Source organism: Caulobacter sp. BK020 (assembly GCF_004342605.1).
GTDB lineage: Bacteria > Pseudomonadota > Alphaproteobacteria > Caulobacterales > Caulobacteraceae > Caulobacter.
This window is the reverse complement of record NZ_SLZL01000003.1, coordinates 56,050-282,989: the sequence shown is the minus strand read 5'-3', so window position 1 is coordinate 282,989 and position 226,940 is coordinate 56,050. Positions and strand designations below refer to the sequence as shown.

The 226,940-nt window shown below is 69.3% G+C and carries 201 protein-coding genes, 1 tRNA gene and 3 pseudogenes (2 of these 205 only partly in view); 98 read left to right on the top strand and 107 right to left on the bottom strand.

Annotation, left to right across the window (positions count from 1 at the left end):
• The 3 genes from EV278_RS05315 to EV278_RS05305 form a co-directional block, all read left to right on the top strand.
• Positions 1-1,756 carry the 3' portion of a ligase-associated DNA damage response DEXH box helicase gene (locus tag EV278_RS05315; RefSeq protein ID WP_132087593.1) on the top strand. 812 nt of this gene lie to the left of the window's left edge, so the window shows 1,756 of its 2,568 coding nt (coding positions 813-2,568); its start codon lies beyond the left edge, outside the window; it ends in the stop codon at positions 1,754-1,756.
• A gap of 26 nt (positions 1,757-1,782) precedes the next feature.
• Positions 1,783-2,487, top strand: a complete 705-nt coding sequence (gene pdeM, locus EV278_RS05310; protein WP_132087887.1) for a ligase-associated DNA damage response endonuclease PdeM — start codon at positions 1,783-1,785, stop codon at positions 2,485-2,487.
• A gap of 69 nt (positions 2,488-2,556) precedes the next feature.
• The gene (locus EV278_RS05305) at positions 2,557-3,042 is read left to right on the top strand and encodes a hypothetical protein (RefSeq protein WP_132087590.1); all 486 of its coding nucleotides are present in this window, start codon (positions 2,557-2,559) and stop codon (positions 3,040-3,042) included.
• Between the two features lie 109 nt (positions 3,043-3,151).
• Here the strand turns inward: EV278_RS05305 and EV278_RS05300 are convergent, their stop codons facing one another.
• Both EV278_RS05300 and EV278_RS05295 read right to left on the bottom strand, forming a co-directional pair.
• Complete coding sequence (locus EV278_RS05300) at positions 3,152-3,631, bottom strand: DUF3429 domain-containing protein (RefSeq protein ID WP_132087587.1); 480 nt, start codon at positions 3,629-3,631, stop codon at positions 3,152-3,154.
• 190 nt (positions 3,632-3,821) lie between these two features.
• Positions 3,822-6,743, bottom strand: a complete 2,922-nt coding sequence (locus tag EV278_RS05295; RefSeq protein ID WP_243692087.1) for a peptidoglycan-binding protein — start codon at positions 6,741-6,743, stop codon at positions 3,822-3,824.
• A 297-nt stretch (positions 6,744-7,040) separates the two neighbouring features.
• Between EV278_RS05295 and EV278_RS05290 the strand changes: the two genes are divergently transcribed.
• Entirely contained in the window at positions 7,041-7,253 is a 213-nt protein-coding gene (locus EV278_RS05290; protein WP_132087581.1) for a hypothetical protein, read from the top strand.
• Here EV278_RS05290 and EV278_RS05285 read toward each other — a convergent pair.
• Positions 7,213-8,886: a bifunctional lysylphosphatidylglycerol flippase/synthetase MprF gene (locus tag EV278_RS05285; RefSeq protein ID WP_132087578.1), complete on the bottom strand. Its 1,674-nt coding sequence runs from the start codon at positions 8,884-8,886 to the stop codon at positions 7,213-7,215. The two genes, EV278_RS05290 and EV278_RS05285, sit on opposite strands and share 41 nt — an antisense overlap.
• A 195-nt stretch (positions 8,887-9,081) precedes the next feature.
• Between EV278_RS05285 and EV278_RS05280 the strand changes: the two genes are divergently transcribed.
• From EV278_RS05280 to EV278_RS05260, 5 genes are all read left to right on the top strand, one after another.
• On the top strand, positions 9,082-10,287 hold the full coding sequence (locus EV278_RS05280) for an acyl-CoA dehydrogenase family protein (protein ID WP_132087575.1): 1,206 nt from the start codon (positions 9,082-9,084) through the stop codon (positions 10,285-10,287).
• A gap of 15 nt (positions 10,288-10,302) precedes the next feature.
• Entirely contained in the window at positions 10,303-10,914 is a 612-nt protein-coding gene (locus tag EV278_RS05275; protein ID WP_132087572.1) for a 2-hydroxychromene-2-carboxylate isomerase, read from the top strand.
• Between the two features lie 16 nt (positions 10,915-10,930).
• Positions 10,931-12,064 carry an acyl-CoA dehydrogenase family protein gene (locus tag EV278_RS05270; protein WP_132087569.1) on the top strand — a complete coding sequence of 378 codons (1,134 nt, stop codon included), beginning with the start codon at positions 10,931-10,933 and terminating at the stop codon, positions 12,062-12,064.
• Positions 12,065-12,160: 96 nt separating this feature from the next.
• Positions 12,161-12,661, top strand: a complete 501-nt coding sequence (locus EV278_RS05265) for a pyridoxamine 5'-phosphate oxidase family protein (protein WP_132087566.1) — start codon at positions 12,161-12,163, stop codon at positions 12,659-12,661.
• Between the two features lie 337 nt (positions 12,662-12,998).
• On the top strand, positions 12,999-13,694 hold the full coding sequence (locus tag EV278_RS05260) for a Crp/Fnr family transcriptional regulator (protein ID WP_132087563.1): 696 nt from the start codon (positions 12,999-13,001) through the stop codon (positions 13,692-13,694).
• A gap of 110 nt (positions 13,695-13,804) precedes the next feature.
• Here the strand turns inward: EV278_RS05260 and pyk are convergent, their stop codons facing one another.
• The 11 genes from pyk to fliL form a co-directional block, all read right to left on the bottom strand.
• Positions 13,805-15,238: a pyruvate kinase gene (pyk, locus tag EV278_RS05255; RefSeq protein ID WP_132087560.1), complete on the bottom strand. Its 1,434-nt coding sequence runs from the start codon at positions 15,236-15,238 to the stop codon at positions 13,805-13,807.
• A 254-nt stretch (positions 15,239-15,492) separates the two neighbouring features.
• A complete protein-coding gene (locus tag EV278_RS05250) occupies positions 15,493-16,509 on the bottom strand; it encodes a LacI family DNA-binding transcriptional regulator (RefSeq protein WP_132087557.1) in 1,017 nt (338 codons plus the stop codon).
• 131 nt (positions 16,510-16,640) lie between these two features.
• Complete coding sequence (gene glk / locus EV278_RS05245) at positions 16,641-17,630, bottom strand: glucokinase (protein ID WP_132087554.1); 990 nt, start codon at positions 17,628-17,630, stop codon at positions 16,641-16,643.
• Positions 17,631-17,642: 12 nt separating this feature from the next.
• A complete protein-coding gene (gene edd / locus EV278_RS05240) occupies positions 17,643-19,454 on the bottom strand; it encodes a phosphogluconate dehydratase (protein WP_132087551.1) in 1,812 nt (603 codons plus the stop codon).
• A 4-nt stretch (positions 19,455-19,458) separates the two neighbouring features.
• A complete protein-coding gene (gene pgl / locus EV278_RS05235) occupies positions 19,459-20,151 on the bottom strand; it encodes a 6-phosphogluconolactonase (protein ID WP_132087548.1) in 693 nt (230 codons plus the stop codon).
• Between the two features lie 11 nt (positions 20,152-20,162).
• Entirely contained in the window at positions 20,163-21,626 is a 1,464-nt protein-coding gene (zwf, locus tag EV278_RS05230; RefSeq protein WP_132087544.1) for a glucose-6-phosphate dehydrogenase, read from the bottom strand.
• Between the two features lie 315 nt (positions 21,627-21,941).
• Positions 21,942-24,812, bottom strand: coding sequence for an endoglucanase (locus tag EV278_RS05225; protein WP_132087541.1), 2,871 nt, complete (start codon positions 24,810-24,812; stop codon positions 21,942-21,944).
• 21 nt (positions 24,813-24,833) lie between these two features.
• Complete coding sequence (locus EV278_RS05220) at positions 24,834-25,610, bottom strand: MotE family protein (protein WP_132087538.1); 777 nt, start codon at positions 25,608-25,610, stop codon at positions 24,834-24,836.
• Positions 25,607-26,218 (bottom strand): DUF6468 domain-containing protein, encoded by a 612-nt coding sequence (locus EV278_RS05215; protein WP_132087535.1) that lies wholly within the window; start codon positions 26,216-26,218, stop codon positions 25,607-25,609. Before EV278_RS05215 ends, EV278_RS05220 begins: the two co-directional genes overlap by 4 nt.
• Positions 26,215-27,342 carry a flagellar motor switch protein FliM gene (fliM, locus tag EV278_RS05210; protein ID WP_132087532.1) on the bottom strand — a complete coding sequence of 376 codons (1,128 nt, stop codon included), beginning with the start codon at positions 27,340-27,342 and terminating at the stop codon, positions 26,215-26,217. The genes EV278_RS05215 and fliM overlap by 4 nt, the downstream gene beginning before the upstream one ends.
• Positions 27,343-27,369: 27 nt before the next feature.
• Positions 27,370-27,984 carry a flagellar basal body-associated protein FliL gene (fliL, locus tag EV278_RS05205; RefSeq protein WP_056761458.1) on the bottom strand — a complete coding sequence of 205 codons (615 nt, stop codon included), beginning with the start codon at positions 27,982-27,984 and terminating at the stop codon, positions 27,370-27,372.
• Positions 27,985-28,208: 224 nt separating this feature from the next.
• On the opposite strand from fliL, the gene flgF reads away from it, so the two are divergent.
• The 5 genes from flgF to EV278_RS05180 all read left to right on the top strand — a co-directional run bounded on the left by flgF (position 28,209) and on the right by EV278_RS05180 (position 31,856).
• Positions 28,209-28,946 (top strand): flagellar basal-body rod protein FlgF, encoded by a 738-nt coding sequence (flgF, locus tag EV278_RS05200; RefSeq protein ID WP_132087529.1) that lies wholly within the window; start codon positions 28,209-28,211, stop codon positions 28,944-28,946.
• A gap of 12 nt (positions 28,947-28,958) precedes the next feature.
• On the top strand, positions 28,959-29,747 hold the full coding sequence (flgG, locus tag EV278_RS05195; protein ID WP_056761452.1) for a flagellar basal-body rod protein FlgG: 789 nt from the start codon (positions 28,959-28,961) through the stop codon (positions 29,745-29,747).
• A 4-nt stretch (positions 29,748-29,751) separates the two neighbouring features.
• A complete protein-coding gene (gene flgA / locus EV278_RS05190; protein WP_132087526.1) occupies positions 29,752-30,495 on the top strand; it encodes a flagellar basal body P-ring formation chaperone FlgA in 744 nt (247 codons plus the stop codon).
• Between the two features lie 11 nt (positions 30,496-30,506).
• On the top strand, positions 30,507-31,226 hold the full coding sequence (flgH, locus tag EV278_RS05185) for a flagellar basal body L-ring protein FlgH (protein ID WP_132087523.1): 720 nt from the start codon (positions 30,507-30,509) through the stop codon (positions 31,224-31,226).
• A 120-nt stretch (positions 31,227-31,346) separates the two neighbouring features.
• On the top strand, positions 31,347-31,856 hold the full coding sequence (locus EV278_RS05180; RefSeq protein WP_132087520.1) for a hypothetical protein: 510 nt from the start codon (positions 31,347-31,349) through the stop codon (positions 31,854-31,856).
• A gap of 48 nt (positions 31,857-31,904) precedes the next feature.
• Here EV278_RS05180 and manD read toward each other — a convergent pair whose 3' ends face one another.
• Positions 31,905-33,116, bottom strand: a complete 1,212-nt coding sequence (manD, locus tag EV278_RS05175; RefSeq protein ID WP_132087517.1) for a D-mannonate dehydratase ManD — start codon at positions 33,114-33,116, stop codon at positions 31,905-31,907.
• 146 nt (positions 33,117-33,262) lie between these two features.
• Here manD and EV278_RS05170 point away from each other — a divergent pair, with 146 nt between their 5' ends.
• From EV278_RS05170 to EV278_RS05160, 3 genes are all read left to right on the top strand, one after another.
• Positions 33,263-34,024 (top strand): FadR/GntR family transcriptional regulator, encoded by a 762-nt coding sequence (locus EV278_RS05170; RefSeq protein WP_132087514.1) that lies wholly within the window; start codon positions 33,263-33,265, stop codon positions 34,022-34,024.
• 166 nt (positions 34,025-34,190) lie between these two features.
• Positions 34,191-34,631, top strand: coding sequence for a thioredoxin TrxC (trxC, locus tag EV278_RS05165; protein ID WP_132087511.1), 441 nt, complete (start codon positions 34,191-34,193; stop codon positions 34,629-34,631).
• Between the two features lie 61 nt (positions 34,632-34,692).
• On the top strand, positions 34,693-36,045 hold the full coding sequence (locus EV278_RS05160; protein ID WP_207905439.1) for a sorbosone dehydrogenase family protein: 1,353 nt from the start codon (positions 34,693-34,695) through the stop codon (positions 36,043-36,045).
• On the opposite strand, the gene EV278_RS05155 is transcribed toward EV278_RS05160, so the two are convergent.
• Positions 36,042-37,409: a dicarboxylate/amino acid:cation symporter gene (locus EV278_RS05155; protein ID WP_132087508.1), complete on the bottom strand. Its 1,368-nt coding sequence runs from the start codon at positions 37,407-37,409 to the stop codon at positions 36,042-36,044. The two genes, EV278_RS05160 and EV278_RS05155, sit on opposite strands and share 4 nt — an antisense overlap.
• 534 nt (positions 37,410-37,943) lie before the next feature.
• On the opposite strand from EV278_RS05155, the gene EV278_RS05150 reads away from it, so the two are divergent.
• Positions 37,944-38,201, top strand: a complete 258-nt coding sequence (locus tag EV278_RS05150; RefSeq protein WP_028040338.1) for a GlsB/YeaQ/YmgE family stress response membrane protein — start codon at positions 37,944-37,946, stop codon at positions 38,199-38,201.
• A gap of 69 nt (positions 38,202-38,270) precedes the next feature.
• On the opposite strand, the gene EV278_RS05145 is transcribed toward EV278_RS05150, so the two are convergent.
• The 6 genes from EV278_RS05145 to EV278_RS05120 form a co-directional block, all read right to left on the bottom strand.
• Positions 38,271-38,783 (bottom strand): CinA family protein, encoded by a 513-nt coding sequence (locus EV278_RS05145; protein WP_132087505.1) that lies wholly within the window; start codon positions 38,781-38,783, stop codon positions 38,271-38,273.
• Between the two features lie 46 nt (positions 38,784-38,829).
• Positions 38,830-39,366 (bottom strand): hemerythrin domain-containing protein, encoded by a 537-nt coding sequence (locus EV278_RS05140; RefSeq protein ID WP_132087502.1) that lies wholly within the window; start codon positions 39,364-39,366, stop codon positions 38,830-38,832.
• 217 nt (positions 39,367-39,583) lie between these two features.
• Positions 39,584-40,987 (bottom strand): MFS transporter, encoded by a 1,404-nt coding sequence (locus tag EV278_RS05135; protein ID WP_132087499.1) that lies wholly within the window; start codon positions 40,985-40,987, stop codon positions 39,584-39,586.
• Positions 40,988-41,323: 336 nt separating this feature from the next.
• Positions 41,324-42,679, bottom strand: coding sequence for an FAD-dependent oxidoreductase (locus EV278_RS05130; protein WP_132087496.1), 1,356 nt, complete (start codon positions 42,677-42,679; stop codon positions 41,324-41,326).
• Positions 42,680-42,809: 130 nt separating this feature from the next.
• Entirely contained in the window at positions 42,810-44,990 is a 2,181-nt protein-coding gene (locus tag EV278_RS05125) for a xanthine dehydrogenase family protein molybdopterin-binding subunit (RefSeq protein ID WP_132087493.1), read from the bottom strand.
• 2 nt (positions 44,991-44,992) lie between these two features.
• Positions 44,993-45,457 (bottom strand): (2Fe-2S)-binding protein, encoded by a 465-nt coding sequence (locus EV278_RS05120; RefSeq protein WP_132087490.1) that lies wholly within the window; start codon positions 45,455-45,457, stop codon positions 44,993-44,995.
• A 197-nt stretch (positions 45,458-45,654) separates the two neighbouring features.
• On the opposite strand from EV278_RS05120, the gene EV278_RS05115 reads away from it, so the two are divergent.
• From EV278_RS05115 to EV278_RS05095, 5 genes are all read left to right on the top strand, one after another.
• A complete protein-coding gene (locus tag EV278_RS05115; RefSeq protein WP_132087487.1) occupies positions 45,655-46,299 on the top strand; it encodes a DUF47 domain-containing protein in 645 nt (214 codons plus the stop codon).
• On the top strand, positions 46,299-47,300 hold the full coding sequence (locus tag EV278_RS05110; RefSeq protein WP_132087484.1) for an inorganic phosphate transporter: 1,002 nt from the start codon (positions 46,299-46,301) through the stop codon (positions 47,298-47,300). The genes EV278_RS05115 and EV278_RS05110 overlap by 1 nt, the downstream gene beginning before the upstream one ends.
• Positions 47,297-47,866 carry an NUDIX hydrolase gene (locus EV278_RS05105; protein WP_132087481.1) on the top strand — a complete coding sequence of 190 codons (570 nt, stop codon included), beginning with the start codon at positions 47,297-47,299 and terminating at the stop codon, positions 47,864-47,866. The genes EV278_RS05110 and EV278_RS05105 overlap by 4 nt, the downstream gene beginning before the upstream one ends.
• A gap of 87 nt (positions 47,867-47,953) precedes the next feature.
• On the top strand, positions 47,954-48,682 hold the full coding sequence (locus EV278_RS05100) for an endonuclease III (protein WP_132087478.1): 729 nt from the start codon (positions 47,954-47,956) through the stop codon (positions 48,680-48,682).
• A 48-nt stretch (positions 48,683-48,730) separates the two neighbouring features.
• A complete protein-coding gene (locus EV278_RS05095) occupies positions 48,731-49,468 on the top strand; it encodes a DUF72 domain-containing protein (protein ID WP_132087475.1) in 738 nt (245 codons plus the stop codon).
• On the opposite strand, the gene EV278_RS05090 is transcribed toward EV278_RS05095, so the two are convergent.
• The 6 genes and pseudogenes from EV278_RS05090 to EV278_RS05070 all read right to left on the bottom strand — a co-directional run bounded on the left by EV278_RS05090 (position 49,443) and on the right by EV278_RS05070 (position 54,133).
• The gene (locus EV278_RS05090; protein ID WP_243692086.1) at positions 49,443-50,405 is read right to left on the bottom strand and encodes a M15 family metallopeptidase; all 963 of its coding nucleotides are present in this window, start codon (positions 50,403-50,405) and stop codon (positions 49,443-49,445) included. The genes EV278_RS05095 and EV278_RS05090 overlap by 26 nt on opposite strands.
• 53 nt (positions 50,406-50,458) lie before the next feature.
• Positions 50,459-50,980, bottom strand: coding sequence for a flavin reductase family protein (locus EV278_RS05085; protein WP_132087457.1), 522 nt, complete (start codon positions 50,978-50,980; stop codon positions 50,459-50,461).
• A 463-nt stretch (positions 50,981-51,443) separates the two neighbouring features.
• Positions 51,444-51,544 (bottom strand): annotated as a pseudogene (locus tag EV278_RS24305) (hypothetical protein); the annotation flags it as partial.
• Between the two features lie 231 nt (positions 51,545-51,775).
• Entirely contained in the window at positions 51,776-52,948 is a 1,173-nt protein-coding gene (locus tag EV278_RS05080) for a glutathionylspermidine synthase family protein (RefSeq protein WP_132087454.1), read from the bottom strand.
• On the bottom strand, positions 52,948-53,682 hold the full coding sequence (locus tag EV278_RS05075; RefSeq protein ID WP_132087451.1) for a PspA/IM30 family protein: 735 nt from the start codon (positions 53,680-53,682) through the stop codon (positions 52,948-52,950). The genes EV278_RS05080 and EV278_RS05075 overlap by 1 nt, the downstream gene beginning before the upstream one ends.
• Positions 53,683-53,704: 22 nt before the next feature.
• The gene (locus tag EV278_RS05070; protein ID WP_132087448.1) at positions 53,705-54,133 is read right to left on the bottom strand and encodes a YjfI family protein; all 429 of its coding nucleotides are present in this window, start codon (positions 54,131-54,133) and stop codon (positions 53,705-53,707) included.
• A gap of 181 nt (positions 54,134-54,314) precedes the next feature.
• Here EV278_RS05070 and EV278_RS05065 point away from each other — a divergent pair, with 181 nt between their 5' ends.
• From EV278_RS05065 to EV278_RS05040, 6 genes and pseudogenes are all read left to right on the top strand, one after another.
• A complete protein-coding gene (locus EV278_RS05065) occupies positions 54,315-54,968 on the top strand; it encodes a YjfK family protein (protein ID WP_132087445.1) in 654 nt (217 codons plus the stop codon).
• A 77-nt stretch (positions 54,969-55,045) separates the two neighbouring features.
• A complete protein-coding gene (locus EV278_RS05060; protein ID WP_132087442.1) occupies positions 55,046-55,459 on the top strand; it encodes a DUF350 domain-containing protein in 414 nt (137 codons plus the stop codon).
• 8 nt (positions 55,460-55,467) lie between these two features.
• On the top strand, positions 55,468-56,094 hold the full coding sequence (locus EV278_RS05055) for a DUF1190 domain-containing protein (protein ID WP_132087439.1): 627 nt from the start codon (positions 55,468-55,470) through the stop codon (positions 56,092-56,094).
• A gap of 286 nt (positions 56,095-56,380) precedes the next feature.
• A pseudogene (locus tag EV278_RS05050) lies at positions 56,381-57,109 on the top strand (response regulator transcription factor); the annotation flags it as partial.
• Positions 57,106-58,473 (top strand): FecR domain-containing protein, encoded by a 1,368-nt coding sequence (locus EV278_RS05045; protein WP_132087434.1) that lies wholly within the window; start codon positions 57,106-57,108, stop codon positions 58,471-58,473. The pseudogene EV278_RS05050 and the gene EV278_RS05045, both read left to right, overlap by 4 nt.
• A 3-nt stretch (positions 58,474-58,476) precedes the next feature.
• Complete coding sequence (locus EV278_RS05040; RefSeq protein ID WP_243692085.1) at positions 58,477-60,801, top strand: CHASE2 and HATPase_c domain-containing protein; 2,325 nt, start codon at positions 58,477-58,479, stop codon at positions 60,799-60,801.
• Between the two features lie 230 nt (positions 60,802-61,031).
• On the opposite strand, the gene EV278_RS05035 is transcribed toward EV278_RS05040, so the two are convergent.
• The 4 genes from EV278_RS05035 to EV278_RS05025 form a co-directional block, all read right to left on the bottom strand.
• Positions 61,032-61,772 (bottom strand): methyltransferase, encoded by a 741-nt coding sequence (locus EV278_RS05035; RefSeq protein ID WP_347812816.1) that lies wholly within the window; start codon positions 61,770-61,772, stop codon positions 61,032-61,034.
• Between the two features lie 299 nt (positions 61,773-62,071).
• On the bottom strand, positions 62,072-62,578 hold the full coding sequence (locus EV278_RS05030; protein ID WP_132087428.1) for a hypothetical protein: 507 nt from the start codon (positions 62,576-62,578) through the stop codon (positions 62,072-62,074).
• A 33-nt stretch (positions 62,579-62,611) separates the two neighbouring features.
• Positions 62,612-62,743, bottom strand: coding sequence for a hypothetical protein (locus EV278_RS24595; RefSeq protein WP_279389367.1), 132 nt, complete (start codon positions 62,741-62,743; stop codon positions 62,612-62,614).
• Positions 62,744-62,766: 23 nt separating this feature from the next.
• Positions 62,767-63,114: a hypothetical protein gene (locus tag EV278_RS05025; RefSeq protein ID WP_132087425.1), complete on the bottom strand. Its 348-nt coding sequence runs from the start codon at positions 63,112-63,114 to the stop codon at positions 62,767-62,769.
• 228 nt (positions 63,115-63,342) lie between these two features.
• Here EV278_RS05025 and EV278_RS05020 point away from each other — a divergent pair, with 228 nt between their 5' ends.
• From EV278_RS05020 to EV278_RS05000, 5 genes are all read left to right on the top strand, one after another.
• Entirely contained in the window at positions 63,343-63,918 is a 576-nt protein-coding gene (locus EV278_RS05020; RefSeq protein WP_132087422.1) for a MarR family transcriptional regulator, read from the top strand.
• Between the two features lie 64 nt (positions 63,919-63,982).
• Positions 63,983-64,690 carry a DUF4166 domain-containing protein gene (locus tag EV278_RS05015; protein ID WP_132087419.1) on the top strand — a complete coding sequence of 236 codons (708 nt, stop codon included), beginning with the start codon at positions 63,983-63,985 and terminating at the stop codon, positions 64,688-64,690.
• Complete coding sequence (locus tag EV278_RS05010; protein ID WP_132087416.1) at positions 64,687-66,183, top strand: TIGR01777 family oxidoreductase; 1,497 nt, start codon at positions 64,687-64,689, stop codon at positions 66,181-66,183. Before EV278_RS05015 ends, EV278_RS05010 begins: the two co-directional genes overlap by 4 nt.
• A 49-nt stretch (positions 66,184-66,232) precedes the next feature.
• Positions 66,233-67,852 carry a GMC family oxidoreductase gene (locus tag EV278_RS05005; protein WP_132087414.1) on the top strand — a complete coding sequence of 540 codons (1,620 nt, stop codon included), beginning with the start codon at positions 66,233-66,235 and terminating at the stop codon, positions 67,850-67,852.
• Between the two features lie 133 nt (positions 67,853-67,985).
• Complete coding sequence (locus EV278_RS05000) at positions 67,986-68,870, top strand: AraC family transcriptional regulator (RefSeq protein ID WP_132087411.1); 885 nt, start codon at positions 67,986-67,988, stop codon at positions 68,868-68,870.
• Between the two features lie 106 nt (positions 68,871-68,976).
• On the opposite strand, the gene alaS is transcribed toward EV278_RS05000, so the two are convergent.
• Both alaS and recA read right to left on the bottom strand, forming a co-directional pair.
• Positions 68,977-71,625, bottom strand: coding sequence for an alanine--tRNA ligase (gene alaS, locus EV278_RS04995; protein WP_132087408.1), 2,649 nt, complete (start codon positions 71,623-71,625; stop codon positions 68,977-68,979).
• A gap of 386 nt (positions 71,626-72,011) precedes the next feature.
• Entirely contained in the window at positions 72,012-73,082 is a 1,071-nt protein-coding gene (gene recA, locus EV278_RS04990) for a recombinase RecA (RefSeq protein WP_132087405.1), read from the bottom strand.
• 265 nt (positions 73,083-73,347) lie between these two features.
• On the opposite strand from recA, the gene EV278_RS04985 reads away from it, so the two are divergent.
• Positions 73,348-74,952, top strand: coding sequence for an EAL domain-containing protein (locus EV278_RS04985; protein ID WP_132087402.1), 1,605 nt, complete (start codon positions 73,348-73,350; stop codon positions 74,950-74,952).
• A gap of 169 nt (positions 74,953-75,121) precedes the next feature.
• On the opposite strand, the gene EV278_RS04980 is transcribed toward EV278_RS04985, so the two are convergent.
• Positions 75,122-76,951 carry a DUF885 family protein gene (locus EV278_RS04980; RefSeq protein WP_132087399.1) on the bottom strand — a complete coding sequence of 610 codons (1,830 nt, stop codon included), beginning with the start codon at positions 76,949-76,951 and terminating at the stop codon, positions 75,122-75,124.
• 165 nt (positions 76,952-77,116) lie between these two features.
• Positions 77,117-77,494, bottom strand: a complete 378-nt coding sequence (locus EV278_RS04975) for a nuclear transport factor 2 family protein (RefSeq protein WP_132087396.1) — start codon at positions 77,492-77,494, stop codon at positions 77,117-77,119.
• 65 nt (positions 77,495-77,559) lie between these two features.
• Between EV278_RS04975 and EV278_RS04970 the strand changes: the two genes are divergently transcribed.
• Positions 77,560-78,078, top strand: a complete 519-nt coding sequence (locus EV278_RS04970; RefSeq protein ID WP_132087394.1) for a GNAT family N-acetyltransferase — start codon at positions 77,560-77,562, stop codon at positions 78,076-78,078.
• 10 nt (positions 78,079-78,088) lie between these two features.
• Here the strand turns inward: EV278_RS04970 and EV278_RS04965 are convergent, their stop codons facing one another.
• From EV278_RS04965 to ctrA, 3 genes are all read right to left on the bottom strand, one after another.
• Positions 78,089-79,180, bottom strand: coding sequence for an acyltransferase (locus EV278_RS04965; RefSeq protein ID WP_132087391.1), 1,092 nt, complete (start codon positions 79,178-79,180; stop codon positions 78,089-78,091).
• Positions 79,181-79,315: 135 nt separating this feature from the next.
• Positions 79,316-80,692, bottom strand: a complete 1,377-nt coding sequence (locus EV278_RS04960) for a peptidoglycan DD-metalloendopeptidase family protein (RefSeq protein ID WP_132087388.1) — start codon at positions 80,690-80,692, stop codon at positions 79,316-79,318.
• Between the two features lie 225 nt (positions 80,693-80,917).
• On the bottom strand, positions 80,918-81,613 hold the full coding sequence (gene ctrA / locus EV278_RS04955; protein ID WP_029914069.1) for a cell cycle two-component system response regulator CtrA: 696 nt from the start codon (positions 81,611-81,613) through the stop codon (positions 80,918-80,920).
• A gap of 731 nt (positions 81,614-82,344) precedes the next feature.
• On the opposite strand from ctrA, the gene fliI reads away from it, so the two are divergent.
• From fliI to EV278_RS04935, 4 genes are all read left to right on the top strand, one after another.
• On the top strand, positions 82,345-83,682 hold the full coding sequence (fliI, locus tag EV278_RS04950) for a flagellar protein export ATPase FliI (protein WP_132087384.1): 1,338 nt from the start codon (positions 82,345-82,347) through the stop codon (positions 83,680-83,682).
• A 14-nt stretch (positions 83,683-83,696) separates the two neighbouring features.
• A complete protein-coding gene (locus EV278_RS04945; protein ID WP_132087382.1) occupies positions 83,697-84,116 on the top strand; it encodes a flagellar export protein FliJ in 420 nt (139 codons plus the stop codon).
• Between the two features lie 64 nt (positions 84,117-84,180).
• Positions 84,181-85,290, top strand: coding sequence for an endo-1,4-beta-xylanase (locus EV278_RS04940; protein ID WP_132087379.1), 1,110 nt, complete (start codon positions 84,181-84,183; stop codon positions 85,288-85,290).
• A 60-nt stretch (positions 85,291-85,350) separates the two neighbouring features.
• On the top strand, positions 85,351-85,902 hold the full coding sequence (locus EV278_RS04935) for a hypothetical protein (RefSeq protein WP_132087376.1): 552 nt from the start codon (positions 85,351-85,353) through the stop codon (positions 85,900-85,902).
• A gap of 114 nt (positions 85,903-86,016) precedes the next feature.
• On the opposite strand, the gene EV278_RS04930 is transcribed toward EV278_RS04935, so the two are convergent.
• The 13 genes from EV278_RS04930 to EV278_RS24590 all read right to left on the bottom strand — a co-directional run bounded on the left by EV278_RS04930 (position 86,017) and on the right by EV278_RS24590 (position 100,006).
• On the bottom strand, positions 86,017-86,412 hold the full coding sequence (locus tag EV278_RS04930; protein WP_132087373.1) for a helix-turn-helix transcriptional regulator: 396 nt from the start codon (positions 86,410-86,412) through the stop codon (positions 86,017-86,019).
• Positions 86,413-86,536: 124 nt separating this feature from the next.
• Complete coding sequence (locus EV278_RS04925; RefSeq protein WP_132087370.1) at positions 86,537-86,941, bottom strand: DUF4282 domain-containing protein; 405 nt, start codon at positions 86,939-86,941, stop codon at positions 86,537-86,539.
• A 115-nt stretch (positions 86,942-87,056) separates the two neighbouring features.
• The gene (locus tag EV278_RS04920) at positions 87,057-87,620 is read right to left on the bottom strand and encodes a hypothetical protein (protein ID WP_132087367.1); all 564 of its coding nucleotides are present in this window, start codon (positions 87,618-87,620) and stop codon (positions 87,057-87,059) included.
• Between the two features lie 129 nt (positions 87,621-87,749).
• Positions 87,750-89,861, bottom strand: coding sequence for a flagellar biosynthesis protein FlhA (gene flhA / locus EV278_RS04915; protein ID WP_132087364.1), 2,112 nt, complete (start codon positions 89,859-89,861; stop codon positions 87,750-87,752).
• A gap of 135 nt (positions 89,862-89,996) precedes the next feature.
• Positions 89,997-91,361 (bottom strand): sigma-54 dependent transcriptional regulator, encoded by a 1,365-nt coding sequence (locus EV278_RS04910; RefSeq protein ID WP_132087362.1) that lies wholly within the window; start codon positions 91,359-91,361, stop codon positions 89,997-89,999.
• Positions 91,362-91,434: 73 nt separating this feature from the next.
• Positions 91,435-91,770 (bottom strand): flagellar motor switch protein FliN, encoded by a 336-nt coding sequence (gene fliN, locus EV278_RS04905; protein WP_018061392.1) that lies wholly within the window; start codon positions 91,768-91,770, stop codon positions 91,435-91,437.
• A 5-nt stretch (positions 91,771-91,775) separates the two neighbouring features.
• Positions 91,776-92,417, bottom strand: a complete 642-nt coding sequence (locus tag EV278_RS04900) for a flagellar assembly protein FliH (RefSeq protein ID WP_132087359.1) — start codon at positions 92,415-92,417, stop codon at positions 91,776-91,778.
• Positions 92,418-92,429: 12 nt separating this feature from the next.
• Positions 92,430-93,446 carry a flagellar motor switch protein FliG gene (gene fliG, locus EV278_RS04895; protein WP_132087356.1) on the bottom strand — a complete coding sequence of 339 codons (1,017 nt, stop codon included), beginning with the start codon at positions 93,444-93,446 and terminating at the stop codon, positions 92,430-92,432.
• Positions 93,447-93,449: 3 nt separating this feature from the next.
• Positions 93,450-95,096, bottom strand: coding sequence for a flagellar basal-body MS-ring/collar protein FliF (gene fliF / locus EV278_RS04890; RefSeq protein WP_132087353.1), 1,647 nt, complete (start codon positions 95,094-95,096; stop codon positions 93,450-93,452).
• 246 nt (positions 95,097-95,342) lie between these two features.
• On the bottom strand, positions 95,343-95,624 hold the full coding sequence (gene sciP, locus EV278_RS04885; protein WP_007675208.1) for a CtrA inhibitor SciP: 282 nt from the start codon (positions 95,622-95,624) through the stop codon (positions 95,343-95,345).
• A 169-nt stretch (positions 95,625-95,793) separates the two neighbouring features.
• Complete coding sequence (gene flgE / locus EV278_RS04880; RefSeq protein ID WP_132087350.1) at positions 95,794-97,491, bottom strand: flagellar hook protein FlgE; 1,698 nt, start codon at positions 97,489-97,491, stop codon at positions 95,794-95,796.
• 137 nt (positions 97,492-97,628) lie between these two features.
• Positions 97,629-98,309, bottom strand: coding sequence for a flagellar hook assembly protein FlgD (locus EV278_RS04875; protein ID WP_132087347.1), 681 nt, complete (start codon positions 98,307-98,309; stop codon positions 97,629-97,631).
• An 11-nt stretch (positions 98,310-98,320) separates the two neighbouring features.
• Positions 98,321-100,006, bottom strand: a complete 1,686-nt coding sequence (locus EV278_RS24590) for a flagellar hook-length control protein FliK (RefSeq protein WP_132087344.1) — start codon at positions 100,004-100,006, stop codon at positions 98,321-98,323.
• A 403-nt stretch (positions 100,007-100,409) separates the two neighbouring features.
• Here EV278_RS24590 and flgK point away from each other — a divergent pair, with 403 nt between their 5' ends.
• From flgK to EV278_RS24585, 4 genes are all read left to right on the top strand, one after another.
• The gene (gene flgK / locus EV278_RS04865; RefSeq protein ID WP_132087341.1) at positions 100,410-102,524 is read left to right on the top strand and encodes a flagellar hook-associated protein FlgK; all 2,115 of its coding nucleotides are present in this window, start codon (positions 100,410-100,412) and stop codon (positions 102,522-102,524) included.
• A 9-nt stretch (positions 102,525-102,533) separates the two neighbouring features.
• Positions 102,534-103,457, top strand: coding sequence for a flagellin (locus EV278_RS04860; protein WP_132087338.1), 924 nt, complete (start codon positions 102,534-102,536; stop codon positions 103,455-103,457).
• Between the two features lie 66 nt (positions 103,458-103,523).
• Positions 103,524-104,732, top strand: a complete 1,209-nt coding sequence (mnmA, locus tag EV278_RS04855) for a tRNA 2-thiouridine(34) synthase MnmA (RefSeq protein WP_132087336.1) — start codon at positions 103,524-103,526, stop codon at positions 104,730-104,732.
• A 308-nt stretch (positions 104,733-105,040) separates the two neighbouring features.
• Positions 105,041-105,172, top strand: coding sequence for a hypothetical protein (locus EV278_RS24585; protein WP_279389366.1), 132 nt, complete (start codon positions 105,041-105,043; stop codon positions 105,170-105,172).
• 1 nt (position 105,173) lies between these two features.
• Here EV278_RS24585 and EV278_RS04850 read toward each other — a convergent pair whose 3' ends face one another.
• The 3 genes from EV278_RS04850 to EV278_RS04840 all read right to left on the bottom strand — a co-directional run bounded on the left by EV278_RS04850 (position 105,174) and on the right by EV278_RS04840 (position 106,552).
• Positions 105,174-105,710, bottom strand: coding sequence for a sugar transferase (locus EV278_RS04850; RefSeq protein WP_132087333.1), 537 nt, complete (start codon positions 105,708-105,710; stop codon positions 105,174-105,176).
• A gap of 129 nt (positions 105,711-105,839) precedes the next feature.
• Entirely contained in the window at positions 105,840-106,052 is a 213-nt protein-coding gene (locus EV278_RS04845; RefSeq protein ID WP_132087330.1) for a hypothetical protein, read from the bottom strand.
• Positions 106,049-106,552 (bottom strand): helix-turn-helix domain-containing protein, encoded by a 504-nt coding sequence (locus tag EV278_RS04840; protein WP_132087327.1) that lies wholly within the window; start codon positions 106,550-106,552, stop codon positions 106,049-106,051. Before EV278_RS04840 ends, EV278_RS04845 begins: the two co-directional genes overlap by 4 nt.
• Before the next feature lie 221 nt (positions 106,553-106,773).
• Here EV278_RS04840 and EV278_RS04835 point away from each other — a divergent pair, with 221 nt between their 5' ends.
• Positions 106,774-107,961 carry an acetyl-CoA C-acyltransferase gene (locus EV278_RS04835; protein WP_132087324.1) on the top strand — a complete coding sequence of 396 codons (1,188 nt, stop codon included), beginning with the start codon at positions 106,774-106,776 and terminating at the stop codon, positions 107,959-107,961.
• 6 nt (positions 107,962-107,967) lie between these two features.
• Here EV278_RS04835 and EV278_RS04830 read toward each other — a convergent pair whose 3' ends face one another.
• Positions 107,968-108,567 (bottom strand): DUF3617 family protein, encoded by a 600-nt coding sequence (locus EV278_RS04830; protein WP_132087321.1) that lies wholly within the window; start codon positions 108,565-108,567, stop codon positions 107,968-107,970.
• 80 nt (positions 108,568-108,647) lie between these two features.
• On the opposite strand from EV278_RS04830, the gene EV278_RS04825 reads away from it, so the two are divergent.
• On the top strand, positions 108,648-108,917 hold the full coding sequence (locus EV278_RS04825) for a GNAT family N-acetyltransferase (protein WP_056761260.1): 270 nt from the start codon (positions 108,648-108,650) through the stop codon (positions 108,915-108,917).
• A gap of 29 nt (positions 108,918-108,946) precedes the next feature.
• On the opposite strand, the gene EV278_RS04820 is transcribed toward EV278_RS04825, so the two are convergent.
• A complete protein-coding gene (locus EV278_RS04820) occupies positions 108,947-109,990 on the bottom strand; it encodes a hypothetical protein (RefSeq protein ID WP_132087318.1) in 1,044 nt (347 codons plus the stop codon).
• A gap of 345 nt (positions 109,991-110,335) precedes the next feature.
• Between EV278_RS04820 and EV278_RS04815 the strand changes: the two genes are divergently transcribed.
• The 4 genes from EV278_RS04815 (at position 110,336) to EV278_RS04800 (ending at position 116,820) form a co-directional block, all read left to right on the top strand.
• Positions 110,336-111,829, top strand: coding sequence for an AlkA N-terminal domain-containing protein (locus EV278_RS04815; RefSeq protein ID WP_165916527.1), 1,494 nt, complete (start codon positions 110,336-110,338; stop codon positions 111,827-111,829).
• On the top strand, positions 111,819-112,334 hold the full coding sequence (locus EV278_RS04810; protein ID WP_132087312.1) for a methylated-DNA--[protein]-cysteine S-methyltransferase: 516 nt from the start codon (positions 111,819-111,821) through the stop codon (positions 112,332-112,334). Before EV278_RS04815 ends, EV278_RS04810 begins: the two co-directional genes overlap by 11 nt.
• A 90-nt stretch (positions 112,335-112,424) precedes the next feature.
• Entirely contained in the window at positions 112,425-114,188 is a 1,764-nt protein-coding gene (locus EV278_RS04805) for a chloride channel protein (protein ID WP_132087309.1), read from the top strand.
• 313 nt (positions 114,189-114,501) lie between these two features.
• Positions 114,502-116,820, top strand: a complete 2,319-nt coding sequence (locus EV278_RS04800; RefSeq protein WP_132087306.1) for an acyl-CoA dehydrogenase — start codon at positions 114,502-114,504, stop codon at positions 116,818-116,820.
• Between the two features lie 178 nt (positions 116,821-116,998).
• On the opposite strand, the gene EV278_RS04795 is transcribed toward EV278_RS04800, so the two are convergent.
• The gene (locus EV278_RS04795; RefSeq protein WP_132087303.1) at positions 116,999-118,234 is read right to left on the bottom strand and encodes an SGNH/GDSL hydrolase family protein; all 1,236 of its coding nucleotides are present in this window, start codon (positions 118,232-118,234) and stop codon (positions 116,999-117,001) included.
• Positions 118,235-118,356: 122 nt separating this feature from the next.
• Between EV278_RS04795 and EV278_RS04790 the strand changes: the two genes are divergently transcribed.
• From EV278_RS04790 to EV278_RS04780, 3 genes are all read left to right on the top strand, one after another.
• A complete protein-coding gene (locus tag EV278_RS04790) occupies positions 118,357-121,080 on the top strand; it encodes a Tat pathway signal sequence domain protein (protein ID WP_132087300.1) in 2,724 nt (907 codons plus the stop codon).
• A 177-nt stretch (positions 121,081-121,257) separates the two neighbouring features.
• On the top strand, positions 121,258-124,500 hold the full coding sequence (locus EV278_RS04785; protein WP_132087296.1) for an autotransporter outer membrane beta-barrel domain-containing protein: 3,243 nt from the start codon (positions 121,258-121,260) through the stop codon (positions 124,498-124,500).
• Positions 124,501-124,502: 2 nt separating this feature from the next.
• A complete protein-coding gene (locus EV278_RS04780; protein WP_132087293.1) occupies positions 124,503-125,228 on the top strand; it encodes a response regulator transcription factor in 726 nt (241 codons plus the stop codon).
• 40 nt (positions 125,229-125,268) lie between these two features.
• Here EV278_RS04780 and EV278_RS04775 read toward each other — a convergent pair whose 3' ends face one another.
• Positions 125,269-126,585: an oxygenase MpaB family protein gene (locus tag EV278_RS04775; RefSeq protein ID WP_132087290.1), complete on the bottom strand. Its 1,317-nt coding sequence runs from the start codon at positions 126,583-126,585 to the stop codon at positions 125,269-125,271.
• Between the two features lie 125 nt (positions 126,586-126,710).
• Here EV278_RS04775 and EV278_RS04770 point away from each other — a divergent pair, with 125 nt between their 5' ends.
• The 3 genes from EV278_RS04770 to EV278_RS04760 all read left to right on the top strand — a co-directional run bounded on the left by EV278_RS04770 (position 126,711) and on the right by EV278_RS04760 (position 130,118).
• The gene (locus EV278_RS04770; RefSeq protein WP_132087288.1) at positions 126,711-127,310 is read left to right on the top strand and encodes a TetR/AcrR family transcriptional regulator; all 600 of its coding nucleotides are present in this window, start codon (positions 126,711-126,713) and stop codon (positions 127,308-127,310) included.
• Positions 127,311-127,479: 169 nt separating this feature from the next.
• Positions 127,480-128,211 (top strand): response regulator transcription factor, encoded by a 732-nt coding sequence (locus tag EV278_RS04765; protein WP_243692084.1) that lies wholly within the window; start codon positions 127,480-127,482, stop codon positions 128,209-128,211.
• Positions 128,208-130,118 (top strand): HAMP domain-containing sensor histidine kinase, encoded by a 1,911-nt coding sequence (locus tag EV278_RS04760; RefSeq protein ID WP_132087285.1) that lies wholly within the window; start codon positions 128,208-128,210, stop codon positions 130,116-130,118. Before EV278_RS04765 ends, EV278_RS04760 begins: the two co-directional genes overlap by 4 nt.
• A 6-nt stretch (positions 130,119-130,124) precedes the next feature.
• On the opposite strand, the gene EV278_RS04755 is transcribed toward EV278_RS04760, so the two are convergent.
• Positions 130,125-131,789, bottom strand: a complete 1,665-nt coding sequence (locus EV278_RS04755; RefSeq protein WP_165916526.1) for a carboxylesterase family protein — start codon at positions 131,787-131,789, stop codon at positions 130,125-130,127.
• Positions 131,790-131,895: 106 nt separating this feature from the next.
• Positions 131,896-132,846 (bottom strand): polysaccharide deacetylase family protein, encoded by a 951-nt coding sequence (locus EV278_RS04750; protein ID WP_132087282.1) that lies wholly within the window; start codon positions 132,844-132,846, stop codon positions 131,896-131,898.
• Positions 132,847-133,032: 186 nt separating this feature from the next.
• Between EV278_RS04750 and EV278_RS04745 the strand changes: the two genes are divergently transcribed.
• The 4 genes from EV278_RS04745 to treF all read left to right on the top strand — a co-directional run bounded on the left by EV278_RS04745 (position 133,033) and on the right by treF (position 139,094).
• Complete coding sequence (locus tag EV278_RS04745) at positions 133,033-133,539, top strand: sigma-70 family RNA polymerase sigma factor (RefSeq protein ID WP_132087279.1); 507 nt, start codon at positions 133,033-133,035, stop codon at positions 133,537-133,539.
• On the top strand, positions 133,536-134,615 hold the full coding sequence (locus tag EV278_RS04740; RefSeq protein ID WP_132087276.1) for a FecR domain-containing protein: 1,080 nt from the start codon (positions 133,536-133,538) through the stop codon (positions 134,613-134,615). The genes EV278_RS04745 and EV278_RS04740 overlap by 4 nt, the downstream gene beginning before the upstream one ends.
• 58 nt (positions 134,616-134,673) lie before the next feature.
• Positions 134,674-137,241, top strand: coding sequence for a TonB-dependent receptor (locus EV278_RS04735; RefSeq protein WP_132087273.1), 2,568 nt, complete (start codon positions 134,674-134,676; stop codon positions 137,239-137,241).
• A 260-nt stretch (positions 137,242-137,501) separates the two neighbouring features.
• Complete coding sequence (gene treF / locus EV278_RS04730) at positions 137,502-139,094, top strand: alpha,alpha-trehalase TreF (RefSeq protein WP_132087270.1); 1,593 nt, start codon at positions 137,502-137,504, stop codon at positions 139,092-139,094.
• 25 nt (positions 139,095-139,119) lie between these two features.
• Here the strand turns inward: treF and EV278_RS04725 are convergent, their stop codons facing one another.
• The 3 genes from EV278_RS04725 to EV278_RS04715 form a co-directional block, all read right to left on the bottom strand.
• Positions 139,120-141,672 (bottom strand): response regulator, encoded by a 2,553-nt coding sequence (locus EV278_RS04725; protein ID WP_243692082.1) that lies wholly within the window; start codon positions 141,670-141,672, stop codon positions 139,120-139,122.
• Positions 141,673-141,855: 183 nt separating this feature from the next.
• Positions 141,856-143,217, bottom strand: coding sequence for a sigma-54 dependent transcriptional regulator (locus EV278_RS04720; protein WP_132087264.1), 1,362 nt, complete (start codon positions 143,215-143,217; stop codon positions 141,856-141,858).
• Positions 143,214-145,034 (bottom strand): ATP-binding protein, encoded by a 1,821-nt coding sequence (locus EV278_RS04715; RefSeq protein ID WP_243692081.1) that lies wholly within the window; start codon positions 145,032-145,034, stop codon positions 143,214-143,216. Before EV278_RS04715 ends, EV278_RS04720 begins: the two co-directional genes overlap by 4 nt.
• Positions 145,035-145,261: 227 nt before the next feature.
• Between EV278_RS04715 and EV278_RS04710 the strand changes: the two genes are divergently transcribed.
• Both EV278_RS04710 and EV278_RS04705 read left to right on the top strand, forming a co-directional pair.
• Positions 145,262-146,602, top strand: coding sequence for a dicarboxylate/amino acid:cation symporter (locus EV278_RS04710; protein ID WP_132087259.1), 1,341 nt, complete (start codon positions 145,262-145,264; stop codon positions 146,600-146,602).
• A gap of 99 nt (positions 146,603-146,701) precedes the next feature.
• Positions 146,702-148,150, top strand: coding sequence for a porin (locus EV278_RS04705; protein WP_132087256.1), 1,449 nt, complete (start codon positions 146,702-146,704; stop codon positions 148,148-148,150).
• Between the two features lie 126 nt (positions 148,151-148,276).
• Here the strand turns inward: EV278_RS04705 and EV278_RS04700 are convergent, their stop codons facing one another.
• The 4 genes from EV278_RS04700 to EV278_RS04685 all read right to left on the bottom strand — a co-directional run bounded on the left by EV278_RS04700 (position 148,277) and on the right by EV278_RS04685 (position 158,337).
• Positions 148,277-150,379 carry a beta-galactosidase gene (locus tag EV278_RS04700; protein WP_132087253.1) on the bottom strand — a complete coding sequence of 701 codons (2,103 nt, stop codon included), beginning with the start codon at positions 150,377-150,379 and terminating at the stop codon, positions 148,277-148,279.
• A gap of 78 nt (positions 150,380-150,457) precedes the next feature.
• Complete coding sequence (locus EV278_RS04695) at positions 150,458-153,259, bottom strand: TonB-dependent receptor (protein ID WP_243692080.1); 2,802 nt, start codon at positions 153,257-153,259, stop codon at positions 150,458-150,460.
• A 478-nt stretch (positions 153,260-153,737) separates the two neighbouring features.
• Positions 153,738-155,507 (bottom strand): phospholipase C, phosphocholine-specific, encoded by a 1,770-nt coding sequence (locus EV278_RS04690; protein ID WP_207905438.1) that lies wholly within the window; start codon positions 155,505-155,507, stop codon positions 153,738-153,740.
• A gap of 61 nt (positions 155,508-155,568) precedes the next feature.
• On the bottom strand, positions 155,569-158,337 hold the full coding sequence (locus EV278_RS04685; RefSeq protein ID WP_132087250.1) for a TonB-dependent receptor: 2,769 nt from the start codon (positions 158,335-158,337) through the stop codon (positions 155,569-155,571).
• Positions 158,338-158,561: 224 nt separating this feature from the next.
• Here EV278_RS04685 and EV278_RS04680 point away from each other — a divergent pair, with 224 nt between their 5' ends.
• The 4 genes from EV278_RS04680 (at position 158,562) to EV278_RS04665 (ending at position 162,025) form a co-directional block, all read left to right on the top strand.
• A complete protein-coding gene (locus tag EV278_RS04680) occupies positions 158,562-159,317 on the top strand; it encodes a DeoR/GlpR family DNA-binding transcription regulator (protein ID WP_132087248.1) in 756 nt (251 codons plus the stop codon).
• Positions 159,318-159,472: 155 nt separating this feature from the next.
• Entirely contained in the window at positions 159,473-160,165 is a 693-nt protein-coding gene (locus tag EV278_RS04675) for an ABC transporter ATP-binding protein (protein WP_243692095.1), read from the top strand.
• Positions 160,162-161,715, top strand: a complete 1,554-nt coding sequence (locus EV278_RS04670) for a hypothetical protein (RefSeq protein ID WP_132087243.1) — start codon at positions 160,162-160,164, stop codon at positions 161,713-161,715. The genes EV278_RS04675 and EV278_RS04670 overlap by 4 nt, the downstream gene beginning before the upstream one ends.
• 91 nt (positions 161,716-161,806) lie before the next feature.
• Positions 161,807-162,025 carry a hypothetical protein gene (locus tag EV278_RS04665; RefSeq protein WP_132087240.1) on the top strand — a complete coding sequence of 73 codons (219 nt, stop codon included), beginning with the start codon at positions 161,807-161,809 and terminating at the stop codon, positions 162,023-162,025.
• Positions 162,026-162,051: 26 nt separating this feature from the next.
• Here EV278_RS04665 and EV278_RS04660 read toward each other — a convergent pair whose 3' ends face one another.
• Both EV278_RS04660 and EV278_RS04655 read right to left on the bottom strand, forming a co-directional pair.
• Complete coding sequence (locus EV278_RS04660; RefSeq protein WP_132087237.1) at positions 162,052-164,319, bottom strand: PAS domain-containing protein; 2,268 nt, start codon at positions 164,317-164,319, stop codon at positions 162,052-162,054.
• 136 nt (positions 164,320-164,455) lie between these two features.
• Positions 164,456-165,850 carry an MFS transporter gene (locus EV278_RS04655; RefSeq protein ID WP_132087234.1) on the bottom strand — a complete coding sequence of 465 codons (1,395 nt, stop codon included), beginning with the start codon at positions 165,848-165,850 and terminating at the stop codon, positions 164,456-164,458.
• 83 nt (positions 165,851-165,933) lie between these two features.
• On the opposite strand from EV278_RS04655, the gene EV278_RS04650 reads away from it, so the two are divergent.
• Positions 165,934-166,641, top strand: a complete 708-nt coding sequence (locus tag EV278_RS04650; protein WP_132087231.1) for a winged helix-turn-helix domain-containing protein — start codon at positions 165,934-165,936, stop codon at positions 166,639-166,641.
• 168 nt (positions 166,642-166,809) lie between these two features.
• Positions 166,810-167,124 carry a hypothetical protein gene (locus tag EV278_RS04645; protein ID WP_132087228.1) on the top strand — a complete coding sequence of 105 codons (315 nt, stop codon included), beginning with the start codon at positions 166,810-166,812 and terminating at the stop codon, positions 167,122-167,124.
• 36 nt (positions 167,125-167,160) lie between these two features.
• On the opposite strand, the gene EV278_RS04640 is transcribed toward EV278_RS04645, so the two are convergent.
• Positions 167,161-169,029, bottom strand: a complete 1,869-nt coding sequence (locus tag EV278_RS04640; RefSeq protein ID WP_165916525.1) for an ABC transporter transmembrane domain-containing protein — start codon at positions 169,027-169,029, stop codon at positions 167,161-167,163.
• 116 nt (positions 169,030-169,145) lie between these two features.
• Here EV278_RS04640 and rpmE point away from each other — a divergent pair, with 116 nt between their 5' ends.
• Positions 169,146-169,373, top strand: a complete 228-nt coding sequence (gene rpmE, locus EV278_RS04635) for a 50S ribosomal protein L31 (RefSeq protein WP_035072266.1) — start codon at positions 169,146-169,148, stop codon at positions 169,371-169,373.
• A 271-nt stretch (positions 169,374-169,644) separates the two neighbouring features.
• Here the strand turns inward: rpmE and EV278_RS04630 are convergent, their stop codons facing one another.
• From EV278_RS04630 to EV278_RS04620, 3 genes are all read right to left on the bottom strand, one after another.
• Positions 169,645-170,727: a hypothetical protein gene (locus EV278_RS04630; RefSeq protein WP_132087211.1), complete on the bottom strand. Its 1,083-nt coding sequence runs from the start codon at positions 170,725-170,727 to the stop codon at positions 169,645-169,647.
• Between the two features lie 96 nt (positions 170,728-170,823).
• On the bottom strand, positions 170,824-171,333 hold the full coding sequence (locus tag EV278_RS04625; protein ID WP_132087208.1) for a DUF1465 family protein: 510 nt from the start codon (positions 171,331-171,333) through the stop codon (positions 170,824-170,826).
• 191 nt (positions 171,334-171,524) lie between these two features.
• Complete coding sequence (locus EV278_RS04620) at positions 171,525-171,731, bottom strand: DUF1192 family protein (protein ID WP_132087205.1); 207 nt, start codon at positions 171,729-171,731, stop codon at positions 171,525-171,527.
• 100 nt (positions 171,732-171,831) lie between these two features.
• On the opposite strand from EV278_RS04620, the gene EV278_RS04615 reads away from it, so the two are divergent.
• The 4 genes from EV278_RS04615 to EV278_RS04600 all read left to right on the top strand — a co-directional run bounded on the left by EV278_RS04615 (position 171,832) and on the right by EV278_RS04600 (position 175,569).
• Complete coding sequence (locus EV278_RS04615; protein ID WP_132087867.1) at positions 171,832-172,818, top strand: NAD(P)H-quinone oxidoreductase; 987 nt, start codon at positions 171,832-171,834, stop codon at positions 172,816-172,818.
• Positions 172,815-173,987, top strand: coding sequence for a 2OG-Fe(II) oxygenase (locus tag EV278_RS04610; protein WP_207905437.1), 1,173 nt, complete (start codon positions 172,815-172,817; stop codon positions 173,985-173,987). Before EV278_RS04615 ends, EV278_RS04610 begins: the two co-directional genes overlap by 4 nt.
• 30 nt (positions 173,988-174,017) lie before the next feature.
• Positions 174,018-174,743 carry a DUF72 domain-containing protein gene (locus EV278_RS04605; protein ID WP_132087202.1) on the top strand — a complete coding sequence of 242 codons (726 nt, stop codon included), beginning with the start codon at positions 174,018-174,020 and terminating at the stop codon, positions 174,741-174,743.
• A gap of 106 nt (positions 174,744-174,849) precedes the next feature.
• The gene (locus EV278_RS04600; protein WP_132087199.1) at positions 174,850-175,569 is read left to right on the top strand and encodes a cell cycle transcriptional regulator TrcR; all 720 of its coding nucleotides are present in this window, start codon (positions 174,850-174,852) and stop codon (positions 175,567-175,569) included.
• 109 nt (positions 175,570-175,678) lie between these two features.
• On the opposite strand, the gene EV278_RS04595 is transcribed toward EV278_RS04600, so the two are convergent.
• A complete protein-coding gene (locus tag EV278_RS04595; RefSeq protein ID WP_035018606.1) occupies positions 175,679-175,852 on the bottom strand; it encodes a DUF465 domain-containing protein in 174 nt (57 codons plus the stop codon).
• A gap of 129 nt (positions 175,853-175,981) precedes the next feature.
• Here EV278_RS04595 and EV278_RS04590 point away from each other — a divergent pair, with 129 nt between their 5' ends.
• From EV278_RS04590 to EV278_RS04580, 3 genes are all read left to right on the top strand, one after another.
• Positions 175,982-176,605 carry a UbiX family flavin prenyltransferase gene (locus EV278_RS04590; protein WP_132087196.1) on the top strand — a complete coding sequence of 208 codons (624 nt, stop codon included), beginning with the start codon at positions 175,982-175,984 and terminating at the stop codon, positions 176,603-176,605.
• A 23-nt stretch (positions 176,606-176,628) separates the two neighbouring features.
• Complete coding sequence (locus tag EV278_RS04585) at positions 176,629-177,090, top strand: TIGR02444 family protein (RefSeq protein WP_132087194.1); 462 nt, start codon at positions 176,629-176,631, stop codon at positions 177,088-177,090.
• 79 nt (positions 177,091-177,169) lie between these two features.
• Entirely contained in the window at positions 177,170-177,391 is a 222-nt protein-coding gene (locus tag EV278_RS04580) for a DUF465 domain-containing protein (protein ID WP_132087191.1), read from the top strand.
• On the opposite strand, the gene EV278_RS04575 is transcribed toward EV278_RS04580, so the two are convergent.
• Complete coding sequence (locus EV278_RS04575) at positions 177,388-178,302, bottom strand: LysR substrate-binding domain-containing protein (protein ID WP_132087188.1); 915 nt, start codon at positions 178,300-178,302, stop codon at positions 177,388-177,390. The genes EV278_RS04580 and EV278_RS04575 overlap by 4 nt on opposite strands.
• 128 nt (positions 178,303-178,430) lie before the next feature.
• On the opposite strand from EV278_RS04575, the gene EV278_RS04570 reads away from it, so the two are divergent.
• A complete protein-coding gene (locus EV278_RS04570) occupies positions 178,431-179,162 on the top strand; it encodes an NAD(P)H-dependent oxidoreductase (protein WP_132087185.1) in 732 nt (243 codons plus the stop codon).
• A gap of 11 nt (positions 179,163-179,173) precedes the next feature.
• Here the strand turns inward: EV278_RS04570 and EV278_RS04565 are convergent, their stop codons facing one another.
• Entirely contained in the window at positions 179,174-179,647 is a 474-nt protein-coding gene (locus EV278_RS04565; RefSeq protein ID WP_132087182.1) for an OsmC family protein, read from the bottom strand.
• 168 nt (positions 179,648-179,815) lie between these two features.
• Positions 179,816-180,535, bottom strand: coding sequence for a GGDEF domain-containing protein (locus EV278_RS04560; protein ID WP_132087179.1), 720 nt, complete (start codon positions 180,533-180,535; stop codon positions 179,816-179,818).
• 268 nt (positions 180,536-180,803) lie between these two features.
• On the opposite strand from EV278_RS04560, the gene purE reads away from it, so the two are divergent.
• Together purE and EV278_RS04550 are read left to right on the top strand one after the other, a co-directional pair.
• Complete coding sequence (gene purE, locus EV278_RS04555) at positions 180,804-181,310, top strand: 5-(carboxyamino)imidazole ribonucleotide mutase (RefSeq protein WP_132087176.1); 507 nt, start codon at positions 180,804-180,806, stop codon at positions 181,308-181,310.
• Complete coding sequence (locus tag EV278_RS04550) at positions 181,310-182,395, top strand: 5-(carboxyamino)imidazole ribonucleotide synthase (RefSeq protein WP_132087173.1); 1,086 nt, start codon at positions 181,310-181,312, stop codon at positions 182,393-182,395. The genes purE and EV278_RS04550 overlap by 1 nt, the downstream gene beginning before the upstream one ends.
• A gap of 123 nt (positions 182,396-182,518) precedes the next feature.
• Here the strand turns inward: EV278_RS04550 and EV278_RS04545 are convergent, their stop codons facing one another.
• Complete coding sequence (locus EV278_RS04545) at positions 182,519-183,412, bottom strand: NAD(P)/FAD-dependent oxidoreductase (protein WP_132087170.1); 894 nt, start codon at positions 183,410-183,412, stop codon at positions 182,519-182,521.
• A gap of 94 nt (positions 183,413-183,506) precedes the next feature.
• Here EV278_RS04545 and EV278_RS04540 point away from each other — a divergent pair, with 94 nt between their 5' ends.
• The 3 genes from EV278_RS04540 to EV278_RS04530 all read left to right on the top strand — a co-directional run bounded on the left by EV278_RS04540 (position 183,507) and on the right by EV278_RS04530 (position 185,342).
• Positions 183,507-184,154, top strand: coding sequence for a TetR/AcrR family transcriptional regulator (locus tag EV278_RS04540; RefSeq protein ID WP_132087167.1), 648 nt, complete (start codon positions 183,507-183,509; stop codon positions 184,152-184,154).
• A 75-nt stretch (positions 184,155-184,229) separates the two neighbouring features.
• Positions 184,230-184,616, top strand: coding sequence for a VOC family protein (locus EV278_RS04535; protein ID WP_207905435.1), 387 nt, complete (start codon positions 184,230-184,232; stop codon positions 184,614-184,616).
• Between the two features lie 18 nt (positions 184,617-184,634).
• A complete protein-coding gene (locus EV278_RS04530; protein ID WP_165916524.1) occupies positions 184,635-185,342 on the top strand; it encodes an aspartate/glutamate racemase family protein in 708 nt (235 codons plus the stop codon).
• A gap of 160 nt (positions 185,343-185,502) precedes the next feature.
• Here EV278_RS04530 and EV278_RS04525 read toward each other — a convergent pair whose 3' ends face one another.
• The gene (locus EV278_RS04525; RefSeq protein WP_132087164.1) at positions 185,503-186,183 is read right to left on the bottom strand and encodes a COQ9 family protein; all 681 of its coding nucleotides are present in this window, start codon (positions 186,181-186,183) and stop codon (positions 185,503-185,505) included.
• A gap of 180 nt (positions 186,184-186,363) precedes the next feature.
• Here EV278_RS04525 and rpsU point away from each other — a divergent pair, with 180 nt between their 5' ends.
• Positions 186,364-186,603: a 30S ribosomal protein S21 gene (rpsU, locus tag EV278_RS04520; RefSeq protein WP_089924448.1), complete on the top strand. Its 240-nt coding sequence runs from the start codon at positions 186,364-186,366 to the stop codon at positions 186,601-186,603.
• A 203-nt stretch (positions 186,604-186,806) separates the two neighbouring features.
• Here rpsU and EV278_RS04515 read toward each other — a convergent pair whose 3' ends face one another.
• Complete coding sequence (locus EV278_RS04515) at positions 186,807-187,775, bottom strand: alpha/beta fold hydrolase (protein ID WP_132087161.1); 969 nt, start codon at positions 187,773-187,775, stop codon at positions 186,807-186,809.
• An 81-nt stretch (positions 187,776-187,856) separates the two neighbouring features.
• Positions 187,857-188,651 carry a M23 family metallopeptidase gene (locus EV278_RS04510; protein ID WP_132087158.1) on the bottom strand — a complete coding sequence of 265 codons (795 nt, stop codon included), beginning with the start codon at positions 188,649-188,651 and terminating at the stop codon, positions 187,857-187,859.
• Positions 188,652-188,978: 327 nt separating this feature from the next.
• On the opposite strand from EV278_RS04510, the gene EV278_RS04505 reads away from it, so the two are divergent.
• From EV278_RS04505 to EV278_RS04495, 3 genes are all read left to right on the top strand, one after another.
• Entirely contained in the window at positions 188,979-189,329 is a 351-nt protein-coding gene (locus EV278_RS04505) for a UrcA family protein (RefSeq protein WP_132087155.1), read from the top strand.
• 139 nt (positions 189,330-189,468) lie between these two features.
• Positions 189,469-189,735 (top strand): DUF4160 domain-containing protein, encoded by a 267-nt coding sequence (locus tag EV278_RS04500; protein ID WP_132087152.1) that lies wholly within the window; start codon positions 189,469-189,471, stop codon positions 189,733-189,735.
• The gene (locus tag EV278_RS04495; RefSeq protein ID WP_132087149.1) at positions 189,732-190,013 is read left to right on the top strand and encodes a DUF2442 domain-containing protein; all 282 of its coding nucleotides are present in this window, start codon (positions 189,732-189,734) and stop codon (positions 190,011-190,013) included. Before EV278_RS04500 ends, EV278_RS04495 begins: the two co-directional genes overlap by 4 nt.
• Before the next feature lie 67 nt (positions 190,014-190,080).
• On the opposite strand, the gene EV278_RS04490 is transcribed toward EV278_RS04495, so the two are convergent.
• From EV278_RS04490 to EV278_RS04455, 8 genes are all read right to left on the bottom strand, one after another.
• On the bottom strand, positions 190,081-191,499 hold the full coding sequence (locus EV278_RS04490; protein ID WP_132087146.1) for an NAD(P)(+) transhydrogenase (Re/Si-specific) subunit beta: 1,419 nt from the start codon (positions 191,497-191,499) through the stop codon (positions 190,081-190,083).
• Between the two features lies 1 nt (position 191,500).
• Entirely contained in the window at positions 191,501-192,391 is an 891-nt protein-coding gene (locus EV278_RS04485; RefSeq protein ID WP_132087143.1) for a hypothetical protein, read from the bottom strand.
• Positions 192,392-192,418: 27 nt separating this feature from the next.
• Positions 192,419-192,754 carry a proton-translocating transhydrogenase family protein gene (locus EV278_RS04480; RefSeq protein WP_057186238.1) on the bottom strand — a complete coding sequence of 112 codons (336 nt, stop codon included), beginning with the start codon at positions 192,752-192,754 and terminating at the stop codon, positions 192,419-192,421.
• A gap of 151 nt (positions 192,755-192,905) precedes the next feature.
• Positions 192,906-194,045 (bottom strand): Re/Si-specific NAD(P)(+) transhydrogenase subunit alpha, encoded by a 1,140-nt coding sequence (locus tag EV278_RS04475; protein ID WP_165916523.1) that lies wholly within the window; start codon positions 194,043-194,045, stop codon positions 192,906-192,908.
• Positions 194,046-194,165: 120 nt separating this feature from the next.
• Positions 194,166-194,396: an aa3-type cytochrome c oxidase subunit IV gene (locus EV278_RS04470; protein ID WP_132087137.1), complete on the bottom strand. Its 231-nt coding sequence runs from the start codon at positions 194,394-194,396 to the stop codon at positions 194,166-194,168.
• A 60-nt stretch (positions 194,397-194,456) separates the two neighbouring features.
• Positions 194,457-195,476 carry a glycosyltransferase family 9 protein gene (locus tag EV278_RS04465; RefSeq protein WP_132087134.1) on the bottom strand — a complete coding sequence of 340 codons (1,020 nt, stop codon included), beginning with the start codon at positions 195,474-195,476 and terminating at the stop codon, positions 194,457-194,459.
• Between the two features lie 220 nt (positions 195,477-195,696).
• On the bottom strand, positions 195,697-196,617 hold the full coding sequence (locus EV278_RS04460; RefSeq protein ID WP_132087131.1) for an alpha/beta hydrolase: 921 nt from the start codon (positions 196,615-196,617) through the stop codon (positions 195,697-195,699).
• A 2-nt stretch (positions 196,618-196,619) separates the two neighbouring features.
• A complete protein-coding gene (locus tag EV278_RS04455) occupies positions 196,620-197,093 on the bottom strand; it encodes a PaaI family thioesterase (protein WP_132087128.1) in 474 nt (157 codons plus the stop codon).
• Positions 197,094-197,236: 143 nt separating this feature from the next.
• Here EV278_RS04455 and EV278_RS04450 point away from each other — a divergent pair, with 143 nt between their 5' ends.
• Positions 197,237-197,749 carry an RNA polymerase sigma factor gene (locus EV278_RS04450; RefSeq protein WP_132087125.1) on the top strand — a complete coding sequence of 171 codons (513 nt, stop codon included), beginning with the start codon at positions 197,237-197,239 and terminating at the stop codon, positions 197,747-197,749.
• A complete protein-coding gene (locus tag EV278_RS04445) occupies positions 197,739-198,335 on the top strand; it encodes a hypothetical protein (RefSeq protein ID WP_132087122.1) in 597 nt (198 codons plus the stop codon). Before EV278_RS04450 ends, EV278_RS04445 begins: the two co-directional genes overlap by 11 nt.
• A gap of 34 nt (positions 198,336-198,369) precedes the next feature.
• Here the strand turns inward: EV278_RS04445 and EV278_RS24290 are convergent.
• From EV278_RS24290 to EV278_RS04430, 4 genes and pseudogenes are all read right to left on the bottom strand, one after another.
• A pseudogene (locus EV278_RS24290) lies at positions 198,370-198,450 on the bottom strand (hypothetical protein); the annotation flags it as partial.
• 7 nt (positions 198,451-198,457) lie between these two features.
• On the bottom strand, positions 198,458-199,312 hold the full coding sequence (locus tag EV278_RS04440; RefSeq protein ID WP_132087119.1) for a pirin family protein: 855 nt from the start codon (positions 199,310-199,312) through the stop codon (positions 198,458-198,460).
• 144 nt (positions 199,313-199,456) lie between these two features.
• Positions 199,457-200,815, bottom strand: a complete 1,359-nt coding sequence (locus tag EV278_RS04435) for an AarF/UbiB family protein (protein ID WP_132087116.1) — start codon at positions 200,813-200,815, stop codon at positions 199,457-199,459.
• 111 nt (positions 200,816-200,926) lie between these two features.
• The gene (locus EV278_RS04430; RefSeq protein WP_132087113.1) at positions 200,927-202,717 is read right to left on the bottom strand and encodes a M3 family oligoendopeptidase; all 1,791 of its coding nucleotides are present in this window, start codon (positions 202,715-202,717) and stop codon (positions 200,927-200,929) included.
• Between the two features lie 174 nt (positions 202,718-202,891).
• On the opposite strand from EV278_RS04430, the gene EV278_RS04425 reads away from it, so the two are divergent.
• Positions 202,892-203,287: a hypothetical protein gene (locus tag EV278_RS04425; RefSeq protein ID WP_132087110.1), complete on the top strand. Its 396-nt coding sequence runs from the start codon at positions 202,892-202,894 to the stop codon at positions 203,285-203,287.
• Positions 203,288-203,437: 150 nt separating this feature from the next.
• Positions 203,438-204,916 carry a sigma-54 dependent transcriptional regulator gene (locus EV278_RS04420; RefSeq protein ID WP_132087107.1) on the top strand — a complete coding sequence of 493 codons (1,479 nt, stop codon included), beginning with the start codon at positions 203,438-203,440 and terminating at the stop codon, positions 204,914-204,916.
• Between the two features lie 3 nt (positions 204,917-204,919).
• Here the strand turns inward: EV278_RS04420 and EV278_RS04415 are convergent, their stop codons facing one another.
• The 5 genes from EV278_RS04415 to ykgO all read right to left on the bottom strand — a co-directional run bounded on the left by EV278_RS04415 (position 204,920) and on the right by ykgO (position 207,396).
• Positions 204,920-205,246, bottom strand: a complete 327-nt coding sequence (locus EV278_RS04415; protein ID WP_132087104.1) for a hypothetical protein — start codon at positions 205,244-205,246, stop codon at positions 204,920-204,922.
• 99 nt (positions 205,247-205,345) lie between these two features.
• Positions 205,346-205,615 (bottom strand): DUF2312 domain-containing protein, encoded by a 270-nt coding sequence (locus EV278_RS04410; RefSeq protein WP_018112952.1) that lies wholly within the window; start codon positions 205,613-205,615, stop codon positions 205,346-205,348.
• Positions 205,616-205,713: 98 nt separating this feature from the next.
• A complete protein-coding gene (locus EV278_RS04405) occupies positions 205,714-206,583 on the bottom strand; it encodes an NAD(P)-dependent oxidoreductase (RefSeq protein WP_132087101.1) in 870 nt (289 codons plus the stop codon).
• Positions 206,584-206,653: 70 nt separating this feature from the next.
• Positions 206,654-207,271 (bottom strand): HAD family phosphatase, encoded by a 618-nt coding sequence (locus tag EV278_RS04400; RefSeq protein WP_132087098.1) that lies wholly within the window; start codon positions 207,269-207,271, stop codon positions 206,654-206,656.
• Complete coding sequence (ykgO, locus tag EV278_RS04395) at positions 207,271-207,396, bottom strand: type B 50S ribosomal protein L36 (RefSeq protein WP_018061125.1); 126 nt, start codon at positions 207,394-207,396, stop codon at positions 207,271-207,273. Before ykgO ends, EV278_RS04400 begins: the two co-directional genes overlap by 1 nt.
• A 250-nt stretch (positions 207,397-207,646) precedes the next feature.
• Between ykgO and EV278_RS04390 the strand changes: the two genes are divergently transcribed.
• On the top strand, positions 207,647-208,936 hold the full coding sequence (locus EV278_RS04390) for a lytic murein transglycosylase (RefSeq protein ID WP_132087095.1): 1,290 nt from the start codon (positions 207,647-207,649) through the stop codon (positions 208,934-208,936).
• Positions 208,937-209,004: 68 nt separating this feature from the next.
• Here EV278_RS04390 and EV278_RS04385 read toward each other — a convergent pair whose 3' ends face one another.
• Both EV278_RS04385 and EV278_RS04380 read right to left on the bottom strand, forming a co-directional pair.
• On the bottom strand, positions 209,005-209,436 hold the full coding sequence (locus EV278_RS04385; RefSeq protein ID WP_132087092.1) for a hypothetical protein: 432 nt from the start codon (positions 209,434-209,436) through the stop codon (positions 209,005-209,007).
• Positions 209,437-209,520: 84 nt separating this feature from the next.
• On the bottom strand, positions 209,521-210,876 hold the full coding sequence (locus EV278_RS04380) for an MFS transporter (protein ID WP_132087089.1): 1,356 nt from the start codon (positions 210,874-210,876) through the stop codon (positions 209,521-209,523).
• Between the two features lie 163 nt (positions 210,877-211,039).
• On the opposite strand from EV278_RS04380, the gene motA reads away from it, so the two are divergent.
• The 3 genes from motA to mnmC all read left to right on the top strand — a co-directional run bounded on the left by motA (position 211,040) and on the right by mnmC (position 214,268).
• Complete coding sequence (motA, locus tag EV278_RS04375) at positions 211,040-211,909, top strand: flagellar motor stator protein MotA (RefSeq protein WP_132087086.1); 870 nt, start codon at positions 211,040-211,042, stop codon at positions 211,907-211,909.
• A 134-nt stretch (positions 211,910-212,043) separates the two neighbouring features.
• The gene (locus tag EV278_RS23905; protein WP_165916522.1) at positions 212,044-212,364 is read left to right on the top strand and encodes a hypothetical protein; all 321 of its coding nucleotides are present in this window, start codon (positions 212,044-212,046) and stop codon (positions 212,362-212,364) included.
• Positions 212,365-212,450: 86 nt separating this feature from the next.
• Positions 212,451-214,268: an FAD-dependent 5-carboxymethylaminomethyl-2-thiouridine(34) oxidoreductase MnmC gene (gene mnmC, locus EV278_RS04365; protein WP_132087083.1), complete on the top strand. Its 1,818-nt coding sequence runs from the start codon at positions 212,451-212,453 to the stop codon at positions 214,266-214,268.
• A gap of 257 nt (positions 214,269-214,525) precedes the next feature.
• Here mnmC and EV278_RS24580 read toward each other — a convergent pair whose 3' ends face one another.
• The 3 genes from EV278_RS24580 to cpdR form a co-directional block, all read right to left on the bottom strand.
• Positions 214,526-215,740, bottom strand: coding sequence for an OmpA family protein (locus EV278_RS24580; protein ID WP_132087079.1), 1,215 nt, complete (start codon positions 215,738-215,740; stop codon positions 214,526-214,528).
• Between the two features lie 400 nt (positions 215,741-216,140).
• Positions 216,141-216,215, bottom strand: a tRNA-Val gene (locus EV278_RS04355).
• 109 nt (positions 216,216-216,324) lie between these two features.
• Positions 216,325-216,681, bottom strand: a complete 357-nt coding sequence (gene cpdR / locus EV278_RS04350) for a cell cycle two-component system response regulator CpdR (RefSeq protein WP_012284930.1) — start codon at positions 216,679-216,681, stop codon at positions 216,325-216,327.
• Positions 216,682-216,859: 178 nt separating this feature from the next.
• Here cpdR and EV278_RS04345 point away from each other — a divergent pair, with 178 nt between their 5' ends.
• The 3 genes from EV278_RS04345 to EV278_RS04335 all read left to right on the top strand — a co-directional run bounded on the left by EV278_RS04345 (position 216,860) and on the right by EV278_RS04335 (position 222,714).
• Positions 216,860-217,780 (top strand): N-formylglutamate amidohydrolase, encoded by a 921-nt coding sequence (locus tag EV278_RS04345; protein WP_132087076.1) that lies wholly within the window; start codon positions 216,860-216,862, stop codon positions 217,778-217,780.
• A 518-nt stretch (positions 217,781-218,298) separates the two neighbouring features.
• A complete protein-coding gene (typA, locus tag EV278_RS04340; RefSeq protein ID WP_132087073.1) occupies positions 218,299-220,134 on the top strand; it encodes a translational GTPase TypA in 1,836 nt (611 codons plus the stop codon).
• A gap of 168 nt (positions 220,135-220,302) precedes the next feature.
• Positions 220,303-222,714 carry an EAL domain-containing protein gene (locus EV278_RS04335; protein WP_243692079.1) on the top strand — a complete coding sequence of 804 codons (2,412 nt, stop codon included), beginning with the start codon at positions 220,303-220,305 and terminating at the stop codon, positions 222,712-222,714.
• Positions 222,715-222,724: 10 nt separating this feature from the next.
• Here the strand turns inward: EV278_RS04335 and EV278_RS04330 are convergent, their stop codons facing one another.
• From EV278_RS04330 to EV278_RS04320, 3 genes are all read right to left on the bottom strand, one after another.
• A complete protein-coding gene (locus EV278_RS04330) occupies positions 222,725-222,982 on the bottom strand; it encodes a GlsB/YeaQ/YmgE family stress response membrane protein (RefSeq protein ID WP_132087067.1) in 258 nt (85 codons plus the stop codon).
• Between the two features lie 67 nt (positions 222,983-223,049).
• Positions 223,050-224,123: an HlyD family secretion protein gene (locus EV278_RS04325; protein ID WP_132087064.1), complete on the bottom strand. Its 1,074-nt coding sequence runs from the start codon at positions 224,121-224,123 to the stop codon at positions 223,050-223,052.
• Complete coding sequence (locus EV278_RS04320; protein ID WP_132087061.1) at positions 224,123-225,745, bottom strand: transporter; 1,623 nt, start codon at positions 225,743-225,745, stop codon at positions 224,123-224,125. Before EV278_RS04320 ends, EV278_RS04325 begins: the two co-directional genes overlap by 1 nt.
• A 197-nt stretch (positions 225,746-225,942) precedes the next feature.
• Here EV278_RS04320 and EV278_RS04315 point away from each other — a divergent pair, with 197 nt between their 5' ends.
• Positions 225,943-226,940: the 5' portion of an aminotransferase gene (locus tag EV278_RS04315; RefSeq protein WP_132087058.1), read on the top strand. 154 nt of this gene lie beyond the right edge of the window; only the first 998 of its 1,152 coding nucleotides appear in the window; it begins with the start codon at positions 225,943-225,945; its stop codon lies beyond the right edge, outside the window.

Below are 226,940 nucleotides of genomic sequence, written 5' to 3'. Positions count from 1 at the left end.
CCGCGTGCCCTGGGCCGGCCACACGGCCGAGCACGCCATGGCCGAGATCTACCAGATCATCAAAGGCGCCAAGACCGCCCTGGTCTTCGTCAACACCCGCTTCCAGGCCGAGTTCGCTTTCCAGGAACTGTGGAAACTGAACGACGACGGCCTGGCCATCGCCCTGCACCACGGCAGCCTGGCGGCCGAGCAGCGGCGCAAGGTCGAGGCGGCCATGGCCCGCGGCGAGATCCGGGCCGTGGTCTGCACCTCGACCCTGGACATGGGCATCGACTGGGGCGACGTCGACCTGGTGATCCAGCTGGCCGCCCCCAAGGGCGCCTCGCGGATGGTCCAGCGGATCGGCCGCGCCAACCACCGCCTGGACGAGCCTTCCCGCGCCATCCTGGCTCCGGCCAACCGCTTCGAATACCTGGAGTGCCGCGCCGCCGCCGACGCCATCCTGGGCGGCCATCTGGACGGCGAGCCCGCCCGGATCGGCACCCTGGACACCTTGGCCCAGCACGTCATGGGCTGCGCCTGTTCCGAGCCGTTCGCCCTGACCGACCTCTATGACGAGGTCCGCACGTCCGGCCCCTACGCCGACCTGTCGTGGGAGGACTTCGAGACCGTGGTCGATTTCGTCTCGACCGGCGGCTACGCCCTGCGCACGTACGACAAGTTCCGCCGCATCGTACCCGGCCAGGACGGCCTCTGGCGAGCCCGCAACGCCCAGGCGGTGCTGGCCCATCGGATGAACGTGGGCGCCATCGTCTCGCCGGCGATGATCAATGTCCGCATCGGCGGCGGCAAGAGACCGATAGGAGGGCGCAAGGTCGGCGAGGCCGAGGAGGGCTTCTTCGAGCAGATGAAGCCGGGCGACACCTTCATCTTCGCGGGCCAGGTCTGGCGGTTCAACAGCCTGGTGGGGGCCGACGCCTTCGTCACGCCGGCGCCGGACAAGGATCCGATGCTGCCCAGCTGGGGCGGGTCGAAGTTCCCGCTGTCGACCTACCTGGCCGGTCGCGTGCGGGCGATGATGCACGACGAGGCCGAATGGCCCGCCCTGCCACCGGATGTCCAGGAATGGCTGGGCTATCAGAAGGTCCGCTCCATCATCCCCGAGCGCGACGAGATGCTGCTGGAGACCTTCCCTCACGGCAAGCGCTTTCACCTGGTCTGCTATCCGTTCGAGGGCCGCCTGGCGCACACCACGCTGGCCATGCTGCTGACCCGGCGGCTGGACCGGCTGGGCGTCGGCCCGCTGGGCTTCGTGGCCAACGACTACGCGGTCAACATCTGGGCGCTAAAACCGATGGACGCCCTGGACCTGGACGACCTGTTCGCCCAGGACATGCTGGGCGACGACCTGGAGGCCTGGCTGGCCGAGAGCTTCCTGATGAAGCGCGCCTTCAAGGCCTGCGCCCTGATCTCCGGTCTGATCGAGCGCCGCCATCCGGGCCAGGAGAAATCCGGCCGCCAGGTGACCTTCTCGACCGACCTGATCTATGACGTCCTGCGCCGCCATCAGCCCGATCACCTGCTGCTGCGCTGCGCCCGGGCCGACGCGGCGACCGGTTCTCTGGACGTGGCGCGCCTGGGCGAGATGCTGGCGCGGGTCCAGCGCCGCATCCGCCATGCGGCGCTGGACCGCGTGTCGCCGATCGCCGTGCCCATTATGCTTGAGATCGGTCGCGAGCGGGCGCCGGGCGACGCGGCCGGCGAAATGATCCTGGCCGAGGCCGAGGAAGACCTGATCGCCGAGGCGATGGCTTGAATGAGAGTGTATGCGGCGTGACCAGCCTGGCGTTCCAGATCGGCGATTGCGGCGGCCTGCGGCTCGAGATCGCGGGGACGCGCGCCGTACTGCGCCACTCCGGGGCCCTATGGCTGGAGGCCGAGCGCACGATGGTGGTGGCCGACCTGCACTTCGAGAAGGGCAGCAGCTACGCCGCGCGCTTCGGCCAGATGCTGCCGCCCTATGACACCCGCGAAACGCTGGACCGGCTGGAGCGCGAGCTGGCCGCCCTGTCGCCCGCCACCCTGGTGTTCCTGGGCGACAGCTTCCACGACGGGGCCGGCGAGGATCGGCTGCCGGGCGAGGACCGGGCCCGCATCGCCGCCCTGGCCGTGGGCCGGCAACTGGTCTGGGCCGTGGGAAACCACGACGAGGATGGCCCCCGCACCCTCCCCGGCGACGTAGTCGACGAGGCGGCGATCGCCGGCCTGACCTTCCGGCACGAGCCCCTGCCCGGCGCCCAGCCCGGCGAGGTGGCCGGCCACCTGCATCCGGCCGCCAAGGTGACCAGCGGCCGGGCCACGATTCGCCGGCGCTGCTTCGTCACTGACGGAGCCCGCCTGGTGCTGCCCGCCTTTGGGGCCTTCACCGGCGGGCTGAACATCCTGGACCAGGCCTTCGCACCGCTGTTCGGCGGACCGGCCCTGGCCGCCGCCCTGGGGCCCCGGCGGGTGCACGCGGTCGGCTGGAAATCGCTGCGCCCGGACTAAGGCCTGGCTGGACGGATCACCCTTCGCGCCCGGGCGTTTGATCCCCGGGACGCTGGAAGGAGTATCGTCATGCGACCGATCCCGATCGGTGTCGGCGCCGTTCTCGTCTTGTCGGCCACGCCCCTCCCGGGCGCGCCGACCGCCGCCCTGGCCGGCGAAGCCCCAGTCAAGACCGTGGCCAAGCTCGACGCCAAGGACCCGAAATACGACACCGAGGCCTGCAAGGCCCTCCGCGCAAAGGCGATCGACTACGAGGAGCCCGGCCTGGTGAAGAAGGCGCTCAAGATGGGCGGCAACGCCGTCGTGCCGCTGGCCGGCACGGTGGCTTCGGCCGCCCTGGGCATGAAGCAGGACAGCAAGGCGGAAAAGCTGAGCAAGCAGGTCGCCGCCGCCTGCGTGTCCGACCCGCTCAACGAGCAAACGCCGCTGATCAACGCCCCGAAGGCCAAGGCGGACGCGGCGGCCGTTCCGACGGTCGCGACCAATGCGGCGCCTTCGCCGGCGCTCGCCACCACGGCTGATGCGGCGGTCGAAACGGCGGCGGTGACCCAGTAGGTCTGGTGCTAGAGCATCGCGCGGAAAAGTGGATGCCGGCTTTCCGCAAAGCGATGCGAAAACAAAAACCTAGAGCCAGTCGTGCGATTCCTATATCGCGCGACTGGCTCTAGAGGTGGAGCGCCTGTTCCAGGGCGAAGGCCAGGGAGATGGCGGCGCCGGAGGTCAGCAGGGTGCGCAGGCGCGGACGCCAGGCCGGCCCCTCGTGATTGGTCACGTCCCACAGCCATTGCAGGATGAAGACCAGCAGGAACCCGGAGAGCTGCCAGGCCGGTTCGAACTTCAGTCCGCCCAGCAGCAGGCCAAAGCCGGCCAGGGGAAACAGCAGCGACAGGCCCAGGGTCAGCCAGCGCGGGCGGGCGCGCTCGATCTCGAGGCCGCAACGTATGCCGCCCAGGTAGGACAGCATGGCCGTTGAATAGGCCAACAGGCTGATCAGCGCCACCTGGCGCATGTCGATCGGGCCGTAGCAGAACAGCGCCGAGCAGACCACGAACGGGACCAGCGTGGCCAGGCCGCAGACCCATACGGCCAGAGGAACGGGCACGCGATCCTGCGGATGATCGGCCGCTGCTGCTTCGAACGCCATGCCTACTCCTTCGGGCGCGAATGCCGACGCACGCCCTTCCCCCCGGAAGGGACCAACTATTACCGAGGTCTGCCCATAGGTCCACGGACGATATTTGGCCACAGGACACAGCTTTTGAGCGAGCACCTTGGATGCTCGCTCAAAAAGGTCCTGAGAGTCCGGCTTCAGCGGCGAAGCAGGCCGTCCGGGATCAGCGGGCCCAGGTCGACAGGCGGCTGAGGGTGTCGCCGTCCAGCGCGCCGGAGGGCTGCAGGTTCTGGTCGCGCTGGTAGGCGGCGATGGCCATCTGCAGGGCCGGCGAGGTCACGCCGTCCTGCGGCCCCTGGTAGTAGCCCAGCTTGGACAGGGCGCGCTGGGCGGTGGCCAGACCGGCGCTGGGCGCGGCCGAGGCGACGGCGGGGGCCGGCGCGGCGGCCTGCGAGCGGAAGCCGCTGGCCGAGCGCTCGGCGATCCGCTGGCCCTCGGCGGTCAGCTGGGCGCGCAGGGCCGTGGCCCGGGCGCGAGAAGCGGTGTCGCCCGAGCGCGCGGCGATCAGGTACCACTTGTAGGCCTCGGTGGGGTTCTGGCTGACGCCCCAGCCGCCTTCGTAGAGCTGGGCCAGGTTGAACTGGCTGTCGACCAGGCCCAGGTCCGACGCCTTGCGGAACCAGCTGGCGGCCTTGGTCGAGTTCCGTTCGCCGCCTTCGCCCTTGTAATAGTAGAGGGCCAGGTTGTGCATGGCGCGAGGCTCGCCGGCCGTGGCGGCGCGCTCGGTCCAGCGGCGGGCCTCGACCAGATCCTTCTTCACCCCGCCCTCGCCGACCTCGTACATCTTGGCCAGGTAGAACTGCGCGCGCGGCAGGCCCAGGTTGGCGGCCTTGCGCAGGCTGTCCAGACCGGTGCGGTCCTTGGCCTCGATGCGGCGCACGCCCTCGTCATAGAGGGCCTGGGCGTTCTCGCCGGGCGGCGTGAGGGCGGCCGGCGAGATGTCGGTCGAGATCGTGGTCGCGTCGGCCTGAGTCTGGGAGGTCAGCGCCACCGCGGCGCGGGCGCCGATCGGGCTGGTGTCGGCCTCGGCGGCGCGGATTTCACCGGTGGTCTTGTTCGACGAGCCCTCGGCCACGCGCTCAGGCACGGGACCCGAGCCTTGGGCTAAGCTCATGATGGCGCCGGCGGAGGCCACGCCCAGACAGGCGGCTGTGGCCGAAACCATCAGCGCGGTCTTCATTGCGCCCTTCTTGGCCTTCTTTTCCGAACCCTTGGGGCCAAAACCGGCGAACAACGAGGTTCCAGGCTTCTTGACCTTCGCCTTGTCCTTACCCTTGTCGCCGGAGAGGGCGGCTTGGCGGGCGGCGGCGCGGGCCTGTTCGATCACCTCGCGGGTCGACAGCGGGCGCGACGGCGCGACCGGCTCTTCCGGGGCGGCGAAGTTGGAACTCGTGAACTCGGGGGCCGAGAAGTCGTCGTCATGAGCGGCGGCCGACTCGAAGGCCGTTTCCGGCTCCAGAGTCGAAGCAAAACCGTCAGCGGCTTCGAAATCCTCGTCGCCGAACTCCAGCGCCGGCGGTTCGCTGGCCGGAAAGGCCGGCGCTTCGAACACCGGAGCGTCGAAGACCACCGGCGCGGCAGTGCGGGCCGGCGTCGACACCGGGGCCGGCGCGTGCGGCGGGATGAAGGGAGCCGGCTGGTGGAAGACGTCCTCGGGAACGGCCTCGCCGCCGAACGAGAAACGCTCGCCGTCGTCGAACGGCGACGGGGCCGGACGCGCGGGCGGCGGCGCCACGGCGGCGGCGGCCTGCTCGGCGGCGCGACGCTGGGCCTCGGCCAGCTTGGTGTCGATCTTCTCGCGCGCTTCCTCCAGCAGGCGGGCGGTGCGCTCTTCGCTCTGGCGGATGCGGTCGACCAGTTCCTGCGAGGTGCGCTCGTGGCGCTGGTTCAGGCGGTCGGTGACGCGGGTGACCTGGTCGCCGACGTCGTCGATAGCCAGGGCGTTGCGGCGTTCGGCGTTGCTGATCCGCTCGGCCAGCTTCTCGGTGATCCGGGCGATCTCGGCGCCCAGCTTCTCCAGCGCCTGGGCCTGGACGCTGTCGGCGCGGTTCAGCTTCTGGTCGATGCTGGCGGCGACCTGCTCGATGGCGGCGGCGTTGCGGGCTTCGGAAGTCTGGACGCGGCGGTTCAGGGCGTCGGCCATGCCGACCACCTCGCGGCCCATGCGCTCGATGGCCTGGGCCGAGCGCTGTTCGGCGGCCTGCACGTGGGCGGTCATCTCGCCCAGCTTGTGCTCCATGCGGTCGAAGCGGCCGTCGGCGGATTCGCGCAGCTTGGCGGCCATCTCCAGACGGGCCGCTTCCATGCGCTGGGTCAGGCTGCCGGCCAGGTCGTCGAGACGCTTCTGCACGCCTTCGCCAGGATTGCTGCTTTCGACGGTCCGCAGGCGGCCGTCCAGGGCGCCGAACGAGGCGTTCAACGCCAGCAGGGCTTCCGAGGTGCGAGCCTCGGCGGCTTCCAGGCGTTGGCCGAGACGGGCCACGACTTCTTCGACCAGGGCCGCGGAATCACCGGCCCCGGTCTGGGCGTCCAGACGCTGTTCCAGATGGGCGATGGTCTCGCGGGTGCGGGCCTCACCTTCATAGAGATGGCCGGCGACCTTGCCCAAGGCGCCTTCCAGGGCCCGAAGCGCTTCGGCCGAACGCGGGCCGGCCGCCTCGGCCTCGATCCGGCGCAGCCGCTCGGCGGCGCGGGCCTGCTCGGACTTGATCTCGTCGGCCACGCCCTCGAAGCGGGCGGCCACGGCGACTTGCTCGCGCTCGGCGGCGACCAGGCGTTGCAGCGCGCCGCGCACGGACTCGTCGATGCCGGAGATGGCCTGGGCCGAGCGCTTCTCGGCGGCCTCGATGCGGTCGGTCAGCCGGTCCAGGGCCACCGCCACGCGACCGACCTCGTCGGCGGGATGTTCACGCGCTTCGATGCGCGACGGCGCGCCGCCGCGGGCGGTCTCGTAATAGGAAGGATTGGCGCGGTCGTTGTTGACCGCCAGGGAGGGGCGGCCAGGCTCGCCGAACGCTTCGAGCGACGCGGCGTCGAAGCCCTCGCCTTCGATGATCATGCGATTGAGCCATTCGCCCAGGGTCATGCCGGAGCGACGCGCGAGGTCTTTGGCGACCTCCCGTGCCTTGGGGTCTATCCCCTTAACGCTCCATGGCGCCGCGGCCGTCATGCGAATCGTTCCCTCTGCACCTGGGAACCAACGCTAGTCACCGATTCCTAGCGTGTAAACGCGACCAAAACCGCTACATATAGCAACGGTCAAGATTAACTGTGGATGGTTAACAGGCGCACCTTCTCAACGTATGTACCTAAGATTCGGCTGCATGTGGTTAACGCTCGTTAACGATTTGCATGGCCGATTGTCGCAGGCCATGAGAGGGCCATGGACCTCCCGACGACCCTCGCCATCGCCCTGGCCGCCCTGCTGTTCGCCGTCTTCTGCGGCTGGCGCGGCGCCCGTCCGATCAATGTTTTAAAGGGTCCGCGGATGATGCCGTGGCGTCCGCTGATGGTGGCCGGCGCCGTCGTGGCCCTGCTGATGGCGGCCCATGTCCTTAACCTGCTGGGGATGAAGACGGGCGACCCGCGCTACTAGGTCGCGGCCTTTTGGTCAGCCCCGAGACGCCGCCGGACGACAGCAGGCCGATATCGGCGAGCAGAAAAGGGATCGCCCACTTGTGAGGCGCGGCAATGTAGCGCGGCTGCCAGACCGGATCATACTTGTCCTTGTACCGCCGAACGCCCTGGAAATTGTAGATTTCCTCGCCGCGCTCGTAGAGCAGGCGGCCCACGCGCGACATGATCGGGGCCAGCGGACGGTCCTCGAGACCGGCCAGAGGCGCGACGCCGAACTCGAACGCCTGGTAGCCCTGCTCCTTGCCCCAGCCCAGCAGCTCGACGAACAGATAGTCCATGACGTTCTTAGGCGCGTCGTCGGAGTAGCGCATCAGGTCCATCGAGAACGAGACCTTGTTGGCCGTGGTCCACAGGGTGGCGAAAGCCACGATCCGATCCTCGACCCGCACCAGGGCGACCGGGAACTCGGCCACGTAGCGCTCGTCGAACCCGCCCATCGAGAAGCTCTTCTCACCGCCGGCGTGGTGGGCCAGCCAGGCGTCGGAAATCGCCTTCAGCTGCGGCATGACCTCGCGCACGCGCTCGGCCGGCAGGACCTCGAAGGCCGCGCCGCCCTCCCCGGCCTTGCGCCAGTTGCGGCGCAGGACCTCGCGACGGCGGCCGGCCAGGGAGAAGGCCTCCAGCGGCACGGCGGCGCTTTCGCCGGTCTTCTGGATGGCTAGGCCCAGGTCGACGCTGTCGGGCAAGTCGGCGGGACCCAGGGCGTAGAAGCCGGCGCGGGCGGCGTGGGCGTCGGCCAGTTCGCGGAACCGCCAGAACAGCTCCATGCGCTCGTCGTCGCGCCCGACCGGCGGCCCCATGGCGATCCACGAGCGGCCGCGCACGCCGAACATCAGGAAGCTCTCGCCCGAGGCCGAGAACAGGAAGCGCTTGTCGCCCAGCAGGGCCAGGTTCGAGGGCGGCTCGGCGTTCTCGGCCTTGGCCAGGATGGCGCGGACCTTGTCGAAGTCCGGGTCGGTGTCATCGACCACGGGCGGCGTGGCCGGCGTCGCGATCAGCCGCCACACGCCGATGGCCATCAGCACGATGGCGGCCGCGGCCGAGGAGCGGATGGCGCGCGCCACCTCGCGGTCGCCGATCGTCTTCATCACCGACTGGTCGGCATATTCGGTGTGGGCGAAGGTCCACCAGCCGCACAGCGCCACCCCGACCAGGGCCGCCGCGGCCGACAGCAGCCAGCCGGGCGTGATCTCCATCCGCGACAGGGCCGCCTTGCGCGGGAAGGCCTCGTGGAACGGCAGCATGGCCAGCATGATGGCCGTCAGGATGACCGTCTCTTCCCAGTTCAACCCCTTGAACAGGGCCAGGACCGCCCCGCCGGCCAGGGTGAACAGCGCCGCCCACCAGGCCGCGTCCAGGCGCGCGCGCAGCCCGAAGGCCAGCAGGACCAGCACCAGGCCCAGGATCGACGAGACGAAGTGGCTGACCTCGATCAGCGGCCCAGGGGCCACGGCCACCCAGATCGCGAAGCGGGTCGGCTCCGACGGCGTCGCGCCCGAGGCCAGCAGCAGGATCCCGGCGCAGGCCGCCAGGATGGCCGACAGCGTCGGCGCGACGGCGAGGAAGGCAGGCCTCAGTTGCGGCGCGGACATCTAGACCCCTGATCGGCGAATCCCGGCGGGACACGTCATCGGCCCCTCTATAGCGCGGCTTGTCCCCAGCGGGCGCCCGTCGCGTGACGAACGATCGTTTGAATCAGCTTGCCCCCGCCGTTCCATGGCGTAGTCTGCCGGCCGACGGCGCGGACAAGCGTTGCGGAAGACACGAACGCGTAGGGAGAAACGGCCATGGCGGATTTCGGCGGCGGCGACTTGGAAACCTTCCGGGCCGAGACCCGCGCGTGGCTCAAGGCCAACTACCCGCCGTCGCTGAACGCGCCGATGAGCGAGGACGACGCGCCGTGGGGCGGCAGGCGGTTCGAATGGAAGAACCCCGACGCCAAGCTGTGGCTGGACCGCATGGCCGAGCGGGGCTGGACCGCGCCCATGTGGCCCAAAGCCTATGGCGGCGGCGGTCTGTCCAAGGCCGAGAACAAGGTGCTGGAACAGGAGCTTCGCCGCCTCAAGGCCCGCCCCGCCCTGATGAGCTTCGGCGTCTGGATGCTGGGTCCGGTGCTGCTGGAATACGCCACGGAGGAGCAGAAGCAGCGATTCCTTCCGGCGATCGTGCGCGGCGAGACCCGCTGGTGCCAGGGCTACAGCGAGCCGGGCGCGGGTTCGGACCTGGCCTCGCTGCAGACCAAGTGCGAGGACAAGGGCGACCACTGGCTGATCAACGGCCAGAAGGTCTGGACCAGCTACGCCGACCAGGCCGACTGGATTTTCTGCCTGGTGCGCACCGACACGACGAAAAAGCACGAAGGCATCTCGTTCGTGCTGTTCGACATGACCTCGCCCGGCGTCGAGGCCCGGCCGATCAAGCTGATCAGCGGCAGCTCTCCGTTCTGCGAGACCTTCTTCGACAATGTGAAGGTCCCCAAGGACCAGCTGGTCGGCAAGGTCAACGGCGGCTGGGACATCGCCAAGCGGCTGCTACAGTACGAGCGCCAGAACATCTCGGCCTCGGGCTTCGGCGGGGGCGGCGGGCTGGATCTGGTCGAGGCGGCCAAGAAGGAGGTCGGGGTCGACGCGTCCGGCAAGCTGGCCGACGGCGACCTGCGGGCCCGCATCGCCCACCACCGCATGGACGCCCATGCCTTCACCCTGACCGTGCGCCGGGCCGAGGCGGAGTCCAAGCAGGGTTCGGGCCCCAGCGCCGCCGTCTCGATCATCAAGTACGCCGCCGCCAAGATGAACCAGGAGCGCACCGAACTGCTGGTCGAGGCCCTGGGCCTGCAAGGCCTGGGCTGGGAGGGCGAAGGCTTCACCCCGGACGAACTGGCCGCGCCCCGCGCCATGCTGCGCGCCAAGGGCAACTCGATCGAGGGCGGCACCAGCGAGGTCAATCTCAACGTCGTCGCCAAACGGGTGCTAGGCTTGCTGGATCATCAGTAGCGCCGGCGCAAAACCATGATCGAGTTCTGGTACGAGTTCGGATCCTCCTACAGCTATCCCGCCGCCATGCGCGTGGAGCGCTTGGCTGACGCGGCCGGCGTGGCCGTGGAATGGCGGCCCTTCCTGCTGGGGCCGCTGATGCATGAGCAACAGGGTTTGAACGACAGCCCGTTCAACGCCTTCCCGATCAAGGGCGACTACATGTGGCGCGACCTGCAGCGGATCTGCGACCAGGAAGGCCTGCCGCTGGTCCATCCCAGCCAGTTCCCCCGCAACGGATTGCTGGCGGCGCGTGTGGCGATCTGCGGACTGGAGGACGGCTGGACCCCGGCCTTCAGCCGTGCGGTCTACCAGGCCAATTTCGTCGATGACCAGGATATCTCGCGGGCCGAGGTGCTGGCCCCGCTGATCGCCTCGGTCGGCGCCGCGCCCGACGCGGTGCTCGTCGCCGCCGCGACCGACCCGGTCAAGACCCGCCTGAAGGACCACGTCCGCCAGGCGCAGGAGCGCGGCCTGTTCGGCGCGCCTTCCTTTGTCACCGCCGACGGCGAGCTCTTCTGGGGCAACGACCGCCTCGAACAGGCCCTCGACTGGGCCGTCCGCCATCAAGACCTCGAAACCGCTTAACTGGAGCCAGCCTGACATGGCCGTCCTGACCGAAGAACAGACCATGCTCCGCGACGCAGCCAAAGGCTGGACGCAGGACAGCGCCCCGGTCGGCGCGCTGCGCAAGTTGCGCGACGGCGGCTCCAGGCGAAGCTTCGATCCGGCGACCTGGAGCGAGATGGGCGCCATGGGCTGGGCGGGCGTCGTCGTGCCGGAAGAGTATGACGGCTCAGCCTTCGGCTATCTGGGCCTGGGCCTGATCCTTGAGGAGACCGGTCGCAACCTGGTGGCCTCGCCTCTGCTCTCCACCGCCCTGGTCGCGGCTTCGGCCCTGGTCCTGGGCGGATCGGGCGTCCAGAAGACCGAATGGCTGCCGAAGATCGCGGCCGGCGAGGTCATCGCGACCCTGGCCGTCGACGAAGGCGCACACCATGCGCCGCTGAACACGGCGCTGTCGGCGACCGTCTCCGGCGATGGCTTCGTTCTCAATGGAACCAAGACCTTCGTCCTCGACGGCGACGCGGCCGACCTGCTGGTCGTCGCCGCCCGCACTTCGGGCGCGGCGGGCGACAGCGACGGGATCACCCTGTTCCTGGTCCCGGGCGACGCTCCGGGGGTGACGCGCACCCATCTGGCGCTGGTCGACAGCCGCGGCGCGGCCCGGATCGGCTTCGACGGCGTGCCGGTCGGCGCCGAGGCGGTGCTGGGCGAGGTCGGCCAGGGCTGGGCGATCCTGGAGCCGGTGCTGGACCGCGCCTATGCCGGTCTGGCGGCCGAGATGCTGGGCGCCGCCACCGCCGCTTTCGAGGTCACCCTCGACTACATCAAGACCCGCACCCAGTTCGGCCAGGTGATCGGCACGTTCCAGGCCCTCCAGCATCGCGCGGCCAAGCTGTTCACCGACCTGGAGACCACCCGGTCGTGCGTGGAGGCGGCCCTGGAGGCGGCCGACGCTGGCGCTGACACGCGCCTGCTGGCCTCGCTGGCCAAGGCCAAGGCCAGCGAAGCGCTGCACCTGGCCTCCAACGAGATGGTCCAGATGCATGGCGGCATCGGCATGACCGACGCCCACGACGCCGGCCTCTACATGAAGCGCGCCCGCGTGGCCGAGGCCCTGTTCGGTTCGGCCTCGTTCCATCGCGATCGGTACGCGACGCTGTCGGGATTCTGAGCCGCCTCGCGTCCTTCGAGGCTCCAACCTTCACTCTAGGAACCGCTCTCGTCCGGACCAGTTCTTCCCTCCTGCCCGCAGGAAGGAAGAACCGCCATGAGCACCGATCCCAACGACAGGGCCGCCGCCGAAAAGCGCCTCTGGAAGGAGCTGGACCATGCGCGGTTCGGCATGCTGGGCCTGATGAACGCCCACCAGCATTTCCAGCCGATGACCGTCTTCGCCGAGCCGGAGGGCGGACAGATCTGGTTCTTCACCCGGCAGGACACCGACCTGGCCAGGAGCGCCAGCGGCGGCGCCGAGGCCATGCTGATCGTCCAGTCCAAGGACCAGGACTTCCAGGCCTGCATCGGCGGCGTGCTGTCCACCGCCCGCGACACCGTCCGCATCGACAAGTACTGGAATCCGATCGTCGCCGCCTGGTTTCCGGAGGGCAAGGACGACCCGGCCCTGACCCTGCTGCGGCTGGACGCCCGGGACGCCGAACTGTGGATCGCCAGGGGCGGCCCGGTGCGCTTCGCCTGGGAGGTGGCCAAGGCCAACCTGACCGACAGTCCGCCCGACCTGGGCGACAAGGCCCACGTCAAGCTGGGTTAGACGCCAGCGGGCTTGGCGTATCGAGGACGTCGTCAACCGCGCCCCCCGCCTTGATTTGACGAAAACGGTCGATCGAAAGTCTCGGCTGCTGCTGGGCAGCGAAACGACGACGCTTCGACAAGCGAGCAATAGTCTACTGAGGACGACAAGAGATACAAGAGGGCGACGAGCAACCAACTATTCCGGCAACGTCGGATAGGCGACAAACTTAGTTTGGAAGAATCTTGGCGCGCCACATCTGTGTCGACTACTCGACAGCGCGGCGGCGGCTTCCAACCTAAGTTTCGAATCCCTTCCGCCTACCGATGGTCGATTCGTTCGACGGGGCCGCGCCAACTTGAAAAATCGTCTGCTTGCCGCCCTGCCGACGGAAGATCTCGGCCTGATTGCGCCCCACCTCGTCCAGCAGGAGCTGGAAAAGGGTCGTCACCTGTACGATCCGGGCGATCCGATCGAGTCCATCTATTTCCCCCATGATTGCGTCATCTCGCTGATGACCCTGATGGAGAACGGAGCGGCCATCGAGTCCGCGCCGATCGGTCGCGAAGGCGCTTTGGGCCTGACGGCCGCTGTGGCGCCGCGCCAGTCGCTGGTGCGGGCTATCATCCAGACTCCCGGCCAGGCCTCGCGGATCAGCGCCTCGGCCCTGCACGAGGCCTGGACCCGCAGCCCCGCCCTGCGCGACCTGGTCGATCGCCACAACGAGGCGCTGTTCGGCCATGCGATCCAGTCGGTGGCCTGCAACGCCCTGCATGGCGTGGAGGCCCGCTTTTGCCGCTGGCTGCTGTCGTGCCGCGATCGCATCGAAGGCGACACCATCAGCCTGACCCAGGAATTCCTGGCCGACATGCTTGGCGTCCAGCGCACCACGGTCACGGCCGTGGCCGGTGCGCTGCAGGCCAAGGGCCTGATCCGCTATCGCCGGGGCGTGGTCGACATCCTGGATCGCGCCGGCCTGGAGGCCATCACCTGCGAGTGCTACGCCGCCGTGCGGCGCGGCTACGAACGCCTGCTGCCGCTTCCGTTCGGCTGAAAGCCGGCCTAGAGCAAATCGCGCGATTCAGGAATCGCACGATTTGCTCCAGGTTTTTGTTTTCGCATCGCTTTTGCGGAAAACCGGCATCCACTTTTCCGCGCGATGCTCTAGCGGCGCTTGCGGGTCGGGAACGGCGCGTGGGCCAGGCGCAGGAGGTTGGCCGCGCCCGGCGCGCCGAACGGGGTGCCCGCGACGATCAGCACGCGCTCGCCCGGACCGACCAGGTCCAGCTCGACGGCCTTGGCGACCGCGTCGGAGGTGACCACCTCCAGGCTGTCGGGCTGGCCGCTGACGCGGGCCTCCACGCCCCAGACCAGGCACATGCGGCGCACGGCCTCGACGCGGGGCGACAGGGCCAGCACCGGCTGCAGCGGCCGCTCGCGCGACAGGCGACGGGCGGTGGCGCCCGTGGTGGTGAAGGCCACCAGACACTTGGTCGAGCCGGCCTTGGCGGCCTGGGCGGCGGCCACCACCAGAACGTCGGCGTCCTCGTCGTTGTGCGGCTGCTCGGCCTGCATCAGCTCGGGCCAGCGCGGGTCGCGCTCCACCCGCTCGATGATGCGGCTCATCATCGTCACGGCCTCTTCCGGATAGTCGCCGGCGGCGCTTTCCGCGGAAAGCATGACCGCGTCCGCGCCCTCGTAGACGGCGTTGGCCACGTCCGAGGCCTCGGCCCGGGTCGGGGTCGGCGAGCTGGTCATCGATTCCAGCATCTGGGTGGCGACGATCACCGGAATGCCGCGCTCGCGGGCGGCGCGCAGGATGACCTTCTGGGCCACCGGCACCTCCTCCGGCGCCATCTCGACGCCCAGGTCGCCGCGGGCCACCATCACCCCATCGCAGAGGTCGAGGATCGGGCCCAGCACTTCCAGGGCCTGGGGCTTCTCGATCTTGGCCAGGACGGCGGCGCGGCCTTCGACGATGCGACGCAGCTCGGCCATATCCTCAGGGGCCTGGACGAACGACAGGGCGATCCAGTCGACACCCAGGCGCAGGGCGAAGGCCAGGTCCTCGCGATCCTTCGGCGTCAGGGGCGACATCGGAATCACCACGTCCGGCACGGCCACGCCCTTGCGCTCAGACAGCTTGCCGCCGTTGACCACGGTGGTGTTGGCGTAGCCAGGGCCGGCGTCGGTCACCGTCATCCGCAGCTTGCCGTCGTCCAGCAGCAGGGTCGCGCCGGGACGCATGGCCACCAGGATCTCCGGATGCGGCAGGTGCACGCGGGTGACGTCGCCCGGGGTGGGGTCGTCGTCGAACCGGAAGGCCTGGCCGGCCTTCAGCGTCACCGGCCCTTCGGCGAACTTGCCCACGCGCAGCTTCGGGCCCTGCAGGTCGGCCAGGACGCCCAGCGGGCGCCCGACGACCGCCTCGGCCGCGCGGATGGCGGCGTAGGACGCGGCGTGATTGTCGTGGCTGCCGTGGCTGAAGTTCAGACGGAAGACGTCGGCTCCGGCCTTGGCCAGGGTGACGATCATCTCCGGCGAGCTGCTGGCCGGGCCGATGGTGGCGACGATGCGGGAGCGGCGCGCGCGGATCATGAACCTGCTCCGGAGAGGCTAGAAAATGCTGCGATGCGGCAATAGATACCGCACAGCAGAAAGGATTTGCTTTCGACGAGCGCCATTTCCCGAAATTGCGCCTGACAACGTTGTCTAGCAATCCGAACCTGGATTCGTCATTGCTGACTTAGCGTCAACTCACGAGCCTTTCCACCTCCATAAGAATGGACAGCGCGAAAGCCCCGGAGATTTGAACGCCTGAAGTCGATTTTGGGTCGCGCGGGCGATCGAGCCTAGCCGACCGGACCGGTGGATTCGCGCACCACCAGTTCGAAATCCAGCAGGCGCGACGGCGGCGGCTCGCCTTCAGCCCGGGTCGCGCCGGTCAGCAGCAGATCGGCGGCGGCCGCCGCCATGGCCTGGATCGGCTGACGCACCGTGGTCAGCTGCGGCCAGACGACCTTGGCTCCGGGCGTGTCGTCGAAGCCGGCCACCGACAGGGTCTGGGGCACTTCGAGGCGCAGGCGGTTGGCCACCGCCATCACGCCCAGGGCCATGTCGTCGTTGGAGGCGAAGATCGCCGTGGGACGGTTCGCGCGATCCAGCAGCCGCTCGGCGGCCTCAAAGCCTGAGCGGAACGAGAACCAGCCCTGCTCGACGTGCTCCTCGCGCACGGCGAGGCCGTGCTCCTTCATCGCCGCCGCATAGCCCTCATAGCGCAGGTGCGAGGCGCCGTGCTCGGGGTGACCCTTGATAAAGCCGATGTCGGTATGGCCCAGGCCGATCAGGTGGGCTGTCATTTCGTAGGCGGCGCGGACGTCGTCCATCCGCACGTGGGCCGAACGGTCCTGATCCTGGTCGGGCGACAGCCGCACATAGGGCACGCCCTCGGCCTCCAGCACGTCCAGCACCGCGACATTGTCGCAGACCGGCGGCGTCAGGATCACGCCGTCCATGCGCAGGGTCTGCAGCATCGGCTCCACCTGGGCGGCGACGTCGCCCGTGGAGTCGAGCGGCTCGACGATCAGGTGGTAGCCCTCCTCGCGACAGCGGGCGATCGCCCCCAGCTGCACGTCGGTGACATAGGCGGGGCTGGGATTGTCGAAGAACACGCCGATCAGATAGGCCTTCGACCCCGCCAGGCTGCGGGCCGAGATGTTGGGCCGATAGTTCAGGGCCGCGACCGCTTCCTGCACGCGCGCGCGGGTGTCGTTTTTCACGTTGGGCTCGCGGTTGAGCACCCGCGAAACAGTCTTGATCGACACTCCCGACAGGCGGGCGACCTCGTGGATCGTAACCTTGGAAATCAAGACCGGCCTCGCGAAGCGTCGGAAATCGACAAGCGACGCAATAAAGGCATGACAACCTTGTCAAGGCGAGCCCACTTCCAGTGGAAATCTCACCTTGAGGGACCAGAAGCCGCGACCGCGAGCCGAAAGCCCTACGAAATGGCCGCCTTGCCGTCCGGCGTCATGGCCACGGCCGCGCCGATCAGGGCGGTGTGCGGGTTCATCACCACGTGAGTCGGGATGGCGCGGGTGTAGTCGCTGAGCCGGCCCTTCGATTCGAATCGCTCGCGGAACTGGCCCTCTTCCAGCAGGTCGATGATCCGCGGCGCGATCCCGCCGGCGATGAACACCCCGCCCCGGGCGCCCAGCGCCATGGCAAGGTCGCCGGCCGCCGAGCCGAGAATGGCGCAGAACCGGTCGATCGTGACCTTGCAACAGGCGTCGCCGGCCACGCCGTGCTCGGTGATCTGCTTGGCGGTCAGCTCTTCGGTCTGGCGGCCCTCAACCTCGGCCAGGGCCATGTGCAGGTCCTCCATGCCGGGGCCCGACAGGATCCGCTCGATCGAGCAGCGGCCGAACCGCTGCATCAGGATGCGGAGAATCTCGATCTCGATCTCGTCGAACGGGGCGAAGGCGATGTGGCCGCCTTCGGTGGTCAGGGGCGTCTCGACCCCGTGCCGACGCACCATGCCCGCCGCGCCGAAGCCGGTGCCGGGGCCGATGATCGCCAGGTCGCCCTCGCCGGAGGTCTGGTGCGGACCGATCTGGCGCAGGTCCTTGGGCGCCAGGCGCGGGGCGGCCAGGGCCTGGGCGGTGAAGTCGTTGATCAGCCTGGCCGAGCGGAAGCCGCCGGCCCGGCGAAGGCTGTCCTCCGACAGCTTCCAGTCGCTGTTGGTGAACTGCACGGCGCCGTGCTCGATAGGGCCGGCGACGGCGACCACCGCCAGATCCGGATGCCGCACGCCCATCTTGTCCAGATAGGCTTCGACGGCGTCCTCGGCTTGGCCGTAGTCCTCGCCCTTATAGGAGGTGGGTTCGATCAGCTTGGGATCTCCCCCATCGAAATCGACCAGAGCGAACCGCGCGTTGGTTCCGCCGATGTCGCCGACCAGGCCAAGCCCGATGGAGTTCAAGCCGCTCATGTCCATCACTTCCTAAGCAAACAGCACCGATGCGCCGTGGTCGGACGCACCGACTCCCGAGCGCAGCAGACCGAAGAGTTCCCGTCCAAAGCCCGGCTTGGACGCCGGGACTTGCGCCGGCGTGCGGGCGCGCAGGGTCGCCTCGTCCACCAGGATTTTCAGTTCGCCCGTGTGAGCGTTCAGCGAGATGACGTCGCCGTCTTCGACATAGGCCAGCGCCCCGCCCTTGGCGGCTTCCGGCGTGATGTGGATCGCGGCCGGGGTCTTGCCCGAAGCGCCCGACATCCGCCCATCGGTGACCAGAGCCACCTTGAAGCCGCGGTCCAGCAGCACCGAAATCGATGGTGACAGGTTGTGCAGCTCGGGCATGCCGTTGGCCGACGGACCCTGGAAGCGGACCACGACGACGACGTCGCGGTCCAGCTCGCCGCGCTTGAAGGCGGCGATGAAGTCTTCCTGTTCCTGGAACACGGCCGCCGGAGCGGTGATCACCTGATGCTCGGGCTTCACGGCCGAGACCTTGATCACGCCGCGACCCAGGTTGCCGGTCAGCAGGCGCAGGCCGCCTTCGGGGCTGAACGGGTCGGAGGCGGGGCGTAGGATGTTGAGGTCCAGCGACTCGTCCGCGCCCTCGCGCCAGGCCAGCTCGCCGTCGACCAGGGTCGGCTCCTGGGTGTAGCGCGACAGGCCGGGGCCGGCGACCGTCAGGACGTCCTCGTGGGCCAGACCGGCCTTCAGCAGTTCCTTGACCACGAAGTGGATGCCGCCGGCGGCGTGGAACTGGTTCACATCGGCCGAGCCGTTCGGATAGACCTTGGCCAGCAGGGGCGTGGCCTTGGAGATGTCGTCCAGGTCTTCCAGGGTCAGGATGATGCCGGCCGCGTGGGCCATGGCCACCAGGTGCAGGGCCAGGTTGGTCGAGCCGCCGGTCGCCATCAGGCCGACCACGCCGTTGACCACGGCCTTCTCGTCGATCACCCGGCCGACCGGGATCCAGTCGTTGCCCTTGTGGGTGATGGCCGCCACGCGCTTGGCGGCTTCCTTGACCAGGGCGGTGCGCAGCGGGGTGTGCGGATGGACGAAGGCAGAGCCCGGCAGGTGCAGGCCCATCAGCTCCATCAGCATCTGGTTGGTGTTGGCCGTGCCGTAGAAGGTGCAGGTGCCCGGGCCGTGATAGCTGGCGCTCTCGGCGGCCAGCAGTTCCTCGCGGCCGACCTTGCCTTCGGCGTAGAGGGCGCGGATGCGGGCCTTCTCCGAATTGGGCAGGCCCGAGGTCATCGGTCCGGCGGGCACGAACATCGCCGGCAGGTGGCTGAAGGTCAGGGCCCCGATCAGCAGGCCCGGCACGATCTTGTCGCAGACGCCCAGATAGAGCGCGCCGTCGAAGGCGTCGTGGGTCAGGGCGATGCCGGTGGCCATGGCGATCACGTCGCGCGAGAACAGCGACAGCTCCATGCCCGGACGGCCCTGGGTGACGCCGTCGCACATGGCCGGCACGCCGCCGGCGAACTGGGCCGTGGCCCCGACCTCGCGCGCCGCGTCCTTGATCAGCGCCGGATACTCTTCCAGCGGCTGGTGGGCCGACAGCATGTCGTTATAGGCCGAGACGATGCCCAGGTTGGGGGCGTTGACGTCCAGGGCGCGGACCTTGTCCACGGCCGGCGAGGCGGCGAAGGCGTGGGCCCAGTTGGCGCAGCTGAGCTTGGCGCGGCCCGGCTGAGCCGCCGCCGCGGCGTCCAGGTTGGCCAGGTAGGTCGAGCGGCTGTCGCGGCTGCGTTCGATGATCCGCGCGGTGACGGCGGCGATCACGGGGTTCAAGGCCATGGGACTACTCCGCCCAGAGGATACGGACCGGGGCGCGGTCCTGGTTCAGAATCGCGGCGATCGGCAAGGCCTGATCGACCGGACCTTCGAGCAACGTCTTCTTGGCGCCGCCGGTGACCAGCAGGACGATCAGCGACGACTGGATCAACGCCTGGAAGGTCAAGCTGATCCGGGGCAGGTCCGGCGCCGGCTGGCCGGGCGGCACGGCGATCACCGTCCGCTCCGACGCCGGGTCCAGGCCTTCCGCCAGTTTCGGATTGCCGAGGAACAGCGAGGCGAAGTGGCCGTCGGGACCGACGCCCAGCAGGGTCACGCCGAACGGCAGCGCCCTGGCGACCCCGGCCTCCGCCTTGGCCGGAACCTCGTCCTGGGCCACGCCGTCGAAATAGAGCGGCGCGAAACCGGCCTTGGCCGCCTCCCCCGTCAGCAGATGCCGGCGAACCAGACCCTCGTTGCTGCTGGGGTCGGACGGCGGCACGAAACGCTCGTCGGTCAGGGTGACCACGACCTGATCCCAGGGGACGGTCATGGTCGCCAGCCGGTCGTAGACCGGGGCCGGGGTCGAGCCGCCGGTGGCGGCGAACCCGGCCTGGCCGCGCTTGGCCACGGCCTGCGTCAGGGCCGAAGCAACGACCGAGGCGGCGGCGTCGTACAGCGCCTCGCGGGTGGCGAAGGCCTCGATCTTGGGGAGGGTCATGGTCGCCACGCCTACTCGTTCCAGGCCCGGCCCTGGGGCGAGATCAGCGCGGTGGCGCTGTGCGGCCCCCAGGTGCCGGCGGCGTAGGGCGCGGGCTCGATCTTGGCCTCGGCCCAGGCGGCCGAGACGCCGTCCACGAACTTCCAGGCCTGCTCGACCTCGTCGCGGCGCACGAACAGGGTACGGTCGCCGCGGAACACGTCCAGCAGCAGCTTCTCGTAGGCGATGCGGCGACGGCTTCCGGCCGCGCTCATGGCCAGGGACAGCGGCAAGGACTGCAGGCGCATGCCCTCCTCCGACAGGCCCGGCCGCTTGGTCATCACGGTCAGCGAGATATCCTCGTCCGGCTGCAGGTCGATGACCAGGCGGTTGGCCTTGGTCTCGGCCTGGGCGGCGGCGCCGAAGATGTTGTGCGGCACGGGCTTGAACTGCACGACGATCTGGGTGCGGCGGTCGGGCAGGTTCTTGCCGGTGCGCAGGAAGAACGGCACGCCGGCCCAGCGCCAGTTGTCGATGTCGACCTTCATGGCCACGAAGGTCTCGGTCTTGGACGGCTTGCCGACCTCTTCCAGATAGCCTTCGCGGGCCGTGCCCTCGACCACGCCCGCCACGTACTGACCGCGCACGGTGTCGTGGGCGACATTGGCCTTGGTGAACGGACGCAGGGACCGCAGCACCTTGACCTTCTCGTCGCGGACCGCGTCCGGATCAAAGCCCGACGGAGCCTCCATGGCCACCAGGCACAGCAGCTGCAGCAGATGGTTCTGCAGCATGTCGCGCAGGGCGCCGTACTCGTCGTAATAGGGCCAACGCTCGCCGACCTTCTCGGTCTCGGCGATGGTGATCTGCACGTGGTCGATGTGCTTGTTGTCCCACAGGGGCTCGAACAGCACGTTGCCGAAACGCAGGGCGGTCAGGTTCTGGACCGTCTCCTTGCCCAGATAGTGGTCGATGCGGAAGATCTGGCTCTCGTCGACCACCGCGCCGACCGCGCCGTTGATCACGCACGAGCTGGCGAAATCCTTGCCGATCGGCTTTTCCAGCACCAGGCGCGTCCTGGGGCCGGTCAGGCCCGCAGCCTGCAGGGCGCCGCAGACCGAGCCGTAGAGGCTGGGCGACAGGGCGAAATAGACGACCAGATCGCCGTGCTTGCCGATCTTCTCGGCCAGGGCCTTGGCGCCGGCTTCCTGCGTGATGTCGACGGACAGATAATCCAGGCGGGCGGCCAGGCGATTCCAGGCCGATTCCTCGACAGTGGCCCGCTTGCCCAATTGCTCGCGCACCAGCTTGCGATAGCTGTCGGCGGTGTGGTCGTGACGGGCCAGGCCGATGATCCGCAGATCGTGCGGCAGCAGACGGTCGACTTCGAGAAAATACAGCGAAGGCAACAACATGCGCAGCGCGAGATCCCCCGCGCCGCCCAGCAGAACCAGCACTTCGCGACCCGTCTGGTCAGCGTTTGTTTCTTTGGCCAAAGCTTCCACCCTATGACAACGTTGTCATGCCACGCCCTCGCGAGCAATGCAAGCGGACCCCGTCCCGTGAGGACCAAAGCCCCGTGTCGACGTCCCGACAGGATCGCGCGCGCGGCGTCTAACTAAGGCGTTTGGGCCTGGGCCGCCAGCAGACCAATCGCTTTTCGAACGCGAAGGTTCACCGCTTGAGCAGACGAAACGCGGCCGAGTCGCAAATGACGACCGCGCAGGCGAGGCCTGAGGGAGGAATCATGCCCAATGTGGGCAGGGCCAGTTCGACCTGACCAGCGAATGCGAAGCGACGCGAACGAAGTCTTAGTTGCTCGCCTGGGCCCGGAAGCGGTCCTTCATCTTGGCCACCCAGCCGTTGAAGGCCTCGTTGTCGGCGGTGACCTTGCTGAAGTCGGTGCTGGACAGGCTGCCCGGATCGGCCCCGGCCAGGGCCACGCGCAGGCCGTCGGGATTGCGCGCGCCATCGACGAAACCGCCATAGCGCTGACGCAAGCGGCCCAGCGAGGCGTCGTCGTCGGCCAGGCTGAAGGCCACGGCCGAGCGCAGCAGCTTGGATTCGTCAGCCGGGGTCAGAACGCCGGGCGTCTTCCAGCGGTCGGCCAGGGCGCGTTCGTACAGCGCGCCGGCCTGGGGCCAGGCGTGCTGTTTCCAGGCGACCTCGGCGCGGACGTCCTCGGCGTCGCGGCCCTTGTCGCCCTCAATCACCTCCAGCGCCGCGTCGTAGCGGCCCAGGCCCATCAGGGCGCGGGCGGTGGCCAGGCGGCGCTCTGCGTTCAGAGCCGGCGGCAGGATGGTGGTGCGGGTGGCGTTGATGGTGTCCAGAGCGCTCTCGGGCTTGCGGTCCATCAGGTAGATCCAGGCCAGGTCGGTGGCCACCTGGGCCTTGGGCACGCCGTTCAGGCGGTTGTCGACCTGATACTTCAGCAGCTTGGCGGCTTCGTCCAGCAGGTCGACGTCGACCAGGCGGCGCACCAGGTTGCGGACCATCTGGTCGCCGTCGGCCCCGATCGGGGTCAGGTCCTGGAAGTCGTAGAACAGGCCCACCGCCTGGATCGGCTGCATGCCGTCGGCCAGACCGTCGAGGAACAGGCTGCGGAAGGCGGTGTTGAGGTCGTTGCGCAGGGCGACGGCCTGCGGCAGGTCGGACTGCACGTTGCTGGCCGAGTGCAGCACCTCCAGCGCCTCGCGATAGCGGCCCTGCCTGATCTGCAGCTGGCCCAGCGCGCGGATGGTGTCCAGCTCGACGCCGTCGCCGCGCCAGCGGAAGCGCAGGGCGTCCAGCCCCTTGGCGGCGATGTCGGCGCTGATCTGGTTCTTGGCCAGGCGCAGCTGGATGGCGTGCAGGGTGGCCGGCGCGGCCAGGCGGTCGATGCCGCACTTGGAGATCGCCTGGAACACCGGCAGGGCGCGGACGTCGTGCTTGGCCTCGAAGGCCTTGGCCAGGGTCAGGCGCAGCTCCAGCTGGTCCTCGACCGGGATGTTGGGCAGCTTCAGGGCCTGGTTTATCAGGCGGATGGCGGTGTCGGGCGCGCCGACCCCGACCGACGCCTCGGCCTGGGCGCCGAGGAAGCGGGCCTGCCACAGGGCCGGGAACATGTTGAGCGCACGGGCGCCCTCGGCGAACCGCTGGTTGGCGTCGACCCACTGGCCGGTCTTGCTGGCGATGTAGCCGCGCCACATCGCGGCCGAGGGATCGTCAGACAGCACCGGCGAGGCGAAGTCGGTCTCGGCCTCGGCATAGCGACGGGCCAGCACCTTGGCCACGCCGCGCAGGCCGCGGAACTCGCCATCGCCCATCAGGGTCTGGTGGGCGCGGCCGGCGGCGTTGAGCACGCCGATCGCCTCGAACGACAGGTTGGAGCCAACCAGGAAGCGGGCCAGGGCCATGCGGGCGGCGGTGTCATCGCCCTTGCCGTCGGCGCCGCCGGCCGCCGGGATCGCGCCCAGCAGGGCGTCATAGCGGGCCATGAAGCCGCCCGAGCCGGTCTTGGCCCAGTGCTCGGGATCGACCAGGGCCGGCATGGCCAGGGCCTGGGGCGCGCCGGCCCCGGCGTCGGCCTGGGCCTGGCCGCTGGACGACGAGGACAGCAGCAGCCCCTTGGGCCGGCCGATATGGACGATGTCTCCCTCGGCGGTCATCTGCAGGTCGCCGGAATAGCTCTCGACCGCCAGGCCGGTGGCCGATTGGAGCAGGGCCATCTCGACATAGTCGCGGCGCGACGGCAGGCCCTTGGACGGGGCCAGGGCGGTGGCCACCGCCAGACGGTCACCGACCGCGGGATCCGAGACCCAGGCGATCCTGGTCGTGCCGGCCACGTTGGCGGTCAGGGTGGCTGGACTGGCGTTGTCGTCGCGGGCCACGCGGATCGGGTCCGGCGAGTCCTGGGTCCCCGCGCCCAGGGCGATCGTCCAGTTGGAACCGACGCCATCGGCGTAGAACGGCGCGCCCTGCGGGGTGCTGATGCGCAGCGCGGCGTAGTCGGCGCCCTTGAAGGCCTGGATGTTGCGATATTGGCCGGTGCTGGCGGGCAGCTTGCCGATGTCCAGCCGGGCCGGGGCGTCGAACACCACCCAGACGGCCTCGCCGCGCCGAAACACCGCGGCGCCGGCCGGATTGGCCCAGTCGAAGCTGAGCTGGACCTGGCCGGCGACCTTGGAAAACTTCACCGGCACAGCGCCGTTGGCCGGCATCGGATTGGGCCGACGCGCGACCACGGCCGCGGCGGACGCCGGCGCTGGGGGCGCGTCCTGGCGGGCGAACAGGTTGATGAAGTCGTCGCCGTCGGCGTTGCCGGCCCGGAAATCGGCGTCGTCGGCGAGCGCGACCACGATCTCGACCACACCGCCGACATGGCGCGCCTGGGCGCCCTTGACCCACCGCGGCGGGCCGACGTTCAGCGGCGAGAGATTGGGGTTGGCGTCACGCGGAAAGCGCAGCACCACCGAGGTTCCCTCGCGGCGGGCTTGCATGCCGCGCGAGCCCGGAAACTCCAGGCGGGTGAAATCGGGCGCCTGGGCGACGCGGACCTGCAGCCCGCGCGACGCGGTCCGGGCGACCGGGGCGGCCTTGCGGGCGGCGTGAGTCTGCGCGGCGGAGACCGACATCGACGGGGCGGCGACCCCGAGGATGCAGATCGCCGCGACGGTCGATCTCAGAGTCGCCCCCAGCTTCATGCCCGCGCTTGCCCTCCCGTCCTAGCCGGCCTTCTTGGCGCCGGCGGCCGGGCTCGCGCCGGCCAGCGGCGCCGCAGCGGCCTGGGCCGCGGTGTCGGCGGCCGGCTTGTCGGCGGCGGCCAGGGCGGCGCGCTGCTTGGCGATGGCGTCGGCCGACAGCCGGTTGGCCAGGCGCTCGGTCAGGATCTTGGCGTCGGCCGGCGACATGTTGGCCAGGATCATCGAGAGCGTGCGCTCCTTCATCTTGGCGGCGATCGGCAGGCGCACGCTGTCGTCCAGCACGCTCATGCGGGCGGCGGCGTCCTTGGGCTTCATGGCCGAATAGACCGTGACCATGCGCATGGCCTCGGCTTCCTTCTGGGCGTCGGCCTGGCCCAGCAGGCCCTGGATCTCGCCCTTCATGCCGTTCAGCGCCTTCATCTTGGCGTCGAGCTTGGCCTCGGCGGCGGCCAGCAGCTGCAGCTGGACGTCGATGTCCTGCTCGCGCTGGTCCAGCTGGCCGCGACGCTGGCCCAGGCTCTGCAGCACACGCAGTTCGGCCGGCGACAGGCCGGCCTCCTTGGCCAGGTCGTTGGCCGACGGCGCGCAGACCGCCGGCGGGGCCTTGGCGGCGGCGTCCTTGCCGGCGTCGGCGGCCGAGGCGGCCTTTTCGGCGTCAGGCTTGGCCACGCCCTCGGCGAAGGCCTTGGCGCCGCTCAGCAGGTCCGGGACGGACTTGGCGCCGGCCAGGGCGTTGACGGCGAGCACGCCGACCACGGCGACCCCGACGATCGGCAGGATGCGCGGAACGTTTTTCATCGACGGCCCCTAAAGGTCGAACCGGGGCGCGGCGGATCTTCCGGGCCCTCGAACAGGTCATCATCTATCCGCGCCCGTGAACGCGGGGTTTCCTTTGGCGCCGAAGGCCGTGCGGCGGAAGGCGGCGGGGCGTCGCGGGGGATGCGGGCCTCGCGGTCCAGCAGCTTCTCGAAGTCCTCGGCCCGCAGGCGGCGCGGGGTTTCCGGCGGATGCTCCGGCTCGGGTGCGCGGATCGGACGCGGAGCGGCCCGGGGCTCGACCGCGCGCGGTTCGGCGGCGGGGCGAACACCAGGCTCCCTTGCAGACGAAATCGGCGGCGGCGTGACGATCGGCCGGTTCAGGCGCTCGTCCAGCTGGCTGGCCAGCGCCTTGGCCTGGGAAATGCGGTCGGCCAGGGTGTCGGCGGCTTCGTCGGTCGCCGCGCGCAGGTCGGCCAGGCCCTGCTCGGCGCGCATGGCGGCGCGGTCGAGGTCGGCCACGGCCTTGGCGAAGCCCTCATGGCTGTCGCGCAGGGCCTTCAGCCGGCGCTCAAGGCGCACGCCGAAGGCCAGGGCGATCAGCAGCAGGATCGCCAGCAGACCGTTGAGGGCGATGGCCGTCACGCTCATTTCAGCTTCTGAACCGCCTTCTTGGCCGCCGGGCTCAGGGGCGCGTCGGCCCGCACGGCGATCGAATGGTTGCGGCGGCCCATGCGCCCGCGGGTCAGCGGAATGGAGCCGGCGCGCAGCTCCACCGGGCTGTCGGGCGTGGCGTTCAGCATCAGGGTGTCGCCCACCTGCAGGTTCAGCACCTTGCTGAGCGGCAGCTGCTGCTCGTCGAGCACGGCGCGCACCTCCATCTGGGTGGTCCAGAGCTCGGTGGCCAAGTGGCCTTCCCAGATATTGTCGCGCCCGAACTTCTCGCCCATGAACTGCTGCAGCAGCATCTTGCGGATGGGCTCGAGCGTGGCGTAGGGCAGCAGCAGCTCGATGCGGCCGCCGCGGTCTTCCATGTCGATGCGCAGCTTGACCAGGATGGCGGCGTTGGCCGGCCGGGCGATGGCGGCGAAGCGCGGGTTGGTCTCCAGACGGTCCAGGCTGAACGACACCGGATGCAGGGGCTCGAACGCCGCCTTGGCGTCGTGCAGCACCACCTCGACCATCCGCTGCACCAGCACCCGCTCGATGGTGGTGTAGGGACGGCCCTCGATACGCATGGCCGCGGTGCCGCGACGGCCGCCCAGCAGCACGTCGACGATCGAGTAGATCAGGTTGGAATCGACCGTCAGCAGGCCGTAATTGTCCAGCTCCTCGGCCCGGAACACCGCCAGGATGGCCGGCAGCGGGATCGAGTTCAGATAGTCGCCGAAGCGGATCGAGCTGATGTTGTCGAGGCTGACCTCGACGTTGTCGGAGGTGAAGTTGCGCAAGGAGGTCGTCATCAACCGCACCAGGCGGTCGAAGACGATTTCCAGCATCGGCAGGCGCTCGTACGAGACCAGGGCCGAATTGATGATCGCGCGGATGCCGGTGCGGTCGTCATTGCCGTCGCCGGACATGTCGAAGCCCAGCAGGCTGTCGATCTCGTCCTGGTTGAGGATGCGCTCGGCGCCCATGCCGTCGCCGCCGCCGTCGTCCCAGCCGCCCATGCCGCCGCTGAAGTCGCCAAACTCGTTGGCGCCGACCTCGCCGCCTGGCGGGTTCTCGGAGGCCCATTGGGCCATCGCGGCCTGATCGTCGATTTCTTCCGCCATGTCGGTTCGCCTCAGCCAGCCCGGAGACTAGTTGATCAGCATCTCCTCGATCAGCACCGCGTTCACCTTGGAAGGCGCGGCGACCAGATTAACGCGACGCAGCAGCTCGGCGCGCAGCTGATAGCTGCCCTGGCTGCCGTTGAGGTCTTCGGGGCGCAGTTCGCGCAGGAAGGTCTGGAACATGTCCTGCAGACGCGGAAGGTTCGGCGTCAGGGCCTCGGCCGTCTCCTCGTCGGGCAGTTCGAAGGTCAGTTTCAGCTTCAGGAAGGTCGACTTGCCGTCGGCGGCCTGCATGTTCACGACGATGTCCGGCAGGGTGTAGAACACCACGCCGTCGGGGCCTTCCTTGATCACCGGCGCGCCGGCCACGGGCGCGGCGCCCTCGCCGCCCCCGCCGTGACCGCCCTTTTCTTCCTTCTTCTTCTCTTTCTTCTTGGGCTTTTCGTGGCCCGCCTCGCCGTGGGCGTCGGGCTTGGGCTTCAGCAGCAGGAACCCGGTCACGCCGCCGCCGATCAGCACCACGGCCGCCGCGGCCGCGATGATGATCATCATCGGCGGCTTCTTCTTAGCCGGAGCTTCGCCCTCGGCGGCGCCCTCTTCGCCTTCCGGGGCGGGAGCGTCCTTGGGGGGTTTGTTGGCCACGCGCGCGGTTCCTTGGAATCTACGGATCTACTCATGCGTGGAGCATGGTTAACGATGTCTTTTGAAGGCCATTTCGTCGCAGGCTGAATCTGCCCGGCAGACTCCGCCCCCAGGGCCGCGTTAACCTTTCTTTCCGTTGAAATTCCTTGTCTTTTCGACTTGGCACGAGGGTTGCTTGCTGACTTGCGGCGCATTTGTCGCGCCAGCCGTCTCGGTAACCGGTCATGGACAACGCACTTTACGTCGGACTTTCGCGGCAGATGACCCTGCGCCGCGAACTCGACATCGTGGCCAACAACATCGCCAACGCCAACACGACCGGCTTCAAGGTCGAGGAGCTGATGGTCCGCACCGAGCCGGCGAAACCGGCCCGCACCGTCGGCGGCGCCAACCCGGTGAAGTTCGTGCTCGACGACGGCGTGGCGCGCGACTTCGGCCAGGGCGCCCTGACCCAGACCGGCGGCGACTTCGACCTGGCCCTGGAAGGCCAGGGCTTCTTCAAGGTCTCCACCGCCGGCGGCGAGCGCTACACCCGCGACGGCCGCTTCACGATGAACCCCGAGGGCAAGCTGGTCACCCAGAACGGCCAGCCCGTGCTGGACGACGGCGGCGGCGAGATCTTGCTGGACCCGCTGAAGGGCCCGGTCACCATCGCCCGCGACGGGACGGTCAGCCAGGGCGCCGAGCGCGCCGGCAAGGTCGCCGTGGTGCGTCCGACCGACCTGGCCAGCTTCCGCAAGGACGGCGACAACCTCTATCGCAACACCACCAACGACACCCCCCAGGCCGCCCCGGACGCCGTGATCCACCAGGGCATGCTGGAAGCCTCCAACGTCCAATCGATCACCCAGATCACCAAGCTGATCGAGGTCAGCCGCGCCTACGAGAGCGTGGCCAAGATGATGGACCAAACCTCGGAACTGTCCCGGAGCGCCGTCGAGCGCCTGGGCAAGCCGCAGTAAGGATAGACAACGATGCAAGCGCTTCGCACCGCCGCGACCGGCATGTCGGCCCAACAGCTGAACGTCGAGGTCATCTCCAACAACATCGCCAACATGAACACCGTCGGCTTCAAGCGCCAGCGGGCCGAGTTCCAGGACCTGATCTACCAGACCATCGAGCGGGCCGGCTCGCAGTCGTCCAGCGACGGCAACGTGGTGCCGACGGGCGTGCAGATCGGCGGCGGCGTGAAGGCCGGGTCGGTCTACCGCATCCACGAGCAGGGCACGCCGACCATGACGAACAACGAGTTCGACGTGGCCATCCAGGGCAAGGGCTTCCTGCAGATCCTGCTGCCTTCGGGCGAGACCGCCTATACCCGCGCCGGCAACTTCTCGACCAACGACCAGGGACAGATCGTCACCGAGGACGGCTACACCGTCCAGCCGGGCATCACGATCCCGCAGAACGCCGTCTCGACCACGATCAGCAAGACCGGCCTGGTGCAGGTCAAGCTCGACGGCGACCCGACCCCGCAGACGGTCGGCCAGATCGAACTGGCCAACTTCATGAACGAAGGCGGGCTGGAAGCCATCGGCGACAACATGTTCATGGAAACCGCGGCCTCGGGTGCGGCCAACATCGCCGCCCCCGGCCAGCCCGGCTTCGGCACGCTGCTGCAGAACTACACCGAGGCCAGCAACGTCGACTCGGTCAGCGAGATCACCGCCCTGATCGTCGCCCAGCGCGCCTACGAGATGAACTCCAAGGTCATCACCACGGCCGACCAGATGCTCCAAGCCACGTCGAACCTGAGGTCGTAAGCCGATGAAAGCGTTCGTTCCCGCCCTCGCCGCCCTGCTGATCGCCACCCCGGCCCTGGCCGGCCAGGCGGTTTCCCTGCGGTCCGACACCACCGACGCCGACGGCCGCATCACCCTGGGCGAGCTGTTCGACGGGGCCGGCGCGGCGTCAGACGTCGTGGTCGCCACACGCGTGGGCCCCTCGGCCGTGCTCGACGCCGGCGCGGTGCAGATCGCCGCCCGCCGCGCGGGCCTGGACTGGATCAACACCGCCGGCGTGCGCCGGATCATCGTCCGCCAGGGTTCGGACAGCGGCCTGGCCGGCGCCTCGCGCGGCAATGTGGAAGTTCTTGCCTACGCGCGCAGCCTGGCGACCGGCGAACTGGTCCAGCCGGAAGACCTGGTCTGGATCAAGGCCGCCGCCAGCCCCTCCGACGCCCCGCGCGACGCCGACGACCTGATCGGCATGACCGTCAAGCGCCCGCTGCGCCAGGGCGCGGCCGCCAGCCTGCGCGACGTCTCGACCCCGCAGGTGATCAAGGCGGGCGATATTGTCGCAGTCACCTACGAAGACGACGGCGTGGCGCTGACCTTGCAAGGCAAGGCGATGTCGGCGGGGGCCATCGGCGAGAGCCTGATGGTCCAGAACACCGCCAGCAAGAAGATCATCGAGACCGTGGTCACCGGACCCGGCTCGACCGCCGTCGGCCCGCAGGCGATGCGCCTGAAGGCCAACCGTAACAACACGCTGCGCTACGCCGCTCGCTGAGAAGGTCACACCTGATGCGCCCCGCCCTCGCCGCCCTCCTGCTGCTCGCCCCGCTCGCCGCCTGCTCGACCGTCAAGGAAGCGGTGAAGGGCCCGGAACTGGCGCCCGTCGGCTATCCGGCCCAACTGGCGCCGATGACCCAGCAATATGTCAACACGCCCCAGCCCGCCTCGGCCAACTCGCTGTGGCGCACGGGCGCGCGCACCTTCTTCAACGACCAGCGCGCCAGCAAGGTCGGCGACATCCTGACCGTCAACATCGACATCGACGACAGCGCCACCACCAAGAACCAGACCGCGACCTCGCGCGCCTCCAACAGCTCGCTGGGCGTGCCCAACTTCCTGGGCCTGGAATCGAGCCTGGGGAAGGTTCTGCCGGGCGGCTTCGACCCGGCCAACATGATCAACACCAAGTCGGGCACGTCCAACGCCGGCGCGGGTTCGGTGAACCGCTCGGAAAAGATCAGCCTGACCATCGCCGCCGTCGTCTCGGGCGTGATGCCCAACGGCAACCTGGTGATCCAGGGCACCCAGGAAGTGCGCACCAACGCCGAGGTGCGGCAGCTGACCGTGGCCGGCATCGTGCGGCCGGAAGACATCTCGTCGGCCAACACCATCAAGCACACCCAGATCGCCGAGGCCCGCATCAGCTATGGCGGCCGCGGCGACATCAGCCGCGTGCAGAAGACGCCGGCCGGCCAGTCGCTGGTCGAGAAGTTCTCGCCGTTCTAAGCGGCTTGGCCCGAGGACGGCCGAGAGCGGACTCCTTGATCGGGCGCGCGCGCGGGGCCAGATTACCTGGCGTCACAGCGTTCGCCCGGACTCGCCGGGCCTGATCCCGGAGCCGGCCCCATGAACAAGCGCGCCCGCGCCGTTTCCGCCCTGGTCGGCGCCGCCCTCCTGGTGGTCGCCACGCCCACTATCGCCAGCGCCCAGCCCTTCAGCGGGCCGATGGGCGTGACCGGGCGCTGGGCGATCGACCTGCCGCGCTCGAAGTTCAATACCGCCCTGACCGGCCCTGCGCCGCTGAGCGGCGAACTGGACGTCACCATCGACGACGGCAAGGCCCTGGCCTGGACCCTGGTCGAGGTGGACGAAGCCGGCGTCGCCGCCCTGCAGTTCGCCCACGCCGTGCTCGACGGCCCGCCGACCCAGGCCGTGGTCAATCTGAATCTGGTGAAGATCAGCGTCCAGCGCGTGGGCCAGAGCGCGGTGACGGTCACCACCCACGGCGAGCAGGGCTCGCGTCATCAGTCGATGAAGGTCACCCGCACCGACCCCGACACCCTGCTGGTCGAACAGGACATCGACGGCCGGCCCGGTCCGCCGGACCAGACGCTGATCCTGACGCGGGTGAAGTGAGCTTGCGGGTCCCCCCGCGCCGCCACCAGACGGCGCGGAGGAAACACGTCACCAGTTGAACATGGTCCCGTCCTCCAGCCGGTTCACCGGCAGGTAGGCGCGCTTGTAGGGATAGTGCTCGGCCAGGGCCTCGTCGATGTCGACGCCAAGGCCGGGCTTGTCGCCCGGATGCAGCAGGCCGTCGCTGAAGCTGTAGGCGTGCGGGAACACCGCGTCGGTCTCCGGCGTGTGGCGCATATATTCCTGCAGGCCGAAGTTGGGGATCGACATGTCGAAGTGCAGGGCCGCGGCCATGGTGATCGGCGACAGGTCGGTGGCGCCGTGGCAGCCGGTCTTGACGTGGTGCAGGTCGGCGAAGGCGGCGATCTTCTTCAGGTTGGTGATGCCGCCGGCGTGCAGCACCGTGGCCCGCAGATAGTCGATCAGCTGTTCCTGGATCAGGATGTTGGCGTCCCAGACGTGGCTGAAGATCTCGCCGACGGCCAGCGGGGTGGTGGTGTGCTGGCGCATCAGGCGGAAGCCGGCCTGGTTCTCGGCGGGCACCGCGTCCTCCAGCCAGAATAGGCGGTAGGGCTCCAGGTCCTTGCCCAGGCGGGCCGCCTCGATCGGCGTCAGGCGGTGGTGGACGTCGTGCAGCAGGTGGACGTCCCAGCCCAGAACCTCGCGGGCCTTTTCGAACAGCTTGGGCGCGTGGTTGAGGTACTTGGCCGTCGACCAGACGTTCTCGGTGGGCAGGTCGGCGTCGGCCGGCTCGTAGAACATCTTGTCGCCCGACACGCCGTAGGTGCTGGCCAGGCCAGGCACGCCGGTCTGCAGGCGGATGGCCTTGTAGCCCATGCCCTTGTACTTCACCGCCTCGGCGATGGTGTCCTCGATGGTCTCGCCGTTGGCGTGGCCATAGACCGTGACGCCCTCGCGGCAGGCCCCGCCCAGCATCTGGTAGACCGGCAGGCCGGCGACCTTGCCCTTGATGTCCCACAGGGCCATGTCGACCGCAGCCAGCGCGGTCATGGCCACCGGGCCGCCGCGCCAGTACGAGCCGCGGTAGAAGAACTGCCAGATGTCCTCGATCCGGTGGGCGTCGCGGCCGATCAGGCAGGGGATCATGTGGTCGCGCAGATAGCTGACGACGGCCAGCTCCCGCCCATTGAGCGTGGCGTCGCCGACGCCCGTGACGCCGTCCGAGGTGGTGATCTTCAGGGTGACGAAGTTCCGCCCCGGGCAGGTGACGATGACCTTGGCGTCGATGATCTTGAGCATGGGAGTGTTGGTCTGCCTTCTCTACGTAAGTGGCCTGACCAATCCATAGGACATATCTTGCGGACGCGCCAGTGCGTCATGGCGTCTTTCGCTTCCATGCTCTAGGCTGGCGTCGGCCCGCCGATACGAGCGGGCGGGAAAGTCCCATGACCACATCGACCGCAGAAACCCGGAAGCTCTACCAGCAAGTCGCCAATGCGATCGCCGAATCGATCCGCGAAGGTGCGTTCCAGCCAGGGCATCGCCTGCCCTCAGAACGCGATCTGGCCGAGGAATTCAGGGTCAGCCGGCCCACGGTGCGCGAGGCGATGATCGCGCTGGAGATCCGCGGCCTGGTCGAGGCCCGTCATGGCTCGGGCGTCTATGTCACCGAGGCCGCGCCCGCCGAGGCGCCCGCGCCGGAGCTGGACATCGGCGCCTTCGAGCTGACCGAGGCCCGCCGCCTGATCGAGGGCGAGTCGTGCGCCCTGGCCGCCACCACCATTACCGACCAGGAACTGATCGACCTGGAAAAAATCCTCGACGACATGGTCGAGGAGAACGAACACGACGTGCGCGGCGACCTGGCCGACCGCCGGTTCCACGTCGCCATCGCTCGCGCCACCCGCAACAGCGCCCTGGTCACGGTGATCGAGAACCTGTGGGACCTGCGCTACAAGTCGCCGCTGTGCCGGGCGATGCTGGAGCGCGCCCGGCAGGTGGGCGTGCGGCCGCTGATCGACGACCACCAGGAGATCCTCAGCGCCCTGAAGGCCCGCGACTCCAAGACCGCTCGCAACGCCATGCGCGAGCACCTGGGTCGGGTGATCGACAACCTGCTGACCGCCACCGAGATCGACGCGATGCAGCAGGCCCGTAGCGAGGTCGCCGCCCGCCGCAGCGAACTGGCGCGCCGCTCCCTGATCTGATGGGTTCGACGGGCTCGCGGCAAGAAATTGGCCTGACCATGACGCTCGCAGAATAGAATTTGGCCGGTCTATTTGACCCTGCAATCGGAAGACGGCCGACTCTCGACCGCCTCGAAGGCCGGGCGCGATAGAACCGGACGCCCGCCGCGCTCGTTGAGACACCGCCATGGCCGAGACCGTCAACATCGTCTGCCCACACTGCGACGCCACCAACCGCCTGCCGGCCCAGCGTGACGCCAAGGCGGCCAAGTGCGGGCGCTGCGCCCAGCCGCTGTTCACCGGCCAGCCGGTCGACCTGACCACCACCCGTTTCCGCAAGCATGTCGCCAGCAGCCAGATCCCGATCGTCGCTGATTTCTGGGCGGCCTGGTGCGGGCCGTGCAAGGCGATCGCCCCGATCTTCGCCCGGTCGGCCGCCGAACTGGAGCCTCGCGCCCGCTTCGTGAAGGTCGATGTCGACGCGGAGCCGGCCCTGGCCCAGGCCTATGGCGTGCGCGGCATCCCGGCCCTGTTCCTGTTCAAGGACGGTAAGGTCGCGGCCAACCAGGCGGGCCTGCCCGACGCCGGCTTCTTCCGCCGCTGGCTGGACGAGCACGCGCCGGCCTAGGCTCTGGAGCCTTGAGCCCCCGCTCCGCGTTGAGTCCCGACGCAACGAAGGAACCAAGGCCGTGACGCCCAAGGCTCATCGCGCCCTGCTGATCGCCGGTCCCGCCGCCTTGCTGCTGTCGGCCTGCGGCGCCGGACCGGCCCTCCCCCCCGAACAGGGCTACGGCCCCAATCCCGCCCTCCCCGCCGCCAGGAAGCAGACGATCCCGGTGATGAAGATCGCCCCGGCGGTCGGCTGGGCCGACGGCCAGACGCCGGACGCCGCGCCCGGCTTCGTCGCCACCGCCCTGGTCCGCGGCCTGGACCATCCCCGCTGGCTTTACGTGCTGCCCAACGGCGACGTCCTGATCGCCGAGACCAACGCCCCGCCCAAGCCCGAGGACGGCAAGGGCCTCAGGGGCTGGTTTCAGAAGATGATCATGAAGCGCGCGGGTGCGACCCCGCCCTCGGCCAACCGCATCACCCTGGTGCGCGACGCTGACAATGACGGAACACTGGAGGTTCGCACGACCTTCCTGGCGGGCCTCCACTCGCCGTTCGGCATGGCCCTGGTGGGCGACACCTTCTACGTCGCCGACAGCGACGCCCTGCTGGCCTTCCCCTACCAGGCGGGTCAGACGCAGATCACCGCCGCGCCGCGCAAGGTCGCCGACCTGCCCGCCGGGCCGATCAACCACCACTGGACCAAGAACGTGATCGCCAGCCCGGACGGCCGGAAGCTGTACGTGACCGTCGGCTCCAACAGCAATGTCGGCGAAAACGGCATGGCGGCCGAGGAGCGCCGCGCGGCGATCCTGGAGATCGATCCGGCCACCGGCGCCAGCCGGATCTTCGCCTCGGGCCTGCGCAATCCCAACGGCATGGGCTGGCAACCCCAGAGCGGCGCCCTTTGGACCAGCGTCAACGAGCGCGACGAGATCGGCAGCGATCTGGTCCCCGACTACATGACCTCGGTCAGGGACGGCGGCTTCTATGGCTGGCCTTACAGCTATTACGGCCAGATAGTCGATGCGCGGGTCAAGCCGCAGCGGCCCGACCTGGTGGCCAGGGCGATCAAGCCGGACTACGCTCTGGGCGCCCACACCGCCTCGCTGGGCCTGACCTTCTACGACGCCGACGCCTTCCCGTCCCGCTACAAGGGCGGCGCCTTCGTCGGCCAGCATGGCTCGTGGAACCGCAAGCCGGTCAGCGGCTATCGCGTGGTCTTCGTGCCCTTCTTGAACGGCAGGCCGTCCGGGCCTGCCGAGCCCTTCCTGACCGGTTTCCTCGACGCCAAGGGCCAGGCCCTGGGGCGGCCTGTCGGCGTGGCGGTCGACAGGTTCGGCGCCTTGCTGGTGGCCGACGACGTCGGCAACGCCGTGTGGCGGGTCGCGGCCAACCGGCCGCCGCCCGCCCCGGCCAAGCCCGCGCCCTAAGCGGGCACGGCCTCGTCGGTCCCCACTTCGCGGGGCGGGGCGTTGAAGACCGCCTCGTCCAGTATGCCCTCGCGCTTGGCGACGATGGTCGGCACCAGGGCCTGGCCGGCGACATTGACCGCCGTGCGGCCCATGTCGAGGATCGGGTCGATGGCCAGCAGCAGGCCCACGCCCTCCAGCGGCAGGCCCAGGGTCGACAGGGTCAGGGTCAGCATGACCACCGCCCCGGTCAGGCCCGCCGTGGCCGCCGACCCCAGCACCGACACGAAGACGATCAGGCCGTAGTCGGTCAGCTGCAATGGCAGGTGGTAGAACTGGGCGATGAAGATGGCGGCCACCGCCGGGTAGATCGCCGCGCATCCGTCCATCTTGGTGGTCGCGCCCAGCGGCACGGCGAAGGCGGCGTAGGCGCGCGGCACGCCCAGGCGGGTCTCGGTGAGGGCCTCGGTCACCGGCAGGGTGCCGATCGACGACCGCGAGACGAAGCCCAGCTGAATGGCCGGCCAGGCGCCGGCGAAGAACCGCAGCGGGTTCAGCCCGTTCAGCGCCAGGATCGTCGGATAGACCACCAGCAGCACCAGGGTCAGGCCGAGATAGATCGCGCCGGCGAAGGCGCCCAGCTGTCCTAGGGTCGTCCAGCCGTACTGGGCCACGGCGTTGCCCAGCAGGCCGATGGTGCCGATCGGCGTCAGGCGGATCACCCACCACAGCACCTTGCGCACCACCGCCAGGGCCGAGGCGTTGAAGGCCAGGAAGCCTTCGCCGGCCGGACCGACCTTGATCGCCGCGACCCCGGCCACCAGGGCCAGGACCAGGATCTGCAGCACGTTGAACGAGGCGGTCGTCGTGGCCGCGCCATCGACGATCTTGGTCGAGGCTTGCAGGCCCAGAATGTTGGACGGGATCAGGCCGGTCAGGAAGTCGAGCCACGAGCCGGTGGTGCGCGGGGCGTGGGCGGTCGCCAGGTCGACCACGGCGTGGTCGCCGGGACGCAGGATCAGGCCGAGCGCGATGCCGATGGCGACGGCGATCAGGGCGGTAATCGCGAACCACAGCAGGGTGCGCCAGACCAGGCGCGCGGCGTTCTGCAACTCGCGCAGGTTGGCGATGCTGGCGACGATGGCGGTGAACACCAGCGGCGGCACCAGAACCCGCAGCAACTGCACGAAGATCGATCCCACCTGGTGCAGGGTCTCGGCCAAGCCGTAACCCGGCTGCCCCTCGGTCGGCCCCAGCGACCGGGCCAGCAGGCCCAGCCCCAGGCCGATCCCCATCGCGATCAGCACCTGGACGCCGAAGCTTCCGATGAAGCGGCCGGCCTTCGCCTTCGGTGACGAGGAAGGAGAAGTCTGGGGTTGGGTCATCTGGAACCTCTCGGGGCCCCTCCGGGCCCTCCCGCATCATGTCGCAAGGGCCGCCGGGATCATACCGAGCGGGCCGTGTTGCCCCAGCTTGTGGCGCCGCCCGGTGGAAACGCCCCATCAGAATTCATCGACGCCGGTTCAACGCACCTGGATCGACCGAATTGCGCAAGACGGCGCCCGGCGTCGGCGTGTCACATGGCCAAACACCAGGCGACGCCTCTAAAAGGGGCCGGTCGCAGCCTCCAGCACCCCAGGAATTTCCATGAGCCTGTCCTTTCTCATCGGCGCCATCATCGGTTCCGGCGTGTTCATCCTGCTGGGTCGCGCTCCCGCTCAGAAACTGGTCGAGGCTGTTCAAGCCCGCATCGGCAAGCCACGCTAAGCGCGGTCGGAAGCAACGCGCGAACAGGCTGAAAGTTTTCGCGGCGTTTCCCCGCCCGAACACGCAAGCGTGTCGGAACGAAAGTCTTGACGAAGGCCTTTATTTGGTATCGGCGCGCAGTTCGCACGCCTTATGATGCCAAGGAGGCGTACATGTCTATTCTTGCGTGGATCGTGCTCGGCCTCGTGGCCGGCTTCATCGCCAGCAAGCTCGTCAGCCGCACCGGCGGCAGCCTGGTGGTGGACCTGGTGCTCGGGATCGTCGGCGCCGTGGTGGGCGGGTTCCTGTTCAACCAGTTCGGCTCGGCCGGGGTCACCGGCTTGAACCTCTACAGCCTGCTGGTCGCCGTCATCGGCGCGGTCGTTGTCCTGGCGATCTACCACGCCTTCACCGGTCGCCGAGCGCTCTGACATCTCACACGTTCGAAACAAGAAAAGCGCCTTCGGCCCAGCCGGAGGCGCTTTTTCATGGCGGGTGCTCTACAGCGCCACCGCCTGCTGCAGCATCTTCAGCGCCACGCGCAGGCACTCGATCCGCAGCGGCCCCCGGCCGATATCGCCGAACTGGGCCTGGCGATGGTGGGTGTAGCCGCCGCGGCGGGCGCAGGCGAAATGGACCAGGCCGCCGGGCCTTTCCGGATCGCCGACCTCCTCGGCCCAACCGGTGATCGACACGGCCACGCTGGCGTTGGAGCGCTTGATCGCCCCCTCGGCCATCGCGATCGCCGTCGGCTGCGAGACCGCGCCGCCGTGCGGCAGGAGAGACGGCGGCACGTCGAGGAGCTGGATCTTCGCCTCGTCGGTATAGACCACGAACCCCCGATCGAAGGCGTGGGAACATCCCGGCACGTCGGTCAGCAGCGACGCCAGCAGGCCGCCGGTGCAGCTCTCCGCCGTCGCCAGAGTCAGCTCGCGCGCGCAGGCGGTCTCCAGGACCGCCTGCGTCAGTTCGTCGATGTCGGGTGGCAGGATTGGATCAAGCACCTCGGCCATAGGCCCTCCGAAAGAGGGGAAGGCCGGGGCGGCCCTCCCCGCCGCGTCAGTTCGGCTGCTTCCCGCCCAATTCGGTCATCAGCTCTTCCTTGCGGAGCTTCAGGCGTTCGCCCATCGCTTCAAGGTCCTCGTCGCCCTTCTTGGCCTGGGCGAAGATGCCGCCGGGCTGCTCCTCTTCCTTGACGTGGTGCTTGATGTACTCGCCCAGCACCTTGACCTTGGCGTCGTAAAATTCGTCGCCCGGCTGCATGGCCTCGATCTCGGCGATCAGCTTCTTGGCGCCGTCGTGCTCGACATAGGCCTCGTCCAGCATGTCGTCCTCGACCTCGCCGCGCTCCTCCGGATAGAAGATCTCCTCCTCGATCCGCGTATGGACCTTGAGGGCCAGGGCGATCTTGTTGAAGAGGGCCAGCTTCTCGGTCTCCTCCTCCAGCTGTTCATATTCGTCGAACCAGCCTTCGACCTCGCGGTGGTCCTTCTTCAGAAGGGTGATGGCCAGCGGATCGCGGCGACCGGTGCGGCGCGTGCGACGAGGCTTGGCGGACTTGGCCTTGGTCGATGAGCTCTTGGCGGTGGTCGCCATGGTGTCTCTCCCTGAATGCTTGGTCGCCGAAGTCGGCGGATCACAAACACTTGGGGTCAGGGGGCGTTCCCGATTGAGACCTTTCTCGGAGAAGTCTTGCAGGTTGTGTCGAGCACCCGACGCCAGTAACCGCAAATAATTCTCATTAACATACAAGGCGCGCGAAAAAGCCCGGGCGCGAACGCCCGGGCTCTCTGGTCTTGGCGAAGAACCTGGCCTAGTGGCCGCCGGCCACCGCGTCTTCCTGGATCTGGTGCACGGTCGCGCCGCGGGCGGCGAACGCGAACCACAGGACATAGAGGTAGCAGACCAGCGGCACGATGAAGGCCAGCGAGCGCGCGCCGGTCGGGAAGGCGTGGATGAACATGTCGACCGTAAAGCCGTAGAGGATCGAGATGAACCCGCCGCCGCAGATGGCCATGCACATCAGGCCCGAAGTCGCCGAGGCGGGGGCCGACGAACGCTCCAGGGTGATGGTGAAGATGGTCGGGAACATGATCGAGTTGAACAGGCCGATCAGGATCGCCGCCACGCCGGGGATGAAGCCCATGGTCAGGGGCGCGATATAGTCGCCCGGCAGGTGGACGCTGCCGCCCAGGGCCGTGGCGGGCATGTGATAGGTGGCGATGATCAGGGTGCAGAGACCGGCGGCGCACGCGCCCACGATGGCCAGCATGGTCGTGGCCTTGACGTAGCGCAGCAGCATCGAGCCGCCGAACCGGCCGAACATCGCGAACAGCATGAAGATCGGACCGACGAAGCCGGCCACCTGCGAGGGCAGGTTCATGATCTGCTTCTGCTCCAGGAAGAAGATCATGCCCGAGATCACGCAGACCTCGGCGCCCACATAGAGAAAGATGCCGATCGAACCCAGATTGGCCCACTTGGATTGCAGGGCCTTGAACGGCGACTCGGCGTGCTCGGCCATCTTGGGCGCGTGCTCGGTGATGGTGTTGCGCACCAGGAACACGGCCAGGGTGAAGATGGCCAGGACCACCGCGATCAGCAGGTAGACGTTGGTCACGAAGCCCAGGCCCATGGCCTTCATGCTCTCGGTGATCACCACGTCTTTCTCGAACAGCGGCCCCTGCAGCAGGAACTTCGCGCCGAAGATGCCGCCGACATAGGCGCCCATCGAGTTGAAGGCCTGGGACAGGTTCAGGCGGAAGTGCGAGTTCTTCGCCTCGCCCATCGAGGCGATCAGCGGGTTGGCGGCCACCTGCAGCAGGGTGATGCCCGAAGCGGCCACGAACAGGCCCAGCAGCACGGTGATGAAGTTATGGGAGAACGTTGTCGACCAGGCGATCAGGCAGCCCGCGACGATGCCGGTCAGGCCCAGCACGATCGACTTGGCGTAGCCGTTCTTGGCCAGATATGCCGCCGAAGGGATCGACATGATCCCGTAGGCGATGAAGAACGCGAACTGGTTCAGCTGGGTCTCGAAGTCCGTCAGCGTGTAGATGACCTTCATGCTCTTCACGAGCGGGTCGATCAGATTGGTGACGAAAGCCCAGATGAAGAAGAGCGCCGTAACGTAGACGACGGCCAGGATCAGGCCGCCCCCTTTCGACTTGGGGGCCGCTCCGTTGCTCGGAGCCTGCGCCGCACCCATAGCTGCCATGTTGTTCCACTCCCTGTCCGACATTGCGGGACGCGACATCCACCTCAACAGTGACAACGTTGTCAAGCACCAGGCCTGAAAACGCGTGCTGCGGAGACCCCGCCGAGCCGCCCTGTGGGAACCGATTTCCCCGATTCGACGGTCGGATCGAAAACTCCGACAAATCATCGCCGATGGGAAGAGCATGATGACGATGATCGTCATTATGGCGGTGTTGACCTAGGCGATCATGAGGGCCGGCGGTTGGATTGACCGGCGCCTGCACGCAAAAACTGCGGGCCGCGGCCGGATTTTCGCTCCGGGGCGCTTGGGATAACGGCCCTCAAGGCTGCTTTCTCAGGCTGCGCGACGTCCGGGCGCCGGCGGGGCCGAAACCTCCCAGACGTCATGGGCGGGCTCGCCGGCAAGGATGTTCTCGGCGGTCATCAGGCCGCTGAGCGTGGCCTGGTCCCGAGCGCCGTCACGGTGCAGGCCGTTGCGGCCGGCCAGGTGCAGGCTGGGAAACTGCATCTTCAGGTCCAGGCGGATCATCGCCCGGTGCTCGGCGCAGTCCTCGTCCTCGATCGGCAGCACCTTGCGCTGGCGCACGACGCGGGCGTCGCAGACGGCGGTGGGATCCATCAGCCCCATCACCGCGGCCTCGCGCCAGGCCAGGGCCACCAGGTCGGCGTCGCTGGCCGTCCACAGGCCGTCGCCCTCGAAACAGAAATAGTCCAGGCCCAGGCAGCTGGCCGCCTCGCCCTCCGGCGCCATGGCCGGCGACCAGGCGCGGTAGTTCTGCACCCGGCCGACCTGCAGGTCGGCGTCGTGGACGTCGATCGCGGCCTCGAGCAGCGGCTTGCGGGTCCGGCCCACCAGGGCGACCGTGACCAGGTCGCGGTACATCAGCTCGCCGGCGTGGAACAGGCTGATCGGCGCCGGCCGCAGCATGGCCATCAGCTCGCGCAGCGGCGCGGTCGAGACCACGTGGTCGGCCGTGCGAATCTCGTGGGCGCCGTCGTCGCGCAGGATCGTCACGGTCCACGACTTGGCGAGCGGATCGAACTTCAGGGTCTCGACCCGGCGGCCCAGGGCGACTTCGCCGCCCAGGGCCGCGATCTGGTCGGCGCAGGCCCGCCACATCGAGCCGCCGCCCAGGCGCGGGTAGCGCAAGCTTCCCGCCGGCCCGGGGACGCTCGCGCGGCCGGCCGGCATCTGGTCGCGGATCAGGCCCGACACCTTCTCGGCGAAGGGCAGGAACAGCGTCGACGACAGCCGGGCGCCGAAACGGTTGCGGATCTCGTCGCCGAAGGTCCTGGGCGTCTTGATCGGGCGGATCTTGGCCAGGCCGAACGAGGCCAGGCAGGCCGCAGCGCCGCGCAGTCCCAGAAGGGCCAGGGCCTCCAGGGCCTTCAGCGGATAGGCGTAGAGCCGCTCGCGGTGATAGATCCGCGCCGTCCGGGGCTGCTCGACGAAGCCGTCCGGCAGCCATTCGGACCACAGGGCCAGCACGGCGGACGAGGTCGAGACGTAGGCGCCGCCATTCAGATCAATCTTGAAGCCATGATGGTCGATCGTGCGGCTCCCGCCGCCGACCTCATGCGGGTCCATTTCCAGGACGGCGACGTCGCGTCCCGCCTTGGCCAGGACATAGGCGGCGGTCAAGCCGGCCGGGCCGGCTCCGATCACCAAGGTTTCGACGTGCTGCCCCATGACGCGATGGTCCCCGTTCGAGAACCACCCTGGTCCGAGAAGGTTAAGGACCGTTCCGCCAACCTCGCCGAAACGGCCCCGAACTTGACCATGGGACACTCTGCCGCGCCCCTTGCGGACATGGCGATCCCTAGGCCAGTTGGTCGCCGATCGGCAGCGTCCGGATACGCTTGCCGGTGGCGGCGAAGATGGCGTTGACCAGAGCCCCGGGCGCCGGCGGCAGGGCCGGCTCGCCCAGGCCGGTCGGCGGGTTGTCGCTGGTCACGAAGCGCACCTCGACATCCGGCGCATCGGCCAGCCGCAGCATCGGGAAATCGCCGAAATTGCTCTGGACCACCGCGCCGTTCTCGATGGTGATCGCCTGGCCCAGGGCGCTGCCGATCCCGTCGAGGACCGAGCCTTGCACCTGCTGCTCGGCGCCGTTCGGATTGACGATCTGGCGGCCGACATCGACCGCCGCCCACGCCTTGCGAACCGTCAGGCCGCCATCGGTCGCGGCCGCCTCCACGACCACCGCCACATAGCCCCGGTGGCTGTAGTGGCAGGCCACGCCCAGGCCGACGCCCTTGGGGGTTTCACGTCCCCAGCCGGACGCCGCGGCCGCCCGGTCGAGCACCGCGCGCATCCGGCCGGTATGGAAGCTGTCACCCTTGCCCGGCTCGCCGATCAGCCGCGGCGCGCCCAGCAGCTTGCGGCGGAATTCCACCGGATCGGCGCCCGCCGCATGGGCCACCTCGTCGATGAAGCCCTGGAACACGAAGCCGTAGGCGTTGTTGCCCGGGGCCCGCAGCCAGCCCGTCGGCACGCCCAGCGGCATGACCGAGACGTCCTGGGCGTAGTTCTCCACCGCCCCATACGGAAACTGCGTGCCGCCGATATTGGCGGCGCGGACGAACCGCTCGCCCTCGCCGAAGGTCACGAAGTGGTTGCGCCAGGCCGTCAGCCCGCCCTGGGCGTCCAGCCCCGCCGTCAGCCGATGGAAGCCGGCCGGACGGTAGAAGTCGTGCTGGATATCGTCCTCGCGGGTCCACAGCAGCTTGACCGGCGCGCCGACCGTCTTGGAGATCCACGCCGCCTCGACCATGAAGTCGTTCATCAGCCGCCGGCCGAAACCGCCGCCGCTGCGGGTGAAGTGGATGGTGATGTCCTCGGGCTTGATCCCCAAGGTCTTGGCCACCAGCTCGCGGCCGTCCTCCGGGTTCTGGGCCGGGGCCCAGATCTCGACCTTGCCGTCCTTGAAACTGGCCGTGCAGTTCTGCGGCTCCAGCGTGGCGTGGGCGTTGAACGGATAGCTGTAGTCGGCCCGGACCACCTTGGCCGCGCCCTTGAGGGCGGCGTCGACGTCGCCGACCGTCTTGAGCGTCCGATGCGGCGGCTGGCCGTGCAGTTCGGCGGCCTTGGCGATGAAGCCGGCGCTGCTCTGGGCGCTGGTCGGATGGTCGGCCCAGGCCACCTCCAGCGCGTTGCGACCCTTGCGCGCCGCCCACCAGCTGTCGGCCACCACCACCACGCCGCCCAGCAGGCCCTCCAGTTCGGTCCCGCCGTCGACCACGAAGGCGTGGCGCACGCCCTTGACCGCCTTGGCCGGCGCCAGATCGACCTTGGCGACCTTGGCAGCGAAAACCGGGGCCTTCATGAAGGTGGCGTACAGCATGCCCGGCACGCGCACGTCGATGCCATACAGCGGCTTGCCGACGACGATGGCGGCCGTGTCCGACTGGGGCTGCGGCTTGCCGATGATCCTGTAGGTCTTGGAGTCCTTCAGGACCAGGGTCTTGGGGTCGGGCGCGGCCAGGCCGGCCGCCGCCTGGGCCAGTTCGCCATAGGACAGCCGGCGCTGGCCGGCCTTGTCGACCACGAAACCGGGCTCGGTCGCCAGGCTGGCGGCCGGGACGTCCCAGCGCTGGGCGGCGGCCTGGACCAGCAGGGCGCGCCCTGTCGCCCCGACCTGGCGCATCGGCTCCCAGTCGTCCGGGGTGGAGGTGCTGCCGCCGGCCGACTGGTCGCCGAACACCTGGGCGTCGATCGGCGCCTGCTCGATGCGGACGGCCGACCAGTCGACGTCCAGCTCCTCGGCGATCAGCATCGGCATCGAGGTCTTGATCCCCTGCCCGATCTCCGGCCGCTTGGCGGCGATGGTCACCCCGCCGTCGGGCGCGATGCGGACGAAGGCGTTGAACGGATTGGCGCCCGCCTCGCCCTGCGCCCGCCCCGGGCCCGGCAGGCTGAACGACAGCAGCAGGCCGCCGCCGGCCGCCGCGCCGGTCTTCAGGAACAGGCGGCGGGCGGGGTTCTCCAGGATCGCGGTCATGCTCACGCCTCCACCTGGCCGGACACCGCCTTGATGGCCTTGCGAATGCGGATGTAGGTGGCGCAGCGGCAGAGATTGCCGTTCATCGCTGCGTCGATCTCGTCGTCGGTCGGCTTGGGCGCGGCGGCCAGCAGGGCCGTGGCCGACATGATCTGTCCGGCCTGGCAGTAGCCGCACTGCGGCACGTCGATCGCCGTCCAGGCCGCCTGCACCTTGGCGCCGACCGGATTGGCCCCGACGCCCTCGATGGTGGTCACCGCCTTGGCGCCCACCCGGGCCAGCGAGGTGACGCACGAGCGCATGGCCACGCCGTCGATGTGGACCGTGCACGCCCCGCACTGGGCCACGCCGCAGCCGTACTTGGTCCCGACCAGGCCCAGTTCGTCGCGCAGCACCCACAGCAGGGGCGTGTCCGGCTCGGCGTCCACCGTGTGGACCTGACCGTTCACCTTCAGACTGGTCGACATGCCGCTACTCCCGAACTGAGACCGGCGCACACTGCCAAAGGGTTGGAACAACGACCAGAGGGTGCGGTTGTCATAAAACTGTCATTGAAAGCTTGAACGCGGCCGGCTTCCGTGGTTCCGCTCCGCCGCGTCGGGCGTTGTTCAGTACAAGGATCGTCCGAAAACCCTCCACGCTTCGAACAGAGGATGAAGCGACCATGCTGGGCTTGTTCCGGGCCGTCATGCCCAAGGAAGACCGCTTCTTCGACCTGTTCGCGCAGCATGCCGCCACCCTGGTGGCCGGGGCCAAGGCGCTGCAGGACCTGATGCAGGGCGGCGACGGCGTCGAGGCCGCCAGCGCCCGCGTCTACCAGCATGAGGAAGAGGCCGACGAGATCACCCGCCAGGTGATGGGCGCGGTCCGCCGCAGCTTCATCACCCCGTTCGACCGCAGCGACATCCAGGATCTGACCACCTCGCTGGACGACGCCATCGACCAGATGCGCAAGACCGCCAAGGTCGTCAGCCTGTTCGAGGTCAGGACCTTCGAGCCGCAGATGCGCGAGATGGCCGCGATCATCGTCCAGGCCGCCGAGCTGACGGTCGAGGCCGTGGCCCTGCTGCCCGACATGCGCAAGAACGCCCAGCGCCTGACCGAGCTGGCCGTCCGCGTCACCCAGATCGAGGAGCAGGCCGACCAGATGTACGATCAGGGCCGCAAGGCGCTGTTCCTGGCTCAGAAGGGCGGCGATCCGATGACCTTCATCGTCGGGGTCGACATCTACAGCCACCTGGAAAAGGTGGTCGACCGCTTCGAGGACGTCGCCAACCGCATCAGCGGCATCGTGGTCGAGCAGGTCTAGTGGACCCGACATTCCTGATCCTGGTCGTGCTGATCGTCGTCGCCCTGGGCTTCGACTTCCTCAACGGCCTGCACGACGCGGCCAACTCGATCGCCACCATCGTCTCGACCCGCGTGCTGTCGGCCCGGTGGGCGGTGCTGTGGGCGGCGTTCTTCAACTTCATCGCCTTCGCGGTGTTCGGCACCAGCGTGGCCAAGATGGTCGGGGCCGGCATCGTCGATCCGCACATCATCAGCGACCGCCTGATCTTCGGGGCGCTGATGGGCGCGATCAGCTGGAACCTGATCACCTGGTGGGCCGGCATCCCCTCGTCCAGTTCCCACGCCCTGATCGGCGGTCTGGTCGGGGCGTCCGTCGCCAAGGTCGGCGGCCTGGGCGCGGTGCAGTGGGCGGGACTGGGCAAGACGGCGGCGGCGATCGTGGTCTCGCCGACCCTGGGCTTCCTGCTGGCCCTGCTGCTGGTGCTGGTCGTCTCCTGGACCTTCCTCAAAAGCTCGCCGTTCTTCGCCGACCGGGTGTTCCGCAAGCTGCAGTTCGTCTCGGCCGCCGCCTATTCGCTCGGCCACGGCGGCAACGACGCCCAGAAGACCATGGGCATCATCGCCGCCCTGCTGTTCGCCCACGGCATGAGCGGCCAGCCGGGCCACATCCCGTTCTGGGTGGTGATCTCGTGCCAGACGGCCATGGCGCTGGGCACGCTGTTCGGCGGCTGGCGGATCGTCCACACCATGGGCAGCAAGATCACCCGCCTGACGCCGATGCAGGGCTTCTGCGCTGAAACCGGCGGCGCCATTACGTTGTTCTTCTTCACGCACCTGGGCGTTCCGGTCTCGACGACTCACACGATCACGGGCGCTATTGTCGGCGTCGGCGCTTCGCGTCGGGTTTCGGCCGTCCGCTGGGGCGTGGCCAAGAGCATCGTGACCGCCTGGATCGTCACCTTGCCAGCGGCCGGCCTTGTCGCGGCGGCGTTCTACTATCTCGGGTTCTGGATGACGTGAGCGACACGGCGGGCGGCAAGCAGGCGGGACGCAAGTCCGCGACACGGCGTCGCCAGGTCGCCGCCCTGCCTTGGCGCGTCGATGCGGCCGCGGGCCTGCAGATCCTGCTGGTGTCATCGCGCGAGACCCGCCGCTGGGTGATCCCCAAGGGCTGGCCGATGAAGGGCAAGACCGATCCCCAGGCCGCCGCCCAGGAAGCCTATGAGGAGGCCGGGCTGGACGGCCGCATCGAGACCAAACCCGTTGGCGACTATCCCTATCTGAAGCGCCTGAAGAGCGGCGTGGCGCGCCCGGTGACGGTCGACGTCTATTCGATGGAAATCACCGGCGAACACGCCACCTGGCCGGAGAAGGGCCAGCGGACGCTGCGGTGGATGTCGCCGGTCGAGGCCGCCCTGGCGGTGCAGGAGCCGGAGCTGCGCGACCTGATCGCCCGCTTCGCCCAGGTCGAGCTGCCCGCCGAGGAGCGCCCGGCCCCCGCCCCGGCCCCGACGCCGATGCGCGTGGCCCTGACCCGCCTGCGCCGGCGGATCAGCGTGCTGTGGGGCCGTCGGCGCCATTCCTGACCGCGCGCCTGGGGACAGGCTGGGGATAACTCGACAAGCCGCTTGGCGTTCATTATGTTCTTGTTCTGTTCCAGAACGAGAATCGCCATGCAGCTGTCCCTCGACCTGTCGACCTCGCCGCTCGAAGCCCTGCGCGACGGGCTGCTCAAGACCTTCGGCCCGCAGCGGCCGACCAAGCGGCTGGATCCCGTCTCCCAGCTGGTCAAGGCGTCGATCAGCGGCCGGACCAAGGACGCGACCTCGTGGGCCGTCTATCACCGCCTGAAGGAGCGCTTCGCCGCCTGGGAAGATCTGGCCGAGACGCCCGACGCCGAAGTCCAGGAGCTGATCAAGGACGTCGCCTTTCCCGAAGAGAAGGCCCGCCACCTGCCCCACGCCCTGCGGCTGATCCAGGTGCGCAGCGGCTGGACGCTGTCGCTGGACCATCTGGCCGAGCTGGAGGTGGACAGCGCCCGCTGGTGGCTGCAGGGCCTGCCCGGCGTCGGGGTCAAGGTCGCCGCCTCGGTGCTGAACTTCAGCCCCCTGAACATGCGGGCCCTGGTGGTCGACACCCATGTGCACCGCGTCGCCGCCCGCTACGGCCTGATCCCCGCCAGCTATGACACCGCCCACGCCTATCGCGCCCTGATGGACATGGTCCCCGACCGCTGGACCGCCGAGGACCTGTACGAGCTGCACTGGCTGATGAAGGGCCTGGGCCAGCTGCTGTGCACACACCACGCGCCGCGCTGCGGGGCGTGCGCGCTGAAGCCGGCCTGCTCGCGGGTCGGCGTGGAGCGCAGCGCCGACATCCTGGCCTGGCGGCCACGTTCCTAGACGCCAGCGGGAGGATGAACCGTTGACGCGCTCACGCGCTCCCTGGCCATGGCTGAGGATATCCGTATCGGCACGGCCGGCTGGAGCGCTCCACGAACCCTCGACGTCTTCCCCGCCGAAGGCTCCGGCCTTGAGCGCTATGCGGCGGTGTTCAACGCGGTCGAGATCAACTCGTCCTTCTACCGACCTCACCAGCGCAAGACCTACGAGCGCTGGGCCGCCTCGACGCCGGCGAGGTTCCGGTTCGCGGTCAAGGCGCCCCGCACGATCACCCACGCGCGGCGGCTGGTCGACTGCGGCGAGCCGACTGCGCGGTTCCTCGACGAGTGCGGCGGCCTGGGCGACAAGCTCGGACCGCTGCTGATCCAGTTGCCGCCGAGCCTGGCGTTCGACGCCCGCATCGTGGAGCGTTTCCTCGCCGCCTGGCGCAAGGCGACCCGCGTCGCGACGGTGCTGGAGCCCCGCCATGCGACCTGGTTCGGGCCGCCGGCTCAGGCGCTGCTGGAAGATTTCGAGATCGCCCGGGTCGCCGCCGATCCCGCGGTGGTCCCCGCCGCGGCCGAGCCGGGCGGCTGGTCCGGCCTGGCCTATCGCCGCTTGCACGGTTCGCCGGCCATGTACGCGACCTCGTATGACGACGGTCGGCTGCCCCCCTTGGCCGAACGGATCGCCGGCGAGGCCGCAGCCGCCGAAAGCTGGTGCGTGTTCGACAACACCCGGTTCGGCGCGGCGACGACCGACGCCCTGAAGCTGATGGCCCTCACCGCGCCTTCGCCAGTTCGCTGAAGGTCCGCGTCCCGATGCCGTAGTGACGCCAGTCCTTGTAGTCGAAGTGCCACCACTCCTCGGGATAGATCTCGAAACCCTGGGCGACCATGGCCTCGCGCAGCAGCGACCGCATGGCCCGCTGCTTGGTCGTACCGCCGATGAAGTCGGCATAGGATCGGCCCGACATCTCGTCGTAGCGGCTGGGCATCTCGACCGGCTTGCCGGTCTTCAGGTCATACAGCGTCAGGTCGACGGCGCAGCCGCGGTTGTGGCGCGAGCCCTGGGCCGGGTCGGCCACGAACATGTGGTCCTCGGGCGGCGTCGCCTCCCAGAACATCCAGGTGACGAACCAGGGCCGATAGGCGTCGTGGATCAACAGGCCGTAACCCTTAGCCTTCAGGGTCTGGGCGGCCCGCGCCAGGGCCAGGGCGGCCGGGCGCTGCATATAGGCGGCGGCGCGCTCGTACAGCGGCAGGCCCATGAAGTTGTCGGAGCCGGCATAGCGGATGTCCAGGCGGATGGTCGGATCCAGGGTCGCGAGGTCCACCAGGTCGGCGGGCCGATGCGGGTCGGTCTCGACCGGCGGCGTGGCGGCCAGGGCGCGGACCCGCAGGGCGGCGGGGTCGGCGCGCACCGCCGCCCGGACGCCGGCCTCGACCTCGGCCCCGAAGTCGTGACGCGGCAGGCGGGTCCCGTCCAGGCGCACGGCGACCGGTTCCAGCACCAGCTCGCCGCCGCCCTCGATCCGATAGCGGTTGCGGCCCAGCGGCGTCAGCCGGGCGTCCTCGCGGCCCATGCCGTCGACCCGCAGGACGCCAGCCCGCTCGAACACCGTCAGCGGCGCCGCGCGCTGGCCGTACTGGCCGACGGCCGCCATCTCGGCGGCGTCCAGGGGCTGGGCGAAAGCGGCGGTGCTCAGGGCAAGTCCGATCAGCAAGGGGGTGACCAAGGCCAAGGCTACGATCCTAACCCGCATCGTCCCGCTCCCCTATCCAGCCGTCATGCCGCCTACGCCTCCACGTGCACCCGGCGGAAACGGCCCTGCAGATAGACCAGCGGCTCGTGGTCCGGGTCGTAGCGCAGCTTGACCACCCGGCCGACATAGACCCGGTGGTCGCCGGCGTCGAAGACCTGGTGGGTCACGCATTCGAAATTGGCCATGCAGTCGGGCAGGATCGGAACGCCGGTGCCCCAGGTCTCGGTGTCGATGCCGGCGAACCGGTCGTCGTCCTTCTGCACGAACTGGCGGGCCATCAGTTGCTGGTCGGCGTGCAGCACATTGACCGTGAACCGTTCGGCGGCGTCGAGGATCGGCAGGCTGCGCGACTTCAGGTCGACGCAGACCAGGGCCAGCGGCGGGTCCAGCGACACCGAGGTGAACGAATTGGCCGTAAGCCCCACCCGCCGGCCGTCCTCGCAAACCGTGGTGATCACCGTCACCCCGGTGGTGAAGCATCCGAAGGCGTGGCGCAGCGCCCGGGCGTCGTGCGCGCCGCCCTCGCCCAGTTCGATCGTGACCGGCTGACTCATGGGTTCAAGCTGTGAGGCAAAGCGGCGTTGCGGGCAAGGGTTTGGGCCATGGGACCCAGTCCGCTTGCCCCCTACGGACCGCTTCGCGGTCGTCTTCCCCCAGAGGGGGAAGAGCCTCGCTCCGCCCCCTCCGGGGGCGGACAGACCGCGCAGCGGTCAGGTGGGGGCAAGTGTCAGCGTCCTCACGCGATCTCTCGCTGAGTTGGTGGAAAGGGACGCGGAGCGCCGGACATCGTCCGGAGTTCTTTTGATAAATACCGTTTCGACGAAGCCCGATCGCTCCGCGCGCTCGTTTTCCGCCAGCGTCCGGTGGGCAGCCCTATTGAGGCTTAGCCGGACCCGGTCTCGATCCCTTTCGGGAGAAACCAGACGTCGGGGGCGCGGGCCTATGGGCAAATCACGCGCTTTATCCCCGTTCGACGCCGACGGCGGGCGGACTTCCCAACGATGGAAGGCCCCGGACACGCTGGAGTAACCCCCTCCAGCCCAATCCCGCTCGATCGCCCCCCGCCGCCGCATCGGTCGCTGGCCATGCGCCCTTTCCCCGCGTCGAGGTGGGTTCAGGATAAGGGCGCCCGGACAGGGTGAGGGGCATAAAGTTTTAGCGCAGCGAGATCAGCGGCTTGTCCGCCACAGTGACGGGGACATGCCCTTGCGGCGTGTCCCCAAGCATCGGCTCAGTGCGAACTCTGGGGACACGCCGCGAGGGCGCGTCCCCGCACAGGAGGCGGGGACACGCACTCACGCCAGACCCCCTGCCAACCAGCCGACGCCGTGCCGTGAGTGCGCGCCCCCCTACCCCTCGATCACGTGCGGCACGAAGCGGGCCAGGTTCTTGGTGACCACGCTGTCGTCCTCGCGGACGCCGATGCCGGCCGGTTCGTTGCCGACCATCCACGCGCCGATCACCGGGCGCTTGCCGTCAAAATCCGGCGGCGGGTGGTAGGCCTGGACGATCGCGCCTTCCGCGCCATAGCCCTGGTCGAGCACCGTCTCGCCAAGGTGTTCCAGGCCCCCGCCGACGATCTCGACATTGGCCCCCTCGCGCGAGAACAGCGGCTTGCGCACGAAGCGGCCGCCCAGCGCCAAGGCCGCCGGATCGCCCTCGAAATAGGCCTCCAGCAGGTTGGGATGGCCGCGATGACGCTCCCACAGCAGCGGCAGGACGCCCTTGTTGGACAGGATCGCCTTCCACGGCGGCTCGATCCAGCGGACCTGGGCGGTGTTCAGGTGCGCGGCATAGGGCTCGCGCAGCATGAACTCCCACGGATAGAGCTTGAACGCCGCCTGCAGGACGAAGCCCTCCAGGTCGACGAACTGGCCCTCCTCGTTCAGGCCGATGTTGGCCATGGCCACGAACTTGGGCTCGACGCCGGCCTGCAGGGCCAGGTCCTCGAGGAAACGCACCGTCTGGCGATCCTCGACCGCGTCCTCGTCGCTGGCGAAGTGGACGAAGCCGCCGGTCGGGAACAGCACCTTGAACCGGTCGCGCAGGGCCTCGAACAGGCTGTTGAACTGGTCGGCGCTGGCGGGAAAGGTCCCGCTTCCGATCAGTTCTTCCAGCCACAGCCACTGGAACGTGGCCGCCTCGAACACGCTGGTCGGGGTGTCGGCGTTGTACTCGTAGAGCTTGGGCTTGGACCGGCCGTCATAGCCGAAGTCGAAGCGGCCGTAGAGCGACGGCGACTTGGCGCGCCAGGAGGCGGCCACGAAGTCGCGATGCTCGGGCGGGATCGCCAGCCGCTCCATCAGCTCCTGGCTGCCGGCCGCCTCGTCGACCAGGTCCAGGCACAGGTCGTGGAGCTCGGCCGCGGCCGGCTCCAGGTCCTGCTCAACCTGGTCCAAAGTGAAGGCATAGGCCGTGGACTCGTCCCAATAGGCCTGGCCCTCAGTGTGGTGGTAGACGAACCCGACGGCCTCGGCCTTGGCCTGCCAGTCGGGACGCGGGGTCAGCTTGAGGCGGCGCACTACTCGGTCTTGCCGCCGTCGCCGGGCTTCTGCTCGATCTGCAGCGTCGGCTGGGCGGGGGCCAGGCGGGCCAGGATGTCGTCGGCGCTGGACTGGCCAGGCAGGATGCCGGCCAGGCGCAGCTTTTCGTCGAGGTCGGCACCGGTGCGGCGGTCTTCCAGCTCGCCGGCGGCCTTGATTCGCTCGCCGCGGATCGCCTGGCGTTCCTTGATGCGGGCCAAGCTGTCGGCGGCCGAGCCGAGCGCCGCGCCGGCCCCGGCTCCGCGCGCCGAGACGGCGGCCTGGGCCTTCTGGACGCTCTCGTTGACCTTCACCACCTCGACCTCGCGGCGCAGGGTCTCGATGCGGCGGTCGGTGGCGGTGATGGCCTGGTGCAGCTGGTCCTCGGCCGTGCGCATGTCGCCGATCTGCGGCTCCTTCAGCGCGATGTCCTGCTCGAGGTCGGCGATGCGTTGGGCCACCTGGCGGGCCAGGTCCATGTCGCCCTTGGCGACGGCGGCGCGGGCCGAGGCCTCGTACTTGGTCACCTGTTCGCGGAAGCCAGCGACTTCCTTTTCCAGGATGCGGCGGCGAGCCACCAGGGTGGCCATGTCGTCGCGGGCCTTGCCCTGGGCGGTGTCGGCGTCGCGGATCTCCTGGTCGAGGATGCGCAGGGCGTTGGCGTCGACGACGGCCGCGGTGGCCTCGTGCGCGCCGGCGCGACCCAGGGTGAACAGCTTGCTCCAGATGGACATGTGGGGTCTCCGAGTCGCGGGCTTAGGCGGCGGGGGTGAAGGACGAGCGCAGGTCGGACGCGGCCTCGATGGCGTTTTCGGCCAGGACCCGCAGCTCGATCAGGATGTCGTCCAGCGACGAGCTGGGCGCCAGCTCGCCAAACAGCTCGTAATAGTCGCGGCCATTGACGGCGCTGATGCCGAAGTTCGACAGCGGCACCAGCTTCTGGGCCTTGAGCAGGAACTCGTTGAAGGCGTGGCGGTCGGGCTGTTCGTCGACCGGCCACAGCAGCACCGAGGCGGCGATCTGCTGGTCGCTGACGCTGATGAAGATCTCCAGGTCGCCGTGATCGTGCATGGTCACCAGCAGGATCGGGTCGGCGCCCTCGACGACGCGGGCCGTCATGGCGTCGCTGAAGCCGTCGGAAAGCGCCGTCTTCAGCGAGCGAACAGTCCAGGCGGGGGTCGTCATCGAGCGGTGTCTCCTTCGGCCAAGCCTCTCCCGAGGCTGTTTCATACTAGATGGGCGAGCGAACGCCAGTCGTCGAGAGCGCAACCTTACGTGCGCCCATGACAAGTTGGTAATCCCCTTCCCCCTTTTGTGAGCAGGAATGACGTCGTACATGTGACGCGAGTTTCGCAGCGGGTCGTTCATGTTCAGCAAGCTCTTCGGCCGCAAGGACGCCGCGCCCGCCTCGGCCCTGCCGGCGATTCGCAACGTCACCCTGGGCCGTACGGTCTGGTTGGACAGCCTGGCCTGGCGGCGGCTGGGCGACGACCTGAAGTTCGCGCTCGACACCGACACGCTGGAAATCACCGCCCAGGGTCTGGTCGAGCTGCGCGAAGGCGGCTTCGTCCACCGGTTCTATACCGACGACAACATCATGTTTCAGGCCGTCTCCGACGACCGCGACGGCCAGCGTGTCACCGACGTCACGCTCTTCATCCCCTGGGACAGCGCCTATCCGGGCGGCCGGGCCGACGAGGACGCCTGGGCCAGACGGCTGCGGGCGCGCACCTTCACCGGTCCGGGCCTGCCGGAGTATCGGCGCGACTGGTTCGGCGACGAGGCCGAAAGCCAGGAACCGGTCAGCTTCTGGGAAGACGTCCATGACGACCGCGACGGGATCCCGGACCGGCGGATCTTCCAGACCTGCATGCTGTTCTCGCGTGACCTGCCAGGCGACGGGCGCGAGCTTCTGTTGGCCATTCAGCAGGAAAACGAGAACGAGGACGCCCGCCGGCGCGAGGTGTCGTTCGAGATCATGATCGGCGTGGCCTTGAGCGTCGGCGAATTCCGGGCCTAGGGTAAGTTTTCATTTTAACGCATTTTCTTCACGCGAACCGGAAACCACTTCGCTCGAAAATGCTCTGGGGGAAAGACATGAGCGATCTGCACGGATTTGGCGGCAACGCCCTGGCCTTCCTGGTGGCCTTCGTGGTCGCCGGCGTGTTCACCGTCGTCTTCAAGCTGATCTACCAGTGGGTGACGCCCTACAACGAGGCCAAGCTGATCCGCGAGGGCAACGTCGCCGCGGCCCTCGCCCTCGGCGGGGCGCTGGTCGGCTACGTGCTGCCCCTGGCCTCGGCGCTCAGCAACACCGTGTCGCTGGTCGAGTTCTGCGCCTGGGCGGCCCTGGCCGGCGTGATCCAGATCGCCGCCTTCACCCTGGTGCGCACCGTGGCCATGAAGGACGTCGCCGCCCGGATCGAGAAGGGCGAGATCGCCGCCGGCGTCTATCTGCTGAGCATTTCCCTGGCGGTCGGCGTGCTGAACGCCGCCTGCATGACGGCCTGAGGCGCGCCATGACCCATCAGCCTCCTTTTCCGCGCCGCCGCCTGCGCTCCCGCAACCTGGCCCTGACCGGCCTGATGGCCGGCACGGCGATCTCGATCAGCGCCTGCGACGATCCCGGCGCGGCCACCCAGTGGGGCGACCCGCCGGCCGCCTCCAGCGAGATCGACGCCAAGACCTACGCCTCGCTCGACGACTGCAAAAAGTCCGGCGACATGACCGCCGAGCAGTGCGACACCGCCTACGCCCAGGCCCAGAAGGACAGCGCCGCCAACGCCCCCAAGTTCAGCGACCAGCAGACCTGCGAGGAACGCTACGGCGTCTCCCAGTGCGTGCCGCGCAGCGACAACAACGGCGGCAGCTTCTTCACCCCGCTGCTGACCGGCTTCATCGTCGGCCAGGCGCTGAACAACATGGGCGGCGGCTATTACGGCGCGCCGATGTATCGCGACCGCGACGGGACCTATTACGGCGGCTCGGGCTATCCACTGTCGCGCGACTATGTCACCGGCCGCACCCGCGTGCGCACCGACAGCTTCAACGCCCCGGAAATGCGCGCCCCGACCCGGGTCCAGAGCCGCAGCTCGGTGATCTCGCGTGGCGGCTTCGGCGGCGGCGGCCGCTCGTTCGGAGGATAACCTTCGGCTCCTGCTCGTCCCGCCAAGGCCCGGGACGGGGGAAACGGAAAGGCAAACAGACTGTAAACCATTGTAAAAACGGCGGTACAGCTAGGAGCCGAGGAGGCGTCCGCACGGTACGCTCGCCAACGCGGATGGTCGCCTTGATCCTTCCCCCCGGACAGCGCCCCGCCGCCGCGCGCCCCGCTCCCCACCGCGGGGCGCGCGAGTTACCCCAAATGTTTGTTCTTACGCATTTTCTTCACGCGAACCGGAGCCCACTTCGCTCGAAAATGCTCTTGTTGCAAGTGAGCCCATGAAAGTCGCCCTGCTCGACGACGACGACAGCCACAACGCGCTGGTCGCCGCCCTTCTGGGGCCGGCCGGCTATGACTGCACCAGCTTCACCCGCCCCGAGCGCCTGTTGGCCGAACTGCGCCGCCAGACCTTCGACCTCCTGATCCTCGACTGGAACATGCCCGAGCTCAGCGGCATCGAGACCCTGCGGCGGGTCGGCGAGCTGCTGAGCCCGTCGCCGCCGGTGCTGCTGCTGACCAGCCGCTCGGTCGAGGCCGACTTGGTCGAGGGGCTGAACGCCGGCGCCGACGACTATATCGTCAAGCCGCTGCAGCCGCCGGTGCTGCTGGCCCGGGTCAACGCCCTGGCCCGGCGGGCCTATCGCCCGGCCGCCGCGCCACAGGTCGAGCAGCACGGCCCCTACCGCCTGGACCCCGGCGCCCAGACCGTCAGTTGGGGCGACAATCTCGAGGCCCTGACGCCCAAGGAATTCCAGCTGGCCGCCCTGCTGTTCAACAATCTGGCCCGCCCCCTGTCGCGCGAGTACCTGCTGCGCCGGGTCTGGGGCCAGCGGCCCGACCTGGAGACCCGCACCCTGGACGCCCACGTCTCGCGCCTGCGATCAAAGCTTCACCTGCGCCCCGCGAACGGCTTTAGACTGACGACGGTCTATGGGTTCGGCTACCGGCTGGAAGTCTGCGAGCCCGAGACAGACGCCGCGTCCGGAGCCGCTGAATGATCCTTCGACCGTCGCTGTTCGCCCTGGCCGCCGTCCTGGCCCTGGCGTCCGGCCCCGCGCTGTGCGCGCCGCGGGCCCCGGCCAAGCCGTCGAAGCCCGCCGCCGCTCCGGTCGATCCGCCGGTCCGCTACGTGGTCCGGCCCGGCGACACCCTGTTCGACCTGGGCCGCGCCTATCTGCGCCGGACCAACGACTATCGCCACGTGCAGCGCGCCAACCAGATCAGCCGGCCGCGCGTGATGCCGGCGGGCAAGACCCTGACCATCCAGGCCGACCTGCTCAAGACCCAGCCGATCGACGCCCGGCTCAGCGCCTTCAGCGGCCGGGTTGAGATCGAAACAGACGGCCGGCGCGTCCCCGCCGAAAAGGGCATGACGCTGAAGGAAGGCCAGCGTGTGATCACCGGTCCCGGCGCCTTCGCGACGTTCGAGATGGAGGACGCCTCGCGCGTCACCCTGCCCTCCAACACCGCCATGCGCGTGGTGCGGCTGCGCAACGTGGTGCTGACCAACGCCCCGCAGCGGGTGTTCAGGCTGGACGAGGGCCGCAGCGCGATCCAGGCCACGCCCAACCCCAATCCCAACGCCCGCTTCGAGGTGCGCACCCCGGTGTCGATCTCCGCCGTGCGTGGCACCGAGTTCCGGGTGGCCGCGGCGGAGGGACGGGCCCGGACCGAGGTGCTGAAGGGCGCGGTCGGGGTGGGTCCCGGCGAGGCGTCGCCGCTGGGCCCGCCGGTTCCGGCCGGCTTCGGCGTCACCGTCACGCCCGGCGCAGCCGGGGTCAGCGCGCCGGTCGCCCTGCTGCCCGCGCCCACGCTGAACCCGGCCGACCAGAACCAGACCGACCGCACCGTGCACTTCGCCCTGCGCCCCCAGACGGGCGCCGCCGGTTACCGCCTGCTGCTGTCGCGCGACGCCGGCTTCGTCGACCTGTTCGCCGAAGCGACCCAGGCCGAAGCCGCCGCCGACTTCGGCCCGCTGGAGGACGGCGTCTATTTCGTCCGCGTCACCGCCCTGGATCCGGCCGGCCTGGAAGGCGCGCCCGCCGACTACAGCTTCGACCGCGACCTGGACGTCCTGGAGCCCGGCGCCCCGCCCGTCGCCGAGGTCCGCGGCAAGCATCGCAGCTTCCTGTTCCGCTGGAGCGCGGCGGGCGGCGGCGTGCGCAGCTTCCGCTTCCAGCTGTTCGCCGGGACGGAAGCCGTCGCACCGATCGTCGACCAGCCGGGCCTGGTCGAGCCGCAGCTGACCATGACCGACCTGCCGCCGGGCGTCTACAGCTGGCGAGTCAGCGCCACGCGGGTCAAGAACGGCGTGGTCACCGAGAAGGTCGCGTCGCTGCAGTCGCTGACGATCGGACGCTAGGCCTTGACCGCCTTTCCCAGCCTGTCGGTCCCCCGTCTGGCGCCCTTTCGGCGGCTGAGGCCCGCGCCGCCGCGATCGCCGCGCCGGCGCCTGCTGCGCTGGCTGATAGTCGCCGCCCTGACCGGCCTGGCCCTGGCCGGCCTGACCGTCAGTTCCCTGACCACGCGGCTGGACAACATCCTCTATGACCGACTGGTGCGCGCCTCGGAACATCCCGTCGATCCGTCGATCCTGATCGTCGGCGTCGACGAGCGCAGCCTGCGCGAACTGGGCGCCTGGCCGTGGAACCGCGCGCGCCACGCCCAGATGATCGATCGGCTCACCCAGGCCGGGGCCAAGGCGATCGTCTATGACGTGCTGTTCAGCCAGCCGTCCCAGGACCGCGCGGCCGACGACGCCCTGGCCGCGGCCGTCGCCCGTTCGGGCAAGGTCTACCTGCCGCAGTTCCTGGAGCCGCCGGCCCAGGATGGCGCGGCGCCGACGCTGGTCGCGCCCATGCCGGCCATCGCCCAAGGCGCGGCGGCGACCGGCCTGGTCCATGTGCGGTTCGACCGCGACGGCCTGGTCCGCCGCATGGCCCCGTTCGAGGCCAACGGGCCCAACCTGGCGCCCGACCTGATGACCGTGGTCCACCGCGCCACCAAGCCGTTCGACGCCCCCGACGCCACGCGCGGCGACGCCCCGACCCTGCTGATCCCGTTCGCGGGACCGCCGGACCGCTATCGCCAGATCGCCTTCTCCAGCGTGCTGGCCGGCGAGGCGCCGCGCGAGATGATCGCGGGCCGGACGGTGTTCGTCGGCCTGACCGCCCCGGGCCTGGGGCCGGCCTTCCCGACCCCGGTCACGCCCGACGCCGCCAGCATGACCGGGGTGGAGCTGCAGGCCAGCGTGCTGGACGGGCTGCGCAGCGGGATGATGACCAAGCCGGCCGGTCTGGGCGTGCGCCTGGCGTTCGCCCTCGGCCTGCTGTGGCTGCTGCTGGCCGGTCTGGTGGTGCTGCCGCCCCGGACCAGCCTGCTGCTGCTGATCGTGCTGCTGGCCGTCGCGGTCGGGACCAGCACCGTCCTGTTCTCCAGCGCCCACCTGTGGCTGTCACCGGCGGCGCCCATCCTCGGCATGGGCCTGGTCTCGCTGGTCTGGGGCTGGGGGCGGCTGGGGCGGGTCAACGACCTGCTGGGCCACCAGCTGGACCGCCTGCGCGCCGTGGCCCCCGCCGGCGCCGTCCACCTCGATACGGCGTTCGAGAGCGACGTGGTCGCCCGCCAGGCCCTAAGCCTCGGGGCGGCCATCACCCGAATCGACGATCTGCGGCGGTTCTCGGCCGACGCCCTGTTCAGCCTGCCCGACGCCACCCTGGTGGCCGACGCCGCGCGCCGGGTGATCGCCGCCAACGCCGCCGCCCAGGCGCTGCTGGCCGATCGCCTCCAGGTCCTGGAAGGCGCCGCCCTGGCCGACGTCCTCAACGCCCTGGAGCCCCTTAGCCGCACCTTTCCGGCCAGCTGGCCGGCCGAGGGCGACAGCGGCCGTCCGATCGACCTGCACCTGGCCGACGGCCGCGCCTTCCAGATCCAGACCGTGTTCCGGCGCGACGAGGCGGGGGATGGCGCGGGCTGGATCGCGCGCCTGGCCGACATCACGCCCCTGACCGCCGCCATGCGCCAGCGCGAACAGGCGCTGCAGCTGCTGACCCACGACATGCGCTCGCCGCAAACCTCGATCCTGGCCCTGCTGGCCACGACGCCGGACCTGCCGGCCGAAACCTCCGAGCGTCTGGCCGCCTATGCCCGCCGCACCCTGGCCCTGGCCGACGGTTTCGTGCAGCTGGCCCGGGCCGAGGTCACCCAGACGGCGATGGAGCCGGTCGACCTGTGCGACGTGGCCGTCGAGGCGATCGACGAGCTGTGGCCCCAATGCCGCCAGCGCCATATCGAGATCCGCCAGGAGGGCTGCGACGGGCCGATGATGGCCCTGGGCGATCGCGGCGTGCTGGCCCGCGCCCTGGTCAACCTGATCGGCAACGCGGTGAAGTACAGCCCCGACGGCTCGACGATCGTGGTGCGCGCGGCCACGGTGCTGGACGGCGGCCGCACCTATATCGACCTGTCGATCGCCGACCAGGGGCCGGGTCTGACCGTCGAGGAGGCCGCCCTGGCCTTCCGTCCGTTCCAGCGCTTCGACCGGCCGGGCGCCGAGGCCGCCGGCGGCGCGGGTCTGGGCCTGGCCTTCGTCCAGGCCGCCGCCACGCGGCATGGCGGCGGGGTCAGCTGCCGCAGCACGCCCGGCGTGGGCGCGACGTTCACCCTGCGGCTGCCTGAGCTGCCGGCCTAGGTCGGATCAATCTTCAGCCCTCGTCCTTCGACAGGCTCAGGACGAGGACCCTTTGCAGGCTCAGCAGTAGAAAACCTCATCCTGAGCCCGTCGAAGGACGAGGTTTTCGGTCCCGGGGCGGCCCCCGACGAACCTTGGAAGACCAGGGACGGAAAACCGGGGACACGCCCTCGCGCGTCGCGCTCTTGTCCGGCGCGGTGGCCGCCAAGGCGTGTCCCTTCTCCCCTCCCCTAAGGCTTGACGAACTTGAGCACGAACTGGTCGGTCTTGCCCCGGATGGCGGGGTCGAAGACGCTGGCGGTGCGCGGATCGGCGGGGTTACGCAGCAGCGGGCTTTCGGCGGCCAGCGTGAAGCCGGCGGCCTGGACCTCGGACTTCACGGCCGCGATATCGATGCGGTGCAGGGCGTCCGGCGCGGCCAGGCCCGAGCCGTCGGCGGCGTAGTGGTCGACGACCAGGAACACCCCGCCCGGCTTCAGCGACTTGAACACCTCGGCGTTGACCTTGGCGGCGGTGTCGGCGGGGAACGGCTTGAGGTGCAGGTCGTGATAGTTCTGGACCGTGATCACCGCGTCCAGACCGTCGGGCAGATCCAGCCCGACCAGGCTGCCGTCCATCGGCGTGACGTTCTTGTAGGCCGCCGCGACCGTCTTCAGGTCCTCGCCGTACTTGGCCTGGAACTTGATGAACTCGGCCGGCTGGTAGGCGTAGACCGTTCCCGTCGGCCCCACCGCCGCCGACAGGATGCGGGTGAAATAGCCGCCGCCGATGATGAAATCGGCCACCTTGCCGCCCGGCTTGACCTCGGCCAGGGCCAGCAGTTCGGCCGGGTGTCGGGCCGCGTCGCGGGCGGTGTCGGCGGCGGGCCGGGCCGGGTCGGCCAGAGCCGCCGTCAGGTTGGCCGGAACCTGGGCGACGCCCGGCGCGGCGGAAACCGCCAGCGCGCAGGCGGCGACCAGGGCGTAAATCATGGACCGCGCCATCGGGGACTTCCTCAACAGTGTTTCGCCTTCGATAGCGCGCCAGAGGGATAGAGTGAACATCGGTATTCGAGATCACATCGCGTTTCGGGGGAGAAGCTGGGGATAGCGCGCGGCGCGGAGATCACGACCGCCCGCCGGATCGGGTTCGGGCTCTCCACCGAGAGGGAAAAATCCTCGTCCTTCGACAGGCTCAGGATGAGGATTTCTACTGAACCGCCGTCGAAGTCGTCCTCATCCTGAGCGTGTCGAAGGACGAGGACGACTTCGACGGCAGGCGAGGCGCCCCCCTACGCGCCTGCCGGCTTCAGCGCCGCCACCAACCGGTCGGCCAGGTCGACGGGATCACCGCCAGAGGTGCGGACCGTCGCCCAGGCGACGACCTTGCCGCTCGACAGGTCCAGCACCGCCAGGGCGGCCGTGCGGACCGGTCCCCGCCGCGACCAGGGGCGCAGCCGGGTCGGGGCGCTGCGCCATGGCGCGACGCCGACCTGCGGACCGACGGCGGTGGAAATCCCGACCCCGGCCGGCGAGGTTCCGACCGTGACCTGCAGCCGATAGCGAGCCGGCATGGCGCCGGGCGCCACCGCGCCGACTTCGCCGATCCGGCTGGCCACCCGCACCTGGATCGCCTGGACCAGGGCCTGGTCGGCGTCGGACGGCGCGGTCGGCCCCGTTTCGGTGGCGACCGCCTGGCCCCGCAGCACCGCCAGATCGCCGTCGCGCGCCACCTGGGGCGGCGTGGCGCAGGCGCCCAGCAGCAGGCCCGCAACCAGGGTCATCGACAACATACGCATGGAAAACCCCGACATCCTCAGCCTAGTCTAGCCTCAGACACCCTGCCCGACCAGCCACGCCAGCCCCCAGAAGATCAGCCCCCACAGCGCCAGGCTCAGCAGGGCGGCGAGCAGCAGCAGGCGCGGACGCCGGCGCGCGGCGTCCAGGCCGAGATGATCGGCCATGATCCGCAAGGCTGGCTCCAGCCTCAACGGGCCCCGGCGGCCGCCTGGCCGCGCAGCATGCCGTAAGCCTGGTCGGTCAGGGCCCAGCGCCGGCTGTGCGGGCCGTACGGTCGGTGCAGCAGGTTGGCGGCCCGTGGGTGGCCGGCGTCCAGGCAATAGGCGGCGAAGGCCTCGTCCAGTTCGCGCCGCATCACCTCGGACGGCCGATACACCCCTCGGCGCTTGGCGATGTGGGCCACGACGAGGTCACGATGCGCCGCCCCGCCCAGCTCCAGCAACGCCTCGGCGATCTCCCCGACCAGCGGGTTGGGGATGGCGATCCCGCCCGCCGCCCGTTCCAGGTTCCGCCTTCCCGCCTCAGACCAGCCCATCGCTCCGATCCCCGCCTAATGCGGGACGGAGTTAAAGGCCATGCGCCGGATATCGACCAGAGGTCGAACACCGGTTTTTACAATGCGTTACATTGACCCGTCGTCTCGGAAGAGCAGCGCCGCTTGTCATTTTGTCCCGCTCGCGTTGGTGGACTTGGAGGGTCAGCGCCGATCCGGCCGCCAATTCGCCAGCTTGACTCGCTGCACCGCCGATCATACATTTCTGTTATGACAGAAATAGCAGGCAACACGAAACCCCTCCCCGCCGCGGTCGAGCAGTTCGTGCTGCGCTGGGGCGACATGGGCGGGCAGTGGGGCGTCAATCGGTCGGTCGCCCAGATCCACGCCCTGCTCTACCTGGCCGATCGGCCGATGACGGCGGAAGACATCGCCGAGAGCCTGGGCATGGCCCGCTCCAACGTCTCCAACAGCCTTCGCGAGCTGATCGGCTGGAAGCTGATCCGCCGCGTGCCGCAACTGGGCGACCGGCGCGACCACTACGAGGCCGAGGCCGACCTGTGGCAGATGCTGACCCGCATCGCCCAGGGCCGCAAGGAACGCGAGATCGACCCGATGGTCGAGGCCCTGGGCCCGGTCCTGGCGGCGGCCGAGAACGACCCGACCCTCAGCAAGGTCGCCCGCAAGCGCCTGAACGAGATGCACAGCTTCGTCACCACGATCGACAGCTGGTACGGCCAGATGCTGAGCGTGCCGCCCAGCACCCTGATGTCGCTGATCAAGATGGGCTCGAAGGTGGTCGGGCTGCTGGGCATGGGCCGCGGCAAGGCGGACAAGGCGCCGTAAAAAATTTGGCCAACTATTTCTCTTTAGACAGAAATAACTGGCAAACAGGAACAAGGAGCTTCACATGCTCGGGATCACGAAAACCCGGCCGGCGGCGCGCCGGAACCTTGCGGAGCCCGCGCCGGCCGCGCTGCACGACCTGCGGTTCCGGGCCCTGCTGGGCGAGGCCGGCTGGGCCCGCCTGCCCCAGGCCGTGCGCGAGCGGTTCAGCAAGCGGCTGCGCCCCGGCATGGCCGTGACCTATGTCGGCGAGATCACCGAAAGCCGGCGCAACCGGGCCGGCCAGGTCCTGGCCCAGCTGTGCCGCCTGATCGGCGCGCCCCTGCCTCTGCATGACGACCTGGGCGTCGCCGCGGTGGTGACCGTCACCGAGGACGGCCCGGCCGGCGGCCAGTTCTGGACCCGGATGTACAACCAGGCCCATGGCTTTCCGCAGGTGATCCACAGCAGCAAGCGCTTCGCGGGCCCGACGGGCCTGGAGGAGTATCTGGGCTGCGGCTTCGGCATCGCCCTGGCGGTCAGCGCCGACGAGACCGCCCTGCATTTCCACAGCCACGGCTACTTCCTGGCGCTGGGCCCGGCACGGTGGGGCCTGCGCCTGACGCTGCCGGCCTGGCTGGCGCCCGGCGCCCTGACCATCAGCCATATCGACCAGGGCGACGGCGGCTTCGCCTTCGTGCTGGACCTACGCCATCCGCTGCTGGGTCAGATGATCCGCCAGGTCGGCCTGTTCCGCGAGCGGCCGGCCCACTTCGAGGAGATGCGCCGATGACCGGCCTGGTCTGGACCCTGGTGTTCGTCCAGGTGGCGATGGGCGGGTTCGACACGCTCTATCACCACGAACTGACCGAGCGCCTGGCCTGGCGGCCGTCCCAGGCCCGCGAACTGCGGCTGCACGGCGTGCGCAACCTGGCCTATGCGGTGATGTTCCTGGTCCTGGGCTGGAGCCGGCCCCAAGGGGCGCTGGCGCTCGCCCTGATCGGGCTGATGCTGGGCGAGCTGGTTCTGACCCTGTGGGACTTCGTCGAGGAGGATCGCACGCGCCGGCTGCCGGCCAGCGAGCGGGTCACCCACACCCTGCTGACCCTCAACTACGGCTTGGTGCTGGCCCTGGTCACGCCGCGACTGGGCGGCTGGGCGAACGCGCCGACCGCGCTGGTCCCGACCTCCTACGGCGCCTGGAGCCTCCTCTGCGCCCTCGCCGCGGCGGCGGTCGTGGTGTTCGGCCTGCGCGATCTGGCCGCCGCCGGCCGGGCCCGGCGGATCGTGGCCACCGCCCCCGTTCCCCTCGTCGCCGCCCTGCCGTCAGGCCGGTCGATCCTGGTCACCGGGGCCACGGGCCTGATCGGCCGGCGCCTGGTCACGGCCCTGGTCGGCGCGGGACACGAGGTCACCGTCCTGACCCGCGATCGCGCCACCGCCGCCGGCCTGCCCGCCCCGATCCGCATCGTCACCAACCTGGACCAGATCGCCGACGACGCGCGGATCGACGCGATCGTCAACCTGGCCGGCGAGCCGATCTCCGACGGCCCGTGGACGCCCGCCAAGCGCCGGCGGATCGTCGGCTCGCGCCTGGCGGTGACCCGCGCCGTGGTCGCGCTGATCGCCCGGCTGGACCACCGTCCCGCCGTTTTGGTCAGCGGCTCGGCCATCGGCTGGTACGGCCTGCGCGGCGACGAGCCCCTGGACGAGACCGCCGACGGCCACGACTGCTTCTCGCGCACCGTCTGCCGGCGCTGGGAGCACGCGGCGATGCGGGCCCAGGACCTGGGCGTACGCGTGGTGCGCCTGCGCATCGGCATCGTCCTGGCCCTCGACGGCGGGGCGCTGTCGCGGATGCTGACGCCGTTCGAGTTCGGCCTGGGCGGGCCGTTCGGCGCCGGACGTCACTGGATGAGCTGGATCCACCTGGACGATCTGGTGCGCCTGATCGCCCACGCCATCGCCGCGCCGGACCTGCAAGGACCAGTCAACGGCGTGGCGCCGGAGCCGGTCCGCAACGCCGCCTTCGCCCGGGCGCTCGGCCGGGTCCTGCACCGCCCGGCCTTGCTGCCCGCCCCGGCCGCGCCCCTGCGGCTGGCGCTCGGCGCCTTCGCCGACGAGCTGCTGCTGAAAGGTCAGCGGGTGCTCCCGGCCGCGGCCCTGGCCAGCGGCTTCCGGTTCCTCCACCCCGGACTGGACGGGGCGCTGGACGATATCGTCGGCAACCGGCGGCGCCGACCAGCGCCGGAGGCTTCCCAACGCGGCGCGCTTGCCTCAGCCTGAACGCGTCGACCGCCCCGACGAAGGCGCGGCGAAAGGAGGATCCGATTGGATGGCGGACGAGATCGACCTGGGCGCTTACGACTATGTGGTGGTGGGCGCCGGCTCGGCCGGTTGCGTGCTGGCCAACCGCCTGTCGGCCGATCCGTCGATCAAGGTCCTGGTGCTCGAGGCCGGCGGCCGCGACGACTGGATCTGGTTCCACATCCCGGTCGGCTACCTGTTCGCCATCGGCCATCCGCGCGCCGACTGGCTGCTGGAGACCGTCGGCCAGTCTGGACTCGACGGCCGCGTCCTGGCCTATCCGCGCGGCAAGGTGATCGGCGGCTCCTCGTCGATCAACGCCATGATCTACATGCGCGGCCAGGCCCAAGACTATGACGGCTGGCGGGCGCGGGGCCTGACGGGCTGGGGCTGGTCGGACGTCTTGCCGTTCTTCCTGCGCCACGAGGACCACATCGCCCCGACGGGCGAGCATCACCGGTCGGGCGGCGAGTACCGGGTGGAGCATCCGCGGGTACGCTGGGACATCCTGGACGCCATTCGCCAGGCCGCGGCGCAGGCGGGAATTCCGCCGGTCGAGGATTTCAACAGCGGCGACAATGCGGGCTCCTCCTACTTCCAGGTCAACCAGCGGGCGGGTCGGCGATGGAGCACGGCCTCGGCCTTCCTGAAACCGGTGCTGGTGCGGGGCAACCTGCGGCTGGAGACCGGCGTCGAGGTCCAGCGGATCGACCTGGACGGACGGCGGGTAACGGGCCTGCGCGCCGTGCGCGGTGGCCAGGTCCTGACCGCTCGGGTCACTGGCGAGCTGATCCTGGCGGCCGGGGCGATCGGCTCGCCGCTGATCCTGCAGCGGTCGGGGATCGGGGAGCCGCAGACCCTGGGACGGGCCGGCGTCGCCGTGCGGCACGCGCTGCCGGGCGTCGGCGCCAATCTGCAGGACCACCTGCAGATCCGGCCGGTCTACAAGGTCTCGGGCGTGCGCACCCTGAACACCGACTACGCCAATCCGATCCGCCGCCTGGGCATGGGCGTCGACTATGCGTTGCGGCGGTCCGGCCCCCTGACCATGGCGCCGTCGCAACTGGGGATGTTCTGCCGCTCGGACCCGAGCCGGCTCACGCCGAACCTGCAGTTCCACGTCCAGCCGCTGAGCCTGGACCGCTGGGGCGAGGGCCTGCACCGGTTCGGGGCCTTCACCGCCAGCGTCTGCAACCTGCGCCCCACCAGCCGGGGAAGCGTCGACCTGTCGGGACCCGGCGTCGCCGACCCGCCCCGGATCGATCCCAACTATCTGGACACCCGAGAGGATCGCGACGTCGCCGTCGCCTCGCTGCGCTGGGCCCGTCGGATCGCGAGCCAGCCTGCCCTGGCCTGCTACGCTCCGCAGGAATTTCGGCCCGGCGCGGCGATCGAGACCGACGAAGACCTGCTGGCGGCGGCCAAGGCCCTGGCGACGACGATCTTCCACCCGGTCGGCACGGCGGCCATGGGGACAGCCGACGACCAGTTGGCGGTCGTCGACGAACGCCTGAGGGTGCGCGGCCTTGACGGCCTGAGGGTGGTGGACGCCTCGGTGATGCCGACCATCACCTCCGGCAACACCAACGCCCCCACGGTGATGATCGCCGAGAAGGGCGCGGCGATGATCCTGGAGGATCGGCGGTAAAAAGGGTGGACGCTCAGGCCCCGAACAGGGGCGGGCTCGCGAGAAGTTCGAGCCAACCATGCCGAACCGCAAGATCGGTCGAGCGCGACGGGGCTCCGGACGTCTAGCTGGACCGGCCACGGAAAAAGGGACGATGAAGACGGCGGCTCAGAACTATCACAGCCGGATGCAGCGGGTGCTGGACCATATCGACCAGCATCTCGACGGCGACCTGGACCTGGAAACGGTGAGCCGCGTCGCGGCCTTCTCGAAGTTCCATTTCCACCGGCAGTTCATGGCGACCTTCGGGCTGTCCGTGCATCGCTATGTCCAGCTGGCCCGTCTGAAACGCGCGTCACACCGGCTCGCGGCGGATGACGCCCAGAGCGTCACGGACATCGCGATGGACGCCGGCTACGACGCGCCGGACGCCTTCGCGCGGGCCTTTCGGCGCAGGTTCGGTCAGTCGCCTTCATCGTTCCGCAAATCGCCCGACTGGGCGCCGTGGCTTGCGGCCTTCGGGCCTTTGGACAACGCCAGGAGCAAGCTGATGCAGATTACCTACACCCCCGACGACGTGACGATCCGCGAGGTGCCCCCGACCCCGGTGGCGGTCATGGAGCATCGCGGCGACCGGGCGACGCTGGACGCCACGATCCAGCGGTTCATCGCCTGGCGCAAGGCGGCCGGCCTGTCGCCGGAGACCAGCCCGACCTTCAACATCTTCCGGTCCGAGAGGACGCCCGAGGTCCCCGCCGACTACAGCATGGACATCTGTGTCGGGACCGACCTGCCGGTCGAGCCCAACGAGCAGCAGATGAAGGCCGGCGTGATCCCCGGCGGGCGCTGCGCGGTGCTTCGCGTCGCCCACAACACTCACAACCTGGAGCCGGCCGCGCTCTATCTCTACCGCGAATGGCTGCCCGCCAGCGGTGAGGAGGCGCGTGACTTCCCGATCTATTGCCAGCGGCACTTTTCGTTCTTCCCGAACGTGCCGGTGCACGAGGTCGTGGCCGAGCTGTTCCTGCCGCTCAAATAGCGACAGGCGGAGGGCCGCTGTCCGTCGCGGGGACGGAACAGACGGAACGAAAAAGGACGGTTCGGCGCCCGCCGAACCGTCCTGAGCGAAAGCCGCCGCGGGCCGATCAGCCGGCCAGGGTCGCCTTGATGGCGTCCAGGCCGTCCTGGGCCTTGGTCGCATCCGGCGCGCCGCCCTGGGCGAAGTCCGGCTTGCCGCCGGCGCCCTGGCCGCCCATGGCGATCACCGCGGCCTTGGCCAGGTCGGCGGCGCTGAACTTGCCGACCAGGTCGGCGGTCACGGCGACGGTGACGGCGGCCTTGCCGTCGGTCGTGCCGACCAGGGCCACGACGCCCGAGGCCAGCTGCTTCTTGAACTCCTCGGCCACGCCGCGCAGTTCCTTGCCGCCGACGCCGTCCAGGATGCGGGCGATCAGGGCCGTACCATTGACGTCCTCGGGACCCGCCGCGCCGCCGCCCGAGCCGCCGCCCAGGGCCAGTTGCTTCTTGGCCTCGGCCAGCTGCTTTTCCAGGGCCTTGCGTTCGGCGACCAGGGCGTCGACGCGGGCCAGGACCTCGGCGACCGGGGTCTTGAACTGGTCGGCCAGAGCCTTGGCGACGCCGGCTTGGTCCAGCAGGAAGCGGCGGGCCGCCTCGCCGGTCAGGGCCTCGATGCGGCGAACGCCGGCCGCCACGCCCTGTTCGGAGACGATCTTGAACAGGGCGATATCGCCGGTGCGGGCCACGTGGGTGCCGCCGCACAGCTCGACCGAATAGGCCTTGCCCGCCTCGGTCAGGGACTCGCCCAGGGTGAGGACCCGGACGCTGTCGCCGTACTTTTCGCCAAACAGCGCCACGGCGCCGGCCTCGATCGCCTCCTGCGGGGCCATTTCCTGGGTCTGGGCCGGGACGTTCTGGCGGATCACCGCATTGACCTCGGCCTCGATGCGCTCGATCTCGTCGGCGCTCAGCGGGCCGCCGTGGCTGAAGTCGAAGCGCATCCGGTCGCCGTCGACCATCTGGCCCTTCTGGGCGACGTGCGGGCCCAGCACATGGTGCAGGGCGGCGTGCACCAGGTGGGCGGCCGAGTGGTTGGCGCGGGTGGTGGTGCGCTTGGCCGCGTCGACCGAGGCCACGACCTGGTCGCCGACCTTCAGCGGGCTGGCCAGCTCGACGCGGTGGACATGCAGGTCGCCGGCCTGCTTCTGGGTGTCGACGACGCGGCTCTCGACGCCATTGGCCTCGATCACGCCGGTGTCGCCGGCCTGGCCGCCGCTCTCGGCGTAGAAGCTGGTGCGATCCAGCAGGACGTCGACGGTGGCCCCGGCCTGGGCGGCCTCGACGGGCGCGCCGTCCAGCACGATGGCCTTGACGGTCCCGGTGGTCTCGGTGGTGTCGTAGCCGACGAAGTCGGTCGGGCCGTTGGCCTCGCGGATCGGGAACCAGGCAGCCGCCGCGCCCTGCTGGCCGGAGCCGGCCCAGTTGGCGCGGGCCATCTGGCGCTGGCGGTCCATGGCCACGTCGAAGCCGTCGGTGTCGACGGTCAGGCCCTTGGCGCGGACGGCGTCCTGGGTCAGGTCCAGCGGGAAGCCGTAGGTGTCGTAGAGCTTGAAGGCGGTCTCGCCATCCAGCACGTCGCCGGCCGCCAGCTTGGCGGTGGCCTCGTCGAGCAGGCCCATGCCGCGGCCCAGGGTGACGCGGAAGCGCTCCTCCTCCTGGCGCAGGGTCTCGACGATCGAGGCCTCGGCGCGGCGCAGCTCGGGATAGGCCTGGCCCATCTCGGCGACCAGGGTCGGGGCCAGGCGGTGCATCAGGGGCTCCTGGGCGCCCAGCAGGTAGGCGTGGCGCATGGCCCGGCGCATGATCCGGCGCAGGACGTAGCCGCGGCCTTCGTTCGAGGGCGTCACGCCGTCGGCCAGCAGGAACGAGGACGAACGCAGGTGGTCGGCGATCACCCGGTGCGACGGGGCCTGGTCGCCCTGGGCCTTGACACCGGTCAGCTCGACGCTGGCGGCGATCAGGGCCTTGAACAGGTCGATGTCGTAGTTGTCGTGCACGCCCTGCAGGACGGCGGCGACGCGTTCCAGGCCCATGCCGGTGTCGATCGACGGCTTGGGCAGCGAGACGCGCTCGCCGCCGGCCATCTGCTCAAACTGCATGAAGACGAGATTCCAGATCTCGATGAACCGGTCGCCGTCCTCGTCGGGGCTGCCGGGCGGGCCGCCGGGGATGCCTTCGCCGTGGTCGTAGAAGATCTCCGAGCACGGGCCGCAGGGGCCGGTGTCGCCCATCGACCAGAAATTGTCGTTGGTCGGGATGCGGATGATGCGGTCGTCAGACAGGCCGGCGATCTTCTTCCACAGATCGGCCGCTTCGTCGTCGGTGTGGTAGACCGTGACCAGCAGCTTGTCCTTGGGCAAGGCGAAGTCCCGGGTCAGCAGGGTCCAGGCGTGGGTAATCGCCTGTTCCTTGAAATAGTCGCCGAACGAAAAGTTGCCCAGCATCTCGAAGAAGGTGTGGTGGCGGGCGGTATAGCCGACATTGTCCAGGTCGTTGTGCTTGCCGCCGGCCCGGACGCACTTCTGCGACGAGGTCGCCCGCGGATGCGGCGGGGTCTCGGCGCCGGTGAACACGTTCTTGAACGGCACCATGCCGGCGTTGACGAACAGCAGGGTCGGATCGTTCTGCGGCACCAGGGGCGCGGACGGAACGATGGCGTGATCGGCCGCGCCGAAATAGTTCAGGAAGGTGCTGCGGATTTCGTTGAGGCTGGGCATCGGCGTCTCGGGTGTTCCGTACTCATCTCCGGTCGAACCGGAAGTCGGCGCTGCATAGCGCGGTTTCAAGATTTGTGGAAACCGAGTCGACGCGTGGCGGCATGGATTGGCGCGCATGGCGAACTAGGCAGGGGTCGGCGGGTCGGTTTCCCGGGCGGGGACAAGGCGGCTGACTCAGCAGCCCCCTCCGGCCCTTTGGGCCACCTCCCCCAGAGGGGGAGGATAACGAAATCGGACGCCTGGCATGGGGTCCAGGCGTCCGGGGATCGCGGCCGGCCGAGGCGGTGTGCGCGGCGGGCTATGAGGCGGGGTCGCCCGCTGCGGGCGGCGGCCGCGAAACCTTCGACCGGTCCAGACGCCCAAGAGGAGCCCGAACCGGGGACGTCCTATTCGTCGCCGTCGTCGTCGGGACCGCCGACCAGCAGTTCTTCCTCGATCTTGCGGGACGACTTGCGCACGGCGGTTTCGATCTCGGCCGACAGGTCCTTGTTGGCCTTGAGGAACTCGCGGACGTTGTCGCGGCCCTGGCCGATGCGCTGGCTGTTGTAGGAGAACCACGAGCCGGCCTTGTCGATGATCCCGGCCTTGACGCCCAGATCGATGATCTCGCCCAGCTTGGAGATACCCTCGCCGTACATGATGTCGAACTCGACTTCGCGGAACGGCGGGGCCACCTTGTTCTTGACCACCTTGACCCGGACGTTGTTGCCGACGATCTCGTCGCGGTTCTTGATCGAGCCGGTGCGGCGGATGTCCAGGCGGACCGAGGCGTAGAACTTCAGCGCGTTGCCGCCGGTGGTGGTTTCCGGGCTGCCGTACATCACCCCGATCTTGTGGCGGATCTGGTTGATGAAGATGACGATGGTGTTGGCCTTGTTGATCGAGGCGGTCAGCTTGCGCAGCGCCTGGCTCATCAGGCGGGCCTGCAGGCCCGGCAGGCTGTCGCCCATCTCGCCCTCGATCTCGGCCTTGGGCGTCAGGGCCGCCACCGAGTCGACGACGACGATGTCGACCGCGCCCGATCGCACGAGGGTGTCGGTGATCTCCAGGGCCTGCTCGCCATTGTCGGGCTGCGAGACCAGCAGGTTGTCGAGATTGACGCCCAGCTTGTGCGCATAGCCCGGATCCAGGGCGTGCTCGGCGTCGACGAAGGCGGCGGTGCCGCCGGCCTTCTGGCATTCGGCCACCACGTGCAGGGCCAGGGTGGTCTTGCCCGAGCTTTCCGGACCGTAGATCTCGATCACCCGCCCCTTGGGCAGGCCGCCGATGCCGAGCGCGATGTCCAGGCCGAGCGAGCCGGTGGAGATCGACTCGATCTCCACCTTGCCCTTCTCGCCCAGCTTCATCACCGAGCCCTTGCCGAACGCCCGGTCGATCTGGGCCAAAGCCGCCTCGAGGGCGCGTTGCTTGTCGCCGTCTTCCTTGCCCACGAGTTTCAAAGCCGCCTGGTTGCTCATTGTTGGTCCGCCCTTATTCCATGATTCCGACTGTCGGATCGGAGGTTCGCGACCGCCGCGCCCACCCGCCTGTGGAATGATTAATGCGTACATGTTTTGTTCCATGTTCGCAATATGTTCTTATCCTAAAGCGTGCATGCGTCAGGATCGGTCGCATCACGACGAGGCCGCCGAAGAAATCCGGGAGTCGAAAGCCGCTGCTCGGCTGAAACGCGTCCTTAACGCCGGCCGGCGATCCTATGGCCCTTCCGGGGGGATTTCCGTCTTGTCGATCGATCCGCGCCGCCTATTGGGACTGGCCTTCGCCAGCGCCGACCTCCTGCTGGAAGTCGAGAACGGCCAGGTGACCCTGGCCCTGGGCGCGGCCCAGCGGCTGATGGGCCAGGACGAGCGGTCGCTGACAGGCCGAGCCTGGCGCGACCTGTTCGCCGCGGTCGACCGCCCGCTGATCGACGCCGTCACCCAGGTGATCGACGACGGCCAGAGGCGGGGCCCGGTCACGGTGCGCCTGGCCGGCGAACCGCCGCGCCACGTGAACCTGACCCTACGCGCCCTGCCCGAAAACCGCGGCCGGATCTCGGTCTCGGTCACGCCGGCCAACGCGCCGTCGGGCCAGCTGGACGACGAAGGCCTGCGCACGCGCGAGAGCTTCGAGGACATCGCCCGCGGCCTGTTCGAGGCGGCGCGCGTCACCGGGCTGGAGCTGGAGCTGGCCATGGTCGACTTCTCGGACCTGGACGCCATGCGCCAGCGGCTGTCCCAGCCCGAGGCCCGGGCCCTGGACCTGAAGCTGGCCGGCGCGGTGCGGGCCGAGTCCCACGCCGGCGGCATGGCCACACGCCTGTCGCCCGACCGTTTCGCCCTGGTTCGCGCCAAGGCCGACCACGCCGACGACATGGCTCGGCGCCTGACCCGCGCCACCGAGGTCCAGGCCAGCGCCCAGGTCGTGCCGATCGACGGGGGCCTGGCGCCGTCGCGCGGTCTCAAGGCGCTGCGGTACGCCCTCGACGACTTCCTGCGCGAAGGCCTGAAGGACACCCCGCCGCTCAGCCTGTCCGAGGCGATGAACCGGTCGGTCAAGCGCACCCTGTCGCGGGCCGGGGCCCTGGGCGTGGCGGTCAGCCAGCGCCGCTTCTCCCTGGCCTACCAGCCGGTGGTCGATCTGAAGACGGGCGCCGCCCACCACCATGAGGCCCTGGTTCGCTTCGAGGACGGCGGCAGCCCGTTCCAGCTGATCCGCATGGCCGAGGAGTTCGACCTGATCGCCGAGTTGGACCACGCGATCGCCGACATGGCGGTCAAGCGGCTGGCTTCCGACCGTTCGGGGACGCTGAAGCTGGCGATCAACGTCTCGGGCCGCACCATTGTCGACGAGGGCTTCGTCGACCATATCGGCCGGCTGCTGGCCAAGGCCGACACCGCCAAGGGCCGTCTGATCTTCGAGATCACCGAGACCAGCGCCATCGACGACCTGCCGCGCGCCAACCAGCACATCCAGGCCCTGCGCTCGCTGGGCTCTCTGGTCTGCCTGGACGACTTCGGGGCCGGCGCCTCGTCGTTCGCCTATCTTCAGGAACTGAGCCTGGACATTGTCAAGATCGACGGCCGCTATGTCCGGGAGCTGGCCGGCAACGGCCGCGAGGGGGCCATGGTGCGCCGGCTGGTCGAGCTGTGCCGCGACCTGAAGATCCGCACGGTGGCCGAGATGGTCGAGACCGTCGAGATCGAGGATCTGGTCCGCAAGGCCGGCGTCGACTTCGCCCAGGGCTGGCTCTTCGGCAAGCCCTCCGACCAGCCGCAGCCGGCGCTGAAGGTCGGTTCGGTGACGCCGGCGGCGCGCCGGGCGGGCGTGTCGGAGGGTTGGGGGTAGAAGAGCGCCCTTCCCTCTCCCTTGGGAACCTTCCCTCCCCTTTACGGGCAGGGTGGCGGCGAAGCCGACGGGTGGGGTCTGCCGACTCCAAACGCCCTGCACCGATCCCCCACCCGACCTCCTTCGGAGGCCACCCTCCCCGCAAGGGGGAGGGACAGCGCGTCTTCTCCTACTTCCCCGCCTTGGTCTTGGCGACGTAGTCGTCGATCACCCGGTCCAGCACGGTCAGCGGGGTCATGCCCGCCAGCAGGCCGGCGTCGTGGAACTGGCGGATGTCGAATTTCTTGCCCAGGGCCTTCTTGGCTCGTTCACGGGCGCGCAGCCAGGTGATCTTGCCGATCATGTAGCTGCAGGCCTGGCCCGGCCAGACCACGTAGCGCTCGATCTCGGTGGTCGTGCCGCTCTCCTCGTCGCCCATGGTCTCGGCCATGTACTTGATGGCCTGCTCGCGGGTCCATTTCTTGTAGTGCATGCCGCTGTCGACCACGAGGCGGACGGCGCGGAACAGGGCGTCGTGCAGCATGCCGATGTGGCCGCGCGGGTCGGTCTTGTAGATGCCCATCTCGACGGCCAGCTCTTCGGAATAGAGCGCCCAGCCCTCGGTGTAGCCCGAATTGCCGATCGTCTTGCGCAGCAGCGGCAGGCCCTTGGCCTCGTTGGAGATCGACAACTGCAGGTGGTGGCCGGGAACGCCCTCGTGCACCGTCAGTGTGGTCAGGGTGAACTTGGCCTGCTCCTTGGTGTCGCGCAGGTTGATCCAGTAGATCCCCGGGCGCTTGCCGTCCAGCGAGGGCGAGTTGTAGTAGCCGCCCGGCGCGCCGGCCTCGATGGCCTTGGGCACGCGGCGGATCTCCAGCGGCGCCTTGGGCAGCTGGCCGAAATAGGCCGGCAGCTGCTTTTCGATCCACTTGGCCTTTTCGTTCAGGTCGCGGATCAGCTGCTCCTTGGCCGGGTCGGTGTTGTCGTAGATGTCCTTGCCCAGCTCGGCCATCCGCTCGCCGACCGTGCCCTTGGTCATGCCGATGCTCTTGAACAGCGTGTCGGCCTGGGCCGAGATCGACTTGACCAGGTCCAGGCCCAGCTGGTGGATCTCGTCGGGCGTCATGGTCGAGGTCGTGTAGTTCTTCAGCGACACGGCGTAGTAGTCGCCGCCGTCCTTCAGGCGCCAGACGCCGGCGTCGTGGGTGGCCTTCGGGCGGACGCTCTCCAGCAGGGCGATCTGGCGCTTCAGCGCCGGCAGCACCGAGTTTTCGTAGATCTTGCTCGCCTCGCCGGCCCAGTCGCCGGGAATGTTCTTGTCCTTGGTGCGGCGGGCCACCGACAGCACCAGCGGCGCCTCGGCGGTGGGCATGCCGGCGAAGGCCTTCATCTGGACCAGGGCCTTGTCGATGATGAAGTCCGGCGGGATCACGCCGTCGGCGTAGTCGCGCTGGGCGATCGCCGACTCCTGGTCCATCAGCCGGGCGAAAGCCTCCATGCGCGACAGATAGGCGTCGGCGTCGGCCTTGGTCTCGATCGAGTGCTGGGTGTCGAGGAAGTCGGGGTAGGACTGGTACGAGCCGGTCAGCTGGCTCAGCACATAGGGCGCGCCCGAGCCGCCGCCGGCGTAGGTGAACTTTTCATTCCCCTCGTCCTGCACCGCCAGGGTGAACTCGACGGTGTCGTAGTTGACCACGTCCATGCCGGTCAGTTGCTTGCGGTCGATGGCGCGCAGGTCCGCCAGCTGCTGCTTGGTCTGGGCGATCCCGGCGGCGATGGCGGCGAACGAGCGGTCGGCCAGCTGCGACTTGGTCCAGGCCAGATCGCCGACGTCCAGGCCCAGGCCGGTGGCCGTCTCGGGCGACTGGCGCAGCTGCTTGGCCATGATGGCGTCGAACAGGGCGTTGAGCTTGGCGCCCTCGCCCGAGGCCGGCGCGGCTTGAGCCAGGGCCAGGCCGGGGGTCGCGGCGGCCAGGCCGACAGCGACGGTGGACAGCAGCATCTGACGGCGGTTTTGCAAGGCGGGGCCCCTTCCCTTGAAATCTGAACGCAAAGGGGTAGAGGGGCTTTCACGGCTCGGCAACGGCGCCGGCATTAATTTCCCGTCATCTTGCGGAAAAACGAGGACGCACGTTCGCTCCGCAGCCCTCTTCAGGATGGACGTGCCCGTGGGGGCGTCGCTGGTTCAGCTCAGGGTCACGAACAGCTCGTTCTCGATCACCCACTGACCGGTGACCTTGCGCCAGGTCGCCAGATAGGTCCCGCGCGTGTCCTCGACGCCGCGCGTCGTCCCGACCCAGGTCCCGTGCTCGGCGGCCCGCTGGCCGGCGGCGTCCAGCGCGATGCGCTCGGTCGTGCGGACATAGGCGACGAAGGCGGGATCGGCGAACTGGCTGGCGAACGCCTCCAGCACGTCGCGGGCCCCCAGGATCAGCGAGCCGTCGCCGACGATCACCTTGACGTCCGGCGCGAAGAACGGCGCCAGGCGGCGGGCGTCCTTGCCGGCGATCAGCCGGTTGGTCAGCTTGCGGCGGGCGGCGATGGCGTCTTGCGGCGCGGTCATGATCTCTGGTCCCTGGCGAGCGGCGCGGCCCGGTATAGGCTGGCGCGCCCACTTCCGGAACGCCGATGATTCCCCCGACCCTGACCACCGCCCGCCTGACCCTGAGCCCGCCCCAGGCCTCCGACTTCGAGGACAGCGCGGCGATGTGGAGCGATCCGATGGTCACCCGCCACATCGGCGGCCGCACCTCGACGCCGGAGGAGAGCTGGCAGCGCCTGCTGCGGGCCCGCGGGCTGTGGGCCGTGCTGGGCTACGGCTACTGGGCGGCGCGCGAGACGGCGACCGGGCGCTATGTAGGCGAGATCGGCTTCGCCGACTTCCACCGGGGAATCCAGCCCTCGATCGACGGCGTGCCGGAGATGGGCTGGGCCCTGTGCTCCTGGGCCCACGGCCGGGGCTTCGCTAGCGAGGCCATCGTCGGCGCCCTGTCCTGGGCTCGCGACCAGTGGGGCGACGCGCCGGTGGTCTGCATGATCGACCCGGACAACGCCGCGTCGCTGAAGCTGGCTGCGAAGATGGGCTTCCTGGAGGTGGCGCGCACCACCTATCGCGAAGCCCCGACGGTGCTGCTGCAGCGGGGATAGCCGCCCGCTCTCACCCGGCGGGGGCCGCCTTCCGGCCCAGGCCGCTGATCCAGTCGCGCGCCGGACGCTCGAACAGCACCAGCGACAGATAGGCCAGCGGGACCAGGGCCAGCACCCAAAGCAGAACCCACAGCCGCAGGGCGTCGCCGTTCAGGCCCAGGCGCGCCACCCCGACCCAGTTGATCCCCATCTTCAGGGCGATCGGGTGCAGCAGGTAGAGGCTGAAACTCAGCTGGGCCCACGGCGCCAGGCGGCGGCTGATCCCGCCCTGCGGACCGGCGGCGTCGGCGGCGACGCCCGCCAGGCCTACGGCGTAGACGATCAGCAGCAGCAGGGTGCGCTCGATCCGCAGGGTCGAGGCGACCAGGAACACCGCCAACAAGCCCCACATCCAGAAGCGCGCGAACGGCAGGCGCCCCAGCGGCGCGCGCAGCTGGAACGCCAGCATGCCCAGCAGGAAGCCGGGCACGGCCCGCAGCACGCCGAAGTTCCAGGTCCACTGGTGGAAGGGCATGTCGCCGTCGGGGTTCAGCAGCAGCGCCACGAAGCTGGCGACCGCGACCAGGGCGGTGACGATCCGCCCGCGCCCCGTAATCCAGAACAGCAGCGGCAGGGCCAGATACATCCCCATCTCGGCGCTGATCGCCCAGCTGACGAAGTTCCAGGTCTGGCTGCGGCAGGTATGCCAGGCGTGGACGAAGATCACGTTCGGAACGATGCAGGCCAAGTCGTAGCGCCGGGGGTCGACATCCCCGCCCCAGCCCAGGACGCCCGCCGCCCAGACGCCGACAAACACCAGCATCGTCGCCCAGTGCAGCGGCCCCAGCCGCGCCACCCGCTTCTTCAGGAAGGTCCCGTACTTGTTCCAGGTCGTCAGCCGGCCGCCATAGACCGCCGCCATCACATAGCCGGAGATCAGGAAGAACAGGTCCACGATCAGGGAAAAACCCTTGATCATGTCGTCCGCCACCTGCCAGCGGCCGTCCAGGTTGATGTAGCGGTTGAAATGGAACACCACGATCATCAGCGCCCCGACGATGCGCAGGGCGTCGAGGTGCAGCATGTCCTCGGAGTCGGGCTCGAGCGGCGGGAAGAGTTTCATCGTCCTGGGGATGGGACGCGGCGGCGCGATGGTCAAGTTTTCAGCCGGGGGACATGCCCTTGCGGCGTGTCCCCACGTCCAGGCGCGGCGTTTGCTGATGGGGACACGCCGCGAGGGCATGTCCCCGATCGCGGATCAGCGCAGCGTCGGCCCCTTGCCCGTATCCAGGCTGGCCAGCTTTGGCGCGGCCTTGTCTTCGACCGTGTCGCCGCCCTGGGCCAGCAGCTGGTCGATGTGGGCGCGCTGGGCCTTGAAGCGCGACAGTTCGGCGCCGGCCAGGATCGTGCCCTGGGGCACCTTGGCGCCGATCGGGTTGACCCGCTGGCCGTTCAGCCAAACCTCGTAGTGCAGGTGCGGGCCGGTCGCCAGGCCGGTGGAACCGACATAGGCCACCACCTGGCCCTGGCGCACGTGAACCCCGGGGCGGATGCCGGGGGCGTAGCGCGAGATGTGGCCGTAGCCGGTGTCCCACTGGCCCGAATGGCGGATGCGCAGCCAGTTGCCGTAGCCGCTCCAGCGGCGGGCCTCCAGCACCACGCCGTCGCCGGCCGCCAGGATCGGGGTGCCCGTGCCGGCTCCGAAGTCGACGCCCTTGTGGGCGCGGGTGTAGCCCAGCACCGGGTGCTTGCGCTGGCCGAAGGTGGAGGTGATGCGGGCCCCGTCGACCGGGGTGCGCAGCAGGAAGCCCTTGATGTTCTTGCCCAGCTCGTCGAAGAACTGCGGCTTGCCGTCCTCGCCGTTGCGCTCGAAGGCGTAGAACTTCTGGCCCTTGACCTCGGCGTATTCCAGGTCGCCGGCCTCGACCGTGCGGCCGCTCTCGGTGACCTTGCGGTCGAACACCAGGCAGAACCTGTCGCCTTCCTTGATGTCGCGCGAGAAGTCGATCTTGTGCGAGAACAGCTTGGCCGCCTCGCTGATCACCGCCGGGGTGCCGCCGACGTCGGCGACGCTCTCGTAGAACGACCCCTTCATCTCGCCGCAGGCCACCTTGGTCTCGTCGGTGACCTTTTCCTCCAGCTCGCGCAGCTTCATCGCGCCGTCGAAGGTGCGCGAGACGGTCAGGGTCGAGGACGGGCCGGTGCGCATCGACAGGCCGATCAGGCGGGCCGAACCAGCGCGCCCGTTGCGCCGCTCTGCGATCGCGGCCTCGAAGGCCATGCCGGCCTTGATGTTGACGGTGTCGATCGCGCCCTGCAGGGCGGCCACCACCTGGCGGGCGTCGTTGGGGGCGACGCCGGCGCGCAGCACGGCGTTTTCCAGGGTCTCGCCGGGACGCACCTGGACGGGGATCGATTCCGGACGCTCGAAGCCCGGCTGGGCCTCGGCGCTGGCGAAGGCGGCGTGCTGCAAGGCGGCCAAGGCGTTGGCGTCGAGCGGCGCCTTGACCACCTGCACCGGCGCGTCCGGGGCGGTCAGCTTCCAGGCCAGGCCCAGGGCGGCCACGCCGGCGATCGCGGTGAAGACCTTGGGGGCCAGACGCAGCGTCGGCCGTCTCGGATCGAATTCCTGCATCAAGCCCCCGACTGGTAGCGATGCCGCGCATTGGGTGACACGGCTGGGAAGCCCCCCAGCAAACGTCGCGCCGGAAAATGGCGGATGAGGCCATGTTCGGGCAAGGACTATTCGGTGCTTCGGGCGATTTGTCACGGACAGGGTTAACGCCCTGTTCCTACAAAAGAAAACGCCCGCCTCCGGAGAGGCGGGCGTTCTACTTTTCGGGTCACCGGCCTGGCGTGATTACGCGGCGTTGACCTGTTCGTTCGGGTCGCGCAGCACATAGCCGCGGCCCCAGACGGTCTCGATATGGTGCTTGCCCTGGGCCGAGGCCGCCAGCTTCTTGCGCAGCTTGCAGATGAAGACGTCGATGATCTTCAGCTCGGGCTCGTCCATGCCGCCGTACAGGTGGTTGAGGAACATCTCCTTGGTCAGGGTCGTGCCCTTGCGCAGGGAGAGCAGCTCCAGCATCTGGTATTCCTTGCCGGTCAGATGCACGCGGTTGCCGTTCACTTCGACGGTCTTGGCGTCGAGGTTGACGATGATGTCGCCGGTCTTGATCACCGACTGGGCGTGCCCCTTCGAACGACGGACCACCGCGTGGATGCGGGCGATCATCTCGTCCTTGTGGAACGGCTTGGTCATGTAGTCGTCGGCGCCGCCCGAGAAGGTCTTCACCTTCGTATCGATTTCGGCGCTGCCCGACAGGATCATGATCGGGGTGTTCACCTTCGCCACCCGCAGGGTGCGCAGAACATCCAGGCCGCTCATGTCGGGCAGGTTCAGGTCTAGCAGGATGAGGTCGTAGTCATAGATCTTGCCCAGATCCACGCCTTCTTCGCCAAGATCCGTCGTGTAGACGTTGAAGCCTTCAGACTTCAGCATCAGCTCGATGGTCTGCGCGGTGGCGCTGTCATCCTCGATCAACAGTACGCGCATGCAGCCCTCCCCGCCCTCGGGCGGCATTATTCGACAGCTAGGCGGAATACCGCCGGTGAAACCCGTCCTGCACTCTGCCGGACAGTTAATTTAAGACAGGTTAATGGTGAATGTTCCCGTTGGAGAAATGGTTAATCTGATTTGCGAATCGGGTGCAAGCGGTCAGCGACTCGTTTGGCGCAAAGGTCGCAGGGGCCTGTGGACGGGCCGTCAAGACGATTCCTTTTCAGCCAGAAACGCGAAAATCCCGCCCTGTAAAGGGGTTGGTTAACGCCCGTCTCGTTCGCGCTCCGCCGTCCGCCGTTCACCTGTAAGGCGAGATTGCGGCGTTCTGTCGCGAGAAATTTACAGGCTTGGCCGCAGGGTCAAAGCGTCGCCATGAGCTTCGCCTTAGCCGCGTCCGCGACGTCCGGTCGCGGCGGGTTTCAGGCGCTTTTTCGCTGGAGCTTGCCGGCCTCGCCGAGGTGGCCGTCCAAAGCTTGACCGCCAGCATGCGGCCTCGGGGGCGAGGGCGTCGCGCGGGTCGCGCGCGGAACGTATTATAAGGCCTATCAAGTCGTTCCCAGACCCGCCCGCGGGGCCGCCGCATGAGCATCCCTGGCGCATGGTCATAAGGACGCAGGCCGCATCCTAACCACAATCCTCAAGGGCCGATTAACCATGTCGGTCTACTTCACTCCCCATTAACGCGCGAGGCCCAAAGCTGGGTTTCGCAGCCTCGGGAGTCGTGCTTGCGTAGCCTGATCGCCGCCGTCGAACGCATCGATCCGCTGACCATCTTCGGTCGCGTCGCCGCTGTGAACGGCCTCCTGATCGAGGCGCGGGGCGGGCTGACCCGGCTGGCCGTCGGCGCGCGGGTCGAGATCGAGCGCCTGGGCGCCCCAACCCTGCCGGCCGAGGTGGTCGGCTTCCGCGAGACCCGCGCCCTGCTGATGCCGTTTGGCCCCGTCGAGGGCGTGGCCCCCGGCGCGGTGATCAAGATCATGCCCGAAGGCGCCGTGGTCCGGCCTACCAAGGCCTGGCTGGGCCGCATCATCAACGCCTTTGGCGAGCCGATCGACGGCCTGGGCCCGCTGCCGCAGGGCGACGTCCCCTACCCCCTGAAGACCCCGCCCCCGCCGGCCCACGCCCGCGGCCGGGTGGGCGAGCGCCTGGATCTGGGCGTGCGATCGATGAACGTCTTCACCACCACCTGCCGCGGCCAGCGCCTGGGCATCTTCGCCGGTTCGGGCGTGGGCAAGTCGGTGCTGCTGTCGATGCTGGCCAAGGAAGCGACCTGCGACGCCGTCGTGGTCGGGCTGATCGGCGAGCGGGGCCGCGAGGTCCGCGAGTTCATCGAGGAGACCCTGGGCGAGGAAGGCCTCAAGCGCGCCATCGTCGTGGTCGCCACCTCGGACGAGCCGGCCCTGACCCGCCGTCAGGCCGCCTACATGACCCTGGCCGTCGCCGAGTTCCTGCGCGACCAGGACCAGGAAGTTCTCTGCCTGATGGACTCGGTGACCCGCTTCGCCATGGCCCAGCGCGAGATCGGCCTGGCCGCCGGCGAGCCGCCGACGACCAAGGGCTACACCCCCACCGTCTTCACCGAGCTGCCCAAGCTGCTGGAGCGCGCCGGTCCCGGCCCGATCCGGCCCGACGGCACGACGGCCGCCCCGATCACCGCTCTGTTCACGGTGCTGGTCGACGGAGACGACCACAACGAGCCGATCGCCGACGCCGCCCGCGGCATCCTGGACGGTCACATCGTCATGGAACGGGCCATCGCCGAGCGCGGCCGCTTTCCCGCGATCAACGTCCTCAAGTCGATCAGCCGGACCATGCCCGGCTGCCAGACGCTGGAGGAGCGCGAGGTGGTCAAGGCCGCCCGCCAGAGCCTGGCCGCCTATTCGAACATGGAAGAGCTGATCCGCATCGGCGCCTATCGGGCCGGCGCCGATCCGGTGATCGATCGGGCCATCCGCCTCAACCCCGCCGTCGAGGCCTTTCTCAGCCAGAGCCCCGACGAGGCCACCAGCCTCGACGACAGCTTCGGCTACCTCGCCCACATCCTGCAGAGTGAAGCCGCCTAGATGGGACACCGGGCATGACCAAATGGGCCGATTCCCTGATCCGCATCTCGAACCACGAGGTCGAGACCCTGCAGAAGCGCCTGGCCGACATCGTCGAGCGTCGCCAGACGGCCGAGATGAAGGTCGCCATGCTGGACGCCGAGGCCGAGGCCGAGGCCATGCGGGCCCAGGGCGATGTCGAGGCCGGCTGGTACATGATCGGCTTTCGCCAGGGCAACAGGATCCGGCGCGACCAGGCCCTGCTGGAGATCGACCAGATCCTGATCGAGGAGGCCGGCGCCCGCGACGCCCTGTCCCTGGCCTTCGAGAACCTCAAGAAATACGAGCACGTCGCCGAGGCCGCCAAGGTGGCCAAGGCCAAGCTGGCGGGTAAGCTGGAGATCGCCGCCCTGGACGAGCTGGGCCTGCGCCGGGCGGTTGTCGGTGCCCGTTAAGCGCGGCGAGCCCCCCTCCGTCGCCACGCGACAGCCCCCCCAGGGAGGGAGCATCTACGCCCCGATGGATCCGCCCCCCTTGGGGGAGGTGGCTCGAAGGGCCGGAGGGGGCCTTGGCCGCCGCACGGTCCTGGCCGGCGCCCTGGCCCTGTCCGCCTGCGGCCCGAAGGCCCAAAGCCAGCCCATTCCCGCCGATCTGCCGCCGCTGAGGAGCGTCGCCCCGTTCCGGGTGGGCGCCTGCGTCCAGGCCCTGCACCTGGACGATCCCGCCCTGGCCGCCCTGCTGGTCCGCGAGGTCAGCCAGCTGACTCCCGAGTGGCAGATGAAGATGGAGTACATCGTCCAGCCGGACGGGTCCTTCCGCTTCGAGGCCCCCGACCGCATCGCCGCCTTCGCCCGGGCCCACGGCATGGGCCTGCTGGGTCATAACCTGGTCTGGTACGCCCAGACGCCGGAAGCCTTCCAGCGGCTGGACGAGAACCGCATCGGCTTCGCCGACGCCTATCGCAACTACATCCACGCCGTGGCCGGCCGCTATCGCGGCCAGGTGGTCGGCTGGGACGTGGTCAACGAGCCGGTGGCCGAGGACGGGAACGGCTGGCGCGACAGCCTGTGGGCCCAGCGCCTGGGCGCGTTCGAGCACATCGCCCTGGCCTATCGCACCGCGCACGAGGCTGACCCCGACGCCGTCCTGCTGCTGAACGACTACAATCTCGAATACTTCCCCAAGAAACGCGCCACCTATCTGAACCTGGCCGAGCGCCTGCTCGCCTCGGGCGCGCCCCTGACCGGCCTGGGCGCCCAGATGCACGTGGCGGCCGACGTCCCGCCGGGCGAGATCACCCGGATGATCCGCGACCTGGCTAGCCTGGGCCTGCCGATCCATGTGTCGGAACTGGACGTGTCCCTGACCCGCGCCGAGAACAAGCTCCTGTCCCGCGCCGAGCTGCAGCGCCGCCAGACGGCCGTCTACGCCGAGGCCGCCGAGGCCTTCATGGCCCTGCCCGAGCGCCAGCGCTTCGCCTTCACGCTGTGGGGCCTGCGCGACAGGGATTCGTGGCTGCGGGCCGAAAACGCCGCCGACGCTCCCGCCGTGTTCGACGACGCCGGCCGCCCGAAGGCCGGCGCGGCGGCCTTGGTCGACGCCTTCCAAGGCCGGCGCCCGCAAGCCTGACGCACCAGACGTTCAAATACGCGGAAAAGTGGTGCAGGATCGCGGATCGGAGGCTCCGCCATGCCAGACCCGTTGGACATCTCATCGACAAGGCCATCGCGGCCTGGACTGTCGCCCGGAGCGTGGGCGGCGGTCAGCGCGATCGTCGTGGCTCTGATCGGCGCGGGCGTCACCCTGACCACCACCTGGTGGTCGCAGCACCGCGCGACCGCGGCGACGACGCCGAGCTCGGCGCCTCAAGCGTCCCCGACGCCGGCGACCGCGCAGGAGCGGGCGTCGGGCGTCCAGGGCTTGGTCGGGCGCTGGTCGGGCCTGGCCCAAGGACCGGGCCAGCCGGCTCAGCGGATCGAGGTGGAGATCCTCGCCAGCTGCGGCCCCGGCGTCGCCTGCGGTTGGATCACCGTTCCGGACATCCCGTGCCGAGGCCGCCTGTCGCTGTTGGGGCCCACCGTCGAGGGCCTGGAGTTCCAGGTCGACGGCTTCGAAGCGGGCAGCGATCCAAAGCAATGCCAGCCGGGCGCCGGCGAGGTGCTTCGCGCCACGGACGACGGCGGCGTGGCCTATACGGCGACCTATTCGGGGGCCAAGGGCGTGCTGCGGTCCGCGTCCTGAGGCGTCTGGCCCTTAGAGCATCGCGCGGAAAAGTGGATGCCGGTTTTCCGCCAAAGCGATGCGAAAACAAAAACCTAGAGCAAATCATGCGATTCCTGAATCGCGCGATTTGCTCTAGTCCTCCATATCGGTGCTCAGCGTTTTGGCCAGGGCCAGAATCTGTCGGCGCTGGGCCATCGGCAGCTGCGGCACCAGGGAGGCCAGCTCCACCCCCTCCTCAGTGGCCAGGAAGCGGCGCACGGCCTGGGTTCTCTGGTCGCCGACGCCGTCCGCCTCGGGCGGCATGCCCTCGAAGAACCAGGCCACCGAGGTCTGCAGCGTCACGGCCATGCCGTAGAGCTTGGACGCGCTGACACGGTTGGTCCCGCGCTCGTACTTCTGCAGTTGCTGGAAGGTGATGCCCACGCTGTCGGCGAGCTGCGTCTGGCTCAGGCCCATGGACTTGCGGCGCATGCGGATCCGCGCGCCCACATGGACATCGACGAGGTGGGGTTCTTGATCGGCGGCCAAAATTGCGTCTCCGGGCGGAGGCGCGACCGGCCTCCTGCCGCTTAGACGCCGAGGATCGACCTCATCCTCAAGTTTCGTGGCGAATTTTCGTAAACCGCGTTATTCGGTCGCAGGGACCGCCCCCTCAGGCGAGCGGCTTCTGGGCCGGCGCCTGGACGGGAGGACGCGTGGCGGCGGCCACGGCGTGATCGGCGTCGCTGGCCTGGCGCAGGGCGCGCAGGTCTTCGCTGATCCGGAAGATGGCGACGTAGAACTCGCAGAAGGCGCGCCACAGCAGCACCATGGCGGCGGCGACCAGCAGGCCCGCGATCAGCACGGGGAAGGCCAGCAGCAGCGACTGCAGGCCAGGCTCCTTCAGCGCCAGGCCGACGGCGGCGCCGACCACCGAAAAGGCGAACAGGGCCACGACGCCCAGTCCGGCCCAATAGATCAGGTGAATCACCGGCCCCGTGACAAGACGGTCGAACGTCAGCAGGTCCCAGAACAGCCCGTTCGAACCAAGCGCCTTGGAATTTCTGGCCGGAGCCATCCGACACCCCTCATGTCAGCGGGAGCTCCGCCGGGTACTGGCCCATCGCTAGCAGCGCGAAGCCCGCTCGGCAATGCCGAGCGGGCTTGCGGATCGTCGGACGACGATCGTTCGGTTACTGCGGCTTGGCGCCGGCCAGGGTGGCGTCGATCTGCGCCTTGGTGGCCGTGGTCTGCAGGCCGCCGGTGGCGGCGGCGCTGAAGCTGGCCTTGGGCAGGGCGAACTTCTTGTCGCCGCTGGTCACGACCACGTTGGTCGAGCCGTCGGCGCCGGCGGTGGTGCCGGCGATGGTGCCGACCACGGCGCCGGAGGGATCCTTGACCTCGGAGCCGACCTTCAAGTCCAAGGCGACGTTGGCCGAGGACGGGGTCCCCGCGGCGTCGGCGTCGGCCGCCGTGCCGGCGGTGCCGGTCGTACCCGTGGACGCGGCCGCGCCCGTGGCCGGGCTGGCGGGCGTAGCCGGGGTGGCCTGCGTGCCGGTCGACGGCGAGGCGGGCGTGGCCGGCGTCGCCGAAGTGGCCCCCGAAGGCGTGGTCTGGGCCGACGGCAGGGTCTGACCCGAAGGCGTCGCGCCGGTCGCGGCCGGCGTCTGGCTCGAGGCCGCCGACTGGGCGAACGCGGCGCCCGCCAGCGAAAGCGTCGCGGCGGCGGCGGCGAACATGGCAATCTTGGTTTTCATCAGTAGCGCTCCGTCGTGAAGGCCCCCGCCTTGCCAAACCGAACGCGACCTATCGGCAACGGTTCCGAAATAGTCAGTAACATGACGTGACCATTTCTGGGCGCCTGCCGGCTTTTTCTGGGCGAAGCCTCAGACCATCCCGACGGTGCGCAGGCGGGCGCGCGGATGGATTTCGTTCTGGCTCATCACCACGGTCTGGCCGCGGAAGCGCTCGATGATCGAACGGACATAGGGGCGGACGCCCGGGCTGGTCAGCAGCACGGCGCTGTCGCCAGCCATGGCGGCCCGGTCGAAAGCGTCGCGCACGCCGCGGATGAAGTCCTGCAGGCGCGAGGGGGCCAGGGCCAGCTGCTTGTCCTCGCCCGGACCGACCAGGGCCTCGGCGAAGGCCTGCTCCCACTCGGCCGACAGGGTGATGATCGGCAGGGCGCCGTCGTCGCCGCGGTTGGCCCAGCACAGCTGGCGACCGAGGCGGGCGCGGACCTGCTCGACCAGTTGGATGACCGAGGCGGTGTGCGGGGCGGCCTCGCCGATGCCTTCCAGGATCTGCGGCAGGTCGCGGATCGAGACGCGCTCCTTAAGCAGGGCCTGCAGCACGCGCTGGATGGTCGTGGCGCTGACCACCGAGGGGATCAGGTCGTCGACCAGCTTCTTCTGCCCCTCGGGCAGTTCCTTCAGCAGCTTCTGCACCTCGGCGTAGGAGAGCAGGTCGGCCATGTTCTCCTTGAGGATCTCGGTCAGGTGCGTGGTCAGCACGGTGGCCGGATCGACGATGGTGTAGCCGCGGAAAGTGGCCTCTTCGCGCATGGCCTCCTCCACCCAGGTGGCGGGCAGGCCGAAGGCCGGCTCGCGCACGTGCTCGCCGGGCAGCTCGACCTGGCCGCCGCGCGGGTCCATGGCCATCAGGCAGCCCAGGCGGACCTCGCCGGCGCCGGCCTCCATCTCCTTGATGCGGATCGCATAGCCCTGGTTGGCCAGGCGCATGTTGTCGAGGATCCGGACCGGCGGCATGACGAAGCCGAACTCGGTGGCCAGGGTCTTGCGCAGGGCGCGGATCTGGTCGGTCAGCTTGCGGCCGTCCAGGTCGTTGATCAGGGTCAGCAGGCCGTAGCCCAGCTCGATCTTGACGTCGTCGATGGCCAGGGAGGCGCTGATCGGCTCCTCCTCGGGCTCGGCCGAGGCCGCCTCCAGCGCCGCCAGGGCGGCGGGATCCAACGGTTGCGGCTCTTTTGCCTTTTGGGCGCGGCGATAGGCCAGGAAGCCCGAGCCCACGGCCAGGGCCGCGAACGGAATGATCGGCATGCCCGGGATCAGGGCGATGACCCCGGCCGAGGCCGAGACCATGCCCAGGGCCACCGGGTTCATGGCCAGCTGGGTGGTCAGGGCCTTGTTGGCGCTGCCTTCGACCCCGGCCTTGGACACGACCATGCCGGCGGCGATCGAGATGATCAGGGCCGGGATCTGGCTGACCAGGCCGTCGCCGATGGTCATGATCGTGTAGGACGCCGAGGCCTCGCCGATCGGCATCTTATGCTGGACGACGCCGATCAGGATGCCGCCGACGATGTTGATGCCGGTGATGATCAGGCCGGCGACGGCGTCGCCCTTCACGAACTTGCTGGCGCCGTCCATGGCCCCGAAGAAGGTCGATTCCTGCTCCAGGTCCTTGCGGCGCTGCTTGGCGGTGTCTTGGTCGATCAGGCCGGTCGACAGGTCGGCGTCGATGGCCATCTGCTTGCCGGGCATGGCGTCCAGAGTGAAGCGGGCCGCGACCTCGGCGATCCGGCCCGAACCCTTGGTGACGACCATGAAGTTCACCACCACCAGGATGATGAAGACGATCACCCCGATGACGAAGTTGCCCTGCATCATCAGGTTGCCGAAGGCGGCGATCACCGCGCCCGCCCCGTGCGAGCCTTCCTGGCCGTGGCCGAGGATCAGGCGCGTGGAGGCCACGTTGAGACCCAGGCGGTAGAGGGTGGCGACCAGCAGGACGGTCGGGAACGAGGTGAATTCCAGCGGCTTCTTGATCAGCACCGCGGTCATCAGGATCAGCACCGCGCCGGTCAGCGAGATGGCCAGCAGCAGGTCCAGCATGATCGCCGGCACCGGGATGATCAGCAGGACGATGATGCCCACGACGCCCAGGGCCAATCCCATTTCGCCGCGCAGGATCCCTTCCCACAGCGACTTGGCGCTGGGAATGGAGGTTGCGGCCTTGGGGACGGCGGCGTCAGCCATTCAAGTTCTTCGATCTGTTAGCTTGGCAGGAATCGCGCATGAAGCGATTTGCACGAACCCGCCAGGGTCTTAACCGAAATTAGCCATGTCCGGCGCCGGACCGATGGTCGCGGGCGCCGAGCACGGTCTTCCAGGTCAGGCGGCGGCCACGCCGCCCTGCGGCGGCGGCACCGAGACGCCCGCGTCGGAATATTCCTTGAGCTTGTTGCGCAGGGTGCGGATCGAGATACCCAGGATGTTGGCCGCGTGGGTGCGGTTGCCCAGGCAGTGTTCCAGGGTGTCGATGATCAGCTGCTGCTCGACCTCGGCCACCGTCGAGCCGACGAAGGTGCGCGACACGGCGTCGGCCGCCATCTGGGCGCCGCGGGCCACCGCCACGTCGGGGGCCGGGGCCAAGGGCTGGCCGTCCGGCAGGCGGATGGCGAATTCCTCGATCTCGGCGCCCGGCGACAGCAGCACCGCGCGGTGCATGGCGTTCTCCAGCTCGCGGACGTTGCCCGGCCAGCGGTGGGCGATCAGCCGGCGCTTGGCCTCGGCCGAGATCGGCTTTTCCGGCATGCCGTTGGCGGCCGAGTACTTCTTCACGAAGTGCTCGCACAGGGTGATCACGTCGGCTGGGCGCTCGCGGAGCGGCGGCAGGCGCAGGTTCACGACGTTCAGGCGATAGAGAAGGTCCTCGCGGAACGTGCCGTCCTTCACGGCCTGGGCCAGGTCGCGGTTGGAGGTGGCCAGGATGCGGATGTTGACCTTGACCGGCTTGTTGCCGCCGACGCGGTCGATCTCGCGCTCCTGGATGGCCCGCAGCAGCTTGGCCTGCAGACGGGCGTCCATCTCGCTGATTTCGTCCAGCAGCAGGGTGCCGCCATCGGCTTCCTCGAACTTGCCGACCCGGCGGGCCACGGCGCCGGTGAAGGCGCCTTTCTCGTGGCCGAACAGCTCGCTTTCCAGCAGGTTCTCGGGGATGGCGGCGCAGTTGACGCTGATGAACGGCGCCTTGGCCCGGCGCGACTTGGCGTGGACGTAGCGGGCCATCACCTCCTTGCCCGAGCCGCTCTCGCCGGTGATCAGGATCGAGGCTTCCGACGGCGCCACCTGGTCGGCCAGGCGGATGACGGTCTCCATCGCCGGGTCGCGGACGATCATCGGGCGGTTGTCGTCGGTGACGGCGGCCAGGACCGCGGCGATCAGCTCGGCGTCCGGCGGCAGCGGGATGAATTCCTTGGCCCCGGCCTTGATCGCCGCGGCGGCCCGCATCGGGTCGGCGTCGACGCCGCAGGCCACCACCGGCACCCGGATCCGCTCGGACTCGTTGGTGGCGATCAGGCCCGCGATGTCGAGCGTGTACTCGACCATCAGCAGGTCGGCGCCCTGGCCGGCCCGCAGCGCGTGGGTCGCCGCCTCGGTGGTCTCGACGTGCGAGACCTTGGCCCCGGTGTTCATCGCCATCTTCACGGCGACCGAGAGCTGTCCGTTCAGTTTTCCGACGACCAGGAGGCGCATCGTTTTCTCTCCGTTGGGGCCTTGCGCGCCCCGTATTCAAACCGATTAAGCGTCAATTCAGCGGCGTCGGCGATCAGCCGGCGGCGTCGCCGTCCTTGATGATTTCCGTCATGGTCACGCCCAGGCGCTCGTCGACGACGACGACCTCGCCGCGCGCCACCAGGCGGTTGTTCACATAGATGTCGATCGCCTCGCCGACCTTGCGGTCGAGCTCGAGGATCGAGCCGGCCGACAGCTGCAGCAGCTGCGCCACCGACATGTGGGCCCGGCCCAGCACCGCGGAGATGTTGACCGGCACGTCGAAGACCGGCGCTAGGTCGGACGCGATCTTGTCGCTGAGTTCGACCGGCATTTCGGAGGCCAGCATGCTGCCGCCGAATTCGTCGAGGGTGAGGTTGTCTTCGGTCATGGCGGTCAGCCTTCGCTAGGCGCAAGAGGTTCGGCGTGGAGCCCCTCGGCCGCGATGGCGGCTTCGAGGGCTTGGGTGACGCGGGCGGCCGCGTCGTCGGGATTGAAGGCCGCGCGCCCGTCGCCCCAGTCCAGGACGAAGGCGGCGGCCGGCATGGCGTCGGCCCGGGCGATGATCTGGCCGGGGAAGCCGATGGCCTGGGCTGTCTGCTCCAGGGCGGCCTGGGTGCGCTCGACCAGATGGGCGGCGACGCGGACGGTCAGTTTCGGACTGGCCTCGACCTCGCGGGCCAGAGCGACCAGGGCCGCCTGGGTCGGGGCCTCGGGGAACTGGTCCAGGGCGGCGTCGGCGATGGCCCGGCCGCAGGCCAGGGCCAGCATCGCCGAGCCCTCGCGGTGCTCGTGGGCGACGGCGGCCAGGGTCGAGAAGGCGCCGTGGATCGCCTGACCGATGGTGTTGAGGGCCATGGCGGCCTCGCGCTCGGCCTGGGCCACCGCCGACTGCTCGCCGGCGGCGTAGGCCTCGGCCTTGGCGGCTTCCAGCTCTTCCAGGGAGAAGTTCTTCTTCACCCGCGGCGGCGCGCTCATGCCGCCGCGGTCGTCGAACACGGTGTCGAAGGTGAAGCGCTTGTGGGCGATGTCGGTCATTCAGCCATCCCCCTAGTAGATCAGTTCGTCTTCGGCGCCGGCGCCGGCCAGCATGATCTCGCCCTTGGCGGCCAAGTCCTTGGCGACCTGGACCATGGCGACCTGGGCCTGGTCGACGTCCTTCAGGCGGACCGGACCCATGCTCTCCATGTCCTCGCGCATGATCTTCGAGGCGCGTTCCGACATGTTGGAGAAGAACATCTCGCGCAGCTTGTCCGAGGCGCCCTTCAGGGCCAGGGCCAGCTGTTCCTTGCCGGTGGCGCGCAGCAGGGTCTGGACGCCGCCTGGATCCAGCTTCGACAGGTCCTCGAACACGAACATCAGGGCGCGGATGCGCTCGGCCGCCTCGCGGTTGCGCTCTTCCAGCGCCGCGATGAAGCGGGCCTCGGTCTGGCGGTCGAAGTTGTTGAAGATCTCGGCCATCATCTCGTGGCTGTCGCGCTTGGACGTGCGCGCCAGGTTCGACATGAATTCGGTGCGCAGGGTCTGCTCGATCTTGTCGAGGATCTCGCGCTGGACCGGCTCCATCCGCAGCATGCGGGTGACGCATTCCAGGGCGAAGTCCTCGGGCAGCGAGGCCAGCACGCGCGCGGCGTGGTCGGACTTCACCTTCGACAGCACCACGGCGACGGTCTGCGGATATTCGTTCTTCAGATAGTTGGCGAGGACGGCCTCGTTCACGTTGCCCAGCTTGTCCCACATGGTGCGACCCGCGGGACCGCGGATCTCTTCCATCAGCTGGTCGACCTTCTCCGGCGGCATGAAGGCCGACAGCAGGCGCTGGGTCTGCTCGTAGGAGCCCATGATCGCGCCGGTCGAGCTCATGCCCGAGACGAACTCGACCAGCAGCTCTTCCACGACCGAGGCCGAGACCGTGCCCAGGCCGGCCATGGCCTGGGAGACTTCCTTGATTTCCTCGTCGTCCAGGGCTTCCCAGATCGCGGTGTGCTCTTCGCCCAGGGCGAGCAGCACAATCGCCGCCTTCTCGGGACCGGCCAGCCTTTTGACGTCGGTGATGGAGTTCTTCATCGCCTACTCCGACTCGTGCAGCCAGGAGCGGAGGATCGCGACGGACTCGTCGGGGTGCTTTTCGACGAACTCCGAGACCCGCTTGATCGACGAGGCCTTCACCTGGCCTTCGATCTTGGCGATGTCGATGCGCTGGTCCATGTCGGCCGGTCCGGCGATGGCGATCGGTTCGCCCGTCTGGTCGACGACCACTTCCTGGGTGGTGCCGTCCGACAGGGTGACCATGCGGGTGATCTGCGGCGTGTTCAGCGCCAGGCCCAGCGGGGTCGGCGGCGGGCTCATCAGGCTCTTCAGGAACGGGCGCACCGCGAACAGCAGGATCAGCAGGGCCACGACGGCCAGCACGCCCAGCTCGGCGAAGCGCATCAGGTCGTTCTTGTCGATGCCGTCCATCAGGCCGGCCTTGCCCAGGCCCTGGTCCTCGGGCTGCGGGAAGCGGACATTGACCACCGAGACCTGGTCGCCGCGGGCCTGGTCGAAGCCGACCGCGGTCTTCACCAGCTGCTCCAGCTGCGCCATCTCGGCCGCGGAGCGCGGGGTGTAGGCGCCCGGCTTGCCGTCCTTGCCCGGAGGGGCGGTGACGCCGTCCACGGCCACGGCGATGGCGACCTTGCGGACCTTGCCCGGCTCCTGGACGGTGGTGGTGGTGCTTTCCGAGATCTCGTAGTTGGTGACGCTCTCGTTGCTGTCCTGCTTTGTGCCCAGCGGCTGGAAGCCGTTCGGGGTCTGGCCGGGGATGTTCTGGGTCGAGGTGACGCCGCCGGTGTCGTCGTTCTTGGTCTCGCTGGAATTGTTGGCGTTGGTGCTTTCCGAGCGGATCACCTGGCCGTCCGGATCGAACTTGCGCTCCTGGGTGGTGACGCGGTTCAGGTCGAGGTCGGCGGTGACGTTGACGCGCGCCTTGCCCGGGCCCAGCACGCCGTCGATCATGTCCTTGACGGTCTTGGCGATGCGGGCCTCGGCCTCGCTCTTGGCGTCCTGGGCCAGCTTGCCGGCCAGGCTCTCGTCGTTGCCGGCCGACAGGGTCTTGCCGTGCTGGTCGATGACGTTGACCGCGTCGGGCTTCATCCCGGCGACCGAGCCGGCCACCAGGTTCTGGACGGCGCGGACCATGTCGGCCGACGGCTCGCGGCCGGTGCTGATGGTGACGGCGGCGGTCGGCTTCTCGGCGTCTTCCTCGAACAGCTGACGCTTGGGGATCACCAGGTGGACGCGGGCGGCGCGCACGCCGTCCCAGCCCTGGATGGTCCGCTCCAGCTCGCCCTGCAGCGCGCGCTGGCGGTTCAACTGCTGGACGAAGTCGGTCTGGCCCAGCGCGTTGCCGGTGTCGAAGATCTCGTAGCCGACCGAGCCGGAGGTCACCAGGCCCTTGGTGAAGATCAGCTGGCGGGCGGAATTGACCTTGTCGCGGGCGACATAGATCGTCGCGCCGTCGCCCTTGGTCTCGTACTTGATGCCCGCCTGGTCGAGGGCGGCCGTGGCGGCGGCGGATTCCTTGGGGTCGACGTTGGACAGCAACAGCTCGTTGGGCTGCTTGCTCATCATCATCATCACGGCGGCGATCACGGCGATCGCGCCCGCGGCGACGCCGATCAGGGCGGCCAGACGGCCGACGCCAAACCTTTGAATCGCGCTGAGGAACTTATCCAACCTACGCCCTACCCCTGAAAAGCACCCCCGGAGAGGACGCCAGCCGCTGCGCGCCGGAGCACGCCGTCGCTAGGCAGGATTTACCCAGTGCAAGGTAAACGGGTCGTTTACAAAGGACCCCTCCAAGGGGGTCCCAGGGGCGCCAAAAGGTCGCGGCCGCGCCCCTGGGGGACGCGGCCGCTGAACTGTTCGACAGGTCGCCGAGGGCTCGAAACCCCCACACGACATAGGCTTCCGGCCCGCCGACTAGCGGTACTGCTGAAGCCGCGTGGTCCGCAGACCCGCCAGGCCGTGACGGTCGATCGACTGTTGCCAGGCGAGGAACTCCTCGTTGGTCAACTTGTACCGATCGCACGCCTCGTCGAGCGAGAGGAGACCACCGCGGACGGCGGCCACCACCTCGGCCTTGCGCCGGATCACCCAACGCTGGGTTTCCGGAGGCGGCAAGTCGGAGAGAGTCAGCGGCGCGCCGGTCGGACCGATCACGTACTTCTCACCCCGGCTGTTCGTGCGCTGCTGCTGCAACATGGCTTTACGCCTTTCCCACAACCATCACTGTTGGAGAGGAATATACGCGCCGGGAAATAACAGGCGCTTAATTCCAATAGTAAAGAAAGACTGAAACACTAGGCTTTCTCCCCACTCCCGTGATGTATCAATGTGACACAGGACAATTAAGGTCAGTTAAGACCTGTAATTACCGTTTAATGCTCAGAAGCTCTTCTAGCATCTGGTCGGCGGTGGTGATGATCTTCGACGAAGCCGAATAGGCTCTCTGCGTCGTGATCAACCCGGTGAACTCCGTCGACAAGTCGACCGTCGAAGCTTCCAGCGTGGACGGAGCAATCACGCCTGCGCCCCCCTGCCCCGGAGTCTTCAGGCTATAGGTGCCGCTTTCGTTGGTGACGCGATATGCATTTCCGTTCACGCCCTTCAATCCGTTGGGGTTCGAGAACGTGGCGATCGCAACCTGTGCGATGCGGCGGGTCACGCCGTTGTCGAAGATCGCCGAGACATAGCCCTGGTCGTCGACCTCGATGTTGGTCAGGTTGCCGAAGGCCGTGCCATTGGTGTTGACCGACTGGACCACCGACTGGCTGTTGTACTGGGTCAGGCCGCCGGCGGCGCTGGCCAGGTCGATCTGGATGTCCTGGGCGTCGATGCCCAGACCGTCGGCCCAGCGCGGGGGCGTCACCGCCGGCGGGGCCAGGTTGGCCACGGTCGGGTCCGACGCGCCGATGTTGATCGCGGTCGGGGTCACGCCGCCGAACAGGTTGCCGACCGAGTTCAGCTTGCCGTCGGTGGTGAAGGTGATCTTGCCCGAGCTGATCAGGCCGTTGGTGTTGTTGTCCAGGTCGCCGGGCTTGGCGCGCAGTTCGGCGAACCATTCGTTGGGGCCGGGGCCCTTCAGCAGCGACAGGGTGACGGTGCGCTGGCCGCCCTTGGAGTCGGAGACCGGAATCTGGATCTCGAAGTCCGGCTTGACGCCCGTGGTCGGGTCCTCGGCGTAGTCCGACATCGAGCGGGTCGCCGGGTCGTAGGCGCCGCTGGCGATGGCGTCGGCCTTGGTGTTCACGCCCAGCTGGGTCTGGGTCAGGGTCACGGCGGGCGGGCCGGCGGCGATCTGAACGTTCGGCGCCGTGCCCGGCAGGGTCGTCGCCAGCAGGTTGCCGGTGGTCGGGTCATAGGTGTTGACGCCGGTGGCGACCGTCACGCCGGCCTGGCGGATCTCGACGGCGTATTCGTTGCCGTTGCCCGTCGGGCTGTAATAGACTGAGTAGTTGTTGGTCGCGCCGCTGCTGTCGACCAGGCCCGTCTTGGTCGACACGGCGTTGGCCGCGGCCGCGACGGCCTGTTCCGAGCGCAGGTTGGCGTTGACGCCGACCCGGGTGGTCTTCTCGGCGGTGCCGCCGACCGTGCCCACGTTGATCGAGGACAGTTGGGTCAGGTCCGACGGGTCGGGCGTGATGGCGCCGGTCACCGGGTCGGCCAGCCAGCCCTGCAGATAGAGGCCCGCGTCGTTGCGCAGGTAGCCCAGGTTGTCCAGCTGGAACGAGCCGGCGCGGGTGAACGAGCGGGTGTCGGTGGCGGTCAGGCCTTCCGGCTTCTCGGTGCCGACGAAGAAGCCCGATCCGGCGATCGACAGGTCCAGGTTCGAGGTCGTGGCCTGGGTCAGGCCCTGCTGGCTGATGAACTGGTGGGTCTGGGCCTTGACGCCGCCGGCGCTGTAGGTGGCGTTCTTGCTCTGGGCGGTGACCAGGGTCGAGAAGTTGGCCGAGCTGCGCTTGTAGCCGACCGTGTTGACGTTGGCGATGTTGTCCGAGATCGCGGCCAGGGCCGACGAGTTGGAGATCAGGCCGGAAACCCCGGCGAGCATGGCGCTGTTGATGCTCATGACTGTGATCCTGCGATGAAGTTCAAAAACGGATGGGTTTGAGGTTCAGCGCGGTTTGCGTTTGGGTCCCGAAGTCCGGCGGAGCCGGGGAGACCGCGACGGCGTCGTTCTGACACCCGTTCATCGGATGACGACCGTTACGTGGTCGTGGGGTTGGTGACGCCGATCACGGAGTCGAGCGGGACCTTGGTGTCGCCGATCCAGACCATGTTGACGCCGCTTTCGTTGGTGACCTTGGTGACGACGCCGTCGACGCGTCCCTTGGCCGAGGTGGTGATGTTGGCCCCTTCGGAGTCCGTGGCGGTCACCTTGATGGTGTATTCGCCGCCGTCGGGCTGCTTGGTTCCGTCGGCGCTCTTGCCGTCCCACTTGAAGGTGTGGTCGCCGCTGGACATGTCGTCGGGCAGCACCGTGGCGATGGTCTTGCCGAACTTGTCGATGACCTCGACCTTGACGCCGGTGGCCGACCGGCTCTGGGTGTAGCTCCAGGTCGCCTCGCCGTTCTTGAGCACCGACTTGTCGGTCTCGGCGGTGACCTGCTTGCCCATCAGGTTGACGCCCTCGCTGATGCCGCCGCTGGTGTTCATCCCGACCAGGGCCGTCAGCAGGTCGTTGGTGACCAGTTGCTGCTCGACGCCGGTCATCTGGGTGATCTGGCTGGTCATCTGGGTCGTGTCGGTGGGCGACAGCGGATCCTGGTTCTTCAGCTGGGTGGTCAGCAGCTTCAGGAACGTCTGCTCGTTATTGGCGAGCGAGTTCCGCGAGTTGTTGATCTTGTCGGTGGTGGCGTTGCCGGTGCTGCTGGTGGCCGTGACCATGGCGGGCTCTCCTAGATTCTGACGTCGACGCCGCTGCTGTCGGCGACGCGGAGGCCGGGCAGCAGGGCGGACGGGGACAGGGTGGGGATTTCCTCGCCCAGCGCCGATCGGAAGGCGCGGCCTTGGAAAGCCTGACGGCCGTTCTCGCCGTCCTGGAAATTGAAGAAGGCGTTCTGGCTCTGGCCGCCCTGGTTCTGGCTGGAGCTGTCGAAGCTCAGGGCGTTGTCGGCGACATTGAAGCCCGCGGCGGCCAGGGCCTGGCGCAGTTCGCCCGACTTGCCCCGCATGTCGGCGGCGGCGGCCGGGTTGTCGAAGTTCAGGGCGGCGGTCAGCTTGCCGTCCTTGGCGATCTCGATGCGCACGTCGACGCGGCCCAGGCCTTCCGGCTGTAGTACGACATCGAAGCGGCTGGTCTTGCCGACCACCGCCTTGCTGGCGATCTCGGTCGTCAGGTGGCTGACGGTCTCGGGACCGGCCTTGGGCAGCTGGGCGGCGACGACCGGGGCCGGGGCCGCCGCCGTGCCTGGCGCGACGAAGGTTTGGGTCGGAGCAGCAGTGTCGGCGGCAACCGCGACCGGCGCGGCGTCCTTCAGAAGCGAGCTCTTGTCGCCGGCCTGGTCCTGGCCGCCCTCGCCCATCGCGCCTTCGCCCGTCGTCGCGGCGTGGGCCGGCGCGGCGACCTGGCCATGAGCCGGCTCGGCAGCGTCCGCCACGGCGGCGACAGCGGTCGCCGTGGTGGGGGCGGTGGTCTTCGGTTCGGCGGCCTCGACCACCTTGGCGGTCACCGAGGCGACTTCTGGCGCAGCGGCCTGGGCGGCGGCGGCCGGAACCAGAGCGGGTTCGGCGGGATCGACCGTCGGCGCGGCGGCGGCCTCAGCGGCCGGACCGGCCGGGGTCGCGATGGCCGGGGCCGCGTCAGCCTTGGCGGCGGGAGCGGCCGGGCCGGTCTTGGACCTGGCGGCGACCGCCGCGACCGCGGCGAGTTCGGCGGCCGAGGCCGCCGGCGTCTGCGACAGGTCGAGGGCCGGAGCGGACTCGGCGGCGTCGGTCGCCAGGGCGGCGGCGGGAAGCGCCTGGACCTGTGCATCTTGGGCGATGGCTGGCGCCGGAGCGATCTCGGCCGTGACGTTCTGGAGCGGCTGGGCCACCGAAGAGGCCTGGGCGGTCGTGACGGCGTCCGCCACGGGCTTGGGGATCTCGGCCGGCGGCGCTTGCATGGCGGCGATCAGGGCCGCCGCGGCCTGGGCAGCGGCGGCGGCGTCGGCCTGGCCGGCGGCGGCGGTGTCGGCGGTCACGGGCGCATCGGCGACGGCCTGGTCCTTGCTGTCGGTCTTGCCTTCGGCGGGGCTGGCGTCCGGGGCTCTGTCGGCCGCCTGGGCGACGGCGGCCTTGGCCGGCGCCTTCCCATCGGAGACCTTGTCGGCGGCGCCGGCGACTTGGTCGGCCTTGGCGTCGGTGGCGCGGTCGGCGGCCTTGGCGCTGGAGACCTTGCCGTCCTGCGCCCGGTCGGCGCTCTTATCGGCGTCGCGGGCGTCTCGTGTGGAGGCCTTGTCGCTGGTCGCCTTGTCATTGGAGGCGCTGGCGCTCGCGGCCTGGGCCAGCAGCGCGCCGAAGCCTTCGGCCGCGTCCTTGTCATAGCCGCCGGCGGGCGCCGGAGCAGAAGGCAGGACGGAAGCGGGAGCGGCGATCGCGGTCATGCGTCGGTCAGGTCCACGGAGGATGGCGGCCCGAAGAGGACACGCCTTGATCCGGACATCCCTGAGCAACCGCCGGGCCAACTCGAAGACCAACAACAAGATATTGTTTTTATTGATGTTAATCTTGCATTTACACCTCCAGATAGGCCGACCACGGCGCTTTTTGCCGGGCTGAGCAGGACGGAAAGGGCCAGGCTTGCCGCGTCGTCTCGCCCCATCCCCGGTTGGCGCCGTCCTTGCGCATGGATTTCTGTCGCTCGCTCGACGTCAGGAACGGATCGCCATGAATTTCAATGGCTTGCACATCGCTGAAGGGGTCGAACCCCGCAACGCCCGGCAGTTTTCGCCGGGCAAGGTCGCGTCGCGCCGTTCGTGGTTTGCCGAGCAGGCCGGAGAATAGACCATGTCGTTGAACACCATCTTGAACGTGGCGACTTCGGGGATGATGGCGGCCCAGACGGGCCTGCGCGTCACCTCCGACAACGTCGCCAACATCAACACCGCCGGCTATGTCCGCAAGACGATCGCCCAGTCCAACCTGGTGTCGAACGGCATGGGCGTGGGCGTCAACATCGACGCCATCAAGCGGGCCACCGACAAGTTCATGGCCGCCGCCAGCCTGAACGGCGCCTCCGACGCGGGCCGCACGGGCGCGATCGCCACGGCGATGGACAACGCCCAGAAGCTGTTCGGCGACCCCAGCACCACGACCAATTTCTTCGCCACCCTGGACGACGTCTACGCCGCCTTCTCCATGGCGGCCGACGACCCGTCCTCGACCCTGCTGCGCAGCAGCGCCATCACCAAGGTCGAGGACTTCCTGGGCGAGAGCAAGCGCATCACCTCCTCGCTGTCCAGCCAGATCAAGGACACCGACAACCGCATCGGCGCCGACGTCGACCGCGTCAACGACCTGCTCAAGCAGATCGACGCGCTGAACGTCGACATCACCCGCGCCAAGATGGCGGGCGCCGACGGCACCGGCTCCGAGAACGTCCAGAGCGGACTGATCAACGAGCTGTCGACCTACATGAACATCCAGGTCAGCGACCGCTCCAACGGCGGGGTCATGGTCCGCTCGGCCGAGGGCGTCACCCTGGCGGGCAACGGCCCGGCCACCGTCACCTACAACCAGTCGGGCGCCGCCAACGGCTATCTGACCGTGGTCACCGCCAACAGCGGCGGCCAGGTCATGCCGCTGACCGTCAGCAACGGCGAGCTCCAGGGCCTGCTTGAGCTGCGCAACAAGGAACTGCCCAACCTCTCCGACCAGCTGGGCGAGTTCGTCAGCCGGGCCGCCGAGGAGCTGAACCGCGCCTCCAACGCCGCCAGCTCGGTGCCGGCGCCCAACAGCATGACCGGCAAGGACACCGGCCTGGACGCCAACACGGCCTTCGCCAACTTCACCGGCAAGACGACCATCGCCATCACCAACGCCGCCGGCGCCATCGTCCAGCGCGTGGATGTCGACTTCAGCGCCGGGACCATGACCGTCAACGGCGCCGCCGGCCCCGCCTTCACCAACACCAATTTCCTGACCCAGCTGAACACCGCCCTGGGCGGCACGGCCACGGCGGCCTTCGCCAACGGCCAGCTGAGCCTGAACACCGCGACCGCCACCAACGGCATTGCGATCGTCGACGACGCCACCACGCCCTCGACCAAGGCCGGCAAGGGCTTTTCCCAGTTCTTCGGCCTCAACGACATCGTCCGCTCCGATGGCTACTCGCCCTACGAGACCGGCATGGTCGCCAGCGACCCCAGCGGCTTTACGCCCGGCCAGACCATCTCCCTGCGCCTGACCGACAGCGAAGGCGGCCGCATCCGCGACATCCAGGTGACCATCCCGACGGGGACGGGCACGATGCAGGAAACCATCGACGCCCTGAACTCCCGCAATTCGGGCGTGGGCCTCTACGGCGCCTTCACCCTGGGCTCGAAGGGCGAGCTGACCTTCACCTCCAACACCGCCACCCCGGTCAACCTGTCGGTGGTCGAAGACACCACCCAGCGCGGCGTCGGCGGCCCGTCGCTGAGCCAGCTGTTCGGCGTCGGCATGAGCGAGCGCAGCACGCGCGGGGGCCTTTTCAAGGTGGACCCGGCCATGGACGCCAACCCGTCCAAGCTGCCGTTCGCCAAGCTGGACCTGACCGTGGCGGCCGGCGTCCCGGCGCTGGCGACCGGCGACGGCCGCGGCGCCCTGGCCCTGGCCAAGGCCGGCGACGTCACCGCCAGTTTCGCCAGCGCCGGCGACACCGCCGGTTCGAGCAAGACCGTGCTGAGCTACGGCGCGGACTTCAGCGGCTCGATCGCCCGCAAGGCCGCGGCGGCCACCAGCCGCAAGGAAGCGGCCGACTCCGTCAAGACCGAGGTCGACGCCCAGCGCCAGTCGCAGGAAGGCGTCAATCTCGACGAGGAACTGGTCAACCTGACCACCTACCAGCAGGCGTTCAACGCCTCCGCCCGCCTGATCCAGGCGACGAAGGACATGTTCGATGTCCTCACCGGCATTCTTTGAGGTTAAGCCATGACCCGCGTCTCCACCTCCGGCAACTTCGGCGTGATGACCAGCAACCTGATGCGTGCGCAGGTGCTGCAGAACGTCGCTGGCGAACAGGTTTCCAGCCAGAAGAACGCCAACGACCTGAAGGGCTACGCCAAGAACGCCGAGGTCCTGACGGCCATGAAGACCGCCCAGGCCAAGGTCGCCGGCTTCCGCGACCAGACGACCCTGGTCGCCAACCGGCTGGACGTCCAGGACATCGGCATCGGCCAGGTCGCCGACGCCACCCAGGACGCCCGCGACGCCATCGCCAACGCCATCGCCGCCGGCAGCGCCGAGACCCTGATGCAGCAGCTGAACGGCGCGTTCGGCGACGTGGTCCAGGGCCTCAACAGCAAGTTCAACGGCCGCTACGTGTTCGCCGGCGCCAAGTCGGACGTCCAGCCGACCACGGCCACCAGCATGGCCGACCTGACCGCGGCGGCCAGCACGGCATCGCTGTTCCAGAACGACCAGTACATCACCAGCAACCGCATCGACGACACCACCTCGGTCGACACCGGCCAGCTGGCCGACCAGCTGGGCACGGGCGTCTACAACGCCTTCAAGCAGGTCCAGGCCTATGTCGACGCCAACGGTCCCTTCACCGGCAAGCTGACCCAGGCCCAGAGCAACTTCCTGGGCGGCCTGCTGCCGACTTTCGACGCGGTGAAGACCAACCTGACCACCGCCCAGGCCCAGAACGGCCTGAACCAGAAGCGCTTCGAGACCGCCCAGACCGAGCTGTCGGACCAGGCCGACACCCTGAGCACCATGGTCGGCGGCATCACCGAGGTCGACATGGCCGAGGCGATCACTCGCCTGGAGTCGGCCAAGCTGGCCGTCCAGGCCTCGGCCCAGGTGTTCTCGAGCTTGCAGAACTCGTCGCTGCTGAACGTGCTGAGGTAGGGGGGAGCGACGAACGCTTCGGTCCGCAACGCCCCAAACCTCGCAAAAACGGCCGCAACTCGCTATATGGCCGCGATGGACGCCGACACCGCTCTCTTCGCCCCGGCCACCGCCCTCGACCGCGCCGTCGAGCAGGCGCGCGCGGCTGTCGGCCTGCCCGTCGGGACCCGGATCGTCGCGGCGATGTCGGGCGGGGTCGATTCCACCGTCACCGCCGCCCTGCTGGCCAAGGCCGGCTACGACGTGGTGGGGGTCACCCTGCAGCTCTACGATCACGGCGCCGCGATCGCCAAGAAGGGCGCCTGCTGCGCGGGCCAGGACATCCTGGACGCCCGCATGGCGGCCGAGCGGATCGGCATTCCGCACTATGTCCTCGACTACGAAAGCCGCTTCAAGGAACAGGTGATCGAGGACTTCGCCGACGCCTATCTGCGCGGCGAGACGCCGATCCCCTGCGTGCGCTGCAACCAGACCGTCAAGTTCCGCGATCTGCTGGACGTGGCCCGCGACCTGGGCGCCGAGGCCATGGCGACCGGGCACTATGTGCAGCGCGCGATGAGCCCGAGCGGCGGCAACCGCCCGCAGCTGCGCCGCGCCGCCGACCCGGCCAAGGACCAGAGCTATTTCCTGTTCGCCACCACGGCCGAGCAGCTGGACTTCCTGCGCTTCCCGCTGGGCGGCATGGACAAGCCGACCGTGCGCCAGGTGGCCGCCGAGCTGGGCCTGGCCATCGCCGACAAGCCCGACAGCCAGGACATCTGCTTCGTGCCCGAGGGCAAGTACACCACGGTGATCGACCGGATCCGGCCGCAAGGCGCCCTGCCCGGCGACATGGTGCACATGGACGGCCGCGTGCTGGGCCGCCACGAGGGCGTCACCCGCTACACCATCGGCCAGCGCCGGGGCCTGAACATCGCCGTCGGCGATCCGCTGTTCGTCGTGAAGATCGACGCCGACAAGCGCCAGGTGATCGTCGGCCCGCGCGAGGCGCTGCTGGCCCGGGCCCTGTCGCTGAAGGAAGGCAACTGGCTGGGCGTCGAGGACAGCCTGGAAACGGCCGCCGCGGCGGGCGCGCCGGTTCTGGCCCGCGTGCGCTCGACCCGCGAGCCCGTCCCCGGCCGCCTGGCCCTGGTCGACGGCGAACCTCGCCTGGTGTTCGACGTCCTGGAAGAAGGCGTCGCCCCCGGCCAGGCCTGCGTGCTGTACGATCCCGCCGATCCGGAACGGGTCCTGGGCGGCGGCTTCATCGCGACGACCGAGCGGGCGGCGATCTAGGGAATCGGCGGCGGCGCCGACCGCCTCCCCGCGGCCGCTGCGCTCCGCCGAAGAGCGACACACGCCTGGCGCGTTCCGCGCCGCTCAACATCTTAAAGACGGTAAATTCGAACTTCGCACGCGGTTATTTGACATCATTGATAAAAACATCCGCCCATCGGAGGACGCAGAGCAAAATAATCGTCGCTCAGGGCCAGAAATCCCGCAATGAGCGAGTGACATGCGAAACTTTTGTGGCATGCATACGTATCTACTGTACGCCCGGGTCAATTTTTTGACGCGGATGTAGAATTCGGAGCTTTGGGACAATGACGACCGCCACCTACACTTACAAGCACCGCCAAGAACGCCACGTCTCGCTGACCCGGCTGAGCGTGATCCTGGCCAATCTTGGTATGTGGACCGGCTTGATCGTCGGCCTGGCGATCCTCGCCCGCTGACCTAATCGACGCCCTGTTCCTCGCGGAACAATCCCTGGACCGCATAGAGGGCCGCTACCCTCAGATCCGCCAGCACCGTCCATCGGGCGACGTAGTCCAGTTCAGCGGTCCATGACGGCTCTCCCTCCGCGCCGCGCGGCCAGATCATGCCCGGCCGCGCCTCGAGGCGCCGCTCGTAGTCCGGCCGCCCCTTGCGCAGATGGGCGTCCTGGCCCGGCGATTGCGGCCTGGGTCCGATCAGCGACATGTCGCCGTCGATGACGTTGACGGCTGACGGCAGGTCGCCCAGCCCCGCCCGCCAGAGCACCTGATCGAACAGGCTTTCGTGCTGCGTCGGCCGATACAGGCGCCAGCGCCCGAAGGTGCGGCCGTGCAGCCCGAGGGTCTCCTCGCGCATGAAGATCGGACCGCGCCGACTGCAGCGGATCCCGATGAGCATCACCAATCCAACGGGTAGGAAGAACAGCAGGACAAAGATCGCGCCCAGCACATCCAATGTCCGCTTGCTCACGCTTCTGGCGGGGCCGGCCACGCCCATTCGCCCCGTCGCTTCCACCAACACCAACCCCACTGAACCCTGGGCGCCCCCGCCCGAGCGCGACGCGCTTGAGGGCTCAAAACGCAAAGTTTGGGTCGGGGTTCCGACTTAGCCGTCAAAACCTGTGGATCAAACCACCTCGTCGAAGCTCAGCCCGATCCTGAACAGGCAGTAGCCCGTCTCGTCGACCAGCCTCGCCACGTCGGGATTGGTGTCGGCGCGCTCACGCACACGGGTGAAGCACCAGTCTTCCGGATCGGCGCCAACCGGAAACCCCGCCCCGTCCGCCGTCACCAGCCGATAGGTCGGCTTGGCGCGATGGACGTGGAAGCGAAAGCTCACTCGGCGGCGATCCTGGTCGCGGCCTCCAGCGCCTCGCCGACCGTCAGGGCCTGCTCCTGGTGCACCACACGACCCAGGTCGCGCCCGTCGACGATCTCGCCGCAGGCCTCGCAGGCCAGCTTGGGATGGAAGTCGCAGCCGCAGGTCTTGTGGATGAAGTGCACCGGCCCCTTGCCCAGGCCATAGACGTGCTGGTCGCCCCACTCGGCCATGGTCAGCAGCACCGGCGACAGGGCCCGCCCCTTTGGCGTCAGGACATATTCCTGGCGCGGGGGGCGTTCCGAATAGCGGCGCGGCTCCAGCACGCCGTTGGCCACCAGGCTCTTGAGGCGGGCGGCCAGGACATTGCGCGCCACGCCCAGCCGCTCCTGCCACTGCTCGAACCGCTTCACGCCCTGGAAGGCGTCGCGCAGGATCAGCAGGGTCCACGGATCGCCGACGACCTCGAGGGTGGCGGCGATGGCGCAGCGTTCATTGGTGTAGTCGGCGGTGCGGCCCATCACGTGAAGGTGAAGCCTTACGCGAGGGAATGCAAGGGTTGCTTTTGCAGACCCACGATAGTAGGTTTTCAATAGCAATTGACTCTCTCGGTTGCGCACTGCGAGGCGGCGGCGGGGGTCTCCGGATTTCCCCTGCCGCCCGCCTTTTGCCCGAAAGACTTGCGCCGGAGACACCGCAGGGGGTTTATTCCGCCGAAAATTCCCCAGGGTGGAGCTCAGGCATGTCCAACGCCGATCCGATCGTCATCGTCTCGTTCGCCCGCACGCCGATGGGCGGATTCCAGGGGGCGCTGGCCGGAGCCAAGGCCACAGAACTGGGCGCGGCGGCGGTCAAGGCCGCGATCGAGCGGGCGGGCGTTTCGGGCGACCAGGTCGAGCAGATCTTCATGGGCTGCGTCCTGCCCGCCGGCCTCGGCCAGGCCCCGGCCCGCCAGGCCGCCGTGGGCGCGGGCCTGCCCAAGTCGGTCGAGGCCACCACCGTCAACAAGATGTGCGGAAGCGGCATGCAGGCGGCGATCATGGCTCATGACGCCCTGGCGGCCGGCAGCGCCGAGATCATCGTCGCCGGCGGCATGGAGAGCATGACCAACGCACCCTACCTCCTGACCAAGCACCGCTCGGGCGCGCGCATCGGCCATGACCAGATGCTGGACGCCATGTACCTGGACGGACTGGAAGACGCCTACACCCCCGGCAAGCTGATGGGCGCCTTCGCCGAGGACAGCGCCGCGACCTACCAGTTCAGCCGCGAGGCCATGGACGACTACGCGGTCAAGGGCCTGGCCAAGGCGCAGCAGGCGGTGACCTCCGGCGCCTTCGCCGCCGAGATCGCCCCGGTGACCGTCACCACCCGCAAGGGCGTCGAGACCGTCAGCCAGGACGAGCAGCCGCTGAAGGCCGACCCCGCCCGGATCCCGACCCTGCGTCCAGCCTTCGCTCGCGACGGCGGGATCACGGCGGCCAACTCGTCCTCGATCAGCGACGGCGCGGCCGCCCTGGTCATGACCCGGCAGAGCGTGGCCCAGCGCCTGGGCCTGCCGATCGTCGCCCGGGTCGTCGCCCACGCGGCCCACGCTCACGAGCCGGCCCTGTTCACCACCGCCCCGGTTCCCGCCATGAAGAAGGCGCTGAACAAGGCCGGCTGGACGGTCGCCGATGTCGATCTGTTCGAGGTCAACGAGGCCTTCGCCGTGGTCGCCATGATCGCCCAGCAGGAGCTGGGCATCCCGGACGACAAGCTGAACGTCAACGGCGGCGCCTGCGCCTTGGGGCACCCAATCGGCGCGTCGGGCGCGCGCATCCTGTGCACCCTGATCGCCGCCCTTCAGGCACGGGGCGGCAAGAAGGGCCTGGCGTCCCTGTGCATCGGCGGCGGCGAGGCCACGGCGATGGCGGTGGAGCTGGTTTAAGGCGCCCTACCCGCCGGACACCGCCTTGGTCAGCAGGTTGATCCGCCGGCCGCCGGGCATCTCGACGTCGCCGCCGCTCCAGCCGGCCGGGCAGGCGCCCGACCATTCGGCGGTCATCGACATCTTGTGCTCGCCGTTCATCGCCGGCTGGGCCGCGCCCGTCGTGGTGCTGGCGACCTCCATCACGTAGCGGGTGTCGAAATCGCCCGCGACGTGGATGGTGCTGTCGGTCTTGCCGGCCGGGCCCATGTCGCAGGCCGATACGACCGTCCAGCTTCCGTCCGCGCCGCGCGTCATCGACTTGCGCTGGCAACGCTTGTCGTCGCCCTGGCTGTCCAGCCCCATCTTCTCGTCGCTGGTCGCGTCGACGCAGAAGCGAAAGCTGCGCGTAAAGCCCTGGGCCTGCAGGGTCATCGTCTGGGTCCACAGACCCGGCTTGCGCTTGGGCCAGCCCGTCGGCGCGGGCGTCGCGGCGGCCGGAGCCGTGGTCGCCGCCTTCGGCCCCTCCGCTGCCCCGCTCCCGGACGCCTGGGTCGCCGATTTCTGGCCGCAGGCGGCCGCAGCCGCCAGGGTTCCGAACGCCACAAACACCAAGAGAGTTCGCATCGCCCACCTCGCTCGCGCGTTAGCCCCCAAAGTCCATTAACGCGCCTGGCGCGGCGCGCCGTCCAGCCCATATGCGAGTCATGACCGACGCCTTCAGCCACAACCCCGCCAAGAGCCGCTACGAACTCGAGGTCGATGGGCGCATCGCCTTCGCCGACTACCAGCGCAGCGGCCATCGCCTGGTGATCCCCCACGTCGAGGCCGACCCCGCCCTGCGCGGCACGGGCGCGGCCGGCCGCCTGATGCGACAGGTGGCGCAGACCGCTCGCAGCGAGGGTATGAAGATCGTGCCGCTCTGCAGCTACGCCTCGGCCTGGTTGCGGCGGAACGATCCGGAGATGATCGCCTAGACCGCCATCGCGAGTGACGCTTTGGCGCCCTAGTTCCCGTCCGGAACCGGCGACATCGCCGCCACCGCCTGACCGGCCACCGGGATCAGGAACCCGGGGACCGGACGCGGCGCCGGGGCGGCGGTCGGCGGCGGCGGCGCGCTGCCCCCGCCCGCGGCGTCGTTGACGCACTGGGCGGTGTCGATCAGGGCGTGCTGGCCCAGGCAGAAGACGTCCTCGTAGTGCGGACCGGCCACGGCCAGGCACTGGTAGAGGTTCAGTTTGGCCATCTTCATGCAGTAGCCGCTTTTCTGCTCGTGCATGACCACGTCCAGCTTGGCGGCGTCGGCGTCGCCGGCCGCGCCCAGCACGGCCAGGGCCGCCAGGGCGGCGGCCCGGACGGTGACCGGGGTGAAGGCCGCGCCGCCCTCGCCGCCGAAACCCGAGCCTTCGCGCGGCGCGGTCGCGGCCTGGATCAGCCGGCCCGCGTCATCGTCGCCGGGGGTGAAGAAGGCGGCCGACATCGCCTTGATCCTGGCCAGGCGACCGGCGTTGTCGGCGATCGGGCCCTTGGACCATTCCTGGCGCTGGACGTCGTAGGCGGCCTGCTTGACCGCCCGGCCGGTGACGCCCAGCGGCGCGCCGCGTTTGAGCAGCGCGGCCTGCGCCCGGCTGGCCGCGGCCCCGACGCCGGCGATCTCGATGACGCTTTCGGGATTGGCTTCCAGCCGCTCGACCAGCGCCTCCGGCGACGTCTCGCGGGCCGCCTGGCGCACGCCGTCGATGAAGGCCTCCTCCTGCAGGGCGGCGATGGCGCCATAGGCGATCATGCCGGCGTCCAGCTGCTCGGGCTGGTAGGCCGCGCCCTTGGCCAGGGCCTCGGCGACGCCGCCGCCGCTCTCGAACCCCGCCGAGATGGCGCCAGCCCCGCGCGTATAGGTCTCGAAAGCGCTGGCCGCGGCGACCACGTCGCGGGCCAGGCTGACGCCGGGCGCGCCGCGCTCCTGGCGGGCGACGGCCCCTCCCGCAAGGGCGCCGGACACGGCGACGGCGGCGATCAGCGCGCTGGTCGCCCAGAGAACAGGATATTTCATGGTGATGGCCCCAGACCAGATTTGAGGCCTATTGGGCGACCATCTCGGTTGACCACTTTCTAATGTTCATGGCGAATTGAGCATTAACGTCCGCGTATTGGACTGTTTTGACTGTGCATTTTGTCGCATGGCAGCTTTGCTACAGGCGACGTGTCGGGTTTACATCTTTAGTCCGACAAGTGTCGACCGCACGACATTTGCCATGTGATGAATATAATTCGCGTGGCGATTGTAGATATACATGCGACTCCTAGCCCGCCGGAGTCCAGCACGGCGGGAGATACCTCTGACGACAGAGTCCGAAAACCGCGAGACGTCGCCTCGTCGGCGTCTATGATCCGGCGCATGGACCTTGATCCCGACGCCTGTTACCGCGCCATCCAGACCCGCGACGCCCGCTTCGACGGCCGGCTGTTCGTGGCCGTCAGGACCACGGGCATCTACTGCCGGCCGGTATGCCCGGCTCGCACGCCCAAGCGCGAGAACGTCACCTTCCACGCCACCGCCGCCTCGGCCCAAGAGGCCGGCTACCGCGCCTGCCTGCGCTGCCGGCCCGAGACCTCGCCGCAGCTGGGGGCTTGGAACGGGGCCTCCAACACCGTCAGCCGCGCCCTGGCCCTGATCGAGGCCGGCGCGCTGGACGAGGGGGACGTGGAAACCCTGGCCGGGCGCGTCGGAGTCGGCGGGCGGCAGCTGCGGAGGCTGTTCCTGCAGCACCTGGGCGCGACGCCGGTGGGCGTGGCCCAGACCCGGCGGGTGCTGCTGGCCAAGCAGCTGATCCACGAGACCGACCTGCCGATGGCCGAGGTGGCCCTGGCCGCCGGCTTCGGCAGCGTGCGGCGCTTCAACGAGACCTTCCAGCAGCTCTACGACCGCCCGCCGGCCGCCTTGCGCCGCAGGAAGACCCTTCCCGCCCCGGCCGGCGAAGCCATTTCCCTGACCTTGCGCTATCGTCCGCCCTATGACTGGGAGGGCATGCTGGCCTTCCTGGCCATGCGGGCGATCCCGGGCGTCGAGGTCGTCGAGAGCGGCGTCTACCGCCGGGTCATCGCCCTGGACGGCGCGGCCGGCACGATCGCCGTGGCGCCGATCGGCGGCGACCGGCTGAGCGTGGCGGTGCGGTTCCCCAAGCCCTCGGCCCTGCCCCGCATCCTGGCCCGGGTGCGCGGGGTGTTCGACCTGTCGGCCGATCCGGTCGGCATCGGCGAGGTGCTGTCGCGCGACCCGGACCTGGCCCGGATGGTGGCCCTGCGCCCCGGCCTGCGGGTGCCCGGCGCCTGGGACGGGTTCGAGCTGGCGGTGCGGGCGATCCTGGGCCAGCAGATCACCGTCGTTCAGGCCCGCAAGCTGGCCGGCGACCTGACCGCCGCGCATGGCGAGCCGCTGGCCGAACCCTGGGCCGAACCGGGCCTGACCCACGCCTTCCCGTCGGCCGACCGTCTGGCCGCCGTCGACCTGTCCGGCCTGAAGATGCCCGGCGCGCGCATCCGCTGCCTGTCGGCCATGGCCGAAGCGATCGCCGCCGCCCCGAACCTGCTGTCGCCGACCGCCAGCCTGACCGAGATGGTCGCTCGCCTGCGCGCCCTGCCCGGCATCGGCGAATGGACGGCCCAGTACATCGCCATGCGCCAGCTGCGCGAGCCCGACGCCTTCCCGGCCGCCGACGTCGCCCTGATGCGCGCCCTGGCCGACGCCGAGGGCGTTCGCCCGACGCCGGACCAGCTGCTGGCCAGGGCCGAGGCCTGGCGGCCGTGGCGCGCCTACGCCGCCCTGCACCTGTGGGCCTCGCTGGGCGACGAGGGCGCGCCGCCGGTGCGGAAGGTGAAGCGTGCGGCCTGAGGCCCTAACGCTGGAGGTGCTGGCCACACCGATCGGCGAGATCGACGTGGTCGCCGACGCGCGCGGGCGGCTGCGCGTGCTGGAGTTCCACGACCAGCCCCAGCGCCTGGAGCGCGCCTTGCGCCTGCACCACCGGGGCCAGCCCGTGGAGGCCGGCGTCGCGCCGGTCGCCGTACGCGACGGATTGACCGCCTATTTCGCCGGCGACCTGGCGGCGCTGCGGACCGTGCCCTGGACGATCGGCGGTACGGCCTTCCAGCAGCAGGTGTGGACCGCCCTGACCGAGATCCCGCTCGGCGCGACGACCAGCTACGCCCGTCTGGCCGAACAGGTCGGACGTCCCGCCGCGGTGCGCGCGGTCGGGGCGGCCAACGGCGCCAATCCGATCGCCATCGTCGTGCCGTGCCACCGGGTGATCGGAACCGGCGGCGCCCTGACCGGCTACGGCGGCGGGGTGGAGCGCAAGCGGTGGCTGCTGGCGCATGAAGGCGGCCGCGCGCTTTGACGGGAACAGGTCCATGGACCTGTCCCCCGCTTTGCCAGTCCCCCGCGATCCCCGTAAGATGACCGCGCCGCCCTTCGCGACCGGAGCCTCATGCAGCTGTCCCTCCCGACCACCACCTCCGTGCGCTGGCTGGGCTGGCTGCGGCGGCGGATCCGGTCCAGCGAGCTGTGGCTGATCGCGGTGGCCACCCTGATCGGGGCCGGCGCCGGGGCCCTGGCGGTGCTGCAGGCCAAGCTGGCGCACGGCCTGCAGGTGGTGCTGTTCGCGATCAATATCGACGAGCGGCTCAGCGCCCAGAGCGTGGTCGCCCCCTGGCGGACCCTGGCCATCCCGCTGGGCGGGCTGGTGCTGGGCGTCGCCACCTGGGTCTGGCTGAAATACCGCCCCAAGCCGGCCATCGACCCGGTCGAGGCCAACGCCCTGCATGGCGGGCACCTGTCGGTCCGGGACAGCGCCTTCATCTGCGGCCAGACCCTGCTGTCGAACGGGGTCGGGGCCTCGGTCGGGCTGGAAGCCGCCTACGCCCAGGCCGGGGCGGCCATCGCCTCGTTCGCCGGCCAGCGGCTGAACCTGCGGCGGGCCGACATGCGCACCCTGGTCGGGGCCGGGGCCGGGGCGGCCATCGCCGCGGCCTTCGGCGCGCCCCTGACCGGGGCCTTCTACGCGTTCGAGATCGTCATCGGCGCCTATACCGTCGCCAACCTGGCCCCGGTGGCCGCCGCCGCCCTGGCCGCGGTGCTGGTGGCGGGGCGGATGGGCGGCCTGCCCTATCTGCTGAAGACCTCGACCCCGGCCGTGCAGTCGTGGTTCGACTACGGCCTCTACGCCCTGCTGGGCGTGGTCTGCGCCTTCGCCGGCATCGCCCTCATGCGGCTGGTGGCCTCGGCCGAGGGCCTGGTCGGAAAGTCCAGGCTGCCCAAGACCTTCCGCCCGATGGTCGGCGGCGTGGCCCTGGCGGCCCTGGCGATGATCACGCCTCAGACCCTGTCGGCCGGCCATGGCGCGGTGCACGTCAACCTGACCGCCGACCTGGGCCTGAGGATGCTGCTGATCCTGCTGGCCATGAAGGCCCTGGCGAGCGTGGTGTCGCTGAGCTTCGGCTTCCGGGGCGGGCTGTTCTTCGCCTCGCTGTTCCTGGGCGTGCTGGTGGGCCAGATCTTCGCGGCCCTGACCGTGTTCGTCCCCTGGCTGCCGTCGCTGGACCCGACGGTGGCGGCCCTGGTCGGCCTGGGGGCGTTCGGCGTGGCGGTGGTCGGCGGGCCCTTCACCATGTCGTTCCTGGTGCTGGAGGCGACCGGCGACTTCACCGTGGCGGCCGCCGCCCTGGTGGCCTCGCTGATCGCCAGCGCCATCGTGCGCGAGACGTTCGGCTATTCGTTCTCGACCTGGCGGCTGCACCTGCGCGGCGAGACCATCCGCAGCGCCCACGACGTCAGCTGGATGCGCCCCCTGACCGCCGGGCGGATGATGCGCAAGGACGCCAAGACCATCCCCGCCGACGCGACTCTGGCCGAGTTCCGCCGCCGCTATCCGCTGGGCTCGACCAAGCGGGTGGTCGCCCTGGACGCCACGGGCCGCTACGCCGGCATCGTCCGCACGGCCCTGGCCTACGCCCATCCCGACGAGAGCGAGCAGGTGGTCGCCTCGCTGGTCCAGTACGCCGACACGGCCCTGACCGCCGACCAGTCGATCAAGGAGGTCATGCGCGCCTTCGACCACACCCAGGCCGACGAACTGGCGGTGATCGACGCCAACCGCGAGGTGATCGGCATCCTCTCCGAAGCCTACGCGACGCGGCGCTACGCCGAGGAACTCGACAAGGCGCGGCGCGAGCTGACGGGGGAAGCGGGGTAGGCGGCGATCTGGATGTCGGAATCGGAGACTGGCTCGAAAGGCCGTTCACGACCCTAGTTGGATTTTTCGAGCGCCATGCGTCCTTCGAGGCGCGCTCAAGAGCGCGCACCTCAGGATGAGGAATCTAGTACAAAACGCCTCATCCTGAAGCGCCCGCGCAGCGGGCCTCGAAGGACGCAAGGCCTGTCCGAAACCCACTCCCCCAACAGAAGATCGATCCGGCCGCGTTCGGCACGACGAAACCTCTGGCCTCGCCGCCGCATCCCCAGCCCGCGCCCCGCGTTAGACGTCCATCGGTAACCGAGGCGGCGTCATGACCAGCACCTTCGACTTTCGCCGGGACCTGATCACCCGGCCGATCCTCTCGTGGGCGCGTGGCGTGATGCCCGCCCTGTCCCAGACCGAGCGCGAGGCGATCGACGCCGGCGACACCTGGTGGGACACGGCGCTGTTCAGCGGTGATCCGGACTGGAACGCCCTGCTGGCCTTCCCCGCGCCGAAGCTGCGCTCCGACGAGCAGGCCTTTCTCGACGGACCGGTGAACACCCTGTGCGCCTTGCTCGACGACTGGAGCATGACCTGGGAGACCCGCGACCTGCCGCCGGAGGCGTGGGCCTATCTGAAGAGCCAGAGGTTCTTCGGGATGATCATCCCGAGAGACTACGGCGGCCTGGGCTTTTCCGCGTTCGGCCATGCCGAGATCGTGCGCAAGATCGCCACCCGCTCGGTGTCGGCAGCGGTGACGGCCATGGTGCCCAACAGTCTGGGACCGGGCGAGCTGATCTTGAAATTCGGGACCCAGGCCCAGCGCGACCACTGGCTGCCGCGCCTGGCCGACGGGCGCGAGGTGCCCGCCTTCGGCCTGACCAGCCCGGAGGCGGGTTCGGACGCAGGCGCCATGGTCGACGAGGGCGTGGTCTGCCGCGGGACCTGGAAGGGCCAGGAGACGCTGGGGATCCGGCTGAACTGGCACAAGCGCTACATCACCCTGGGACCCGTCTGCACGGTGCTGGGCCTGGCCTTCAAGCTGCGCGATCCCGACCGCCTGCTGGGCGAGGTCGAGGACATCGGCATCACCTGCGCCCTGGTCCCGACCGACACGGCCGGAGTCGAGATCGGCCGCCGCCACCTGCCCGCCTTCCAGACGTTCCAGAACGGTCCCAACTGGGGCAAGGACGTCTTCATCCCGATGGAGCTGGTGATCGGCGGCGCCGAGCGCGTCGGCCAGGGCTGGAAGATGCTGATGACCGCCCTGGCGGCCGGGCGCGGGATCTCGCTGCCGGCCCTGTCGGGCGCGGCGGCGTCGTTCAGCGCCCTGACGACCGGGGCCTACGCCCGCGTGCGCAGCCAGTTCAACGTGCCGATCGGCAAGTTCGAAGGCGTGCAGGAACGCCTGGCCCGCATCGCCGGTAACGCCTACTTGCTGGACGCCGGCCGCCGCCTGACCTGCACGGGCCTGGACCTGGGCCACCACCCGTCGGTGATCTCGGCCTTGCTGAAATCGGGCGCCACCGAGCGCATGCGGGTGGTGGTCAACGACGCCATGGACGTGCACGGCGGCAAGGCGGTGATCGAGGGGCCGCGCAACTATATGGGCTCGCAGTACCGGGCCATCCCGGTGGGGATCACCGTCGAGGGCGCCAACATCCTGACCCGCAGCCTGATGGTGTTCGGCCAGGGGGCGATCCGGGCCCATCCGTTCCTGCTGCAGGAGATCGTGGCGATCGGCGAAGAAGACCGGGCCAAGGGCCTGGCCGCGTTCGACGACGTGTTCTGGCGGCATGTGGCCCACGCCCTACGCATCGGCCTGAAAGCCTGGAGCCTCGGCTGGACCGGCGGAGCCTTCGCGCCGGCGCCGGACGCCGGACGCGCCAGTCGCTTCTATCGTCAGATGAGCCGCTACAGCGCCGCCTTCGCCCTGACCTCCGACATCGCCCTGCTGACCCTGGGCGGGGCCCTGAAGCGCAAGGAGATGCTGTCGGGCCGGCTGGGCGACATCCTGGCCGAGCTCTATTTCCTGTCGGGCGCCCTGAAGCGATGGGAGGACGAGGGCCGCCAGGACGCCGACTTTCCGCTGCTGCAATGGTGCATGGACACCGGCTTCGCGACGATCGAGCAGCGTTTCGACGAGGTGTTCTCCAACCTGCCGAACCTATTGGCCGGCTGGCTGTTGCGGGCGGCGATCCTGCCGCTGGGACCACGTCGCCGGGGCCCATCGGACCGCGTGACGACGGCCTGCGCCGAGCTCCTGCTGCATCCCTCGGCCACCCGCGACCGGCTGATCGAGAACGTCTATGTCGGCGGCAAGGACGAGGCGGTGGGCCAGTTGATCGACGCCTTCGAGCGCGTGGTCGCCACCCAGCCGATCCACGACCGCCTGCGCGCCCAGAAGATCCGCCACTGGAGGGAAGGGGTCGAGCAGGGTTGGGTGAGCGCCGACGAGATCGCCGCGCTGGAGGCTGCCGACAAGGCCGTGGCGGCGGTGATCGCGGTCGACGACTTCGGACATGATGAGTTGGCGGCGCGAAGCGTGGCGCGGGATCGGCCGTCGCAACCGGTCTGGACCGAAGGCGGGGCGCGGCGACCAGGGCTGGATGCAGAGGAGCGTACATTCAGCGGAGTGGGGCTTTAGCCCTGGACCCCTTCAACGTTCCCCTGTCGGAACGCCGCTGATCCTCCAGGTTCGACCTGCGATTGTCTGCTTAATAACGTGAATGGAGATTCCGCGGACACGGCGGCTGAAGGCCAGCGCCGTCAGCGTGACGGTGGGTAGGCGACGGCCGGGGGACATGTCCCCGGCTCCATCCCGATCAGTCCAGCGCCTTGATAGGCACCGCCTCGCCCATCGCCTTGTAGCCCGCTGGCGAGGGATGCAGCTGGTCGCCGGAATCATAGGCCGGCAGCAGCCGCTCGGGGTGGGCGGGGTCGCGGGTCACCTTGTCGAAGTCGACCACCGCATCGAACACGCCCGAGTCGCGGATCCAGGCGTTAACCGCCTGGCGGTCGGCGTCGGCGTCCGCGTCGGAGCGGTAGACCTTGGTCCCGCCGCACGGGAGGATGGTCGCGCCTACCACCCGGATGCCGCGCTCATGGGCCCGGGTCACGATCTGGCGGTAGGCGGCGATCAGGCCGGTCACCACCTGGGTCCGCTTTTCCGGTGTCACCTCGCCCTCGCGCGACAGGCCGCCGATGTCGTTGACGCCGATCAGCACGATCATGGCCTTCACCCCCGGCTGGGCCAGCACGTCGCGATCCAGGCGCGCCAGGGCTGCCTGGCCGCTGCCGTCCTTGAGCAGCTTGTTGCCGCCGATGCCGACGTTCAGCACCGAGACGCCCTTCGTCCGCGGGTCGGCCTGCAACCGCGCGGCCAGCACGTCGGGCCAGCGCTCGTAGACATCGACGCCGGCGCCCGAGCCGTCGGTGATCGAGTCGCCCAGGGTCACGACCGCCATGCCCTTGCCGGCGGGCCGCTCGACGTCGACGCCGGCCAGCTGGGCCCACTGGGTGAAGGTCGCGGCGTCCGTCAGTTCCGGCGCGGCCAACTGGTCGCCGGCCACGATGAAGGCCGTGGTTCGCGCCGAGCGGTGCACGCTGGCCTGGCGGGGAACTTCGGGCAGCCGCAGGCTGACGGCCAGCCGCGCCAGACCCTCGACCGGCAGGTTCACCGGGTCCGACAGCCACGTCGCGCCTGGCGGAATGGTCACCCCGGCCTGACCGTCGAAGCTCACCGCCCGGTCAGTGTCCGCCACAATCGTCGAGCCGCCGGGGGCGCCAGCAAGCGCCACCCGGGCGCCGTCGATCCGCAGCGGGGCGGTCCCGAAGGTGTTGGCCAGCCGCAGCCTCAGGCGCGAACCGCCGGCGCCCAGCCTCACCACCTGGCGGATCGTGACCTCGCCCTGCGGCGCGGGCAGGTTGGCCGCGTCGGTCGAGACCAGGGCCGTGGCCCACGAGCCGGTCCAAGTCGGCGGTGAGGTGGCGGCCGCCGCCGGCCAGGCCAACCCTACGCACAGCGCCAGCCCCAAAAGCCGCGTTCCGATCCGCCGCATCGCACCCTCCCAAAGATCTCACAAAATGGATTGACGTCACAGAATATGGAATTAGCGTCACTGGCAAGATCGCGCTGATCCGGCCTGCGGCGCCGAAGGCGGCGCGCAGGAGGAAGCGCGCCATGAACTCCCCCACCCGACGCGAGGTGCTGGCCCAGACGGCCCTGGCCGGCGCCATGGCCGGCCTGGCTGGCCCCGCGCTAGCCGCTGGCCCCGCTCGGGCCGCCTCCGCCAAGCCGTTGCCGCCGACCCGGGCGGTGTGGATCGACGGCGCGCCTCCGCCCCTGAACGCCGGCCAGACCTGGGGCGTACCCTGGCCGCAGGGGACCTATCCCCGCAAGCAGGCCTTCCGCGCCAAGGCGGCGGACGGATCGGCCGTGGCCCTGCAGACCTGGCCGATCGCCTACTGGCCGGACGGCTCGCTGAAATGGACGGCCCACGCGGTCGGGGCGGGCGAACTGGGCGCGGGCCTGACGATCGAACCGGGCAAGCCGGGTCCCGACGCCCCCGGCGTCCGCGTCAGCGAAAGCCCAGCCGCCATCGAGGTCTCGACGGGCCCGGCCACCTGGCGTTTCCCCCGCGACGGCTCGGCCCTGATCGCCTCGGCGACACGGGGCGGCCGCGAGGTGCTGCGCAACGTGCGCCTGGTGCTGCAGACCCAGGACGCGCCCGAGATCGATACCGCCCCGGTGGGTCGCAAGACCTTCGAGAGCGCGCTGGACAAGGTGGTGGTCGAGCAGTCGGGGCCCGTCCGCGCGGTGATCCGCGTCGAGGGGCGGCACAGGGGCGGAGACCGCGCCTGGGCCCCGTTCATCGTCCGCTTCTACGCCTATGCCGGCGCGGACTCGCTGCGGATGATGCACACCTTCATCTTCGACGGCGATGCGGCCAGGGACTTCATCTGCGGCCTGGGCGTCACCGCCGACGTGCCGATGACGGACGAGCTCTACGACCGCCATGTGCGGTTCACGGGCCAGGACGGCGGCCCAAATACAGGATTGTGGGCCGAGGCGGTCAAGCCGCTGACCGGCCTGCGCCGCGACCCGGGCGCGGCGTTCCGCGACGCCCAGATCGCCGGTCGCAAGGCGCCGCCCGCCGACCAGATGGCCGCGCCCGTCCGCTCGGCCCTGCACCTGATCCCGGCCTGGGGCGACTTCCTGCTGTCGCAGCCCACGGCCGACGGCTTCACGATCCGCAAGCGCACCGCGCCCGGCCACGCCTGGATCCGGTCGGACAGCGGCCAGCGGGCCAGCGGCGTGGCCTATGTCGGCGGCGCCAGCGGCGGAGCGGCGATCGGGCTGGGCAATTTCTGGCGGGCGCCGCCCACCGCCCTCGAAATCCGCGGCGCCGCCGGCGAGACCGCCCAGTTGACCGCCTGGCTATGGTCGCCCGACGCCTCGGTAATGGACACGCGGTTCTATCACGACGGCCTGGGCATGGAGACCCACGCCCAGGAAACCCAGGGCCTCAACATCACCTACGAGGACTATGAAAAGGGCTGGGGCACGCCCACCGGGATCGCCCGCACCACCGAGCTGCGGCTGTGGGCCCTGGACACGACCCCGGCCCGCGACGCCTTCCCGAAGATGGCCCAGCTGAACGACAAGCCGCCGCGGCTGATGGCTGCGCCCGAGCGGATCCACGCCGCCGGCGTGCTGGGCGCCTGGAGCCTGCCCGACCGCAGCACACCGCAGAAGGCCAGGATCGAGGACCGGCAGGACCAGTTGCTGAACTTCTACCTCGCCCAGATCGAGCAGCGGCGCTGGTACGGCTTCTGGGACTATGGCGACGTCATGCACAGCTACGACGTCGACCGCCACGTCTGGCGCTACGACATCGGCGGCTTCGCCTGGGATAATTCAGAGCTGTCGACCGACCTGTGGCTGTGGCTGAGCTACCTGCGCGGCGGCCGGGCCGACGTGTTCCGGATGGCCGAGGCCATGACCCGCCACACCGGCGAGGTCGACGTCTATCACCTCGGCCCCTATCGCGGCCTGGGCACCCGGCACGGCGTGCAGCACTGGGGCGACAGCTCCAAGCAACCCCGGGTCAGCAACGCCATCTATCGCCGTATCTACTACTACCTGACCGCCGACGAGCGGGTGGGCGACCTGATGCGTGACCTGGTCGACGGCGACGAGGCCCTGACCCGGGTCAATATCGGCCGCAAGCTGGAGGACGGCGCCTGGCCCAAGGGCGAGATCCGCGCCTCGTTCGGCACGGACTGGAGTTCGCTGTGCGGCGCCTGGTTCACCGAGTGGGAGCGGACGGGCGACACCCGCTGGCGCGACCGGATCACAGCCGGCATGAAGACCATCGCCGCCCTGCAGAAGCAGTGGTTCGCGGGGGCCGCCACCTACGACGTCAAGACCGGAACGTTCTCCGGCGCGGGCGACAAGATGGCGGTCGGTCACCTGAACGCCGCGTTCGGGGCCCCCGAGATCCACGTCGAGATGCTGGCCCTGATCCGCGAGCCCGCCTACGACAAGGCCTGGCTGGACTATTGCCGCTGGTACAACGCCTCGCGCGAGGACCAGGTCGCCCAGTTCGGCAAGCCGCTGGGCCCCAACGGCCTGCGCCAGGGCCACTCGCGCCTGACCGCCTACGCCGCCTCGCGCCTGGGCGACAAGGCCCTGGCCGAGCGGGCCTGGACCGAGTTCTTCGGCCGCGGCGCGGTCGAGGACCTGAACCTGTCGACCGCCACCAAACATTTCACGGGCCCCGACGTGCTCAACCCCATCGACGAGGCGCCCGGGGTCACCACCAACGGCACGGCGCAATGGGGCTTGGCGGCGATCATGAACCTGGCGCTGGTGTCGGAGGCGCTGCCCGCAAGCGGAAGCTGACCAGAGCCGGGGACATGCCCTTGCGGCGTGTCCCCGACCGTAGCCCCCTATCCGCCGATACACGCCCGAAACACAGCATCGGTTTCGTACGGTCCTGCTTATCGGCGTCGATACCCAGGGGTCATCCGCCAGCCACGGCGGCGCTCTAGGCCAGGACGGCTCACATCAAGGCCGTCCATGTCCCGCAAACGTCTCGCCTCGGTCGCCCTGGCTCCCCTGCTGCTCTGCGCCGGAGGCGCGGCGGCCGAGACCCAGGTGACCAGCAGTTCACGCACCACGCCCATCGCCACCTCGACGGCCGCGTCCGGGGCCGCCGACGACGTCAAGATCACCAGCGACGGCGCGATCACGCTCAGCGCCTCGGGCGCCATCGCCACGCTCGACAGCGACAACACCCTGACCAACGCCGGGACCCTGTCCAGCGTCGGGGTCTCGGACTCGATCGGCGTGCTGGTGCTGGGCGGCCACGCCGGGACGCTGCTCAACAGCGCCACGATCAGCCTGACAGAGGACTACACCTATACCGACGACGACAGCGACGGCGACTATGACGGCGCGTTCGCCAAGGGTTCGGGCCGCTACGGCATCCGCCTGACCGGGGCCGATCCGTTCGTCGGGACCCTCACCAACGACTCGTCGGGGGCGATCACGATCGAGGGCAACGACTCGGCGGGCGTCAGCCTGGAAGCGCCCCTGACCGGCTCGCTGGTCCACGGCGGCTCGATCAGCGTCACCGGCGATCGAAGCTACGGGATCCACACCACCGGGACGATCAGCGGCGGCCTGACCAGCAACGGCTCGATCAGCGTGCTGGGCGGCGGCAGTGTCGGCCTGGCGGTCGACGGCGACATCGGCGGGGCGGTGGTCATCCAGGGCTCGGTCTATTCGACCGGTTATCGGGTCACCTCGCGCTATTCCGACCCGGACGACGAGGCCCTGCTGGACGCCGACGACCTGCTGCAGGGCGGCGGCGGGGTGAAGGTCACGGCCGACGTCGCCGACGGCGTGCTGCTGGACGCGCCGCCCACCGACACCAACGACGACACCTCCGACGACGAGGACGGCGACGGCGTCACCGACAGCAGCGAGGGCACGGCCTCGGTCACCGCCTACGGCTCGGCCCCGGCCCTGCTGATCGGCTCGGACACCCGCGCGGTGACCTTGGGCGCGGTGGGGACGGGCGACGACGCCTATGGCCTGATCATCAAGGGCTCGGTGACGGCGGCGGGCGTTCATGACGGAATCAGCGCCACCGGCGTACAGCTGGGCGGCGACGCGGGCCTGTCGACCCTGATCACCGGCGGCGTGAAGCTGACCGGCTCGATCTCGGCCAGCGCCTATGAGGGCGACGCCGTGGGCCTGAAGCTGAACGCCGGCGCCACCGCCGACACCCTGTGGAACACCGGCTCCCTCAGCGCCTCGGTGACCGGCGACACCGCCGTGACCGCCACGGCCCTGAGCATCGCGTCCGGCGCCAGCATGACCAGCGTGACCAACGCCGGAACGATCAGCGCCACCGTCTCGGGCGAGGGCGGCTCGTCCTACGCCATCATCGACGACAGCGGCGGCCTGAGGACCATCACCAATACCGGCAGGATCACCGCCTATGTCGTCGCCACCGACGACGAATACGACACCGACGACACCGACACCGACGCCAGCAACGAGGTCGTCCACGGCGCGGCCACGGCCATCGACGTCTCGAAGAACACCACCGGGGTGACCATCGTCCAGAGCGGCGTCAACGACGGCGATGATGGCGACGATGACGTGGCCGACGCCGATGCGGACGGCGACGGGGTGGACGACGCCGACGAGCCGCTGATCCGCGGCAAGGTGCTGTTCGGCTCCGGCGCCGACAGCCTGTCGATCCTGAACGGCGGCCTGATCGGCGACGTTTCGTTTGGCGCGGGAGCCGACAGCCTGACCATCGACGGGACCGGCTACATGATCGGCGCCCTGACCGACAGCGACGGCCTGCTGGACATCCGGATCGGCAACGGCTCGCTGGGCCTGACCAACACCGAGACCGTCAAGGCCACCAGCCTGACCCTGGGCGCCGACAGCACCCTGGTGTTCTCGATCGATCCTACCGCTGGAACCCAGACCCGGCTGGTGGTCGACACGGCGACGATCGAGACCGGCGCGACCCTGGGCCTGAACTTCAAGAGTCTGCTGACCGCCCCGACGACCTACACGGTGATCCAGGCTGGCAACCTGACCGCCGGGACGATCAACCAGGACCTGCTGGGCCACACCTCCTACCTGTACGTCGCCAACGCCTACGCGTCGGGCAACGACATCGACATCGACGTGCGGCGGCGCACGGCGTCGGAAGCGGCGATGTCCCGCAGCCAGGCCAGCGCCTATGACGCGGTGTTCGCGGCCCTGTCGAACAACACCGACGTCGCCAGCGCCTTCCTGAACCAGAGCTCCCGCGACGGCTTCTTCAACCTCTATGACCAGATGCTGCCCAGCCAGGGCGAGGGACTGTTCTCGGCCCTGCAGACCGTGCAGCAGCAGATCTCGGCCGCCACCGCCAATCGCCCGGACCTGGGCGACCGCTATGGGCCCGACAGCGTCTGGGTGCAGGAGATCAACGCCCTGGTCCGCCGCGAGGACGGTGACACCCAGGGCTCCGACACCCAGGCCGTCGGCGTGGTCACCGGCTACGAGGCCATGGGCGACGCTGGCGGCGCGCTGGGCGTCACCCTGGCGGCGGTCAGCCTGGAAGAGCACGACACCGTCGCCAAGGCCGGCGAGAAGACCACCGCCTCGATGCTGCAGGCCGGACTCTACTGGCGCCGGTCAGTGGGCGGCTGGCGATTCAACCTGGGCGGCGGGGTCGGCTACAGCCGCTTCAACGGCGACCGGACCTTCCTCAGCGAGGATGTCGACGGCGACGGCGCGGCGGACGTCAAGCTGACCAACACCGCCGCCTGGAACGGCATGATCGCCAACGCCTTCGCGGGCCTGGCCTACGAGGCCCGGCTGGGCGAGGTCTATCTGCGGCCCGAGGCTCGGCTGGACTATGTCTGGCTGTGGGAGGGCGAGCGCAAGGAGCACGGCGGCGGTTCGGGCTTCGACCTGACCGTGGCCTCGCGCAAGGCCGACAACCTCAGCGGCGAGCTGGGCCTGGTGCTGGGCAGGCAGTACGGCAAGGACGTCTGGGTGCGGCCCGAGCTGCGGGTCGGCTATCGCCGGACCCTGGCCGGCGCCATGGGCGACACGATCGCCAGTTTCACGGGCGGCACGCCGTTCACCCTGGTCGCCTCGGACGACAAGAGCGGCGCGGCCACCCTGGGCTTCGCCCTCCGGGCCGGTTCGAACCTGTCCTACCTGGCCCTGGAAGGCGGGGCCGAGGCCTCGCGCAAGCAGACCAAGTACACCCTGCGACTAAGCGGAAGGGCGATGTTCTGACCATGGACAAGCGCATCCTGATCCTCGACGGCGACCCAGTCGCCCGCCATGACATGACCGGTCTGCTGGCCGGCTACGGTCTGACCACGCTGGGGGCCGGCAGCGCCCGCGAGATGGAGCAGATCCTGCGCGAGACCCAGGTCAACCTGGTGATGTTGGACATGATGCTGCCCGACGCCTCGGGGCTGTCGGTCTGCTCGCGCCTGCTCAGCCTGCCCTCCCCGCCGGCGATCATGATGGTCTCGGATTCGGACGAGGAATGCGACGTGGTGGTGGGGCTGGAGCTCGGGGCCGACGACTATGTGGTCAAGCCCTACCGCCCACGCGAACTGCTGGCCCGGGTCAAGGCGGTGTTGCGCCGCCACGACGACGCGCGCCACGACGAGACGGCCCGCGCGGCCCCGGCGGTCTATCGGTTCGACGGCTGGCGGCTGAACGTCGCCACCCAGGACCTGTTCGATCCGCGCGACCGGCCGGTGCCGCTGTCGACCGCCGAGTTCCTGGTGCTGTGGGCCCTGGTCGACAAGCCCAACCAGGTTCTGACCCGCGACGCCCTACGCCAGGGCCCGCCGGACGCCCACGCCCGCCCCGCGCCGCAGCAGGTCAATGTCGCCATCAGCCGGCTGCGCAGCAAGCTCGACCGCATCGACGGCGGGGCCGGACTGATCCGCACCGTCCGCCACTTGGGCTACATCTTCGCAGCGCGGGTGGAGCGGGTGGAGGGGTGAGGCCCGCCGCCGGGTTCGCATGAAGGTCGGGGCAAGCAGCCTAGGCCGCCGCGTGCGCCGGTCGGTACCGCGTGGCGTCGGTCACATAGTCGGCGTGGCCGTAGCGGACCAGCAGCTTGCGGACCCGACGTTCCAGAACCGTATCGGCCGCCCCGCGCAGGCCCGGGACCTGGAGCCCGACGTCGAAGGCGGCCATCCGCAGCGTCACGCCTGCGGCCACCGTCGCGAAGACCAGCCGATCGGCCAGGTCCACCTCGATCCCCATCCGGGCCGCCGCCGCCCTGTCGCCCCGCATGAAGTGGCGCAGGAAGAAGGCCTTGGCGAACCGACGCTCGACGCGGTCGTGCAGGCGATTGGCCAGCGATCGGTCGGGCGGCAGATAGGCGGCCAGAGTAGCGCGGATCAGCGCGCCGCAGGTCTGATCGTCGAAGCCCTGGCGCAGGGTGGAGTCGCGGGCGGTCATGGCCCGGACGATCCCCTCGGGCGTGTCGGCCAGCAGGTCGCGCGGCAGGCCCAGCAGGAAGCAGCGGTAGCGCGCCAGCTCGACCTTGGCCCGCTCCTGGGCGGTGAACCGGCGGCGGCCCTGGCGCAGCATCTTGAACGCCATCAGGTAGATCGGGATCAGGCCGGCCGGCATCTGGTCGACCTGGGGGATCGGCACGCCATAGACCGACGCGTCCCAGCGGCCCGACCGCAGGGCGTTGAACCGCACCATCGAATGCATCAACCGCACCATGGCCGCGGCCTTGAACCCGGCCCCGTGGCGCTCCAGCGCGCCGGGCAGGACCGTGGTGGTGAAGAAGGTCGCGGTCTCGTTGACCCGCCGGGCGGCGGTGTCGTTGGTTAGGGCCCCGGTCAGGGCCATGGGCAGGGCCGAGTACTTGTTCAGGAAGGTGGCCACGAACGCGCTGCGGATCGCGAAGGGCGCGAGATGAGCCATGGCGTTGAGGTCCAGCCGGGCCCCTTCGCGCACCAGGTCCATGTCGATCCAGTCGGGCTTGGCCTCCATGTCGGCGACGAAGGCGGCCAGCTCCGGCGGCGCGGCGGCCACGGCCTCGACACCGTGCTCGCAGGCCGTGACCAGCATGTCGATCAGCCGGCGAAAGCCGTACTGCGGGATCAGGGCGGCGTAGGCGTCGGCGACGACGTCGCCCAGCATCGTATAGGCCTGGATGCGGTCCAGGTCGTCCTGTGTCACCGCCACGCCCAGCGGCATGCGATCGCGCACCACGGCCTTGGACGCGTCCGGCGTGAAGCGCTCGGGGGCGGCGTCGAAATCAATGTCGCCGTACAGCGCCGGCAGCAGCGTCTTCTGCGACGCCACCTTGGCGCGGACCTGATCGATGGAGAGGCTCATCGGCGCTCCTGAGCTTGCCGCCGCGACGGGCGGCCCCTGGTGTCGTCGCAAAGGTTATGTAAGCGTCGTTCAGGTTCCTACTCGCCTTCGCGCGACGGGGCCGGGCGGCGCACCAGGGGTAGCAAGTGGTTGAAAGACAACGCAGAACGCCGCGCCAGGCCCGCTCGGAATCGACGATCGACGCGATCCTCGACGCCACCTTTCAACTTCTCGAGGCCGACGGGGTCGACCGGCTGACCACCAATCGCATCGCCGAACGGGCCGGGGTCAGCATCGGCACGCTCTACCAGTATTTCGCCGGCAAGCAGGACATCCTGGCCGCCCTGGCCCAGCGCAGCGCCGCCAGCGTCCGCGACGCCATCGCCGAGACGGTGATCGAGCGCCCGGACATCGGCGCCGTGCGCACGATCGTCCGCTCCCTGATGAAGGGCGTGGAAGGCTCGCCCGCCACCGGCCAGGTCCTGTTCGAGGCCTTGTTCCAGAAGGGCAAGGACGGGATGCTGGCGCACCACCACCAGGCCTTCCTCGCCGCCATCGCCGGCCGGGCGCGGCTGGAGATCGCCCTGACCAACGAGTCGGCCTTCGTCCTGACCCACGCCGCGGTCGGCCTGCTGCGCGCCGCGGCGGCCGAACCCGATCTTGCGCTGGACCCGGCCAAGCTGGAGGATGAGCTGGTGCGGCTGATGGAGGCCTATGTCGCGGCGCTGGCGCGAGGGCCGCAATAGTCCGCCTTCCGGATGCGCCGTGCTCAAAGCGCGAATGTTTCTGTTCAATGCCGTCCTGTTTCGCCCCGATACAAACCGGCGCCAAAAAGGGCGCCTGGAAGCCTGACAGTCGCGCCTCCGCGACGCTTCGCTCATGGCCAAGGTCCAGGCGCGAACATAATCTGGCTGTATGTCCGCCCTCATGACCCTGAACGCCCTCGCCGAGACCGCCACCGTCCTGCTGGTCGAGGACGACGACGTGCTGCGGGCTGAGATGGCCGGCTACCTGGCCGGCCAGGGCTATACCGTGCGCCAGGCCGCCGACGTGCCCGCCGCCCGCGCGGTGCTGGAGACGCGTCCCGTCGATGTGCTGGTGCTGGACGTCAACTTGCCCGGCGAGAACGGCCTGTCGCTGTGCCGCCAGGTGTCCGGGACCGAGGGGCCGGCGATCCTGCTGCTCAGCGCCCTCGGCGACCCCGTCGACCGCATCGTCGGGCTGGAGCTGGGCGCGGACGATTATGTGGTCAAGCCGATCCCCCCGCGCGAGCTGCTGGCCCGGGTCAAGGCCCTGCTGCGCCGGCGGGCCGGGGGCAAGGGTCCGCGCAGCCATGTGCGACTGTTCGCCGGCTTCCGGCTGGACGCCGCCGCCCGCCAGCTGACCGCGCCCAACGGCGTGCTGCTGCTGCTGACCCCGGGCGAGTTCACCATCCTGTCGACCCTGGCCGACCACGCCCGCTCGGTGGTGTCGCGCGACGAGCTCCTGACCATCATCGCCGGCGAGGCGGTCGAGAACCTGGGCCGCCGCGTCGATCTGCACATCAGTCGCCTGCGCCGCAAGATCGAAGCCCAGTCCGAGCAGCCCCTGATCCGCACCTATCGCGGCATGGGCTACATGCTGGACGCCAAGGTCACGCTGGAATGACGGCCTGGAGTCGCCTGGCGGGAAAGGTCCTCCTGCGCCGGTGGCCCAGCCCGCCGATCGCCGTCCAGGTGATGGCCCTCTTGTTGGCCGGGCTGGTGGCGGCCCAGACCGTGACCCTGGGGCTGACCGTGCTGCTGCCGCCGGCCCCGCCGATGCACCACAGCCTGGCCGACATCGCCGCCGGCCTGCGCGGGGCCGTGCCCGACGACGACGCCGACCGCCCCCTGGTCCGCACGGTCGAGACCCAGCCGCCCAGTCTGCAGAGCCCCGGCTGGGTGGCTTCCGAGCCGGCCCGCGCCGATCTCGCCCGCCTGCTGAACGCGCCGCGCGAGGACGTCCGCCTGCTGTTCTACGCCCCGCCGCCGTTCGCCGGCGCCGAGAGCCGTCGTCCTGGACGCTCGCCTCTGGCCCTGCTGCTCACCACCGACGCCGAGGCCCAGACCCTGCCGCCCGGCCCCGGGCCGGGCGGGGTCGGCGGCCTGCGCGGCGGCATGGGGCCGATGGGGCCTGGAATGGGCGGCGTCCAGATCCGCCAGAGTTTTCCGGCCGATGGGGCGATGCGCGCCGCCGCCGGCCAGCGGGTCTTCAGCGGCGCGTCGTCGACCGACCCGCTGTTCGCCGCGCCGTTCCGCTCGCGGCCGATGACCCTGCCCGACTCGCTGCGCGGCCCGGCCCCGCCGGCCCCGCCCCTGGATCCGGTGGCCGACGCCGTCGCGCGCGAACCGACTCCGCTGAAGCGCCCGACGCCGCCCCAGCCCCTGACCGCGACCGCCCCGGTCACCGAACCGGTCCAGGCGGCGCCGCACGTCGCCCTCCCGATGCCTTCGCCGCCGCCGGCCAGGCCCCAGCCCGAACCGGAGGCGACGGTCGGCCGTCCCCTGGCGGCGCCGGCGGCGCGCAGCCTGTTCGGCTTGGCCCCGCCGCCGTTCATCGAAGGCGACTTCGTGGCCGCCCTGCGCGTCGGTCCCAACCAGTGGACGACCCTGCGACCGCAACCGGAGGCCTTCCCCAACAGCTGGCAGCGTCGGGTGCTGATGTGGTTCGCCCTGTCCCTGGCCGTGGTCGCGCCGCTGGGCTGGATCTTCGCCCGCCGCCTGGCCGCGCCCCTGGCCGGCTTCGCCGCCGCCGCCGAACAACTGGGCCGCGACCCGGCCTCGCCGGTGCTCGTCGCCGACGGTCCCGCCGAGATCGGCCGCGCCGCCCGGGCCTTCAACGCCATGCAGGGGCGGCTGAGCCGCTACATCACCGACCGCACGGCGATGATCGGCGCCATCTCGCACGACCTGCGCACGCCCCTGGCCCGCCTGCGCTTTCGCCTGGAACGCGCCTCGCCGTCGCTGCGCCGCGAGATCGGCCAGGACCTGGACCAGATGGAGGCGATGATCACCTCGGTCCTGGCCTTCATGCGCGAGGACGCGGAGGCCGGCGCCCGCCAGCGGGTCGACCTGCGCTCGCTGCTGGAATGCGTGATCGACGAGGCCGAGGTCACCGGCGCCGACGTGGCCCTGGCCCCGGGCGAACCGGCCGAGGTCGAGGTGTCGGTGCTGGGCCTGCAGCGGGTGTTCGCCAACCTGCTCGACAACGCCGTCAAGTATGGCGACAGCGCCCGGGTCGCCCTGCGCGTCGAGGACGACGAGACGGTGGTCGAGATCCGCGACCGCGGGCCGGGCCTGGAGCCCGAAGAGCTGGAGCGGGTGTTCACGCCCTTCTACCGCGGGGTCGAGGCCCGCACCTCCAGCAAGCAGGGCGTGGGCCTGGGCCTCAGTTCCGCCCGCTCCATCGTCCGCGCCCACGGCGGCGACATCCGGCTGAGCCTGCCGGGCGAGGGCCTCCTGGTGCAGGTGCGCCTGCCGCTGGTCGGAACTGCGACGGCAAGGCCGCCGGTGCGGCTGCAGGCGGCGGAATAGCCCTGCTCACCCTGCCGGATCCACCTTCGCCCAAGCCCGCCGCTCCGCGCCGAACCTGTCCGACACCACCGTGCAGGCCACGTCCAGCACCATGGTCGAGCGCGCCTTCAGATCATAGGCGGGCCAGGCCGGCTGTCCCGGCGCGGCGGGCCGGCCCGTGCGCGCGAAATTGGCCCACATCGTGCTGACGTTGCGCGCCGCGGCGAAACGATCGGCCCGGCTGCCCGCCAGGGTGTCGGGCGAGGCGACGGTGTTGAACACCAGGGGGATGTCGCTGGCGTGCATGGACCCCAGCTCGATATCGGTCCCGTCCATCCTGCGGTTCGAACGGTAGGCGATGTTGTAGACATAGACCGGCGCCTGGCCTTGGACGGCCTTGCGCTCCGCGGCCAGCACCGAGCCGGCGCCCATGGCGTAGTAGCTGGCCGCCGCCAGGTAGACCTCGCTGGGCGTCGCGCCGGGGCGGTCGGAGCGGTAGGCGTCGATCAGGGCCTGGGTCTTGTCGCCGAACCGCCCGGACAGCCGCGTCTTCAGCTCCGCCTCGTCCAGCCGGAACGCCTCGACGTCCTTGCCGGTCCAGGCGAAGAACGCCGCTTCGTTGTCCAGCCAGCCGATCATCAGCGGCTTGTCGGCGGCGCTGGCCGGGGCGGTCGGATCGAACGGGTGATGCGGCAGCAAGCCGCCGTCGACGATCGGGCCGTACGCCCCCGGATTGAGCGACTGGATTCCCTTCCAGCCGCCGCTGTCGCCCTTGACCTGGGCGTTCAGCGCCTTCTGGGCGGCCAGGATCTGCGGCGCGGGGACCTCCAGCACCTTGCGCCAGTCGGTCGGCGTGATCCCCAGCTGGGCCAGGAACATCCGAGTCGTCCGGGCCGCGACCTCGGGGGTCGAGACCCGTACCACCGGCCCGCTCTGGATGATCGCCCTGGCGAACAGCGGCGCGACCGACGGCATGGCGTAGAGGCACGACGTCTTGGCCCCGCCGCCGCTTTCGCCGAAGATCGTCACGTTACCGGGATCGCCGCCGAACGCCGCGATGTTGCGCGCCACCCACTTCAGGGCCAGCACGATATCGGACAGGCCCTGGTTGCCCGAGCCGGCGTAGTCGGCCCCGCCCAGCTCGCCCAGATAGAGATAGCCCAGCACGCCCAGCCGGTGATTGGTGGCCACCACCACCACGTCGTGCTCGCGGGCCAGCATCGAGCCGTCCTGCGCCGTGCTGCCGCCCGAGCCGGTCGTGTAGCCGCCGCCATGGCTATAAAACATCACCGGTCGTCCCTTGCCGCCGCCGGCCGGAGTCCAGACGTTCAGCACCAGGCAGTCCTCGCCGGGCGCGGGCTCGTTCTTGCCATAGACCGTGGTCGGGTCCTGCAGCGACGGCGTCCCGAGCTTGGTGGCGTCGAACACCCCGCTCCACGGCGCCGCAGGCCGGGCCGGCTTGAAGCGGTTCGCGCCCGAGACGCTGGCTCCGTAGGGCACGCCCTTGTAGGCGTCGACGCCACCGGTCCGTACGCCGCGCAGCCGACCCTCGGCGATCTGGACCTCCACGGTCTCGGACGGCGCGTCGGCGGCGCAGGCGGCCATCGGCAGAGCCAGGACGCCGGTGGCCGCAGCCCCTCCGGCCAGCAGGCGGCGGCGATCAATGTCGGCATTGCGGATCAAGGACGTCACGGACAACTCCTGTTTCAATCGACCGCGCCGAAGCGGAACTAAGATCCATCCCGAGGGCGGGCGGATTGCCTAGCCCGACCTTGGTCGGCGAGGCGAAGGGCGCCGCCTAGCGGCACATCTTGTCGAGATCGGCGAACGGCAGGTCCAGCTTGGGAACCGGCAGGCCCTTGGCCTTCATGGCCTCTTCCAGAGAGGTGGGGATGCTGGTCGCCTGGGTCTTGAAGTCGGCGGCGTAGAACCTGTCGCGCTCGGCCTCCTGCAGGCTGACGAAGGTCACGCCGTTGTCGCGGTACAGCTTCAGCAGCCGCGGCATCATCCGGGCGTCGAAGGCGCCGGCGTGCATCAGCAGCACATAGGGGATGTCGCGGCCGTAGAGCGTGGCCGACAGGCCGCGCGAATAGTCCAGGCTGTCCTTGGCGGCCTTCAGGTAGCTGTCTTCCAGCGACGCCACCGCCGCCGCGTCGCCCTTGGCCATGCAGCGGGCATAGGGCTCGTTCCAGGCATAGTCGCCAAAGCTCATGGTCACGCTGGCGATGCGATAGCCGTGGGCCTTGAGCAGCTTGCGCGCCGCGACGTGCTTTTCCGGCGTCTCGCCCTCGCTGAGGAACGGATAGCGCAGCCAATGCCAGTCCTCGCGGCCCATCTGTCTCTGCAGCAGCGGCTCATTGCGCACCAGGTCGGCCTCCCAGTCGGCCAGGCTGTTGGTGTTCAGCCCCATGTGCGACCAGGTGTGGTTCCCAAGCGGGTGGCCCGCCGCGCGCCACAGCGACAGCACGCCCACCGAGTCCGGCTCGCGCTCCTCGCCCACGCCGTTGACGAAGCCGTAGACCGGCCCGGTCCCCGCGTCATGGAAGGCGGCCAGCAGCCGACCGGCGACGTCAATGCGGCTGACGTCCGGCGGCAAGGCGCTGTGGGTGGGCAGGTCGTCGAAGGTCAGGGCCATCTTCACGGACGTGGCGGCGTGGGCGGCGCCGATCGTGGTCGCGGCGACGACCAGCGGCGCGATCCAGCGCGTCCAGACCCGCGCCCGCGCGCTCTTGCGGCTTCCCCTGCCCATGCGTCCTCCCGCTTCATTCCTTGGCGAATGATAACGGTAACACTTAGGCCGTCCTTCGCCGTCGTCGCAAGCGTGTTTGCACGGCGCCGCACCCGTTGCGAAAACTTCCGGGGCGGCGGTGCGGGTTTTTCCGCGACGTGCGTCATACATCCTGGGAAAATCGTCAGACCCTCCTGGGATAGGACCGTGCGGCCAGCCACCGAGCCAGACCTGAGCAGACTCGACCGGCGCTATCGGCCCGCGCTGATGGCGTTCTTCATGCGCCGCGCCGCCAGCCATGGGGACGCCGAGGACATGACCCAGGAGCTGTTCGCCAAGCTGGCCACGGCCGAAGCCGGCGCGATCGACAACGCCGACGCCTACATCTTCCAGATGGCCGCCAACCTGCTGCGCGACCGGGGCCGGCGCGAGAAGGTGCGGGCCAACTATCGCGCCAGCCTCGACACCGGCGCCCTCGACCTCGAACCCCTGGACCCGGCCCGCGTACTGCTGGGCCGCGAGAGCCTGGGCGAGGTTTCCGACGCCCTGCGCGAACTGCCCGAGCGCACCCGGGCCATCTTTCTCCTGTTCCGTCTGGAAGGCATGAAGCAAGCCGAACTGGCCGCCCTGTACGGCGTCTCCGTCAGCGCGGTGCAAAAGCACATCCTCAAGGCCATGACCCACCTGACCCGACGCGTGAGGGCCGGCGAATGACCCTCTCGTCCTTCGAAGAGCGGCGGGACGCGGCGCACGAGCAGGCCGCCCTGTGGTGCGTGCGCCTGGCCGACGGCGACCTTTCACCGGCCGAACAGACCGATCTCCAGGCCTGGTTCGAGGCCGACCCGGCCCATCGCGGTCTGCTGGACGACGCCGTTACCGCCTGGCGGGCGGTCGAGGCGCAGGCCGCCCGTCCCGGCCTAATCGCGCTTCGTCGCGAGGCGCTTGAGGACCTGCGCCGGGCCCAGCACGGTCGCTGGGCCCGGCGCGGCCGCCGTCCGGCGCTGTGGGCCGGCCTGGCCGCCGGCCTTGTGGTCGCCGTCGGGGCTGGCGTCGCCTGGCGGGCCAGCCTGCCCGACGTCTATCGCACCACGGAGGGTGAGCGGCGGATCGTCGAGCTGGCGGACGGCTCGCGCGCCTCGCTCGACAGCGCCACGGTGCTGAAGGTGAAGTACGAAAGCGGCCGCCGCCGGCTGTGGCTGGACAGCGGCCGGGCCAAGTTCTCGGTCGCCAAGGACCCGCTGCGGCCGTTCTCGGTGGCGGCCGGCGACAAGCTGGTGGTGGCCACCGGCACGGTGTTCAGCGTCGAGCGCCTGACCGGCCAGATGCGGGTGGTGCTGTACGAGGGCCATGTGGCGGTGCTGGACGACAAGACGGGCCGGGCCGACAAGGCCGCGCCTGTGCAGATCGACGGCGCGCCCGCCGATCGCCTGCTGACCCCCGACCACGAACTGGTGACCTCGACCCGGACCAGCGCCACGGTGGTCAGCCAACTCGACCCGGCCCGGGCCCGGGCCTGGGAGAACGGCCAGCTGGTGTTCCAGGACGAGCCCATGGACCTGGCCGTCGAGCGGGTGAACCGCTACGCCCGCGACAAGCTGCGGATCGGCGACCCGGGCGTGGCCAAGCTGCGGATCAGCGGGGTGTTCACCTCGGGCGACACCGGGGCCTTCGTCGACGGGGTGACGGCCGTGCTGCCGGTCCACGCGGTTGCGGCCAACGGCGTGACCGTGCTGAAAATCGACCACGGCCAAAAAAATTCCACGCCGGCCGGTGTGCCTTCGACGAGCTGAGGCGTCTCACCTTCCAAAGCGCCGCAATCAACGTCGGCGCGCTTGGGAGGGAAGACCAATGCGCAGATCCTTCGACCGCCGCCTCGCCTGGGGCTCCACCGCCGCCGCCGCCCTGATGCTGCTGGCTGCCCCCGCGGCCGTCCACGCCCAACAGCAGCGGGCCACCTACAGCTTCGACATTCCCGCCCAGGATCTGAGCGGCGCCCTGCGGGCCTTCGGCCAGGCGTCGGGCCAGCAGCTGGCCTATGACGAGGCCAGCGTGCGCGGCAAGCGCGCCCCGGCCCTGACCGGCGCCTTCACCGCCGAGGCAGGCCTCAAGCGCCTGCTGCACGGCACGGGCCTCAGCGCCCAGCCCACCGCCAGCGGCGTCTACGCCATCCGCGCCAAGACCCTGCTGGTGGCCACCAGCGCCCAGACCGAGGCCCAGCCCGCCACGGCCGTCGAGCCCACGCCGGAAACGCCCGCCCAGGTCGACGAACTGATCGTGGTCGGCACCCCCGGCGGCCGCGGCATCGACAAGCTGGCCGCCAGCTTCGCAGTGACGACGGTCAACGCCGACGACATCACCAAGGCCTCGCCCAAGAGCACCGCCGAACTGCTGACCCTGGTGCCGGGCGTCTGGGTCGAGACCTCGGGCGGCGTGGCCGGCGCCAACGTCTTCGTGCGCGGCTTCCCCGCCACCGGCGACGCCGAGTTCCTGACCATCCAGCTGCAGGGCTCGCCGATCTATCCGCCCTCGACCCTGTCGTTCCTGGAGAACAGCTCGATCTTCCGGGTCGACGAGACGATCTCGCGGATGGAGGCCCTGCGCGGCGGCCCCAACCCGATCTTCTCGAACGGCCAGCCGGGCCTGACCACCAACTTCCAGCTCAAGGAGGGCGGCGAGGAGACCCACGGCCTGGTCAAGCTGACCGCCTCCGACTACGACCTGCGCCGCGTCGACGGCCTGCTCAGCGGCAAGCTGGCCGACGACCTCTATTTCATGGTCGGCGGCTATGCGACCACCTCGCCGGGCGTGCGCGACACCCAGTTCGACAGCGAGGTGGGCCAGCAGTTCACCGTCAACATCACCAAGCGGATGGAGCGGGGGAAGCTGAACCTCTACGCCCGCTACACCGATGACCACGGCGCCTGGTACCTGCCGTTCGCGATCAACGTGCCCGGCGTCGACAAGGGAACCTACACCCAGCTGGGCGAGGCCAGCCGCTTCCACACCCTGCAGGTCAACGCCGCCGGCGCGACCCGAAGTTTCGACCTGGCCGACGGCCGGGGCTTCAAGGGCTATGTGGCCGGCGGCAGCTTCGAGCACGAGTTCGGCGACGGCTGGCAGGTGCGCGACCGCTTCAGCCTGACCGACGGCGACGCCGACACCTACGGCCTGGTGCCCGACGGGGCGGCGATCACCGTGGCCTCGCTGAACACCGTGGTCCCCGGCGCGATCACCACCCGCGGCGGGACCGCCCTGGGCGCCAACGACTACGTCCAGAACTGGGGCGCCTGGATCGTCGAGAAGAAGATCAAGGCTGTGACCAACGACCTGTCGATCGCCAAGACGGTGGGGACCCACCAGCTGTCTGCCGGCTACTACGCCTCCAGCTTCAAGTCCGACGACTTCTGGACCATCGGCAATGTCGAGCCGATGCAGGTCAAGGCCAACGGCGACTACCTGGCCGCTCCGGTCACCTGCGCCGACCTGGCCGCGGCCGGCAGCACCTCCAGCTGCTTCAAGTTCGGCCTGACCTCGGCCGGCGACGGGCGGGTGGACGCCTTCTACCTGGCCGACTCCTGGCAGGTGATCGATCCCCTGCGCATCGACCTGGGCGTGCGCCGCGAGCGGTTCCAGACCGACTACGTGGTCGATGACGGCCCCGGCTTCCCCGACGGCCTGGCCCTGCGCGCCACCGACTACAGCAACAGCAAGACCAGCTACACCGTCGGGGTCAACTACGACATCAACGCCGTCTCGGGCGTGTTCGGTCGCTATTCGCGCGGCTACAAGTTCCCCAGCTTCGACAACTTCCGCGAGGGCCTGACCGACACCCTGTCGGTGGACCAGTACGAGCTGGGCTACAAGCTGCGCAGCGGTCCGTTCGAGCTCTACGCCACCGGCTTCGCCAACAAGTTCGAGGGCGCCAAGTTCGCCGACGTCGGCGGCATCCAGGAAAGCAACAGCAACAAGGCCCACGGCGTCGAGCTGGACGGCCGTTGGCGCTCGGACTTCGGCCTGTCCCTGGCCCTGAACGGCACCTTCCAGAAGACCGAGATCGTCAAGTCGTCGATCCCCGGCAACAAGGGCAACAGCGCCCAGCGCCAGCCCGACTGGATGATCCGCTTCACCCCCAGCTACGACGTGACCCTGGGCTCGGTGGAATCGACCTTCTACGGCACGGTCAGCGCCGTGGACGACCGCTTCGCCGACAACGCCAACACCCAGGTGCTGAAGGGCTACACCAAGGTCGACCTGGGCGCGATCTTCGACGTCAACGACTTCACCGTCCAGGTCTCGGCCGACAACCTGACCGACAGCCACGGCCTGACCGAGGGCGACCCGCGCTCGACCAGCGGCGCCAACGCCCGCCCGATCCTGGGCCGGTCGTTCAAGGTCAGCGTCGGCTACAACTTCTGACCGGCCCCCAGTCCGGTCGGGATCCGCCGGGGCCGCTTCGGCCCGGCGGGAACGACGCCGCTCCCCCGCGGCGCCGCTTGCGGATCGGGTTCGCCCTGGACCCGATCCGCGCTTTTATCGTTTTGAGTTCGATTGATTTCATTTCCACTCATCCCGGCGAGGACCCAAGCCGAGCTTGAAGGTCGGCTTTGAGCCAGGAACGTCCACCTCCGCTTGGGTCCCGGCTTCGCCGGGATGAGTGGAGGAGAAGGAGGAATTTCGTGAAACATCGTCGCGTCCTCGCCGCTTCCGCCCTTTGGCTGGCTCTCGTCTCTCCGACGCTCGCCCTGGCCCAGACGCCCAAGACCAGCGAGATCCCCTCCCCCGCCGACACCTACGGCGCGCTGTTCCACCAGGTGCAGATGCGCAGGCTGTTTCCGGACGGCAAGACCTTCGTCGACGCCGCGCCCAAGCGCCCGCCAGCCCAGATCCTGGCCGCCTATCGCGCCCACGCCGCCTTCACCGACGCCGAGCTGAAGCGCTTCGTGCATGCCAATTTCGACGTTCCGCTCGGCGCGCCGCTTCCCCGGCCGTCCAAGGACCGCACGACGCTGAAAGCCCACATCGCCGCCCTGTGGCCGGTGCTGACCCGCCCGCCGGTCGAGGCCGTGGACGGCGGCAGCGCCCTGCCGCTGGACAAGCCGTTCGTCGTGCCCGGCGGGCGTTTCCGCGAGATGTACTACTGGGACAGCTATTTCACGATGCTGGGCCTGGCCGCCGACGGCCGCCAGGACGCGGTGGAGAGCATGGTCGACGACTTCGGCGGGCTGATCGACCGCTACGGCCACATCCCCAACGGCACGCGCACCTATTATCTCAGCCGCTCGCAGCCGCCGTTCTACTTCGCCATGGTCGGGCTGACGGACAAGACCGACAAGGCGCGGTTCAAGCAGCGCCTGGACCTGATGCGGCGCGAGCATGCCTTCTGGATGGACGGCGAGAAGACCCTGGCGCCCGGCCAGGCGCATCGCCGGGTCGCCGCCCTGCCCGACGGCGCGATCCTCAACCGCTACGCCGACGACCGAACCACGCCGCGGGACGAGTCCTACCGCGAGGACGTGCTGACCGCGCGCGAAGTCGCCAACCGCCCGGCCGGCGAGGTCTTCCGGGACCTGCGCTCGGGCGCCGAGAGCGGCTGGGACTTCAGCTCGCGCTGGATGGCCGACGGCAGGAGCCTGAAGACCATCCAGACCACGTCGATCGTCCCGGTCGACCTGAACGCCCTGATGTACGGCCTGGAGACGGCGATCGCCGAGGGCTGCGCCGACCTGGCGGACGCCCCGTGCGTCGCCGAGTTCAGCGGCCGCGCCAAGGCTCGCCAGGCGGCGATGGACGCCTATCTGTGGGACGCCCCGCGCGGTCTCTATCTGGATTACCAGTGGCGCCAGCGCACCCGGCTGGACCATCCCAGCGCCGCGACGCTCTATCCGCTGTTCGTCGGGGCGGCGAGCGCGGACCAGGCCAAGGCCGTGGCGGCGTCGACCCGCGCCCTGCTGCTGGCCCCCGGCGGCCTGCGCACCACCACCGTCTCGACCGGCCAGCAGTGGGACACGCCCAACGGCTGGGCCCCGCTGCAGTGGGTGGCGGTCTCGGGCCTGCGCCGCTACGGCGAAGAGGCCCTGGCCCGCGACATTGGTGAGCGCTGGCTGGCCACCGTGGCCCGCGAGTACAAGGCCAGCGGCAAGATGCTTGAAAAGTATGACGTCGAGGAGGCCAAGGCTGGCGGCGGCGGCGAATACCCGCTGCAGGACGGCTTTGGCTGGACCAACGGCGTCACCCGCGCCCTGCTCGACCTCTATCCGGGGGCGGATTGACCCACGCCACGAAGCCTTCGGGCGCTCACCCGCCTGTCGCCACGCCCGCTCTTCGCCTTGCGCGCGACGCGCCCGGGCCGACGTCCTGCCCAGCCTCATGGTCCGTCACCGGCGTCCGGCCGGCCCGCGTCACCGCCGAGACGAGGGCGGCCATGTCCACCGGCTTGACCACGAAGTCGTCCATGCCGGCCTCGCGGCAGGCCCGGATCTGGTCGTCCATCACGTCCGCGGTCAGGGCGATGACCGGCAGTGCGGCCCACTCGGAACGGGCGCGGATGCGGCGCGTCGCCTCCAGGCCGTCCATCACCGGCATGTTGACGTCCATCAGCACCACGTCGAAGGCCTCGGTCTCCAGACGGTCCAGAGCAGCCTGCCCGTGCTCGGCCTCGACCACCACGCAGCCGAACGGCGCCAGCATCACCCCGACCACCTTGCGGTTCACCGGATGGTCGTCGACCAGCAGGACCTTGCGCCCCTGGAGATCGAACGGCGCGGGGGCGTCTTCCTCCGCTTCGGCCTGAGGCGCCTCGACGGCGACTGCGCCGCAGCGGAAGGACAGGGTGAAAGTCGAGCCGACGCCTTCCTGGCTCTCGACGGTGACGCCGCCGCCCATCATCTCGGCCAGCCGGCGCGTGATGTTGAGCCCCAGGCCGGTGCCGCCGAACTCGCGCGCGGTGGCCGCATCGGCCTGCACATAGGCGCCGAACAGCCTGGACAGGGTCTCGGCCGACATGCCCACGCCGCTGTCGGCGACGCGGATCGTCGCCAGGACGTCGCCGTCCGCCAGCGGCTCGCACCGCAAGGTCATCGCCACCTCGCCCTGGGCGGTGAACTTCACGGCGTTGGACAACAGGTTGGAGACGCACTGACGGACGCGGACCGGGTCGAAGGACAGGCTGGCGGGCGTGTCACCCTCCGCGGCGAAGCTGATCGCCAGCCCCTTGTCGGCGGCCAGGGCGCCGTGCAGCCGGGCGGCGCGCGTGCAGGTGTGGACCAGGTCCCCGGGGATCGGCGCGATATCCAGCTTGCCGGCCTCGATCTTGGACAGGTCCAGCACGTCATTGAGCAGGGTCAGCAGGTTGCGGCCCGAATCCTCCAGCAACTCCACCTGCTCGCGCTCGCCCGGTTCCAGCGGTTCCAGCTTCAGCGCCTGGGCCAGGCCCAGCATGCCGTTCAGGGGCGTGCGCAGCTCGTGGCTCATCGTGGCCAGGAAGGTCGACTTGGCTTCGCTGGCCGCCTCGGCCCGCGCCCGCGCCTCGCGCAGCTGCCGCGAGACCCGGCGCTGGTGGACGACCCAGGCCGCGCCGCCGGCCGCCAGCAGGGTCATCAGGCCGGCGACCAGGGTCCAGGCCGTGTTCAGCCCGCGCTGGAGCGCGGCCTCCTTCTCCACGTGCTGCAGGCGCTCACGCTTGGCGCCCAGCTCGGCCTGCAGGGCCGAGGAGATGTCGGCGATCTTGTGCTGGTGGTCCTCGTCCAGGGCCAGCATGGCCTTGCGCCGCCAGCGGTCATAGACGTCGAACGCCTCCAGGCCGCGCTTCTCGGCCCGCAGGATGTAGGCGTCGCTGAACAGGTCGAACAGCGGGTCCTCGGCGCCCAGGCCGTCGGGCGCGGCGCGCAGCCGAGCGAAGTCGCGGCGGGCGCCCTTGGCGTCACCCAGGCGCGCCTTGACCTCCAGCCGCAGGCGTAGGGCCGCCACCGCCCAGCCGTCCTCGGGCCGGTCCAGCAGCGGTGCGATGTCGTCCAGACACCTCAGCACGCGCGGCCACTGGGCCTGGTCGAAGGCGATCGAGGCGCAGAGATAGCGGTTGAAGAACAGCGCCCGGGGCCCGCCGGACGTCTTGATGACCTCGCCATGCAGGGCGGCCAGCCGCTGGGCGGCGGCGTACTCGCCCGCCGCACTGGCCATGGAGGCCAGGTCGTAAACGCGCTCGGCGTCCTGGGTCGCCGAGCCGATCTTCCGATCCAGGGCCGCGGCCGAGGTCATGTGGTCCAGGGCGCTGACATGGTCGCCCAGGTCGCCCAGCGTCGTCGACAGCAGGGTGTGGGCCTCGGCCGCCAGGGGCCAGGTCAGGGGGTTTTGGCCATCGACGTCGCGAATTAGCGCCGTCCCGACCGTCGAGGCGTTGGCCCATTGGCTCAGGGCGACGGCCACCCGCAGCCGTTCCAGCTGCGCCACGCGGCGGACGTCGGGCCCGGCGGCGTCGAACCGGCTCCAGACGGCGTCGTCCAGGTGATCCGCGCGGCCGGACAGCACCGGCGCCGACAGGGTCATCGCCTCGACCATGCCCGCCAGCCTCGGCTCGCCGTCGCGCGCCGCGGCCGTGCGGAGCTGAGCGCCCCAGCGTGCGAAATCGGCGTCCTGGCCATTGTTCCGGTAGTAGTTCAGCACCCGCCAGGCGCTGTAGAAGCGGGCGTCGCCCTTGGCCGCCAGCGCCGAGCGGCCCATCGTCTCGATCAGCGTCGGCGTCAGCTTGCCATGATGGGCGCGGATCTGCTCGCCCAGGGCGTCGAGGCGGGCCTCCCGGGTTTCGGCGCGCGCCGGGCCGGCCGTCAGGGCGACCAAGGTCAGGACAGTCATGACCAACGCGATCGCCATGGCCGCGCGACCGGCGCTCCTGCCGACGATCCTGATTGTCGCCATCGGCGCCCCCCACTACGTTCCCGCCGACCAAACCACGACTTGATGCAGCCAGGCTTAACGGGCGACCGAAAAACGCGAATGCGGCTGCGACGGATTGCCCTTCTCGTGGGACGGGCGGCGTCAGGGCCGAGGACCGCGCCGCGAAGGGCGATAGGCGTCGATCTCGATCCCGTGGCGACGCAGCTTGTCGTAGAAGGTCTTGCGCGGCGTGCGCAGCAAGGCCATCGCCGCGCGCGCGTCGCCGTTGCAGGCGGCCAGGGTCTCGCGGATCGCCATGGCCTCATACCGCTCGACGCGTTCGGCCAGGCCGTCGGCCTGGTCGCCTGTCCCCGCTTCCGGCGTGATCGCCGAGGACAGGCCCAGGGCCACCCGCTCGGCGTAGTGCGCCAGTTCCCGAACGTTGCCGGGCCAGTCATGGCCCAGAAGGTGGTCGCGAACGGCGGCGGTCAGGTGAGGAACCGGCCGGCGGAAGCGCGCGGCGGCTTCGGCCAGGAAGTGGCCGAACAGCATCGGCACGTCCTCGCGCCGCTCGCGCAGGGGCGGCGCCACCAGGGTGACGACGTTCAGCCGGTAATAGAGGTCGGCGCGGAACAGGCCCTCGCGGACCGGCTCGACCAGGTCGATCTTGCCGGCGGCGATGATGCGGAAATCCAGGTGTCGGGGCTCGGCCGCGCCGATCGGCCAGATCTCCCGTTCCTCGACCACCCGCAGCAGCTTGGCCTGCATGGCCGGGGTCAGGCCCTCGATCTCGTCGAGAAACAGCACGCCGCGATCGGCGTGCTCCAGGCGGCCGATGCGGGGACGGCCGCCGGCCGCGCCGCCGGTCACCCCGAACAGCTCGGCCTCGAACACCGCTTCGGGCAAGGCGGCGCAGTTGACCGTGACCATCGGGCGGGCGCGACGCGGGCCGCCACGATGCAGGGCCTGGGCGATCAGGTCCTTGCCCACCCCGGTCTCGCCCTGGATCAGCACGTCGACCTCGGCCTCGGCCAGTTGGGCGATCGTGGCGCGCAGGCGCTGCATGACGGGCGCCTCACCCAGCAGGGGCGAGCCGGCGCCCCCGTGGAAGGTCGCCGCCGCCTCCAGGCGACGGTTGTCCAGCACCAGGCTCCGCTTCTCCAGGGCCCGCGCCAGGGCAGCCGCCAGCCGCTCCATCGGGAAGGGCTTGGAGACGAAGTCGTAGACCCCGTCCTTCAGGGCGGCCACGGCCATGGCCACGTCGCCATGGCCAGTGATCAGCAGCACGGGAATGTCCGGGTCGATCGCCTGGATGCGCGCGAACAGCGCCAGACCGTCCATGCCCGGCATGCGGACGTCGGAGACCACCACGCCGGGGAAATCCCGCGACAACGCCTTCAGCGCGGCGGGGCCGTTATCGAAGGCCGTGACCTCGAACCCGGCCAGGTCCAGCCCCTGGACGGCGGCCGCCCGCAGGGCGTCGTCGTCGTCGATGAACAGCACCTTGCCGGCCGGCGCTGTCATCGGTCGGCCTTGCGCAGGATCAGGGTGAAGGTCGCGCCCTCGCCTGGGATCGAGGCCGCGGTCAGTTGGCCGCCGAAGCCCGCCGCGATGTCGCGGGCGATGACCAGGCCCAGGCCCAGGCCTTGTGGCTTGGTGGTCAGGAACGGGGTGAACAGGCCGCGTTCGACCTCGGGCGCCAGGCCCGGTCCATTGTCGCCGACGGCGATCTCCACCGTGTCTCCCGCCTCGCGCACGGTCAGGGTCACCAAGCCCTGGGGGCGGTGCTCGACCGCCTCGAAGGCGTTCTGCAGCAGGTTGACCAGCACCTGCTCCAGCCGGATCCGCTCTCCCAGCACCTTCAGTCCCGGCGCCTCGCCCTCGCGGACCAGGCGCGCGTCGTGCCGACGCGACCGGCTGGCGGTCAGCAGGACCGAGCCTTCGATCACCTCGGACACCAGGGTCGGCTCGACCCGGCCGTCGGCCTTGCGCGAGAAGGCCCGCAGCTCGTCGGTGATGCGGCCGATCCGCTCGGTCATGGCGGCGATCGCCACCAGGTTCTCGCGCGCCGTTTCCGGCTTGCCACGGCCGATCAGCACCAGGCCGTTGTCGGCGTTGGCGCGGATGGCGGCCACCGGCTGGTTGATCTCGTGCGCCACCCCGGCCGCGATCTGGCCCAGGGCCGCCAGCTTGTTGGCCTGGACGAGATCGGCCTGCAGCGCCCGCAACCGGGTCTCGGTCCGCTGCCGCTCGTCGACCTCGCGCGACAGGGCGCGGTTGACCTCGGTCAGCTCCTGGGTGCGGACCTCGACCCGCCGTTCCAGCTCCGCCCGGGCCTCGCGTTCGCGCTGGGCGGCCAGGCGGATGCGCCGGCGGCGGATCCCCAGCCAGAACAGCACCGTGCACAGAAGGATCCAGACCAGGGCGGTGATCCAGCGCGCCGCCGCGGCGGCCTGGTCGACGGGCGTGGCGGCGGTCAGCAGGTGCAGCGTCCACCCTGGAGCCACGTCGGGCAGCAGGGTCTCGATCTGGCGCTCGGCGCGGGCCAGGTCGGTCCGCTGCACGCCGTCGCCGCCGCGCGACCTCAGGGGCAAGGGCGCGAACGCCGCGTCGCCGAACTGGCCCTGCTCCCGCAACGCCGCACGCTCGTTTTCCGGCAGCGGATGGCGCACCTGGAAGCGCCAATCCGGCTGGCTGGTGATCAGCACCAGGCCGCGCGGATCGACGACGAAGGCCGGCTCGCCGATGGCCCGCCAGGCCGCCTCGACGCCGTCGAACTCCAGCTTGACCACCACCACGCCCAGCGGCCCGGCGGCGCCGTCCACCCGGCGGGTCAGGTAGAGGCCCGGCTTGCGGCTGACCGTGCCCAGGGCGAACTGTTCGGCCTGGCCCCGGCGCATCGCCTGGGTGAAATAGGGACGAAAGCCGTAGTTCGACCCGACGAAGCTGGTCGGCTTGTTCCAGTTGCTGGCCGCGACGGTCACGCCGTCGGCGGCGATCACATAGACGGCGGCGGCGCGGGCCTGGACGCCCAGAGCCTCCAGCTTGCGCGACAGGGCCGCCAGCCGGGCCGGCGCGCGGCTGGTCAAGGCCGCCTCCAGGTCGGCGTCGTCGGCCAGGACCAGGGGCAAGGCCCGCTGCTTGTCCAGTTCGCTGCGCAGCACCGCCGCGTGCAGCGCAGCCGAGGCCGTCGCCCGTGACCGCAGGGTCGCCATGGCGCGGTGCTGCACCAGCGCCCCGACCGCCCAGGCCAGGATCAGGCCGATGACGCCCGCCGCCAGGGCCAGGCCCAGCAGGCGCCGGCGCGAGACGGGCGTGTCCGATAGTGAAGACGATCCCAAGTCAGCCTCCAGAGATCGTGTCACATACCACACAAACTTGGATCTTCGTGGGCGGAATACGATACGGGTTGAGCAGCGGAAGCGGGGTTTCGAATAGAATTTTACAATAAAATCAATCATTTACTTTAACAAAAAGAAAATCGACGACGCGCGGTGAAATTCCCGCACTCTAGGCCCAAGCGCCACGCCTTCAGAGACGCGCGAGGAAACGAGCCCAGGAGCCGCCGATGATCCCGCAGACCCCCGCCGCCGCGCCGCCGCGCCCCGGCCGCTGGTACGCCCACCTCTACGTCCAGGTGCTGATCGCGATCACCGCCGGGGCCCTGATCGGCCATTTCTATCCGACCTTCGGCGAGTCCCTCAAACCGCTGGGCGACGCCTTCATCAAGCTGGTGAAGATGGTCATCGCCCCGGTGATCTTCCTGACCGTGGTCACCGGCATCGCCGGCATGCGCGACCTGGGCAAGTTCGGCCGCGTCGTGCTGAAGGCCTTCGCCTACTTCCTGACCTTCTCCACCCTGGCCCTGATCCTGGGCATGGTCGTCGCCAATGTCGTCCATCCGGGCGCGGGCATGAACATCGACCCGGCCAGCCTGCACAGCGACAAGGTCGCCGACTACGCGGCCAAGGCCCACGAAACGACGATCGTCGGCTTCCTCAGCAACATCATCCCGGCCACCGTCACCGGCGCCTTCGCCGACGGCGACATCCTGCAGGTGCTGTTCTTCTCGATCCTGTTCGGCGTCGCCCTGGCCCTGGTCGGCGACAAGGGCCAGCCGGTGGTCGACCTGCTGGAGTCCATCGCCCACGCCTTCTTCCGCCTGGTCGGCATCCTGATGAAGGCCGCCCCGCTGGGCGCCTTCGGGGCCTTCGCCTTCACGATCGGCAAGTACGGCATCGGTTCGGTGATCAACCTGGCCGCCCTGGTCGGGACCTTCTACGCCACCTCGCTGGTGTTCGTGCTGGTGGTGCTGGGCGCGGTGGCGCGGTTCAACGGCTTCTCGATCCTGCGCCTGATCCGCTACCTGAAGAGCGAGCTGCTGCTGGTGCTGGGCACCAGTTCGTCGGAATCGGCCCTGCCCAGCCTGATCGACAAGCTGGAGCGGGCCGGCTGCGCCAAGCCGGTCGTCGGCCTGGTCGTGCCGACCGGCTATTCCTTCAACCTCGACGGCACCAACATCTACATGACCCTGGCGGCGCTGTTCATCGCCCAGGCCACCGGCGTGCACCTGTCGCTGGGCGACCAGCTGCTGCTGCTGGGCGTGGCCATGCTGAGCTCGAAGGGCGCGGCCGGCGTCACCGGCGCGGGGTTCATCACCCTGGCGGCGACCCTGTCGGTGGTGCCCTCGGTGCCGGTGGCCGGCATGGCCCTGATCCTGGGCGTCGACCGGTTCATGTCCGAGTGCCGGGCCCTGACCAACTTCATCGGCAACGCCGTGGCCACCATCGTCGTCAGCCGCTGGGAGAACGCCCTGGACAAGGACCAGCTGGAGGCCGCCCTGGCTGGTCATCCACTGCCGTCCGACGCGGAGCCCGCGCCTGACCCGGCCACGATCGCGGCCGAATAGGCTTTCTTCCGCGGGAGGCCGTTTCGACGGCCTCCCTCCCGTCCCCCATCCCGACCACCGGCTTCCGGCGCCCGGCGCCGAAGACGGGGAGACTCCGCCATGCGCAGGCTTTTCGCCACCACCGCCCTCGTCGCCGCCAGCCTGGCCGGCGCGGCCCACGCCGAGGATCCCGACCTGGCCGCGCTGAAGGCGCAGATCCAGGCGCTGCAGGCCCGCCTCGACGTGCTGGAGCGCCAGGCCGCCGCCCCGACCGCCCCGACCGCGGTCGCGCCTGCCGCCGCGCCGATCCAGACCCTGCCATCCAAGCCGGCCCCCAAACCGGCGACCGAGCCGGTCCGCTGGGAGAACTCGCCGCGCTTCACCGACCCGGCGACGGGCGCGACCTTCAAGCTGCGCGGGCGGATGTCGCTGGACGCGGTCGATTCCACCACCGAGCGCGACGGCCTGGCCGACTACCACGCCCGCCAGTTCCGCGCCCGCCAGCTGTTCCTCGGCGTCGAGGGCCAGACCGGCCGCTGGGCCTATCGCCTGGAAGGCGGCGCGGTCAGCGGCGGCGCCTGGGGCTGGGACGACGCCATCATCGAATACAAGCTCAGCGACCGGACCTCGCTGCTGGCCGGCAACCAGAAGGCCGCCTCCCTGGAGGGCCTGACCTCGTTCAAGTCGATCACCTTCATGGAGCGCGGCGCCTATGGCGACCTGATCGACGCCGGCTACACCCTGGCCCTGGAAGCGGTGCGCACCGGATCCAACTGGTCGCTGTGGGCGGCGCTGCAGGGCGACAGCATCAACAAGGCCGACGTGACCGGCGGCTTCGACCCCAACCAGGCGGTCGAGCGGTCGGGCGCCACGGTGCGGGCCACCTGGTCGCCCAGGCTGTCGGAGACCGACCGCCTGCACCTGGGCGCCTGGGCGCGGCGGCGCGACCGCGGCGGCGAGACCGGCTTCACCTATTCGGCCGCCGCCAACACCGCCTTCCGGCCGCAGACCGCGTCCGGCGCCACCCTGCTGAGCACCGGCGCGGTCGGCGACGGCGACACCACCCTGGCCCTGGAAGGCGCCTGGATGCACCGCGCCCTGTCGGTGCAGGCCGAGGCCGCGCGGATCAAGGTCGACCGGATCGCCACCAGCCTGAGCCCGGCCCTCGGCGGTCCGAACTTCGACATCGTCACCGCCTATGGCGCGGTCAGCTGGTTCCCGACCGGCGAAACCCGGCCCTACAATCCCAACGGCTCTTTCGGACGGGTCAAGGTGCTCCATCCGCTGGACAAGGGCGGTTTCGGGGCGGTGGAGCTGGCGGCCCGCTACGACTACGCCGACCTCAGCGACATGGCGGCCAACACCGTGGTGGCGCCGACGCTGCAGACCGGCCTGGCCACCGCCGGGATCTATCGCGGCGTCACGCTGGGGGCCAACTGGTACCCCTACAGCTATGTCCGCCTGACAGGGAACCTGACCCGGGCCAAGATCGACAACCGCAATATCGCCGGCTCGCAGCTCGACGCCGACGTCACCGTGGCTCAGGCCCGCCTGCAGGTGGAGTTCTAGGATCGATGTTCGAGGCCGTGCGTAGTCCTCGTCCTTCGACAAGCTCAGGATGAGGACCATGGATAGGCCTACGAGTAGAAAACCTCGTCCTGAGCTTGTCGAAGGACGAGGTTTTCGGCTCCGGAGCTAGGGGTTCGACTCGCCCCCTTCGATGATCGCCACGCCCCAGGGCGCGAGGTCGAGGGGCTGGCCGGCCTCGACCTTGCGCCCGGACAGCAGCTCGGTCCCCGCCCCGGCCCCGCCCGCCAGGCGCTGCGGCGCGGCCGAATAGTTCAGCACGTAGCGCACCGCCCGGCCGTTCGACAGCTGGCCGCCGCGCACGATGAGCGGGAACCTCGCCTGCGGAAGCTCGACGCCGGCCCGCCGGGCCTCGCCGGCCAGGATCTTCTCGATCGCCGCGTCGGTGGGCATGAAGCCGACATAGGCCACCTCGCCCTTGCCGTAGGCGTTGCGGGTCATGGCCGCATAGGCCGGCCAGGACGGGTGCTTGTAGCGGGCGACGACGGTGGCGGTGGTGGGGGTCAGGAACTCCATCCACCAGCGGGCGATGTTGTCCTTGTCGCCGACGGCGAAAGGGTCGCCGTCCAGGGACACGCCCTCGGGCCTGGTGAACTGCTCGTAGCGGACGCCCGCCGCCTCGGCGATCCGGCCGGGTTGGGCGGCGTAGCGCACCTTGGTGTTCTCGTCCGAAAAGCCGCTCTTGAAGGTGTAGACCAGATGGCCGCCGGCCTTGGCGTAGGCGTTCAGCCGATCGATCTCGGCGTCGCTGGCGGCGTAGAGCGCCGGGACAACGATCATCTGGTAGTCGGACAGCGGCGTCTTGGAGGTCGGCGACAGGATATCGACCTCGACGTTCATCCGATAGAGCGCGTCGTAATAGGGGCGCATCACGTCGTTGTAGCCGATGTCGGAGCTGATCTTGAACGAGTCGAAGGCGCTGAGCGCGGTGTTGCTGACATAGAGCGCGACGCGGTTGCGCTTCTTCAGATTGACCAGTTTCGGCCCCAGGCGCTTGAGGTCGGCGCCGATCGTCTTGGCCTCTTCGTAGACGGCGTTGGGCTGGTAGTCCTGCGACAGCACCCCGCGCCAGTAGGTCTCGACGGCGTTGGCGGTGCTGGCCCAGTGCCAGTATTCGACCATGTTGGCGCCGGAGGCCAGGTGGCTGAAGGCCTGCAGCCGCAGTTGTCCGGGATAGGGCGTCCACTCCGGGAAGCCCTGGGCCTGGGTCTCCAGCACCAGATAGTTCTGGCCGTCGCGCAGGGACCGGGTCAGGTCGCCGCCGAACGCGATCTCCGCGCCCGTCAGCTTGTCCTGGCTGGGGTGGTAGATGTCGATCCCGGCGACATCCAGAGCCTGGGCCGCTTCCCAGTGGTTCACCTCGGGCTGGACGCCGAACGAATGGCCGCGCCAGCTCAGGTCGAAGTTCTGGGTGATGAACTGGCCGGGCCGGGCGTGGGCCCGCACCAGACCGGCCTGCCAGGCCAGGAAGTCGGTGACCAGGCCGCGCTGGAACCGCGCGAAGGCGTTGGACAGGCTGGCGTTGATCGAGCCGTTGGCCGACGGGAAGTCCTCCCAGCGGTTGATGCGGTTGCTCCAGTAGTCCAGGCCATAGGCCTTGTTCAGCGCGTCCAGGTCGGGCCAGCGGCGCTTCATGTCGGCGACGAAGGCGGCCTGAACGTTGGGGCCGCTGGTGTCGTAGGCCTTGGTCTCGTTGTCGACCTGGTAGCCGATGACCGCCGGGTGGTCCTTCACATGGTCGACCAGGGCGACGATCACCCGCTCGGCGGCACGGCGGTAGTCGGGATCGGTGATGTCCATGTTCTGGCGGCGGCCGTACTCGGCGCGGCCGCGCGGCGTCACGACCAGGACGTTAGGGTGCTCGCGCGCCAGCCAGGTGGGGACGGCGTAGGTGGGCGTGCCGACGATCACCTTGATGCCGTGACGCTGCATGGCCGCCAGGGTGCGGTCGACATGGCTGAAGTCGAAGACGCCGGGCTGCGGCTCCAGCGTGCCCCAGGTGGACTCGGCGATGCGGACGACGGTGATCCCCGCCGCCTGCATCATCCGCGCGTCCTCCTCGACCCGGTCGGTCGGGGTGTATTCGTCGTAGTAGGCGACGCCGTAGAGGATGGTGTTCGGAAGGTCCGCCGCCGCCGCGATCCGTCCGCCGCCCAGGGCGAGCAGCAGGACCAGCGCCAGGGCCCGCAGGCGTCGATCCAACTTGGGCATCCCGGCCTCCGGGTATTTCATTGAACTTCAAAAAGAGCCGAACCGGCCAGCGGCGCCGCCGCTGGCCGGTTCCTCGCATCATTCGCCGAAGCGGAAGCGCAGGCCCAGACCGTAATAGCGGCCTTCGTAGCGGACATCGACCGGATAGGTCCGATCCGGCTGGTAGTTGTTGTAGTTCTCGAACGGCTTGGCCAGCAGGTTCGAGACATCGGCGCTGATGGTCAGGTGCTTGGAGATGTCGTAGCTCAGCGACGCGTCCAGGCGGGAGGTCGCCTTGACGCCAACGCCGGTATACAGCGAGCCGTCGGTGTTCTGGCGATAGTAGCTGACCCAGGGCGAACGGTGGTTGTAGGAGAGCCGCCCGGTCAGACCGTTGCGCTCGTAGAAGACGGCGGCGTTGTAGGTCCACTTGGACAGACCCTCGATGCGGACGAACGGTCCGCCTCCGCCCAGCGCGGCGGGCTGTCGCTTCTTGCCGTCGATATAGGTGACGTTCCCCTGGACGCCGAAGCCCTTGAACGCCTCCGGCAGGAAGTCCAGAAAGGTCTGGCCGCTGATCTCGAAGCCCTTGATCTTGCCGGCGCCGGAATTCTCCGGGCGGCTGATCTCGATCAGGCCGTAGACCGGATCCTGGACCCGCCGGGTGTAGTTGCTCGTGAAGCCGAACAGGTCACGATAGAAACCCGCGATCGTGATGCTGCCGGTGCTCGAGAAATAATATTCGGCGCTGGCGTCGTAGTTGTTGGACGTCAGCGGCAGGAGGTCGGGGTTACCGCCAGAGCCGTAGGCGTTCGGCGCCGGCGGCGAATTCGGATCGACGGGCTGCGTGGGATCCTTCACGACCTGGGTGACGTTCAGGGCCGGGTTCAGCGCGCCGAAATCGACGCGGGTGCGCGTCTGGGTGTAGCCCAGGCGCAGCTGAAGCTTGTCGACCGGCCGGATCCGCAGGCTGACGTTCGGCAGAACGTCGGTGTAGTTCTGCTTGATCGTCCGCGGGATCAGGCTGGTGGAGCCGTTGACGGAGATCCGCGAGGTGCCGGAGAACTCGCCCAGGGTCTGGACGACCCGGACGCCCACGACGCCGTCGATGGCGACCGAGCCCACGTCGAAGGCGTATTTCGCCTGTGCGTATTCGGCGTAGCTCTGCTCCGTGGCGCTGAAGGCGCCGCCCTGGTTCAGTGGCACGTCTGGGCTGCTGAACGCCTTCAACGCGTCCTTGTAACCCTGATCGTTGGGGTTCAGCGTCACGAGCTGCTGCAGGGCTGCGACGGAGCGTTGCTGCAGGCCCGCGAAGTTCCCTGCGATTCCGTCGCGTGTCGGCATCAGGTACTGGGTGAAGCCCTGCGAGTTTCCGCGGAACGGGTCCTCGACCATCTGCAGCTGGCCAACGGGAAGGCCGGCCAGCGGGAGCTTGAGCGGAAGCACCCAGGCGTAACGGTCACCCTGGATCAGCGAGGCGTCCCGGTCGGTGAAGCGCAGGCCGAACTTGATTTCCGGCAGCCAGGAAGCGCCCGTGTCGAACTTGGCGTCGCCTCGCCACTGCACGCCGCTGCCCTTGGCGATGTAGTGCCGCTCGTAATAGCCGCGCCAGTAGTAGTTGGCTGGATTGGCGGCGTCGAAGCCCGTGAGGTCGAAGGCCGCGCCGTCCTTTTCATTGAACTTCACGACGACGGTCGGCGCGGTGGTGAAGGCGCTGTCCAGGCTCCAGTTGCGGGCCTCGTACTCGCTGTCCTCATAGGCCAAGTCGGTGGACAGGGTCAGGCGATCGCCACGCCAGATCGCGCCGACTGCGCCCTGGTAGGTGTTGGTGTGGTCGGCGCCGGTCGAGCGATAGGCCTGGGGCGCGACGCCGCCGGTCTTGGTGAACCCCGCCGCCTGGTCAGGCTTGCCTGGAACCAGCGTGACGTTGGTCAGCGTCGGATCCACCTGCACGGTCGAATCCCAATCACGCAGGTTGACGTCCAGGTTGTCGGTCGCCTGCCGGCCGCGATAGCCCTGGTAGATGCCGTCCAGATAGACCTCGAGCTTGTCGTTCGGCCGCCATTGCAGGGCGATGTTCCCGGAGGGCCGGAAGCGCTTGCCGCCGTCGTTGTAGAGGCCGACGGAGTGCGGATAGTAGAAACTGTTGCCCGCGCTCGCCGGCGAGACGCTGGAGGCGGGGCTGACCTGGCGGATCCACTGGTTGTTGTAGCGCACGCCGTTGCGATACTGCGACTGGGCGTAGGTGGCGTTGGCCAGGACGCCGATCTCGCCGATCGGCGTGTCCCAACGATCCGAAACCAGGATGTTGCCGTTCGGGTCGTACTTCTTGGTCTGATCGTTGTAGGTGCCGCGCACGCCGCCGCCGACGAACCAGTCCTTGAAATCGAACGGGCGTCGCGTGCGGACATTGATCAGGCCGGCCAGGCCCGGCTCGACGATGTCGGCGGTGCCCGACTTGTAGACCTCGATCCCCGCCAGCGCCTGGGCCGGGAAGTCCTGCAGCTGCACGCGGCGCAGCTCGGCGGTGAAGATCTCGCGGCCGTTATAGGTGGTGGCGACGTCCGGCAGGCCGCGGATCAGCACGCGGTTGGCCTCGTCGCTGAAGCGCTCGACCTGCACGCCGGTGATGCGGGCCAGGGTCTCGGCGGCGGTGTTGTCGGGCAGCTTGCCGATGTCCTCGGCGACGACGGCGTCGAGAATGGCGTCGGAATTGCGCTTGATCGTTTGCGCCGACCGCAGGCTTTCCCGCAGGCCGGTCACGACGACTTCGTCGACGGCCGAGGCCTCCACCGCCGGTTTGTCCGTTGATTTCTGGCTGGCTGGCGCTGTCTGGGCCGCGGCGGGCATGGCCAAAAGCGCCAACGGCGCGACCGACAGCATGAAAGCGAGACGTTTCATCGTTCCCCCTAGTGATAAGGCCCGAGGTATTTTCCTCGTGGCCACCAATTGTCTGACCAAACCTGCCTGCGTCGCTTCTGATCGTCAACAAGTTTGTAATATTAATGCCACGAGGCAACCCAGCTGGAATTTTCGGTACGCTTCCCGTCCCCGGCGCCAGGCCGCCAATGCCCGTGCGGGCCAGTGATTTCGGGCACATTGCCTTCCATGTCGGGGCATTGATTTCGGCGCCCCGGGCGCCGATGGACCGCTCGCGCGGTGGTCGGCCCAGGCGACCATATACTCGGACAAAATTAGAACGTTTGAGGGCGGTCGCGTGGCGAATCCATCGCGGTCGACCCATCTGGGTTACGTGTTCCACGCCACTCGGAAAGCCTGAGCTGGAACGTCGGGAGACCGTCGCCCCAGCGGCGCATGGGCGGTGGCGGGCAGGTCCCGGTTTCCGGGGCTTGGTCAACCGCGCCGCGGCGGCGGCGGTTCAAACCGCGGCGCGGCCGCCTCGGAACGCGCGATAGAAGCCGGCTGGACCATGGACGGTGAAGCCCTGCCCCCCGGTGGATCGCCCCGTCGTCCAGACGCCCGACAGGCTCTTGCCGGCCTCGACCGTGTAATAGCGAGGGCCGCTGTCGTCGCCGTCGCGATAGACCGTGAACACCGCGCCAGCCTCGCCCCGGTTGAGGAACCGTAGGGTCAGCTGGTTGTCGGTCCAGTGCGCCAGGACCTCCAGGTCATAGGGCAGCGGCCGGGCGGGCCGGACGCCGGGCTCCTGGCGCGGCATGGCCGGCGGCTGGGCGTAGGTGGCCTTGGGCAGGCGGCAGCTGGCGTCGCTGCGCGCCTTGTAGTCGCCGGTGTCGGGCAATTGTCGCAGCCAGCGGGTGTCGCGCCGCTGGGCCTCGGAAATGTCGAAGTCGAAGGCCGAGGTCAGGTCGCCGCACACCGCCCGCCGCCAGGGGCCGATGTTGGGCTCGGCCACGCCGAACCGCCGCTCCAGAAAGCGCAGCACCGAGGTGTGGTCGAAGACCTGCGAATTGACCCAGCCGCCGCGCGTCCAGGGCGAGACGATCAGCATCGGCACCCGAAAGCCCAGGCCGACCGGTTCGCCATGATAGTCCTCGCCGCGCAGGTCGACCGTGCTGGCGCCCAGCTCGGGCCGGATCGCCGGGATCGGCGGCGGGACGTGGTCGAAGAAGCCGTCGTTCTCGTCATAGTTCAGGATGAAGACGGTCTTTTTCCAGACCTCGGGATGGGCGCCCAGGGCTGCGACCAGCCGGGCGGTCAGGGTCTCGCCATAGGCCGGCGGCGCGTCGGGGTGCTCGCACAGCTTGAACGGCGCGACGATCCACGACACGGCCGGCAGGGTGTCGGCCGCCACGTCGGCGGCGAAGGCGTCGATCAGGTGCTGGCCCGTGGTCTCCGGCACGTTCTCCTTGGTCGATCCCGCCACCCAGGCCCGGGCGCGCTGGTAGGCCGCGGAGCCGCGATCCAGGTTGCGGTACATCGGGAAGTAGGCCAGCGGATTATCGCTGTAGTTGTCGTACTCCTGGTAGACCTTCCAGCTGATCCCCGCCGCTTCCAGGCGCGCGGCGTAGGGCGTCCAGGCGTAGCCCGGGAAGGCCGGGTCGTCCTTGGCCATGTCGGCGCAGCCGTTGTCGTCGGAGCCTTCGTTGGAGACGGCCGAGATCGTGACCTGACCGACGCTGAGCCCGTTGGTCCCCGAGAACAGGAACAGGCGGTTGGGTCCCGTCGGCCCATGCACCGAAGCGTGGTAGGCGTCGCAGATCGTGAAGGCGTCGGCCAGGGCGTAGTAGTAGGGAATGTCCTCGCGCGTCAGGTAGCCCATGCTCATCGGGCCCTTCTCGGGCATCCAGACGTCGTAGTTCTTCCAGCGGTCGTGGCTGCCCTTCCAGCTGTGGTCGAGGCCCGACAGGCATTGGGCGGCGGTGGCGCCGGTGTTCAGGCGGAACGGCATGACCGTCTCGCCGCCGTCCTGGTCCAGCTGCTTCTGCATCCACACCGGGTCACCGTTCGGCTTGAGCGCCGGGTGCGGATCGTCGAAGCCGCGCACGCCGCGCAGGGCGCCGAAATAGTGGTCGAACGAGCGGTTCTCCTGCATCAGGATGACCACGTGCTCGACGTCCTGGATCGAACCCCGCCCGGACGATGTCGCCCGGGCGGGGCCGCTGGCCACCGTCGCGCCCAACGCCGCACCCGAAGCGGTCTTCATGAAACGGCGTCGGGTGAAGGGCATGGAACGCTCCGGTTGGGCCGCTTCGCTAGGGGGAGCACGAAGCGGCCGGGCGAGGAAGGGATCAGAAGCTATAGGCCGCTGATATGAAGGCGTTGCGACCGGACGAGACCAGTTGCGGGATCGTGCCGCTGTCGCGGCCGACCGTCCGGTAGTAGCCGTAGTCGTTGAGCAGGTTCGAGGCCGACAGGGTCAGCTTCAGCCCGCTGTGGAACTGGTAGGCCACGCTGGCGTCCACGCTGCGGGTGGCGCGTTGCCACTCGTTGAGATCCGCGCCGCCGTAGTCGCCGAACCGGTAGCTGACAAGGGTCGGCCCGCCGTAGCGGTAGGACAGGGTCGCGGTCAGGCCGTCGCGATCGTAGAACAGCGAGGCGTTGTAGAGCAGGTCCGGCGAGCCCTGCATCCGCATGCCGCTGTCGGTGTCGGGGTCCTTCAGGTCGACCTTCGAGCGCTGCAGGGTCAGGTTGCCGCTGACGCCCAGGCAGCCCAGCCAGCCTTGCAGTTCGGCGAACTGGCGGCGGGCGGACACCTCGAGACCGTAGACCCGCGCGTCGCCGCCGTTCTCGGGCCGGCTGATCGACGAAATCCCCGTCTGGGCCACGGCCTGGGCGCGGTACGTGTTGCCGCGGTCATAGAGGTAGTTGGACAGGTCCTTCAGGAACAGGCCCACCATGACCTGGGTCCCGCTGGCGCCGGCGTGTTCGTACGAGACGTCGTAATTGACCGCCGAGATCGCCTTCAGGTTCGGATTGCCCTCGGTGATGTCGATCGAGCCGTCAGGGTTGAGCGAGGTGGTGCGACCGCCGGCCAGCTGGAAGAAGGCCGGCCGCACATAGCTGCGCCAGACCGAGACCCGCACCACCGTCTCGGCGTCGGGACGGTAGTTGGCGTGCACGCTGGGCAGCACGAAGTCGTACGTCGTCTGGTTGGACGCGAAGGCCGAGGCGCCGGGGCTGTCGTCCGGATTGGTGATCTGGTTCCAGAACGTGTCGTGGATGTCGGTGTGCTCGTAGCGCAGGCCCGGCTGCACCTCGACGACGCCCAGCTTCAGGTTGGCCAGCACGTAGACGGAAGAGACCTTTTCCGTGCCTGACAGGCTGTTCTTGTTGAAGTCGTCGGCCGACAAGGCCTGGGCCTTGGCCAGGCCAGCCATCAGGTCGGTCAGGGCCGCGCCGTCGCCGATCGGCAGGGCGTAGGGATAGACGCCCTTGATGGTCTGGCCCAGAGTCCTGTCGATCAGCGGGCTGTCGGCCAGGGTCGAGCCGGCCGGATAGGGATTGAGCCCGCTGTAGTCGCGCGAGCTGGTCTGCCGGCGGCTCTCGACATATTTCGCGCCGAACGCCACGTCGCGCAGCACGTCGCGATCGAAATCGTAGTGGAAGTCGAGCTTGCCGCCGGTCTTGCGCTGCTCGCTGTGGGAACTGGTGAACTCGCCGCTGTCCTCGCCGACCAGGAACAGGCGGCTGTCGTTCAGCCGCGCCAGCTGTGCCGGCGTCAGCTGTGGAATGGGATAGCGGTCGCGATAGGTCACCGTGAACGGGCCGTTGAGGTCGTTGTCGGCGCTGGTCTGGTAGGTGATCTCGGCGTGGTCGGGGGCCGAGTTCTCACCCCAGCTGTAGAAGGCGTTGTAGTCCACCGCCAGCCGGCCGAACTTCGACTGGCCGCCCAGCTGGAACGAGTCCAACTCCGAAACCTCCGGCGAGGTCTCGAACCAGTAGTGGTATTCGCCGTCGTCCTCGGCGTTCTGATACAGGCCGTCGGGCCGCAGCACCGCGGCCGAATAGCCGTCGGCCTGGATGCTCTTCTGGTAGACTTCCTGGTCGATGTTCGAGCGGGCGAAGCTGCCGCGGGCGTACAGCGTCGTGCGTTCGCCCTCCCAGTCCAGCGAGGCGATGGCGCCGTAGCGCGTCTGGCGGCCACGCGTGAACTGGGCGTTGAGGCTGGTCAGCAGCAGGTTGTCGCTCTTGTCCATGCCGACCGGGTTGCTGCCCTGCTCGCCGTCGGAAATGGCGTGCTCCCATTGGCCGGCCTGGTAGTCCTGCATGGTCGAGGCGAAGTTGCGCTTGCCGTAATAGGCCGTGGCGTAGATCCCGAACCGGTCGTCGGCGCCGAAACGGCGGGCCAGTTCGGCCTGGGCCAGGCCCGAACCGCCCTTGAGGCCATAGCGCAGCGGCAGCTGGGCCAGGCCGGCCTGGACATAGATCCGGGTCATCGGTGCCTTGAAGTCCAGCCCGGTCGGGGTGCGGAAGTCGATCGTGCCGCCGATGGCGTCGCCGTCCATGTCGGCGGTCGAGGTCTTGGACACCACGATCCGGTCCAGGCCGACCGGCGGCAGCAGACTCAACTCGATCTGGCGGCTGTAGGGCATGCCCTGGGCGGCGTTGACGCCGTTGAGCAGGTTGACGTTGTAGGCGCCGTTCAGGCCGCGCAGGCTGACGAACGAGCCCTCGCCTCGCCCCGCCGCGTCGATGCCGTGGTGATTGCCTTGCGACGGCGAACCCATGTTGTCGGTCGGGGAGACCGAGACGCCCGGCAGGCGGGCCAGGGCGTCGACCACGTTCTGGTCCGGATTGCGCTGGATCTGGTCGGCCGACAGCACATTGGTCGCGCCGATCGCCTCAACCTGCTGGGCGGCGCTGGCGTTGCGCTTGCCGTTGACGACCACCGCCGAGACATCGCCGCCGTCGTCGTTCAGGTCCGCCGCGTGCGCCGCTGGAGCCAGGGTCGCCAGGAGCAGGGCGCCGGCGGCGCTTCCGGCTAGCCAGCGGCCGCGCGAACGCCACGCGTGATCGGCGCGAGGGGCGTCGAGGCCGCCGAAGGTCGATCGGGTCATGGTGTCACCAGCTCAGGCGCGGCCCCCCAGCGGGTCCGTCTGTTCGGCGCCTTCCTTAGGGACCCTACGCGTCAGTTCTGCGACAATTTTGACTGAAAAATGCGTATATCGCGCTATATCCACATTTACACCTCATAATTTGTGGAATTTCGCGCAGCACCCGCAGCGACCTTGACGTCTTGCATGCAAGTCGGTCATTTCTCCGTCAGTTTCGGGGAGCCAGCATGACCAAGCGACGGGTTCGGCAACAGGCGATCATCGCCCGCGTCCAGGCGGCCGGCGCCTATGCCGTCCGCGACCTGGCCCAGGAGCTTCAGGTTTCCGAGGAGACCATCCGCCGCGAACTCAAGGTGCTGGAAGCGACCGGCGCGATCTCCAAGGGCCATGGCGCGGTCAGCCTGCCGCTGGGCGCGGTGGAAGGGCCGTTCGAGCTGCGGCTGCGCGAGAACGCCGAGGCCAAGCAGCGCATCGCCCGGGCCGCGGCCGGCCTGGTTCCCGAGGGCGGCATCGTCCATATCGACAGCGGCACCACCAGCTACTACGTCGCCAAGGCCCTGCGCCAGCACCGGTCCCTGACGGTGATCACCAATTCGTTGGCTGTGAGCGCCGAGCTGGGCGGCCGCAACGACAACCGGGTCTTCCTGTCCGGCGGCGAGCTCGACTACCAGTACAAGGCCTTCTTCGACCATCGCAGCTGCGACTACCTGGCCCAGTTCACCCCCACCCTGGCGGTGCTGTCGGTCGGGGCGATCAGTCGCGACCAGGGGCTGATGGACTTCCATTCGGGCGAGGCCGCCGCCAACAGGATCGTCTACGGCAAGGCCCGCACGGTGATCCTGGCCGCCGACGCCAGCAAGTTCGACCGCTACGGCCTGATCCGGACGGCGCACCTGACCGACGTCGACGTGCTGGTCACGGACCAGCCCCTGACGCCGGACTACGCAGAAGCCTTCACCCACGCGCGGATCGTAGTCGCCTGAGGACCAGCGACGAATTCTTCGCCCGCGCCGCTCCCGCTTGAAACCATCGCCGCAATCGCGTTCACATCCTCGCGCGCCACACGGGGAGACGCCGCGCTTTGACCGAAGCTCTGATCGTTCGCGGCCTCGACAAGACCTTCACCAAGCCGGCGGTCATGGACCTGGACCTGACCGTCCATGCTGGCGAACTCTACGCCCTGCTGGGGCCGAACGGCGCGGGCAAGACCACCACCTTGCGGATGGTCGCGGGCCTGACCCGGCCCGACAAGGGCGCGATCAGCATCTTCGGGATCGACGCCCTGGCCGACCCGGCGGCCGCCAAGGCGATCACCGCCTGGGCTCCGGACGAGGCCATGGTCTATGATCGGCTGACGCCGCTGGAATATCTGGAGTTCGTCGCCGGCCTCTGGAACGTCGAGCCCAAGGCCGCCAAGGCCCGGGCCGAGGACCTGCTGGCCAAGCTGGGCCTGGCGGCCGAGGCCCGCACCCGCTGCGAGGGCTTCTCGCGCGGCATGAAGCAGAAGGTGGCCCTGGCCGGGGCGCTGATCCACGATCCCCGCCTGCTGATCCTGGACGAGCCGCTGACCGGCCTGGACGCCGCCGCCGCCCGCCTGGTCAAGGACATGCTGCAGGAGCGCGTCGACGCCGGCGGCACGGTGATCCTGACCACCCACATCCTGGAGGTTGCCGAGCGGATGGCCGACCGTATCGGCATCATCGCCGGCGGCCGCCTGCTGGCCGAGGGCACGCTGGACGCCCTGCGCGGCCAGGCTGGCGAAGGCCGTGGAAACTCCAGCCTGGAGGACGTCTTCCTGCAACTGACCGCCCGCGGCGGAGACGCCGCGTGACCCTGGCCGCGCCCGGCTCCATCCCCTGGCTGCTGGCCCACGAGATGCGGCTGTACTGGCGCAACTTCCGCGCCGGCCGGGCCGGCAAGGGCGCGCGCGGCCTGGTCAGCCTTCTGGTCGTGGCGGCGATGCTGCTGACCGGCGGCGTGCTTGCGGCCCTGGGCCTGCACGACGTCCAGGTCCCGATCAATCCGATCTCGATCAGCCTGGCGGCCCTGGGCGGCGCCGTGATCTTCACCCTGATGCTGTCCCAGACCCTGAGCGCATCGAGCGAGGCGCTGTACGAGCGGGGCGACCTGGACCTGCTGTTCTCCTCGCCGATCGGGCCGGCCAAGGTGCTGTTCGTGCGCTCGCTGGGCGTGGCGGGCGGGGTGATCACCATCTTCCTGATCCTGGTGACGCCGCTGCTGCTGCCGTCGGTGATCTGGGGCCATCCGGGCTGGATCGGGGTGTTCGGCGTGCTGGGGTCCTTGGCCCTGGCTTCCACCGCCGTCGGCCTGCTGCTGGCCATGGCGCTGTTCGCCCTGATCGGTCCGCGCCGCACCCGCACCGTGGCCCAGGTGATGGCGGCGCTGGTCGGGGCCGCCTTCTTCCTGGTCAGCCAGACCCGCACCCTCCTGGGCGAGCAGAGGAGCAACAGCCTGTTCGCCGAGATCACCCGCCAGGCGCAGGAGGGGCGGCTGCATCCGGGCCCGGCCATGAGCCTGCCGCTGCGCGCCATGCTGGGCGAGCCCCTGCCGCTGCTGGCCCTGCTGGCGGGGTCGGCGGCGCTGTTCGCCGTGGCCGCCCTAACCCTGGGCCGACAGTTCTCCGACGCGGCGGCCGCCACCCAGGGCAAGACCACGGCGCGGCCGGCCCGGGCGACCCGCGGCCAGGCCCGCCGCGCCTTCGCCGCCGGCCCCTTCCTGGCCACCCTGCACAAGGAGCTGCTGCTGATCGCGCGCGACGCGGCCCTGTTGTCGCAGGTGCTGCTGCGGGTGCTGTACCTGGTCCCCACCGCCCTGTTGCTCAGCCGCAACGCCGCCCACGGGACCGGAGCGGCCCTGGCCGGCGGGGCCGGGGTGGTGGCCTTCCTGGCCGGACAGGTGGCCGGGAGCCTGGCCTGGATCACCCTGTCGGCCGAGGAGGCGCCCGACCTGCTGGCGGTGTCGCCGGCCAGGATCCGCACCCTGCGCCGCGCCAAGATCGCCGCCGCCCTGGTTCCGGTGGCCCTGTTCCTGGCCTTGCCGATCGCCGTCCTGACCTGGTTCGCGCCGGCGGCCGGCGCCTGGACAGCCCTGGGCGCCGCCCTGGCGGCCTGGAGCAGCGGCCTGATCAACATCTGGCACCAGCGGCCCGGCAAGCGCTCGGAGTTCAAGCGGCGCGGGGGCGCCTCGTGGATGGCCACGGTCGCCGAGATGCTGGTTTCGGCCCTGCTGGCCGGGGCGACCGGGATCGCCGTGGCGGGCTTCTGGACATGGGCCCTGATCCCGCTGGGCCTGGCGGGCGCCGCCCTGCTGAGTCTGCGGCGCAGCGACGCCCAGATCGCCCGGAACCTTCGGACACGGTAAAGCGCCGTTTAGGGTTTTACCCGATTTTCCTGATGGGACAGCGCCGGTAGGCTGCTTGTCGGGTCGGGGGACGTAGAGCTTGAGAGCACCTATGCCCGCCGTCCGCGCGACGTTCCGCTCCCGGAACCACCGGAACCACCGCAAGGAATCCAAGCCCCTGGTCGTGGCGATCAGCGTGTTGCAGCTGGGTCTTGTCGTCGTGGTCTGGCTGCTGGCCCTGGTTCCCGTGGCTCTGATGGCCCTGGTCGCCACGGTGGCCGCCGCCCTGAAGCCCGGGCCCGCCAAGGCGCCGGCGCCGGTCGATTCCTGAAGCGTTCACTGCTTGAAAAAGACGCCCTAACCGTCCAGCGCCGCCTCGATCCGGCACACCACGCCCTCCGGCTGGAAATCGATATGGGCCTGGCCCGACAGCTCCGCCGCCAGCCCGCGCTCGATCAGGCGTGAGCCGAAGCCGCGCCGGGTCGGCGGCTGCACCGGCGGCCCGCCGGTCTCGGTCCAGGTCAGGACCAGACGTGGTTGGGTAGGACCTGGAACCACGGTCCAAGTGATCCGCACCTGGCCCGAAGGCGCCGACAGCGCCCCGTACTTGACCGCATTGGTCGCCAGTTCGTGCAGGGCCATCGACAGCGACAGCGCCATGCGCGGCGACAGCCGCACCGATCCGCCGACGATTGCGAAGCGCTCGGCGCCGCCGTGCAGGACCTCCAGCCGGGCCAGCAAGTCCAGCAGGTCGGCGCCCTCCCAGTTCTCGCGGGTCAGCAGGTCATGGGCCTCGGCCAGGGCGACGATGCGGGCCGAAAACGCCTCCTGGGCCTGAGGTAGCGAGCGGGCGGCGTGGAAGGTCTGGGCGGCGATGGCCTGGATCGTGGCCAGCGAGTTCTTGACCCGGTGATTCAGCTCGTTGACCAGCAGCCGCAGGTGCAGTTCGGCCCGCTTGCGCTCGGTGATGTCGACGGTGGCGCCGACCACGCGCGTCGCCTTCCCCGCCTCGTCGAAGAAGCCCCGCCCCTTGGCCGAGATCCAGCGCTCCAGGCCGTCGTCGCGGCCGATCGTGCGATACTCGACGTCGATGTCGCTGCGCAGGGTCGGGTTCATCGCCGCCAGCAGGGCCTGGCGCGTGGCCTCGCGGTCCTCGGGATGCATGGCGGCGTAGAAGTCGTCCAGGCCCACGTCCGTCCCGGGCGCCATGCCGAACATGCCGTAGCCGCGCTCGGACCAGCGCAGCTGCCGGTTGCGGACATCGAAGTCCCAGGTGCCGACATTGCCCGCGTCCAGGGCCAGGGCCATGGTGGCCTCGCGCAACAGCTGGTCGGCCTCGGCCTCCTTGCGCTCGGTCACGTCGGAGACCACGCCGACGAAGCGCACGCACTGGCCCTCGTGGAAGAAGGCGCGGCCGAAGGTCTCGATCCAGCGTTCCGCCCCGTCGTCGCCGCGCCGGATCCGGTATTCGCGGTTGATCGTGTGGTCGCCCGCCGGGTCCATGGCGATCCGCGCGGCGTCCATCAGCCCCGGCAGGTCATCGGGATGGACCAGTCGCTCGAAAGCGTTGAGCGGGTTCTCGATCGGGCCGTCCGGCAAGCCGTAGATCTCGCGGCAACGTTTGTCCCAGAAGCGTTCGCCGGTCTGCGGATTGTGATCCCAGCGCCCCAGGCCGGCCGCATCGACGGCGATGCGCAGGTCGGCCTCGGCGGCCTCGAGCGCCTGCTCGGTGCGCTTGCGGCCGGTGATGTCGACCATCACCCCACGGTGCCGGACGGCCCAGCCCTTGGCGTCGCGTTCGACCCGGCCGCGGGTCTGGACCCAGCGGATCGAGCCGTCGGCCTGGATCAGCCGGTACTCCTCCAGGAAGTCGGTCGTGGTCTTCAGGCTGGTGCGGCCCGACCTGAGCAATCGTTCGTAATCGTCGGGATGCAGGGCCCTGGTGAATTCGGACAGCGGCGCCCCCTGCGCCGCGCGCTCGGGATCGACATTGTGGAACACCGCGTAGCGGGCGTCGGCATAGACCTTGTCGGCGACGATGTCCCAGTCCCAGGTGCCCACCCCGCTGGCCGCCTGCAGGGCCAGCTGATAGCGCTCCTCGCTGGCCCGCAGCGCCTGTTCGGTCCGCACCTTCCGCGTGACGTCGGTCAGGGCGATCAGCACCCCGCCCACGCCCGAAGGGGCGGCGGCGTCGGGCATCGGGCTTAGGCGGATGGTGAAATAGCCCTCGCTGACCGAGCCGTCCGGATGGGTGGTGGAAAGCGGCAGTTCCTCGATGATCGTGCCGCCGCTGGCGCCGGCCAGGATCGCCCGCTCCGGCGCCTCGGACTCGGCGGCCGAGGTGGGCGGGGCCTCGGCGAAGGTCTTGCCCAGGACGCGGGGATGGCGCTCGCCCAGCATCGGCGCATAGGCGTCGTTATAGATCAGCACCAGTTCGGGGCCCCAGCGAAGAGCGCTGGGAAACCGGCTGGCGACGATCATGTCGACAGCGAACCTCAGGCTGGGCGACCAGATCTCACGTGGTCCGAGCGGCGTGACCGTCCAGTCAAACGTCTCGATCCGCCCGCGCATCTGATCCGGCGCGACCGTCTCCACAGCGAGTCCCTGATCACGGGTGTTCACCATGCCCGTGTTCCTTCCCGACCGCGACAACGGCCAAGGTGCAGGAGACCTCATGGCAGGCGTGGTTTCAAGCCGCGGCGACTGTCCTTTTGCGCCGTCGATGGCGAAAACGACCGATATTTCATTCGGTTGCTGTCGGCTAGCCGACCTTGGAGGGCGACCGTCCTTCGCTGCGCCACGCCACCCAGGCCGCGCCCAGCAGCACCGCCGCGGCGATCAGGCCGGAGGACCGCAGGCCGGCGGCGATCCGGTCCGGTCCGCCGGCCGCCAGGGCGCCCATCACCGCCACCCCGGCCGCGCCCGCGGCTTGCCGACAGGCGTTCAGCACCCCCGAGGCCGTGCCCGAGAGATGGCGGTCGACGTTGGCCAGCAGGGCGCTGGTCATGGCCGGCACCGCCGTACCCATGCCGGCCGGGATCAGCAGGAAGCCCGGGATCATCAACCCGTAGGGCGTGGACGGCGACAGCCGGCTGGTCAGGGCGTAGCCGATCGCCGCCACCAGCACGCCGCCGGCCATGGTCCGCGCCGGTCCGAACCGGTGGGCGACCCGGCCGCTCAGCAGGTTGGAGACGATGAAGGTGGCCGTCAGCGGCAGGAAGGCCAGGCCAGCGTGCAACACGCTGTAGCCAGCGGAACGTTGAAGAAAGAGACCCAGCACGAAGATCACGCCGTAATAGGTGAAGTTGACGCCGACCCCGATCGCCACCGCCGACCACACCATGCGGCTGCGGAACACCGCCAGGGGCACGGCGGGGTGCGGGCTACGGATCTCCACCCACACGAAGGCGGCCGCGGTCGCGATCCCGGCGACCAGGGCGCCGGCCACCAGGGGATCGCCCCAGCCGCGGTGACCGCCCTCGATCACCGCCCCGACCAGGCAGGCCAGGGCGATGAAGCCCAGAACCTGGCCAGGCAGGTCCAGCGGCCGCTTCTCGCGCGGCGGGACCTCGGGCGCGAAGGCCAGGGTCAGGGCCGCGCCCAGCAGGCAGAGCGGCAGGTTGACCAGGAACACCCAGCGCCAGCCGAGGGCGCCGATCATCAGGCCGCCGATCACCGGGCCAGCGGCGATCGACACCCCGCCCGCCGCCGTCCACCAGCCCACGGCCCAGGCGCGCGCCCGGTCGTCGCCGGCCGCCGCGTGGGCGATCAGGGCCAGGGACGGCGGCACCAGCAGGGCGGCCGCCGCCCCCTGGACCGCCCGGGCCAGGACCAGCTGCAATGCGTCGCGGGCCAGGCCGCAGGCCGCCGACGACACGGCGAACAGCACCAGTCCGACCAGGAACGCCCGACGCGGTCCGAACCGGTCGCCCAGTGCGCCGGCCGACAGCAGCAGGGCCGCGAGCAGCAGGGTATAGGCGTCGACCACCCATTGCAGGCTGGCGGTCGGCGCCCCGAACTCGCGGCCGATGGCGTCCAGGGCCACATTGACGATGGTCACGTCCAGCTGGACGATCGTGAAGCCGAAGCTGGCGGCGACCAGGATCAGCGGCAGGCCGGCGGGACGGGCGGGGGACGCGACTCGGGCGTGGGTCATGGCGCGACCTTCGCCCGGTTCGGCCCGAAATGTTACAGCGACGAGTGAAGCATTCGCGGCCTTCGCCCGCTATGTTTCGCGTCATGGAAGCCAACATCGCCTCCCCCGCCGCCCTGATCGGCGATCCCGGCCGGGCCGCCATGCTGCAGGCCCTGCAGGACGGGCGCGCCCACCCGGCCGGCGCCCTGGCCTGGGCCGCCGGCCTGACCGCCCAGGCCGCCAGCAACCATCTGGCCAGGCTGGTGGACGGCGGGCTGGTCAGCGTCGAGCGCGAGGGCCGCCACCGCTACTACCGCCTGGCCAGCGCCGAGGTCGCCCACGCGCTGGAAGCCCTGGCCTGCCTGGCCGCGCCAGTCCGCTCGCTGGAGCAGCCGCGCTCGCCCCAGGCCCGCGCCCTGCGCGACGGCCGCTGTTGCTATGGCCACCTGGCCGGCCGGCTGGGCATAGCGGTGACCGACGCCCTGGTGGCCCAGGGTTTCCTCTGCCCCGCCGACGACAAGCAATACGACGTCAGCGCCGAGGGCCGCGCCTGGTTCGAGGACCTGGGCCTGGACCTCGACGCGATGCGTTCAAGGCGCGGCGTCGCCCGTCAGTGCCTGGACTGGACCGAGCGCCGCCATCACCTGGCCGGTCCGCTGGGCGTCAGCTTGCTCTCTCGCATGGTCGCCCTGGGCTGGATCGAGACGGTCGCCGGCAGCCGGGCGGCGCGGCTGACGACGCTGGGACGGGAGGCGCTGCGGAAGCGACTGGGCGTGGATCTGGATGGCGTCGCGGGACGCGAGGCGGCCTGACGATCAGGGACATGACGATCGGGGACAGGCACATGTGCCTGTCCCCATCCGCGTCAGATGGCGCCTAAGGGTTGGGCCCATGCGCGATTGTCGCTCAGCCCCGGAAGATGTCCGGCGCCGAGACACAGCCCAGCGTTGATACTGCGCCATCCTCCCGGGAGTCCCGCCATGCCCGACTTCAAGCTCGCCCTCGCCCCCAGCCAGCTGACCCAGACGATCAATCCGTGGTCCTGGAGCATGGGCAATGTCAGCCTGTTCAGCATCAACCTCGGCAAGTCGTCCGCCCCCGACGTCGAGGCGCGCATCCTCGACGAGGTCGGCAGCTACGGCCGCCAGTTGGGCCGAATCGGCGAGGCGCTCTCGGTGGTCATCGACTGGGCCGAGAAACAGGGCCTGCCGGAGCACGAGGCGATCGCCGCGCTCAAACTCCAACTCGAGCATGTCGACGTGATCCGGCGGGAGGAGAAGGCGGCGCCGTCCTAGGCGGCTACAAGTAGTCGATTGCCGACGCCCAAGACCCTAGGCCGCCTCCACCCCGAACTGCAGCCGGGCCAGCTTGGCGTAGAGCCCGCCCTGGGCCGAGAGCTCGGCGTGAGTGCCCTGCTCCACGACCCGGCCGTCCTCCATGACCACGATGCGGTCGGCCTTGAGCACGGTGGCCAGGCGGTGGGCGATGACCAGGGTGGTGCGCTCGCTCATCGCGTCGTGCAGGGCCTTCTGCACCAGGCGCTCGTTCTCGGCGTCCAGGGCGCTGGTGGCCTCGTCCAGCAACAGGATCGGCGCGTTGCGGACCAGGGCGCGGGCGATGGCCAGGCGCTGGCGCTGGCCGCCCGACAGCGTCTTGGCCCGCTCGCCGACCGGGGTGTCGAAGCCCTGCGGCAGGGCGTTGATGAACGGCGTGGCCTGGGCCGCGTCGGCCGCCGCGCGAGCCTCCTCGTCGGTCGCGTCCTCGCGGCCGAAGCGGATGTTGTCCAGGGCCGAGCCGGAGAACAGCGGACTGTCCTGGGCGACCAGCGCCATGCGGTCGCGCACCTCGGCGGGGTCGGCGGCTCGCAGATCGACGTCGTCCAGCCGCACCACGCCGGCCTGCGGATCGTAGAAGCGCAACAGCAGACGCAGCACCGTGCTCTTGCCCGCGCCGGACGGACCGACCAGGGCGACGGTCTCGCCGGGCTTCACGACCAGGTCGAAGCCCTTCAGGGCCGGCAGGTCGGGTCGTCCGGGATAGGCGAAGGTCACGCCCTCGAAGGCGATGGCGCCCCGGGCCGGGACGGGCAGCGTCCGGGGCTTCTCGGGCGCGGCGATCCCAGGCTCGGAATTGAGCAGGTCGGAGATCCGCTCCATGGCTCCGGCCGCCTTCTGGACGTCGCCCCAGACCTCGCCCAGGGCCCCGACGGAGCCGGCCGCCATGATCGCCAGCAGGGCGAACTGGGCCAGGGTGCCGGGCGTCATCTCGTTCGACAGCACCATGTGCGCGCCGATCCACAGCAGCAGGGTGATGCCGCCGAACGCCAGGACGATGACCACGGCGGTCATGCCGGACCGCGCGCTGATCCGGCGAACCGAGGCCTTGTAGGCCGCCTCGACCGCGCCGCCGAACCGGGTGTCGGCCGCCGCCTCGCGCCCGAAGGCCTGGACGGTGTCCAGCGCGTCCAGGCTCTCGCCGGCATAGCCGACGGCGTCGGCGAACCGGTCCTGGGCGGCGACGGACAGCTTGCGCACGTTGCGGCCCAGCAGGAACATCGGCGCCAGGATCACCGGCACCATCAGCACGATGAAGCCGGCCAGCTTGGGGCTGACCACGGCCATGTAGCCCAGGCCGCCGATCAGGCTCAGCGTGTTGCGCAGCGCCACCGAGGCCGAGGTCCCCACCAGGGTCTCGACGATGGTGATGTCGGTGGTCATCCGCGACAGCACCTCGCCCGTGCGGGTCTTCAGGAAGAAGGCCGGGTCCAGGGTCAGGGTGTGGCCGTACAGCGCCCGGCGCAGGTCGGCGACCACCCGCTCGCCCAGCCGGGTGACGAAGAAGAAGCGCAGCGCCGTGGCCACCGCCAGCACCAGGGCCACCGCGCCCAGGCCGAGAAAGGCGGTGTTGACCGCGTCGCCGGAGCCCCCTCCTCCTGCTTCAGGGGCGAAGCCCTTGTCGATCACGCCCTTGAACGCCGCCGTCAGGCCCAGGGTGGCGCTGGTCGAGAACAGCAGGAAGAAGCCGGCGGCCAGGGCGTCGCCGATGTGGCGGCGCACGAACGGCAGCAGGTGGGCCAGCGGGCGGATGTCCTTGCGGCGCGGCCGGCGGTTCGCGGCTTCGGCCAGGTTCTGCACCAGCTCCGCGCCCGCGCTCGGCCTGCCTTCGGCCGAAATCTCGCCCGCGTTCACGTCGCTCATCAACTGACCCTTGCCAAAATCGCGCGCTTTCTTTATAGCCGCGCGTCTCCGAGAGCCACCCGCAAGGTTTGGCGCCCGCCCACAATCTCACGCCGCCTTCAAGTCGGTTGGATCGCCCGATGAAACAAGACATTCACCCCGACTATCACTTCATCACCGTCACCCTGACCGACGGCTCGTCGTACCAGACGCGTTCGACCTACGGTAAGGAAGGCGCCACCCTGGCGCTGGACATCGATCCGCGCGTCCATCCGGCCTGGACCGGCGGCAACGCCCAGATGATGGACCGCGGCGGCCGCGTCTCGCGCTTCAACGCCAAGTTCGCCGGCTTCACCGCCAAGAAGTAAGCGTTCCACGCTTCTCGCCGTAAGGGCGACGAAAGGCCGGTTCCGCGTACGCGGGCCGGCCTTTTTCGTTTCTTTTGGCCTTTTCGCCATAAACGCGCGCCATCCCCCTCTAAGCGGGGAACCGAAGCAGCGGTGAAGCCGATACGTGGCCAAAACCACAAGCTAGGCTTGCCCTCCCCGAATAAGTCGGAGGATGACTGGTATTATGTAGCAAACACCTCTACGGGCGAGAGCAGTCGAAGCTAGGTCTCAAAAGAGGAGACCTATGCCGCTAGGTAGCCTGCTGGTCGTTCTGCTCTTGAACGCGAGCGCGGCCCATGTAGATGGCGTCAATTTCGAGCGGATAGACCGCGCCGATGAGCGCCGGGTAGCGCCCGAACGGGTTTTCCTCAACGTCGCTCGCGGTGGAAAAAAAGAGACTGATTTCATCCCTGCCATCAAGGAAGTTGTGAAAGCTCAACGTGCCGCGACCGCCAAATATCGAGTAAACGTCGTCCCCATTGAAGTTATACTGAACGTAGTTCGCCTCCATCTGGTTCGGCCCTCCAATTGGGCGAACCCTAATCTCAATCTCCTTGCGCGTGCCGGCTGCTATGCCATTGATAAAGCTCAACCCAGAGCAGTCGAAGGTGTAGGGAGAATTGTGTTTGGCGAACGGAGGAGCCGCTATGGTGCTCGCCGATACCTCAATATTTCCCCTTGGACAGGGAGACTTTCCAATGTTCTCCACAACAAGAACCAGCTTGAACTCAGGGTATGGCGGAGAGAGGCTGTTGATGCCGTAGCGTACCAGTTCAATCGAGCCGGAAATCACCGACAGATAGGCTTGGTTGCTCTTCACGGCGGCGTCGGCCTGCCGATGGGCCACGGCGAGTTGCGCCGCGAAGCGTTCTTCCTGCTTGGCGGCATCGACGCGGGCCTCTTCCAGACCCGCTTGGGTGGCCTCAAGGGCGGCGTTGTCCGCGTCGGCGCTCCGCTTGGTTTCTAGAGCGGCATTCTTGGCCCAGTGGGTCGCGCGCCAGGCGAAGATGGCCGCGGCGCCGGTGAAGCCGACGCCGAAAAGGCTCAGGATCAACTGCAAGAGCCCATAGATGCGCTGAGCCTCAGCGATGCGATTCGCGCGCTCCCCGATGTTGTTCGCGACACGATCAACAGCGAGGGATTCCCGCTCGTAACTCGTCAAGCTTTGGTGGCTGGCGGGCTTAGGCTTGGCGGTTGTTGGGGCGGCCTTTGGGGCGCTTTGTGGTCCGCCGGATGGCGTGACCGGCGCCGAGCCCAGCAGGAGGACAGCGCTAAATCCCCCAAGCGCAGCCACGAGCAGCCGATGGCGCTTAGCGCAGCCAATGGAAACCATGCCGGAAAAGCCCCCCGATTGATCTTCACCTGAACACCGGCCTCGATTTCAGACAAACCCATGTCGGGTCTGTGGATTCTTGACGATCGAGTGAAATCACGCCACCCCGAACGCCGCGGTCAGGCGGTCGAACTGGGCCTGCACCGGACGGGGGGCTTCCTCGTCGGCGGCGGCTTCCAGATACATGCGCTTGTCCAGGTGGCGGACGCGTTCATAGAGCCGCTCGGAGCGCTGCAGCAGGTTGACCAGGCCGAACGGCAGGTCCTCGACGGCGGCGGCCTCGCCGGCTTCCAGGCCCAGGCGATAGTTCTCGGCGCAGGCGGCCTCGGCCGCCATCTCGCCCTCCTTGACCGCGCGCTGGACCAGCAGCCACGAGGCCACCTGCATCAGCCGGGTGGTCAGCCGCATGCTCTCGCTGGCGTAGGCCAGCGCCGCGTTGCGCGAGAGGATCTTGCTATCGTGGCGTCCGGCCCCGTCGAGATAGGCGGCGGTCTCCTCGACCAGCGTCATGCCCTCCTCGAACGTCCGGTCGAAAAGCTCGGAGCGAGCGAAATCCTGGATCACGCCAGCACGCCAGGGGGCCGCGGCCACGTTCAACTCGGTCATAGCTACTCAATGCCCCTTCGAAAGGCCGCGAGAAGGTCCCGCCGGACAGGAGGACTGCAACCCCCGTGCCAGACATGATCGTCCCGTTTCGCGACCGCCCCGCCCCAAGGTCCGATCCAAGCTCGATGTCCGAGTCTCAAGTCTCCGAGTCAGGCGAACCGGAGAGTCCGCCAGTTAGCGTAAACCGATCGTTAGTCCAGGCGACCAAACAGCGCATTGGCCGCGTCGCGCCCCGCCTTTTTCTTGCTCAGTTGCGCGCGGGTGCGGGCGATTTCCGCTTCCAGCGCTTCGATCCGCTCTTCCAGTTCCGTCACGCCATAGGTTTCCAGGTCCTCGTGCGTCGTGGCGTTGAGCGCGTCGCCACGGAAGGCGCGCGGCTCGACCGGTTCTTCGATCATCGGATCGGTCTCCCTTTTTCGACCCCTTTTCGATCCTTCATCTGACGCCTACCAAGGGCGCGACGCAAGCCTCACGGGATGTTCCGCCATGTCCGACCCGATGTCCCAGACCATGACCGCGATCGCCGTCGAGGGCGGCAAGGGGGCGGCCGACGCGCTCCGCCCCGAGACCGTCGAGCGTCCGCGGCCGGGTCCGGGCCAGATCCTGATCCGCGTGCGGGCGGCGGGCGTGAACCGTCCGGACCTGCTGCAGCGCCTGGGGTTCTACCCGCCGCCGCCCGGCGCCCCGGCCACCCTGGGCCTGGAGGTCGCCGGCGAGGTGGTGACCGGATCGGGACGCTGGAAGGCCGGCGACAAGGTCTGCGCCCTGCTGGGCGGCGGCGGCTACGCCCAGTACGCCGTGGTCGACGCCCGCCATGCCCTGCCGATCCCCGCCAATTCCGATGGGCTCTTCGACTTCGCCCACGCCGCCGCCCTGCCCGAGACGGTCTTCACCGTGTTCGCCAACGTGTTCGAACATGGCGCGCTGAAGGTTGGCGAGACGCTGCTGATTCACGGCGGGACGTCCGGTATCGGGACAACGGCGATCGCCATGGCCAAGGCCCACGGCGCGCGGGTGATCGCCACCGGCCGGGGCCCCGACAAGAAGGCCCAGGCGCTGGCCCTGGGCGCCGACATCGCCATCGACGCCAAGGCCGAGGACTTCGCCGAGGTCGCCAAGGCGGCCGGCGGGGTCGACGTGGTGCTGGACATGGTCGGGGCCAGCTATCTGGAGCGCAACCTCGACGCCCTGAACACCGGCGGCCGCATCGTCTACATCGCCGCCCTGGCCGGGCCGGTGCTGGAGGTTCCGGTGATGAAGATCATGCAGAAGCGCGCGGTGATCACCGGCTCGACCCTGCGCCCGCGCTCGGCCGACGAAAAGGCCCGCCTGGCCGCCGAGATCGAGCGGGTCGTCTGGCCGTGGATCGCGGCCGGCAAGCTGGCGCCGGTGATCGACGCCACCTTCCCCCTGGAAGACGCCGCCGCCGCCCACGCCCACCTCGAGGCGGGCGAACACGTGGGCAAGGTGGTGCTGCTGGCATGACCGACCTCGCCGCGCCCCTCGACAGCGCCCCAGGCTCCGCCCCGCCTCCCCCCCTGCCTGGCCCCCGGGTGGGAGAACCGGCGCCGTGGTTCGTCGCCCGCTCGACGTCCAATCCCCGGTTCAGCTTCCACACCATCGCCGGGCGCTACATCGCCCTGTGCTTCGCCGGATCCGCGGGCCATCCGCTGGTCGCCGCCGCCCTGGCCGAGGTCGCTCAAGGGCGGTCCTTGTTCGACGACGTGAAGACCTGCTTCTTCGGCGTCAGCATCGACCCCGCGGACGAAGCCCAGGGCCGGGCGGCCCAGGACCTGCCCGGCGTGCGCTGGTTCTGGGACCACGATCTGGCGGTCAGCCGGCTCTACGGCGCCGCCCCCGACACCGAAGCGAGGACGCAAGCGACCACGGCCTATCATCCATTCTGGCTGGTCCTGGATCCGCAGCTGCGCGTCGTCTTCAAGGCCTCGATCACGGACACCAGGGTCGTGCTCGACTTCATCGCCGCCGCCCCGGATCCCGCCGACCATGCGGGGACGTGGCTGCACGCGCCGGTGCTGATCCTGCCGCGGGTGTTCGAGCTCGACCTCTGCCGCCGCCTGATCGAAACCTACGAAACCCATGGCGGCCAGGCCTCCGGCTTCATGCGCGACATCGACGGCAAGACGCGACTGATCCTGGACGCCTCGCACAAGCAACGCAGCGACCACGACCTGGTCGATCCGGCCCTCCGCCAGGCCGTGGCCAATCGCGTCCAGACCCGGCTGATCCCCGAGGTGGCCAAGGCGTTCCAGTTCAAGGCCACCCGCATGGAGCGCTACCTGGTCGGCTGCTACGACGCGGCCGAGGGCGGCCACTTCAGGCCCCACCGCGACAACACCACCGCCGGCACCGCACACCGGCGGTTCGCGGTGACCATCAACCTCAACGCCGAGGATTACGAAGGCGGGGACCTGTCCTTTCCGGAGTTCGGCCCGCGCCGCTACCGCGCGCCGACCGGCGGCGCGGTGGTGTTCTCGTGCTCGCTGCTGCACATGGTCGACCCCATCGTCGCCGGTCGCCGCTTCGCCTTCCTGCCCTTCCTCTATGACGAGGTCGCGGCGCGCGAGCGCGAGGCCCGCAACGCGGAGCTCGGAGAGGAACTGGCGCCCTACGTGGCCGGGCGGGGCGAGTGAACCGGCCAGGACGGCTCGCGTTCCCTGTCCATGCCTCATCGCCCCCGCATCGGCTGCTCCGGCTGGACCTATGACGACTGGAGGGGGCCGTTCTATCCCGAGACGGTGAAGCTGAAGGACCGGCTGGCCTACTACGCCAGCCGCTTCGACACGACCGAGATCAACGGCAGCTTCTATCGCCTGCCGTCCGAAAAGGCCGTCGCCGCCTGGGCCGAGCAGGTCCCCGACGGCTTCTGCTTCGCCTGGAAGGTCTCGCGCTACATCACTCACAACAAGAAGCTGAAGGACTGCGAAGACAGCGTCGATCTGGTGTTCGACCGGATGAAGCCGCTGGGCGGCAAGCGCGGCCCCGCCCTGGTGCAGCTGCCGCCGATGCTGCACCGGGACGACGAGCGGCTGAAGCGGTTCCTGGGCTGGCTGCCGAAAGGCTGGCGGACCACGGTCGAGTTCCGCCACGTCAGCTGGTACGAGGACGCCGTCTTCGACATTCTGCGCGACCACGGCGTCGCCTTCTGCGTCTCGGACCACCACGACGCCCCCTCGCCCTGGCTGGCGACGGCCGACTTCGCCTATGTGCGCGGCCACGGCCCAGGCGGCCACTATCACGGACGCTATTCCGACGCCGAGCTGCAGGCCTGGGCCGAGCGGCTGCAGGCCTGGCGCGCCGACGGCCTGGACACGTTCAGCTACTTCGACAACGACGTGAAGAGCGCCGCGCCCCACGACGCCGACAAGCTGATCGCGCTGCTGGACTGATCGTCGCGTCGATCCCCGTTCCCTTTCCCGAAGAACCGCATTATAGCTCCAGGCTGAACATCCCGCCCGGCCGCAAGGTCGGGCGCCGTCATTTCTGGAGGACCGCATGTCCGACATCCTGATGCCCAAGGCGACGGCCGTCTGGCTCGTGGACAACACGTCGCTGAGCTTTGAACAGATCGCCGATTTCTGCGGCCTGCACCCCCTTGAGGTCCGCGGCATCGCCGACGGCGAAGTGGCGCGCGACATCCGCGGCGCCGACCCGATCGGCAACGGCCAGCTGACCCGCGAGGAGCTGGACCGCGCCCAGGCCAATCCGGACTATCGGATGAAGGCCCAGGTCAGCCGCCACGCCGAGCTGCTGAAGCCGCAGAAGAAGGCCCCGCGCTACACCCCGGTGTCGCGCCGCCAGGACCGTCCGGACGCCATCGCCTGGTTCCTGCGCCACCACCCCGAAGTGACCGACGCGCAGATTTCCAAGCTGCTGGGCACCACCAAGTCGACCATCGAGCAGGTCCGGGCCCGCACGCACTGGAACGCGGCCAACATCAAGCCGGTCGATCCGGTGACCCTGGGCCTGGTCGGCCAGCTGGAGCTGGACGCCCTGGTTAAGAAGGCGGCCGAGAAGAAGGCCAAGGACGACCTGAAGAAGGGCATCCTGCCGGAAGACCCGACCCTGCGTCCGGCTTCGGAAACCAGCGCTCTGCCGGACGACCACGAGGACGAAGAGGCCGCGATCCGCGCCGCGCGCATCGAGCCCAAGGCCGAGGACGTGTTCGGCAAGTCGACCTACGTGGCCGACGACGAAGAGGACGACGAGGACTAAGCCTCGCAGCCAAGCAAAAGGCCCGCGCCGTCTGCACGGCGCGGGCCTTTCTGTTTTCGGCCTCCTCCGGCGGCCACCGCGGCTTCAGGCGCGCGATGGCCAGAGGGGGCTAGTGAAGTCGCGCCCTGAGGCCTTCGATCTCCTCCTTGAGCCTGAGCTTCTGCCGCTTCAACTCCCTGAGCAGGGTGGTGTCACTGACGGGACGACGGGTCTCCTCCTGGATCGTGCGGTCGAGGCTCTCGTGACGGGACCCAAGCTCGCGGATACGGGATTCGATGGCCATGGCTGTCGGCTCCTTGCTGGTGGAGAGGCAAGTCAACACCCGCTGGCCGAAGCTGTCAGATCACATATGATTGCAATCGGCGGCGCTTGACCTGGCGCAGCTTGCTCCCAGGACGGACGAAAATTCACCATGTCGGACCCGCTGGCCAGGCCCCAGGCCCCCTTGGAAAAACCTCGTCTGATCGTCGGAATCTCAGGCGCTTCTGGGGTTATCTATGGCCTGCGAGCCCTGGACGCCTGCCGCGAACTGGGCGTGGAGAGCCATCTGGTCCTGTCCAAATCGGCAGCCCTGACCCTCTCGCAGGAGACTGGATTTTCCGTCGGCGAGGTCAATGAAAAGGCGGACGTTGTTCATCGCGTGGGCGACATTGGGGCGGCGATCGCGTCGGGCTCATATCGCACATTGGGAATGATCATCGCCCCCTGCTCGGTGCGGACGATGAGCGAGATCGCCACGGGCGTCACGGCCTCGCTGCTGACCCGGGCCGCCGACGTGACCCTGAAGGAACGCCGTCCGCTGGTGCTGATGGTGCGCGAGACGCCGCTGCATCTGGGCCACCTGCGCACCCTGACAAAGCTGGCCGAGATGGGCGCGGTGATCGCTCCGCCGCTTCCGGCGTTCTACGCCAGGCCGCAGTCGATCGCCGAGATGGTCGACCAGTCGGTGGGCCGCGCGCTCGACCTGTTCGGCCTCTCCTGGCGGCCGGTCCGGCGCTGGGGCGAGGACTTGGCGACCATCACCGGAGAGGCCTGAAAGGGCGCGGGGGATTAACGACGATGCGGCTTTGGCAGTGGGCCCTGGAGGTCTATGTGCGACCGTCGGTCGCAGGGGCGTGCCTGTCGCTGCAGGACGGACACGGCCAGAACGTGCCCTATCTGCTGTGGGCCGCCTGGCGGGCCAGCGAAGGTCGCGCGGCCGACGTCAAGGCCGCCGCCCAGCTGGTCAAGCGCTGGGACGCCGAGGTCGGCTCGCCCCTGCGCGCCATCCGCCGCGCGATCAAGCCGTCCTGGCCCGGGATCGACGACGGCGGGCGCGAGGACTTCCGCAACGCGGTCAAGGACGTCGAGCTGCACGGCGAGAAGGTGCTGATGGAAAGCCTGGAAGCCCTAAGCGGCGAGCCCGGACCGGCCCTGGACGTGTTCGACACCTTGCTGGAGGCCGCCCGGGCGTCCGGCGACCCACCGCGCGAGGCCGCCCTGCGGGCCCTGTCCGACGCGCTGGCCGGGCCTGCAGCGTGAGGCCCTTTACCGGCTGTCAGGCTTTGCTATCTATCACCGCCGCGAGCACGCGCCCGAGGCTTGGCATGGAGGAGCGTCCATGAACGACGACGATCCTTCCGACGATTCCGACGTCGCCATCGAACGGCGCCTGGCGGCCCTGCGCGAGGAGCACCAGGACCTGTCGGATTCGATCGAGGCCCTCGAGGAGCGACCCCAGCCCGACATGCTGCAGATCGCCCGTCTCAAGCGCCGCAAGCTGGCCCTGAAGGACGAGATCGTGCGGCTGGAAGACCTGCTGACGCCGGACATCATCGCCTAGATTTCCCCTCCCTTGCGGGAGAGGGAGGCGTCCTGTTCCAGCGCCGCCGCCAGCCACCCCCGCAGCGCCGACACCGCCTCACTGTCGCGGGCGGCCGGCGGATAGACCAGTTCGAAACGCCGACCGGCCAGGGCTGGACCGAAAGGCGAGACCAGCAGGCCGCAAGCCAGCTCGTCGGCAGCCAAGGTCAGGCTGGCCAACGCCACCCCCTGCCCCGCGACCGCGGCCTGGATGGCGTGGGTGTCGTCGGTGAAACGCGGCCCGGCCTCGACATCCAGGTCGGCGCGCCCGGCTTGGCGGGCCCAAAGCCGCCAGGTGGGGGTGTCGGGCGTCGGATGCCGCCATTCAGCGTGGATCAGCGCCTGACCCGCCAGGTCCTGCGGCCCGGTCAGCCCCAGGCGCGGACTGCACATCGGCGCGAAGCGGTCGTCGATCAACGGCTCCGAGATCAGTCCCGGATAGGGTCCAAGGCCATAGCGGACCGCCGCGTCGGCCTCGCCGGCCCGCAGGTCCACCGGATCGTCGGTGGCCAGCAATCGTAGATCGAGGTCCGGATGGGCCAGCCCAAAGGCCTCGACCCGCCCCGCCAGGCGCTTGGCGGTGAAGGCCACCGTCGCCGACAGGGTCACCACTCGCCGGCCGCCGCCAAGCGCCAGGGCGGCGATCGCCTCGGCGAAGGCGTCGAAGCCGTCCATCAGCACCGGATACAGGCGCGCGCCCGCCCTCGTCAGCGTCACCCGGCGCGGCCCGCGCACGAACAGGGCCAGACCCAGATGGTCCTCCAACTGCCGCACCTGATGGCTGATCGCCGTCGGGGTTACGGCCAGCTCCTCGGCGGCGAGCTTGAAACTCAGACGCCGAGCGGCGGCCTCAAAGGCGCGAAGGGCGGACAGGGGCGGCAAACGACGCATACGAGATGATCTCACCTCATCCGTCACGTGAGAAGTCGGCGTTTGCGGGAGAAAGGTTCCGAAGCGCACAAGGGGACTGAAGTTGAAGGCATGAGACAGCCTCATCCATCAAAGATGGAGACCACCCGATGACCTCGATTCTGCATATCGATTCCAGCGCCCGACCACGCGGTTCGGACATGGCGCCCCACGGCTCGCACACCCGTCGCCTGACACGCCGCTTCGTCGAGCGCTGGCGCGCCGCCCGTCCCGCCGATCCGGTGACCTATCGCGACGTCGGCCAGGCGCCGCCCACGCCCGTGACCGGCGACTGGATCCATGCCGCCTTCACCCCGCCGGATCGACGCGAGGCCTGGATGGTCCAGACCCTGGCCGAAAGCGACACGCTGGTGGACGAACTGCTGGCCGCCGACCTGATCGTACTGGGCGCGCCGATGTACAATTTCGGACCGCCCGCCCAGCTCAAGGCCTGGATCGACAATATCGTGCGGGTCGGCCGCACCTTCGGCTTCGATCGCGCGCGAACGGGCGAGCCCTACTGGCCGCTGCTGACGGACCATCGCAAGACCCTGGTGGTTTTGAGCGCGCGCGGTGATCACGGCTACGCGCCCGGCCAGCGCTTGGCGCACGTCAACCATTTGGAACCCAGCATCACCACGCCCCTGGGCTATCTGGGCGTGACCGACGTGCATGGCGCGGCGATCGAATATGACGAGTTCGCCGACGCCCGCTTGGCGGCTTCGATCCTGGCGGCCGAGACGGAGGTCGACCTTCTGACCGACCGGTTGCTGGCGGCGAGGCATGGGCGGATACGGGCCCTCGGCGAGGCCCATGACATCGCGGCCCAGGCGATGGGGTGAATCCGCCCGGCTCAGCCTTTTTCAACCGCCACCGTCGCCTCGTGCCCGACCGGGAAGTTCAGCGAGTTGGCGACGAAGCACTTGGCGTTGGCTTCGTGGTGCAGGGCCAGGGCCTTTTCCGGATCGCCGGCCGCGATCGTCACGCGCGGCCGCAGGGTGACGCTTTCGAAGCGGCCGCCGCCGGTCTCGTCCTCGATCATCACCGCCGTGGCCTCGTCGCGATAGGCGATCACCACCACGCCGTTCACCGCGCACAGGTGCAGGTACCACAGCTGGTGGCACGCGCTGATCGACGCCAGCAGCAGCTCCTCGGGGTTCCAGCGCCCCGGATCGCCGCGGAAGCTCGGGTCCGACGAGCCCAGCAGCGCCGGCTTTCCCTCGACGGCGACCTCATAGGCCCGTTCGTAGGATCTGTAGCTGGCCGTGCCCTCGCCGGTGTCGCCCGTCCAGGTCAGGGTCGTGGCGTAGCGATGCGATTTGGCCATGGGCGGGCTCCTTCGCGAGGGGGATAGCGCGCTCCCGCGCCGCCGAAAACCTCGTCCTTCGACAAGCTCAGGATGAGTCTTTTCGACTGTCCGCGACTGGAAACTGGTCCTCATCCCGAGCCACGCGAACGACGAGGACCACGCAAGGCGCTCGAATGCCGATGCGCCCTACGCCTCTTTGCGCACCCGCTTCTTCAGGAACATGGCCGCGTCGGCCTCGGCCAGGGCGACTTCGGGGTCGGCGCCGGCCTCGATCTCGCGCGCGCCCCACGAGATGCGCAGCGGCACCGACCATTCGCCCACCTGCACGGGCATGTCGCGCACGGCGGCGGCCAGGGTCTCGGCCTTGGAGGCGGCGGTCTGCTGGTCGGCCTGGACCAGCAGGACGGCGAACTCGTCGCCACCGATCCGGCCCACCACGTCGCTCTCGCGGACATTGGCCTGCAGGCGCTCGGCCACCGCCCTCAGCGCGGCGTCGCCGGCCGCGTGGCCGAAGCGGTCGTTGACGGCCTTGAAGCCGTCCAGGTCGAAGAACACCACGCTGGCCGGCGAGCCGTAGCGCTGGGCGAAGGCGGCGACCCGCTTGATCTCGCGCAGGAAGGCCCGGCGGTTCAGCACCGGGGCCAGGACGTCCAGGTCGGCCAGGCCCTGGGCTTCGCCCAGCTTGAACTTCAGGCGGGCGACCTCGTTGCGCAGGTCGTCGATCTCGACCATCAGGGTCTTGAGCGCCGCCTGCACCTGCGGGGTCAGGTCGGTCTCGGCCAGCCCCAGGAATCCGGCCGTATCGGCCGCCACCACGGCCCGGGCCACCACCGGCCCGGCGGCCTCGGTCAGGGCCCGGCGACGAATGGCCGAGAAGGATTCGGTGCGGGCGCTGGTGATCTTCATGCGACGTCGGGAACCACTGCGGGAATCACTTGCGGTGAAGCTCCAGCATTTCTGCGGTTTTTCATTAACCATGACAATGGTGACACGCCTGTGTCGCAGCGTCGCGGCGCCGCTCTATCCCTTCGGATCGCCTGGGCTTTTCCGAAGGTTCATTCGGCGAGAACGGGCTTTGGCGCTTGGGCGCCAGGGGCTATAAGGCCCGCGATTCACGGCCGTCAGGTCACGGAGCGCAGATCGCTCCACCACTTCTCTAGGGAAATCGTCGCCGATGCCCACCGCCACGCCCCCCATCGCCCCCCCCCCGGTGGCGATCATCATGGGCAGCCGCTCGGACTGGCCGACGATGAAGAAGGCGGCCGAGGCGCTGGACGCCCTGGGCGTGGCCTACGAGGCCAAGGTGGTTTCCGCCCACCGCACCCCCCAGCGCCTGGTCGCGTTCTCCACCGGCGCCCAGGCGGCCGGCTACAAGGTGATCATCGCCGGAGCCGGCGGGGCGGCTCATTTGCCGGGCATGGTTGCAGCGATGACCATCCTGCCGGTGCTGGGCGTGCCGGTGCAGTCCAGGGCCCTGAACGGCCTGGATTCCCTGCTGTCCATCGTCCAGATGCCGGGCGGCGTTCCGGTCGCCACCCTAGCGATCGGCGAGGCGGGCGCGCGGAACGCCGGCCTGCTGGCCGCCCAGATCCTGGCGGTCTCGGACGCGGCCCTGGCTCAGCGCCTGACCGCCTTCCGCGCCGAACAGACCGACAGCGTCGTCGAAAGCGTCGAAGACTGATGAGCACCTTTCCCCTGCCCCCTGGTTCCACGATCGGCATCCTCGGCGGGGGACAGCTGGGCCGCATGCTGGCCCTGGCCGCCGCCCGCCTGGGCTTCGACGTGGTGATCCTCGATCCCGAGGAGAACAGCCCGGCCGGACGCGTGGCCGCCCGCCAGATCGTCGGCGCCTATGACGACCGCTGGTCGCTCAAGCGCCTGGCCGAGGCCTGCGACGTCGTCACCTACGAGTTCGAGAACGTGCCGGCGGCCACCGTCGCCGAACTAACCGCCCAGGGCGTGCTGGTCGCCCCCGGCGCCAAGGCCCTGGCCGCGGCCCAGGACCGGGTTGTGGAAAAGACCTTCCTGGCCGAGATCGGCGTGCCCACCGTCGCCTTCGCCGCCGTCGAGACCGCCGAGGACCTGGCCTCCGCCGTGGCCAGGATCGGCGCCCCGTCGCTGCTGAAGACCCGCCGCGAGGGCTATGACGGCAAGGGCCAGGCCTGGATCCAGCGCCCGAGCGAAGCCGCCGCCGCCTTCGACAGGATCGCCGGCCAGCCCGCCATCCTCGAGGCCCCCGCCGACTTCGTGCGCGAGCTGTCGGTGATCGCCGCCCGCGGCCGCGACGGCGAGATCGCCTGCTACCCGCTGTCGGACAATCACCACGAGGGCGGCGTCCTGCGCCGCACCAGCGCGCCCGCCAAGGTCTCCCAGGCCACGCGCGACCAGGCCGAGGCCATCGCCGCCAAGATCCTGACCGCCCTGGACTATGTCGGGGTGATCGGGGTCGAGCTGTTCGAACTGGCCGACGGCAAGCTGCTGGTCAACGAATTCGCCCCCCGGGTGCACAACACCGGCCACTGGACCCAGGACGGCTGCGAGGTCGACCAGTTCGAGCAGCACATCCGCGCCGTCGCCGGCTGGCCCCTGGGCCCGACGGCCGCCCGCGCCCACGTCGAGATGACCAACCTGCTGGGTCCCGAGGTCGAGGCCTGGGCCAAGCTGGCCGCCGAACCCGAGACCCGCATCCACCTCTACGGCAAGGGCGAGGCCCGGCCGGGACGCAAGATGGGGCATGTGAACCGGTTGCGGGGGCTGAAGGATTAGCGTCCGCCAAGAGCGAACCTCAGCGTTCGCTCAGTCCGCTTCGACCCGTTGCGGACGCTAGACCGCGCCAGCTCACAATGGCGTACCGGCGACGACTCCAGCGTGCTCCTGGAATCCGTCCTCTCAAACCAACATCGACTGCTGGGCGAAAATGCCGGCCATCGCGCCTTGCCATGACGCCGTGGTGACCGAGGGCAGGAGAGGGTTGGTGAGGTCGCCGGCGGCGTAGACGCCGGGCACGCTGGTCTCGCGGCGCTCGTCGACCTTGAGGACGACGCCGAGGGGCGTGCCGACCGTGGCGAGGCCCAGCGATTCATGCAGGCTTGCCGACGGCTTGTTGCGCGGATGGGCGAACAGGATGTCGACCGCGACATGGGCGCCGGTTTCGAGCTTGACGGTGGCGCCATGGTCGCCGTGACGGGCGATCTCGATGATCCGGCCATCGACCACAGGCGTGTTACGGCGCGCCAGATCGGCCCGGACATCGGGCGGAAGGTCGTGACCATCGGTGAAGACCGTCAACCTGTCGGTCCAGTCGTGGAACAGCCTGACTTGATTGTGCGACTGCGGGCCGGACCAGACGAGGCCCCAGTGCTGGCCGGCGACTTCAAAGCCGTCGCAATAGGGGCAGGGCACGATGGACGTGCCCCAGCTTTCGGCGAAGCCCGGAACCTCGGGCATCTGATCGACGACGCCATAGCTCAGGATCAGGCGGCGCGCGCCGAGACTCTCGCCGTCGCCCGTGAAAACGGAGAAGTCGTCGAGGGCGCCGGAGACGCTGTCGGCCCGGGCGTTGATCAGCCTGATCGTGGGATAGCGCGCCAGCTGCCGCCGCGCCTCCGCCAGGATGTCCAGCGGCGGCTTGTGATCGTGGCCGAGCAGGCCATGCGAGTGGCCGGCGAAGCGGTTGCGCTGCAGGCCGGTGTCGAGAACGGTGACCTTGCGGCGGGCGCGGCCGAGCTGCAGGGCGCCGGCGAGCCCGGCGAAGCTGCCGCCGATGATGATGACGTCATCCATGGTGATGAACCTACCCAGTGGCTTGCGCATTTGCGATACTGCATGGTACCTTAAATGAGCAATAATTATGATACTGTCAAGTACTGGAACTGCCGTGACCGAAAACAGCCCGGGCCGGCGCGGCCGGCCCGCCAACGAGGCGCTTGGCCAAACGATCATCGACGCCGCGTACGACCTCTTTGTGGAACTGGGCTTTCAAGCCACGACCTTGGACAAGGTCGCCCAGCGGGCGAAGATATCCAAGCTCAGCATCTATCGGCGCTTCGAGAACAAGGAGGCGCTGTTCAGCGCGGCCATCACGGCTCGCTGCCATCAGTTTGCGCCGCAGGCTCTTATGGAAGGCGCCGACGGTTCGGCCGAAGATCAGCTCATGGCGGTGGGGTCATCCCTGCTTCGCACGTTACTGGCGCCGAACGTCCGCAGTGTCGAAGCCATGATCATGGCCGACAAGACCAATCAAAGGTCGTTAGGTAAGCTCTACTACGAAGCCGCCCCCGCCCATGTCATCGCCCAGATCGAGGCCCTGTTGCGTCGGTTGCAGGCGAAGAAGCTTCTGAGCGTGCCCGATCCTCTCCAGTCCGCCCGCCTGTTCGCCGCGCTTTTCAAGGGATCCGATCTCCTGATGATCGTGCGCTTCGACGAAGCGAGGGCGGAGGACGACAACGAGATCGAGTCCTATTGCCGGTCGGCCGTCGCCATGTTCATCGCCGCGCACGGCGGCGCCGACCACGCGGGCGGATAACCACCGAAGCCGACTTGCCCACGCCGCGCCATCGGCGCAGCCTCGGCCGCATCTGGGACAACGGAGACGATCACCATGCCGGTTCCCGATAGCGCGGAGTCGATGCGCCCTTTCCTGCCCGCCAAGGACTTCGAGACCAGCAAGGCCTTCTATCAGGCCCTCGGCTTCAAGACCCTGCTCGACGGCGAGGTCGCGATCTTCGGCGTCGGGGCCAGCGCCTTCATCCTGCAGCGCTACTACCAGCAGCAGTGGGCCGAGAACTGCATGATGCAGCTGATGGTCGACGACCTGGACGCCTGGTGGGCCCACATCCAGGCGCTGAACCTGCCGGGCCGGTTCGGCGTACAGGCGCCCAAGCCGCCGGCCCTGCAGCCCTGGGGCCTGCGCGTGGCCTATGTCTACGACCCGTGCGGGGTGTTATGGCACGTCTGCCAGCGGCGCGAGGGCGCGCCGCAGGACTGACGATTTCCAGGACGCTGCGTGACAGAGCAAGCATTGATAGGCCTGATGGGCGGCATGAGCTGGGAAAGCTCGGTCCATTACTATCGGCTGATCAACGAGGGCGTCCGCGACCGCCTGGGCGGCGTGGCCTCGGCCCGCACCCTGATGTGGTCGTTCGACTTCGCCCGGATCGAGGCCCTGCAGCACGCCGGCGACTGGGACGCCCTGGCCGGCGAGATGGCGGACGCGGCCCGGGTCCTGGAGAAGGGCGGGGCCGACTTCCTGGTCCTGTGCACCAACACCATGCACCGCTGCGCCTGGGCGATCGACGCGGCGGTGAAGACTCCGCTGCTGCACATCGCTGATCCCACGGCGGCGGCCATCCAGGCGGCGGGGATCTCCAGGGTCGGCCTGCTGGGCACGGCCTTCACCATGGAGCAGGACTTCTATCGCGGTCGCCTGGAAGACAAGTTCGGCCTGGAGGTGCTGGTCCCCGACGCCGACGACCGCGCGGCGGTGCACGGGATCATCTATCGCGAGCTGGTGGCCGGCCAGGTGCTGGACGCGTCTCGCGAGACCTATCGGGCGGTGATCCGGCGCCTGGTCGAGCGCGGCGCTCAGGGGATCATCCTGGGCTGCACCGAGATCATGCTGCTGATCGGCCAGGCCGACAGCCCCGTGCCGGTGTTCGACACCACGACCCTGCATGCGATGGCGGCGGTGGATCGGGCGCTGGGCGACGTCTGAATCCCTCTCCCCTTGCGGGAGAGGCTGGCCTCGCGAAGCGAGGTCGGGTGAGGGGTCGATGGCGCGCTCAGCCGCGCACGGTGGACGACGGACGGATTTGAGAGCCCCCTCATCCGACCTCCTTCGGAGGCCACCTTCTCCCGCAAGGGGAGAAGGAAGATTAGCCGCGCCCGTACCGCATCCGCGCCAGGGCCCCGGCCACCTCGGCCGCCAGGTTCATTGGCTTGATCCCCGCCTTCCACTTCTCGAACGCCATGACGTTGTCGATGCGGCCGTCCAGGTGCTTGAGCGCCGACTCGCGGCCGGACGCCATGTCGACCGCCAGGGTCGAGACCAGGATTCCCGACAGGATCGCGCGCTTGGAATAGTGATTCTCGTCGGTGGCCGTGTCGCCGGCCCAGCGCCACAGGAGGTCGGCGCTTTCCCAGACCAGGGTCAGGGCCAGCGGCATGTGAGTCGGGAAGGCCAGGAAGGCCGCCAGCCGGCGCAGGGCCTCGGCGTCGCGCTGGGCGGCGTCCAGCCGGGCGACGACGCCGGCGCGAATCTTGTCGCGGATCTTGGCCGGCGGCGGGTCCAGCACCTTCAGGGCGGCGAGGGCGAAGGCGTCGTGGCGGCGCGACAGCAGGGCGGCCAGGTCGCGGGGCCCTTGCGGCAGCAGCAGTTGCGCCTCGCCGGCCTTGAAACCGGCGGCCTCGGCCGCGGCCCGGACCAGCCCGGGGTTCCAGCCCAGGCGCGGGGCCAGGCGCAAGGCCTCGTCCAGCACCCGCTGCTCGGCCCGGTCGGCCCAATCCCCGGGTCCGTCCCAGGGCCCATCCGTGGCGGTGTCGGCTGTCTGCGTCATGAATCCGAGTCTATACGGGAGTTTAGGCCGCGTCGCGATGGACAGAGCGCCCCGCCTCTGCTATCAGCCGCCCCTCGTCGCTCGGGAGATCCCTTTCCGGGCTTATCAGGTTTTGTTCGCCCGCCCGGCCCCTGAGAGGGACTCGGGAAGATGGTCGGGCCGTCGAATGGAGAGAGACCCCTGGTCCAGATTTTCGTCCGCGACAACAACGTCGATCAGGCGCTCAAGGCCCTGAAGAAGAAGATGCAACGCGAAGGCTCGTTCCGCGAAATGAAGCGGCACGTGCACTACGAAAAGCCGTCGGAAAAGCGCGCGCGCCAAAAGGCCGAAGCCGTCCGCCGCGCCCGCAAGCTGGCCCGCAAGCGCGCCCAGCGCGAAGGCCTGCTGCCCATGCCGAAGAAGCCGGCCGGCGCGCGTTAAGCGACGCTTCCAGGCTTCTGGACAACAAGCCCGCGCGGAGCGATCCGCGCGGGTTTTGTTTTGGGCGCCGCAGAAACGCCGACCTCTTGCCCCCACCTGACCGCTTCGGTCTGTCCGCCCCAATAGGGGGCGGAGCCTTAAGCGCTGGCGCTCTTCCCCCTCTGGGGGAAGACGGTCGCGAAGCGACCCGTAGGGGGCAAGCGCTAACCGCCCTTCCTGGCTCCCCCCACGAATTCCACCGCCTTGACGATATGGCCGGCGAACGACTCGCCCAGCAGCCGCGTGTGGCTGGCCGCCTCCACATGATCGACATAGCCGTGCTGCGACCGCTCGGCCGGCAGGGCCTGCATGGCCTTGCGCCGCTCGCGCCCCTTGACCGGTCCGGCCGTGACCACCGCCACCGGCCACGCCGGATCATAGGCCGGTTCGGCGACCGCCTGCTGCGCCGACTGGGGCCACAAGGCCACCTCGGCGGCGGCGGTGCGGTTGTGGCGGCCGTTGGCGAAGGCCCAGCGCTTTTCGGCCTGGGCGGCGGGCGGCAGGCCGATCTTGTCGCCCAGGCGGGTGTTGGCCAGCGGCTTGAACAGCCCCAGCGAGGCCCCGCGGGCCGCCCAGCGCGAGGCGGACGTGAACGCTTTGATGAACGGCTTGAACGCTTCGGTTTCCGAGGCGTCGGCGGTCGCGGCGTCGACCAGCACCAGCCCCGCCACCTGCTTGGGGTTGCGGCCGGCATATTCGCGCAGGCGCAGGCCGGCCATCGAATGGCCGACCAGGATGAACGGCCCCTTTTCGCCCGAGGCGGCGACCAGTTTCTCGAAGTCGCTGACGATGGCCAAGCCGTCGCGCGGCGCCGGTCCCGGGGGCGAGAAGCCCATGCCGGCCCGGTCGTAGGCGCAGGACCGCCAGCCGGCGGCGCTGAGGGCCTGCTGGGTCGCGCCCCAGTCGGCGGCGAAGCCGAACGCGCCGGCCTCCAGCCACACCAGCGGCCGATCGCCAGCCACGCCTTGAGCAGGGCCTTCGCAGACCAGCCGCAGCTGGCGCCCCTCGCCGATGTCGACCATCCGGCCGCGCGGCACGGGATGGCCCGCCGCCGACATCAGGCCGCCCACGGCGACGAAGGAAACGAAGAAAAGAGCGAATCCGGCAACGACGCGTCCGACGAACTTGAGCATGCGGCCACTCTAGCCGAGCGACCATGTCCGTCGAGTGACGGCGGCGTCCAAATCTGATGCAGGGCCCGACCTGCGCAGGCCTTAGCCGTCGACGACGTTGATCCGCGTGCGGATTCGGCCGCCCTTGACGCGGGTGACCACGCCCTCGCCGTTCGCCGTCGCCTTTTCCGCCATCTGGGCCTTCACGCCTTCGGGCCACCGCGACACCTGGGCCAGGCGCACCTTGCGGCCCACCCTGGCGGCGGCCTTCAGCGGCAGGTCGTCCTTCTCGGCGAAGGTCTTGCCCATGAACAGCGCCGGGTTCAGCGGCTTGCCGGCCTTGTTGCGCAGCTCGAAGTGCAGGTGCGAGCCGGTCGAGCGACCGCTGTCGCCGACATAGGCCACGGTGGTCCCGCGCTTAACGTAGGTTCCGCGCTTGAGGCCCGCGTCACGACCGAGATGGGCGTAGAGGGTGCGGAAACCGTCCTTGTGCGCCACCTCGACGAAGCGGCCATAGGTGCCGCTGACGCCGCTCTTCATGACGATGCCGTCGGTGGCCACGTGCACGGGCGCGCCGGCCGGGGCGGCGATGTCGACGCCCTCGTGCAGGCGGCCGTTCTCCTCCCACGGCATCTGGCGCAGGCCGAACGGCGAGTTGATCACCCGGCCGGGCAGCGGCGCGTCGAACACGAAGGCCGGCGGCGGGGGCGGCGGCGGCTCGGGCGCGGTGACCGGCGCGATCACTGGAGCCGGCGCGGACCTGTCCGGTTCGGCGTTCATCGCGCCGATGGCCGTGACGGCGTTGACCGCGCCCCAGACCACGATGGCCCCGCCCACGGCGGCGAACGCGGCGAGCGAATAGGGAGACGCGGTTGCGGCCAGGACTCGTGACGCCAAGAGCGATCCTCACAGACGGTCGGTCGACCCGGGATGACCGCGCCGAAGCGCGCTTCCATCCCACAGGCGACCTTTCGGGATGATGAAGGCGGGCTCTATGCCCCGCTTGTGAGGCGAAAAGGCGGCGCACCTTAACCATTCGTCAAGCATGACCATAAATCAGCCCACGGATGTTCGGTGAAACATTACGATATGTTCAGAACATTACTTTCAGTACACTTCTTTAATTACACGTCATGAAGCAGACGTAACGAGTATTCGCGAAAATCGGCGAGTATATCTTTGGACATGGGGCGCAGGGACGCGCCGGGACAAAGGAACACTCCAATGCGCAAGTTCATGACCAGCCTGACCGCCGTGGCCACCGTCACCCTCGCCGCCGTGCCCGCCCTGGGCCTGCTGCAGGCCGCCCACGCCGCCGAGCCGACCGCCACCGTGTCGCTGGTCGGCCTGAACCTCTCCAACCCGGCCCACGCCGCCGAGTTCCTGGCCCGCGTCGACGCCGCCAGCGAGCAGGTCTGCAGCGCCAAGGCCCGCAACAATCCGGGCGGCGACTTCACCATGGCCGGCTGCAAGATCGCCGCCCACAAGCAGGCCGCCTCGCAACTGTCCAGTCTTCAGCGCCAGGGCTTGCAGATGGCCGCCCGCGCCACGCCGACGGCCGTCGCCGCCCGCTAAGCGGTCGCATGACGCCGAGAAAAGCAAGAAGCCCCGGACGGGAACGTCCGGGGCCCTTTCTTTTGGGTGGTGCAAAACGCTCTTGCAACAAGAACAAAATAGCAACATCTTGGGCGCCACTGAGCGAACGGGGACAGGCATGCCGATCATCTCGATCTTCTTCGGCATCGTGATCCGAATGAATTTTTCCGACCACAACCCGCCACATCTGCACGCGGAGTATCAGGGCCACGAGGCGTTGTTCGACATTCGGACAACCGAGCTTATCGCCGGCGAACTGCCACGGGCTGCTATGCGAATGGTGACCGACTGGATCGCAGCGAACCGCGCTGCGTTGGCTGAAAACTGGGATCGGGCCTATAGTGATAGGCCTACCTTCAGGATCCCGGGATTGGATCAGGAATGACTTTCAAACTCGTCAAGGCGATTAATGTGAAGGCCCTGCCGGGCTATCGGCTGGACATCGCTTTTTCCGACGGATCAAGCGGGATCGCCGACCTCAGCGAAATTACGCTGTCCAAAGGTGAAATGGCCCGCCCGCTCGCCGACGAGGCCTTCTTCGCACAGGTCTTCTTGGAAATGGGCACACCGACTTGGCCCAATGGCTATGACGCCGATCCAACCAACATACGGATGAAACTGGAAGCGGCGGGCCAACTCTTGATGGACGGCGCGACCGCTTAGCAGGGCGACGTGCAAAGGAAGGCCCCGGACGGGAATGTCCGAGGCCTTCCCGTTGTTGGCGAAAACCCTACAGCCCCTTGACGATCCCCTCGACCATCTTCTTGGCGTCGCCGAACAGCATCATGGTGTTGTCGCGGAAGAACAGCTCGTTCTCGACGCCGGCGTAGCCCGAGCTCATGCCGCGCTTGATGAACAGCACTGTGCGGGCCTTCTCGACGTCCAGGATCGGCATGCCGAAGATCGGGCTGGCGGGGTCGGTCTTGGCGGCCGGGTTGGTGACGTCGTTGGCGCCGATCACGAAGGCCACGTCGGCGGTCGAGAACTCGCTGTTGATGTCCTCCAGCTCGAACACCTCGTCATAGGGCACGTTGGCCTCGGCCAGCAGCACGTTCATGTGGCCGGGCATGCGACCGGCGACCGGGTGGATGGCGTACTTCACCTCCACGCCCTCTTCCTTCAGCTTGTCGGCCATCTCGCGCAGGGCGTGCTGGGCCTGGCTGACGGCCATGCCGTAGCCGGGGACGATGATCACCTTGCTGGCGTTCTTCATGATGAAGGCCGCGTCGTCGGCGGACCCTTGCTTGACCGGACGGGTCTCGACCTTGCCGCCGGGCCCGGCCGCCGCGTCGGCGGCGCCGAAGCCGCCCAGGATCACCGAGACGAACGACCGGTTCATGCCCTTGCACATGATATAGGACAGGATCGCGCCCGACGAGCCGACCAGGGCGCCGGTGATGATCAGGGTGGTGTTCTCCAGCGTGAAGCCCAGGGCCGCCGCGGCCCAGCCCGAATAGGAGTTCAGCATCGAGACCACGACCGGCATGTCGGCCCCGCCGATCGGGATGATCAGGGTCACGCCGATCAGCAGGGCCAGGGCGAAAATCCCCCAGAACGCCCAGATCGCGTGGCCGCCGCTGGCCACCAGCACCACCACCAGGGCGACGATGGCCAGGGCGATGACGATGTTGATCAGGTGGCGGGCCGGCAGCAGGATCGGCGCGCCGCCCATGTTGCCGTTCAGCTTGGCGAAGGCGATGACCGAGCCGGTGAAGGTGATGGCGCCGATCGCCAGGCCCAGCGACAGCTCGATCAGGCTGTTGAGGTGCACCTGGCCGTTGTCGCCCAGGATGCCGTAGGCCGCCGGGGTGTAGATCGCCGCCACGGCCACCAGGCAGGCGGCCATGCCGACCAGGCTGTGGAAGGCCGCCACCAGCTGCGGCATCGAGGTCATGGCCACCCTGCGGGCGATCACCGCCCCCACCGCGCCGCCGACCGCGATGCCGCCCAGGATCAGGCCGATGGTCACGGGATCCAGCGCGCCCTGCTTCCAGAGCGTGGCCAGGGTGGTCAGCACGGCGATGGCCATGCCGATCATGCCGTTGCGGTTGCCCGCCTGGCTGGTCACGGGGCTCGACAGCCCGCGCAGCGCCAGGATGAACAGCACCCCGGACACGATGTAGAGGATGGCGGCGAGATTGGCGTTCATGTCAGGTCTTGGCCCCCAAGAGCGGCGACGAGGAAAGCGGCGGCGCGGCGTTGACGCCGAACCGGGGCGGATGGCCCGATGGCAGGCCGGAGAGGTCGTAGCGCGGCGGCTCGTAGTGGTTGGCCGCCGTATAGGGCGCGGCGAAGCGGGCCTGGCCGTCTGGACCGGTCAGTTCGTCCTCGCGCACGAAGAAGGCGTTGGCGCCGGAGAGGTTGCAGCCGACCAGGGCGTAGCCCTTGGCGCGGCCCAGCGCCTCCAGGCTGGAGAGGCTGGCGCTGTGATAGTTGCCGCCGTCCCAGACCCGGTCGGCCTTGTATTCGGCGACGAAGGCCACTGGGGGCGGATAGGCGGCGTTATATTCGATGATGAGGACGCGCGGCCGCACGGCGGCGATCGCCCGCCAGATCCAGTAGTCGTTGCCGTCGATGTCGATCGACAGCAGGTCGACGCTCGCCGGCGTGTCGGCCGTCCCGCCGGCCCACGGGCCCAGCAGGCCGTCGATGTTCTCGGCGGTGACGAAGGCCTTGCGGACGGTCAGCCGGCCCTGGCCCACGGCGACGGCCTGGTGGCCCTTGGCCGCCTCGACATACTTGTCCGAGCCGTCCAGCCACAGGCCGCTCCAGCCGGCCATCAGCAGCAGGGCGGTGTTGCACTCCACCCCGGCCTGGACGCCGAACTCGATGAACCGCCGGTCGCCCTCGCCGATGCGGTTGAAGATCTCGAGAACGATGCCGTCCTCGTCGTTCTGGCTGTAGGTCTTGCGGCCATGGGCGATCAGCCGCCCGGGCTCCCGGGCCCGGGGTGAGGCCCGCAGCTCGTCCCACCAGCGCTCCAGCGCGATGCGCCGCAGGCTGTCGGAACGATTGGCGATTTTCTTGATCGCGCTGAACATCGCCCGAAGGCTCCCCCGCCTTCGCGCCTATTTCTTCTCTTTCTTCTTGTACATGGCCAACATCCGGTTGGTGACCAGGAAGCCGCCGAAGATGTTCACGGCCGCGAAGGCGGCGGCGATGGCGCCGGCCCCCTTGGAAATCCAGGTCGAGGCGGCGACCGTTCCGCCGTCCAGATCGCTGTGCGCCCCGTGCGCGGCGGCGGCCAGCAGGGCGCCGACGATGATCACCGACGAGATGGCGTTGGTCACGGCCATCAGCGGGGTATGCAGCGCGGGCGTCACGCTCCAGACCACGTAGTAGCCGACGAAGATGGCGAGCACGAAGATCGCCAGGCGGAACACGGTGGGGTCGACGGCTTCCATATTCAGGCTCCAGGCTTGGTGCGTCCTTCGAGGCCCTCGCTACGCGAAGGCGCCTCAGGATGAGGAAGTTGGTTGGCTCGGTCTTCGCAGTAGAACCTCATCCTGAGGTGCGAGCGAAGCGAGCCTCGAAGGACGAGGTTCGGCCGCACCGTCAGCCCACCAGGCTCGGATGCACCACCGCCCCGCCCTGCGTCACCAGCGCCGCCTTCAGGATCTCGTCCTCGAAGTCGGGAGCGAAGGCGCCTTCCTTGTTCAGGAACAGGCTGGACAGCGCGAATAGGTTGCGGGCGTAGAGCGCCGAGGCGTCGGTGGCCACCCGGCCGGGCAGATTCGGAATCCCCAGGATCTTGACGCCGTTGGCCGTGGTGGCGACCTCGCCCAGCTTGCCGCCCTCGACATTACCGCCGGCCTCGATGGCCAGGTCGACCAGCACCGAGCCCGGCTTCATCGACGCCACCTGGGCGGCGCTGACCAGCTTGGGCGCGGGACGGCCGGGGATCAGGGCCGTGGTGATGACGATGTCCTGCTTGGCGATGTGCGAGGAGACCAGCTCGGCCTGCTTGGCCTGGTATTCCTTAGACATCTCCTTGGCGTAGCCGCCGGCCGTCTGGGCGTTCTTGAACTCCTCGTCCTCGACGGCCAGGAACTTGGCCCCCAGCGACTCGACCTGCTCCTTGGTGGCCGGACGCACGTCGGTGGCGGTGACCACCGCGCCCAGGCGGCGGGCGGTGGCGATGGCCTGCAGGCCGGCCACGCCAACGCCCATCACGAACACCTTGGCCGCGGCGACGGTGCCGGCGGCGGTCATCATCATCGGCAGGGCCTTGCCATAGGCCTCGGCCGCCTCGATCACGGCGCGGTAGCCGGCGAGGTTGGCCTGGGACGACAGCATGTCCATCACCTGGGCCCGGGTGATGCGCGGGATGAATTCCATGGCGATCGCGCTGGCGCCGGCCTTGGCCAGGGCGTTCAGCGTGTCCTTGTCCTGGTGCGGATTGAGCGCGGCGGCGACGATCGCGCCGGTCTTCAGGGCGGCGATCTCGGCGGCCTCGGGGGCGCGGACCTTGAACAGGACGTCGGCGTCCTTCACCGCGTCCTTGGCGGTCTTGGCCAGCTTGGCGCCGGCCGCCTCGTAGTCGGCGTCCGGATACGAGGCCGCGGTCCCCGCCCCGGCCTCGACCACGACCGAGAAGCCGGCCGCGGCCAGCTTCTTGACGGTCTCGGGCGTGGCCGCGACCCGGGTTTCACCACCGCGGGTCTCTTTCGTGACGGCGATAACGGCCATCGGCATACCCCTCCCAAGGACGCTGCTTGCTGCGACGAGCTTGCGCGTCTCTCTAGGGGATGTTCTTGCCCGATGTCGAGCCTTACGCTCGCGTCAGGGGCAAAAAATTACCGATGTCTACCGGTGTCAGTGAGCGGAGGCGGGCTTTTCGCGCAGGAACACGACGCCAAGGATCGCCAGCACGATTCCCGGGATCACGCCGCCGACGAAGCCGGCCGAGGTGCAGAACCACAGGGTGATGGTCAGCAGCAGCACGGCGACGGCCAGCGAACCCCACTTGGTCATCTTGCCAAAGGCTTCGAAGGTCGCGGACTGTTCGTGGATGTCCATTTCACCGCGTTGATAGTCGCCGGCCATGTCAGTTTCCTGGGTGGAATTAAAAAACGCCCCGCCGCTTACAACGTGCGGGCCGTCGGCTCAAGCCGCCCGGATGTCGCGGTTGGCCCACCCTTCCTGAATGAACCGCGTTCGAACAGCCGAGACAGCCTGATCGACTGAAATGTCGGCGATCCGCCCCTCCCCGCCGTCGAGACGGCTGAGCCAGCGCGAATAGGCCGGGACCGGGCTGGTCCCCATCAGGCCGATCGCCGGGCGGCCGACCGAGGCGGCGACGTTCAGCGGTCCGGAATCATTGCCCAGGAACCCGGCCGACAGGGCGATCAGGGCCGCGGCCTGGTCCAGCGGCAGGTCGCAGGCCAGGACGTCGCGACCGCCGGGCTGGGCCTCGAGCGTCGGCTTCAGCCGCGCCGCATCGTTGGGTCCGCCCAGCCAGAACACCGTCGGGAACAGGTCCGCCAGGGCCTGCGAGGCGGCGGCGAAGCGTTCGGCCGGCCAGGTGCGGGCCGGCTCGCTGGCGCCGACGCCCAGCACCAGCCAGGGACCAGGCAGGTCGCCGAACCGCGCCTTGACGGCCGCGACAGCCTTGGGGTCGAGCTTCAGGTCCGGCTCACGGCTGTCGACCTTCAGGCCGTGCAGCGCCTCGAACGCCGTCAGCTTGTCCAGCCGATGGTCGGGCCGCATGGCCTTGGGCAGGAACGGGCCCTGCAGCCACTGCTCCTGGCTCTTGTGGCCCAGGCCAAAGCCCCGCCGCTCGGGCACCCCGGCCAGCCAGGCGGCCTGGGCGGGGCGGCCGATCTTCTCCAGGATCCAGACGGCGCGCGGCTTGACCTCGCGGCAGATGCGCCAGAAGTCGACGACCTCCTTCACGCCTTTCAGCGATCCGGAGAAGTGGCGGGCATAGACCACGCTGGCGATCGTCGGCTCGACCGCCAGCACCTCGGCGGCGCGGCTGGACGGCCGAGCCGCCAGCACCACCCGCCCCTCGGGCGTGGTCGCGGCGATGGCCCGGAACGTCGGCAAATGCCACATCAGGTCGCCGATGCCGCGGTCGGGGGCGTAGACCAGGACGGGGCCGGGGGGCTTGGAGGCGGAGCTCATGCGACGGGCTTAGCCGGCGGTTGGTGGGTTGTCATCCCGCACGCCCCTCTCAACCGTCATTCCGGGCCTCGTGCCCGGAACCCCTTTCTCCGTCGCAGGTGCGGAAGCGTGACGCGCCAGCGCGTCAAGGCGCTTCACCGTCGGCTGAACGAGGGGTTCCGGGCACGAGGCCCGGAATGACGGCGCCAATTTTGGATATGTGAGGGATAGATCTTCGAAGCTACCCCCACCCCGCCAGCAGCCCCCTCAGCCCCGCCACGAAGGCCAGCGGCTGGTCGACCATCACGTGGTGGTCGGCGTCGGGGATGACGGCGCGCAGGACGCTGTCGGGCATCTCGCGGACCATGTAGTCCACGGTCTCGGCGGTCATCAGGTTCGAGCGCTCGCCCCACATCATCGCCGCCGGGCAGGCGATGCGCGGCAGCAGCAGGCCCAGGTCCGGCATCGAGAACCGCTGCCAGATGGCCGGGTCGAACTTCCAGGTCCACCCGCCCTCGACCGCTTTCAGCGAGCCCCGGGCGATGAAGTCGGCGATGTACAGGTTCTCGCAGCCTTGCGGCGGGGCCAGGCGGAAGCGGGCCAGAGCCGCCTCCAGGGTGGGATAGACCCGGTTGGCGTCCGGGCGCGAAGGCGGGCCGCGCCAGCGCTTTTCCGGCGGTTGGATGCTGCTGTCGACCATGACGATCCCGCGCAGCCGATCGGCGTGCTCGACGCCGTAATAGAGGGTGGGAAAGCCGCCGAACGAGTGGCCGACCAGGATCGGCTTCACCCCGCCGGCTTCCAGCTGCGCCGCCTCGACCGCCGCGGAGATCTCAGCCGCGAACAGCTGGGCCGAATAGGCCGGCCGCCAGTCCGACCCGCCCATGCCCGACCATGAGATCGCCGCGCACCGCCAGTCCTTCGCGAAGAACGGCGCGATGAAGCTCCACCAGTCGGCGTGGGCCCCGTTGCCGTGCAGGAACAGCAGGCCCGGCTTGCCGACCTCGCCCCAGGTCAGGAGCTCGATCCGCGCCCCCTCGACCGGGATGAACGAGCGTTCGGGCGCGGCGGCGACGGCCGCCCCGAACCAGGCGGGGGCCGGCGGCTTTTGGCCCTGGAACGGGCCGAGCAGCGAGACGGGCGCGGGGCGGTCGTCGGCCATGCTCAAGCCTCTTCCCGATAGGCGATCTCGCCTGGTCGCGGCGCGCGCGGGGCCAGGGCCTTGAAGATCCCGGTTCCGGTCATCAGGGTCCGCTCGCCGGCCCAGATGCGGCCGCGGACGGTGAACACCAGGTCCTGCTCGATCAGCAGCTCGCCCTCCCCCTCGACGAAATCGCCAAGCTGGGCCCCGGACAGGAAATCGCAGTTCAGGCGCACCGTGACCCAGCTGTAGGACTTGCGCAGCGAAATGATCCGGCCCCAGGCCATGTCGGCGAAGCTCATCAGCATGCCGCCGTGGCAGTTGCCCTGGCCGTTGGTGTGGTGCTCCTCGACCCGGAAACCCAGGGTCGCCTCGCCCGGCCCGGCGCGCTGCTCGTACAGCGGCCCGATCTGCCGGCCAAAGCCGCGCGACCAGTTGAGCAGGCTGTAGCCTTTGGGCAGGGCGGCGGCCTGGGCGTCGGTGAGATCGTCGGACATGGGCAAAGTCTAACGAGCGTTTGAAGGGTGGCAAGGGCGACGCTGGGGAAGGCTGGCGCGGCGCTTTCGCGGCCCGTGTAAGGACGGGATGGCCGCCGGCGTCTAACCTCTCGAAAACGGGTCATTCTCAAGAAAAGGCGGCCATGGGCGCTGGACGGCAGGAGGACGAGGCTTTCGCGGCGTGGCTGGCGCCGCACCTGGGCGCGCTGCGCCGGACGGCCCGCGCCTTCGCCGAGCCGGCCGACCAGCACGACCTGATGCAGGAGCTGATGCTGGCGGTCTGGCGGGCCCGACCGCGCTTTCGCGGCGACAGCGCCGACACGACCTTCGTCTACCGGGTCGCCCACAACACCGCCCTGACCTGGAAGCGGGGCGAGACCCGCCGCCGGCGGCGGCGCGAGGCGATCGCGGCCGAGATGGCCCTGCGGCTGGAGGCGGTCGACACGCCGGAGGCCTGCCTGCTGGACCGGCTCTACGACGCCATCCGCTGCCTGCCGCCGCTGGACCGCTCGCTGGTCCTGCTGTCGCTGGACGGCCAGCCCTATGCCGAGATCGCGCGCCTGCACGGCCTCAGCGAAACCAATGTCGGCGCCCGGCTCAGCCGCGTCCGCCGCCGTCTCTCGGACCTCGTGGAGGAGCGCGCCGATGGAGTTTGAGCGTCTCGAACAGGCCTGGCGCTCGCAGGCCAACACCCCCGACCAACAGGCCCAGGCCTATCTGATGGAGCAACTGATGCACGCGCTGAAAGCCCGCCGCCGCGGCGAGATCCTGCTGTTCGCCATCCCCGTCGCGACCATGAGCGTCTTTACCGCGCTCGCCGGGCAGGCGGTCCTGGCCGGCCAGACCGATCCGGGCCGAGAATGGGGAGCGCTGGCCATGCTGGGCGTCTGCTGGGCCGTGCTGGCGGCGGTGCTGGTCGCCGGCCTCTTGGCCCGGCGCGCCCCGCGCGACGGCTCGTCGGTGCGCCAGACCCTGGAGGCCCTGCTGGCCGCCAACCGCCGGGCGCGGGTCAACTACCGAATCTTCTGGATGAGCCTGCCGGTGTTCCTCGTTCCGATGCTGGTGGCCGTGGTCCAGCTGCACGACGTGGGCAAGACCACCGACCGGAACATGGTCCAGATGCTGGCGGTGTTCGGCCTCGCCCTGGGCGCCAGCGTCGGCTGGAACGCGCTGCGGTTCTTCAGGGTGCTGAAGCCGGAACAGCGGCGGCTGGAGGGCTTGCTGGCGGAGTATGGGGAGTAGGCGCCCAGCGTTGTGCGTCCTTCGAGGCCCGCTACGCGGGCGCCTCAGGATGAGGAGCACTGTTGCTGAGGTCCTCATCCTGAGGTGCGAGGCGTAGCCGAGCCTCGAAGGACGCACCGCTCCTACCCCGGCACGGCCCCGAACTTCCCCGCATTGTAGTCGTCGATCGCCTGGATGATCTCCTCGCGGGTGTTCATCACGAACGGGCCATGGGCGAAGACCGGTTCGCCGATCGGCTCGGCGTGGCCCAGCAGGACCACCGCGCCCGCCGGGCAGTCGAAGGCCACCGCGTCGCCGTCGTCGTTCAGCTCGACCAGGTTCCAGCGCGAGGCGGCCTGGCCGCCGACGGCGATCTCGCCGGAGACCACGTACAGGAACACCGCCCGGCCCTTGGCGACCGGCAGGGTCACCGCCCCGCCCGGCGCCAGGCGCACGACGCTCATCTCGATGCCGATCAGCGACGGGAACGGCCCCGTCACGCCGTCGACCGCGCCGGAGATCACCTCGATCGTCGCGCCGCCGGTCTCGACCTTGGGGATCGCGTCAGCCTGCAGGCCCAGATAGTTCGGGTCGGTCATCTTCAGCCGGCTGGGCAGATTGACCCACAGCTGCAGGATCTCCAGCGGCCCGCCCGCCTGCTTGAAGCTGGCCGGCGACAGCTCGGCGTGCACCAGGCCGCGGCCGGCGGTCATCCACTGCACCCCGCCCGGGCCGATGACGCTCTCGTGGCCCCCGCTGTCCAGGTGCGAGAGCTCGCCGTCCAGGATGAAGGTCACGGTCTCGAAGCCGCGATGCGGATGCGGCCCGAACGGCAGGCCGCGATTGTTGGCCGGATAGACCTGCGGGCCATGGTGGTTGAGGAACAGGAACGGATCCAGCTGCGGGATCGCCGGTCCGGGCAGCGGGCGGCGCGTGGTCAAGTCGCCGATGTCGTCGCGCTGGGCGGGGTGAAGGCGCTTGAGGGTTCTGGCTTGCATTTTACCTCCGCTCATCCCGGCGAAAGCCGGGACCCAAGCTGATGTCCCAGCAAAGACGTACGCGATTGTGAGCCACGGCGCGAAGCCTTCGGATTCGGCTTGGGTCCCGGCTTTCGCCGGGATGAGCGGAATATGGGGAGAAAGTCAGGAAATCCCTGCGGCGCTCAGCACCGCCGCCTGCCGCTGGGCCAGGCCCTCCTCCGAGAAGCCCTCCAGCGATCGCTCGAACAGCGCCTTCCAGTTATGCCGCGCGCCCAGATGCAGGAAGGCCGCGCCCAGACCGATGGCGGCGCGGTCCATGAACACGAACTCGCGCGGGATCAGCACCGGCCCCTTCGCCTTCAGGGCCTGGCGCACCTTGAAGGCCTCGCGCCGGCCGTACTCGCCGGGCGGCACGTCGTCGGCGACGCTGCGCACCCGGTCGTCCAGCAGCGGACCGTAGATGAACCGGGCCCAGACGTTCAGAACGTCGACCAGGTCGTCGTTGAGATTGGCGAAACCCCAGCTTCGGTAGGCCTCGACCTGCTCGGCGCGATCGTCGTTCGACAGAGCGCGGTACAGCCGCACCACCCCGCCCACGAACTTCGGCGGAAAGATGCGGATGCAGCCGAAGTCCAGCAGGTTCAGATGCGCCGCGCCCTCGCCGCCGAAGGTGTAGTTGCCCAGGTGCGGGTCGCCGTGGATGATCCCCAGGTGGGTCATCGGGCTCCACCAGGCCTCGAACAGTAGGGCGGCGATGCGGTCGCGGGTCTCCTGCGACGCGTCCTTGAAGGCCAGCAGCCCCCGGCCCTCCAGCCAGGTCATGCTGAGCAGGCGCTTGGTCGACAGGGCGGGCACGGGCTCGGGAACCTGGATGTCGTCGCGCCCGGTGAAGAAGCCGCCATAGACGGCCATCAGCCTGGCCTCGCGCTCGTAGTCCAACTCCTCGCGCAGCCGGTCGCCGACCTCGACGATCATCTCGGTCGGATCGATCGAGCCGTCCATGCGCTTGAACAGGCCGATCAGGGCCCGCAGCTGGGAGAGGTCGCTTTCGACCGCGCTCTGCATGTCGGGATATTGCAGCTTCACCGCCAGGGCCCGGCCGTCGGGGGCGACGGCGCGGTGCACCTGGCCCAGGGAGGCGGCGGCTGCGGCCTCGTGCTCGAAGCTCTGGAACCGACCGGCCCAGTCCGGCCCCAGCTCGGCGGCCATCCGCCGGCGCACGAACGGCCAGCCCATGGCCGGGGCGTTGGTCTGCAGCTCGGCCAGCTCGGCGGCGAATTCCGGCGGCAAGAGGTCCGGCACGGTCGCGAACATCTGGGCCGCCTTCATCAGCGGGCCCTTGAGACCGCCCAGGGCCGCCTTCAGCGCCTTGGCGTTGCGAGCGTCGGCGCTGTCGCCGCCGAACAGGCTGTTGGCGCCGTAGCTGACCGCCGCGCCGGAGAGACCCGCCCCGACCTTGGCGAACCGCGACACGCGGCCGGCCAAGCGGTTGCGTTCGGGGTCCCTTGGATTATCGGACACGCCGCAAACCCCCTCCGGCCCTTCGGGCCACCTCCCCCAGAGGGGGAGGATCTGCACCGTAACAGATGCTCCCCCTCTGGGGGAGCTGTCGGCGAAGCCGACTGAGGGGGATCACACCAACGCCTCGAACTCGTCCACCAGCCGCTCCAGCTGGGCGCAGCCCGCGGCCCAGAACGCCTTCTCGCGTGGGTTCAGGCCGAAGGGCTTGAGCGCCTCGACATAGGTGCGGGTTCCGCCGGCGGCCAGCAGGTCCTCGTAGAGCGGTGCGAAGGTTTCCGGATCCTCGCGGCGCCTCTCCATCAGGCCCCGCACCAAGAGGTCGCCGAACGCGTAGGCGTAGACATAGAACGGCGCGTGCACGAAGTGGCTGACATAGGCCCAGTAGTGCTCGTAGCCCTCGTTCAGGGTCACGGCCGGGCCCAGGCTCTCGGCCATCACCTCGACCCACAGCCGGCCGATCTGGTCGGGCGACAGCTCGCCGTCCTTGCGGGCCTCGTGGAAGCGCCGCTCGAACCGGTGGAAGGCGATCTGGCGGACCACCGTGTTCAATCCGTCCTCGATCTTGCCGGCCAGCAATCCCATGCGGTCCTTGGGCGTGGCCTCGGCCAGCAGGCGGTCGAACACCAGGCCTTCGCCGAAGATCGAGGCGGTCTCGGCCAGGGTCAGGGGCGTGTCGGCCAGCAGGGTGCCCAGCGGCGCGCACAGGGTCTGGTGCACGGCGTGGCCCAGCTCGTGGGCCAGGGTCAGCACGTCGCGCCGCTCGCCCATGTAGTTCATGAACACATAGGGATGCCGCTCGGCGGTGACCGGATGCGAATAGGCCCCCGACTGCTTGCCGGCCCGCGGCCGGGCGTCGATCCACGGCCGGTCGAAGAAGGTCGCGGCGGTGTCGGCGAACTTCGGGGCCAAGGCCTGGAAGCTGTCCAGCACCACCGCCTTGGCCTCGGTCCAGCCATAGGTGCGCGGCGCGGCGGCGGTCAGGGGCGCGTTGCGATCCCAGTAGTCCAGGGTCTTGCGGCCCATGACCTTGGCCTTCAGGGCGTAGTAGCGGTGCGACAGGCGCGGATAGGCCTCGACCACCGCCTGCTCCAGGGCGTCGACCGCATCGGCGTCGACCTCGTTGGCCAGGTGGCGCGACTGGGCCGGGCTGTCGAACCGCCGCCAGCGATCCTCGACCTGCTTTTCAAAGGCCAGGGTGTTAAGCACCAGCCCTTGGGTCGAGGCGCGTTCCTCCAGAGCCTTGGCCAGGCCGTCGGCGGCGGCCTGGCGGCGCTTGCCGTCGGGGTCGGACAGGCGGTTCAGGGCCTCAGGCAGGGTCAGGGTCTCGTCGCCGACCTTGGCCTGGAGCCTGGCCAGCGTCTCGTCATAGAGCCGCACCCAGTTGCTGACGGCTGGACCGCGATCGACGATGTAGCGCTCCAGGTCGGGCGTCAGTTCGTGCGGGCGCGACAGGCGCAGGCGGCGCAGCCAGGGAACCCAGCGGGCGGCGGCCGGATAGGCCTTCAGCGCCGCCTCCAGTTCGCCGTCCTCCAGCTGGTTCAGCTCCAGGGAGAAGAACAGGCTTTCGGCGGCGATGGCCGAGGAGCGGGCCCGCAGGTCGGCCTCGAACTTGGCCCAGGCCGGGTCGTCGCGCGCGGTCGAGGCGGCCAGGCCCGCATAGGCGCCCACGCCCCACAGGCCGTTGGTCGCCTGCTCGTACAGCCGGATGCCGCGATCCAGCAGCACGCCCAGGCGCTCGGGCTCGCCGCGAGCCTGGAGGAACAGGCCCTCCAGCGAGGCCAGTTCGTCATTGGCGGCCTTGGCGGCGGCCAGGTCGATCTCGATCTTGGGATCGTCGCGACCGGCATAGAGGTCGGCGAGATTCCACTCAGGCAGGGTTTCGGTCTTGAAGGGCGCGTTCATGACCAACGGATATGGCCCCGTCGAAAGACGCGCGCAATCGTGGCCGTGGGTTTTCCATCGCGAGGGCGGATCGTCGCATTACAGCGAATTAAAGGGCGCAACGGCGAGTCGGGCCTTAGGATATCGGCGGTCGGTGGACGCCGCTGATGAGGGACGGGACGAGGGGCAAAATCGATGATCAGGATTTCCGCTTCCGTCGCGCTGGCCCTGAGTCTTCTCGCCGCGCCCTGCGCTATGGCGGCCGACAAGCCCCAGCCGATGGGTTGGCTGGCCCAGACGTTCCGCAGCGCCGTGGTGTTCCACAGCTGCACCGAGCGGCTGAAGGAGAAGTTTAACATCGGACCGCTGGACGGGATCGACATCACGCACATGGATGCCGACGGCGATCCGGCGGGCGTCATGGACGTCAAGTTCGAAGCGGTCACGGTCGAGAAGAAGACCCAGCGCCGGAGCCACTTCGTCGGCGTCTGCCATGTCGGCCGCGAGGGCGAAACCCGGATCGACGCGCATCTGGTCAGCCAGAACGGCGGCGCGGTCCGCCGCGTGCCGCCGGGCAAGGTCGTGGGCTGAGACGGCGGATGGTCACACCCCGTTAAGGGCGACCGTTAACCCCTGACTCACGTCTCCGAAACCCGGTCTTTACCCGCCGCCTGTATCACTCTGAACCAACAAGAGCCCTGTCCCATGTCGGACGCGGCCGGTTCACGTGGGTGTCTGCAAATGTCCAAGACGGTTCTCGTCGTCGATGACGATCCGACTCAGCGTCGGCTGATCCAGGCCGTGCTCGAGCGCGAGGGCTTTTCGGTGTCGCACGCCGAGAACGGTGACGCGGCCATGGCCCACCTGGCCAGCGGCGCCCCCGTGGACGTCGTGCTGCTGGACCTGGTGATGCCTGGCCTGTCGGGCCAGGACACCCTGAAGGAGATGCGCGCGCGCGGCTATTCCCAGCCGGTGATCGTGCTCACCGCCAGCGGCGGCGTCGACACCGTGGTCAAGGCCATGCAGGCCGGCGCCACCGACTTCTTCATCAAGCCGGCTTCCCCCGAGCGGATCACCGTCTCGATCCGCAACGCCCTGTCGATGGGCGACCTGAAGGGCGAGGTCGAGCGCCTGACCAAGCGGGCCAGCAACCGCACCACTTTCGCCGACCTGATTGGAAACTCGCCTGCCATGACCCTGGTCAAGCGCATGGGCGAGCGGGCCGCCAAGTCGTCGATCCCGATCCTGATCACGGGCGAGAGCGGGGTCGGCAAGGAGCTGATCGCCCGCGCCGTGCACGGCGGGTCCGACCGAGCCGGCAAGCCGTTCGTGGCCGTCAACTGCGGGGCCATCCCGGAGAACCTGGTCGAGTCGATCCTGTTCGGCCACGAGAAGGGCAGCTTCACCGGCGCCACCGACAAGCACCTGGGCAAGTTCAAGGAGGCCGACGGCGGCACCCTGTTCCTCGACGAGGTCGGCGAACTGCCGCTGGACATGCAGGTCAAGCTGCTGCGCGCCCTGCAGGAGGGCGAGATCGACCCGATCGGCTCCAAGCGCTCGCAGAAGGTGGACGTGCGCATCGTGTCGGCCACCAATCGCGACGTCGCCCACGCCGTGTCGCAGGGCCGGTTCCGCGAGGACCTCTACTACCGCCTGAACGTCTTCCCGATCGAGGCCCCGTCTCTGCGCGAGCGCCGCGAGGACATCCCCGCCCTGGTCGAGGCCTTCATCCGCCGCTTCAACGTCGAAGAGGGCAAGCGGGTGGTCGGCGCCGCGCCGGAGACCCTGAAGCTGCTCGGCGCCTTCGACTGGCCCGGCAACGTCCGCCAACTGGAGAACGCGGTCTATCGCGCCATCATCCTGGCCGACGCGCCCTATCTGCAGCCCTACGACTTCCCGGCCATCTCGGGGATCGTCGCGCCGCCGCCGGAGACCGTCACGCCGGTCGCCGCCGCCCAGCCCGACCTGCCGGCCGTGCTGCAGGCCGCCCACGCCGCCATGGCCCGCGCTCCGGCCCAGGACGCGCCCGTGCGCATCCTCGACGACCGCGGCCACCTGCGGACCCTGGAAGAGATCGAACGCGACCTGATCCAGCACGCCATCGAAGTCTATGCCGGCCACATGTCGGAAGTGGCCCGGCGCCTGGGCATCGGCCGCTCGACCCTCTACCGCAAGGTCCGCGAGCAGGGCATCGACGTGGACCTGAAGGAAGCGTCGTAGGCTTCAGTCCTTCTCTTCCACCGCCCGTCCGCGCCGCCCAAACCCCTTGCCGCGGGACATCGGCTTGCGCTCGCCCTTCGCCTTGGCGGCGATTTCCTTGAGCTTGATCGTCTGGTTGACCGACATGGCCTGGCCGGCGGCGCCCTTTTCGGGATCGCCGAACGCGCGGCCATAGGTCTCGATGCGCTGGGCGACCGAGCCCAGGAACTCGCCCTCCCATTCGGAAAGCTCGATCCCGGCCTTGTCGGCCGTGCGCCGGGCGCGCCTGAGCGCGTTGAGAGCCGCCTTGCGGGCCTGGGCGCGGGGATCGGGCGGCTTCTTGGCGCGCATGCGGACAGACTAGCGAGCGTCGGCGGCGAGACGCACGCGGAAAAATCGTGGTTGCGGCGGGGGACAGGCGCATGCGCCTGTCCCCAATCAGGGGCCGGGCTAGATCTCGCCGATGGCCGACAGGTACAGGTCCAGGATCGCGTCCTCTTCCTGGCGCTTTGCGCGGTCGGTCTTGCGCAGGCGAACCACCTTGCGCAGAATCTTGACGTCGAAGCCGTTGCCCTTGGCCTCGGCGTAGACCTCCTTGATCTGCTCGGCGATCTCGGTCTTCTCGACTTCCAGGCGCTCGACCCGGTCGATGATGCTCTTCAGCTGGCCCTGGGCGGTGGAGTTGAGCACATCGGCGTGCGGGGCGGCGTCGTCGGCCATGGTGGAGGTCTCGCGAAAAGGCGGGAAACGGAAGGCGCGGAACCTAATGGCAACTGGCCGCCAGTGGAAGGCCGATTCCCCGCTCTTTTTTCTTTACTTCAGCGCCCTTCCACGCGTCCGCGCGAGACTTCGGCCAGGGCGGCCAGGTCGGGCGTTTCGCCCTCGCCCACCAGCAGCGTCTCCAGGCCGCTCTCGACCAGGTCGGCCAGCGGCAGGGCCAGGCCCTTCTCGTCACCGGCGGCCTGGGCCAGGCGCACGTCCTTCAGCGCCAGGTCGGCGGCGAAGCCCGGCGGATGGTAGCGGCCCTCGGCGATCATGGCGCCGTAGATCTTGTACACCGGAGCGGCGAAGATCGTGCTGGTCAGCACGTCCAGCAGGTCGGCAGCCGGCACGCCGTGGGCCGCGCCCAGGGCCGCAGCCTCGCCCATGGCCTCGACGGCCGAGACGATCATCAGGTTGCCGGCGATCTTGACGGCGTTGGCGCGCACCGGGTCCTGCCCCATCGGCCAGACCTTGGCGGCCAGATCCTCCAGCACCGGCGTCGCGGCGGTCACCGCCTCGGGCGCCCCGGCCGCCAGCACGTTCAGGCCGCCGGCCCTCGCCACCGGCGGACGGCCGAACACCGGCGCGGCCACATAGCCCAGGCCCAGCCCGGCGTGCCGCTCGGCCAGCTCGCGCGCGAAGGCCGTGGAAATGGTGGCGAGGTTGACGTGGACCAGGCCCGGCCGGGCGCGCGGCAAGGCGTCCAACAGGACGTCGCGGATCGCCTGGTCGTGGGCCAGGATCGACAGGACGAGATCCGCCTGCAGCGCGCCCTCGACGCTGTCGGCGGCGATCGCGCCCCGGGCGGCCAGTTCGGCGGCGGGGCCCGGCGAGCGGTTCCACACCGTCACGGCATGGCCCTTCTCCAGCAGGTTTTCGACCATGGCCTTGCCCATGGCCCCCAGGCCGATGAAACCGATGTGCATGGAGAGGCTCCCGAAAGGACTCATGCGGAGCCAGCCCTCCGCCTCAAGGGCTACTTAAGCGTCGGAGCGCCTAGAGCAAGCCGTGGCGCTGGATCACCCGCCGCAGGGCCGACGGATCGGTGAAGTGATGAACGTGAAAGCCCAGAACGTCGGCCGCCTCGATATTCGCCAGGCTGTCGTCGACGAACAGCAGGTCCGCGGGCTCCAGCCCGGTACGCTGCAATGCGATCTCGTAGATCCGCGCCTCGGGCTTGATCACCCGCTCATGGCCCGACACGACCGTGTCGCGGAAGTGGCGGAAGGCCGGGCTCATCGCCCGCACGCCGTCCCAGGTCTCGTGGGACATGTTGGTCAGACCGAACTGCGGGACGCCACGCCCGGCCAGGTCCTCGATGACGGATTCGGTCTCGGGAATCGGGCCCGAGAACATCTCGTCCCAGCGGCTCCACCAGGCGGCCAGATGCTCGGCGTGATGGGGATATTGGGCGCTGCGGGCGGCGATGTTGTCGGCGAAGCTGACGCCGCGATCGGTGGCCGCGTGCCAGTCCAGGGTCCCGACATGCGAAAGGAACCGGTCGAGATCGGCCGGTTCCTTGAAGATCTTCGCGTAGAGCGTGCGCGGGTTCCAGCGCACGATGACGTTGCCGACATCCCAGAGCAGCGCCCTGGGAGGCCGGACGGGCGTCATCAGCCTTGCTTGGCTTTGAAGCGCGGGTCGGTCTTGTTGATGATGTAGATGACGCCCTTGCGGCGGACCATCTTGCAGTCGCGGTGACGCGACTTCAGCGACTTCAGCGAGCTACGAACCTTCATGACCGTCTCTATACTCAGCGGAGAGGTTCGCGGCCGCCGTGAGGGCGAAAGGAACATCCGGGATGTTTCGGAGGGCGTGCGTATAAGCAGGACGGTCGCCGGAGTCAATGCGCGGCTTGGCCCCAAAGCGCGCCACCACGCCGGATTCAGCGGCAAAGGCTCCACAGCCTCAGCTCGACCGGGCGGAACCTTAACCGCTCTGTCGCCCTTGTGATTGCAGCCCCGTCGCGAACCCCGGTAGCCTGCCCTGATGGATAGACGCGTTTTCCTCGTTCTGCTGCTGGCCGGTTGCGCCGACACCTCGACCAATGCGCCGCTGGCCCCGTCGGTCGCCTCCCCGCCCCCGCCGCGCGTGCCGCCGCCCGCCCCCGCCGCGCCCAGCGCCGACCCGGCCGCCTCGGGCCAGGCCGTCGGCTTCGACGCCTGGCTGGCGGCCTTCAAGCAGAAGGCCCTGGCCGCGGGCCTGACCCAGCAACTGCTGGACCGCGAACTGGACGGCGTGACGCCCGATCCCAAGGTGATCTCGCTGGACGGCCGCCAGCCGGAGTTCTCCAAGCCCGTCGGTGACTACATCAAGGGCGTGATCAGCGACGACCGGGTGGCCGTGGGCCGCGACAAGCGCGACAGCCTGACCTTCCTGCCGGCCATCGAGCAGCGCTACGGCGTGCCGCGCGACATCCTGCTGGCCGTCTGGGCCATGGAATCGGCGTTCGGCAAGATCCAGGGCAATTTCGACGTCGTGCGCTCGATGGCCAGCCTGGCCGCCGACGGCCGGCGGCGGAACTGGGCCGAGGGCGAGCTGATCGCCGCCCTGAAGATCATCGCCTCGGGCGAGGACACCCGCGCCCAGCTGAAAGGCTCGTGGGCCGGGGCCATGGGCCAGACCCAGTTCCTGCCGTCCAACTACCTGTCGACCGCCGTCGACTTCGACGGCGACGGCCGCCGCGACATCTGGGGCAGCGACAGCGACAGCCTGGCCTCGGCCGCCAACCTGCTGAAGAAGGGTGGCTGGAAGCCTGGCGTCGGCTGGGCCAAGGAGGTGATCCTGCCGACCGGCTTCGACTACAGCCTGGCCGAGGGGCCGCGCGAGGTTCCGTCGTGGTGGGAGGCCAAGGGCGTCAAGCGGGCCGACGGCCTGCCCTGGACCGCGGCCGACGCCGCCTCGCCCGCCGGCCTGATCCTGCCCGCCGGCTGGTCGGGCCCGGCCTTCCTGGTCCTGCCCAACCACTTCGCGATCCGCACCTACAACAACTCCACGTCCTACGCCCTGGGCATCGGCCTGCTGGCCGACCGGTTCGCGGGCGGCGGGCCGCTGGTCGCCGCCTGGCCGGCCGAGACGCCGCTGAACCTGGCCGACCGCATGGCCGCCCAGATCGCGCTGGGCCGGCTGGGCTTCGACCCCGGCCCGGCCGACGGCGTGATCGGCGCGGGCACCCGCAAGGCCCTGCGCGCCTGGCAGGCCGACCGCAAGCTGCCCGCCGACGGCTATCTGTCGTCCGACATGGTGGCGCGGCTGAAGGCCCAGGCGGGGATCAGCTAGAGCGTCGCGCGGAAAGGTGGACGCTGGTTTTCCGCCAAGCGATGCGAAAGCGAACCGCGCGGTTTGCTCTAGTGGACGGTGATGTCCACCGCGATCCGGCGCACCGCGCCGTCGGGGCTTGAGCCCTGCAGCACCATCCGGTCGTGGCCGGTATAGCCCGCGGCGGCGGTGTAGAAGGCCTGATGACCCGGCACCTTGCGGTGGTTGCAGGCCGAGCGCGGATTGCCCGGCGGAAAGGCCGCGAAATAGGGCTCGTCCTTGATCACCGCCGCGCCATGAGCCGGCGGCTCCAGGATGGTCAGGGTGGCGCCCGGCGTCTGGACCGAACAGTCGGGGTCGATGGCCGCGTTGGCCCAGACCCGGACCGGCGTCGTGCCGACCACGGCCTTGTCCACGTGCAGCCTCTGATAGCCGGAAACCGGCAGATGCGGCTGGGCCGATGCGCCGGCGGCGATGGCCAGGCCCGCCGCGCAGGCCAGGACGAATAGCTTGGAACCCACGGTCGATCTCCCTGAAGCGACACCTTCAGGAGGCTGCGCGCGGTTCGTTGCACGACTGTTTCACGCCTGGAACAGGCCGGACCCTCAGTGCGGTCCCGTGGCGTCGATCGAGCTGGCGTCCACCACCTGGGCCTCGTCGCGGGCCTCGCGGGGGGCCGAGGCGTCGCCGACCCGGCGCATGACCGGATCGATCAGGGCGTAGGCCACCAGGCCGGCCAGCAGGGCGACGTTCATCAGGTAGGGCGAAGGGTGGGCCCACTTGTAGAGCGCCACGCCCAGCACCGGGGCGATGATCACCGAGGCGCCGTTGATGGCGCTGATCGCTCCGGCCACCGCCCCCTGCTCCTCATGCCCCACCGACAGCGAGGCGCCGGCCGTGAAGCCGGGCCGGGCGAAGCCGTAACCCAGGCTGCACAGGGCGAAGCCGACCACCAGGGTGTGGTAGTCCGGCGAGAAGGCGACGATCAGGTTGCCCAGGGCCGCGCAGCCCGCGCCCAGCCACAGCAGCTGGCGCGGCGCCAGCCGCAGCATCCGGATCAGGCCCCACTGGGCCAGCAGGCTGGCCACGGCTCCGGCCATCATCGCGACGCCCGCGAAGGCGGCCGCCTTGGCCGGGGTGATGTTCAGCTTGTCGATGACCATGAAGCCCAGGGTCTGCTGGTTCACGGTCTGGGCGCTGGCCAGCAGGAAGCCGTAGAGGACGAAGGGCAGGATCCGCCGGTCATTCCAGCGCACCCGGGCCCGGGGCGCCGCCGTCCCCTTCGAGCCCAGGGCGCCGCCTGCCCGGTCGGGGATCTCCTCGGGCCGTTCGGGCAGGCCACGCAGCACCAGGACCAGCACCACCCCGGCGATCAGCGCGAACGAGAACATCGGCCCCGACAGGGTCAGCAGCGGAAAGACCAGGAACGGCGCGACGGCGGGCCCCAGGATCGTGCCCAGGCCGCTGGCCGAGGCCATGGTGGCCAGAGCGTTGGTGCGGTCGGCCGGCGCGGTGCGGTCGGCGACATAGGCCTGCGCCGCCGGGTTCGAGGCGCTGCCGACCAGGCCGAAAATCCCCCGCGACAGGGCGGCCCCGGCGAATACCGCCAGCGGCGCCATCAGGCCCTTCAGCCCCATCAGGATGAAGAAGCCGAAGCCCAGCATCGACACCGCAAAACCGGCCATGCCCAGGATGACCATCGGCTTGCGGCCGCGCTTGTCGGACATCCGCGCCCAGACGGGCGACATTACGCCCCACAGCAGCGCCGACAGCGAGAAGATCGAACTGATCAGCACGTCGGGAACGCCCACCTGGCGGCCGATGGCCGGCAGCACCGTCTGCAGGGCGGTGTTGCCCGCGGCGCTGGACAGCAGGACGGCGAACAGGATGGCGAAGGCCCGGCCCTTGGCCTTGTCGTCGAGTCGCCCAAAAAGATCCGTGTCCGGGCTGGCGGCGCTCATGCTTCCCCTCCGACGCGCGTCGCCGGTTGGTCCGGTCTGTGGCGTCAAACACCTGTTAGGCGGGTGCGGCGAAAGGCGCAACAGCGCCGCAAAGCCCCGCTCACCTTGGATTAAGCATTAACGGCGATGATCGCGGCGCAAGTTACCCGGGGCCTTCCACGTCATGTTCCAGATCATCGGCATCGTCCTGCTGTTCGGCCTCGTGTTCGGCAGCTTCATCATGTCCGGCGGCAAGATGGACGTGATCATCGAGGCCGCCCCGCACGAGCTGATGTGCATCCTGGGCGCGGGCATCGCCTCGTTCCTGATCTCGAACTCGATGACCGTGATCAAGGCCACGGCCGGCGGCTTCGGCAAGATCTTCGCCGGCCCCAAGTGGAAGACCAGCGACTATCGCGACCTGCTGAGCCTGCTGTTCCTGCTGACCAAGACCATGAAGTCCAAGGGCGTCATCGCCCTGGAAAGCCATATCGAAAAGCCCAACGACAGCTCGATCTTCCAGCGCTACCCGAAGATCACCAAGGACCACTTCGCCGTCGACTTCATCTGCGACACCCTGCGGATGATGACCATGAACCTGGAAGATCCCCACCAGGTCGAGGACGCGATGGAGAAGCAGCTGGAAAAGCACCATCACGAGGGCCTGGCCCCGGCCCACGCCCTGCAGAGCCTGGCCGACGCCCTGCCCGCCCTGGGCATCGTCGCCGCCGTGCTGGGCGTCATCAAGACCATGGGTTCGATCACCGAGCCGCCGGCCGTGCTGGGCGCGATGATCGGCGGCGCCCTGGTCGGCACCTTCCTGGGCGTGTTCCTGGCCTATGGTCTGGTCGCGCCGTTCGCCACCCGCCTGACCGCCGTGGTCGACGAGGAAGGCGCGTTCTACAAGATCATCCAGTCGGTTCTGGTCGCCCACCTGCACGGCAACGCCGCTCAGATCAGCGTCGAGATCGGCCGGGGCAACGTGCCCAGCGAGGCCCAGCCCAGCTTCCTGGAACTGGAAGAAGCCCTGCAGGCGATCCCCAACGAGGCCTAAAGGGCCTGATCACGAACCGATCACGGATCCGTGAACAATTGTCTTGCCCCTGCTACAGAACTGATGTTCTGTGACGCTGTGACGCGGTCGCCTGGACCGCGATCGCCCAAAAAGCAGTCGCAAGGGAAGTCCCTATGACCACCAAGATTCTCCGCTCGATCCTGATCGCCGGCATGGCCGTCTCGGCCCTGTCGCTGGCCGCCTGCGGCAAGAAGGCCGAAGAGTCGGCCGACGCCTCCTCGAAGGCCGCTCAGGACGCCGCCGCCTCGGCCAGCACGGCCACGGACGCGGCTTCGAACGCCGCCACCGCCGCCGCCGACGCCAACAAGGCCGCCGCCGACGCCGCCGCGGCTCCGGCCGCTCAGGACGCGACGACCGCCGCCGAAGCGCCCGGCACGGCCCCCGCCCCGGCCGCCGCCGCGCCCGAAAAGAAACCCGAGCCGGCCGCCCACTAAGAGCCGGTTCGCCTCGCAGCGATCGGAAGGGCCGTCCGCGAGGGCGGCCCTTCTTCTATGGACGCTCGCGGCCCTATAAGCGGCGGATGAGCGATCCCGCCGCCCCTTCTCCCGCCTCGCCCCCCGCCTCGCCTCTCGTCTGGCGCGACGACGGCCTGCCGCAGTCGGCGCTATACGGCGACGTCTATTTCTCCAGCGCCGACGGCCTGGCCGAGACCCGGGCGGTGTTCCTGGCCGGCTGCGATCTTCCCGCCGCCTGGCGGGGCCGCGACCGCTTCGTGGTCGGCGAGCTGGGCTTTGGCACCGGCCTGAACATCGCCGCCCTGCTGGACCTGTGGCGGCGCGAGAAGACCGCCTCTTCGGAAAAGGGGGGCCAGCGCCTGCACGTCTTCTCGATCGAGGCCCACCCGATCACCCGCGACGAGGCGGCTCGAGCCCTGGCCGTCTGGCCCGAACTGGGCCAGGCGGCCCAGGTCCTGCTCGACCATTGGCCCGGTAGGGCGCGCGGCTTTCACCGCATCGACCTGCCCGGCTTCGACGCCACCTTCGACCTTGCGGTGATGGACGTCGAGGACGCCCTGGCCGCCTGGGACGGCGCGGCCGACGCCTGGTTCCTGGACGGCTTCTCGCCGGCCCTGAACCCGGCGATGTGGCGCGAAGAGATCCTGTCCGCCGTGGCCGCTCGAAGCGCCCCGGGCGCGCGCGCCGCCACCTTCACCGTCGCCGGCGCCGTTCGGCGCGGCCTGGCCGCCGCCGGCTTCCGGGTCGACAAGCGCCCCGGCTTCGGTCGGAAGAAGGAGCGGCTGGAGGCGGTGATGCCCGGCCGGCCTGCCGCCGCGCCGCGTCCGCGCCGCCTGGCGGTGATCGGCGGCGGGATCGCCGGCGCCGCCATGGCCCGCGCCGCCCGGGCCGAGGGTCTGGAGATCACCGTGTTCGACGACGGCGAGGCGCCAGCCTCCGGCAATCCCGCCGCCCTGGTAACCCCAGCGCTGGACGCCGGCGGCGGTCTGCGCGCCACCCTGCCCGCCCAGGCCTTCGCCCGCGCCGTCGCCCTCTACGCTCAGGCGCCCGAGGCGGTGATCGCGCGGGGGGTGCTGAAGCTGGCGATCGCCCCCCGCGATGGCGAGCGCCACGCCGCAGTCGCCGTCCAGGACCTGTTCGAGCCGGACGCCATGGTCCTGCGCGACGCGGACGCGGCCGCCGCGCGGCTGCTCGAACCCGTCGGCGCCAGCGCCCTGGACATGGTCGACGCCCTGGTGGTGGAGCCCGCCTCCGTGATCGAGGCTTGGCGCGGTCCGGCCATCCTGGCGCAGGTCGCCCGGCTGGCGCGCGAGGACGAGGTCTGGCGGCTGTTTGGTCCGGACGACCGCGTGCTGGCCGAGGCCGACGTCGTGGTGCTGGCTGGAGGCGCCGGCCAGGCCCGGCTGTGGCCCGCCGCCCCGATCCGCCCCGTGCGCGGCCAAGCGACCTGGACCGATCGCCCGACACCCGCTCCCGCCGCCGCCGCCTTCGGGGCCTATGCGGTCCCCACGCGCGATGGGGTGCTGTTTGGAGCCACCCACGATCGCGGCGACCTCAGGACCGACGCTCGCGAGGCCGACGACCGCCGCAACCTGCAGGCCCTGGCCAAGGGCCTCCCCAGCCTGGCCGCCCGCTTGTCCGACGCGCCGCTGCGAGGCCGCGCCGCTGTGCGCGCGACCACGGCTGACCACCTGCCACTGGCCGGCGCGGTCCCGGACTCGCCCCACGGCCTGTTCGTCCTGGGCGGCCTGGGCGGGCGCGGTTTCTGTCTGGCGCCGCTTCTGGCCGAGCATCTGGCGGCGCGGATTCTCGGTGTCCCTTCACCCTTGCCGCAGGCCCTTTCGGACCTGCTGGAACCCGCGCGATTTTCGTCGCGCGCCTAAACCTGGAGCGGTATGATCGGGTCCACGGGAGAAGGCCAAGGCGCCTGGTCGGCGCCGTTCGCCACGAGAGCCGACGCCCCAGAATGTCGGCCTGACCGGGGCCCGACGCCCTCTCGGGCTTCCGGACGATGGCGCTCCCGATACCGTCGGGGGCGTCTTTCTTTTTGGGGACGCATCAGCCGCGAAATCGTGGGCCCGAATGGACAAAGGGCCCGGCGTCGCCGCCGGGCCCTCCATCTTCGTCGTGATCGCGATCGTTAGAAGTTGATCGAGATCGTGGAACGGCGGTTCAGCGGTTCCTTCACGCCATCGCCGGTGGCGACGGCCGGTTCGCTTTCGCCCTTCCAGTCCACCGCCAGGGTGGTGGCGGCGACACCGGCGCCGACCAGAGCGTCGGCAACGGCCTTGGCGCGGCGCTCGGAGAGCTTGGCGTTGTACTTCGGAGAGCCCGAGGTGTCGGTGTGGCCGACCACGGTGATCTTCGTCGCGTTGCCGCCCTTGGCGTAGTCGGCCGCTTGCGAGACCACGGCCTGGGCTTCCGGCGTCAGCACGTACTGATCGAACGGGAAGTAGACCACGAACTCACGCGCCTCGTAGGCCGGGGCCGGCGGCGGCGGAGGCGGCGGAGGCGGGGGTTCCGGCGGCGGGGGCGGCGGGGGCGGAGGCGGCGGCGGGGGCGGCGGAGGCGGCGGCGAGCCGAAGGTGTAGCGGACGCCCAGCGTCAGCGAGGTGTCCTTGTACTTGCCTTCGTAGGTGCCGACGTCGGTCACCGCGCCGAAGTGGCCTGGACCGCCGACATTGGTGGTCACCGAACCCCATTGCAGGTCGTCGGTCTGCAGATAGCGGCCGGTCAGGTCCAGCGACCAGTTCGGCGCGAAATCCCAGGCGATGCCCAGGATGCCCTGGTAGGCCAGGGCCTGGTCGACGTCGTCGAAGCTGGTGTTCTGGAACTGCGCGGCGCCGGCGGGCACGCCCGACAGCTGGCCGTAGACCTTGTTGTGGACCCAGGCCGTACCGACGCCGGCGCCGATGAACGGACGCCAGCTGGAATCGGGCAGGAAGTCATAGATGACGTTGGCCATCAGGGTGGTGGCCTTCAGGTCGCCATTCGGCTTGCCGCAGGTCGGGGCGGCCGCGGTGCGCTCGACGCCGGCGGTGCACAGGCCGATCGGCTGAGGATCAGCCGCCGAACCGCGGACGCTCTTGATGTCGCCCGAGCGGTAGCCGTACTCGCCCTCGACGCGCCAGTTCGGGGTCAGCTTGTAGCCGAGACGGCCAAACGCCGCCCAGTCGTCCTTGGTGGAGAACGTCCAGTCGGACGCGCCGGTGGACGACGAGGCCTTGACGCCGTCGGTCGTATGGTACCCGACGTCGCCGGCGACGTACCATCCGCTCAATGCGCTTTGGGCGGAGGCGCCCGACGCGGCGCACAGCGCAAGCGTCGCGACACCAGCCAGCAACCGGAATTTCATGATGCAACCCTCTACATGAATGTCGTGAGGTCGGCTTGGGAGCGACCTCACGACGACAAACGCGCCAGTTGCGAAATCAGGTGTGGCCAAGGCGCCACATTTCGACCATTTCGTCGGAAAAACGACTTAGGATCCGGGAACCGGATCATCGATGCTGCGCGAGCCCTGTGTGCTGTCGACGCAAGCCTTTGAGCATGATCAAGAAGGTGCGTCCCTGGGGCTTGATCGAGGGACGCAAGAGGGCTTGAGCCCGAACCTGTCTCAGCGGCGCCGCCTCAACCCCGTCGCGCCCAAACCACAAGCGACTAGCGTTGCTCGTGACGCGATATTTGCGAAAATCTCATCCCGAGCCCCTTGGCGCTAAGGCGCGGAGCGCGTTGACCTAAAGGGAGAGAAGGAATGGTGGACGCGACAGGGATTGAACCTGTGACCCCTACGATGTCAACGTAGTGCTCTCCCGCTGAGCTACGCGTCCGCCAAAGCGGCCTGGAAGCGCTTCAAGAAGCGTCCCGGGCGGGAAGGTGTGGGGGTATAGCGGCGGCTTGGCCGTCGCGCAACCCGCCTTTCGGCGACCTCCCAAAAAATTAGGCGGCCATCATCTTTTCGACCTCGGAGACGAGGTCGCGCAGGTGCACGGGCTTGGACAGCACCTTGGCGCCGGCCGGCGCGCGGTCCTGGGCGGACAGGGCCACGGCGGCGAAACCGGTGATGAACATGATGCGCAGCGACGGGTCGCGGGCGGCGGCCTGACGGGCCACCTCGATGCCGTCCATGCCGGGCATGACGATGTCGGTCAGCAGCAGGTCCCAGGGCGTGTCCAAGTGCTGGACCGCCTCTTCGCCGTCGGCGCAGGCGGTGACCTCGAAGCCGGCGCGCTCAAGGGCGCGGGCGAGGAACCCGCGGAGGGAATCATCGTCTTCGGCGAGGAGGATGCGGGCCATGCGGTCAGTTTCCAGGCGACAGGCGGGATTTGGAAGTGAGAATCTAGTGAAAGACGGTAAATCGGGGATGAACCCGGCCCGCGCTGTCCACAGCTAAAGCCAGGCCCACGCCTCCACCACATTATACCGCGGACCGTCAGCGTTTGACCCGGAACCGCGAGGCCGCGACAATAAGCGCATGACCGCATGGGAGCCGATCGCTTCGAAAACGCCGACGACGGCGGAGCACGGCTTCTCGCCGGCCTTCGAGGTGATGCGCGCCCGCGGCGAAGGCGAACCGCCGCCCACGCCGCTGGTGTTCGCCTCGCCCCATTCCGGACGCCTCTATCCCCCCGACATGATGGCCGCCGCCCGGCTAGCCGCCCAGGACCTGCGCGGCTCGGAAGACGCCTTCGTCGACGACCTGATCGCCGACGCGCCCGCGCTTGGGGTCTGCGTGATCCGCGCCCGACTGGCCCGGGCCTATATCGACCTCAACCGCGACGCCTGGGAGCTGGACCCGGCGATGTTCGAGGACGTCCTGCCCGACTTCGTCCAGGCCCGCACGGCGCGTGTCGCGGCGGGGCTCGGCGCCATCGCCCGGGTGGCCGGCGAGGGGCGTCCGATCTATGCTCGCAAGCTGACCTTCGCCGAGGCCAAGGTTCGCATCGAGACCGCCCACCGCCCCTATCACGACGCGCTGGACCGCCTGCTGGCCCAGGCGCGCAACGCCCACGGCCTGGCGATCCTGGTCGACTGGCATTCGATGCCGGCGGCGGCGGCGCGAGGACACCGCGCGCGCGGCGGCGGGCCGTGCGACATCGTGCTGGGCGACCGCTTCGGCTCGGCCTGCGGCCCCGGACTGACCACGCTGATGGAGAAGACCCTGGAGGGCCTGGGCTATCGCGTCGCCCGCAACGCGCCCTACGCCGGCGGCTACACCACCGAGCACTATGGCCGCCCGTCGCGGCGGACCCACGCCATCCAGGTCGAGATCAACCGTGTGCTCTATATGAACGAGACGACCCGCGAGCCGACGGACGGCCTGGCGCGGCTGAAGGCGGACATCGAGTCGGTGGCGGCCCGCCTGGTCCAGAGCGACTGGACCGCGCTGCTTTAAAACGCCCACGTTCCGGTTCTTGAGGGAAAAGCTCCGAACGCGGCCATTGGCCCTGGGTTCGCCCAGGTCACGGGCAAAAAAAAGCCCGGCTCGAAAGCCGGGCAGTTCATTAGGGAGGAAACGCCCAGGAAGGGCAGAGGCGGCAGCGCCGCCTCACAGGTTGCTTATAGGGTGCGCTGCGAAATCGATCAAGCAAAATCAGCGGACAACGCTGTCTTTTTTTGGAGCCCGCAAGCTGAAACCCTTTGTAACACAAGGGCCAGAGAACGCTGCTCTCCAAGCTTGACCGATTCCGGGATCAATGCTGCGGCGCACAATTAGTTGCCAAAGAAACGACACCTGAGCGCAACTTTCGCAAACCCTATGAATTTAAGGGGTTTGAAGCCGACACCGGTTTCCTGGCCAATGTGTCGCTCAAGGGTGGGGTGGATAAACGCCGCGCAGTCGCGTAAAAGCCGCGCGCCTGACGCGCGCAGCGTCAAACCCCATCTGTTTCCTCCCGAAAGTTCGCCTTCTCCATGTCCATGCGAAACATCGCCATCATCGCGCACGTCGATCATGGCAAGACCACCCTCGTCGATCAGCTGCTGGCCCAGTCGGGCGTGTTCCGAGCCAACGAGGCGACCACCGAGCGCGCCATGGACTCCAACGACCAGGAGCGCGAGCGCGGGATCACCATCCTGGCCAAGTGCACCAGCGTGCTGTGGAACGGCGAGGCGGGCGAGACCCGCATCAACATCATCGACACCCCCGGCCACGCCGACTTCGGCGGCGAGGTCGAGCGCATCCTGGGCATGGTGGACGGCTGCGTCCTGCTGGTCGACGCCGAGGAAGGCGTCATGCCGCAGACCAAGTTCGTGCTGACCAAGGCGCTGAAGATGGGCCTGCGCCCGATCCTCTGCATCAACAAGGTCGACCGCGCCCACGCCGATCCGGACCGCGTGCACAACGCCGCCTTCGACCTGTTCGCCGCCATCGGCGCCACGGACGAGCAGCTGGACTTCCCGCACATCTACGCCTCCGGCCGCGCCGGCTGGGCCACGCTGGACCTGAACCAGCCCAACGACAACCTCGCCCCCCTGTTCGACCTGATCGTCCGCCATGTGCCCGAGCCCAAGCAGATCGAGAAGAAGGACGAGCCGTTCCAGATCCTGAACGTGCTGATCGAATCCGATCCGTTCCTGGGCCGCCTGCTGACCGGCCGCATCGAAAGCGGCAAGGCCGTTCCCGGCATGGCCATCAAGGCCCTGGACCGCAACGGCAAGGAAATCGAGCGCGGCCGCATCACCAAGGTGCTGGCCTTCCGGGGCCTGAAGCGCCAGCCGATCGACGAGGGCGCCGAGGCCGGCGACATCGTCGCCATCGCCGGCATGTCCAAGGCCACCGTGGCCGACACCCTGTGCGCCCTGGACGTCAACGAGGCCCTGCCCGCCCAGCCGATCGATCCGCCGACCATCTCGATGACCGTCTCGGTCAACGACAGCCCGCTGGCCGGCCGCGAAGGCGACAAGGTGCAAAGCCGCGTGATCCGCGACCGCCTGCTGCGGGAAGCCGAATCCAACGTCGCCATCAAGGTGACCGAGAGCACCGAGGGCGACGCCTACGAGGTGGCCGGCCGCGGCGAACTGCAGCTGGGCGTGCTGATCGAGAACATGCGTCGCGAAGGCTTCGAGGTGTCGATCAGCCGTCCGCGCGTGGTGTTCCAGACCGATCCGGAAACGGGCAAGCGCCTGGAGCCGATGGAAGACGTCATGATCGACGTCGACGACGAGTTCTCGGGCATCGTCATCGAGAAGCTGTCGCTGCGCAAGGCCGAGCTGCGGGACATGGGCCCGTCGGGCGCCGGCAAGACCCGCATCCAGCTGACCGCCCCCTCGCGTTCGCTGATCGGCTATCAGGGCGAGTTCCTGACCGACACCCGCGGCTCGGGCGTGCTGAACCGCGTGTTCAGCCACTACGAGCCCTACAAGGGCGCCATCGACCAGCAGCGCAAGGGCGTGCTGATCAGCAACTCGGACGGTGAAACCGCGGCCTACGCGCTGTGGAACCTGGAAGAGCGCGGCGTGATGTTCGTCGGGGCCGGCGAGAAGACCTATCAGGGCATGATCATCGGCGAGAACGCCCGCCAGGACGACCTCGACGTCAACCCGATGAAGGCCAAGCAGCTGACCAACGTCCGCGCCTCGGGCAAGGACGAGTCGATCCGCCTGACCCCGCCGCGCCGCATGACCCTGGAACAGGCGATCGCCTACATCGAGGAAGACGAGCTGGTCGAGGTGACGCCCAAGAACATCCGCCTGCGCAAGCAGGTGCTGAACCCGTCGTTCCGCAAGCGTCGCGTCAAGGAAGAATAGTCGGCGCCTGGAGCAATCCGGGAACGGACGGTCAAAAGCCCGCCATCTCCTTGGGATGGCGGGCTTTTTTCGTGCGCGCGGCGCCTACGGTTAACCGGCGTTTCAGGAACCCCGGTTAGCTTGGCGCGTGGGATGTGGGGCATCCTGGCAAGCGGGCGGGATGACGACGTGGACACGGCCAGGACCGAACGGAAGCTCTCCAGCGGGCTGACCTTCCTGCTGTCGCGCATCGTTTCGCGCCTGCCGCCGCCCGTGCCCGAGTCGATGGCCGGTCGTGTCCGCTGGGAGCAGCTGGCCAGCATCCTTCGCCTGACGCCGGTGATGATGACCGCCAACATCGTCAACGCCCTGCTGGTCTGTCTGGCGGGATTCGCCGGTCCGCACCGGACCATCCTGTTTCTCTGGACCGCTGTCGTCGTCTGCTACGCCTTGCTGGGCCTGTACGGCTGGCTGGCGGCCAGGCGCAAGAAGAGCGGCAAGAACACCGTCTCGGCCCGCGGCGCGCGACGCGTGGCGCTGCAGGCGGGCCTGCTGGGCTGCCTGTGGGGCGTGTTGCCGATCTTCGTTCTCGACGACCACAGCGTCTACATGAACATGCTGGTGGTCGCCCTGATCGCCGGCATGATCGGCACCGGCAGCTTCGCCCTGCTGACCCTGCCGATGGCGGCCCTGGCCTACACCACGCCGCTGGTGGTCGGTTCGCTCTACGTCCTGCTGACCAGCCAGCAGCCGATCCTGCTGGCCTTGGCCGGACTTCTGATCTTCTGCTACCTGGTCGTGGGCCTGTCATGCCTGTCGCACGCCAAGGTTTTCGTCGATCGCCTGGTGGCCGGCGACGAGCTGGAACGCCAGAAGCAGGTCGTCAGCCTGCTGCTCAGCGACTTCGAGGAAGGCTCCAGCGACTGGCTGTGGGAGGTCGACGCTACGGGGGCCCTGACCTACGTCTCCGAACGCATGGCCGAGGCGGCGGGGGTTCCCCGCGACGCGCTGATCGGCCGCGTGGTCGGCGGGCTGGACGCCCGGATGGCCGAGGCGCCCGAAGGCCTGGCCTCCACCCTGGCGGGCCTGCTGGCCGACCAGAAGGCCTTCCGCGACGTGGTGGTCTCGGTGACGGTGGGCGGCGAGATCCATTGGTGGGCGCTGACGGCCAAGCCGATCCACGACATGGCCGGCGCCTTCGCCGGCTTCCGCGGCGTCGGCGCCGACGTCACCCAGGCCCGCCGGGACCAGGAGCGCATCACCCGCCTGGCCCACTACGACGTGCTGACCGGCCTGCCCAATCGCCTGTCGTTCCTGCAGGCCCTGGGCGGCGCCTGGGACGGCAAGGGCCGTACCTCAGGTTGTGCGGTCCTGTGCCTGGACCTTGACCACTTCAAGGGCGTCAACGACAGCCTGGGCCACCCGATCGGCGACGCCCTGCTGGTCGAGGCGGCCCGCCGCCTGCGCGCCTGCGTCGGCGAGGCCGGGATCGTCACCCGCCTGGGCGGCGACGAGTTCGCCGTCGTGGTGCGCGACGATCTGGAGCCCGGCAGCCTGGGCGGCCTGGCCCAGGCCATCGTCGACGCCCTGTCCCTGCCCTACGCCCTGAACGACCACCACGTGTCGATCGGGGCCAGCGTCGGCATCGCCGTCGCCCCCGCCGACGCCGGCGACGCCGACACCCTGCTGAAGAACGCCGACCTGGCCCTCTACCGCGCCAAGGGCGACGGGCGCGGGGCCTACAGGTTCTTCGAGGCGACCATGGACGTCTGGGCCCAGGAGCGTCGGGCGCTGGAGATCGACCTGCGCTCGGCCTTGCGCAACGACGAGCTGAAGCTGTTCTTCCAGCCGCTGATCGGCGCCAAGGGGCACGAGATCACTGGCTTCGAGGCCCTGTTGCGCTGGCAGCATCCACGCCGCGGCCTGGTCGGGCCTGACGACTTCATCGAGTGCGCCGAGCAATGGGGCCTGATCTGCAGGATCGGCGAGTGGGTGCTGAAAGAGGCCTGCCGCCAGGCGGCCGCCTGGCCCGCGCCGCTGAAGGTGGCGGTGAACCTGTCGCCCAACCAGTTCGCGGCCGGCGACCTGGTCGACCAGGTGCGAACGGCCCTGCGCGAGTCGGGGCTGGAGCCTTCGCGCCTGGAGCTGGAGATCACCGAGGGCCTGCTGCTGCGCGACACGGCCGGCACGCTGGACCAGCTGCGGGCGCTGAAGGACCTGGGCGTGCGCATCGCCATGGACGACTTCGGCACCGGCTATTCCAGCCTGGCCTATTTGTGGCGGTTCCCGTTCGACAAGATCAAGATCGACCGCACCTTCGTGGCCGAGATGTCGGGCAACCCCGCCATCGCCGACATCCTGCGCACCATCACCCTGCTGGGCCGCACCCTGAACCTGGAGGTCACGGCCGAGGGCGTGGAGACCGCCGAGCAGGCCTCGATCCTCGAGGACATGCGCTGCGACCACTTCCAGGGCTATCTGTTCGGCCGCCCCATGCCGATCGCCGACATTCCCGGCTACCTGCTGGAGAACACCGTCCAGCGGCTGCGGCGCGCCCCGGCCGCGGAAGCGACCGTCGCGAACGAGGCGGCGGCGGGGTAGAGGCCCGCCGTCAGCCCCGGTCGCGCCCGCGGAACAGGCCCAGGATCCATAGCAGCACGATCGCCCCGACCGTCGACACCAGAAGGCTGCCCAGCCAGCCGAAGAAGTGGATGTGGAACATCCTGGCCAGGAACGCGCCGACCAGCGCGCCCACCAGGCCGACGATCAGGTTGGTGATCAGGCCGTGATTGCGGCCCATGACCTGCTCGGCGATCCAGCCGGCGAAGATGCCGATGATGATCGCGCCGATGAAGCCCACACCGATCATGTCGTTGTTTCCTGACAGCCAAGGTTGTTCTGGAAAATGCCCGAAACCGCGCTTGGTTGCCACCGGACTAACGCGCGGTGTCGACCCGCGCCACCACGCTCATGCCCGGACGAAGGCGGGCGACGGCCTCCTGGCCGGGATCCAGGGCGATGCGGGTCGGCAGGCGCTGGACCACCTTGGTGAAGTTGCCCGTGGCATTGTCGGGCTTGATCACCGCGAATTCCGAGCCGGTGGCCGGGCCCAGCCGCTCGACGTGGCCGCGCAGCTTCAGCCCGCCCAGGGCGTCGACCTGGACCACCGCCGGCTGGCCAACGCGGATGCGGGCGGTCTGGGTTTCCTTGAAGTTGGCGGTCACCCAGGTCTGGCGCGGCACGATGCCCATCAGCTGGGTTCCGACGGCGACGTACTGACCCAGCTTGACCCCGACCTCGCCGACCGCCCCGTCCTCGGGCGCGCGAATGGTGGTGTTGGCCAGGTCGATGCGGGCCAGCTCGACGGCGGCCCGGGCGTTAGCCAGGGTCGCCTCCAGCCCCTCGCGGTTGACCCGGGTGGTCGCCAGGGCCTGACGGGCGATGTCGGTGTTGGCCTGGGCCTGGGCGACGCTGGCCGTGGCCTGGCGCTGGGCCACTCGCAGCACGTCGCGCTGGCTGGGCGCCAGCCAGCCCTGGGCCAGCAGCGGCTCGGCGCGACGGAGATCGACCTCGGCCTTGGCCAGGGCGGCCTGGCTGCTGCTGGCCTGGGCCAGGGCGAGGCGGATCTGGGCGGCGTTGGCGGTCTGGGCCTGCAGGTTGGCGTCCAGCGCCGCCTGGGCCGACTGCACGCCCGCCTCGGCCTGGGCCAGCCTCTGGCGATAGATGCGGTCGTCGATCTGGACCAGCACCTGGCCGGTCTTCACGGGCTGGAAGTCCTTGACGGTCACGGCCGCCACATAGCCGTCGACCTTGGGGGCCAGCAGGGTGACGTAGCCGCGGACATAGGCGTTCTCGGTGCTCTGCACCGCGCCCGTGAACGGCGGCAGCCTCCAGGCGTACAGCACCAGCAGTACGCCGCCGATCCCCGCGACGATCACCGGAACGGCGGCCCGCGACCACAGGCGCTTGGCCGGTGGCGGAGCGGGCGAAGCGGTTTGGGGATCGGACATCAGGCGGCCTCCACGGGCGTCAGCCGGGCCGCGCGCCGCTGGCGCAGGTCCGTCCGGACGCGCAGGAACAACAGATAGGCGAAGACCAGCAGCGCCATCACGGCCACCGTGGCGAACACGTCGTCATAGGCCAGCACCGTGGCCTCGCGCGTCGCCTGCTGGGCCAGCAAGGCCGCGCCCTCGCCGCTGCGCAGGCTCGGATCGGTCAGCACCCCGGCGTAGGACCCCGACAGCTGCCTGACGCGCAGGGCCACCTGCGGGTCGGTCAGGCTGAGGCGGCTGACGATGGCGTCGGAATGCACCCGCTCGCGGATGGTCATCAGCGTGCCGAGGAAGGCCGAGCCGCCCAGGGCGCCGATCACCTGGCCAGTCGAGAACAGCACGATGAAGCTGACGATATATTCCTGTCCCATCCGGATGGCGCGCGGGAAGCCGGCCAGCAGGGCGGCAGGCAGGAACAGGGCGCCGGCGAAGGCCATCATCCCCTGGCTCAGATACATCTGCTCGGGCCGGGTCAAGCTGGTGGACCGGCTGTCCAGCCAGGCGGCGACGGCGACCATCAGCAGGGCGATCAGGGCCGGGGTGCTGACGTGCTCTGGATTGATCGTGAAGGCGACGATGACCATGCCGGCCAGGGTGGCGAAGACCATGACCCACGACAGCCCGGCCATCTGGTCGTTGTTCATGCCCAGGGTCTGCAGGAGGCCGAACGCGCCCACACCTTGCTCGGACAGCACGATGCGAAACAGCAGGATGATCACCAGCAGGCGCAGCAGGTCGGCGCTGGTCAGCCAGCGCAGGTGGATCAGCGGCTTCCTCCGATGCAGCTCGACCAAGGCCGAGGCGACCAGCAGCACGATGGCGGCCACCAGGCACCAGCCGAGCCAGGCCGTGTCGAACCACCAGACGAAGCGCCCCTGCCCCAGCACCACGCACAGCAGGGCTATGCCCGGCGCGAACAGGGCGAAGGTCAGAAAATCGCGCCATTCAAACATCTCGACACGCGGGATCGGCGGCAGGCGCAGCAGGTTGACGGCCGACAGGCAGACGATGCTGAGCCCGATCTCGGCCAGGTACAGACCATGCCACTGGCCGGTGTCGAGCAGGTCCGACGACACCAACCGCGACAACGGCAGGGCCAGTTGCGCCCAGCCAATGCCCAGGGCGAGGCCGACGATCCGCCGCTCCGGGGGCGCGGCCTCGACCATGTAGAGCAGGGTCAGGGTCGACAGGGCCGAAGCGGCCATGCCGGCGACGGCCCGCACGGCGATGGCCGAGCGCAGGTCGTTGCTCAGCAGGTGGGCCAGGCCGATCACGATGAACAGCCCCAGGCCGATGTCGGCGAACAATCGCAGCCCGTACTGGAAGCGGAACTTCACCGCCAGCAGGCCGATCGTGGCGTTGGCGGCGGTGTAGGCGATCGACAGCCAGGCCGACTCGTTGGTGTAGGCGCCCAGCGAACCCTGGATCCAGGGCAGGTTGTTGTTGATCAGATTGGCGCCCAGCCCCTGGGTCAGGCCCAGCAGCATCGACACCGCGCCGTAGGCCAGGCCGTGGGCCCACGTCCAACGCGCGGATGGGGGCGGCGAAGAGGGCGAGGCTGGGACGGCGCTGTCGGTCAAAGGGCGTTCACCTCCATGATCCATCCACCGCACGGCTGGCCGGGAAGGAGCGGACAGGACGGGGCTTTGGCTCCAACGGTCCAGCTAGGCTTTCGCTCCATCCGTTCACCGAACCTAGGCTAAGGCCGCCGATGGGGCTTGAACAAACCCACGATCGCGCAACCCATGCTAGGCAAGGCCTCAAGGAGTCCCCCGCCATGGTCCACCCCGTCTATGCCGACCTGCCCACCACCATCTTCGAGGAGATGAGCGGCCTGGCGCGCCAGATCGGGGCGATCAACCTGGGCCAGGGCTTTCCGGACGACGCCGGGCCGATGGCGCTCCGCGAAAAGGCCGGCCAGGCGCTGATCACCGGCACGAACCAGTATCCGCCGATGCGCGGCCTGCCCGCCCTGCGCCAGGCGGTGGCGGCGCACTATGGCCGCACCCAGGACCTGGACCTGGACTGGGAAGGCGAGATCGTCGTCACCTCCGGCGCGACCGAAGCCCTGGCGGCGGCGTTCCTCGGCTTGATCTCGCCCGGCGACGAGGTGGTGCTGTTCCAGCCGCTGTACGACGCCTACCTGCCGATGGTGAAGCGGGCCGGCGGCGTGCCGAAGCTGGTGCGCCTGACGCCGCCGCACTGGCGGTTCGACCGGGCCATGCTGGAGGCCGCCTTCAGCGAGCGGACGCGGATGGTGGTGCTGAACACGCCCCTAAACCCGGCCGGCGTCGTCACGCCCAACGAGGATATGGCTCTGCTCGCCGAATTCTGCGTCAAGCACGACGTGATCGCGGTCTGCGACGAGGTGTGGGAGGCCGTGGTGTTCGACGGCCGCAGGCATCGGCCGCTGATCGGCTATCCGGGCATGCGCGAGCGCACGGTGAAGATCGGCTCGGCCGGGAAGATGTTCGGCATGACCGGCTGGAAGGTCGGCTTCCTGTGCGCCGCCCCCGCCCTGACCCGAGCCCTGGCCGGCGCCCACCAGTTCCTGACCTTCACCACTCCGCCCAACCTGCAGGAGGCGGTGGCGTTCGGCCTCATCGAGCCCGGCGACTGGTTCGAGGCGATGCCCGCCGGCCTGCAGCGCTCGCGCGACCGGCTGGCGGCGGGCCTGCGCGCGGCGGGCTTCGCGGTGCTCGACAGCGGCGGCACCTATTTCCTCAATATCGACCTTGCGGCCTCGGGCATCGACGAGGACGACCGGACCTTCGC

Bases quoted from the DNA above. Each gene is read 5' to 3' on its own strand.
- EV278_RS05305 (WP_132087590.1), top strand. From the start codon at position 2,557: ATGCGACCGATCCCGATCGGTGTCGGCGCCGTTCTCGTCTTGTCGGCC.
- EV278_RS05300 (WP_132087587.1), bottom strand. From the start codon at position 3,631: ATGGCGTTCGAAGCAGCAGCGGCCGATCATCCGCAGGATCGCGTGCCC.
- EV278_RS05295 (WP_243692087.1), bottom strand. From the start codon at position 6,743: ATGACCCTGGGCGAATGGCTCAATCGCATGATCATCGAAGGCGAGGGC.
- EV278_RS05290 (WP_132087581.1), top strand. From the start codon at position 7,041: ATGGACCTCCCGACGACCCTCGCCATCGCCCTGGCCGCCCTGCTGTTC.
- EV278_RS05285 (WP_132087578.1), bottom strand. From the start codon at position 8,886: ATGTCCGCGCCGCAACTGAGGCCTGCCTTCCTCGCCGTCGCGCCGACG.
- EV278_RS05280 (WP_132087575.1), top strand. From the start codon at position 9,082: ATGGCGGATTTCGGCGGCGGCGACTTGGAAACCTTCCGGGCCGAGACC.
- EV278_RS05275 (WP_132087572.1), top strand. From the start codon at position 10,303: ATGATCGAGTTCTGGTACGAGTTCGGATCCTCCTACAGCTATCCCGCC.
- EV278_RS05270 (WP_132087569.1), top strand. From the start codon at position 10,931: ATGGCCGTCCTGACCGAAGAACAGACCATGCTCCGCGACGCAGCCAAA.
- EV278_RS05265 (WP_132087566.1), top strand. From the start codon at position 12,161: ATGAGCACCGATCCCAACGACAGGGCCGCCGCCGAAAAGCGCCTCTGG.
- pyk (WP_132087560.1), bottom strand. From the start codon at position 15,238: ATGATCCGCGCGCGCCGCTCCCGCATCGTCGCCACCATCGGCCCGGCC.
- glk (WP_132087554.1), bottom strand. From the start codon at position 17,630: ATGAGCGGCTTGAACTCCATCGGGCTTGGCCTGGTCGGCGACATCGGC.
- edd (WP_132087551.1), bottom strand. From the start codon at position 19,454: ATGGCCTTGAACCCCGTGATCGCCGCCGTCACCGCGCGGATCATCGAA.
- pgl (WP_132087548.1), bottom strand. From the start codon at position 20,151: ATGACCCTCCCCAAGATCGAGGCCTTCGCCACCCGCGAGGCGCTGTAC.
- EV278_RS05225 (WP_132087541.1), bottom strand. From the start codon at position 24,812: ATGAAGCTGGGGGCGACTCTGAGATCGACCGTCGCGGCGATCTGCATC.
- EV278_RS05220 (WP_132087538.1), bottom strand. From the start codon at position 25,610: ATGAAAAACGTTCCGCGCATCCTGCCGATCGTCGGGGTCGCCGTGGTC.
- EV278_RS05215 (WP_132087535.1), bottom strand. From the start codon at position 26,218: ATGAGCGTGACGGCCATCGCCCTCAACGGTCTGCTGGCGATCCTGCTG.
- fliM (WP_132087532.1), bottom strand. From the start codon at position 27,342: ATGGCGGAAGAAATCGACGATCAGGCCGCGATGGCCCAATGGGCCTCC.
- flgF (WP_132087529.1), top strand. From the start codon at position 28,209: ATGGACAACGCACTTTACGTCGGACTTTCGCGGCAGATGACCCTGCGC.
- flgG (WP_056761452.1), top strand. From the start codon at position 28,959: ATGCAAGCGCTTCGCACCGCCGCGACCGGCATGTCGGCCCAACAGCTG.
- flgA (WP_132087526.1), top strand. From the start codon at position 29,752: ATGAAAGCGTTCGTTCCCGCCCTCGCCGCCCTGCTGATCGCCACCCCG.
- EV278_RS05180 (WP_132087520.1), top strand. From the start codon at position 31,347: ATGAACAAGCGCGCCCGCGCCGTTTCCGCCCTGGTCGGCGCCGCCCTC.
- manD (WP_132087517.1), bottom strand. From the start codon at position 33,116: ATGCTCAAGATCATCGACGCCAAGGTCATCGTCACCTGCCCGGGGCGG.
- EV278_RS05170 (WP_132087514.1), top strand. From the start codon at position 33,263: ATGACCACATCGACCGCAGAAACCCGGAAGCTCTACCAGCAAGTCGCC.
- trxC (WP_132087511.1), top strand. From the start codon at position 34,191: ATGGCCGAGACCGTCAACATCGTCTGCCCACACTGCGACGCCACCAAC.
- EV278_RS05155 (WP_132087508.1), bottom strand. From the start codon at position 37,409: ATGACCCAACCCCAGACTTCTCCTTCCTCGTCACCGAAGGCGAAGGCC.
- EV278_RS05150 (WP_028040338.1), top strand. From the start codon at position 37,944: ATGTCTATTCTTGCGTGGATCGTGCTCGGCCTCGTGGCCGGCTTCATC.
- EV278_RS05145 (WP_132087505.1), bottom strand. From the start codon at position 38,783: ATGGCCGAGGTGCTTGATCCAATCCTGCCACCCGACATCGACGAACTG.
- EV278_RS05140 (WP_132087502.1), bottom strand. From the start codon at position 39,366: ATGGCGACCACCGCCAAGAGCTCATCGACCAAGGCCAAGTCCGCCAAG.
- EV278_RS05135 (WP_132087499.1), bottom strand. From the start codon at position 40,987: ATGGCAGCTATGGGTGCGGCGCAGGCTCCGAGCAACGGAGCGGCCCCC.
- EV278_RS05130 (WP_132087496.1), bottom strand. From the start codon at position 42,679: ATGGGGCAGCACGTCGAAACCTTGGTGATCGGAGCCGGCCCGGCCGGC.
- EV278_RS05125 (WP_132087493.1), bottom strand. From the start codon at position 44,990: ATGACCGCGATCCTGGAGAACCCCGCCCGCCGCCTGTTCCTGAAGACC.
- EV278_RS05120 (WP_132087490.1), bottom strand. From the start codon at position 45,457: ATGTCGACCAGTCTGAAGGTGAACGGTCAGGTCCACACGGTGGACGCC.
- EV278_RS05115 (WP_132087487.1), top strand. From the start codon at position 45,655: ATGCTGGGCTTGTTCCGGGCCGTCATGCCCAAGGAAGACCGCTTCTTC.
- EV278_RS05100 (WP_132087478.1), top strand. From the start codon at position 47,954: ATGCAGCTGTCCCTCGACCTGTCGACCTCGCCGCTCGAAGCCCTGCGC.
- EV278_RS05095 (WP_132087475.1), top strand. From the start codon at position 48,731: ATGGCTGAGGATATCCGTATCGGCACGGCCGGCTGGAGCGCTCCACGA.
- EV278_RS05085 (WP_132087457.1), bottom strand. From the start codon at position 50,980: ATGAGTCAGCCGGTCACGATCGAACTGGGCGAGGGCGGCGCGCACGAC.
- EV278_RS05075 (WP_132087451.1), bottom strand. From the start codon at position 53,682: ATGTCCATCTGGAGCAAGCTGTTCACCCTGGGTCGCGCCGGCGCGCAC.
- EV278_RS05070 (WP_132087448.1), bottom strand. From the start codon at position 54,133: ATGACGACCCCCGCCTGGACTGTTCGCTCGCTGAAGACGGCGCTTTCC.
- EV278_RS05065 (WP_132087445.1), top strand. From the start codon at position 54,315: ATGTTCAGCAAGCTCTTCGGCCGCAAGGACGCCGCGCCCGCCTCGGCC.
- EV278_RS05060 (WP_132087442.1), top strand. From the start codon at position 55,046: ATGAGCGATCTGCACGGATTTGGCGGCAACGCCCTGGCCTTCCTGGTG.
- EV278_RS05055 (WP_132087439.1), top strand. From the start codon at position 55,468: ATGACCCATCAGCCTCCTTTTCCGCGCCGCCGCCTGCGCTCCCGCAAC.
- EV278_RS05045 (WP_132087434.1), top strand. From the start codon at position 57,106: ATGATCCTTCGACCGTCGCTGTTCGCCCTGGCCGCCGTCCTGGCCCTG.
- EV278_RS05035 (WP_347812816.1), bottom strand. From the start codon at position 61,772: ATGATTTACGCCCTGGTCGCCGCCTGCGCGCTGGCGGTTTCCGCCGCG.
- EV278_RS05030 (WP_132087428.1), bottom strand. From the start codon at position 62,578: ATGCGTATGTTGTCGATGACCCTGGTTGCGGGCCTGCTGCTGGGCGCC.
- EV278_RS24595 (WP_279389367.1), bottom strand. From the start codon at position 62,743: ATGGCCGATCATCTCGGCCTGGACGCCGCGCGCCGGCGTCCGCGCCTG.
- EV278_RS05025 (WP_132087425.1), bottom strand. From the start codon at position 63,114: ATGGGCTGGTCTGAGGCGGGAAGGCGGAACCTGGAACGGGCGGCGGGC.
- EV278_RS05020 (WP_132087422.1), top strand. From the start codon at position 63,343: ATGACAGAAATAGCAGGCAACACGAAACCCCTCCCCGCCGCGGTCGAG.
- EV278_RS05015 (WP_132087419.1), top strand. From the start codon at position 63,983: ATGCTCGGGATCACGAAAACCCGGCCGGCGGCGCGCCGGAACCTTGCG.
- EV278_RS05010 (WP_132087416.1), top strand. From the start codon at position 64,687: ATGACCGGCCTGGTCTGGACCCTGGTGTTCGTCCAGGTGGCGATGGGC.
- EV278_RS05005 (WP_132087414.1), top strand. From the start codon at position 66,233: ATGGCGGACGAGATCGACCTGGGCGCTTACGACTATGTGGTGGTGGGC.
- EV278_RS05000 (WP_132087411.1), top strand. From the start codon at position 67,986: ATGAAGACGGCGGCTCAGAACTATCACAGCCGGATGCAGCGGGTGCTG.
- alaS (WP_132087408.1), bottom strand. From the start codon at position 71,625: ATGCCCAGCCTCAACGAAATCCGCAGCACCTTCCTGAACTATTTCGGC.
- recA (WP_132087405.1), bottom strand. From the start codon at position 73,082: ATGAGCAACCAGGCGGCTTTGAAACTCGTGGGCAAGGAAGACGGCGAC.
- EV278_RS04975 (WP_132087396.1), bottom strand. From the start codon at position 77,494: ATGACCGCGCCGCAAGACGCCATCGCCGCCCGCCGCAAGCTGACCAAC.
- EV278_RS04970 (WP_132087394.1), top strand. From the start codon at position 77,560: ATGATTCCCCCGACCCTGACCACCGCCCGCCTGACCCTGAGCCCGCCC.
- EV278_RS04965 (WP_132087391.1), bottom strand. From the start codon at position 79,180: ATGAAACTCTTCCCGCCGCTCGAGCCCGACTCCGAGGACATGCTGCAC.
- EV278_RS04960 (WP_132087388.1), bottom strand. From the start codon at position 80,692: ATGCAGGAATTCGATCCGAGACGGCCGACGCTGCGTCTGGCCCCCAAG.
- ctrA (WP_029914069.1), bottom strand. From the start codon at position 81,613: ATGCGCGTACTGTTGATCGAGGATGACAGCGCCACCGCGCAGACCATC.
- EV278_RS04945 (WP_132087382.1), top strand. From the start codon at position 83,697: ATGACCAAATGGGCCGATTCCCTGATCCGCATCTCGAACCACGAGGTC.
- EV278_RS04940 (WP_132087379.1), top strand. From the start codon at position 84,181: ATGGATCCGCCCCCCTTGGGGGAGGTGGCTCGAAGGGCCGGAGGGGGC.
- EV278_RS04935 (WP_132087376.1), top strand. From the start codon at position 85,351: ATGCCAGACCCGTTGGACATCTCATCGACAAGGCCATCGCGGCCTGGA.
- EV278_RS04925 (WP_132087370.1), bottom strand. From the start codon at position 86,941: ATGGCTCCGGCCAGAAATTCCAAGGCGCTTGGTTCGAACGGGCTGTTC.
- EV278_RS04920 (WP_132087367.1), bottom strand. From the start codon at position 87,620: ATGAAAACCAAGATTGCCATGTTCGCCGCCGCCGCCGCGACGCTTTCG.
- flhA (WP_132087364.1), bottom strand. From the start codon at position 89,861: ATGGCTGACGCCGCCGTCCCCAAGGCCGCAACCTCCATTCCCAGCGCC.
- EV278_RS04910 (WP_132087362.1), bottom strand. From the start codon at position 91,361: ATGCGCCTCCTGGTCGTCGGAAAACTGAACGGACAGCTCTCGGTCGCC.
- fliN (WP_018061392.1), bottom strand. From the start codon at position 91,770: ATGACCGAAGACAACCTCACCCTCGACGAATTCGGCGGCAGCATGCTG.
- EV278_RS04900 (WP_132087359.1), bottom strand. From the start codon at position 92,417: ATGACCGACATCGCCCACAAGCGCTTCACCTTCGACACCGTGTTCGAC.
- fliG (WP_132087356.1), bottom strand. From the start codon at position 93,446: ATGAAGAACTCCATCACCGACGTCAAAAGGCTGGCCGGTCCCGAGAAG.
- sciP (WP_007675208.1), bottom strand. From the start codon at position 95,624: ATGTTGCAGCAGCAGCGCACGAACAGCCGGGGTGAGAAGTACGTGATC.
- flgE (WP_132087350.1), bottom strand. From the start codon at position 97,491: ATGAGCATCAACAGCGCCATGCTCGCCGGGGTTTCCGGCCTGATCTCC.
- EV278_RS04875 (WP_132087347.1), bottom strand. From the start codon at position 98,309: ATGGTCACGGCCACCAGCAGCACCGGCAACGCCACCACCGACAAGATC.
- EV278_RS24590 (WP_132087344.1), bottom strand. From the start codon at position 100,006: ATGACCGCGATCGCCGCTCCCGCTTCCGTCCTGCCTTCTGCTCCGGCG.
- flgK (WP_132087341.1), top strand. From the start codon at position 100,410: ATGTCGTTGAACACCATCTTGAACGTGGCGACTTCGGGGATGATGGCG.
- EV278_RS04860 (WP_132087338.1), top strand. From the start codon at position 102,534: ATGACCCGCGTCTCCACCTCCGGCAACTTCGGCGTGATGACCAGCAAC.
- mnmA (WP_132087336.1), top strand. From the start codon at position 103,524: ATGGCCGCGATGGACGCCGACACCGCTCTCTTCGCCCCGGCCACCGCC.
- EV278_RS24585 (WP_279389366.1), top strand. From the start codon at position 105,041: ATGACGACCGCCACCTACACTTACAAGCACCGCCAAGAACGCCACGTC.
- EV278_RS04850 (WP_132087333.1), bottom strand. From the start codon at position 105,710: ATGGGCGTGGCCGGCCCCGCCAGAAGCGTGAGCAAGCGGACATTGGAT.
- EV278_RS04840 (WP_132087327.1), bottom strand. From the start codon at position 106,552: ATGGGCCGCACCGCCGACTACACCAATGAACGCTGCGCCATCGCCGCC.
- EV278_RS04835 (WP_132087324.1), top strand. From the start codon at position 106,774: ATGTCCAACGCCGATCCGATCGTCATCGTCTCGTTCGCCCGCACGCCG.
- EV278_RS04830 (WP_132087321.1), bottom strand. From the start codon at position 108,567: ATGCGAACTCTCTTGGTGTTTGTGGCGTTCGGAACCCTGGCGGCTGCG.
- EV278_RS04825 (WP_056761260.1), top strand. From the start codon at position 108,648: ATGACCGACGCCTTCAGCCACAACCCCGCCAAGAGCCGCTACGAACTC.
- EV278_RS04820 (WP_132087318.1), bottom strand. From the start codon at position 109,990: ATGAAATATCCTGTTCTCTGGGCGACCAGCGCGCTGATCGCCGCCGTC.
- EV278_RS04815 (WP_165916527.1), top strand. From the start codon at position 110,336: ATGGACCTTGATCCCGACGCCTGTTACCGCGCCATCCAGACCCGCGAC.
- EV278_RS04805 (WP_132087309.1), top strand. From the start codon at position 112,425: ATGCAGCTGTCCCTCCCGACCACCACCTCCGTGCGCTGGCTGGGCTGG.
- EV278_RS04800 (WP_132087306.1), top strand. From the start codon at position 114,502: ATGACCAGCACCTTCGACTTTCGCCGGGACCTGATCACCCGGCCGATC.
- EV278_RS04795 (WP_132087303.1), bottom strand. From the start codon at position 118,234: ATGCGGCGGATCGGAACGCGGCTTTTGGGGCTGGCGCTGTGCGTAGGG.
- EV278_RS04790 (WP_132087300.1), top strand. From the start codon at position 118,357: ATGAACTCCCCCACCCGACGCGAGGTGCTGGCCCAGACGGCCCTGGCC.
- EV278_RS04785 (WP_132087296.1), top strand. From the start codon at position 121,258: ATGTCCCGCAAACGTCTCGCCTCGGTCGCCCTGGCTCCCCTGCTGCTC.
- EV278_RS04780 (WP_132087293.1), top strand. From the start codon at position 124,503: ATGGACAAGCGCATCCTGATCCTCGACGGCGACCCAGTCGCCCGCCAT.
- EV278_RS04775 (WP_132087290.1), bottom strand. From the start codon at position 126,585: ATGAGCCTCTCCATCGATCAGGTCCGCGCCAAGGTGGCGTCGCAGAAG.
- EV278_RS04765 (WP_243692084.1), top strand. From the start codon at position 127,480: ATGTCCGCCCTCATGACCCTGAACGCCCTCGCCGAGACCGCCACCGTC.
- EV278_RS04760 (WP_132087285.1), top strand. From the start codon at position 128,208: ATGACGGCCTGGAGTCGCCTGGCGGGAAAGGTCCTCCTGCGCCGGTGG.
- EV278_RS04750 (WP_132087282.1), bottom strand. From the start codon at position 132,846: ATGGGCAGGGGAAGCCGCAAGAGCGCGCGGGCGCGGGTCTGGACGCGC.
- EV278_RS04740 (WP_132087276.1), top strand. From the start codon at position 133,536: ATGACCCTCTCGTCCTTCGAAGAGCGGCGGGACGCGGCGCACGAGCAG.
- EV278_RS04735 (WP_132087273.1), top strand. From the start codon at position 134,674: ATGCGCAGATCCTTCGACCGCCGCCTCGCCTGGGGCTCCACCGCCGCC.
- EV278_RS04725 (WP_243692082.1), bottom strand. From the start codon at position 141,672: ATGACTGTCCTGACCTTGGTCGCCCTGACGGCCGGCCCGGCGCGCGCC.
- EV278_RS04720 (WP_132087264.1), bottom strand. From the start codon at position 143,217: ATGACAGCGCCGGCCGGCAAGGTGCTGTTCATCGACGACGACGACGCC.
- EV278_RS04710 (WP_132087259.1), top strand. From the start codon at position 145,262: ATGATCCCGCAGACCCCCGCCGCCGCGCCGCCGCGCCCCGGCCGCTGG.
- EV278_RS04705 (WP_132087256.1), top strand. From the start codon at position 146,702: ATGCGCAGGCTTTTCGCCACCACCGCCCTCGTCGCCGCCAGCCTGGCC.
- EV278_RS04700 (WP_132087253.1), bottom strand. From the start codon at position 150,379: ATGCCCAAGTTGGATCGACGCCTGCGGGCCCTGGCGCTGGTCCTGCTG.
- EV278_RS04695 (WP_243692080.1), bottom strand. From the start codon at position 153,259: ATGAAACGTCTCGCTTTCATGCTGTCGGTCGCGCCGTTGGCGCTTTTG.
- EV278_RS04690 (WP_207905438.1), bottom strand. From the start codon at position 155,507: ATGCCCTTCACCCGACGCCGTTTCATGAAGACCGCTTCGGGTGCGGCG.
- EV278_RS04685 (WP_132087250.1), bottom strand. From the start codon at position 158,337: ATGACCCGATCGACCTTCGGCGGCCTCGACGCCCCTCGCGCCGATCAC.
- EV278_RS04680 (WP_132087248.1), top strand. From the start codon at position 158,562: ATGACCAAGCGACGGGTTCGGCAACAGGCGATCATCGCCCGCGTCCAG.
- EV278_RS04675 (WP_243692095.1), top strand. From the start codon at position 159,473: ATGGACCTGGACCTGACCGTCCATGCTGGCGAACTCTACGCCCTGCTG.
- EV278_RS04665 (WP_132087240.1), top strand. From the start codon at position 161,807: ATGCCCGCCGTCCGCGCGACGTTCCGCTCCCGGAACCACCGGAACCAC.
- EV278_RS04660 (WP_132087237.1), bottom strand. From the start codon at position 164,319: ATGGTGAACACCCGTGATCAGGGACTCGCTGTGGAGACGGTCGCGCCG.
- EV278_RS04655 (WP_132087234.1), bottom strand. From the start codon at position 165,850: ATGACCCACGCCCGAGTCGCGTCCCCCGCCCGTCCCGCCGGCCTGCCG.
- EV278_RS04650 (WP_132087231.1), top strand. From the start codon at position 165,934: ATGGAAGCCAACATCGCCTCCCCCGCCGCCCTGATCGGCGATCCCGGC.
- EV278_RS04645 (WP_132087228.1), top strand. From the start codon at position 166,810: ATGCCCGACTTCAAGCTCGCCCTCGCCCCCAGCCAGCTGACCCAGACG.
- rpmE (WP_035072266.1), top strand. From the start codon at position 169,146: ATGAAACAAGACATTCACCCCGACTATCACTTCATCACCGTCACCCTG.
- EV278_RS04630 (WP_132087211.1), bottom strand. From the start codon at position 170,727: ATGGTTTCCATTGGCTGCGCTAAGCGCCATCGGCTGCTCGTGGCTGCG.
- EV278_RS04625 (WP_132087208.1), bottom strand. From the start codon at position 171,333: ATGACCGAGTTGAACGTGGCCGCGGCCCCCTGGCGTGCTGGCGTGATC.
- EV278_RS04620 (WP_132087205.1), bottom strand. From the start codon at position 171,731: ATGATCGAAGAACCGGTCGAGCCGCGCGCCTTCCGTGGCGACGCGCTC.
- EV278_RS04615 (WP_132087867.1), top strand. From the start codon at position 171,832: ATGTCCCAGACCATGACCGCGATCGCCGTCGAGGGCGGCAAGGGGGCG.
- EV278_RS04610 (WP_207905437.1), top strand. From the start codon at position 172,815: ATGACCGACCTCGCCGCGCCCCTCGACAGCGCCCCAGGCTCCGCCCCG.
- EV278_RS04605 (WP_132087202.1), top strand. From the start codon at position 174,018: ATGCCTCATCGCCCCCGCATCGGCTGCTCCGGCTGGACCTATGACGAC.
- EV278_RS04600 (WP_132087199.1), top strand. From the start codon at position 174,850: ATGTCCGACATCCTGATGCCCAAGGCGACGGCCGTCTGGCTCGTGGAC.
- EV278_RS04595 (WP_035018606.1), bottom strand. From the start codon at position 175,852: ATGGCCATCGAATCCCGTATCCGCGAGCTTGGGTCCCGTCACGAGAGC.
- EV278_RS04590 (WP_132087196.1), top strand. From the start codon at position 175,982: ATGTCGGACCCGCTGGCCAGGCCCCAGGCCCCCTTGGAAAAACCTCGT.
- EV278_RS04585 (WP_132087194.1), top strand. From the start codon at position 176,629: ATGCGGCTTTGGCAGTGGGCCCTGGAGGTCTATGTGCGACCGTCGGTC.
- EV278_RS04580 (WP_132087191.1), top strand. From the start codon at position 177,170: ATGAACGACGACGATCCTTCCGACGATTCCGACGTCGCCATCGAACGG.
- EV278_RS04575 (WP_132087188.1), bottom strand. From the start codon at position 178,302: ATGCGTCGTTTGCCGCCCCTGTCCGCCCTTCGCGCCTTTGAGGCCGCC.
- EV278_RS04570 (WP_132087185.1), top strand. From the start codon at position 178,431: ATGACCTCGATTCTGCATATCGATTCCAGCGCCCGACCACGCGGTTCG.
- EV278_RS04565 (WP_132087182.1), bottom strand. From the start codon at position 179,647: ATGGCCAAATCGCATCGCTACGCCACGACCCTGACCTGGACGGGCGAC.
- EV278_RS04560 (WP_132087179.1), bottom strand. From the start codon at position 180,535: ATGAAGATCACCAGCGCCCGCACCGAATCCTTCTCGGCCATTCGTCGC.
- purE (WP_132087176.1), top strand. From the start codon at position 180,804: ATGCCCACCGCCACGCCCCCCATCGCCCCCCCCCCGGTGGCGATCATC.
- EV278_RS04550 (WP_132087173.1), top strand. From the start codon at position 181,310: ATGAGCACCTTTCCCCTGCCCCCTGGTTCCACGATCGGCATCCTCGGC.
- EV278_RS04545 (WP_132087170.1), bottom strand. From the start codon at position 183,412: ATGGATGACGTCATCATCATCGGCGGCAGCTTCGCCGGGCTCGCCGGC.
- EV278_RS04535 (WP_207905435.1), top strand. From the start codon at position 184,230: ATGCCGGTTCCCGATAGCGCGGAGTCGATGCGCCCTTTCCTGCCCGCC.
- EV278_RS04525 (WP_132087164.1), bottom strand. From the start codon at position 186,183: ATGACGCAGACAGCCGACACCGCCACGGATGGGCCCTGGGACGGACCC.
- EV278_RS04515 (WP_132087161.1), bottom strand. From the start codon at position 187,775: ATGCTCAAGTTCGTCGGACGCGTCGTTGCCGGATTCGCTCTTTTCTTC.
- EV278_RS04505 (WP_132087155.1), top strand. From the start codon at position 188,979: ATGCGCAAGTTCATGACCAGCCTGACCGCCGTGGCCACCGTCACCCTC.
- EV278_RS04500 (WP_132087152.1), top strand. From the start codon at position 189,469: ATGCCGATCATCTCGATCTTCTTCGGCATCGTGATCCGAATGAATTTT.
- EV278_RS04495 (WP_132087149.1), top strand. From the start codon at position 189,732: ATGACTTTCAAACTCGTCAAGGCGATTAATGTGAAGGCCCTGCCGGGC.
- EV278_RS04490 (WP_132087146.1), bottom strand. From the start codon at position 191,499: ATGAACGCCAATCTCGCCGCCATCCTCTACATCGTGTCCGGGGTGCTG.
- EV278_RS04485 (WP_132087143.1), bottom strand. From the start codon at position 192,391: ATGTTCAGCGCGATCAAGAAAATCGCCAATCGTTCCGACAGCCTGCGG.
- EV278_RS04480 (WP_057186238.1), bottom strand. From the start codon at position 192,754: ATGGAAGCCGTCGACCCCACCGTGTTCCGCCTGGCGATCTTCGTGCTC.
- EV278_RS04475 (WP_165916523.1), bottom strand. From the start codon at position 194,045: ATGCCGATGGCCGTTATCGCCGTCACGAAAGAGACCCGCGGTGGTGAA.
- EV278_RS04470 (WP_132087137.1), bottom strand. From the start codon at position 194,396: ATGGCCGGCGACTATCAACGCGGTGAAATGGACATCCACGAACAGTCC.
- EV278_RS04465 (WP_132087134.1), bottom strand. From the start codon at position 195,476: ATGAGCTCCGCCTCCAAGCCCCCCGGCCCCGTCCTGGTCTACGCCCCC.
- EV278_RS04460 (WP_132087131.1), bottom strand. From the start codon at position 196,617: ATGGCCGACGACCGCCCCGCGCCCGTCTCGCTGCTCGGCCCGTTCCAG.
- EV278_RS04455 (WP_132087128.1), bottom strand. From the start codon at position 197,093: ATGTCCGACGATCTCACCGACGCCCAGGCCGCCGCCCTGCCCAAAGGC.
- EV278_RS04450 (WP_132087125.1), top strand. From the start codon at position 197,237: ATGGGCGCTGGACGGCAGGAGGACGAGGCTTTCGCGGCGTGGCTGGCG.
- EV278_RS04445 (WP_132087122.1), top strand. From the start codon at position 197,739: ATGGAGTTTGAGCGTCTCGAACAGGCCTGGCGCTCGCAGGCCAACACC.
- EV278_RS04440 (WP_132087119.1), bottom strand. From the start codon at position 199,312: ATGCAAGCCAGAACCCTCAAGCGCCTTCACCCCGCCCAGCGCGACGAC.
- EV278_RS04430 (WP_132087113.1), bottom strand. From the start codon at position 202,717: ATGAACGCGCCCTTCAAGACCGAAACCCTGCCTGAGTGGAATCTCGCC.
- EV278_RS04425 (WP_132087110.1), top strand. From the start codon at position 202,892: ATGATCAGGATTTCCGCTTCCGTCGCGCTGGCCCTGAGTCTTCTCGCC.
- EV278_RS04420 (WP_132087107.1), top strand. From the start codon at position 203,438: ATGTCCAAGACGGTTCTCGTCGTCGATGACGATCCGACTCAGCGTCGG.
- EV278_RS04415 (WP_132087104.1), bottom strand. From the start codon at position 205,246: ATGCGCGCCAAGAAGCCGCCCGATCCCCGCGCCCAGGCCCGCAAGGCG.
- EV278_RS04410 (WP_018112952.1), bottom strand. From the start codon at position 205,615: ATGGCCGACGACGCCGCCCCGCACGCCGATGTGCTCAACTCCACCGCC.
- EV278_RS04405 (WP_132087101.1), bottom strand. From the start codon at position 206,583: ATGCACATCGGTTTCATCGGCCTGGGGGCCATGGGCAAGGCCATGGTC.
- EV278_RS04400 (WP_132087098.1), bottom strand. From the start codon at position 207,271: ATGACGCCCGTCCGGCCTCCCAGGGCGCTGCTCTGGGATGTCGGCAAC.
- ykgO (WP_018061125.1), bottom strand. From the start codon at position 207,396: ATGAAGGTTCGTAGCTCGCTGAAGTCGCTGAAGTCGCGTCACCGCGAC.
- EV278_RS04390 (WP_132087095.1), top strand. From the start codon at position 207,647: ATGGATAGACGCGTTTTCCTCGTTCTGCTGCTGGCCGGTTGCGCCGAC.
- EV278_RS04380 (WP_132087089.1), bottom strand. From the start codon at position 210,876: ATGAGCGCCGCCAGCCCGGACACGGATCTTTTTGGGCGACTCGACGAC.
- motA (WP_132087086.1), top strand. From the start codon at position 211,040: ATGTTCCAGATCATCGGCATCGTCCTGCTGTTCGGCCTCGTGTTCGGC.
- EV278_RS23905 (WP_165916522.1), top strand. From the start codon at position 212,044: ATGACCACCAAGATTCTCCGCTCGATCCTGATCGCCGGCATGGCCGTC.
- mnmC (WP_132087083.1), top strand. From the start codon at position 212,451: ATGAGCGATCCCGCCGCCCCTTCTCCCGCCTCGCCCCCCGCCTCGCCT.
- EV278_RS24580 (WP_132087079.1), bottom strand. From the start codon at position 215,740: ATGAAATTCCGGTTGCTGGCTGGTGTCGCGACGCTTGCGCTGTGCGCC.
- cpdR (WP_012284930.1), bottom strand. From the start codon at position 216,681: ATGGCCCGCATCCTCCTCGCCGAAGACGATGATTCCCTCCGCGGGTTC.
- EV278_RS04345 (WP_132087076.1), top strand. From the start codon at position 216,860: ATGACCGCATGGGAGCCGATCGCTTCGAAAACGCCGACGACGGCGGAG.
- typA (WP_132087073.1), top strand. From the start codon at position 218,299: ATGTCCATGCGAAACATCGCCATCATCGCGCACGTCGATCATGGCAAG.
- EV278_RS04330 (WP_132087067.1), bottom strand. From the start codon at position 222,982: ATGATCGGTGTGGGCTTCATCGGCGCGATCATCATCGGCATCTTCGCC.
- EV278_RS04325 (WP_132087064.1), bottom strand. From the start codon at position 224,123: ATGTCCGATCCCCAAACCGCTTCGCCCGCTCCGCCACCGGCCAAGCGC.